General features: G+C 30.9%; 180 protein-coding genes, 2 tRNA genes, 2 other RNA genes and 1 riboswitch (1 of these 185 cut by a window edge). Of the genes, 107 read left to right on the top strand and 77 right to left on the bottom strand.

Features of this window, described 5'->3' with window-relative positions:
• The 7 genes from SLH33_RS02845 to SLH33_RS02815 form a co-directional block, all read left to right on the top strand.
• Nucleotides 1-2,491: T9SS type B sorting domain-containing protein (locus tag SLH33_RS02845; RefSeq protein WP_320417549.1), on the top strand; the 2,491-nt coding region annotated here is incomplete at its 5' end.
• Nucleotides 2,492-2,494: 3 nt separating this feature from the next.
• Complete coding sequence (locus SLH33_RS02840) at nucleotides 2,495-3,436, top strand: type IX secretion system membrane protein PorP/SprF (RefSeq protein WP_320417548.1); 942 nt, start codon at nucleotides 2,495-2,497, stop codon at nucleotides 3,434-3,436.
• Between the two features lie 67 nt (nucleotides 3,437-3,503).
• Complete coding sequence (gene rluF / locus SLH33_RS02835) at nucleotides 3,504-4,337, top strand: 23S rRNA pseudouridine(2604) synthase RluF (protein WP_320417547.1); 834 nt, start codon at nucleotides 3,504-3,506, stop codon at nucleotides 4,335-4,337.
• 53 nt (nucleotides 4,338-4,390) lie between these two features.
• A complete protein-coding gene (tgt, locus tag SLH33_RS02830) occupies nucleotides 4,391-5,521 on the top strand; it encodes a tRNA guanosine(34) transglycosylase Tgt (protein WP_320417546.1) in 1,131 nt (376 codons plus the stop codon).
• Between the two features lies 1 nt (nucleotide 5,522).
• Nucleotides 5,523-6,608, top strand: coding sequence for an LptF/LptG family permease (locus SLH33_RS02825; protein WP_320417545.1), 1,086 nt, complete (start codon nucleotides 5,523-5,525; stop codon nucleotides 6,606-6,608).
• The gene (locus tag SLH33_RS02820) at nucleotides 6,595-7,491 is read left to right on the top strand and encodes a DMT family transporter (protein WP_320417544.1); all 897 of its coding nucleotides are present in this window, start codon (nucleotides 6,595-6,597) and stop codon (nucleotides 7,489-7,491) included. Before SLH33_RS02825 ends, SLH33_RS02820 begins: the two co-directional genes overlap by 14 nt.
• Before the next feature lie 58 nt (nucleotides 7,492-7,549).
• Nucleotides 7,550-8,503 carry an acetyl-CoA carboxylase carboxyltransferase subunit alpha gene (locus SLH33_RS02815; RefSeq protein ID WP_320417543.1) on the top strand — a complete coding sequence of 318 codons (954 nt, stop codon included), beginning with the start codon at nucleotides 7,550-7,552 and terminating at the stop codon, nucleotides 8,501-8,503.
• A 56-nt stretch (nucleotides 8,504-8,559) separates the two neighbouring features.
• On the opposite strand, the gene SLH33_RS02810 is transcribed toward SLH33_RS02815, so the two are convergent.
• Nucleotides 8,560-9,192 carry a 7-carboxy-7-deazaguanine synthase QueE gene (locus SLH33_RS02810; protein WP_320417542.1) on the bottom strand — a complete coding sequence of 211 codons (633 nt, stop codon included), beginning with the start codon at nucleotides 9,190-9,192 and terminating at the stop codon, nucleotides 8,560-8,562.
• Nucleotides 9,193-9,245: 53 nt separating this feature from the next.
• Between SLH33_RS02810 and SLH33_RS02805 the strand changes: the two genes are divergently transcribed.
• The 4 genes from SLH33_RS02805 (at nucleotide 9,246) to SLH33_RS02790 (ending at nucleotide 14,990) form a co-directional block, all read left to right on the top strand.
• The gene (locus tag SLH33_RS02805; protein ID WP_320417541.1) at nucleotides 9,246-11,738 is read left to right on the top strand and encodes a Plug domain-containing protein; all 2,493 of its coding nucleotides are present in this window, start codon (nucleotides 9,246-9,248) and stop codon (nucleotides 11,736-11,738) included.
• A 60-nt stretch (nucleotides 11,739-11,798) separates the two neighbouring features.
• Nucleotides 11,799-13,316 (top strand): helicase HerA-like domain-containing protein, encoded by a 1,518-nt coding sequence (locus tag SLH33_RS02800; RefSeq protein ID WP_320417540.1) that lies wholly within the window; start codon nucleotides 11,799-11,801, stop codon nucleotides 13,314-13,316.
• A 43-nt stretch (nucleotides 13,317-13,359) separates the two neighbouring features.
• Nucleotides 13,360-13,920, top strand: a complete 561-nt coding sequence (locus SLH33_RS02795; RefSeq protein WP_320417539.1) for a hypothetical protein — start codon at nucleotides 13,360-13,362, stop codon at nucleotides 13,918-13,920.
• An 89-nt stretch (nucleotides 13,921-14,009) separates the two neighbouring features.
• A complete protein-coding gene (locus SLH33_RS02790; protein ID WP_320417538.1) occupies nucleotides 14,010-14,990 on the top strand; it encodes a PLP-dependent cysteine synthase family protein in 981 nt (326 codons plus the stop codon).
• A gap of 236 nt (nucleotides 14,991-15,226) precedes the next feature.
• Here the strand turns inward: SLH33_RS02790 and lipA are convergent, their stop codons facing one another.
• From lipA to SLH33_RS02760, 6 genes are all read right to left on the bottom strand, one after another.
• Nucleotides 15,227-16,102: a lipoyl synthase gene (lipA, locus tag SLH33_RS02785; protein ID WP_320417537.1), complete on the bottom strand. Its 876-nt coding sequence runs from the start codon at nucleotides 16,100-16,102 to the stop codon at nucleotides 15,227-15,229.
• Nucleotides 16,103-16,144: 42 nt separating this feature from the next.
• On the bottom strand, nucleotides 16,145-16,609 hold the full coding sequence (locus SLH33_RS02780) for a hypothetical protein (protein ID WP_320417536.1): 465 nt from the start codon (nucleotides 16,607-16,609) through the stop codon (nucleotides 16,145-16,147).
• A gap of 69 nt (nucleotides 16,610-16,678) precedes the next feature.
• Nucleotides 16,679-17,242 carry a sigma-70 family RNA polymerase sigma factor gene (locus SLH33_RS02775; protein WP_320417535.1) on the bottom strand — a complete coding sequence of 188 codons (564 nt, stop codon included), beginning with the start codon at nucleotides 17,240-17,242 and terminating at the stop codon, nucleotides 16,679-16,681.
• 81 nt (nucleotides 17,243-17,323) lie between these two features.
• The gene (locus tag SLH33_RS02770) at nucleotides 17,324-17,527 is read right to left on the bottom strand and encodes a membrane or secreted protein (RefSeq protein ID WP_320417534.1); all 204 of its coding nucleotides are present in this window, start codon (nucleotides 17,525-17,527) and stop codon (nucleotides 17,324-17,326) included.
• A gap of 204 nt (nucleotides 17,528-17,731) precedes the next feature.
• Nucleotides 17,732-18,739, bottom strand: coding sequence for a UDP-N-acetylmuramate dehydrogenase (murB, locus tag SLH33_RS02765; protein WP_320417533.1), 1,008 nt, complete (start codon nucleotides 18,737-18,739; stop codon nucleotides 17,732-17,734).
• Nucleotides 18,740-19,930 carry a pyridoxal phosphate-dependent aminotransferase gene (locus SLH33_RS02760; RefSeq protein ID WP_320417532.1) on the bottom strand — a complete coding sequence of 397 codons (1,191 nt, stop codon included), beginning with the start codon at nucleotides 19,928-19,930 and terminating at the stop codon, nucleotides 18,740-18,742.
• Nucleotides 19,931-20,094: 164 nt separating this feature from the next.
• On the opposite strand from SLH33_RS02760, the gene SLH33_RS02755 reads away from it, so the two are divergent.
• Nucleotides 20,095-21,447, top strand: coding sequence for an aspartyl protease family protein (locus tag SLH33_RS02755; protein ID WP_320417531.1), 1,353 nt, complete (start codon nucleotides 20,095-20,097; stop codon nucleotides 21,445-21,447).
• 49 nt (nucleotides 21,448-21,496) lie between these two features.
• On the opposite strand, the gene SLH33_RS02750 is transcribed toward SLH33_RS02755, so the two are convergent.
• A complete protein-coding gene (locus tag SLH33_RS02750) occupies nucleotides 21,497-21,874 on the bottom strand; it encodes a DUF1573 domain-containing protein (RefSeq protein ID WP_320417530.1) in 378 nt (125 codons plus the stop codon).
• Nucleotides 21,875-22,012: 138 nt separating this feature from the next.
• Here SLH33_RS02750 and SLH33_RS02745 point away from each other — a divergent pair, with 138 nt between their 5' ends.
• Nucleotides 22,013-24,652 (top strand): valine--tRNA ligase, encoded by a 2,640-nt coding sequence (locus SLH33_RS02745; protein ID WP_320417529.1) that lies wholly within the window; start codon nucleotides 22,013-22,015, stop codon nucleotides 24,650-24,652.
• Nucleotides 24,653-24,723: 71 nt separating this feature from the next.
• Here SLH33_RS02745 and SLH33_RS02740 read toward each other — a convergent pair whose 3' ends face one another.
• Genes SLH33_RS02740 through SLH33_RS02725 form a run of 4 tightly spaced genes read right to left on the bottom strand, consistent with a single transcriptional unit; the run spans nucleotide 24,724 to nucleotide 27,620 of the window.
• Nucleotides 24,724-25,452 (bottom strand): head GIN domain-containing protein, encoded by a 729-nt coding sequence (locus SLH33_RS02740; RefSeq protein ID WP_320417528.1) that lies wholly within the window; start codon nucleotides 25,450-25,452, stop codon nucleotides 24,724-24,726.
• A gap of 18 nt (nucleotides 25,453-25,470) precedes the next feature.
• A complete protein-coding gene (locus tag SLH33_RS02735; RefSeq protein ID WP_320417527.1) occupies nucleotides 25,471-26,547 on the bottom strand; it encodes a hypothetical protein in 1,077 nt (358 codons plus the stop codon).
• A complete protein-coding gene (locus SLH33_RS02730; RefSeq protein WP_320417526.1) occupies nucleotides 26,534-27,064 on the bottom strand; it encodes a hypothetical protein in 531 nt (176 codons plus the stop codon). Before SLH33_RS02730 ends, SLH33_RS02735 begins: the two co-directional genes overlap by 14 nt.
• Nucleotides 27,054-27,620 (bottom strand): RNA polymerase sigma factor, encoded by a 567-nt coding sequence (locus SLH33_RS02725; protein ID WP_320417525.1) that lies wholly within the window; start codon nucleotides 27,618-27,620, stop codon nucleotides 27,054-27,056. The genes SLH33_RS02730 and SLH33_RS02725 overlap by 11 nt, the downstream gene beginning before the upstream one ends.
• Before the next feature lie 217 nt (nucleotides 27,621-27,837).
• Here SLH33_RS02725 and SLH33_RS02720 point away from each other — a divergent pair, with 217 nt between their 5' ends.
• The 13 genes from SLH33_RS02720 to SLH33_RS02660 all read left to right on the top strand — a co-directional run bounded on the left by SLH33_RS02720 (nucleotide 27,838) and on the right by SLH33_RS02660 (nucleotide 45,581).
• A complete protein-coding gene (locus SLH33_RS02720; protein WP_320417564.1) occupies nucleotides 27,838-28,692 on the top strand; it encodes a hydroxymethylglutaryl-CoA lyase in 855 nt (284 codons plus the stop codon).
• A 4-nt stretch (nucleotides 28,693-28,696) separates the two neighbouring features.
• Nucleotides 28,697-29,518, top strand: coding sequence for a hypothetical protein (locus tag SLH33_RS02715; RefSeq protein WP_320417524.1), 822 nt, complete (start codon nucleotides 28,697-28,699; stop codon nucleotides 29,516-29,518).
• A 31-nt stretch (nucleotides 29,519-29,549) separates the two neighbouring features.
• On the top strand, nucleotides 29,550-31,130 hold the full coding sequence (locus tag SLH33_RS02710; protein ID WP_320417523.1) for a bifunctional metallophosphatase/5'-nucleotidase: 1,581 nt from the start codon (nucleotides 29,550-29,552) through the stop codon (nucleotides 31,128-31,130).
• Between the two features lie 109 nt (nucleotides 31,131-31,239).
• Nucleotides 31,240-32,433 carry a DUF4856 domain-containing protein gene (locus tag SLH33_RS02705; RefSeq protein ID WP_320417522.1) on the top strand — a complete coding sequence of 398 codons (1,194 nt, stop codon included), beginning with the start codon at nucleotides 31,240-31,242 and terminating at the stop codon, nucleotides 32,431-32,433.
• A 97-nt stretch (nucleotides 32,434-32,530) separates the two neighbouring features.
• Entirely contained in the window at nucleotides 32,531-33,634 is a 1,104-nt protein-coding gene (locus tag SLH33_RS02700; RefSeq protein ID WP_320417521.1) for an imelysin family protein, read from the top strand.
• Between the two features lie 57 nt (nucleotides 33,635-33,691).
• Complete coding sequence (locus SLH33_RS02695) at nucleotides 33,692-35,047, top strand: HTTM domain-containing protein (protein WP_320417520.1); 1,356 nt, start codon at nucleotides 33,692-33,694, stop codon at nucleotides 35,045-35,047.
• The gene (locus SLH33_RS02690) at nucleotides 35,022-37,460 is read left to right on the top strand and encodes a TonB-dependent receptor family protein (protein ID WP_320417519.1); all 2,439 of its coding nucleotides are present in this window, start codon (nucleotides 35,022-35,024) and stop codon (nucleotides 37,458-37,460) included. The genes SLH33_RS02695 and SLH33_RS02690 overlap by 26 nt, the downstream gene beginning before the upstream one ends.
• A gap of 60 nt (nucleotides 37,461-37,520) precedes the next feature.
• Nucleotides 37,521-38,252 carry a hypothetical protein gene (locus SLH33_RS02685; RefSeq protein ID WP_320417518.1) on the top strand — a complete coding sequence of 244 codons (732 nt, stop codon included), beginning with the start codon at nucleotides 37,521-37,523 and terminating at the stop codon, nucleotides 38,250-38,252.
• Between the two features lie 80 nt (nucleotides 38,253-38,332).
• Nucleotides 38,333-39,805: an IMP dehydrogenase gene (gene guaB / locus SLH33_RS02680; RefSeq protein ID WP_320417517.1), complete on the top strand. Its 1,473-nt coding sequence runs from the start codon at nucleotides 38,333-38,335 to the stop codon at nucleotides 39,803-39,805.
• A gap of 109 nt (nucleotides 39,806-39,914) precedes the next feature.
• Nucleotides 39,915-41,774, top strand: coding sequence for a DNA topoisomerase IV subunit B (locus SLH33_RS02675; protein WP_320417516.1), 1,860 nt, complete (start codon nucleotides 39,915-39,917; stop codon nucleotides 41,772-41,774).
• Nucleotides 41,774-41,965: a hypothetical protein gene (locus SLH33_RS02670; RefSeq protein ID WP_320417515.1), complete on the top strand. Its 192-nt coding sequence runs from the start codon at nucleotides 41,774-41,776 to the stop codon at nucleotides 41,963-41,965. The genes SLH33_RS02675 and SLH33_RS02670 overlap by 1 nt, the downstream gene beginning before the upstream one ends.
• A gap of 32 nt (nucleotides 41,966-41,997) precedes the next feature.
• Entirely contained in the window at nucleotides 41,998-44,718 is a 2,721-nt protein-coding gene (locus SLH33_RS02665; protein WP_320417514.1) for a DNA gyrase/topoisomerase IV subunit A, read from the top strand.
• Complete coding sequence (locus tag SLH33_RS02660; protein WP_320417513.1) at nucleotides 44,718-45,581, top strand: mechanosensitive ion channel family protein; 864 nt, start codon at nucleotides 44,718-44,720, stop codon at nucleotides 45,579-45,581. Before SLH33_RS02665 ends, SLH33_RS02660 begins: the two co-directional genes overlap by 1 nt.
• On the opposite strand, the gene SLH33_RS02655 is transcribed toward SLH33_RS02660, so the two are convergent.
• Nucleotides 45,578-46,360: a TerC family protein gene (locus SLH33_RS02655; RefSeq protein ID WP_320417512.1), complete on the bottom strand. Its 783-nt coding sequence runs from the start codon at nucleotides 46,358-46,360 to the stop codon at nucleotides 45,578-45,580. The genes SLH33_RS02660 and SLH33_RS02655 overlap by 4 nt on opposite strands.
• Before the next feature lie 130 nt (nucleotides 46,361-46,490).
• Entirely contained in the window at nucleotides 46,491-49,067 is a 2,577-nt protein-coding gene (locus tag SLH33_RS02650) for an endonuclease (RefSeq protein ID WP_320417511.1), read from the bottom strand.
• A gap of 175 nt (nucleotides 49,068-49,242) precedes the next feature.
• Between SLH33_RS02650 and pheT the strand changes: the two genes are divergently transcribed.
• The 4 genes from pheT (at nucleotide 49,243) to SLH33_RS02630 (ending at nucleotide 54,350) form a co-directional block, all read left to right on the top strand.
• A complete protein-coding gene (gene pheT, locus SLH33_RS02645; protein WP_320417510.1) occupies nucleotides 49,243-51,669 on the top strand; it encodes a phenylalanine--tRNA ligase subunit beta in 2,427 nt (808 codons plus the stop codon).
• A gap of 120 nt (nucleotides 51,670-51,789) precedes the next feature.
• Nucleotides 51,790-52,857, top strand: coding sequence for a quinone-dependent dihydroorotate dehydrogenase (locus tag SLH33_RS02640; protein WP_320417509.1), 1,068 nt, complete (start codon nucleotides 51,790-51,792; stop codon nucleotides 52,855-52,857).
• A gap of 18 nt (nucleotides 52,858-52,875) precedes the next feature.
• Nucleotides 52,876-53,724 (top strand): restriction endonuclease, encoded by an 849-nt coding sequence (locus SLH33_RS02635; protein WP_320417508.1) that lies wholly within the window; start codon nucleotides 52,876-52,878, stop codon nucleotides 53,722-53,724.
• 11 nt (nucleotides 53,725-53,735) lie between these two features.
• Entirely contained in the window at nucleotides 53,736-54,350 is a 615-nt protein-coding gene (locus SLH33_RS02630; RefSeq protein ID WP_320417507.1) for a LysE family translocator, read from the top strand.
• A 6-nt stretch (nucleotides 54,351-54,356) separates the two neighbouring features.
• Here SLH33_RS02630 and SLH33_RS02625 read toward each other — a convergent pair whose 3' ends face one another.
• Both SLH33_RS02625 and SLH33_RS02620 read right to left on the bottom strand, forming a co-directional pair.
• Nucleotides 54,357-54,881: a YfiT family bacillithiol transferase gene (locus SLH33_RS02625; protein WP_320417506.1), complete on the bottom strand. Its 525-nt coding sequence runs from the start codon at nucleotides 54,879-54,881 to the stop codon at nucleotides 54,357-54,359.
• Entirely contained in the window at nucleotides 54,882-55,559 is a 678-nt protein-coding gene (locus tag SLH33_RS02620) for a hypothetical protein (protein ID WP_320417505.1), read from the bottom strand. It lies immediately after the preceding gene.
• Nucleotides 55,560-55,791: 232 nt separating this feature from the next.
• Between SLH33_RS02620 and lon the strand changes: the two genes are divergently transcribed.
• Nucleotides 55,792-58,248 carry an endopeptidase La gene (lon, locus tag SLH33_RS02615; protein ID WP_320417504.1) on the top strand — a complete coding sequence of 819 codons (2,457 nt, stop codon included), beginning with the start codon at nucleotides 55,792-55,794 and terminating at the stop codon, nucleotides 58,246-58,248.
• A 38-nt stretch (nucleotides 58,249-58,286) separates the two neighbouring features.
• Here the strand turns inward: lon and SLH33_RS02610 are convergent, their stop codons facing one another.
• From SLH33_RS02610 to SLH33_RS02600, 3 genes are read right to left on the bottom strand one after another with little or no spacing between them, the layout of a single operon-like run.
• Entirely contained in the window at nucleotides 58,287-59,564 is a 1,278-nt protein-coding gene (locus SLH33_RS02610) for an APC family permease (RefSeq protein WP_320417503.1), read from the bottom strand.
• A gap of 12 nt (nucleotides 59,565-59,576) precedes the next feature.
• Nucleotides 59,577-59,945: a DUF2200 domain-containing protein gene (locus SLH33_RS02605; RefSeq protein WP_320417502.1), complete on the bottom strand. Its 369-nt coding sequence runs from the start codon at nucleotides 59,943-59,945 to the stop codon at nucleotides 59,577-59,579.
• 29 nt (nucleotides 59,946-59,974) lie between these two features.
• On the bottom strand, nucleotides 59,975-61,546 hold the full coding sequence (locus SLH33_RS02600; protein ID WP_320417501.1) for a phospholipase D-like domain-containing protein: 1,572 nt from the start codon (nucleotides 61,544-61,546) through the stop codon (nucleotides 59,975-59,977).
• A gap of 401 nt (nucleotides 61,547-61,947) precedes the next feature.
• Between SLH33_RS02600 and SLH33_RS02595 the strand changes: the two genes are divergently transcribed.
• The gene (locus SLH33_RS02595) at nucleotides 61,948-62,391 is read left to right on the top strand and encodes a hypothetical protein (protein ID WP_320417500.1); all 444 of its coding nucleotides are present in this window, start codon (nucleotides 61,948-61,950) and stop codon (nucleotides 62,389-62,391) included.
• Nucleotides 62,392-62,426: 35 nt separating this feature from the next.
• On the opposite strand, the gene SLH33_RS02590 is transcribed toward SLH33_RS02595, so the two are convergent.
• The 4 genes from SLH33_RS02590 to SLH33_RS02575 form a co-directional block, all read right to left on the bottom strand.
• Nucleotides 62,427-63,224 (bottom strand): RNA methyltransferase, encoded by a 798-nt coding sequence (locus SLH33_RS02590; RefSeq protein WP_320417499.1) that lies wholly within the window; start codon nucleotides 63,222-63,224, stop codon nucleotides 62,427-62,429.
• Nucleotides 63,225-63,281: 57 nt separating this feature from the next.
• Complete coding sequence (locus SLH33_RS02585) at nucleotides 63,282-64,580, bottom strand: amidohydrolase family protein (RefSeq protein ID WP_320417563.1); 1,299 nt, start codon at nucleotides 64,578-64,580, stop codon at nucleotides 63,282-63,284.
• A 19-nt stretch (nucleotides 64,581-64,599) separates the two neighbouring features.
• Nucleotides 64,600-67,545 (bottom strand): amidohydrolase family protein, encoded by a 2,946-nt coding sequence (locus SLH33_RS02580; RefSeq protein ID WP_320417498.1) that lies wholly within the window; start codon nucleotides 67,543-67,545, stop codon nucleotides 64,600-64,602.
• 76 nt (nucleotides 67,546-67,621) lie between these two features.
• Nucleotides 67,622-68,731 carry an oxidoreductase gene (locus tag SLH33_RS02575; protein ID WP_320417497.1) on the bottom strand — a complete coding sequence of 370 codons (1,110 nt, stop codon included), beginning with the start codon at nucleotides 68,729-68,731 and terminating at the stop codon, nucleotides 67,622-67,624.
• A gap of 41 nt (nucleotides 68,732-68,772) precedes the next feature.
• Between SLH33_RS02575 and SLH33_RS02570 the strand changes: the two genes are divergently transcribed.
• Together SLH33_RS02570 and SLH33_RS02565 are read left to right on the top strand one after the other, a co-directional pair.
• Complete coding sequence (locus tag SLH33_RS02570) at nucleotides 68,773-69,741, top strand: patatin-like phospholipase family protein (RefSeq protein WP_320417496.1); 969 nt, start codon at nucleotides 68,773-68,775, stop codon at nucleotides 69,739-69,741.
• A gap of 1 nt (nucleotide 69,742) precedes the next feature.
• Complete coding sequence (locus SLH33_RS02565) at nucleotides 69,743-70,633, top strand: DUF72 domain-containing protein (protein ID WP_320417495.1); 891 nt, start codon at nucleotides 69,743-69,745, stop codon at nucleotides 70,631-70,633.
• A 30-nt stretch (nucleotides 70,634-70,663) separates the two neighbouring features.
• Here the strand turns inward: SLH33_RS02565 and SLH33_RS02560 are convergent, their stop codons facing one another.
• Nucleotides 70,664-72,121, bottom strand: coding sequence for a S41 family peptidase (locus SLH33_RS02560; RefSeq protein WP_320417494.1), 1,458 nt, complete (start codon nucleotides 72,119-72,121; stop codon nucleotides 70,664-70,666).
• 160 nt (nucleotides 72,122-72,281) lie between these two features.
• Here SLH33_RS02560 and SLH33_RS02555 point away from each other — a divergent pair, with 160 nt between their 5' ends.
• From SLH33_RS02555 to dcm, 8 genes are all read left to right on the top strand, one after another.
• Nucleotides 72,282-72,791 carry a sigma-70 family RNA polymerase sigma factor gene (locus tag SLH33_RS02555; protein ID WP_320417493.1) on the top strand — a complete coding sequence of 170 codons (510 nt, stop codon included), beginning with the start codon at nucleotides 72,282-72,284 and terminating at the stop codon, nucleotides 72,789-72,791.
• Nucleotides 72,778-73,263 (top strand): hypothetical protein, encoded by a 486-nt coding sequence (locus SLH33_RS02550; RefSeq protein ID WP_320417492.1) that lies wholly within the window; start codon nucleotides 72,778-72,780, stop codon nucleotides 73,261-73,263. The genes SLH33_RS02555 and SLH33_RS02550 overlap by 14 nt, the downstream gene beginning before the upstream one ends.
• A 34-nt stretch (nucleotides 73,264-73,297) precedes the next feature.
• Complete coding sequence (locus SLH33_RS02545; protein WP_320417491.1) at nucleotides 73,298-73,813, top strand: DUF4252 domain-containing protein; 516 nt, start codon at nucleotides 73,298-73,300, stop codon at nucleotides 73,811-73,813.
• 51 nt (nucleotides 73,814-73,864) lie between these two features.
• On the top strand, nucleotides 73,865-74,419 hold the full coding sequence (locus SLH33_RS02540) for a DUF4252 domain-containing protein (RefSeq protein ID WP_320417490.1): 555 nt from the start codon (nucleotides 73,865-73,867) through the stop codon (nucleotides 74,417-74,419).
• Nucleotides 74,420-74,546: 127 nt separating this feature from the next.
• On the top strand, nucleotides 74,547-76,994 hold the full coding sequence (locus SLH33_RS02535) for a M1 family metallopeptidase (RefSeq protein ID WP_320417489.1): 2,448 nt from the start codon (nucleotides 74,547-74,549) through the stop codon (nucleotides 76,992-76,994).
• A gap of 41 nt (nucleotides 76,995-77,035) precedes the next feature.
• Nucleotides 77,036-78,229 (top strand): hypothetical protein, encoded by a 1,194-nt coding sequence (locus SLH33_RS02530; protein ID WP_320417488.1) that lies wholly within the window; start codon nucleotides 77,036-77,038, stop codon nucleotides 78,227-78,229.
• 48 nt (nucleotides 78,230-78,277) lie between these two features.
• Entirely contained in the window at nucleotides 78,278-78,889 is a 612-nt protein-coding gene (locus tag SLH33_RS02525) for an alpha-ketoglutarate-dependent dioxygenase AlkB family protein (protein ID WP_320417487.1), read from the top strand.
• Nucleotides 78,890-78,956: 67 nt separating this feature from the next.
• Nucleotides 78,957-80,228: a DNA (cytosine-5-)-methyltransferase gene (gene dcm, locus SLH33_RS02520; protein WP_320417486.1), complete on the top strand. Its 1,272-nt coding sequence runs from the start codon at nucleotides 78,957-78,959 to the stop codon at nucleotides 80,226-80,228.
• On the opposite strand, the gene SLH33_RS02515 is transcribed toward dcm, so the two are convergent.
• Genes SLH33_RS02515 through SLH33_RS02505 form a run of 3 tightly spaced genes read right to left on the bottom strand, consistent with a single transcriptional unit; the run spans nucleotide 80,174 to nucleotide 83,046 of the window.
• Complete coding sequence (locus tag SLH33_RS02515) at nucleotides 80,174-80,884, bottom strand: PmeII family type II restriction endonuclease (RefSeq protein WP_320417485.1); 711 nt, start codon at nucleotides 80,882-80,884, stop codon at nucleotides 80,174-80,176. The two genes, dcm and SLH33_RS02515, sit on opposite strands and share 55 nt — an antisense overlap.
• A gap of 14 nt (nucleotides 80,885-80,898) precedes the next feature.
• Nucleotides 80,899-82,008 (bottom strand): ABC transporter substrate-binding protein, encoded by a 1,110-nt coding sequence (locus SLH33_RS02510; protein ID WP_320417484.1) that lies wholly within the window; start codon nucleotides 82,006-82,008, stop codon nucleotides 80,899-80,901.
• Complete coding sequence (locus SLH33_RS02505; protein WP_320417483.1) at nucleotides 82,009-83,046, bottom strand: GMP reductase; 1,038 nt, start codon at nucleotides 83,044-83,046, stop codon at nucleotides 82,009-82,011.
• A gap of 74 nt (nucleotides 83,047-83,120) precedes the next feature.
• A riboswitch (cobalamin riboswitch) is annotated at nucleotides 83,121-83,313 on the top strand.
• Between the two features lie 75 nt (nucleotides 83,314-83,388).
• Here SLH33_RS02505 and SLH33_RS02500 point away from each other — a divergent pair.
• The gene (locus SLH33_RS02500; protein ID WP_320417482.1) at nucleotides 83,389-85,329 is read left to right on the top strand and encodes a TonB-dependent receptor plug domain-containing protein; all 1,941 of its coding nucleotides are present in this window, start codon (nucleotides 83,389-83,391) and stop codon (nucleotides 85,327-85,329) included.
• Between the two features lie 57 nt (nucleotides 85,330-85,386).
• Here the strand turns inward: SLH33_RS02500 and SLH33_RS02495 are convergent, their stop codons facing one another.
• The 3 genes from SLH33_RS02495 to SLH33_RS02485 are packed head-to-tail and all read right to left on the bottom strand — an operon-like array spanning nucleotide 85,387 to nucleotide 87,219.
• A complete protein-coding gene (locus tag SLH33_RS02495; RefSeq protein WP_320417481.1) occupies nucleotides 85,387-85,899 on the bottom strand; it encodes a hypothetical protein in 513 nt (170 codons plus the stop codon).
• Complete coding sequence (locus SLH33_RS02490; protein WP_320417480.1) at nucleotides 85,889-86,602, bottom strand: DUF3307 domain-containing protein; 714 nt, start codon at nucleotides 86,600-86,602, stop codon at nucleotides 85,889-85,891. The genes SLH33_RS02495 and SLH33_RS02490 overlap by 11 nt, the downstream gene beginning before the upstream one ends.
• Nucleotides 86,599-87,219 carry a transcriptional regulator gene (locus SLH33_RS02485; RefSeq protein WP_320417479.1) on the bottom strand — a complete coding sequence of 207 codons (621 nt, stop codon included), beginning with the start codon at nucleotides 87,217-87,219 and terminating at the stop codon, nucleotides 86,599-86,601. The genes SLH33_RS02490 and SLH33_RS02485 overlap by 4 nt, the downstream gene beginning before the upstream one ends.
• Nucleotides 87,220-87,448: 229 nt before the next feature.
• Between SLH33_RS02485 and SLH33_RS02480 the strand changes: the two genes are divergently transcribed.
• From SLH33_RS02480 to murA, 3 genes are all read left to right on the top strand, one after another.
• Nucleotides 87,449-89,776, top strand: coding sequence for an ATP-dependent helicase (locus SLH33_RS02480; RefSeq protein ID WP_320417478.1), 2,328 nt, complete (start codon nucleotides 87,449-87,451; stop codon nucleotides 89,774-89,776).
• 81 nt (nucleotides 89,777-89,857) lie between these two features.
• Nucleotides 89,858-90,487 carry a DUF4290 domain-containing protein gene (locus SLH33_RS02475; protein ID WP_320417477.1) on the top strand — a complete coding sequence of 210 codons (630 nt, stop codon included), beginning with the start codon at nucleotides 89,858-89,860 and terminating at the stop codon, nucleotides 90,485-90,487.
• Entirely contained in the window at nucleotides 90,488-91,801 is a 1,314-nt protein-coding gene (gene murA, locus SLH33_RS02470) for a UDP-N-acetylglucosamine 1-carboxyvinyltransferase (protein ID WP_320417476.1), read from the top strand.
• A gap of 49 nt (nucleotides 91,802-91,850) precedes the next feature.
• On the opposite strand, the gene SLH33_RS02465 is transcribed toward murA, so the two are convergent.
• A complete protein-coding gene (locus tag SLH33_RS02465) occupies nucleotides 91,851-92,039 on the bottom strand; it encodes a hypothetical protein (protein WP_320417475.1) in 189 nt (62 codons plus the stop codon).
• Between the two features lie 124 nt (nucleotides 92,040-92,163).
• Here SLH33_RS02465 and SLH33_RS02460 point away from each other — a divergent pair, with 124 nt between their 5' ends.
• From SLH33_RS02460 to SLH33_RS02420, 9 genes are all read left to right on the top strand, one after another.
• Complete coding sequence (locus tag SLH33_RS02460) at nucleotides 92,164-92,763, top strand: nucleotide exchange factor GrpE (RefSeq protein ID WP_413818251.1); 600 nt, start codon at nucleotides 92,164-92,166, stop codon at nucleotides 92,761-92,763.
• A gap of 84 nt (nucleotides 92,764-92,847) precedes the next feature.
• Nucleotides 92,848-93,972, top strand: coding sequence for a molecular chaperone DnaJ (gene dnaJ / locus SLH33_RS02455; RefSeq protein ID WP_320417474.1), 1,125 nt, complete (start codon nucleotides 92,848-92,850; stop codon nucleotides 93,970-93,972).
• Between the two features lie 169 nt (nucleotides 93,973-94,141).
• Nucleotides 94,142-94,440, top strand: an RNA gene (rnpB, locus tag SLH33_RS02450) — RNase P RNA component class A.
• Between the two features lie 378 nt (nucleotides 94,441-94,818).
• Entirely contained in the window at nucleotides 94,819-97,593 is a 2,775-nt protein-coding gene (locus SLH33_RS02445; RefSeq protein ID WP_320417473.1) for a bifunctional aconitate hydratase 2/2-methylisocitrate dehydratase, read from the top strand.
• 193 nt (nucleotides 97,594-97,786) lie between these two features.
• On the top strand, nucleotides 97,787-100,054 hold the full coding sequence (locus SLH33_RS02440) for an aconitate hydratase (RefSeq protein ID WP_320417472.1): 2,268 nt from the start codon (nucleotides 97,787-97,789) through the stop codon (nucleotides 100,052-100,054).
• Between the two features lie 68 nt (nucleotides 100,055-100,122).
• Nucleotides 100,123-100,812, top strand: coding sequence for a peptidoglycan DD-metalloendopeptidase family protein (locus tag SLH33_RS02435; RefSeq protein ID WP_320417471.1), 690 nt, complete (start codon nucleotides 100,123-100,125; stop codon nucleotides 100,810-100,812).
• Nucleotides 100,812-101,960 carry an acetylornithine deacetylase gene (gene argE, locus SLH33_RS02430; RefSeq protein WP_320417470.1) on the top strand — a complete coding sequence of 383 codons (1,149 nt, stop codon included), beginning with the start codon at nucleotides 100,812-100,814 and terminating at the stop codon, nucleotides 101,958-101,960. The genes SLH33_RS02435 and argE overlap by 1 nt, the downstream gene beginning before the upstream one ends.
• 15 nt (nucleotides 101,961-101,975) lie before the next feature.
• Nucleotides 101,976-102,443 carry a DUF6495 family protein gene (locus tag SLH33_RS02425; protein ID WP_320417469.1) on the top strand — a complete coding sequence of 156 codons (468 nt, stop codon included), beginning with the start codon at nucleotides 101,976-101,978 and terminating at the stop codon, nucleotides 102,441-102,443.
• Between the two features lie 65 nt (nucleotides 102,444-102,508).
• Entirely contained in the window at nucleotides 102,509-102,886 is a 378-nt protein-coding gene (locus tag SLH33_RS02420) for a lipocalin family protein (RefSeq protein WP_320417468.1), read from the top strand.
• 5 nt (nucleotides 102,887-102,891) lie between these two features.
• Here the strand turns inward: SLH33_RS02420 and SLH33_RS02415 are convergent, their stop codons facing one another.
• Complete coding sequence (locus SLH33_RS02415; protein WP_320417561.1) at nucleotides 102,892-103,572, bottom strand: NAD-dependent deacylase; 681 nt, start codon at nucleotides 103,570-103,572, stop codon at nucleotides 102,892-102,894.
• A 36-nt stretch (nucleotides 103,573-103,608) separates the two neighbouring features.
• Here SLH33_RS02415 and SLH33_RS02410 point away from each other — a divergent pair, with 36 nt between their 5' ends.
• Nucleotides 103,609-104,283 carry an RNA methyltransferase gene (locus SLH33_RS02410; protein ID WP_320417467.1) on the top strand — a complete coding sequence of 225 codons (675 nt, stop codon included), beginning with the start codon at nucleotides 103,609-103,611 and terminating at the stop codon, nucleotides 104,281-104,283.
• Here the strand turns inward: SLH33_RS02410 and SLH33_RS02405 are convergent.
• Nucleotides 104,280-105,092 carry an RDD family protein gene (locus tag SLH33_RS02405; RefSeq protein ID WP_320417466.1) on the bottom strand — a complete coding sequence of 271 codons (813 nt, stop codon included), beginning with the start codon at nucleotides 105,090-105,092 and terminating at the stop codon, nucleotides 104,280-104,282. The two genes, SLH33_RS02410 and SLH33_RS02405, sit on opposite strands and share 4 nt — an antisense overlap.
• Before the next feature lie 22 nt (nucleotides 105,093-105,114).
• Between SLH33_RS02405 and SLH33_RS02400 the strand changes: the two genes are divergently transcribed.
• From SLH33_RS02400 to SLH33_RS02375, 6 genes are read left to right on the top strand one after another with little or no spacing between them, the layout of a single operon-like run.
• Nucleotides 105,115-106,080 (top strand): stage II sporulation protein M, encoded by a 966-nt coding sequence (locus SLH33_RS02400; protein WP_320417465.1) that lies wholly within the window; start codon nucleotides 105,115-105,117, stop codon nucleotides 106,078-106,080.
• Complete coding sequence (locus SLH33_RS02395) at nucleotides 106,080-106,802, top strand: hypothetical protein (RefSeq protein WP_320417464.1); 723 nt, start codon at nucleotides 106,080-106,082, stop codon at nucleotides 106,800-106,802. Before SLH33_RS02400 ends, SLH33_RS02395 begins: the two co-directional genes overlap by 1 nt.
• Nucleotides 106,799-108,010 carry a DUF4350 domain-containing protein gene (locus SLH33_RS02390; RefSeq protein ID WP_320417463.1) on the top strand — a complete coding sequence of 404 codons (1,212 nt, stop codon included), beginning with the start codon at nucleotides 106,799-106,801 and terminating at the stop codon, nucleotides 108,008-108,010. The genes SLH33_RS02395 and SLH33_RS02390 overlap by 4 nt, the downstream gene beginning before the upstream one ends.
• Before the next feature lie 2 nt (nucleotides 108,011-108,012).
• Nucleotides 108,013-109,017 carry a MoxR family ATPase gene (locus SLH33_RS02385; RefSeq protein ID WP_320417462.1) on the top strand — a complete coding sequence of 335 codons (1,005 nt, stop codon included), beginning with the start codon at nucleotides 108,013-108,015 and terminating at the stop codon, nucleotides 109,015-109,017.
• An 8-nt stretch (nucleotides 109,018-109,025) separates the two neighbouring features.
• Entirely contained in the window at nucleotides 109,026-110,357 is a 1,332-nt protein-coding gene (locus SLH33_RS02380) for a DUF58 domain-containing protein (RefSeq protein WP_320417461.1), read from the top strand.
• 58 nt (nucleotides 110,358-110,415) lie between these two features.
• Entirely contained in the window at nucleotides 110,416-110,820 is a 405-nt protein-coding gene (locus tag SLH33_RS02375) for a DUF805 domain-containing protein (RefSeq protein WP_320417460.1), read from the top strand.
• Nucleotides 110,821-110,871: 51 nt separating this feature from the next.
• On the opposite strand, the gene SLH33_RS02370 is transcribed toward SLH33_RS02375, so the two are convergent.
• The 6 genes from SLH33_RS02370 to ruvX all read right to left on the bottom strand — a co-directional run bounded on the left by SLH33_RS02370 (nucleotide 110,872) and on the right by ruvX (nucleotide 116,261).
• Nucleotides 110,872-113,172, bottom strand: coding sequence for a DNA topoisomerase 3 (locus SLH33_RS02370; RefSeq protein WP_320417459.1), 2,301 nt, complete (start codon nucleotides 113,170-113,172; stop codon nucleotides 110,872-110,874).
• Between the two features lie 75 nt (nucleotides 113,173-113,247).
• On the bottom strand, nucleotides 113,248-113,976 hold the full coding sequence (locus SLH33_RS02365; protein WP_320417458.1) for a (S)-benzoin forming benzil reductase: 729 nt from the start codon (nucleotides 113,974-113,976) through the stop codon (nucleotides 113,248-113,250).
• A 30-nt stretch (nucleotides 113,977-114,006) separates the two neighbouring features.
• Nucleotides 114,007-114,786: a nucleoside triphosphate pyrophosphohydrolase gene (gene mazG / locus SLH33_RS02360; protein WP_320417457.1), complete on the bottom strand. Its 780-nt coding sequence runs from the start codon at nucleotides 114,784-114,786 to the stop codon at nucleotides 114,007-114,009.
• Between the two features lie 3 nt (nucleotides 114,787-114,789).
• On the bottom strand, nucleotides 114,790-115,206 hold the full coding sequence (locus SLH33_RS02355) for a DUF5606 domain-containing protein (protein ID WP_320417456.1): 417 nt from the start codon (nucleotides 115,204-115,206) through the stop codon (nucleotides 114,790-114,792).
• A gap of 5 nt (nucleotides 115,207-115,211) precedes the next feature.
• Nucleotides 115,212-115,796, bottom strand: a complete 585-nt coding sequence (gene def / locus SLH33_RS02350; RefSeq protein ID WP_320417455.1) for a peptide deformylase — start codon at nucleotides 115,794-115,796, stop codon at nucleotides 115,212-115,214.
• 54 nt (nucleotides 115,797-115,850) lie between these two features.
• The gene (gene ruvX / locus SLH33_RS02345; protein ID WP_320417454.1) at nucleotides 115,851-116,261 is read right to left on the bottom strand and encodes a Holliday junction resolvase RuvX; all 411 of its coding nucleotides are present in this window, start codon (nucleotides 116,259-116,261) and stop codon (nucleotides 115,851-115,853) included.
• Nucleotides 116,262-116,367: 106 nt separating this feature from the next.
• Here ruvX and SLH33_RS02340 point away from each other — a divergent pair, with 106 nt between their 5' ends.
• From SLH33_RS02340 to SLH33_RS02315, 6 genes are all read left to right on the top strand, one after another.
• On the top strand, nucleotides 116,368-117,183 hold the full coding sequence (locus tag SLH33_RS02340) for a 2,3,4,5-tetrahydropyridine-2,6-dicarboxylate N-succinyltransferase (protein ID WP_320417453.1): 816 nt from the start codon (nucleotides 116,368-116,370) through the stop codon (nucleotides 117,181-117,183).
• An 86-nt stretch (nucleotides 117,184-117,269) separates the two neighbouring features.
• Complete coding sequence (locus SLH33_RS02335; RefSeq protein ID WP_320417452.1) at nucleotides 117,270-118,013, top strand: glycosyltransferase family 2 protein; 744 nt, start codon at nucleotides 117,270-117,272, stop codon at nucleotides 118,011-118,013.
• Between the two features lie 69 nt (nucleotides 118,014-118,082).
• Complete coding sequence (locus SLH33_RS02330; RefSeq protein WP_320417451.1) at nucleotides 118,083-118,946, top strand: ATP-grasp fold amidoligase family protein; 864 nt, start codon at nucleotides 118,083-118,085, stop codon at nucleotides 118,944-118,946.
• Between the two features lie 5 nt (nucleotides 118,947-118,951).
• Nucleotides 118,952-119,905: a Stealth CR1 domain-containing protein gene (locus SLH33_RS02325; RefSeq protein ID WP_320417450.1), complete on the top strand. Its 954-nt coding sequence runs from the start codon at nucleotides 118,952-118,954 to the stop codon at nucleotides 119,903-119,905.
• Between the two features lie 7 nt (nucleotides 119,906-119,912).
• On the top strand, nucleotides 119,913-120,461 hold the full coding sequence (locus SLH33_RS02320) for an L-threonylcarbamoyladenylate synthase (RefSeq protein WP_320417449.1): 549 nt from the start codon (nucleotides 119,913-119,915) through the stop codon (nucleotides 120,459-120,461).
• A 4-nt stretch (nucleotides 120,462-120,465) separates the two neighbouring features.
• A complete protein-coding gene (locus SLH33_RS02315) occupies nucleotides 120,466-121,890 on the top strand; it encodes a CCA tRNA nucleotidyltransferase (RefSeq protein WP_320417448.1) in 1,425 nt (474 codons plus the stop codon).
• Between the two features lie 29 nt (nucleotides 121,891-121,919).
• On the opposite strand, the gene SLH33_RS02310 is transcribed toward SLH33_RS02315, so the two are convergent.
• The 4 genes from SLH33_RS02310 to SLH33_RS02295 all read right to left on the bottom strand — a co-directional run bounded on the left by SLH33_RS02310 (nucleotide 121,920) and on the right by SLH33_RS02295 (nucleotide 127,035).
• Nucleotides 121,920-123,746 (bottom strand): ABC transporter ATP-binding protein, encoded by a 1,827-nt coding sequence (locus SLH33_RS02310; protein WP_320417447.1) that lies wholly within the window; start codon nucleotides 123,744-123,746, stop codon nucleotides 121,920-121,922.
• Nucleotides 123,746-125,455, bottom strand: a complete 1,710-nt coding sequence (locus tag SLH33_RS02305; protein ID WP_320417446.1) for a phospho-sugar mutase — start codon at nucleotides 125,453-125,455, stop codon at nucleotides 123,746-123,748. Before SLH33_RS02305 ends, SLH33_RS02310 begins: the two co-directional genes overlap by 1 nt.
• Nucleotides 125,456-125,488: 33 nt before the next feature.
• On the bottom strand, nucleotides 125,489-126,445 hold the full coding sequence (locus SLH33_RS02300) for a glycosyltransferase family 2 protein (RefSeq protein ID WP_320417445.1): 957 nt from the start codon (nucleotides 126,443-126,445) through the stop codon (nucleotides 125,489-125,491).
• Between the two features lie 68 nt (nucleotides 126,446-126,513).
• Entirely contained in the window at nucleotides 126,514-127,035 is a 522-nt protein-coding gene (locus SLH33_RS02295; protein WP_320417444.1) for a DUF4199 domain-containing protein, read from the bottom strand.
• Nucleotides 127,036-127,204: 169 nt separating this feature from the next.
• Here SLH33_RS02295 and ffs point away from each other — a divergent pair.
• Nucleotides 127,205-127,303, top strand: an RNA gene (gene ffs / locus SLH33_RS02290) — signal recognition particle sRNA small type.
• A 14-nt stretch (nucleotides 127,304-127,317) separates the two neighbouring features.
• Here ffs and xerD read toward each other — a convergent pair.
• Complete coding sequence (xerD, locus tag SLH33_RS02285) at nucleotides 127,318-128,214, bottom strand: site-specific tyrosine recombinase XerD (RefSeq protein WP_320417443.1); 897 nt, start codon at nucleotides 128,212-128,214, stop codon at nucleotides 127,318-127,320.
• A 144-nt stretch (nucleotides 128,215-128,358) separates the two neighbouring features.
• On the opposite strand from xerD, the gene SLH33_RS02280 reads away from it, so the two are divergent.
• The 3 genes from SLH33_RS02280 to aroQ all read left to right on the top strand — a co-directional run bounded on the left by SLH33_RS02280 (nucleotide 128,359) and on the right by aroQ (nucleotide 129,979).
• A complete protein-coding gene (locus SLH33_RS02280; RefSeq protein WP_320417442.1) occupies nucleotides 128,359-128,892 on the top strand; it encodes a hypothetical protein in 534 nt (177 codons plus the stop codon).
• 102 nt (nucleotides 128,893-128,994) lie between these two features.
• The gene (locus tag SLH33_RS02275; protein WP_320417441.1) at nucleotides 128,995-129,495 is read left to right on the top strand and encodes a hypothetical protein; all 501 of its coding nucleotides are present in this window, start codon (nucleotides 128,995-128,997) and stop codon (nucleotides 129,493-129,495) included.
• A gap of 67 nt (nucleotides 129,496-129,562) precedes the next feature.
• Complete coding sequence (gene aroQ, locus SLH33_RS02270; protein ID WP_320417440.1) at nucleotides 129,563-129,979, top strand: type II 3-dehydroquinate dehydratase; 417 nt, start codon at nucleotides 129,563-129,565, stop codon at nucleotides 129,977-129,979.
• Here the strand turns inward: aroQ and SLH33_RS02265 are convergent.
• From SLH33_RS02265 to SLH33_RS02255, 3 genes are all read right to left on the bottom strand, one after another.
• Nucleotides 129,957-131,132 carry a DUF4105 domain-containing protein gene (locus SLH33_RS02265; RefSeq protein ID WP_320417439.1) on the bottom strand — a complete coding sequence of 392 codons (1,176 nt, stop codon included), beginning with the start codon at nucleotides 131,130-131,132 and terminating at the stop codon, nucleotides 129,957-129,959. The two genes, aroQ and SLH33_RS02265, sit on opposite strands and share 23 nt — an antisense overlap.
• Before the next feature lie 2 nt (nucleotides 131,133-131,134).
• Nucleotides 131,135-132,199 carry a PorV/PorQ family protein gene (locus tag SLH33_RS02260; protein WP_320417438.1) on the bottom strand — a complete coding sequence of 355 codons (1,065 nt, stop codon included), beginning with the start codon at nucleotides 132,197-132,199 and terminating at the stop codon, nucleotides 131,135-131,137.
• A gap of 61 nt (nucleotides 132,200-132,260) precedes the next feature.
• Nucleotides 132,261-133,244, bottom strand: a complete 984-nt coding sequence (locus SLH33_RS02255) for a YheT family hydrolase (protein WP_320417437.1) — start codon at nucleotides 133,242-133,244, stop codon at nucleotides 132,261-132,263.
• An 83-nt stretch (nucleotides 133,245-133,327) separates the two neighbouring features.
• Between SLH33_RS02255 and SLH33_RS02250 the strand changes: the two genes are divergently transcribed.
• Nucleotides 133,328-134,062 carry a CDP-alcohol phosphatidyltransferase family protein gene (locus tag SLH33_RS02250; RefSeq protein WP_413818255.1) on the top strand — a complete coding sequence of 245 codons (735 nt, stop codon included), beginning with the start codon at nucleotides 133,328-133,330 and terminating at the stop codon, nucleotides 134,060-134,062.
• A gap of 37 nt (nucleotides 134,063-134,099) precedes the next feature.
• Here the strand turns inward: SLH33_RS02250 and lptB are convergent, their stop codons facing one another.
• The 4 genes from lptB to SLH33_RS02230 form a co-directional block, all read right to left on the bottom strand.
• Entirely contained in the window at nucleotides 134,100-134,834 is a 735-nt protein-coding gene (lptB, locus tag SLH33_RS02245; RefSeq protein ID WP_320417434.1) for an LPS export ABC transporter ATP-binding protein, read from the bottom strand.
• Nucleotides 134,835-134,896: 62 nt separating this feature from the next.
• A complete protein-coding gene (locus SLH33_RS02240) occupies nucleotides 134,897-135,247 on the bottom strand; it encodes a carboxymuconolactone decarboxylase family protein (RefSeq protein ID WP_320417433.1) in 351 nt (116 codons plus the stop codon).
• The gene (gene tatC, locus SLH33_RS02235) at nucleotides 135,222-136,046 is read right to left on the bottom strand and encodes a twin-arginine translocase subunit TatC (protein WP_320417432.1); all 825 of its coding nucleotides are present in this window, start codon (nucleotides 136,044-136,046) and stop codon (nucleotides 135,222-135,224) included. The genes SLH33_RS02240 and tatC overlap by 26 nt, the downstream gene beginning before the upstream one ends.
• A gap of 1 nt (nucleotide 136,047) precedes the next feature.
• Nucleotides 136,048-137,019: a KpsF/GutQ family sugar-phosphate isomerase gene (locus SLH33_RS02230; protein WP_320417431.1), complete on the bottom strand. Its 972-nt coding sequence runs from the start codon at nucleotides 137,017-137,019 to the stop codon at nucleotides 136,048-136,050.
• Between the two features lie 160 nt (nucleotides 137,020-137,179).
• Here SLH33_RS02230 and recQ point away from each other — a divergent pair, with 160 nt between their 5' ends.
• The 3 genes from recQ to SLH33_RS02215 are packed head-to-tail and all read left to right on the top strand — an operon-like array spanning nucleotide 137,180 to nucleotide 140,402.
• Entirely contained in the window at nucleotides 137,180-139,363 is a 2,184-nt protein-coding gene (recQ, locus tag SLH33_RS02225) for a DNA helicase RecQ (RefSeq protein ID WP_320417560.1), read from the top strand.
• A gap of 20 nt (nucleotides 139,364-139,383) precedes the next feature.
• Entirely contained in the window at nucleotides 139,384-139,809 is a 426-nt protein-coding gene (locus SLH33_RS02220; RefSeq protein WP_320417430.1) for a VOC family protein, read from the top strand.
• Nucleotides 139,809-140,402 (top strand): YdeI/OmpD-associated family protein, encoded by a 594-nt coding sequence (locus SLH33_RS02215; protein WP_320417429.1) that lies wholly within the window; start codon nucleotides 139,809-139,811, stop codon nucleotides 140,400-140,402. Before SLH33_RS02220 ends, SLH33_RS02215 begins: the two co-directional genes overlap by 1 nt.
• A 4-nt stretch (nucleotides 140,403-140,406) precedes the next feature.
• Here SLH33_RS02215 and SLH33_RS02210 read toward each other — a convergent pair whose 3' ends face one another.
• The 4 genes from SLH33_RS02210 to SLH33_RS02195 all read right to left on the bottom strand — a co-directional run bounded on the left by SLH33_RS02210 (nucleotide 140,407) and on the right by SLH33_RS02195 (nucleotide 144,028).
• Nucleotides 140,407-140,766 carry a DUF4258 domain-containing protein gene (locus SLH33_RS02210; RefSeq protein ID WP_320417428.1) on the bottom strand — a complete coding sequence of 120 codons (360 nt, stop codon included), beginning with the start codon at nucleotides 140,764-140,766 and terminating at the stop codon, nucleotides 140,407-140,409.
• A 39-nt stretch (nucleotides 140,767-140,805) separates the two neighbouring features.
• Nucleotides 140,806-142,002, bottom strand: coding sequence for an alanine dehydrogenase (locus SLH33_RS02205; protein ID WP_320417427.1), 1,197 nt, complete (start codon nucleotides 142,000-142,002; stop codon nucleotides 140,806-140,808).
• Nucleotides 142,002-142,415, bottom strand: coding sequence for a tRNA (adenosine(37)-N6)-threonylcarbamoyltransferase complex ATPase subunit type 1 TsaE (gene tsaE, locus SLH33_RS02200; protein WP_320417426.1), 414 nt, complete (start codon nucleotides 142,413-142,415; stop codon nucleotides 142,002-142,004). Before tsaE ends, SLH33_RS02205 begins: the two co-directional genes overlap by 1 nt.
• A 65-nt stretch (nucleotides 142,416-142,480) precedes the next feature.
• Nucleotides 142,481-144,028 carry a bifunctional response regulator/alkaline phosphatase family protein gene (locus SLH33_RS02195; RefSeq protein ID WP_320417425.1) on the bottom strand — a complete coding sequence of 516 codons (1,548 nt, stop codon included), beginning with the start codon at nucleotides 144,026-144,028 and terminating at the stop codon, nucleotides 142,481-142,483.
• A gap of 150 nt (nucleotides 144,029-144,178) precedes the next feature.
• On the opposite strand from SLH33_RS02195, the gene SLH33_RS02190 reads away from it, so the two are divergent.
• The 8 genes from SLH33_RS02190 (at nucleotide 144,179) to fabG (ending at nucleotide 151,981) form a co-directional block, all read left to right on the top strand.
• The gene (locus tag SLH33_RS02190; protein ID WP_320417424.1) at nucleotides 144,179-145,417 is read left to right on the top strand and encodes an HD domain-containing protein; all 1,239 of its coding nucleotides are present in this window, start codon (nucleotides 144,179-144,181) and stop codon (nucleotides 145,415-145,417) included.
• A gap of 46 nt (nucleotides 145,418-145,463) precedes the next feature.
• On the top strand, nucleotides 145,464-146,504 hold the full coding sequence (lpxD, locus tag SLH33_RS02185) for a UDP-3-O-(3-hydroxymyristoyl)glucosamine N-acyltransferase (protein WP_320417423.1): 1,041 nt from the start codon (nucleotides 145,464-145,466) through the stop codon (nucleotides 146,502-146,504).
• Nucleotides 146,497-147,888, top strand: a complete 1,392-nt coding sequence (locus SLH33_RS02180) for a bifunctional UDP-3-O-[3-hydroxymyristoyl] N-acetylglucosamine deacetylase/3-hydroxyacyl-ACP dehydratase (protein ID WP_320417422.1) — start codon at nucleotides 146,497-146,499, stop codon at nucleotides 147,886-147,888. The genes lpxD and SLH33_RS02180 overlap by 8 nt, the downstream gene beginning before the upstream one ends.
• Nucleotides 147,889-147,890: 2 nt before the next feature.
• Nucleotides 147,891-148,676 (top strand): acyl-ACP--UDP-N-acetylglucosamine O-acyltransferase, encoded by a 786-nt coding sequence (gene lpxA / locus SLH33_RS02175; protein ID WP_320417421.1) that lies wholly within the window; start codon nucleotides 147,891-147,893, stop codon nucleotides 148,674-148,676.
• A 9-nt stretch (nucleotides 148,677-148,685) separates the two neighbouring features.
• Nucleotides 148,686-149,252, top strand: a complete 567-nt coding sequence (gene efp, locus SLH33_RS02170) for an elongation factor P (protein ID WP_320417420.1) — start codon at nucleotides 148,686-148,688, stop codon at nucleotides 149,250-149,252.
• 36 nt (nucleotides 149,253-149,288) lie between these two features.
• Nucleotides 149,289-150,218, top strand: a complete 930-nt coding sequence (locus SLH33_RS02165; RefSeq protein WP_320417419.1) for a UDP-3-O-(3-hydroxymyristoyl)glucosamine N-acyltransferase — start codon at nucleotides 149,289-149,291, stop codon at nucleotides 150,216-150,218.
• 60 nt (nucleotides 150,219-150,278) lie between these two features.
• Nucleotides 150,279-151,151, top strand: coding sequence for a succinate--CoA ligase subunit alpha (sucD, locus tag SLH33_RS02160; RefSeq protein WP_320417418.1), 873 nt, complete (start codon nucleotides 150,279-150,281; stop codon nucleotides 151,149-151,151).
• Between the two features lie 83 nt (nucleotides 151,152-151,234).
• On the top strand, nucleotides 151,235-151,981 hold the full coding sequence (fabG, locus tag SLH33_RS02155; protein ID WP_320417417.1) for a 3-oxoacyl-[acyl-carrier-protein] reductase: 747 nt from the start codon (nucleotides 151,235-151,237) through the stop codon (nucleotides 151,979-151,981).
• Between the two features lie 255 nt (nucleotides 151,982-152,236).
• On the opposite strand, the gene SLH33_RS02150 is transcribed toward fabG, so the two are convergent.
• The 5 genes from SLH33_RS02150 to SLH33_RS02130 form a co-directional block, all read right to left on the bottom strand.
• Nucleotides 152,237-152,671 (bottom strand): helix-turn-helix transcriptional regulator, encoded by a 435-nt coding sequence (locus tag SLH33_RS02150; protein ID WP_320417416.1) that lies wholly within the window; start codon nucleotides 152,669-152,671, stop codon nucleotides 152,237-152,239.
• Nucleotides 152,672-153,162: 491 nt separating this feature from the next.
• Nucleotides 153,163-156,834 (bottom strand): phosphoribosylformylglycinamidine synthase, encoded by a 3,672-nt coding sequence (purL, locus tag SLH33_RS02145; protein WP_320417415.1) that lies wholly within the window; start codon nucleotides 156,832-156,834, stop codon nucleotides 153,163-153,165.
• An 80-nt stretch (nucleotides 156,835-156,914) separates the two neighbouring features.
• Entirely contained in the window at nucleotides 156,915-157,709 is a 795-nt protein-coding gene (locus tag SLH33_RS02140; RefSeq protein ID WP_320417414.1) for a carboxypeptidase-like regulatory domain-containing protein, read from the bottom strand.
• A 99-nt stretch (nucleotides 157,710-157,808) separates the two neighbouring features.
• Nucleotides 157,809-157,892, bottom strand: a tRNA-Leu gene (locus SLH33_RS02135).
• Nucleotides 157,893-157,932: 40 nt separating this feature from the next.
• Nucleotides 157,933-158,005: transfer RNA gene (locus tag SLH33_RS02130), tRNA-Lys, on the bottom strand.
• Between the two features lie 103 nt (nucleotides 158,006-158,108).
• Between SLH33_RS02130 and SLH33_RS02125 the strand changes: the two genes are divergently transcribed.
• Nucleotides 158,109-158,627, top strand: coding sequence for a shikimate kinase (locus SLH33_RS02125; protein ID WP_320417413.1), 519 nt, complete (start codon nucleotides 158,109-158,111; stop codon nucleotides 158,625-158,627).
• Here the strand turns inward: SLH33_RS02125 and SLH33_RS02120 are convergent.
• A complete protein-coding gene (locus SLH33_RS02120) occupies nucleotides 158,619-159,122 on the bottom strand; it encodes a phosphoribosyltransferase domain-containing protein (protein WP_320417412.1) in 504 nt (167 codons plus the stop codon). The genes SLH33_RS02125 and SLH33_RS02120 overlap by 9 nt on opposite strands.
• 9 nt (nucleotides 159,123-159,131) lie before the next feature.
• Nucleotides 159,132-159,512: an RNA-binding S4 domain-containing protein gene (locus tag SLH33_RS02115; RefSeq protein WP_320417411.1), complete on the bottom strand. Its 381-nt coding sequence runs from the start codon at nucleotides 159,510-159,512 to the stop codon at nucleotides 159,132-159,134.
• 78 nt (nucleotides 159,513-159,590) lie between these two features.
• On the opposite strand from SLH33_RS02115, the gene SLH33_RS02110 reads away from it, so the two are divergent.
• Entirely contained in the window at nucleotides 159,591-160,484 is an 894-nt protein-coding gene (locus SLH33_RS02110; protein WP_320417410.1) for an FKBP-type peptidyl-prolyl cis-trans isomerase, read from the top strand.
• A gap of 71 nt (nucleotides 160,485-160,555) precedes the next feature.
• On the opposite strand, the gene SLH33_RS02105 is transcribed toward SLH33_RS02110, so the two are convergent.
• The 5 genes from SLH33_RS02105 to smpB are packed head-to-tail and all read right to left on the bottom strand — an operon-like array spanning nucleotide 160,556 to nucleotide 164,147.
• Complete coding sequence (locus SLH33_RS02105; protein WP_320417409.1) at nucleotides 160,556-161,164, bottom strand: outer membrane beta-barrel protein; 609 nt, start codon at nucleotides 161,162-161,164, stop codon at nucleotides 160,556-160,558.
• A 51-nt stretch (nucleotides 161,165-161,215) separates the two neighbouring features.
• Entirely contained in the window at nucleotides 161,216-162,166 is a 951-nt protein-coding gene (locus tag SLH33_RS02100) for a transketolase family protein (RefSeq protein WP_320417408.1), read from the bottom strand.
• Between the two features lie 52 nt (nucleotides 162,167-162,218).
• Nucleotides 162,219-162,800 (bottom strand): Maf-like protein, encoded by a 582-nt coding sequence (locus SLH33_RS02095; RefSeq protein ID WP_320417407.1) that lies wholly within the window; start codon nucleotides 162,798-162,800, stop codon nucleotides 162,219-162,221.
• Nucleotides 162,787-163,683, bottom strand: a complete 897-nt coding sequence (locus tag SLH33_RS02090) for a hypothetical protein (RefSeq protein ID WP_320417406.1) — start codon at nucleotides 163,681-163,683, stop codon at nucleotides 162,787-162,789. The genes SLH33_RS02095 and SLH33_RS02090 overlap by 14 nt, the downstream gene beginning before the upstream one ends.
• A 5-nt stretch (nucleotides 163,684-163,688) precedes the next feature.
• Nucleotides 163,689-164,147, bottom strand: a complete 459-nt coding sequence (gene smpB, locus SLH33_RS02085) for an SsrA-binding protein SmpB (RefSeq protein WP_320417405.1) — start codon at nucleotides 164,145-164,147, stop codon at nucleotides 163,689-163,691.
• Nucleotides 164,148-164,299: 152 nt separating this feature from the next.
• On the opposite strand from smpB, the gene SLH33_RS02080 reads away from it, so the two are divergent.
• Complete coding sequence (locus tag SLH33_RS02080; protein WP_320417404.1) at nucleotides 164,300-164,929, top strand: OmpW/AlkL family protein; 630 nt, start codon at nucleotides 164,300-164,302, stop codon at nucleotides 164,927-164,929.
• Between the two features lie 77 nt (nucleotides 164,930-165,006).
• Here SLH33_RS02080 and SLH33_RS02075 read toward each other — a convergent pair whose 3' ends face one another.
• Together SLH33_RS02075 and clpB are read right to left on the bottom strand one after the other, a co-directional pair.
• Nucleotides 165,007-165,510 carry a phosphoglycerate mutase family protein gene (locus SLH33_RS02075; RefSeq protein ID WP_320417403.1) on the bottom strand — a complete coding sequence of 168 codons (504 nt, stop codon included), beginning with the start codon at nucleotides 165,508-165,510 and terminating at the stop codon, nucleotides 165,007-165,009.
• Between the two features lie 75 nt (nucleotides 165,511-165,585).
• Entirely contained in the window at nucleotides 165,586-168,192 is a 2,607-nt protein-coding gene (gene clpB, locus SLH33_RS02070; protein WP_320417402.1) for an ATP-dependent chaperone ClpB, read from the bottom strand.
• Between the two features lie 164 nt (nucleotides 168,193-168,356).
• Here clpB and ytxJ point away from each other — a divergent pair, with 164 nt between their 5' ends.
• Both ytxJ and SLH33_RS02060 read left to right on the top strand, forming a co-directional pair.
• Nucleotides 168,357-168,755, top strand: coding sequence for a bacillithiol system redox-active protein YtxJ (gene ytxJ, locus SLH33_RS02065; RefSeq protein ID WP_320417401.1), 399 nt, complete (start codon nucleotides 168,357-168,359; stop codon nucleotides 168,753-168,755).
• 60 nt (nucleotides 168,756-168,815) lie between these two features.
• Nucleotides 168,816-170,378, top strand: a complete 1,563-nt coding sequence (locus SLH33_RS02060; protein ID WP_413818254.1) for a DEAD/DEAH box helicase — start codon at nucleotides 168,816-168,818, stop codon at nucleotides 170,376-170,378.
• 12 nt (nucleotides 170,379-170,390) lie between these two features.
• Here the strand turns inward: SLH33_RS02060 and corA are convergent, their stop codons facing one another.
• From corA to SLH33_RS02045, 3 genes are read right to left on the bottom strand one after another with little or no spacing between them, the layout of a single operon-like run.
• Complete coding sequence (gene corA, locus SLH33_RS02055; protein WP_320417399.1) at nucleotides 170,391-171,470, bottom strand: magnesium/cobalt transporter CorA; 1,080 nt, start codon at nucleotides 171,468-171,470, stop codon at nucleotides 170,391-170,393.
• Nucleotide 171,471: 1 nt separating this feature from the next.
• A complete protein-coding gene (locus SLH33_RS02050; protein ID WP_320417398.1) occupies nucleotides 171,472-171,867 on the bottom strand; it encodes a hypothetical protein in 396 nt (131 codons plus the stop codon).
• Nucleotides 171,868-171,878: 11 nt separating this feature from the next.
• Nucleotides 171,879-172,304 carry a TerB family tellurite resistance protein gene (locus SLH33_RS02045; RefSeq protein WP_320417397.1) on the bottom strand — a complete coding sequence of 142 codons (426 nt, stop codon included), beginning with the start codon at nucleotides 172,302-172,304 and terminating at the stop codon, nucleotides 171,879-171,881.
• Between the two features lie 158 nt (nucleotides 172,305-172,462).
• On the opposite strand from SLH33_RS02045, the gene SLH33_RS02040 reads away from it, so the two are divergent.
• The 7 genes from SLH33_RS02040 to SLH33_RS02010 all read left to right on the top strand — a co-directional run bounded on the left by SLH33_RS02040 (nucleotide 172,463) and on the right by SLH33_RS02010 (nucleotide 178,044).
• Entirely contained in the window at nucleotides 172,463-172,969 is a 507-nt protein-coding gene (locus tag SLH33_RS02040; protein WP_320417396.1) for a mechanosensitive ion channel domain-containing protein, read from the top strand.
• A gap of 393 nt (nucleotides 172,970-173,362) precedes the next feature.
• Entirely contained in the window at nucleotides 173,363-174,763 is a 1,401-nt protein-coding gene (locus tag SLH33_RS02035) for an arginine decarboxylase (protein ID WP_320417395.1), read from the top strand.
• Entirely contained in the window at nucleotides 174,750-175,691 is a 942-nt protein-coding gene (gene speB, locus SLH33_RS02030) for an agmatinase (RefSeq protein ID WP_320417394.1), read from the top strand. Before SLH33_RS02035 ends, speB begins: the two co-directional genes overlap by 14 nt.
• Before the next feature lies 1 nt (nucleotide 175,692).
• Entirely contained in the window at nucleotides 175,693-176,469 is a 777-nt protein-coding gene (locus tag SLH33_RS02025) for an RMD1 family protein (RefSeq protein WP_320417393.1), read from the top strand.
• 36 nt (nucleotides 176,470-176,505) lie between these two features.
• Entirely contained in the window at nucleotides 176,506-177,474 is a 969-nt protein-coding gene (locus SLH33_RS02020; protein WP_320417392.1) for a deoxyhypusine synthase family protein, read from the top strand.
• Nucleotides 177,475-177,478: 4 nt separating this feature from the next.
• The gene (locus SLH33_RS02015) at nucleotides 177,479-177,772 is read left to right on the top strand and encodes a hypothetical protein (RefSeq protein WP_320417391.1); all 294 of its coding nucleotides are present in this window, start codon (nucleotides 177,479-177,481) and stop codon (nucleotides 177,770-177,772) included.
• Nucleotides 177,773-177,783: 11 nt separating this feature from the next.
• The gene (locus tag SLH33_RS02010; RefSeq protein ID WP_320417390.1) at nucleotides 177,784-178,044 is read left to right on the top strand and encodes a hypothetical protein; all 261 of its coding nucleotides are present in this window, start codon (nucleotides 177,784-177,786) and stop codon (nucleotides 178,042-178,044) included.
• 46 nt (nucleotides 178,045-178,090) lie between these two features.
• On the opposite strand, the gene SLH33_RS02005 is transcribed toward SLH33_RS02010, so the two are convergent.
• Complete coding sequence (locus SLH33_RS02005; protein WP_320417389.1) at nucleotides 178,091-178,435, bottom strand: hypothetical protein; 345 nt, start codon at nucleotides 178,433-178,435, stop codon at nucleotides 178,091-178,093.
• 265 nt (nucleotides 178,436-178,700) lie between these two features.
• On the bottom strand, nucleotides 178,701-179,981 hold the full coding sequence (gene fahA / locus SLH33_RS02000) for a fumarylacetoacetase (protein ID WP_320417388.1): 1,281 nt from the start codon (nucleotides 179,979-179,981) through the stop codon (nucleotides 178,701-178,703).
• A gap of 242 nt (nucleotides 179,982-180,223) precedes the next feature.
• Between fahA and typA the strand changes: the two genes are divergently transcribed.
• Together typA and SLH33_RS01990 are read left to right on the top strand one after the other, a co-directional pair.
• Nucleotides 180,224-181,993 carry a translational GTPase TypA gene (gene typA / locus SLH33_RS01995; protein WP_320417387.1) on the top strand — a complete coding sequence of 590 codons (1,770 nt, stop codon included), beginning with the start codon at nucleotides 180,224-180,226 and terminating at the stop codon, nucleotides 181,991-181,993.
• 65 nt (nucleotides 181,994-182,058) lie between these two features.
• Nucleotides 182,059-183,210: an SAM-dependent methyltransferase gene (locus SLH33_RS01990; protein WP_320417386.1), complete on the top strand. Its 1,152-nt coding sequence runs from the start codon at nucleotides 182,059-182,061 to the stop codon at nucleotides 183,208-183,210.
• Nucleotides 183,211-183,285: 75 nt separating this feature from the next.
• Here SLH33_RS01990 and SLH33_RS01985 read toward each other — a convergent pair whose 3' ends face one another.
• The gene (locus SLH33_RS01985) at nucleotides 183,286-183,447 is read right to left on the bottom strand and encodes a hypothetical protein (RefSeq protein WP_320417385.1); all 162 of its coding nucleotides are present in this window, start codon (nucleotides 183,445-183,447) and stop codon (nucleotides 183,286-183,288) included.
• A gap of 328 nt (nucleotides 183,448-183,775) precedes the next feature.
• Here SLH33_RS01985 and hisG point away from each other — a divergent pair, with 328 nt between their 5' ends.
• From hisG to SLH33_RS01940, 9 genes are all read left to right on the top strand, one after another.
• Nucleotides 183,776-184,633: an ATP phosphoribosyltransferase gene (gene hisG, locus SLH33_RS01980; protein ID WP_320417384.1), complete on the top strand. Its 858-nt coding sequence runs from the start codon at nucleotides 183,776-183,778 to the stop codon at nucleotides 184,631-184,633.
• Nucleotides 184,633-185,922: a histidinol dehydrogenase gene (gene hisD / locus SLH33_RS01975; RefSeq protein WP_320417383.1), complete on the top strand. Its 1,290-nt coding sequence runs from the start codon at nucleotides 184,633-184,635 to the stop codon at nucleotides 185,920-185,922. Before hisG ends, hisD begins: the two co-directional genes overlap by 1 nt.
• On the top strand, nucleotides 185,915-186,943 hold the full coding sequence (gene hisC, locus SLH33_RS01970; protein WP_320417382.1) for a histidinol-phosphate transaminase: 1,029 nt from the start codon (nucleotides 185,915-185,917) through the stop codon (nucleotides 186,941-186,943). Before hisD ends, hisC begins: the two co-directional genes overlap by 8 nt.
• Nucleotides 186,940-188,079, top strand: coding sequence for a bifunctional histidinol-phosphatase/imidazoleglycerol-phosphate dehydratase HisB (gene hisB / locus SLH33_RS01965; RefSeq protein ID WP_320417381.1), 1,140 nt, complete (start codon nucleotides 186,940-186,942; stop codon nucleotides 188,077-188,079). The genes hisC and hisB overlap by 4 nt, the downstream gene beginning before the upstream one ends.
• Entirely contained in the window at nucleotides 188,080-188,661 is a 582-nt protein-coding gene (hisH, locus tag SLH33_RS01960) for an imidazole glycerol phosphate synthase subunit HisH (RefSeq protein WP_320417380.1), read from the top strand.
• Nucleotides 188,658-189,371, top strand: coding sequence for a 1-(5-phosphoribosyl)-5-[(5-phosphoribosylamino)methylideneamino]imidazole-4-carboxamide isomerase (gene hisA, locus SLH33_RS01955; RefSeq protein ID WP_320417379.1), 714 nt, complete (start codon nucleotides 188,658-188,660; stop codon nucleotides 189,369-189,371). The genes hisH and hisA overlap by 4 nt, the downstream gene beginning before the upstream one ends.
• Nucleotides 189,365-190,117, top strand: a complete 753-nt coding sequence (gene hisF / locus SLH33_RS01950) for an imidazole glycerol phosphate synthase subunit HisF (RefSeq protein WP_320417378.1) — start codon at nucleotides 189,365-189,367, stop codon at nucleotides 190,115-190,117. Before hisA ends, hisF begins: the two co-directional genes overlap by 7 nt.
• Nucleotides 190,114-190,701, top strand: a complete 588-nt coding sequence (hisIE, locus tag SLH33_RS01945; protein WP_320417377.1) for a bifunctional phosphoribosyl-AMP cyclohydrolase/phosphoribosyl-ATP diphosphatase HisIE — start codon at nucleotides 190,114-190,116, stop codon at nucleotides 190,699-190,701. Before hisF ends, hisIE begins: the two co-directional genes overlap by 4 nt.
• 93 nt (nucleotides 190,702-190,794) lie before the next feature.
• Nucleotides 190,795-191,718, top strand: coding sequence for an EamA family transporter (locus SLH33_RS01940; protein WP_320417376.1), 924 nt, complete (start codon nucleotides 190,795-190,797; stop codon nucleotides 191,716-191,718).
• A 1-nt stretch (nucleotide 191,719) separates the two neighbouring features.
• On the opposite strand, the gene SLH33_RS01935 is transcribed toward SLH33_RS01940, so the two are convergent.
• Together SLH33_RS01935 and SLH33_RS01930 are read right to left on the bottom strand one after the other, a co-directional pair.
• Nucleotides 191,720-192,109: a hypothetical protein gene (locus tag SLH33_RS01935; RefSeq protein WP_320417375.1), complete on the bottom strand. Its 390-nt coding sequence runs from the start codon at nucleotides 192,107-192,109 to the stop codon at nucleotides 191,720-191,722.
• A 12-nt stretch (nucleotides 192,110-192,121) separates the two neighbouring features.
• Nucleotides 192,122-192,355, bottom strand: partial view of a DUF1853 family protein gene (locus tag SLH33_RS01930; RefSeq protein ID WP_320417374.1) — the 3' end only. 591 nt of this gene lie beyond the right edge of the window; the window shows 234 of its 825 coding nt (coding positions 592-825); the start codon falls outside the window, past its right edge; it ends in the stop codon at nucleotides 192,122-192,124.

Here is a 192,355-nt window from a genome sequence, read left to right as displayed (position 1 = left end):
TGTAGCGTGTGTAGGCAGTAATGAAGGCGCATTTGATTTTGATTTCAGTGTAAGTTCACCATATGCAGGAAACTACGATTATCAGGTTTATAATACCAATGGTACAGCAGCTACAGGAGATGATACAGTAGTAGGTGTAGCAGTAACAGGAGCTACAGGCGGCAGTTCGGTAACATTATTACCAGCAGGCGAGTACTATGTAGTAGTATCAATGACCAATAGTCCATTCTGTCCAGTAACTTCACCAACAGTAACCATAGATGAGCCAACAGATCCATTAAATGTTACATATGATCTTGGGTTGATTAGTTGTATTACGAGTAATAGTGGACAGATTGTAATTAATGCATCAAATGGTTGGGGTGGATATACTTATCAGTTAATAAATACAACTACTGGTAATCCCGTTCAATCTTTCGATACTAATAATATAATCACAGACTTAGTGGCAGGTGATTATGAACTTACTGTTAGAGATGCAGGTGGATGCTTATTTGTAGATAACTTTACGTTAGCAAGTCCAACACCTATAAACGCATCAGTAAATACTATAGCATTTAACCAGTGCGAAGGAGATGAAATGGCAGTAATTGAAGTTATTAATGTAACGGGAGGTCAAGGAAACCCAGCTAGTTATAAATACACATTAACATATCCAAGTGGTCAAGAAACTGCTCAGCAGTCATCAAATGTGTTTACAAACTTAGGAGCAGGTAATTATATTGTTACGGTTTATGATGACTATAGTTGTAATGAACAATTTCCTGTTACAATTACTGACCCTTCAGATGTTGAAGCTACAGCTTCAGCAGCAGGAATAATTACATGTACTAATCCAACAGTAGATATTACAGTTACAGGTGTAGGCGGAACAGGAACATATGAATATAGTAATGACGGTACTACTTTTGTAGGAAGTAATGTCTTTGCAGTGATAGCAGGAGAACATAGATTCTATGTTAGAGATGCAAACGGATGTGTATCTGAACCATACATTGTTACAGTTGCAGAGCTTGAGCCATTAACAGTAACATTAGATACTTCAGGAGGATTTGTTACATGTTTTAATGAAGAAAATGCAGTCTTGTCAGCCACAGCTACAGGAGGCTTAGGAAATTATGTTTATGAGTTACTAGATGCTGCAGGAGTAGTAGTTAATGGACCACAAACTTCTAACATATTTACAAATATAGCTCCAGGTAGTTACAGCATTAGGGTGATAAGTGGAGATTGTTCAGCGCAAACATCTACTCATATAATTACTAATCCAGAAGAATTAGTAGCTACGGGTACACCAACCCCAGTAAGTTGTAATGGAGGAAGTAATGGAACAATTACAATTGATGCAGAAGGAGGTACAGGTGATATTGTATATGAAATAGATTCTGCACCAGGAAGATTTCAATCACAAAATGTGTTTACAAATTTAGCTGCAGGTATATATAATGTAACTGTTCAAGATCAAAGAGGATGCTTTACTATTGTAACAGTTGAAGTTGAAGAACCACAAGAATTAACTGTAAGTTTATTAGGAAACGTTGTACAACAAACATGTATCCAAGATCCTGCTCCATCATTTACAATAGAAATTAATGGAGGTACTGGTCCATACAGAGTAAGTTTAAATGGTAATGCTTTTATAAATATTCCAACAGGAACAAATACTTATACCTTTGAAAATCTAGATCCAGGTCAATCTTATACCGTAATAGTTAGAGATGCTAATGATTGTAGACCTGTTGATAATATTACAATTACTACAGATGAACCTATTGATATGCAATTACAACACACAGTTGTGTATGATTGTTCAGGAGACGTAGCAATAACAGGTACAATAGATGAGCAATATAGTAATGAAGTGGTATTTACATTAACAGGGCCAGAAAGTCATACAAATGATACAGGTGCATTCATTGTAAATACTCCAGGAATATACACTTTAGAAGTAGAACATGTAGATGGATGTATAGAAATGATAGATCAAATTGAGATTGAAGACGTAGAACCATTAAGTTTAATTATAGATACTTCTCAAATTAATTTATTAATAGCAAATCCATCCGGAGGTATTGGTCCTTATGAGTTTAGCATTGATAATAGTGATTTTTATTCTCAAAATGAATTTGTTATCAATCAAACAAGAAATTATACAATTGTAGTAAGAGACTCTAGAGGGTGTGAGGTAACCATGACAGTTTTAGGCGAGTTTATTACTATTGAAGTACCAAATTTCTTTACGCCAGATGGAGACGGAACAAATGATTACTGGTATCCAATAAATGTTGAAGATTATCATGAGGTAGTTATTTATATATTTGACAGATATGGTCGCCAGTTAAGAATCTTTGAAGGTAGTCATGAAGGTTGGGATGGAATTTATGATGGAAAACCTCTTCCAACGGGAGATTATTGGTACACTATAAACTTCAAAGAAAGATCTGGAGAAAAGAAGAAAATGATGGGTCACTTTACATTATATAGAAAATAAAGTATGAAAAAAATAATAATAGTTTTACTTCTATGTGTAGGCTTAAAAATTACAGCACAAGAAAGAGATTTACCGCCGTATATTAACCATATGGCGGACAATCCTTTCATGATTTCTCCTTCGTATGCTGGTATTGGATCAGGTTTGCAAATTAGGTTAAATGGTGTGAGCCAATGGATAGGAGTTAAAGATGCACCAAACACACAATCTATTACAGTAGAAGCTAGAATAGCCGATACTTTTGGAGGTGGTTTAACCATTTTTAACGATCAAAATGGATATACTACTCAGCAAGGAGTTAAATTATCATTTGCAAGCCATTTAACATTAAGTGATCTATATGATAGCTTCCTTTCTTTTGGTATGACCTATACTTTTGTACAATTTGGTGTAGATACTCGATATAATAATTCAGGGCAACCTCTATCAAATATATCAGAAGGAAAATCAAACTTTGATGTAAGCATGTTATATAGGTTTGATCGTTTTGCAATTAGTGCAAACGTAAATAATATACTGGATAAGGAGGTTGTTAACTCTCTTTCTGGAGAACCTGAAATCTTAAGAAAATATTCTATATATTCACTTTATACATTTAAAATTAATAGAGAAGTAGAGTTTGAACCCTCTATCTTCTTTGAATATTTTGAAGGAAGTGGGCGTTCAAGAAATGATGTAAACGTAAAACTTCGAAAACGTATTAATGAAGGTTATATATGGGGAGGGTTGAGTTATACATTTTTAAACGATCAATTTGGAGAACCAATATCAGTAGCTCCAATGGTTGGTTTAAAAAAGAATAAATTTTACCTTTCTTACGGAGTAAGCTTAAATGTTAATAACATTCAAGATTTTACATACGGTACACATATGATTACATTAGGATTTGATTATGATCGCCGCCCGAGTTTAGCTCGTTGTACACAGAAAATGATGATGTTCTAAAAAATAGAAATAGAATGTTTAAAAATCCTCAAGTTTACTTGAGGATTTTTAGTTTACTTTTGTTCTAATGGAAAATAACAATCAAAATTCTGTAAATCTTAATAAATATATTAGTAGTACAGGTATTTGCTCTCGTAGAGAAGCAGAAAAGCTTATTATTGAAGGCAGAGTAACTATTAATAATATGCCTACAGAATTAGGAAATAGAGTTTTTGAAGGAGATATTGTAAAAATTGACGGAAAACCGTTAAAAGAAAAACCAAAAACACTCTATATAGCTTTAAATAAACCAGTAGGAATTGTTTGTACTACTGATAGTAAAGAGCGAAAGAATATTGTAAAATTTGTTGGTCATCCACAACGATTGTTTCCCATAGGTAGGTTAGACAAACCCTCAGAAGGATTAATATTCTTAACAAATGATGGAGATATTGTAAATAAAATTTTACGTGCCGGTAATAATCATGAAAAAGAATATATTGTTTCTGTTAATAAACCCATTGATGAACGTTTTATCCAGCGAATGAGCAACGGAATACCAATTTTAGGAACCGTTACCAAAAAATGTAAAGTTGAAAAGATCAATGACAAAACATTTAAAATAATTTTAGTTCAAGGTTTAAATAGACAAATACGTAGAATGTGTGAGTATTTGGGGTATGAAGTAAAAAAACTAAAACGTACTCGAATAATGAATGTGTCTTTAGGCAGTTTGAAAGTAGGAGAATGGAGAGAATTATCATCTAAAGAAATGAATGAAATCAATCGGTTAGTATCAACTTCTGTAAAAACAGAAGAGGCATCTATTGAAAAATTACCTAAAAAACAGTCATTAAAAAATAAATCTACGAAGAAATCTTCTAATTTTAAATCTAAATTTGGTCGTCAACGCAAAAAATAGATTTAAGTGGCTTTTAAGTTTTCGCATTCATTCAAATGCGTATCTTTGCCCTCATGCAATTTGAATTAAAAACTACCGATTCCAAAAGTAAAGCAAGAGCAGGTGTAATTACTACCGATCATGGTACTATAGAAACACCAATTTTTATGCCTGTGGGTACAGTTGCTTCTGTAAAAGGAGTACACCAAAGTGAATTAAAAGAAGAAATTAATCCTGATATTATTTTAGGAAATACTTATCATTTATACCTGCGTCCAGGAACCAATATTCTTGAACAAGCTGGAGGTTTACATAAGTTTATGAATTGGGATAGAAATATCTTAACAGATAGCGGTGGCTATCAGGTATATTCGTTATCTGAAAGAAGAAAAATTAACGAAGAAGGAGTAAAATTTAAAAGTCATATTGATGGTTCATTACATTTCTTTACACCAGAAAATGTAATGGAAATTCAACGTTCCATTGGTGCTGATATTATTATGGCGTTTGATGAATGTACACCATATCCATGCGATTATAATTACGCAAAAAGTTCAATGCATATGACACATCGTTGGTTAAAACGTTGTGTAGAACATTTAGAAAAAGTTCCACCAAAATATGGTTATAATCAAACTTTGTTTCCTATAGTACAAGGAAGTACCTATAAAGATTTACGTAAGCAATCAGCAGAATTTATAGCTTCAGTAGGAGCCGATGGTAATGCTATTGGCGGACTTTCAGTAGGTGAGCCTGCTGAAGAAATGTATGCAATGACTGATGTGGTTTGTAGTATTTTACCAGAAGATAAACCTCGTTATTTAATGGGTGTTGGTACGCCTATTAACATCCTTGAAAACATTGCATTAGGAGTTGATATGTTTGACTGTGTAATGCCAACACGTAATGCACGTAACGGAATGTTATTTACAGCTCATGGTACTATCAATATTAAAAATAAAAAATGGGAAAATGATTTTTCAGCCATTGATGAAATGGGAATAACATTTGTAGATACACTTTATTCAAAAGCTTATTTACGTCATTTATTTGCTTCTAATGAATTGTTAGGTAAACAAATAGCGTCTATTCATAACTTAGGGTTCTACCTTTGGTTGGTTCGTGAAGCAAGAAAACATATTTTAGCTGGTGATTTTACTCAATGGAAAGATAAAATGGTAAAACAAATGAACAAACGTTTATAAGTTGAAAATTCTTGATTGGTACATATTAAAACGTTATTTAACAACTTTTTTCTTTACGTTGTTAATTTTAATACCAATTGCGGTAGCTATTGATATTTCTGAAAAAATTGATAAATTTTTACGGAATGATGATTTAACTCTTTTTGAAATAGCAAATGACTATTACAAGAATTTTATCATTTACTATGCTAATACTTTTTTGCCATTAGCTCTTTTTATTGCCGTAATTATTTTTACTTCAAGATTGGCAAATAATTCAGAAATTGTTGCCATAAACAGTTCTCAAATTTCTTTTACACGTTTTTTATATCCTTATTTTTTAGGAGCTACTTTAGTAACAATATTTGCTTTATTTATGAATCATTTTATAGTGCCTAATAGTAGCAAAACCAGAAAAGAGTTTGAAAATAATTATTTTAAAAAACAAAAGTATGAAGATAGAACAGTACGTAATTTTAGTTTGCAATTAAATGATAGTACTTATATTTTTATACAAAATTTTGATTTAAAACGAAACCAAGGATATAACTTTTCAACAGAAACCTATAGCGGACTTAAACTAAAATATAAATTAGAAGCAGATAATATTACGTGGAGAGAACAAGATACTGCTTTTAGATTGTTAAACTGGAAAGAACGCCGAATATTTAATAATATAGATAGCATATCAACAGGAAATAGTAAAGACACCACTTTTGCGTTTACTCCAAAAGATTTTAATTACAAATCTACTTATGCCCAAGAAATGCCGTCAGGAGAATTATCAGAATTTATAAAAATATCTAAAAAAAGAGGAGTAAAAAACTTAAATGCTTACTTAGTTGAATTTTATAAGCGTACCAGTTTGCCAGTAGCGTCTTATATTCTTACTCTTATTGCAGTAGCTTTAGCACATAAAAAGCGTAGGGGAGGTATGGGAGTAAATTTAGCTTTTGGTATAAGTATAATGTTTATTTACGTATTCTTTTTAAAAGTGGCAGAAGTATTGGGGGCAGTTGCAGGAGCAAATGCATTACTCAATGTTTGGATGCCCAACATTGTGTTTGGTTGTTTAGCTATTTATTTATACTTCAATGCAAGAAAGTAAACTTAAAAACTATCTATTACTACATGTAATAGTTTTCATTTGGGGTTTTACAGCAATTTTAGGAGCACTAATTTCTATAGAAGCTGTTCCGTTAGTATGGTACAGAATGTTATTAGCAACGGGTTTCATAGCTGTATATTTTTTAATTACTAAAAAATCATTCAATATTGATAAAAAAGCAGTTGTCAAATTTGCAGTATCTGGAGTTATTATTGCAGTACACTGGATAACGTTTTTCAAAGCCATTAAAGTATCTAATGTATCGGTAGCTTTAGTAACTATGAGTACAGGAGCCTTTTTTGCTTCTTTAATAGAACCTTTTTTCTTTAAAAGAAAGATTAAAATAATAGAAATCTTTTTAGGGTTGTTAGTAATAGTTGGTTTGTATATTATTTTTAATTTTGAAAGTCAATATACTATGGGTATTATATATGCCTTAATATCAGCATCCTTATCAGCAATGTTTGCTGTGTTAAACGGATTGTTTGTAAAAAAATACGACCCAACTAGCATTTCCTTTTATCAACTTTTATTTGGAGTTTTAGGAGTTACTTTATATTTAGCTTTTACAAATCAGTTTACACTTAAATTTTTCCAATTAAAAGCTTCTGATTGGATATATTTGGTTATTTTAAGTAGCATTTGTACTGCCTATGCTTTTATAGCATCTGTAAAAGTAATGCGTTTTCTAACTCCATATACAGTAATGTTAACCATTAATTTAGAGCCAATTTATGCTATAGTACTAGCACTCATTGTTTTTGGAGAAAAAGAACAAATGAATCCTGAGTTTTACTATGGTGCTCTTATTGTTTTATTTGTGGTGCTATTAAACGGAATGCTTAAAAATTCTTCAGCAATTAAAAAGAAATTACAACGATAATTTAGTATGTTTGTTTTTACAAATGACTAAAAAAGTAAAAAATCAAACTTTATAAGCAATGGAATATTTAGATTTTGAAATGCCAATAAAAGAGTTAGAAGATCAATTGGCAAAATGTTTTGAGATAGGAGAAGAAAGTGAGGTTGATGTTACAGAAACCTGTAATAAAATTGAAAAAAAATTAGAAAAAGCAAGAAAAGATATTTATAAAAACCTAACACCTTGGCAGCGTGTTCAATTATCTCGTCACCCAAACAGACCGTATACATTAGATTATATTAAGGCAATTTGTGGTGATACTTTTATGGAATTACACGGAGATAGAAGTGTAAAAGATGATAAAGCCATGATAGGAGGTTTAGGTAAAATTGGTGATCAATCTTTTATGTTTATTGGTCAGCAAAAAGGATACAATACTAAAACACGTCAGTATCGTAATTTTGGTATGGCAAATCCTGAAGGATATCGTAAAGCCTTACGTTTAATGAAAATGGCAGAAAAATTTGGAATCCCTGTAGTAACACTATTAGATACTCCAGGAGCCTATCCAGGTTTAGAAGCTGAAGAACGTGGACAAGGAGAAGCAATTGCTCGTAACATTTTTGAAATGACGCGTTTAAAAACGCCAATTATTACTATTGTAATAGGTGAAGGAGCTTCGGGTGGTGCATTAGGAATTGGAGTAGGAGATAGAGTGTATATGATGGAAAATACTTGGTATACGGTAATTTCTCCAGAATCCTGCTCATCAATTTTATGGCGTAGTTGGGAGTATAAAGAGCAAGCTGCTGAAGCGTTAAAATTAACTGCTGACGATATGAAAAAGCAAAAGTTAATTGATGCTATTATCAAAGAACCATTAGGTGGAGCGCATACAGATAGAGAAGGTGCTTTTAAAGCCGTTCAAAAACAAATTGTAAAAGCGTATGATGAGCTAAAAGATTTAAATGAAACAGATCTTATAAACCAACGTATGGATAAATATGAAAATATGGGTGTTTATAAAGAATAGGCTTTCAAAAAGATGAATAAAAAAACCTCGCTAATAAACTAGTGAGGTTTTTTTATTTAAGGTATATTCAAATACTTATGTGTTTGTAATGAAATTTTCCATTTTGGGTGTTCCATAACGTAGTCAATAATTAACGGAATCATTTTTTCTTTTTTACTCCACTCAGGTTGTAAGTACAATTTACAGTTCTTACCTACTTTGGCAGCCTGCTCTTCTGCAAAATGAAAATCATTTTTGTTATGAATAATCATTTTCAGTTCATCTGCTTCACGGTAACAACGTTCAATTGGTAATTTTGTTTTTTTGGGCGATAAACAAAACCAATCCCATGTACCAGAAAAATCATACGCTCCAGAGGTTTCAATATGTGTTTTTATACCACTTTCTTGTAATTGATTAGTTATATAATCTAAACTCCACATTAAAGGTTCTCCACCAGTAATTACAACAGTTTCGGCATATTTCTTAGCATTTTCAACAATCAGGTCAGTATGTGTAGGAGGGTGTAAGTTTGCATCCCAACTTTCTTTTACATCACACCAATGGCAACCTACATCACAACCTCCAATACGAATAAAATACGCAGCAGTACCTGTATGAGCACCTTCTCCTTGAATGGTATAAAATTCTTCCATTAGCGGAAGCATTTTTCCCTGATTTATTAAAGCTTGTACTTCTTTTTTCAACATAAGGGTGCAAAGATATTAACAATAATTGTATATTAGAAACAAATTTAATTACTATGAAAAAAATACTAGTCTTTTTATTATCATTATTATTGCTTGTTTCTGTAAATGCTCAAGAAAACAATATTGAAGAAAATCTTATTGAAACTTTTTTAGAAAATAATAAAAATTTTCATAATCACTTAAAAGAAAAGTTTTCGTTACATACTAATAAAACAGTGTATTTTTCAGGTGAAAAAATATGGTTCAAAGGTTATGTTGTAAAAGATATTGACAATAAACTATATAAAAAAACAACTAATTTGTACGTAAAGTTGTTATCCCTTAAAGGCGATGTTATTAAAAGTAATTTACTCTTTGTGGAAGAGGGAGTCACAAATGGAGAAATAAAGATACCAGATGATCTACCTGATGGACAATATTATATTCAATTAAATACTTCTTGGAATTTAAACTTTGATAAAAATGGGTATACAAGTGTAATTGAAATAATAAATTTAAATAATAAAGGACAATTAGAAAAAAAAGAAACTAAACAAAATAAAGAAAATCCAGATGCTCAAAAGCTAAAGATCCAATTTTTTCCTGAAGGAGGAACATTGTTAAAAAATACATTCAATAAAGTTTTTTTTAAAATAACTAAAGGGAATAAGCCCGTAATTACTGATGGATTTATTATAGATGATTTAATTGACGAGAAAATAGAAAAATTTAATAGTAATATTTTAGGAATAGGTAGTTTTAAAATTTATATAAGAGAAAACCAAAGTAAATCTATTGAATTAAATTATCAAGAAGAAAAATATCATTTTAATCTACCCAAAGCAAATGATAATGGAATCATATTGGAAAAAGCAGTAGATGCAGATAATCCAAAGGTTGTGAATCTTAAAATAAAAACAAATACAAAAACATTAAAAAAATATAAAGGGAAGAATATTTTTGCTGTTTTACAACGTAACGGTTTTGTTAAATCTGTAATTCCTATTCTTTTGGAAGAAAACTTTTACAGTTATCTAGTTAGATATGGAAGTGAAGTTTTATTTGATGGTGTCAATACAGTAACTATATTCAATAGTGAAAATGATATTTTATCCGAAGAAAGTTTTTATTTTAAAAAAGAAGAAACTATAAAAATTGAAACTTCTGTATTGAAAGAAACAAAAGATTCTTTGTTTTTAGATTTGAAATTAAAAAATAATTATACAAAAGTTAATTCTAGCATCTCAGTTTTACCTAGTGAAACTAAAGTTTATAATAATAAAAGGAATATTTTAACAGACTTCTTAATAAGTCCATATTTAAATAATATCCAGCTAAATGAAGCCCTTTTTTTTGATAAAAAAGACCCTTTGAAAGACATTAATATGATTTTAAAAACACTACCTATCTCAATTAAAGGATATAAATTACAAAGTGTTAATAAAATGGAGCCTTTTGAACAAGGAGTTACTATATCAGGAAAAGTAAATAATGTTTTAAAAGAAAATGAAACGTATAAAGTATTATTGTCATCTCAAGAAAATTCTTTATTACTAACTAAAAAGTTGGAAAAAGACGGGAGTTTTGAATTTTCAAATCTTTATTTATTACATCCGTCTAGCTATCAGTTGTCTTTATTGAATAATAAAGGAGAAGTTATCCCTAGTAATTTTTATATTTTTAAAAACCAGCAAGCTAAATTTTATTTAAACAAAAACATTGAAGAAATAAAATTTAATAACACAACGAAAAGTAGTCTGAAAGGCTTAGACAAGAATTTGGAAAGACAAATTTACGATGAGAAATCTTTAAATTTTAATAATAAAAATTATGAAAGTTTAAATGAAGTTATTGTTACTGGAAAGATAACTAAAGAAGATGATTATTTACCTCAAAAAAGAACTATTGCAGGTGAATTTGTTAAAGAACACAAAATTAACAAAATAATGCTGACGCCCTTTAACTCAATAGCTGATATAATACATACTTTACCAGGTATAGTGTTTGTTCAACCTACACCTTTACCAGGAGGCCTTAGCACTAAAAAAGCAGTAGTATTTAATGGTAGAGGACCCAATACTTTTTTTGGAGATATTCAAGCATTAGTTATATTAAATGGTTCTATTCTTACCGATCATTCTGTGTTAGAGGATATAAGTGCTTCAGAGCTTGATGGTAGAATTAATGTAAATAAAGCAGGTGCTGGATATGGGTTTAGAGGATCGAATGGGGTTTTAATAATTAATACTATAAACCCAAAAACTTTATCATCTAAAAAAGTAAACAAAAAAGAGGTTAATAAAGAAAAATATAATACAGATTTTGGGTTTAGCAAGGCTTCAATTAACTATGAAAAAGAATTGATGACCTATATTAATTATGTATCTGAAAAGAAATATTCAGCAATTGATTGGATACCTAATTTTAATTTATTGCCTAACAAATCAAATATTTTAAGAGTTAAAAAAACTAATAATGAAATTATTAAATTAGTTGTAAATGGTGTTAGTAATGAGGGAAGATTAATTTTTGATACCATTGATATAACTGTTCCTAAATTGAAATAAATATAATTAATGTTTTTTGCTATTTTTACGTGATTTTATCACCAAAATTCTAAGAAAAATATGAGCAAAACGGAAGAGTTTTTCAATCACATCAATCAAGGATATACTTGTAAAGGAGAATTTCTAACATTAGGAGCAGGTATGTTAGGAGAAGAAACTGTAACCAATGCATTAGTAAATATTCCTTTAAAAACCTTAAATCGTCATGGGTTGATTGCTGGAGCTACAGGTACCGGTAAGACAAAAACCTTACAAGTATTAGCAGAAAACATGTCGGAAAAAGGAATTCCGGTGTTGTTAATGGATGTAAAAGGAGATTTAAGTGGATTAGCGCAACCAAGTCCAGGGCATGCTAAAATTGATGAACGTCATGAAAAAATTGGTATTCCGTTCAATGCTCAAAAATTTCCCATAGAAATTTTGTCAATTTCTGAACAAGATGGTGTTCGTTTACGTGCAACAGTTTCAGAATTTGGTCCGGTTTTGCTATCACGAATTTTAGATCTAACCGAAACCCAAGCTGGTATTGTTGCTATTATCTTTAAATATTGTGATGACAATCAATTACCATTATTGGATTTAAAAGATTTTAAGAAGATTTTACAGTTTGTTACTGCAGAAGGAAAAGAAGAAATTCAGGAAGAATACGGACGCATTTCTACCGCAAGCACAGGAGCAATTTTACGTAAAATTGTTGAGTTAGAGCAGCAAGGAGGAGAGCTGTTTTTTGGTGAAAAATCTTTTGATGTGGATGATTTGACTCGAATTGATGAAAACGGTCGTGGAGTTATTTCTGTATTGCGTTTAACAGATATTCAAGACAAACCAAAGTTGTTTTCAACCTTTATGTTACAGTTATTAGCAGAGGTATATGAAACTTTTCCAGAGCAAGGAGATAGTGGTAGACCTGAATTAATCATCTTTATTGATGAAGCACATTTGGTGTTTGATCAAGCTTCAAAAGCATTGTTAAGTCAAATAGAAAGTATTGTAAAGCTAATCCGTTCCAAAGGAATAGGGCTGTATTTTGTAACTCAAAACCCTAAAGATGTACCAGAAGATGTTTTGGCACAATTAGGTATGAAAGTACAACATGCACTACGTGCTTTTACTGCTAAAGATAGAAAAGCCATTAAGCTAGCTGCAGAAAACTATCCGGATTCTGAATATTATGATACTTCTGAAGTTTTAACTCAGTTAGGTATTGGAGAAGCTTTAGTATCTGTATTAAATGAAAAAGGGATTCCAACGCCATTGGTAAGAACCATGCTACGTGCTCCTATGAGTAGAATGGATGTGCTTACAGATAAAGAAATTAAAGAGGTGTTAGACGGTTCAAAATTGATTCCTAAGTATAACAAAACTGTTGATAGAGAGAGTGCTTATGAGATGCTGAATGAGAAGATTGATAGAATTAATAAAGAAAAGTCTGAGGAAGATGAAAGAAAGGAGAGAGAAAAAACAAGAAGAAGATCTTCATCAAGAAGCAGAAGCACACGTCAAAATCCAATTGTAAAAGTACTAACTAGTGCTACTTTTATTAGAAGTGTTTTCGGTATCTTAAAAAAAGTTATGTAAACTAAAATTTAAAAATAAACGTTAACTATACAAAACCATATTAATGAAAAAAATAATAAAAACTCTACTAATAGCTGCTGTATCTGTATTATTTGTTCAATGTAGCAACGGAAAATTTGAAATAGCTAAAGGAAAAGTAGGTGAGTTGACACCTAAAACAACTGTACAAGACTTAGAAAGCATTTTTAAAAATGATTCTATAGTAAAAATATTGAGTGAAGGAGCAAAAGGTGATAACTATTTTCAAGATGAAGATGAATATTTGATCTATGAAAAAGGAGGAAAACATTTATTAACTTTGGTTCCAAATGAACAATTAGATTCTACCTCTACCTTTAAAAGTGTTCAGATTTTTGATGAACGTTATAAAACAGATTCTGGTTTAAATATTAACTCAACATTTTCAGAAATTAATAATAATAACACAATTAGTAAAGTAGAAACTTCAATATCATCAGCCACTATATTAATTGATGATTTAAATGCTACTATAACTATTGATAAAGAAGAGCTAGGGTTGAAAGAGTTCGATTTACAAAAAGTAAGTAAAGAACAAATCCCAGATCTAGCTAAAGTAAAAACCTTTATAATTTGGTTTAACTAAATTAAAAAATCCCGCTACGGCGGGATTTTTCTTTGTGGATATTTTCTATCAAATTAATCCCACTATATTTGCAACTCAAAATTCAGAAAATGGAGTACGCAAAAAATATATTAGAAACTATTGGAAATACACCTTTAGTAAAAATTAACAAACTAGCAGAAGAATTACCCTGTTTGGTTTTAGCAAAATATGAAACATTTAACCCAGGTAACTCGGTTAAAGATCGTATGGCATTAAAAATGATTGAAGATGCTGAAGCAGACGGACGTCTACAACCAGGAGGGACTATAATTGAAGGAACTTCAGGAAATACAGGTATGGGATTAGCCTTGGCTGCTATTGTTAAAGGTTACAAGTGTATTTTTGTAATGGCAGATAAGCAGAGTAAAGAAAAGATAGACATATTAAAAGCAGTTGGGGCAGAAGTTGTGGTTTGTCCAACGGCAGTTGAGCCTGAAGATCCAAGGAGTTATTACTCGGTTTCTAAGCGTTTATCAGAAGAAATTCCTAATTCTTGGTATGTAAATCAGTATGATAATCCTAGTAATGCCAGAGCGCATTATGAAAGTACTGGTCCAGAAATTTGGAAACAAACTGAAGGAAAAATCACTCATTTTGTAGTGGGAGTTGGTACTGGAGGAACTGTTTCTGGAGTTGGTAAATACTTAAAAGAACAAAATCCGAATATAAAAGTTTGGGGAATTGATACGTACGGTTCAGTGTTTAAAAAATATCATGAAACGGGTGTTTTTGATGAGAATGAAATTTATCCATATGTAACAGAAGGAATAGGAGAAGATATCTTACCCAAAAATGTAGATTTTGATGTTATAGATGGATTTACTAAGGTAACAGATAAAGATGCTGCTGTGTATACGCAGTTATTAGCTAAAAAAGAAGGTATGTTTTTAGGTAACTCTGCTGGAGCAGCAATGAAAGGATTATTGCAGTTAAAAGAACATTTTAAACCAGAAGATGTAGTTGTGGTATTATTTCACGATCACGGAAGTCGTTATGTTGGTAAAATGTTTAACGATGAATGGATGAAAAAAATGGGATATATAGATTAATCTATATTTTTACCAAAAAACAGATAAAAGTCAAAAGCCCGCTCATAGAGCGGGCTTTTGTTAATCAACTAATTCAAATAATTTACACAATGAAAACAATTATTATTGTTTATAATATTGTATTCAATTTACGTGCCAAAATTACGAATATTTGAATTACAAATGCATAAAAAATAAAAAATTTACATTTTATTAACTTTTAAAGGCTTTATTGTTAAGGAATTCGTAATAAAATATTAACTAGCGTGCTTATGAGCTTTGTATGATGATCTTACTAAAGCTCCACTTTCAACATACATAAAACCCATTTCCTTACCAATTTCTTCATACTTTTTAAATTGTTCAGGAGTTATGAATTCTTTAACAGGTAAATGTTTTTTTGTAGGTTGTAAATATTGACCAATGGTAATAACGTCTAAACCAACATTACGAAGATCTTTCATGGTTTCTATTACTTCTTCTTCTGTTTCTCCTAAACCAAGCATAATACCCGATTTAGTACGCATACCATTATTTTTTAAATATTTTAAAACACCTAAACTACGATCATATTTTGCCTGAATTCTTACTTCACGAGTTAATCTTCTTACAGTTTCCATATTATGTGAAACTACTTCAGGGTGTACTTCAATGATTCTATCAATTAATTTTTCGTTTCCTTGAAAATCAGGAATTAAAGTTTCTAACGTAGTATTTGGGTTACTTCTTCGTATTGCTTGTACAGTTTCTGCCCAAATAATAGAACCACCATCTTTTAAATCGTCGCGGTCAACCGAAGTAATTACCGCATGTTTAATACTCATAATTTTAATAGAACGTGCTACCTTTTCTGGTTCATCCCATTCTACTGTTTCAGGTCTTCCGGTTTTAACACCACAAAAACCACAGGAACGCGTACAAATATTTCCTAAAATCATGAAAGTAGCAGTACCTTCACCCCAACATTCACCCATGTTAGGACAACTACCACTTGTACAAATTGTGTTTAATTTATATTTATCTACTAAGCCACGAAGTTCTGTATATTTTTTACCAACAGGTAATTTTACACGTAGCCATTTAGGTTTTTTTACTCTTTCTTCTGATGGAGTTGTTATAGTTGTATTTGACATTCTATTCTAATGAATTTGAAATGCAAATTTACAAAGAAAGTTTTAGAGCATCATATCAAACTCTTTTGCTTTATCAATAGATTTTAATAAAAGCTGATCGTTAGATTTGATTAAAGAAATTACACGTTGAATACTTTCTAATTCTTCTTTGTTTGCACTCCAAAAAGTAACTCCGGTAACTTCAACATTCATAGTTAGTTGGTCTATTAAATCACTTTCAGCTAATTTAAATGCACCAAAAATAATTCCTAACCAACTTGGTCCACCACCGTGGTAACCCATACCTTGCAAATATTTTGCTTGCGAATCGCTTTCGTAAATATCATGAAATTCTAAACGGAATTTACCGCTTTCTTCCATTAATTTACCTCTACTTTTTATACTAGCATCTGTAAAAGCATTTTTTATAGTTTCAGATTCTGATTGGCCAAAACTTGTTTGAATAAATAAAAATGCAAAGAAAACTAAGATAGTTTTTATGTATGAAGTTGATAATTGTACTCGCATCTTTGATAATTTTTAGGGATTATAATTTTTGATTAAAAATCAAAAACCGTGCGAATGTACAAAATATTTCTAAGATTTTTTTATTATTTCTGCTAATAACTTTTTTGCTCTAAGAAGCTTAACTTTTACATTATTTATAGGCTCATTAATTTGTTCAGAAATCTCTTTATAACTCAATTCTTGAAAGTATCTTAAGGTGATGATTTCTTGGTATTTAGGCTTTAACTGTTTAATGTCTTTCAGTAACTTGGCTAAATTTTGCTCTGTTATAATCTTATCTTCAGCAGAAGGTGCATCATCAACAATTTTATATACTTCTTCTTGTTGTGCATTGGTAGTTTTTACAGAAACAGAAGAGCTATTTTTTCTCAATAAATCTATATGAATATTTTTTGAAATAGCTATTAACCATGTTTTAAATTGATATTGCTCATCAAAAGTATCTATTTTATCAAAAGCTTTAGAAAAAGTACGAATGGTAATATCTTCAGCTTCATTTTCATTCAATGTTCTTTTTAGCTGATAATTATACACAATAGGCCAAAAAGTATCTAACAAAAAATTAAAAGATATTTGATTGCCTTTTTTTGCTTGCTGAATATGTTTGAGAAGTGTTTCTTTGCTGATATTCAAAGTGAAATAATAGAAATTACTATTGTTATAAAGATAACAATAAGTACGTAAACTTAAAAAGTTTCTAAAATTATTTAAATTTTATTGATGTTGCGGTTCGCTACAATTGTCAAATTGATCTGGAGTTTTTCCGCAAAAACCACATGGTTCACCTCCTTCATTCAACATCGGATTTTGACTTGCACATGTACCTGCAAATTTTCCGTCCTTTTTTGCCCAAATTTTAATGGCAATTCCTGCAAATCCTAATGCTAACAATCCTATGGTAAGAAAAACTAATTTCATGTACTTTTATTTGAGGTTACAAAGATAAATAATCTTTAGCGTTTTGTTTAATTAAGTGACTTTTAATTTTTTTAGTGTCTTAATAGTAGCATTTAATCTTAAAAACTTACAAAATGACTTTTATAGCTTTAATTATTATTTTAGGAACTAAAATTATAAATAGTAGGACTTTACAACCTGTAGTTGTAAAAAAATAAGTAGAATTTAAATTACATTTACTTCAATTTCCAAGTCTATCCCAAATTTTTCCTTGATAGTTCTTTGGATTTTTTGTGCTAATTGATAAATTTCTTTTCCTGAAGCATTTCCGTAGTTTACCAATACTAATGCTTGTTTTTCATGAACACCGTAATCTCCAAAGCGTTTTCCTTTAAATCCACTTTTTTCTATTAACCAACCAGCAGGAACTTTAACTTCAGTTTCAGATACTTTGTACGATGGAATATCAGAATACTCTTCTTGAAGTTTGTTAAAATGTTTTTGAGAAATCACAGGATTTTTAAAGAAACTTCCACTATTACCAATTTCTTTAGGATCAGGTAATTTTGATTGTCTGATAGCAATAACAGCATCAGAAACATCTTTAATAGTTGGATTTGTAATATTTTTTGAAGCTAATTCAGTTTCAATAGCACCATAATACGTATTTAGTTGATGATTCTTTTTGGTTAATTGAAAGCTTACAGAGGTAATTATATATTTTCCTTTTGCTTCATTTTTAAAAATGGAGTTTCGATAGCCAAAATCACATTCTTTATTTGAGAAAGAAACTAATTTTCTTGACTCAATTTCAATAGCTTCTACTTTAGTAATAACATCCTTTACTTCAACTCCATATGCACCAATATTTTGAATAGGGCAGGTGCCAACATTACCAGGAATTAAGGATAAGTTTTCTATTCCGCCATAATCTTGGGAAATAGTCCACAAAACAAAATCATGCCAATTTTCTCCAGCATTTACAGTTAAATATACATGGTTTTCATCTTCTTTATCGATTGAAATTCCTTGGATATTTATATGTACAACAAGTTTTTCTATATCAGAAGTTAACAACATGTTACTGCCTCCAGATACTAAAAAAACATCTTTTTCTTTTTTTAGTAATTGTTGAAGTTCATATACTGATTCAATTGAAACAAAACGTTTGGCATTAACATCAATACCAAACGTGTTGTAATTTTTTAATGATATGTTTTCTTGAATATTCAATTAATCTTTATAAACTTTTAATGCTTCTTTAATAATATTCACAGCTTTTTGTAAACTCTCTTTATTTAAAACATAGGCAATTCTTATCTGATTAAGACCAACTCCTGGAGTAGAGTAAAATCCTGCCGCTGGAGCAACCATAACAGTTTCACCATTAAAATCAAATTTTTCTAAAAGCCATTGTGCAAAATCATCACTGTTTTTAACTGGTAATTCTGCTATACAATAAAAAGCACCTTTAGGCGTCGCAACTTTAACTCCGTCTATTTTACTTAAACCTTCTATTAAAGTATTACGTCTTTCAACATATTCATTAATAACATCATCAAAATAACTTTGTGGTGTATCTAAGGCTGCTTCACTAGCAATTTGTGCTAATGTAGGCGGACTTAATCTTGCTTGTGCAAATTTTAAGGCTGTAGTTATAACTTCTTTATTTTTGCTGACTAAACAACCAATACGTGCTCCACACATACTATAACGCTTAGATACAGAATCAATCATAATAGCGTGTTGCTCAATAGAAGGTTCTTCCATTATTGAGTAATGTTTTACTCCGTCATAAGCAAACTCTCTATAAACTTCATCAGCAATTAAAAAAAGATCATGCTTTTTTACTAAATCAGCTAGTTTTTTTATTTCTTCCTTTGAATATAAATAGCCTGTTGGATTTCCAGGATTACAAATTAAAATAGCTTTTGTTTTTGGAGTGATAAGCTTTTCAAACTCTTCAATAAGAGGAAGTGCAAAATTATCTTCAATTTTTGATATTACAGGAACGATATTTACACCAGATGATGTAGAAAAACCATTATAATTTGCATAAAAAGGTTCAGGAATAATAATTTCATCATCAACATCCATAATACTACCAAAAGCAAATAATAAAGCTTCACTACCACCAGTAGTTACAATAATATCATCATGATTAACGTCAATTTTATTTTTAGCATAATATTTAGCTATTTTTTTCCTGTATTCTTCAGAACCTTCAGACCTTGTGTATGCAATAATATCAAGTGAATGAATTTTTACAGCATCTAACGCAATTTGTGGTGTTTTAATATCAGGTTGACCAATATTTAGGTGATATACAGTTTTTCCTTGCTTATAAGCTTTTTCTGCATAAGGCACCAATTTTCTGATTGGTGATTGTGGCATTAATTTACCTTTTGTAGAAATAGAAGGCATTTGTTTTTTGTTTTAGTTGTTTGAAAGGCAAATTTGCAAAATATAATTGAAAACGGATAAATAATTCATATCAAAAATTAAGACATTTATATTTACAAAAGGATTAAATATTTAAAAAAATAAAAGAAAATAAAAATTGTATTGTATATTGATTTTTCAATTTTATGAAGTTTATGTTGAGAAAATTATTACTATCCCTGTTTTTTATTTTTATTTTTTCAAAAAACCTAGCTCAAAGAGGATTTAAATTTTATGGAAAGAACCCTGCTAAGCAAGAGGTAAAATTTAAATTAATCAATAATTTAATTGTTTTACCATTAGTAATAAATGGTAAAGAACTTTCATTTATTTTAGATACAGGAGTTAACAAAACAATTTTATTTAACCTTACAAAAAATGATAGCTTAGGGCTAAATGAAATTAGCAAAATAACCTTACAAGGCTTAGGTAGTGGAGAGCCAGTAGAAGCCTTGTTATCTCAAAATAATAGATTTAACATCAAAGACATGATAAGCTCTAATCAAGATTTGTATGTTATTTTAAGAGATAATTTTAATATTTCAGCAAAAATGGGAATAACCATTCATGGTATTATTGGTTATGATTTATTAAAAAACGTGATAGCTAAGATCAACTACAATCATAAAACAATTACTTTTTATAACCCAGAAAAATATTTCTTAAAAAAATGTCGAAAATGTGAAGAGTTTCCTTTAGAGTTTTATAGAAATAAGCCCTATATAAATGCAAAAATTCAAATAGACACAGTAGAAAATAAAACGACAGATGTAAAGCTATTGATAGATTCTGGAGGAAGTGATGCTTTATGGTTATTTGAAAATACCAAAGAAGAAATTAAAACACCCAAAAAATATTTTCAAGATGTTTTAGGGGAGGGTTTAAGTGGAACTATTTATGGTAATAGAAGTAAAATATCTAAGATATCTTTAGGTGATTTTGAAATCAAAAACCCCACAGTTTCATTTTTAGATTCGCTTTCTACACATCATGCAAGAAGATTTCAAGAACGGAACGGTAGTGTAGGTGGGGCAATTCTTAAAAGATTTAAAGTTTGGCTAGATTACCCTAACAACAAAATGATAATAAAGAAAAATAGTTCATTAAAAAAAGCCTTTTACTACAATATGAGTGGATTACACGTAGTATATAGTGGACAAGAATTAGTTAAAGAGCAAGGTATAACTAAAGTTAACAACCCCTACGGCTATAAAGGTGAAACGTCTAATAATAAAACAATATCATTTATTACAAGTTATCACTATAAGTTCAAGCCTTCTTATAAAATAGATCATGTTTTAGAAGGTTCTCCCGGAGACAATGCAGGTATAGAAAAAGGAGATGTTATAAAGAGAATTAATGGTAGACCAGCACATACGTATTCTCTAGATGAAATTACTCACCTTTTTCTTAGTAAACCTAACAAAAAAATAAAAATTGAAGTAGAAAGATTAGGAATGAGATTAAAATTTGAATTTATTTTAAAAAAGCGGATATAAAAAAATCCTCACCACAGTGAGGATTTTTTTATAATTTATATTGGAAAGATTATCCTTGTGGAGCATCTTTAGAAATATAACCTTTAATTTTTAACATTTTTCTTTCCTCTTTAGCGTTAGAGTAAATAGTAATTGCTTTAGAGAAACCTCCTAATCTTTTAGTATCATAAGAAACTTCAATTTGTCCTTTTTCACCTGGCATAATTGGTTTTTCAGGTTTTTTAGGAACAGTACAACCACAAGTAGACTTGATATCTTTAATAATTAACGGAGCTTCACCAACATTTGTGAATTCAAAAACTCTCTTTCCTTCAGAACCTTGAGCGATTTTTCCATAATCAATCGTTTCAGATTCAAACTTAAATTCTTGAGCAGATACTGTTAAAGTAATAAAACAAACTGCAATAAATGATAAAATTGTTCTCATAATTTTTAATAATTGTTTAGGGGTTGCCTTGTTACAAAAATACATTTTTTTTTAGTTATAAAAAATCAACCTCTAATTTTCTGTACGTCATAGATAGTTGTATTTTTGCATATCGTATTTCAAAAATAATGCCAAAAAATGAATATTCCATCAAAATATAATGCAAAAGATGTAGAAAGTAAATGGTATGACTACTGGATGAAGCATAATTATTTTCATTCTGAAGTTGATGATCGTGAACCATATACAATTGTAATTCCGCCACCAAACGTAACTGGGGTTTTACATATGGGACATATGTTGAATAACACCATTCAAGATGTGTTAATACGTCGTGCACGTTTGCAAGGTAAAAATGCATGTTGGGTTCCTGGTACAGATCATGCTTCTATCGCTACTGAAGCAAAAGTAGTTGCAAAACTAAAAGAACAAGGAATTGATAAGAGCGATATTTCTAGAGAGGAGTTTTTAAAGCATGCTTTTGAATGGAAAGAACAATATGGAGGCATTATTTTAGAGCAGCTTAAAAAATTAGGAGCTTCATGTGATTGGGATCGTACTAAGTTCACCATGGATGATGATATGAGTGAGTCGGTAATTAAAGTTTTTGTTGATTTGTATAATAAAGGCTTAATTTATCGTGGTTACCGTATGGTAAATTGGGATCCGGAAGCAAAAACAACACTTTCTGATGAAGAGGTGATTTACGAAGAGCGTCAAGGAAATTTATATTACTTACAATATGATATCGTTGATTCTGATGAAAAAGTAACCATTGCTACTACGCGTCCGGAAACTATTTTAGGAGATACAGCTATTTGTATCAATCCAACTGATGAGCGTTTTTCGCATTTAAAAGGAAAGAAAGCTATCGTGCCGTTATGTAATCGTGAAATTCCAATTATTGAAGATGAATATGTAGATGTTGAATTTGGTACAGGTTGTTTAAAAGTAACACCTGCGCACGATGAAAACGATAAAGTTTTAGGAGAAAAACACAATCTTGAAGTTACAGATATTTTCAATGAAGATGCTACGTTAAACTCTTTCGGGTTACATTATCAAGGGAAAGACCGATTTGTAGTTCGTAAAGAAATTTCTAAAGAACTTGAAGAAAAAGGATATTTAGTTAAAATTGAACAGTACATCAATAAAGTAGGTACTTCTGAAAGAACCAAAGCAGTTATTGAACCAAGATTATCAGATCAATGGTTCTTAAAAATGGAAGATTTAGCAAAACCTGCTTTAGAGGCTGTTTTAGGTGAAGATAGAGAGGTAAAGTTATATCCGAAGAAATTTGAAAATACGTACCGTCACTGGATGGAAAATATTCGTGATTGGAATATTTCTCGTCAGTTATGGTGGGGACAACAAATTCCAGCGTTCTATTATGGTGATGGTAAAGAAGACTTCGTTGTAGCTGAAAGCCTCCAAGAGGCATTAGTACTGGCGCAAGAAAAAACAGGAAATTCATCACTTTCTGCTTCTGATTTACGTCAAGATCCAGATGTTTTAGATACTTGGTTCTCATCTTGGTTATGGCCAATTTCAGTTTTTGACGGAATTCGTAATCCAGAGAATGAAGAAATCAACTATTATTACCCAACAAACGATTTAGTTACGGGTCCAGATATTTTATTCTTCTGGGTTGCTCGTATGATCATTGCTGGTTACGAATATAAAGATGCGCGTCCGTTTGAAAATGTATATTTAACTGGATTGGTACGCGACAAGCAACGTCGTAAAATGAGTAAATCGTTAGGAAACTCACCAGATGCGTTAAAATTAATTGAAGATTATAGTGCAGACGGAGTGAGAGTAGGGTTGTTGTTAAGTTCAGCAGCGGGTAACGATCTATTATTTGATGAAGCACTTTGTCAGCAAGGAAAAGGTTTAGGTAACAAAATTTGGAGTGCTTTTTATTTAACTACACTATGGGAAAAATCAGATAAAAGAGAACAACCACAAGCAAGTAAAATTGCTATTGAGTGGTATAAAGCGAAGTTTCAAAAAACGTTAGCAGACATTGAAGATCATTACAGTAAATATCGTTTAAGCGATGCTTTGATGGCGATGTATAAGTTGATTTATGATGATTTTTGTGGATGGTTATTAGAAATTGTAAAACCAGCTTACCAACAACCAATTGATGCTAAAACGTATAATGAAGTTATTGCTATTTTTGAAGATAACTTAAAGATTTTGCATCCGTTTATGCCGTTTATTACTGAGGAAATTTGGCAGCTTATTGCAGATAGAAGTCCAGAAGAGGCATTAATTGTAGCTAAATACCCAGAAGTACAAGAAAGTAATGAAAGTTTAATAACTGATTTTGATTTTGCTTCTGAAGTTGTTTCAGGTATTAGAACCATCAGAAAAGAAAAGAATATTGCTTTTAAAGAAACGATTGATTTATCAGTAATCAATAATGAGAAGGTTTCTAATCAGTTTGATTCGGTAATTCAGAAGTTAGGAAATGTTGAAAAATTAGACTATATCACTGAAACCTTAGAAGGAGCAATGAGTTTCCGTGTAAAGTCAAACGAATATTTTATTCCGATTTCTTTAGATAATATAAATGTAGAAGAAGAAATTCAGAAGTTAACAGAAGAATTAAATTATACTGAAGGTTTCTTAAAATCGGTTCAAAAGAAGTTGTCTAACGAACGTTTTGTGAGCGGAGCACCAGAGCAAGTAGTAGCGAATGAAAAGAAAAAAGAAGCGGATGCTTTAGCAAAGATTGAAACACTTAAAGCTAGTTTAGCAGCATTACAATAAAGATAATAATACCAATAAATAAGAAATCCGTTGTTAGCTAACAACGGATTTTTTTATGTGTTTTAGTAAAATTAATCTCTTTTAATTACATCTCCAGAACCAACAGAGTTAGTGTCAATATACTTAGGGTTTCCTTTATAATAAACACTTCCAGATCCAACAACATTAGCGTCAATTTTATGGGTTACAGATGTTTGTACACTACCAGAACCAGCTATACTTGCTTTTAAATTATCAGTTTTCAAGTCATAAGCTTTTACACTACCAGAACCAGCAATTGAGCATTTAAAATTTTCGGTATTTCCTTTTAATTTAATGCTTCCAGAGCCGCCAATAGAACTGTTTACTGAGTTTGCATCTACATCAGCTTCGATATCACCTGAACCTCCAATTGCAAAAGAAACTTTATCAGATTTTATGCGTTTTTTAGCGATTACATTTCCAGATCCACCTAAAGAAATTCCATCAATCTTTTCAAAAGGTACCGTAACAGTTAAACGACGGGTTGTACGAATATTAACATTATCTTTATGTTTAATTTTTAAAGTTCCCCCTTTAACTTCTGTAATTATATACGGCATAATATTTTCTTCTCCTTCAATGGTAACTTGTCCTTCTTTACCATCAACAAGAATGACATCAAATGAACCGCCAACGCTAACATCATCAAAATCATCTACAGGTCTTTTTTCGGTAATTACTTTACCGTTTCCTTTTACCTTTTTTGAACTCCACCACCCTTGTGCATTTGTAGAAATACCTATTAGTAAAGTGAAAGTAATTAATAAAACTTTTTTCATGTTATAATAAATTAGTAGTTAATCATTTGTTTTGATAGAAACTCCGCCATAACTAGATTTTATAGAGATATTAGAGTTTGAATTTCCGTTACCAAAAGTACCTTCATAATACTTTTTGGTTGATTTTTTAATGCTTTTAAACATTTGTACTTGATGCTCAGGGTATCCAAATTCGGCATAGCTTAAACTAACAGTAAAATTGAAGTTGTTGTTGGTTGGAGTTTCAATTTTAACGCTAGCATAACTGGTGTTAATGGTCACGTTTTCAAAGTTTTTAGCAAGATTTTTTACTTTAATGCCTCCGTAATCGGTATCAATTTTTAAGTTCTTTTTAATAGTACCAAACCGCATTCCAGCATAATCTGAATTACCTGTTACGTTTGTTGCTTCATCAACTGTAATGTTTCCATAATCACTATTAAAAGAAAAATTATTTACTTTTTCAATTGTAAGCGTAGTATAATCTAAGTTAGATTTTATTTCATCTGCTTCAATAATTTCAAGTTTTGAATAATCAGCATTAATACTACCCGATTTTAAGTATTGAATTTCAGAATTGCTACAGTAATCTAATTCAATAGTATTAGAGTTATTCAATAATTTTTCAATTTCAATTTTACCATAATCGCAATTAATATTAGCTTTTCCTTCTAAAATACCTAGTTCAATTCCACCATATTTATTATTGAAGTCGGCATTATTGGTTTTAGGCATATTAACAAAGTAATTTATCTTAAAATTTACATTGTTGTTATTTCCCCACCAAGACCAATTAGATCTATTATTTTCAATTCTTGTACGAGCTTCTACTAAGTTTTTAGTAGCTTCAAAATCAACATCAATAGCATCAAGTTTGTTTTCAACCCTGTTTAAATCATTACCCGATACTGTTATTTTTACGGTTATTTCTATTTTGTTTTCATTCCAAGTAGTAACATTAATATCTCCATATTTATTGTCAATAAAAAGAGTGGCGTTTTTATTTACACTATATTCTTTTTTTAGAGTTTTGCTCTTTTCATGCTTTTTTATTGGGTTTGAAAAAGCAAAAAAAGGAAATAAAAGAAGTAAGTATAAAATATTAGATGATTTCATTTTCTATTAAATTTAAAGAGGATGGTTTGTTTATAATTTCTAGTTGATCAAGTAATTTTTCTAAAACAATTAACCGTTGTTGATAATTACTAATCATATTTTGAATTACTAGACGCTTGTTAACGTTGTTATTAAGTTCGCTTTTAAAGTTGTTGTATTGATCTTCCAGTTCTTCAATTTCATTTAAAGCGTCTTCAATAATACTTTCTGTTTCTATATTTCTATACTTTTCAACTTGTATAAGCTCTTGGTTAATAGTGTTTACAAAAAAGTTTTGAGCTTCTGCCATTTTGGGTGAAACATCCGCTAAATCATATTGTCTTTTTTGATGATAGCTACCTAAATAAAAACCTAATAGTAATATTACTGAGGCAGCAATACTTAACCATTTCCAAGATGAACTTTTTGTTTTTTGGGGTTGCTGTAATTTTCGTAAAAAACGAGCTTCGTGGCTTGAATGAGGTTCATGAATATCAAAATTGGTATTCGAAAAAAACTCTTGTAATTTATTGTCCATAAATCTGTGTTTTTTGTTGGTTTACAAGTAAAACTTGTTTTAACTTCTTTTTTGCTCTAGATAAAGTTGTTCGTACATTTTCATTAGTATACTTTAAAATTTGAGCAATTTCTTCATAATCATATCCTTCAATTAAATTGAGTGTTAACACCAATCTGTAATTATCTTTTAAATTATTGATAGAGTTCAGTACATTTTGCGTCTGTAAATTTTCATAATGAATTTCTTCTTCCTCAAACTCATTTTCAGAAACAACTTGCATTTTTACTTCGTCATATCTGTTGTTTTTTTTAAGTTGAGTTAAACTTTTATTAACAACAATTTTCTTTAACCATGCGCCAAACGTAACTTCACCTTTAAAAGTGTTTAGTTTGGTAAAAGCTGTTAAAAAAGCTTCTTGCATAATATCTTCTGCTTCAAATTCATCTTTTAAAATTCTAAAAGAAGTATTATACATTGCTTTGTAATAACACTTATACACATCCATTTGTGCAGTAGTATCATTTTTTTTACAGCGTTCGATTAGTTGGGTTATATGTTGATTTTTTGCTTCCAATGAAACGTTTCTAATTCAAAGACTAAGTACTGTTTTAATTGTGACACTTTTTGTTTAAAAGTAATAAATTATTTAAGTAGATATTAGTCTTTAGCATACTTTTTTACATCGATTAATCGTGTATTTATTTGATTTTTAAGTCGTTAAATATGATTTGTAAATCTTTAACATTCATCACAAAAAATATTTTAAAATATCTTTTATATTTGGCATAATGATTGACAAAGTAAAAATCATAGAGTGTCCGAGAGATGCAATGCAAGGAATAAAAAGTCATTTTATTTCTACTGAATTAAAAGCTAAATACATCAATTCTTTACTAAAAGTAGGTTTTGATACGATAGATTTTGGCAGTTTTGTATCTCCAAAAGCAATACCTCAAATGCGTGATACAGCAGAGGTGTTAGCCAAGTTAGATTTGTCATCAACAAATAGTAAATTATTAGCAATAATTGCAAATATTAGAGGTGCTAATGATGCATGTCAATTTGAAGAAATTGATTATTTAGGGTATCCATTTTCAATTTCTGAAAATTTTCAAATGAGAAATACCCATAAAACCATTGCACAATCTGTTGAGATTTTACAAGAAATTTTAACCATTGCAAATAGAAATAATAAAGAGGTTGTAGCGTATTTATCAATGGGATTTGGTAATCCTTACGGTGATCCATGGAATGTAGATATAGTAGGAGAGTGGACGCAAAAACTTGCAAATATGGGAGTTAAAATAGTATCTTTGTCTGATACAATAGGAAGTTCAACACCAGAGGTAATAGACTATTTATTTGCCAATTTAATACCAGAGTATCCTCATGTAGAGTTTGGAGCTCATTTGCATACTACACCTACTACTTGGTTTGAAAAAGTAGATAGTGCCTATAAAGCCGGGTGTAAACGTTTTGATGGAGCAATTAAAGGATTTGGAGGATGCCCTATGGCAAAAGATGAATTAACGGGCAATATGCCAACAGAAAAATTGTTATCGTATTTTACAACAAAAAAAGTTGAAACAAATATAAAACCAATGAGCTTTGAAAGTGCTTATAACAAAGCGTTAGAAGTATTTTAGATGTATGAAAATTAAAGTTTTTATAGTATTTTTATTAACCACTTATTTCCATCAGCCTCCCGCCTATGAAAATAAAGAGGAGAATATTGGCTCATGGCAAATAAGAAATGGAGTACTTATAGAAAGCAAAAATTCTCCTGAAACAAACCTCGCACAATATAATTGGAATATTTTTTACACTATTTTTCCAAAAAAAATTACTCAAAAATATATTAAAAGACTTGTTTTGTTTACTGATGGGGTAGATGAAAAAACAGGCGCTTTAGGAGCTTTAAATGAAAAGAATACCGAGTGGCAGCTGGTACTAGATACTGCAGATGTTAATTTTAAAAGTGAAAGTAGAGAAAGGATTAATCAGTCAATTTATACTTTAGTTCATGAATTTGGACATTTAATAACATTAAATAACACCCAAATAAAGCCTTCTGAAAAAAAGAATCAATCATCTGATGAACCTTATGTTACTATTGAAGGAGAAGCACTAAAAGAAAGTTATATAAACTTATTCGTAGATCGTTTTTGGAGTGGAGGATTGCTTGATCAATGGGATGTAATTCAAAAAAAATACTGTTTTACTGAGCAAAAGAGTTGTTTTGAAAAACTATACGGTTTATATAATGAAAATTATACAGACTTTATTACAGACTACGCAGCAGAAAGTCCGGAAGAAGATTTAGCTGAAAGTTGGACTGCCTTTGTATTACATAGTAGAATAGAAGATCCGGAAACGGTTGCAGAACAAAAAATAAACTTTTTTTATCAGTTCCCAGAATTGGTTCAATACCGTAGAATCATTCGTAAAAATATTCGAAGATATGTAGAATAGTTTTGTGTAAATTTGAGTAAAAATTTTCCAAATGAAATTACTCAGATCTACATTGTATATGCTGTTGTTAATACTTGCTTCTGCATGCACAACCACCCTATCAACAACATCTTCTAAATCTGTCAAAGAAGTTTCATTAAAATCACAACAAAAATCCTTATTTCAACAACAATCAGGTAAAATTTACTTTACCATATTACAGTTAAATGATGTATATGAAATTGCACCTATCCAAGGAGGGAAATATGGAGGTATGGCTCGTGTAGAGTCACTTCACAAAGAATTATTGACAGAAAACCCAAATACACTCTTAGTACTAGCTGGAGATTTTTTGAATCCATCATTATTAGGAACCCTAAAAGTTGATGGAGAAAGGATTAGAGGAAAGCAAATGATTGAAGTAATGAATGCTATGAATTTTGATTTAGTAGTATTCGGGAATCATGAGTTTGATTTAAGCTATGAGCAACTTCAAGGTAGGATAAATGAAAGTAAATTTGATTGGATATCATCAAATGTTTTTCATAATTTAGGAGGAAAGAATCACTATTTTCATAAGGTGCAAGAAGGAAAAAAAGAAGCTTTGCATGATAGTTATATTCAAGAGTTTTATAAGAACGGAAAAGCTTTTAAAGTAGGATTTATTACTGCTTGTATTGATTCTAATCCCAGAAGTTATGTAAGTTATAGTAATGCTTTGGTAGAAATTGAACGCTCCTATAATGAAATCAAAGACAAAGTAGATCTAGTTATAGGTTTGACTCATTTACAAATAGAAAAAGATAGGGAAGTGGCTAAACTGTTGCCAAATGTTCCTTTAATTATGGGCGGACATGAACATACAAATAATTATGAAGATATTGATGGAGTAAAAATTGCAAAAGCAGATGCCAATGCTAAAACGGTTTACATCCATAGATTTGAATACGATCCAGTTACTAAAAAAGTCAATTTAAAATCAGAATTAAGAACTATTGATTCATCTATACCAGAAGATACAGAAGTAAAGCAAGTGGTAAATAAATGGCAAAACATATTAAATATGAAAGTTACTGAGGTTGTAGATAGTCCATATAAAATTATTTATAAAACAGTTGAACCATTGGATGCTAGAGATACACCAATAAGGTCTGTTCAAACAAATATGGGAAACATTATTGCAAAATCAATGAGTTATGCTTATAATGATGAAGTTGATTGCTCCTTTGTTAATGGAGGTTCAGTACGAATAGATGATGTTCTTAAAGGTGAAATCAATTCTGTTGATATTTTTAGAGTTTTACCTTATGGAGGCTCAGTACTTAAGGTTAAATTAAAAGGCAGTTTACTTAAAGAAGTCCTAGATTTTGGGTTGCGTGCTTCTGGAAAAGGAGCCTATTTACAACATTATAAAATATCTCAAAATTCCGATAAGCAATGGTTAATTAATAATCAGCTTATACATTCAGAAAAGATTTATACAATTGCAACTACAGATTATTTACTAAAAGGATTTGATATACCTGTTTTAAAAGAAACAAATCCTAATGTTATTAGTGTATATAAACCAAAAACTAATGAATTAGCAGAAGATATTCGAAGAGCTGTAATTAAGTTTCTTCAAAATCAGTAGTTTAGATTGATTTTTTATTTTTATTTAAAATAAATCCAAATAATTTTTTGGAGTAATTATTTTGTTCAATACTTTTGTCTAAAATTATTAAAACTTAATCTAAATAAAAATGAAGAAAATAATTCTTTCAGTAGTAGCTGTTTCAGCTACAATTTTTACTTCTTGTTCAGATGATAATAATACGCCTGCAGAAATAACAGCACCGGCAACATATAAATTTGAAAGAAGCGGAAGTTCTACAGTAAGTTTTTCAGGACAAACAACTCGTATATTAATGGCAGAACAGTTAGTAGCTGCTTTTAAAGACCCTAATAAAACTCAAGAAGAATTAAATGCAATGTTTGCGCATGCAGAAGGAGATGCTGATTTTTCTAACTCAGATTTAAACGCTTCTTCAAAAAATATTCGTAGTAAAACGGCAGCGTCATTAGATTATTTCTCTTCAAATACTACAGAGGCTAATGCTATTAAAACAAAGTTTGATGGTTGGATTGAGGCTCAAGTAACAGAAGTATTTCCTAACTGGGAGGTAGCTGCAGAAGCAGGTGTTGCAGGTCAAATACAACAAAACGGAGGAGGATCAATCCGTTATGTAAACGCAAAAGGATTAGAATTAAACCAAGCATTTGCTAAATCTTTAATAGGTGGTTTAATGGCAGACCAAATGTTAAACAACTATTTAAGTGTAAATGTATTAGATGAAGGAACTAATGTAGAAGACAATGATGCAGTAACTTTAGTTGCAGATAAAAACTATACCACTATGGAACATAAGTGGGATGAAGCTTACGGATATTTATACGGAGCTGAAACTGATGCTGCATCACCTGTTTTAGGAGCAGACAGCTTTTTAAACAAATATGTAAACAGTGTAGATAGTGATGATGATTTTGCAGGAATTGCTAATGATATTTATGAAGCCTTTAAATTAGGTAGAGCTGCAATTGTGGCAAAAGATTACCAATTAAGAGACAAACAAGCTGAAATTATTAGAGAAGCTGTTTCTAAAGTAATTGCGGTAAGAGCAGTACATTATTTACAAGGAGGTAAAGCAAATTTAGGAACTGATATGGCAGCAGCGTTCCACGATTTGTCAGAAGGTTATGGCTTTATTCAAGCTTTACGTTTTACTCGTAGTGCTAGTACTAATCAACCTCATTTACCAGTTGCTGAGATTGAAGCTTTCTTAGGTGTTTTAATGGATGGAAATGGATTTTGGTCGGTTTCAGCAGATGCATTAGATCAAATTTCAATTAGAATAGCTACAGTATATGGTTTTACAGTTGAAGAAGCAGCTAATTAAAATCTATTCTAAATAAAAATAAATCATTAAAAAGTAGCTGTTTTTACAGCTACTTTTTATATTTGCATCAACTTTATTTAGAATAAATAGAAATAAAATGTTGAAAAAAATAGCCATATTACTCATAGCATCTATTGTTATAATTTCTTGTTCTGGTTCTTCTGATGGTCCTTCTGGAACTACAGATAACTTTGATAGAGAAGCACTATTGTCAAACCTAGCTAATAATATTATTGTTCCGGCTTTTGCTGATTTCAAAACTAAAATAGACGGCTTAAAATCTTCAGCTGAAACATTTTCACAAACTCCAGATCAAACAAATTTAGATGCGTTAAGACAAGCGTGGTTCAACGCTTATAAAACATGGCAGCATGTAGCAATGTTTGATATTGGTAAAGCAGAAGAATTACAATTTGTATACTTTTTTAATATCTATCCGTTAACAGTTGCAGATGTTGAAGCTAATATAGAAAGCGGTACTTATGATTTGAACCATGCTAATAATCATGACGCACAAGGTTTTCCAGCATTAGATTATTTATTACATGGAGTAGGAGCTGATGATGCAGAAATTTTAGCTAAGTATACTACAGATGCTAATGCAACTAATTACAAAAAATACATTACAGATGTTGTTGCTAAAATGGATGAAATTACAACAGCAATTGTAAATGATTGGAACGGAGCTTATAACAATTCATTTATAACATCTTCAGGAAATACAGCTACAAGTTCTTTAAATAAATTTGTAAACGATTATATTTTCTATTATGAAAAGAGATTAAGAGCTAATAAATTCGGAATTCCAGCAGGAAATTTCTCAACAACTGCGCTACCAGAAAAAGTAGAGGCTTTTTATAAGCAAGATATTTCAAAAGAGTTGGCTTTAGAAGCATTGACTGCTGTTCAGAATGTTTTTAATGGAAAAGCATATGGTAGTTCAACAACTGGAGAGAGTTTTAAAACGTATTTAGAGAGTTTGAACAGAAGTGATTTAGCTACATCAATAACTAATCAGTTAAATACAGCAAAATCTCAAATTAATTCGTTAGATGATAATTTCTATCAACAAATAAATACAGATAATAATCAAATGACAATGGCTTATGATGAATTACAAAAAGCAGTTGTTTTATTAAAAGTAGATATGTTACAAGCTTTTAATGTAAGTGTTGATTATGTAGATGCAGATGGAGATTAATCTCAAAAATATATAACTACAAAGCTGTCTGACTCCAGACAGCTTTTTTATGATATAATGTCAATTAAAAATTATTTATCACAACAAGTAAACTCCGCTTCATTAGCGGTTTTTCGTGTTTTATTTGGTGGGATGATGTTTTTAAGCATTGTTCGTTTTTGGTACAATGGGTGGATTGACAAACTCTACATACAACCAAAATTTTTCTTTTCTTATTACGGATTTGAATGGGTTAAACCATTAGGTGATTATACTTACTTATTATTTATTTTCTGCGGATTATCAGCTTTACTAGTTGCTGTCGGTTTTAAATATAGAGTAGCCATTATAGCTTTCTTTTTAAGTTTTACCTATATAGAGTTGATGGATAAAACCACATATTTAAATCACTATTACTTTATTAGTATTCTGAGTTTTGTGTTGATTTTTCTACCCGCAAATGCTCGATTTTCTCTAGATGCTTTCATCAACAAAAAAGAATATGTTTCTATTCCTAAATGGACGATTGATAGTATAAAAGTGTTATTAGGAATTGTATATTTCTATGCAGGTTTAGCCAAATTAAATTCCGATTGGTTGTTCAGAGCAATGCCACTTAAAATATGGCTTCCGTCAAAATATGACTTACCATTAATAGGAAACAATTTGATGCAACAAGAGTGGTTTCATTATGCAATGAGTTGGAGTGGTGCTATGTACGATTTAACCATTCCGTTCTTGTTATTGTATAAAAGAACACGACTTTTAGCTTTTGCGTTGGTGGTATTTTTCCATGTTTTTACAAGAGTATTGTTCCCAATAGGAATGTTTCCATTTATAATGATTGTTTCTACTTTAATTTTCTTTGAAAGTAGTTTCCATGAAAAAATAATAACGTGGATTAAAAAGGTGTTTTCTATTTCAACAGAAAAATTACAGCAAGTACAGAATTATCACTATAAAAACAGACTTTCAGTTGGGGTAATTACTGTATTTTTGCTAATTCAAATTCTATTTCCGTGGAGATATTTATTGTATCCGGGAGAATTATTTTGGACAGAAGAAGGTTATCGTTTTTCATGGCGAGTTATGTTGATGGAAAAAGCAGGATATTCAAATTTTAAAATTGTTGATGGTGAAACTAAAGAAAGTTTTTACGTCAATAATACTGATTTTTTAACCTCTTTTCAGGAGAAGCAAATGAGCTTTCAACCCGATTTTATTTTGGAATATGCTCATTTTTTAGGAGATCATTATACGAATAAAGGGTATAACAACATTGAGGTTTACGTAGATAGTTACGTGGCGTTGAACGGACGTTTAAGTACTCGTTTTATAAACCCAAAAGTAGATTTATACCAACAGAAAGATAGTTTTAAACATAAAGATTGGATTTTACCTTTTACAGATGAAATTAAAATTAAAGGATTATAGTTTTTTTATTTTTTTATTGATGATATCATCATCAATTTTTGCGCAAACAAAAATATCAGGAACAGTAACGTCGCAAGACAAAAAGATGTTGCAAAAAGTCCAGATTTTTGATGCTTCTGGTAATACATTAGCAACAACAAATTCAAAGGGCTATTATGAGTTTGAAACTAAGAAAAAGAAGTTTTCAGTTGTTTTTTTCTTGGATGAATATGAGCTTAATGAAGTAATTATTTCAACAGATGCTAAAACACAATATAACATTGTTTTAAATCCTTTTTCTGAAGAATTAACGGAGGTAGAGATCAAAGCACAAAAACGTAAAGTTTTTGAGTTAAAACGCTTAAAAGATGTTGAGCAAACAGCTATTTACGCAGGTAAAAAAACAGAAGTAGTTTTAGTGAGTCAATCTACAGCGGCACTGGCATCAAACAATGCTCGTCAAATTTACAACCAAGTAGCAGGTTTAAATATTTTTGAAAATGATGATGCAGGTTTGCAACTAAACATTGGTGGTAGAGGTTTAGATCCTAATAGAACTTCAAACTTTAACACGCGTCAAAATGGATATGATATTAGTGCAGATGTTTTAGGGTACCCAGAAAGCTACTATACACCACAAGCAGAAGGTTTAGAAGAAATTCAAGTTGTTAGGGGAGCAGCTTCTTTACAATACGGAACTCAATTTGGAGGATTAATAAATTTTGTAATGAAAAAACCAAACCCTAATAAACCACTTGAAATCATTACTCGTTCTACTTTAGGGAGCAATAATTTATACACAAATTTCACAAGCCTTGGAGGAACGTCAAACAAAGTAAGTTATTACGGTTATTACAATTATAAGCAAGGAAATGGTTTTAGACCAAATTCTGAGTTTAATTCAAAAAATGTTTTTACACACGTAGGTTATGAAATTAATGACAAATCTAAGGTAGAAGCAGAGATAACGTATTTAAATTATTTAGCACAACAAGCCGGTGGATTGACAGATACAATGTTTAAAGAAAACCCATTTCAAAGTAATAGAACTCGTAATTGGTTTAAAGTTGATTGGCTTTTGTATAATTTAAAATTTTCTCATAATTTTTCAGAAGATACCAAGTTTACCTTTAATTTCTTTGGTTTAAATGCCTCAAGAAAAGCAGTTGGATTTAGAGATAGAAGAATTGATATTGTTGATGATCCAAATCAACCTAGAGAATTATTAGTGAGCGATTTTAAAAACTTTGGTTTTGAAGCGAGATTTTTAGATAAATACACGATTTTTAATAAAGACGCCACTTATTTATTCGGTGTAAAGTACTACAATGCTAATAACAAATCTGTTCAAGGACCAGGAAGTGCTACTAGTTTAGCAGATTTTGAGCTGGCTTCGGATGAATTTCCTAATTATATAAATCAGTCTGATTTTAGCAATCCAAATCAAAATATAGCTGTTTTTGGAGAAAATATTTTTTATGTTTCTGATAAGCTTTCAATAACACCAGGATTTAGATTTGAGTATATAAAAACAGGAAGTGATGGTTACAAACGAAGAACAAACTTAGATGGTGCGGGTAATCCAATAGGATTTGATGAAGAGTTTGATAATATTACCAAAGAGCGTTCTTTTGTGTTACTAGGCTTAGGTTTAAGTTATAAACCTTCAGATAATTTAGAAATGTACACAAACATATCTCAAAACTATCGTTCTATAACTTTTTCAGATGTAAATATTGTAAATCCATCTAATGCGGTAGATCCAAATTTAGAAGATGAAAAAGGATTTACTGCCGATTTAGGATTTAGAGGTGATGTAAACAATTATATTTCATACGACGTAAGTGCTTTTGCTTTATTTTACAACAATCGTATAGGTGATTTTAACACAACAATTCCTCCGGTAAATAATGTTGGTTTATTAAGAACCAACATTGGTAAAGCACGCATTTTAGGTATTGAATCTTTAGTAGATGTGAATCTTAAAAAGGTATTTGATTTTTCTAACGATTACAGTTTAAATGTATTTGTTAATTCTTCTTTTACAAACTCAGAATATACAGAATCTAAAAGAGCAGGAATTAAAGGAAACAAAGTTGAATTTGTACCAGATGTTAATGTAAAAACGGGAGTTAGAGCTGGTTATGAAAACTTTTTAGCAAGTGTACAGTATAGTTACTTATCTGAACAATTTAATGATGCTGATAATACCCCAATTGAAGATTTATCTAATGCGGTAAGAGGAAAAATTCCAGCGTATGATATTTTAGATGTGTCTTTATCTTACAAATACAAATATTTCAAGTTAGAAACAGGTATAAATAACCTATTGGATAACCATTATTTTACGCGTAGAGCAACGGGTTATCCAGGTCCAGGAATTATTCCATCAGCTCCAAGAAACTGGTATGCAACACTACAACTCAAAATTTAATTTGGTTAGTTTGTAATTAACCTATTTTAAATTTATTGTTTTTATTGTATTTTTATACAAATGAAAATCAATATGTTAGAGTCGGTTAATTTGCAGGAGAAATTATTGAGAGTTCGAAATAAAGAGCTTAAAAAAACAGATGTTTTAGATTGGGTACAGCAGATTTTTAAAGATGTTGATAAAAATAGGATAGATACTCAATCAAAATTAGAAACTTCAGAAGGAGGTAACTTTAATGTTTTTAATATTGATAAAGTAGAAGCTGATGCAATCTTTCATATCAATCAAATTAAGAAGATTTGTATCGACTATCGTTTACGTTTTTTAGACACCAAATTTTTTAAAGGAGAATATCCTGTGGAAGCTATTTCTAAAATTCATCAGTTAGAAAGAACCCACAACACTGAGCTTGACGGATTTAAAATTATGGCACCGTCAGTATTATTTCGATTAAAAAAAGCAGACGATCCAATTCTTTTTGCCCCCATGGGAAATGATTATTATTACTTAATTCATAAATGGGGTAATGATTTACATCCCTTGCGAAAACTAAAATACTGGGCTATTAAAAATGTAACTAATCTTACTATTACATTGGCTGTTTTTAGTTTGGTTTTGTCAGCAATTACCCATCAGTTTTTCTTTAGAGAGCATACATCATTTGGGTATTTTTTAATGTTGTTTATGTTTTATTTTAAAGGAGCTGTAGGATTAACTTTGTTCTACGGAATAGCTCTTGGTAAGAGCTTTAACGAATACATTTGGCAAAGTAAATACGATAAAGTTTGTTAACATAAAAATAAACTAAGTAATTGGTAGAAAAATAGTATATTTGCATGCAATTAATACACAACACACTAAATTAATTGCACATGCAAGCTCATCAAAATAAATTTGTAGGTGAAGGTTTAACATACGACGATGTACTACTCGTTCCTGCCTTCTCAGAAGTCCTTCCAAGAGAAGTTAACATTCAAACTAAATTTACTCGTAACATTACTATTAACGTTCCTATAGTTTCTGCTGCTATGGATACCGTTACAGAAAGTGCTATGGCCATTGCCATTGCTCGTGAAGGTGGAATAGGAGTATTACATAAAAACATGACTATTGAAGATCAAGCGTTAGAAGTACGTCGTGTAAAACGTGCTGAAAGTGGTATGATTATCGATCCTATTACATTACCATTAACCGCTATTGTTGCCGATGCAAAAAATGCTATGAAAGAGCATAGTATTGGCGGAATTCCAGTAGTTGATGATAATAAGAAGTTAATAGGAATTGTTACTAATCGTGATTTACGTTTTGAAAAGAATAATAACCGTCCAATTACTGAAGTAATGACTTCAGAAAACTTAATAACAGTTGAAACAGGAACTTCATTAAGTGATGCAGAAATTATTCTTCAAGAAAATAAAATTGAAAAACTACCAGTTGTAAATGATGATGATACTTTAGTTGGATTAATCACTTTTAGAGATATAACCAAACTAACTCAAAAACCAATTGCAAACAAAGATCGTTTTGGTCGATTACGTGTAGCTGCAGCATTAGGAGTAACTGGAGATGCAGTTGAAAGAGCAGAAGCTTTAGTGAACGCTGGAGTAGATGCAGTGGTTATAGATACAGCTCATGGACACACTAAAGGTGTGGTTTCTGTATTAAAAGAAGTAAAAGCTAAATTCTCAGAATTAGATGTAATTGTAGGAAATATAGCAACACCCGAAGCAGCAAAATATTTAGTTGAAGCAGGTGCAGACGCTGTTAAAGTGGGAATTGGACCAGGATCCATTTGTACAACACGTGTGGTTGCCGGTGTTGGTTTTCCTCAGTTTTCAGCAGTATTAGAAGTAGCAGCGGCTATTAAAGGGTCTGGTGTTCCTGTGATTGCCGATGGAGGTATTCGTTATACGGGAGACATTCCAAAAGCCATAGCAGCAGGAGCCGATTGTGTAATGTTAGGTTCGTTATTAGCAGGAACAAAAGAGAGTCCTGGAGAAACCATTATTTACGAAGGAAGAAAGTTTAAGTCGTATCGAGGAATGGGATCAGTAGAAGCAATGAAGCAAGGATCTAAAGATCGTTATTTCCAAGATGTAGAAGATGATATTAAAAAATTAGTGCCAGAAGGTATTGTCGGTCGTGTTCCTTACAAAGGAGAACTATTTGAAAGTATTCATCAATTTGTAGGAGGTTTACGTGCAGGTATGGGGTACTGCGGAGCAAAAGATATAGAAACCCTAAAAGAAACAGGTAAATTTGTAAGAATTACCGCTAGCGGTATTAATGAAAGTCACCCACATGATGTAGCAATTACCAAAGAAGCACCAAATTATAGTAGATAATTTACTAATAATTAAAGTTTTAAAAACTCTGTTAATAACTATATTAACAGAGTTTTTTCTTTTTACACGCTAAATAGTATTTTAGCACGTACCTCAATATTTTGAATTTATGACGCAAGAAACACAATATACCGAAGACAATATACGCTCGCTCGACTGGAAAGAACATATCCGTATGCGTCCGGGGATGTATATTGGTAAACTAGGTGATGGATCTTCTCCAGATGATGGAATTTATATTTTAGTAAAAGAAGTTATTGATAACTCTATTGATGAGTTTGTAATGGGCGGTGGTAAAACCATTGAGGTGTCCGTACAAGGTAATAAGGTTATCGTGCGTGATTATGGTCGTGGTATTCCGTTAGGGAAGGTGGTTGATGTAGTGTCTAAAATGAATACCGGTGGTAAATATGATTCTAAAGCTTTTAAAAAATCGGTGGGATTAAATGGAGTAGGTACCAAAGCAGTGAACGCATTATCAACCTATTTCAAAGTAGAATCTACACGTGATGGTAAGTCTGCATCCGCAGAATTTGAAAAAGGAAATCTAACCAATCAAGAATTGTTAGATGAAACCTCTCGTAGAAAAGGTACCAAGGTTACCTTTATTGCAGATGAGACCATCTTCAAGAATTATAAATATCGTCCGGAATATATCACACGTCTGTTAAAAAACTACGTGTATTTAAATCCGGGATTGACCATCATTTTTAATGGTGAAAAATATTATTCTGAACACGGATTAAAAGATTTATTAGAGGATAACAACAATACAGATGATATGTTGTATCCAATAATTCATTTACGAGGCGATGATATTGAAATTGCGATGACGCATAGTAAAACACAATATTCAGAGGAATACCATTCATTTGTAAACGGACAAAATACAACACAAGGCGGAACGCATTTAAATGCATTTAGAGAAGCGGTAGTAAAAACTGTTCGTGAGTTTTACGGTAAAAACTTTGATGCTTCAGATGTTAGAAAATCAATTATTGGAGCGATTTCTATTAAGGTAATGGAACCTGTTTTTGAAAGTCAGACAAAGACCAAATTAGGTTCTACTGATATGGGAGGTGATTTACCAACGGTGCGTACCTATATCAACGATTTTGTTAAAACTCAATTAGATAATTATCTGCATAAAAACACTGAAACAGCTGATAAGCTTCAGAAAAAGATTTTACAAGCAGAAAAAGAGCGTAAAGAGTTATCAGGAATACGAAAATTAGCTAGAGATAGAGCAAAAAAAGCGAGTTTACACAATAAAAAATTACGCGATTGTCGTATCCATTTTGGAGATACAAAAAAAGAAGGCTATTTAGATACTACGTTGTTTATTACTGAGGGAGATTCAGCTTCGGGTTCTATTACCAAATCTCGTAATGTAAATACGCAAGCGGTGTTTAGTTTAAAAGGAAAACCGTTAAATTCCTACGGATTATCTAAGAAGATTGTGTATGAGAATGAAGAATTCAACTTATTACAAGCAGCCTTAAATATTGAAGACGGTTTAGAAGACTTACGCTATAACAATATTGTAATTGCTACCGATGCCGATGTCGACGGAATGCACATTCGATTGTTATTGATCACCTTCTTTTTACAGTTTTTTCCTGAAGTTATTAAAGAAGGACATTTATACATATTAGATACCCCTTTGTTCAGGGTACGTAACAAAAAAGAAACCATTTACTGCTATTCTGAACAAGAAAAGCAAGAAGCTATTAATAAACTAAAAGGAAAACCTGAAATCACCCGATTTAAAGGATTGGGGGAGATTTCTCCTAACGAGTTTGTGCATTTTATTGGTGATGATATCCGTTTAGATCCTGTAATGTTAGATAAAGACATGTCGATAGAACAAATGCTTGAGTTCTATATGGGTAAAAACACACCGGACAGACAAAAATTTATCATCAATAATTTAAAAGTGGAACAAGATTTAATTCCAACAGAAGGATAATGGAAAAGAAAGATAAATTTTTTGATATCATATCGTTTGTATTTGTAATCATATTGGTTTTATGGTTTACTCAAATAGATTATAGTGATTTGTCTTTTAAAAATAACACATCTCCTTATTTAGGAATCCTTTCAGCAGCGTTATTCATTTTTGTAATGCAATTTGCAAAGAAGAATCAAAAAAATAAATAATTCCCAAACATTAAAGGTTTAAACATTCATACATGAGTGAAGAAAACAACAATTACGAACACGACGAAGATATAAACAACGAAAACCAACCAGAAGTTACCGAAAGTATTACCAAGGTAACAGGTATGTATAAAGATTGGTTTTTAGATTATGCTTCGTATGTAATTTTAGAACGTGCAGTACCATCTATTGAAGACGGATTTAAACCTGTACAGCGTCGTATTATGCATTCTATGAAAGATTTGGATGATGGACGCTACAATAAGGTGGCAAATATTGTAGGGCATACCATGCAGTATCATCCGCACGGAGATGCTTCTATTGGAGATGCAATGGTGCAAATGGGGCAAAAAGAATTGCTGATTGATATGCAGGGTAACTGGGGAAATATTCTTACGGGAGACCGTGCTGCAGCACCTCGTTATATTGAAGCACGTTTATCAAAATTTGCGCTAGATGTTGTTTTTAATGCCAAAACTACCGAATGGCAAGCCTCGTATGATGGTCGTAAAAAAGAACCTATAAACTTACCTGTTAAGTTCCCGCTATTGTTAGCACAAGGAGCGGAAGGAATTGCCGTGGGTTTATCTACTAAAATATTACCTCACAATTTTAACGAGTTGATAGATGCCTCTATCAAATATTTAAAAGGAAGAAGTTTTACCATTGTTCCTGATTTTATCACAGGCGGAATAGTAGATGTAACCGATTATAAAGATGGAAAACGAGGAGGAAAAATCCGTGTAAGAGCTAAAATTTCTGCGTTAGATAAAAAGACCTTAGTAATTACTGAAATTCCGTTTGGTACCACTACCAGTTCGTTAATTGATAGTATTTTAAAAGCCAACGAAAAAGGGAAGATAAAAATTAAACAAATTGAAGATAATACAGCTGCCAATGTTGAGATTTTGGTACATTTACCACCCAATATTTCGCCAGATAAAACCATTGATGCATTGTATGCTTTTACCAGTTGCGAAAACTCCATTTCACCACTATGTTGTATTATAGAAGATAACAAGCCAAAATTTATCGGAGTTTCAGAAGTGCTTAAAAAATCTACTGATTATACAGTTGATTTACTAAAAAAGGAATTAGAAATTCAGTTAAATGAATTAGAAGAACAATGGCATTTTTCATCACTTGAGCGTATTTTTATTGAAAACAGAATTTATCGAGAAATTGAAGAGGAAGAAACTTGGGAAGGTGTTATCAGTGCTATTGATAAAGGTTTACAGCCGCACATCAAACATTTAAAACGAGCAGTTACAGAAGAAGATATTGTACGTTTAACCGAAATCCGAATTAAAAGAATTTCAAAGTTTGATATTGATAAAGCCAAACAATTTATTGAAAGTTTAGAAGAAAAAATAGTTGAGGTTAAGCATCATTTAGATAATTTAATTGAATATGCTATCAACTATTTTAAAGACCTTAAAGCTAAGTATGGTAAAGATAAAGAGCGTCAAACAGAGATCAGAATTTTTGATGATATTGTAGCTACTAAAGTAGTAATGCGAAATTCTAAACTATACGTAAATAGAGAAGAAGGATTTATTGGTACTTCACTTAAAAAAGACGAATTTGTTTGCGATTGTGCCGATATTGATGATGTAATTGTATTTAGAGAAGATGGTACTATGGTGGTGACCAAAGTTGATGCTAAAACTTTTATAGGTAAGGGTATCATTCACGTAGCCATTTTTAAGAAGAAAGATAAGCGTACGGTTTATAACATGATTTATCGTGATGGGGCTAAAGGAGCTAGTTATATGAAACGCTTTAACGTTACTTCGGTAACTCGTGATAAAGAGTACAATTTAGCAAATGATAATCCAAAGTCAAAAGTATTATATTTTACAGCAAACCCAAATGGAGAGGCAGAAGTAGTAACAATTTTATTACGATCGGTAGGTAGCGTTAAAAAGTTAAAATGGGATATTGATTTTGCAGATTTAGCTATTAAAGGGCGTGCAGTAAGAGGAAATTTGGTAACCAAACATCAAATAAAGAAAGTAGAGTTTAAAGAAGCAGGAGCTTCCACGCTAAAACCTCGTAAAATATGGTTTGATGAAACGGTACAGCGTTTAAATGTGGATAAGAGAGGGGAGTTATTGGGTGAATTTAGAGCTGAGGATAAAATTCTTATCGCAACACAATCAGGTAAAATAAAAGCGGTCACTCCTAATTTAGAGATGCATTTTGATAATGATATGATTGTGCTAGAAAAATGGAAGCCAAACAAACCTATTTCGGCAATCTATTTTGATGGAAATAAAGAACGTTACTTTGTAAAACGTTTTTTAATTGAAGTACCTGAAAAAGAAGAAATATTTATATCTGAGCATGAAAAGAGTCAGTTAGAAGTAGTAGTTACAGATTATAGACCTATGGTAGAAGTGGTATTTTCTAAACGTAGTTTAGAGAATATAGAAGTGAATTTAGAAGAGTTTATTACAATTAAAGGTATCAAAGCTTTAGGAAATCAACTAACTACCGATAAGATTAAGCAAGTAAATATTTTAGAGGCACTACCATATGAAGAACCAGAAGAGGAGCAAGTTGAAGATATTGAGGTAAATGATGAAGAAGAAATTGTTGATGAAAGTGAATTAGAATTAGATGTAGATAAGGTTGAAAAGCCTAAAAAAGAATTTGATACAGCTAAAGAAGACAAAGCTCAAAAAGCTTTACAAAATGCTTTAAAAAGGAAAAAAGAAGCTAAAGATGAAGATCAAACATCATTATTTTAATGAAAGAAATCTTAGATAAAATATTATCTCCTAATGACTTATGGAGCATAATGTTATTCATTATGTTTATTACGTTAATAGCATGGATTATATCAAGAATACTTCGGTTTATCATTTTATTAATTCTAAGAGCCAGAAAAAAAGATAGATTTGGTAGAACCAGTATTCAGTTTTTACGTAATTCTGTAAAGTTTTTTATTGGTGGGTTTGCTTTTATTTACATAGTGTATAGCATACCCATGTTTAAAAGTAAGGCTAACTTAATATTTTCTGGAGCCGGAATTTTAGCCGCTATTATTGGTTTTGCTGCTCAAGCGGCTTTATCTAATTTAATTGCTGGTGCTTTTATTGTTATTTTTAAACCTTTTAGAGTTGGTGATTATATTAAGCTAGATGAGTTTAGAATGGGTATTGTTGAAGATATTACTTTACGCCATACAGTTATCAATAATTTTGAAAATAAACGTCTTATCATACCCAACTCGGTAATTAGTACCGATTCTATTTTAAATCATACTATTGAAGATTCTCATATTTTAAGCTTTAATAATTTTAAGGTAGGCTTAAAAGCTGATATTGATTTAGCAAGAAAAATCATTCAAGAAGAAGCTTTAAAAATGCCTCCGGTTATGGACAATAGAACACCAGAACAAATATTGTCTAATAAACCTCAAATTGAAGTTAGAGTTATTGATATACATGAAAACCATATACACATGAGAGCGTATGTATGGATTAATGAACCTTTTTTAGAATTTAAAACAAAATGTGACCTTAAAGAAATAGTACATAAACGTTTTGTTAAAGAAGGGGTTGATCTACCAATTCCAATTACTGAAATTATTAAAGCAGATAATATTTAAAGTTCTTCGTCTTCAATCGTTTTATGAAGCTCAACAGGCTTAGCTTTTGCTTTATTAGCTCTAATAACTAAAAACTCTACAAAAATTGAAAATGCCATTGATGAATAAATATATCCTTTTGAAATAGGTTGTTCTATACTTTCTGCAATTAAGGTAATTCCAATAAGTAATAAAAATGCCAAAGCCAGCATTTTAATACTAGGATGATTGCTAATAAAATCACTAATAGCATTAATGGTAAATATCATTATAATCATTGAAATTACAACAGCAATAACCATTATTTCAATATGATCTGCCATTCCTACTGCAGTAATTACAGAATCCAAACCAAAAACAATATCTAGTAAGCCAATTTGAACTACAGTTTGTAAAAAAGATAATTTTTTTCCAGACGGAGTGTCTTCATTACCCCCTTCTAAACTTTCATGTATTTCATGAATACTTTTATATAAAAGAAATAAACCACCAACAAATAAAATAATATCTCTACCAGAAATAGCTAATCTTTCATGCCACTCACCACCAATACTTAACAAACTATCTAAATTAAAAACAGGCTTGGTTAATGACATTATCCAGGTAATTGATAATAATAAAATAATTCTAGTTATTAAGGCAAAAGCTAAACCTAAAATACGTCCTTTTTTTTGTTGGGGGATAGGAAGTTTATCAGTTTGAATAGTAATGAATACAATATTATCAATACCTAAGACAATTTCCATAACCACTAACGTTATTAGTGCTAACCAAGATTCAGTTGAGCTTAAAAATTCCATTTGCTATTTTATGTATTTGAATACATAAAAATATTACTTTTTTTTATTAAAAATAAGATGAGGAATAAATTCTTTCAAAAAGAAAAGCCTCATCTTTTGATGAGGCTTTGATATATAAATTCAATAAGAATTATTTTTTAATAAACTTCTTCGTAAAAGAACGTTGTCCGTCGTTCACTTCTAAAATATACATTCCATTTTGTAAAGTACGAACATCTACCGTTCTATCTACTTGTCCTTTCTTAACTGTTTGACCAATTAAGTTCACTATTCTAAAAGAAGCATCTCTACCATCTTTTAAGGTAATGTTGATGAAATCAGAAGACGGATTAGGATAAACAGTAACATCAAAAATACGAGCTTCGTTTCCTAATTCACCATCTATTTGTACAGCAGAAGTCTTAAATGTTCCGCGAGCAGCACCACCAATATTTACTGTATAATCTTCAACTTCACCATAAGAGAAGCTTTCACAAGCAGTAGGAGCAGCATCCCACTTCATAGAAACACGCATTCTTGTAGTTCCTGAATTTGCAGATGTTGGTACAGAAAAAGAATAAGATAAGTTACCTGAACTTGATGAAGAACCAGAAACTACTTCTTCACTTGATTCAAAAGTTCCGTTTTGGTTAAAATCAATCCAAACTTTCCAGAATTCAGTGTAAGAAGAACTACTAAAACCTGCACTCACAATAATAGTGTTGTTACCATAAGCTAAGTTACCTGTTAAGTTTGTAAAATCTGCATAACCACCATTAGCACCAGTAGCGTTTGAAATTCCACCAACTACAACATTATCAATCCATTCATAGCTATCGTTGTTTCCTCGAGAACTACAGTAAGAAACAGTATTTGATAAAGTAGTTACATTAGCTGTGTTACTAGCAGAAGAAACATTTCCTGCAGCATCAAAAGCCCTTACAGAGAAAGAATAAGCAGTATTTGCTGTTAACCCACTTACTGAATAACTTGTACTTGTAACTGTTGCAATTTTAGTTGCACCTCTATATACATCATAACCTGTTACACCGACATTGTCTGTTGAAGCATTCCATGATAAATTAACAGAAGTTTGAGTAACGTTTGATGAACCTAAACTAGATGGAGTAGAAGGAGCAGTTGTATCTGCTGGAGTTCCGCTACCACCGTCAATTGAGTGACTTCCTAAACCACTAAAAGTGTCTTGATTATATGTGTCCCACTCAGAAGTTACATATGAAGAATTAGGAGAAGTTACAGATGATTTTCTTTGTAATGTAACATCTTTTGCAAAGTTTGAACTACTTGATGCATTACCTAATAAATCAATTAAAACACCGTCTTTATATAAAGCAACAGCATCATTTCCGTTAAAGGTCATAACGCTACCATTTGTAATATCAGCTACATTTAAAATTGTAGAAGAAGCACTACTATTAGCTACAACGTATACTTGACCATTTGCTAATTGTCCGCTTAAGTTTAAGGTACTTGAAAAGCTTCCTCCACCGTTAGTAGCTTTTCTAAGAGAATAACCAGATAAGTTTACAGTAGAACCAGTAAAGTTTGCAATTTCTATAGCTTTGTTGTTAGAAGAACCTTCAATATATTCAGAAATAAATAAATCGGAAGCAGTTCCACTACCGCCTCCTGCAGAAGAAGTAGTTACATTAGCTACATTACTATTTGCAGACACGTTATTGGCAGCATCATAAGCTCTTACCGAAAAAGAGTAAGAAGTTCCTGCTGTTAAGTTACTAACAGAGAAGTTTGTGTTTGCAGAAGTTCCTATTTGAGTACTTCCTTCATAAATTCTATATCCGGTTACAGCAGTATTATCTGTAGAGGCATTCCAAGATAAATCAACAGTAGTTTGAGTTATATTAGAAGCTGTTAAGTTAGAAGGAACTGTTGGAGCTTGAGTATCTCCACCACCAGAACCACCTCCAAATAAATCTTCAGCTTGTGGTCCGCCCCAAATTTCAGTAGCGAAAGCAGGATTATCGATAAATGGATTTCTATTTCCTTGAATATTTTCTAAAATAGGGTTACGTTGTTTTTCAAAATCAGAAACCGGATCTTCAACATTCCATTGGATAAATAAAGAAAGCATGTTAGAGTCTGATGCCATTGTAGAACCTGTACCTACACCTGTAGGTAAACATTGGTTTCCGTAACGTAAGTACACATACATCATCATACGAGCAACATCACCTTTCCATTCGTCTCCAGGATACCATCCTCCAGAAACATCACCAGCGTTACCGCTTCCGTTAGCAAATTTTTTGCTACTTCTTTGTCCGTTAAAAGTAATATCAGCAGCTCTTAAATGGTGTGCATCTGCACCAGGACCAGAAGTTCCTAAATTAGGATTTCCTAATGATTTTGCATACGTATGCTCACGGTTCCATTGTGTACCTGCAGAACCACCGTTAGCATCTTTACTTCTTGTTCTGTCAGTTACATAGTTTCCATCGTTGTCATTGTAACCATAAATTAATAAAACCTTAGTAGGATCGTTTGGATCTAGATCAGTTAATTTTAACGCATCCCAAACACCTGGAGTATAAGATAAGTTGGTATGATGAGTGTTAATAATTTTTGCTGCTAATTCGTCTTTTAAAGCAGTTCCTGATAAGTTTAAATTCACGTCATTGTAGTAAGAAGGAATTTGAGAAAACACCGAAATAGTAAACATCAGTGTTAAGAAGGGTAATAATTTTTTCATTTAATTGTGTTGATATTGATAAATAATCCTTTGTAGGGTGTCGCAAATTAACAATATTTTAACATATGTTAATGTTATCAAAACGTTAACAATCAGTAATGTAAGAACATAATATTAACAATTGATTTTTTCAATGGATTTTACGTAAATTTGCAGGCTAAATCAAAGATTTATAATGAAGATATCATATAACTGGTTACAACAATTTTTACAGATAGATTGGGCTCCTGAAAAAACAGGAGAATTACTTACCGATTTAGGATTAGAAGTAGAAGGAATAGAAACCATAGAAAGCATCAAAGGAAGTTTGAAAGGAGTGGTAGTAGGCGAGGTACTAACTTGTGTACAACACCCCAATGCTGATAAACTAAAGGTAACTACTGTTAATTTAGGAAATGGAGAGCCAGTTCAAATAGTTTGTGGAGCTCCTAATGTTGCTGCTGGTCAAAAAGTACCGGTTGCTACTATTGGTACCGTGTTATATGATGAAAAAGGTGAAGGCTTTAAAATTAAGAAAGGAAAAATTAGAGGTGAAGAAAGCCATGGAATGATCTGTGCCGAAGATGAGTTAGGTTTAGGAAGTAGCCATGATGGAATAATGATATTAGATGCTGCTTTAGAACCAGGAACCTTAGCTTCAGATGTTTTTAATATTGAAACCGATTATGTTTTTGAAATAGGTTTAACACCTAACCGAGCAGATGCTATGAGTCACTTTGGTGTTGCAAGAGATTTACGTGCCGGTTTATTACAACAGAATATTAATTTAGAATTAATTTCTCCTTCGGTTTCTGATTTTCATGTAGCTGAACGACGCTTAAAAACAGATATTGAAATTGAAGATAAAGATTTGGTACCTCGTTACAGCGGAATTACAATTACAGATGTTGAGGTAAAAGATTCTCCGGAGTGGATTCAAAATCGTTTGAAAGCCATCGGTATCATGCCAAAAAATAATGTGGTTGATATTACCAACTATGTATTGCATGAGTTAGGACAACCGTTACACGCTTTTGATGCAGCGAAAATAAAAGGCGGTAAAATAGTTGTTAAAACCTTAGAAGAAGGAACCAAGTTTACTACGCTTGATGAGGTAGAGCGCGAGTTGTCATCAGAAGATATAATGATTTGTGATGCGGAAGAAAATCCGTTATGTATAGGTGGAGTTTTTGGTGGGTTAAAATCTGGAGTTACTGAAAACACAACCACTGTATTCTTAGAAAGTGCGTATTTCAACCCGGTTTCTATTCGTAAAACAGCAAAACGTCACGGATTAAACACCGATGCTTCTTTCCGTTTTGAAAGAGGTATTGATATCAATTTAACAAAATATGCGTTAAAAAGAGCAGCGTTGTTAATTGAAGAATATGCTGGCGGAAAAATGTCTTCTGATATCATGGATTTTTATCCAGAAAAAGTTAATGATTTTGAAGTTTTCTTAGCGTTTGAAAAAGTATATAAATTAATCGGACAAGAAATTCCGAAGGAAACCATAAAAAATATTTTAGCCTCATTAGATATTAAAATAAACAGTGCCACAGAAGCTGGTTTAGGGTTGGTTATTCCGTCGTATCGTGTAGATGTGCAAAGAGAAGCAGATGTAATTGAAGAGATTTTACGTGTGTATGGTTATAATAATATAGACTTTTCACACAAGTTAAATACGTCAATTTCTTTTGATAATGATGTATTTGTAAAAATTGAAAACATTGTTGCAGATCAGTTGGTTTCTCAAGGTTTTAATGAAACCATGGCAAATTCGTTAACAAAGGCAGATTATGTAAATCTATCTGAAACGTTGAAAGAAGAGCATAATGTTGAAATGTTAAATCCGTTAAGTAACGATTTAAAAGTAATGCGTCAATCGCTTTTATTTAGCGGATTAGAAAGTGTTGCTTATAACATCAACAGAAAAAATAGCGCATTAAAGTTCTTCGAGTTTGGTAAAACGTATCATAAATATGAAAACGGATACCAAGAAGATAAACACTTAACGTTATTTGTTACAGGAAACCGAACTAAAGATAGTTGGAAGGTTGCTACGCAAACTTCAGATTTCTTTTATGTAAAGGGAATAGTTACAGGATTATTAACTCGTTTAGGAATTAATAATGTAAAAACGAGTCCGGTAAAATCGGATGTGTTTTCTGAAGGAATTAGTTTGAGCTTAGGAAAAACGAAGTTGGTTGATTTCGGTGTGGTAAAGCGCAAATTGTTAAAAGAGTTCTCAATCAAACAAGAAGTATTATTTGCTGATTTTAACTGGGATAATATTTTAAGTTTAGTTGGAAACAAGAAAATTAAAGTTGCTGATTTACCAAAATTCCCAGCTGTTAAGCGTGATTTAGCGTTGTTGATTGACAATAAAGTGGAGTTTAAAGAAATTTACAACTTAGCTTTCCAATCAGAAAGAAACTTGTTAAAAGAAGTGGATTTGTTTGATGTGTATGAAGGCGATAAATTACCGGAAGGTAAAAAATCATATGCGGTAAGTTTTGTAATTCAAGATGAGAACAAAACCTTGAACGACAAGCAAATTGATAAAATAATGCAAAAATTACAGCAAACATTCGAAAAGAATGTTGGCGCAGAATTAAGATAAGATAAAAGCTTCCGTTTGGAAGCTTTTTTTATATTTGATAATTAGATGTCATTCCTGCGAAGGCAGGAATCTCATAAAAAATAAGACACTGAAAAAGCACAGTGTAACGAAATAAATACTATGTACAAATTACTCATTCGCCCTATTTTTTTCCTTTTCGATCCGGAAAAGATTCACCATTTTACTTTTTCATTAGTAAAGTTTTTATCAAAAATTCCTGGAGTTCCGGCAATTTTTAGAGGCTTATATCAGGTAAATGATCAACGTTTAGAAAGAAACTTATTTGGTTTAACCTTTAAAAATCCGGTAGGTTTAGCGGCTGGATTTGATAAAAATGCAGTTCTATACAATGAGTTGGCTAATTTCGGATTTGGTTTTGTAGAGATTGGTACCGTAACACCTAAAGGTCAGGTTGGAAATCCGAAGCAACGTTTATTCCGTTTAAAACAAGACCAAGGAATTATTAACCGAATGGGTTTTAATAACGAAGGGTTGGAATCTGCCATCAAGCAGTTAAAAAAGAATAATCTTTCGACTACGCTCAAGACACCGAGGGTATTGATTGGCGGAAATATTGGTAAAAACACCACTACATTACCCGAAAATTATACAGCTGATTATGTAGAGTGCTTTAAAGGTTTGCATCCGTATGTAGATTATTTTGTGTTGAATGTAAGTTGTCCGAATGTAAGCAGTCACGCAAAATTAGAAGATGCTGATTATTTAAAAGAACTGATTACCGAAGTTCAAAAACTGAATAAAGAATTGTCACTTCGAGCGCAGTCGAGAAGTATTAAACCCGTTTTACTAAAAATTGCTCCCGATTTGAACGATCATCAGTTAGATGAAATCATTGAGTTGGTTTCAGAAACTAAAATTGATGGAGTGATAGCCTCTAACACATCGGTAAACAGAGAAGGTTTACAAACATCTAAAGAACAATTACAAGAAATTGGTAACGGTGGTTTAAGCGGACAACCAATTAAAGATAGAAGCACGCGTGTTATTAAATATTTGGCAGATAACTCTAACAAAGCATTTCCAATTATTGGAGTAGGAGGTATTCATTCTGCTGAAGATGCCTTAGAAAAGCTACATGCTGGTGCCGATTTAGTGCAAATCTATACCGGTTTCATTTACGAAGGACCAAGTTTGATTAAAAAAATTAATAAGGCTATATTGAAGTAAAACATATAATAGTGTTGAATGTGGGAAGTATACGAAAAAGAAGTTTATAAAATTCTAAAAGAAAACTATCCTGAGTCGGAGATAGAATTTAATGATTCTATTTTTGGTTTATTCAGTAAAACTGAAAGACAGATAGATTTTTCATTGAGAGGATACATAGCAGGTAAAAAAGTATTAGGTATTGTAGACTGTAAGTTTTATAATAAAAAAGTACATGTTAAGGATGTAGAGAGTTCATTAGGAATGATGCAAGATGTCAATGCTAATTTTGCATTTTTAATTACAAATAAAGGATATACATCTGCAGCGAAGAATAGGGTTAAGTACTCAAATTTAAAACTAGATATATTAAACTTTAATGAACTAGGAAAGATAGATATTTCAATTGATTATTTTTTTAACCAAAATATATATGGACTTCATTTGTCAAAGTATGAGTTTTTTAAGCGTAATATTCAAAACACTGGTTTTTTTGATAGAGAAAAATCAAATTATAAAAAGAGAGTACTGTTTTTTAAAGAAGGTTATGCAAATACTGAGTATTTTGCATATAAAAAACTTTTAGAAAGTGCAGTAAGAGCATTTAGAGATTTCTCGCAACTTGATAAAATAAACTTGTATATCCCCTCAAATATAAATAATGAAGAAACAAGCTATGAAGATGAGAAAAAAATATTTAAATGTTCAGTTTCTAGAAGAGAATTAGAACAATTTTTAGAACTAGAAATTGAATTTTTAAGAGAAGACATTATTATTTGGAGAGAACACTTTCTTTCAAAATTGAATAAGGATATGGTAATGAATTTTGCAGATCAATTTGTTAATCATAAGCCTTACAATAACTACGAGGATTTAATCCATGATTAGAATTTATTTATATGCTAGAAACGCTACTTTCATTTGCACTTGCTACTGCAACGTTGGCTATTTCCCCAGGACCGGATAATATTTTTGTGTTGACACAAAGTATTGTTAACGGTAAAAAGTTTGGTTTGGCAACGGTTGCAGGTTTAATGACAGGGTGTATTGTGCACACAACCTTGGTTGCCTTTGGAGTTTCAGAAGTTATTAAACGAAATGAGAATCTGTTTTTTGTAATTAAGTTGTTTGGTGCTGGGTATTTATTGTATTTAGCGTACAAAGTGTTTAAAAGTGATGCAACAATCACTTTTTCAACAGACAATGTTGAGCAAAAATCGACTACAGAGTTATTCAAAACCGGTTTTTGGATGAACGTACTAAATCCGAAGGTGACTATTTTCTTTTTGGCATTTTTTCCGCAGTTCTTGTTCTCAAAAGATATTTCTACGGTCTATCAATTTTATGTATTGGGTTTTGTTTTTATTCTGGTTTCCTTTATTATTTTCTCGTTAATAGCGGTTTTGGCAGGTTCTATATCTGATTATATTAAACAACACCAAAAAGTAGGAGTGTACCTAAAATGGATGCAAATTATCGTGTTTGTAGCTATCGCAGGATTGATTCTACTATAATTATTACTAACCTTTTCTAATCAGTAAATTTTCGATGTGTGCATAATGATGGTTACAATGCCACGCATAAATACCAATATTTTCTTTCAAAACTACTTCTTCATTACTTTCCGGATGAATAAATGATTTACTTAGTTCATCATCGGTTAAACCTTTTATAAAATATACTAGTTTAGCATGAACCACTTTTAAATGCAATAAAGAAAGTTGTATTGGAGCCGATTTAGAATCGAATAATTCCGCCCAACGATCTTCAAAATACGCTTTTATAACAGGTTTATCTTCGGTTAATGTCCATTTAAAACGCGTGTATGAGTTATGATGACTATCGGCACAATGATGTACCACTTGTCGAATCGTCCAACCACCTTCTCTGTAAGAACTATCTATTTGTTCATCTGAAAGATTAGTAACTAACTTTTCCAATTTTTCTGGAAATTCTTCCAGAGTTTGAGTCCATTTTTCTAGGTGTTCAGAAGTAATATTTTCAGGAATGTCAGGTTTACCAATTGGGTATTTTAAATGCTCCATTTAGTCTTTTTTGGTCAGTTTTTCTAAATTCTTTTTTGAGCTTCTGTTTTCTGGATTAATAGTCAACGCTTGTTTGTAACTATCAATAGCTTGTACAGTATCTTTTGCTTTTAAAAATGCATCACCCAAACTGTCGTATGTGTTAGAGCTTTTTGGATATAAAACAGTATTGATTTTAAAAATATGAATGGCTCTTTCTAACTGATTATCTCTTAAATATCTGTAACCTAAAGAGTTCATAGTGCGCTCTTTAATAATAGGGTTTAAACTGTCTTTTTGTTGGATTTTTACATAACCTTCTAAGGCTTTTTTATAATCGTTTTCAGCTAAGTATTCACTGGGTGTTTTTTGTCCTTCCTGTAATTTTTGAAAAATATATACATTGTCTTTATGCTCACGTTTTGGTGCTAATTCAATTTGGTTTTCAGTAGTATTGAAAATTAGCTTTTCATTTAATTCGCTAACGTAAAAAGTAGTATCATTTACTTTTAAAGGCTCAAGATCTTGCCCTCTCCATTTTAAAAATAACTGTTCTTCTTTAAAATATACTTCTATCACTTCATCAGCATTAAAAAAATAACGTCCGCTGGCATTAGCAATAAATTCGGGTGAACTTTTTTTAGAGGTACAGCTAAGACAAAAAGTAATTAAAAAAAGAAATAGTAGTTTGGTTTTCATAGTAAGTTGGTCATTGATTTTTCAACTAATAAGACGATTAGCCTTGGGATTTGTTACAATTTTTAATGATTTAAAGATAACCTTTTTAGTTGGCATAACTATTGACTTATTATACTGATGATATTTGCAAGGTGTTTGTATTTGTTTGAAAAACAATAAATTGTGTGTTTTTAAATGAAGTTGAATATTTAGCAAACAGCAGCAAAATGTCATAATGACAGATAACAAAATTATGAGTAGATCAAAAATTATACACTTAGACAATTTGTCGCTTCAAGATATGATGAATGAAGATTCAGAATTAATTCCGTTATTAACTCCGGAAGATGAAGAAATAATCAATAAAGAGGAAGTACCAGCTGAGTTACCAATTTTACCATTACGAAATACGGTGTTGTTCCCTGGAGTGGTTATTCCAATAACTGCAGGTAGAGATAAATCTATCCAATTGATAAAAGATGCCAATAAGGGCAATAAGGTAGTTGGAGTTGTAGCACAGAAGAATAGTGAAGTTGAAGACCCAACAGTAGATGATATTTACCACACAGGTGTAGTAGCACAAATTTTACGTGTGCTTAAAATGCCAGATGGCAACACTACTGTTATCATTCAAGGGAAAAAGCGTTTTGAAATAGAATCGATTATTCAAGAAGAGCCATATTTAAAAGCCAGCGTTAAAGAGGCAATTGAAGAACGTGAAATTCAAGATAAAAAGGAATTCGAGGCGATTATAGATTCTATTAAAGACTTAGCCTTAGAGGTAATTAAAGAAAATCCGATGTTACCTTCGGAAGCTTCTTTTGCCATTAAAAACATTCAGTCAAATTCATTTTTGGTGAATTTTATTTCGTCAAATATGGATTTGAGCGTATCGCAAAAGCAAGTGTTGTTAGAAAAAGACAACTTAAAAGAGCGTGCTTTATTAACGCTTAAAAATCTTGATAAAGAATTACAAAAGTTGCAGTTGCGTAATGATATTCAATCTAAAACCCGTTCAGATTTAGATAAGCAACAACGCGAATATTATTTACATCAGCAATTAAAGACCATTCAAGAAGAGTTAGGTGGTGTTTCTCACGACCAAGAGTTGGAAGAAATGCGTAACCAAGCAAAGAATAAGAAATGGAACAAAGAGGTTGCTGAAACGTTCGAAAAGGAAATCAGTCGTTTAAAAAGAATGAATCCTCAAATGGCAGAGTATGGGGTACAACGTAATTATTTAGAGTTGATGTTGGAATTGCCTTGGGGAGAATATTCCAAAGATAAATTTGATTTAAAACGTGCGCAAAAAATATTAGATCGCGATCACTTTGGATTAGAAAAAGTAAAAGAGCGTATTATTGAGCATTTAGCAGTATTAAAATTACGTGGAGACATGAAATCGCCAATTATCTGTTTATACGGACCTCCGGGAGTGGGTAAAACTTCGTTAGGAAAGTCGGTTGCAGAAGCTTTAGGACGTAAGTACGTTCGTATGTCGTTAGGAGGTTTACGTGATGAAGCGGAAATCCGAGGACATAGAAAAACGTATATCGGAGCGATGCCAGGGCGTTTGATTCAGAATATTAAAAAAGCAGGAACCTCAAATCCGGTATTTGTATTAGATGAAATTGATAAATTAGGTCAGAGTCATCAAGGAGATCCTTCTTCAGCCATGTTAGAAGTGTTAGATCCGGAGCAAAATACGGAGTTCTACGATAATTATTTAGAAGTTGGTTACGATCTTTCTAAAGTATTATTTATTGCTACAGCAAACAGCTTAAGTAGCATTCCGTGGGCGTTACGTGATCGTATGGAAATTATCAATGTAACAGGTTATACCATTGAAGAAAAGGTACAAATCGCTAAAAAATATTTGTTACCTAAGCAATTAAAAGAGCACGGATTAACGGATGAGCACCTAAAATTAGGTCAGAAAGAAATAGAAAAGATTGTTGAAGGTTATACACGTGAATCAGGAGTGAGAACACTTGAAAAGCAAATAGCTAAAGTAGTTCGTTATGCTGCTAAATCTATTGCTATGGAAGACGAGTATAACGTAACGTTATCCGTTGAAGATGTTGAAACTATTTTAGGACCTGCGCGTTTAGAAAGAGATCGATATGAAAATAATGATACTGCAGGGGTAGTTACCGGTTTAGCGTGGACCAGTGTGGGTGGAGATATTTTATTTATTGAATCTATTTTATCAAAAGGAAAAGGAAACTTATCTATTACCGGTAATTTAGGAAATGTAATGAAAGAATCTTCTACCATTGCCATGAAGTACATTAAAGCAAATGCTGAAAAATTTGGAATTAAACCAGAGGTTTTAGATAATTACGATGTGCATATTCACGTGCCCGAAGGAGCAACGCCTAAAGACGGACCAAGTGCAGGTATTACCATGTTAACGTCGTTAGTATCGTTATTCACACAGCGTAAGGTAAAGAATAAACTTGCCATGACAGGTGAAATTACCCTTCGTGGAAAAGTATTACCGGTAGGTGGAATTAAAGAAAAAATATTAGCCGCTAAACGTGCTGATATCAAAGAAATCATTCTGTGTGCCGATAATAAAAAAGATATTGAAGAAATAAAACCGAGTTACTTAAAAGGATTAAAATTTCATTATGTAACTGAAATGAGTGAGGTAATTGAGTTAGCTCTTACCAAACAAAAAGTAAAAAACGCTAAGAAATTAGCCTAAAGTAAAAAGCTCCCAATTTGGGAGCTTTTTTTATGCAATTAAGAGAGTGTTTTTTTATAGAGATATTCAATAACAAAGCAAGTAACTATAATACCTAAAGAAACTAAAACACCAGTGGTATTTTGCTGAAACTGTTGAATGATTAAGGTTGCAAAAGCTAAAGAACACAAAATGCCCGCAGTTAAATGAATCCATTTGTTTGAGTTAATTTGCTCGTGTTTTTTAAATCCAATATAGTTAACCGTAGCAAAAATCAATAAAAAACCGGCACTACCAGCGGTTGATATACTTTCTAGATCAAATAAATTCACCAACGCAACAGATAATAAAGCAGTGATGATGAATCCGACAGGTTTTCCCCAGAATTTATGACAAAAATATTCCGGTAATTCCTTGTCTTGCGCTATATCATAATTAACTCTACCGCTTCCTAGAATAGTAGCATTGATAGCTGAAAAAGTAGAAATCATAGCAGTTAGGGTGATAATGGTAAATCCTAAATGACCAATGGTCGGTTCAGCGGCTTTTGCTAATACATAATCTTTAGCACTTTTAATTTCACTAAAAGGTAAGGCACCTACAGTAACTATAGCAATAAGTATGTAAAGTAAAATAACAAAGCCAACCGCAGCAAAATAGGCTTTTTCTGTATTTTTTTCTTTGTTTTCTAAGTCCGAAATTGAATTGGCAATCAGTTCAAAACCTTCATAAGCCACAAAAATAACCATACCTCCAGATAGCAATAGGAGTGGGTTTTCCCAATTTTTAGGGGAGAGTTGATGAATGTTTTCGGAATGAATGCTAAGTCCATACATTCCTATAATAATAAATCCAACTAAAATAATTACTTTAATAACTACCGCAAAAGATTCTATTTCACTTACTATTTTTATACTTAAATAATTGATCATTAAGGCTAATAAGATAATAGCTGTTTGAAATATGCGAATATCTATATTCTTTTCTCCGGTTAGATGAATAATTTCTGCTCCATACGATCCAAAAGCAGATGCGTACAGCGCTAACATTACTATGTAACTTATCCAGAGTAAGTTATTTATACCACCTGCAAATAGGCCATTGCCAAAATGCTCATGCACAAAATGTACGGTGCCACCATTTTCAGGGAATTTTTTTGAGAGTTTTGCGTATGAATAGGCTGTTAAAAAAGCAATACAACCCGCAATAAGAAAAGCTATAGGAGTTCCGCCTTTAGCCAATGATACAGCAAGACCAAGAACTGCAAAAATCCCTCCACCAACCATTCCTCCAATACCAATAGAAATAGCATCTTTTAAACTTATTTTTTTGCTCATAAGTAGGAGGGTTTATTTTGGAGCTCTTAAAATTTTTTCCATTTTTTTACCCTTGGCCAGTTCATCCACTAATTTGTCTAGATAACGTACTTGTTGCGTAACAGGATTTTCAATTTCTTCTACTCGGTAACCGCAAATAACACCGGTAATTAAGTGTGCGTTTGGGTTTAGATTAGCTTTGGTAAAAAAGGTTTTAAAGTTTACTTTTTCATCAATTAACTTTGTTAGTTGTTGTTGGTCAAATCCCGTTAGCCATTCAATCACTTCGTGTAATTCGTCTAAGCTTCTACCTTTCTTTTCAACTTTGTTGATATAATGAGGATAAACGGAAGCAAACGTCATATTTGCTATTTTTTCATCGTGTTTAGCAGTGGTTTTCATGTTATTTAGGTGTTGTTTTTTATTGGTTTTTAAATAGAGAATCCTTCTCTTCTTAATTCACTTTTTTCTTGTTCGTTAAAATTATTTTTTATCAAGTCCATTCTAGACTTTACTTCTCTTTTTTGTCTTACCCAACTGTATAAATCTCCCATAGATGAATATACTGAAAACCAAACTCCTTCTGGGTTTATAGACTTGTTATATCTAAAAGCTTTCCACTCATCAGTTCGGTCTTTTTGTCTTGTTCTTATACGACCAAGAGGACGTTCTTCTTCAAAAACTAGAAACCAAACATCAACTATATCTTGCTGTATTTCTTCAGGAAGTTCGTCAATTCGATCTCTTAAAGCACTATTAAATCTATTTTGGAAATTCGCTTTATTAGGATTTTCTCTTTCTAAAAGATCATTGATAAATCTTGCTGCTGTGTCAAGAGGAGTTCTGCTTTTTGAAGATAAATCAAGTATTCCATTTATATTTTCCATCACGTCTAATTTCTTACCAGTTTTATTAGCTTTTTTGACACCTTGAATCCAAGTTCCAAGTCTTACTCCTTTATATTCATATCGTTGGCTTAATCCAATATTTTCTCCTTCATCAACTGCTTCTTGTAGTAACTTTAATTTAGTATTATCTTTCCATTCTTGCCATAGTTTATGAGCATCGCCAAAATAGAAATGTTCTTTTTTGAGTAGTTCTTCGTGTTCAGGTGGTAAAATTTTGTTTTTGTAATAAATCTTTTGTTTTAAGTACCAATTGTAAAGAGAAGGGTTTTTATAGTCACTTGGTACTGTAACACTATATTTATCTCCTTTTTCTTTATTCTCTTTTTTGAACTCTTTAAATAGCTCAAAAAAATCAGGCCAAGAGTTTAAGTAATCTTGTGTTATCTCAGGTATATAGTTAGAATCATTATTGCTTGAAGGTGGTTTTGATTCTATTTTGCCTAATGAGCTTTTATCAAACTTCGATTTATTTCTTTTAGCAAAAGCTTTTTTATTTGACTTTACAAATTCGTATTCAGCATTTGTTTGAGACTCCGGCCATATAAAACCTGATTCTTCTAAGTCCTTTAAAACTTCTCGTGTTAGTTTCTGTACGTTCTTATCTGTGCCTTTTAAAATTGACTCAAAATATTCTTCAAATTGTCTCACTAGTTTTTTTCCCTGCTGATTTGTCTTTGAAAACTCAAAAAGGGTAGAAGCTTCTATATTGTCAAAGAGCCCAAAACTTGTCAAATTTGATGAACCTGTTATAAAGCGATAATTATGTTTGCCTTTGAAAAAATAAATTTTTGGATGAAACATTATTTGGTCTCTTGTGCAGAAAACCCAAGTGTCAATATTGTTGTCGATTAGAAATTGAAGGACTTCTCTCGAAGTACCTTTTGGCACAATCCCAAGATAGAATTTTAATGACGTAAATTTTTTAGAAGCTTCAAGTAGTTCTTCCTTAATTCGATTAATTCCTGACATTTTTGTAAATGCCGAGAAACCAACAAAAGAGTAGTAGTCATCATTTTTAAAAGAATCAATCATATAATGTCCAACTGTGTTAGTATGATTTTTATGAAGTCCGTGTCCTAAAAATTCTACTCTCATATTTTTATATATAAAACAATCAAGGACAATAGTTATCTGAATAACTTACATCCACCGATACTAAAAACAAGTTCAGCATCGATAGCTAATTTCAACAAAAAAATCTTAACAACCAAGCCATTTTAGTTGGTATGTAATTAAGGATATATACAGTTGTTGTCAAATTAATAGTGTAACATAACTAAAACTATAATAAGTCTATTTTAAATAAAAATGATATTGGTTTTATTTTGAAGAAATTAAAAATGGTAAAAAAACTTGTAGTAGTATAAATATCAATTAATTATGCATATTTTTCACTTTCTACTTTTAAATACGCATAATATTTTTATTTTTAAGCGTTATTAACTTGTGTTATACGCACAAGAAAACTTTATTAATCCCTAAAAAACTGAAAAATTATGAAAAAAATTTTTGCTTTGATGCTGTTGTTAGTATCAATTGCAGGCTACTCGCAAATTGAGTTAGTTGCAACAGAGAGTACAGAAATCATCTCTAAAGTTAGCCATGTATACATTGAAAAGAAAGGAGAAAATGAATACAGCTTTTATTATAAGAATATAAATTCAGTAGAACATGAATATGCTCACTTTTCATTTAAAGATTTAGATAATGATTTTGAAAAATTATATCAAATATTAAATAACGGATTTATAGAAGTGCCAAGAGACCCTTTAAAATTAAAAGCAAAAGGAGAAGTAGTTTGGTTGAACTATAAAGTAAATGATAATGATGGTGAAGTAACTTTACAAGTAGAGCAATTTATAAGTAGAGATCCGGATGTAAAAACTACATCAAGACCTATGACACAGCAAGATATTCAACGCTTATTTAAAAAAGCATAATAAAAAAGTAAGTCGAGATGAAAGTCTCGACTTTTTTATATTTTAAACCCTCGTTGTCTTTTGGCTTCAAACACTACAATGGCACATGCAACTGAAACATTCATAGAATCAATTTCTCCTTGCATAGGAATATTGATATTTTGTGTTGCTTTTTCTCGCCAAATTTGTGTTAATCCTGTTGCTTCGGTTCCTACTACAATTGCTGAAGGTTTCGTGTAGTCTTCTTTATAATACTCGTTAGAATTTTGTAAGGTTGCACTATAAATATTGATGTTGTTAGCCTGTAAAAAAGAAATAATCTCTTCGGAAGTTCCTGTAGCAATCTGATTGGTAAATACACAACCTACACTAGAGCGAATGATATTTGGATTGAAAATATCCGATTTTGGATCGGCAATTAAAACGGCATCTACATTCGCAGCATCTGCTGTACGTAGCATAGCACCAATGTTACCTGGTTTTTCAATTCCCTCCATAACTAAAACTAACGGATTTTTAGTTGTAAACTGAATATTTTGCAAGCTAAAATCTTTCGCTTTTACTATAGCTATGATTCCTTCAGTGGAATCTCTGTAAGCTAATTTTTGGTATACGTCTTTAGTGATTTCAATTTTTTGTACTGAAGAAGGGATTTGACTTAGCAATTCATCATCAGAAAAAATATCTGACACTATTAAAACGGTATCAATACTGTAATTTCCTTTTAAAATTAAAGAAATTTCACGTTGACCTTCTACTAAAAAAAGCCCTTTCTTTTTACGCTCTCTTGACTTTTCTTGAAGTTTTAATAACTCTTTTATATATGAGTTTTGAATGCTAGTAATTGTTTTCATCAATGGCAAAAATAGAAATTAAGCATAAAAAAACTCGGGATTTGCCCGAGTTTTGATCTATTGATTTTTGTATTTATTAGAATATCGTTTCCAAAGCTTGGTTTGGTGAGTTTCTAAACTGAGTTTTCTGCCCTGAATAAACGCATCGCTTACTTTATTGGAGCTCATATCTAACGCATCTCCTTCAGAAATGAATAGCGTAGCGTCTTTACCAACTTCAAGTGTACCTACTTTATCATCAATACCTAAAATTTTTGCATTGTTTTGGGTAATAATTTGTAATGCTTTTTCTTTGTCTAAACCATAGGCAGCAAATGTTCCTGCATAAAAAGGAAGATTTCTAGTGCTCATACGTTCCATATCTCCTTCCATGCCTAAACCGACTAAAATACCTTTATCGGTTAAGATTTTAGCAGATCTGAAAGGTAAATCGTAATCTTCATCTTCATTACTTGGCAAACGATGAGCTCTTTCTAAAACAACAGGAATGTTATTTACTCTTAACACATCGGCTACTTTTTCTGCTCCGTCACCATGAACTACCACTAAATTTGTTATTCCTATTGCTTTAAAAGTATCAATAGCATCGGTAATAGCCTTTTCTCCTGAAACGTGAACAAAAACCTTTTGATTCCCTTTCACAACACCTTGTAATGCTTCAAAAGGTAAGTTTTTAGGTGATTTACTACCTGATAAATACTTTTTACCTTCTAAAAAGTAGTTTTTAAGTTTTTCTACTTGATCTGCATAGTCATTATTAGGTTTTAATCCGCGATCTTCACCTAACCACCATCTACCACGCGTAAAGCTAGAAGGCCAATTAATATGAATAGCATCGTCTAATTTTACAGCAGCATCTTCCCAGTTCCAAGCATCAAATTGTACTACAGATGAAGTTCCGGAAATGGTTCCACCTCTTGGAGCAACTTGTGCTAGTAACACTCCGTTTGGACGCATGGTTTCAATGACTTTACTTTCGGTATTGTACGCGATAATACTGCGTATATGAGGTAAATATCCACCAACTTCATCAAAATCACGAGTAGCACGTACAGCATCAATTTCTGCTAAACCTAATGAAGTATTCGCAGCTATAAATCCTGGATAAACATGTTTTCCGGTAGCTTGTATAACAGTTCCTCTGCGAGCAATTTTCATATTCGCATTTCCAACAAAAACAATCTTTCCGTCAGAAAACATAATTAAAGAATTTTCAATCACTTCTCCATTACCAAGGTGAGCGGTAGCTCCTTCAATGGTATAATCTTGTGTTTGTTTGGGAGCCGGAGTTTGTTGTGCAACAGTGTTTCCTATGAATAAGAAACAAGCTACTATATATTGAATTAATTTTTGCATCATTTTTAGTTTTTAGTTCTTATTCAGTATCACAGTGAAATAATTTGTGCTCTTTCATTTTAGGAGATTGTGTTTCTGCGCCCCCTAATTTTTCTTTCAACATCATGTCGATTAACTTAGCACGCTCTGCTTTGATAGCTTCACGCTTTTGTTTGTCTTTTTCTATGTCGAAATAAATAGCTCCGTCTACGATCGTTTTTTCTGCTTTTGAATATACAGAAAGCGGATTACCACTCCATACAACTACATCAGCATCTTTACCAACTTTTAAACTTCCTGTTCGGTTATCAATATGTAATAATTTAGCAGGATTGATGGTAACCATTTTCCATGCTTCTTGCTCAGAAACTCCACCATATTTCATAGTTTTAGCAGCCTCTTGATTTAAACGACGAGACATTTCTGCATCATCTGAATTGATAGCCACTGTAACTCCTTGATTATGCATGATAGCTGCGTTGTATGGAATTGCATCGTTAACCTCATATTTGTAAGCCCACCAATCAGAAAAAGTAGAACCACCAACACCATGTTCTTTCATTTTATCAGCTACCTTGTAACCTTCTAAAATATGTGTGAATGTATTGATGTTAAAATCGAATTTTTCAGCAACTTTCATTAACATATTTATTTCTGATTGAACGTAAGAGTGGCACGTAATAAAACGTTCTTTATTAATTATTTCGGCTAACGTTTCTAACTCAATATCTTTTCTGTAAGGTTGACCACTTTTCTTTTTAGCATCATATTCTTTAGCTCGTTGGAAATAATCAATGTATACTTGTTCAACTCCCATACGCGTTTGAGGGAAACGAATGGTTTGCATAGAACCCCAATTGGATTGTTTTACGTTTTCACCCAGTGCAAATTTGATAAACTTAGGAGAGTTGTTGTAAATTAAATTATCAGCGTTTTCACCCCATTTTAGTTTGATGATTGCAGAACGACCACCAATGGGATTTGCTGAACCGTGTAAAATTTGAATAGAAGTTACACCACCAGCTAAATTTCTATAAATATTAATATCGTCTGGATTTACCACATCTTCAATAGTAACTTCGGCACTTGAGTTGTGACCTGATTCATTTACTGCTGAAGTAGCAATGTGTGAATGTTCATCAATAATACCTGCAGTTACAAATTTACCAGTACCATCAATAGAAGTAGCTTTTCTATCCGATAAATTCTTGCCAATCTGTGCAATTTTACCATCTTTAATTAATACATCTGTATTGTTTAGCACAGCATTATCTTCACTAGTCCAAACCGTAGCATTTTTAATTAAAATAGTTTGTGCTTGTGGTTTGGTGTGATTTCCAAAACCAATATTAGGATAACTTACAGGAACAATTTCAAGTTTGTCATCCTCTTTTTTATCTTCTTTCTTTTTACTCTCTTTTTTTACCTTTTTAGAGGCTGTCCAAGTAACATCATTCCCTAAATAATCTTTACCGGTACCTTTCATAACATTACTATCATTCATGCTTTTTCCTGCTAAACGTAAAAATTGTCCGTTATCATTGATTGTTAACTGAATCCAATCATCTTTAAAAGAAAAATTAGATTTTAATTTCTTGTCATCCAATGCAACATTACCCTTTTGCTTATCTCCTGTACCGGTAATTTCTAAGTCATATGTTTTTCCGTTAACAGTAACCATATAATTACCGGTTAAATCTTTTATTTCCATTGAATTTACTACATTCTTGTCACCTAATGTCCAATTTTCATATAACGTAGTTTTTTCATCAAATATGTTTCCTGAAGTAATTAAGAAATTAGCATAGCTCCCCACGTTTAGGTTTCCTATTTTATTATTACCTAAAATTTTAGCTGGAACTGTAGTTAAAGCTTCTAAAGCTTTGGTTTTATCTAAACCGTACTTTATCGCCTTTTGAAGATTTTTATTGAAATCTTTAGTAGACTTTAAGTCGTGTGTTGTCAATGCAAAATGGACTCCGTTTTTAGCTAACACAGAAGGATTGGAAGGTTCTTGATTCCATTGACGCATATCGTGTAACGAAATGTTTTCTGCTAAAAATTGATTGCTAACATCGTATGCTTTTCTGAAGTTAATAGGAAGAATAAATGTTGCATTCGTCTTTTTAATTTCATCAATACGTTCAAATTCATTTCCACCGCCTAAAATAGTGTATTGAATTCCGAATTCATCACCAACTTTATCAGCACGCAAAGCATCTAAGTAATTACCAGCATTAAATATTTGAGGTAAGCTTTTCTTCTTATTTAAAGCTTCTAAAGCTAAATCTGAATTTTTCGCATTTCCATTAGCATACCAATCGGCATCTAAATAGGTTTGACGTAACAAAGCCATAGCTCCCATACGAGAAGTAGGGTAGGACTGATGTGATTTTCTACTTTTAGCAAACGATAAATGATTTGTTGAGTTTTTGTCCAAAACTCTAAACGCATCAGAAGAGTTAGAATTTAAAGAAACCAAAACTCCGTTTCCTTGCATAATTCCGTCTTCCAAATGAGTGTTTACCACACCAAATCCGGCTTCAACAAGTTCTTTGGCTTTTTTACTATCAAATTTAAATTCAGAAAAAGCATCTACATCAGGACGGATATGATCATTCCAGTAATATCCTTTTCTACTAGCGTCATATTGTGGCTTATTGTTACCACCACTTTCACGCTTAGGTTCTTCTATTCCAAATGTTGAATATACATCAACAAAGGATGGATAAATTGTCTTACCCTTAAGGTCAATAGTTTTTGTGTCGGAAGGTATATTTACACGCTTACCTACAGCTGTAACTTTACCATCTTTAATCAGTAAAATTGCATTTTTTACACTGTTGGTAGGAGTAATGTAAATGGTTGCGTTTGTAAATGCAATTGAAGTATTTTTTGAGGTTTTAACACCTGTATTTGTAGGAAAATATTCTTGTGAAAATCCTACGGAAACACTCAAAAGCAATAATAGTAATACTTTTTTCATTGTGAGATAATTGAATTAGCTTTTAAAAATATTCAATTAAACCCACAATGAATTTTCTTTAACAAAAAATTAAGAATTAAGGTAGTATTAACTTTCCTATTTTTTCATGACCTGCTAACCAAGCAGTATTTTTATCTATAAATTGTATAGTATAGTAAGAATCTTTTGAAACTTCTTTCCAGGTAATCCCTCCATCATTAGAGTATGAAACCCCTGTTTTTCCTACTGCAAAAACTTCCTTTCCGTTTGTGTTTGGTACATATTGTACACAACTTTTATAATTAGGATCTAAATTATCAGCAATCAATTGCCATGTTAGACCACCATCTTTAGTAATGGCTTTGTTTTTACAGTTATCTGTCGGTTTTGAAAAATCACCTCCTATAATAATTCCAATATTTTCATCAATAAAATCAATAGAGTAAATTCCTTGAGGACCGTTGCCTTGGATAATTGGAGTTTCTATAATTTTTTGCCAAGTTTTTCCTTTATCTGCTGATTTTAAAATTCTTGCTTTTTTTCCTCCTGATGCTATCCAAACTGTATTACCAATAATTTTAATATTGGTATTACTGGCAGCAAAAAAAGCTTCTCCTTCTTCAAATTTGGGTAAATCATTACATGAAAGTTTAGTCCAAGTATTTCCTCCATCAGAAGTTAAAATAATTGAAGGGCAATCATCTGTAGGATCACCTACTGCAATTCCGTCTTTTCCATTTTCAAAGAACTTCATAGAGTCATAAAACACTTTTTCATGTTCTTCTTCATATACTAGTGTATAAGTTAGATCTGCATAATTTTCTACAGTTTTCTCTTCTGTACGAACTATTGGAATTTTATATAACTGCGCAGGATTTGCAACTGAAAGAGCAAACAGATTGTTTTTTGTACGAGCAATGCTCCTAAAGTGTGGTTTTTTATTGTTTTTATCTTTAATTACAACACTTTTCCAGTTTTTTCCTCCATCTACAGTTATACCAATAACACCATTGGAGCCTGCGTAGTATAAAGTATCTTTACTAATTACTTCAATTGCTCTTATTGATACACTGTCTTGTTTGAACTCTTGAATAGTAACACTTTCAATATCTCTAAGTTTAATTGTATTTTTTTGCTGTTTTTGCTGTTCTGTTTTACATGAAATAGATACAAGAACAATTAAGAAAAGATTGAAAAAGGTTTTCATAGGTTTTCATATATTTAGTGTTCCAAAGTAATAAAATATTTATGAAAAAAGCATTGGTAATTTCAGGAGGTGGAAGCAAAGGAGCATTTGCGGGCGGTGTTGCTGAGTATTTAATGAAAAAAGAAGAGAAACAGTATGATATGTTTTTAGGAACTTCTACCGGTAGTTTAATGGTATCTCACCTAGCTTTAGGAATGCTTGATGATTTAAAAGAATTGTATACCAATGTTAATCAGCGTAGTATTTTTAGTAATAATCCATTTTTTGTGAAGAGAGTTCATGGTGTAAAAGTGGTTTCTATTAGACACATGAATACGTTATGGAACTTTTTGAATGGTAGAAAAACATTTGGTGAGAGTAAAAATCTAAGAAAACTAATTAGAGAAAAAATTACTGAAGAAATGTATGTGGCCATTAGAAATAGTAACAAAGATGTAGTGGTTACGGTTTCCAACCTTACACAAAATCAAATTGAATATAAATCTATTTTAGATTGTAGTTATAATGACTTTTGCGATTGGATTTGGGGGTCTTGTAATTATGTACCTTTTATGAGTTTGTTAGAAAAAAATCACTGTCAGTATGCAGATGGCGGTTTAGGATGTTTAATTCCTATTAGAGAAGCCATTCAAAGAGGCGCTAAAGAGGTGGATGCTATTATTTTGGAAACAGAAGTTACACAAATGAATAGAATTCCTGCTAAAAACCCATTTTCACTGATGTTAGACGTATTTGATTTTATGTTAGAGCATGTAGAAAAACATAATGTTACTATAGGAAAACTTTCGGCAAAGCATAATGATGTAAAACTAAATTTATATTATACCCCAACTGTATTAACTACAAACTCATTGATTTTTGATAAAAAACTAATGACGGATTGGTGGGAGCAGGGATACTATCATGCAATGAGTGAAAATGCTGAAATTATGAATGATTTTAGACCGGAACTTATTAATAATAAAGAAGTAGAAGAAGGGTTAGAAAATATGGATGCTATAGATATTTAATATGAAATTTGGAAAAGTTGAACACCCAGAACTTATAGATTTTACCTTACCGCCAACGCATTTAGATACTCCAAATGTATTGTCTAGATACAAACAAGAAGAAAATAAGTTAAATGTATATGTGGGTTGTGCAAAGTGGAATAAAACTGATTTAAAAGGTTTTTATCCTAAAGGAACAAAAGATGAACTAGAATATTATTCAAGTCAATTTAATTCTATTGAGTTAAACGCTACGTTTTATCGTCAATTTCCACCAGAACAATTTGATAAGTGGCGTGTAAAAACACCAGATAATTTTAAATTCTTTCCGAAGATAACTCAAGAAATAAGCCATTGGAAACGATTAGAAGGAGTTGCAGATGCGGTAAATTATTATTTAGATGCTGTTTCTCATTTAGAAAATAAATTAGGAACTATTTTTTTACAGCTACACAATAATTTTAGTCCGAAGAATTTTGATCGATTACAAAATTTTGTTTTGAGCTGGCCTAAAGGAATTCCACTTTCAGTAGAATGCAGGCATACAGATTGGTTCACTAATCCATCTGTTTCATCAGAATTTTATCAATTATTAGAAGAAAACAATATTTGTAACACTTTGGTTGATACAGCTGGCAGAAGAGATATGCTACATATGAGATTGACCAATAACGAAGCTTTTATTAGGTATGTAGGAGCTAATCATCCATCTGATTACCAACGATTAGATGAGTGGGTTATAAGATTAAAAGAATGGGTAAACATGGGTTTGAAAAACATTCATTTTTTTGTACACCAAAACTTAGAAGTAGAGTCTCCTTTGTTAGCGGCCTATTTTATTCAAAGTTTAAATAAAGAGTTAGAGGTAGATTTAAAAATACCTAATGATACTTCTCAACAGAGTTTGTTTTAATAAAAAATCCGGCAACAACCGGATTTTTTATTATTTTAATTCTACATACATATTGTTATAATCTGGGTAAAGCATGTTAGAGTTCCAAAGAGGTTTGTTTTTTCTCGAAGCTTTTCTTCCCAGAGTAGGTTTAGCGCCAGTTAAAATATATTGAATTGTCCTTTCTAATAAAGGTTCAGCATCAGGACCGCTAGCAACTCCTAAAATTCCTAAATTGTTAGGATCTTCTTCAATTTCAACATCTACAGAAAATCCCTCAGGATTATTTTCTCCATTTTTATTTTGAATTTCTAAAACAATAGGTTGTAATGCCCATGCATGAGAAGTATTAAAATTAGGTCCGTTTTTTAAGAAGTTATCAGAATCATATAAAGTGATTGAACCTACATGTTTTCCATAAGTTTGTGTTCCTACTAAAGTCACATCAATATAAGCGCTTAAAGCATTGATTACTAATTCTGAAGCAGAGGCTGAACTACCAGAAACGATAAAATAAACACGAGGTAAATTCAAGCTATTAATAGGTTCTTTAACAATATCATTGTCAATTTCATCTGTGAAATAACTTAAAAAAATATTATTGTCTACATTTTCCATTACTTTAGGGTTCCATACTTCTTGAGAGAATAGCTCACCGTTATATTGACCTGTAATCATACTTCCTAAATAGATAGCACTAGCAACTGCGCCACCACCATTGTATCTTAAATCAACAATAAGGCCAGTAACAGCTTCTGATTTAAAATAGGCAAAAGCCGCATTTAATTCATCATCAAAAGATGTTGAAAATTGATTGTATAATAGGTATCCAATTTTATTTCCTGCATCTTCATGAACTACATCAAAAATTTTAACAGGATTATCTTGAATTTGAGATCTGGTTAAACTAACAATAGTTCCATTAGCTATAGGAACTCCCGCATTGTAATCGGCAAGTGTAATGGTAAAATTATCAGCAGATAGTAAGTCAGCATAATTGTTTATGGTTAATTGAACTCCATCTACTTCCGTAAAAATCATGCCTCTTGTTAGTCCATTAGTTTCAGCACTAGAACCAGAAATAATGTCTGTAATCACCATATAAACATTATTTGATCCATCAGCATAAAATTCTCTTTCTATTCTTAAACCAGTAGTTTCTCTAATGGCTTGAAAAGAATTTTCTAAGGCAATATAATCATCTACAATCCAAGAAAAGGTTCTGTTTGGATCTTGAGGATATTCTTCTGGATAGTATAAAACATCATAAAAAAGAGCATCAGGAGATGTGTAACTAGCTAAATAATTATTTAGTTGTTCTCTATTAGAAAATTGCCTATCACTCAAATTTGGCACATTGGGTTGCCATAAATAATAGGCATTCATTCCTCTCCATACAAAATCATTAATTTTAATATCATTAGGAATGTTTTCTGTTTTACTACAGCTACTAGCTATAAGAATACACAAGAATAAGGTAAGTATTTTAAAAGAGATTGTATTTTTCATGAAATGTATTTTACCTTTAACAACAACGCAATTTAACCATTATTAGTATTTATTTTAATATTGGTGTAACAAAAAAGTAACTACCTCGTCGTAGAGGTGTAAAGATGATAAAAAATATAAAGAAATTATCATTGATTTACACAAATCAACCAAACTAAAAATGAATCAGTCAGACTTTTTAAAAGCTGTATTACCGTTTAAAGACAAAGTATTTCGTTTGGCAAAACGTTTGCTTGTCTCTACCGAAGAAGCAGAAGATGCAACACAAGAGTTGTATTTTAAATTATGGAAGAACAAACACAAGCTATCTGACTATAATAATATTGAAGCATTTGCTATGACGATGACTAAAAATTATTGTTATGACAGATTAAAGTCAAAACAGGCATCAAATTTAACGTTGGTTCATAGTAATTATAAAGAAAAAGAAACATCGCTCGATAAAAAAGTAGAGCATAACGATAGCGTAAACCAAGTACATCAGCTCATTGAAAGTTTACCCGAACAGCAAAAAATTATCATTCAGTTAAGAGATATTGAACAATATGATTTTGATGAAATATGTAAAATGGTAGATATGAAACCAACGGCAGTTAGAGTAGCTTTATCAAGAGCGCGTAAAACAATAAGAGAAGAATTAATTAAAAAACATAACTATGGAGTTAGCTAACATAGAAAAGTTATTACAAAAATATCTGGAAGCAGAAACCACATTGCAAGAAGAAGCTATATTAAGAGAGTATTTTACTTCTAACCAAGTAGCTCCTCATTTACAAGAGTATGGTATACTATTTGGATATTTTAAACAAAACCAAAGTGAAACCTTTACAAAAACCATTCAGTTAAAACCTGAGAAAACATCTAATAAGAACTGGAAATGGTTGTCTGTAGCAGCGTCAGTAGCTTTGTTGGTAAGTGTTTTTATAGGCAAACAAGAGTACGAAAAACATCAAGAGCGTAAACAGTTTGCCCAAATAAAAGAAGCATTACAAATGGTTTCATCTAACTTAAACAAAGGAAATGACGCATTGTATGCCGTTTCAGATAATTTAGGAAAAGGAAATGAAGCTGTTAATAAGCTTAGTACTTATCAAAATACAGTAAATAAAGCAAATACAATTTTAGACAAAGCAAATTATTAAACAAACCCAATAAACCAAGTTAAAATAAGATATTATGAAAAAAATAATTTTAATATTAGCCTTAGTTTTTACTTCAAATGCTATTTTCTCACAATCAATCTTTGATAAATTAGAAGATTTAGATGATGTATCATCTGTAGTAGTAACTAAAGATGCCTTTGAATTGTTAAAAAAGTTTCCGGATGCTGATTCTGAAGACATGAAAATTTTTAATACAGCCAAAGGATTACAAGAATTAAAAGTGTTTTCTACAGAAAACTTAAATATTGCATCGCAAATGGAAAGTATGGTAGATAATGCTATTAAAAAATCAAATTTAACACAATTAATGCGTGTTAAAGACAAAGGATCTCGTGTGAAAATTTACATCAAAGCAACTAAAAACAAAGATATTGTTAGTGAAGTTTTAATGTTTGTAAAAGACACAGAAGTTAATGATAAAGATGATAAACCAACTGCTACCATTATTTCATTAGTTGGTGATATTGACGTGAACAAGTTATCTGAGATTGCTAACGATTACGAGAAAAAACCGAATAAATCTAAATAATGTAAGGTTGGGCAATAAATGCCCAACTTTACTTTTTAAAAATAAACAAAAATGAAAAAACTACATTTAATTGCTATATTGTTTACAACTTTGGCTTTTACAGCTTGTAAAAAACAAAGTTTGCAATCGTATTTAGTAGAAAGTCAGAATAAAAAAGAGTTTATAACGGTTGATGTTCCTTCAAGTATTTTACAGTTAAGCATGGAAAATGCTTCGGATGCTGATAAGCAAGCGTATGAAAGTATTCGTAAAATCAATTTTGTAGCATTACCTTATGATAAAGCTAAAGAAGGTGAATATGAAACCGAAAAAAATAAGTTAAAAGAAATACTTAGCAATTCATCTTATAAAAAGTTGATGAACTTTAAAGATAAAGGTAAACATGCTACCATTTATTATTTAGGAGAAGCCGATGCTATTGATGAAATTATAGCCTTTGGTTATGGTGAAGGAGCAGGAGTGGGCGTAGCTCGCTTACTAGGAGATAACATGAACCCTAATGCTATTATGAAAATGATGAAGAATGTAAAAGTAGATGGAGACAATATTAATTTAAAAGAATTCAAAATGATTTTTGATAAAGCTGAAGAAACATCAGCAGAATAGAAACAACCAAACCACTACCTAAAAACCACAACCAAACATTCACGGTTGTGGTTTTTTGTTTTAACTGGTCATTAACAGCTAACACAGTTTAAATTCTTATTTTTGAAACCTTAAGAAAGAGATTTGTATGAGAAAAATATTCCTATCCCTATTATTAGCAATTACAACAACATTTGTTTTTGCACAAGCTACTGAATACAGAGCCGAAAGAGAAAAAATACACGATTTAGTACACACCAAGTTAAAAGTGGATTTTGATTTTAAAAATCAAACGATGAATGGAGAAGCTTGGGTAACGGCAAAACCACACTTTTATTCACAAGATAAAATTACCTTAGATGCCAAAGCTATGGTAATTCATAAGGTTACTACAAATAATCAAACGTTGAAATACGATTATGACGGATTTGAATTAACTGTGAATCTACCAAAAAAGTACAGCAGAAACGAAGAGTTTACATTATACATCAATTATACGGCACAACCCGAAAAAGTAAAACAAAAAGGAAGCAAAGCTATTACGTCTGCTAAAGGATTGTATTTTATTGATCCGTTAGAGGAAGATCCGAACAAGCCAACTCAGATATGGACACAAGGAGAAACTGAAGCAAGTAGCTGCTGGTTTCCTACCATAGATGCACCGAATCAAAAAACGTCACAAGAAATTTATATTACTGTTCCGCAAAAGTTTGTCACACTTTCTAACGGGAAGTTAGAAAAACAAACAACAAATACTAATGGAACAAGAACAGATTATTGGAACTTCACTCAAAAACATGCTCCGTATTTATTTTTTATGGGGATAGGAGAGTATGAGATTGTTAAAGATCAATACAAAAACATTCCAGTTGAATATTATGTAGAGAAAGAATACGCACCTTTTGCACGAGAAATTTTTGGTAACACTCCGGAAATGTTACAATTCTTCTCAAAAATTACCGGAGTTGAATATCCGTGGAATAAATATGCGCAAATTGTTGGTCGTGATTATGTAAGTGGTGCGATGGAAAATACTACAGCAGTTATTCATGGAGAAAACGCATACCAACGTTCGGGTCAGTTAATTGATGAGAATGTACAAGAAAATACCATTGCTCACGAAGCTTTTCATCATTGGTTTGGTGATTTAGTAACTGCTGAAAGCTGGAGTAACTTAACCGTAAACGAAAGTTTTGCTAATTATAGTGAGTATTTGTGGTTAGAATATAAATACGGAAAAGATGAAGCGGATGCACACTTGTTTGAAGACACACAAGGATATAAAAACGGACAAAATTATAGTAAACACTTAGTTCGTTTTCATTATGATGATAAAGAAGACATGTTTGATGCGGTAAGCTATAATAAAGGGGGAGCAATTTTACACATGTTGCGAAATTATTTAGGAGACGATGCCTTTTTTGCTGGCTTAAACACGTATTTAACAGAAAACAAATACGGAACTGGAGAAGCGCATCAATTGCGTTTGGCTTTTGAAAAAGTGAGTGGTCGTGATTTAAACTGGTTTTTCAATCAGTGGTATTATGGTAACGGGCATCCGAAGTTAGACATTTCGTATGATTACAACCAAATACGCAAAACAGTAACAGTAAATATTTATCAAACACAAGAAGAGGATTTCAAATTCCCATTAGCAATAGATGTTTTTGAAGGAAGCAAAGCTATACGTCATAATGTGTTTGTAGATGGTAAAGAAACCTCATTTACCTTTCCATATGCATCACAGCCTAACTTAATTCAGATCAATGCAGATGGTGTTTTGTTGTGTGATGTTAATGAGAATAAAGTATTGAGCGATTATATCCATCAGCTTAAATATGCTAAAAACTACATGCATAAAAGAGAAGCATTGTTAGAAGTGGTAAAACATCAGGATAACAAAGATGCTTTTGAAGCCGTAGCAAAAGCTATGAATAATCCTTTTTATAAGATTAGAAAGTTAGCAGTTGAAAATATCAATCTTGCCAATAAAAACTCTAAAAGAAGAGAAATTGAACAACTAAAACGAATTGCTAATAACGATGCTAAAACATTGGTACAAGCAGCAGCAATTGAAACTTTAGGTAAATTGATTGATCCGGAGTTAAAATCAATTTTTGAAAAAGCATTACAAAGTAAATCATACTCGGTAATGGGGAAAGCGTTGGTTTCTTTGTATTATTTAGACAAGCCAATGGCGATTGCCAAATCAAAAGAATTACCAATTGAAGTTAAAAAGATCATCGCTACGCCATTAACCCGTATTTATTTACAAGAAAATGATGATAGTGAGTTGGCTTTTATAGCAGGAAATGTATTATCAGGTATGTTTTTAAGTGGCGATAAAAATGTACAAGCTTTATATAAACAAGCCTATGAAAAAATAGGAAAAAGTAATAACACAGCAGCAATTCAAAATCTTTCAGAAGATATTGTTACCAAAGGAAAACAATACAGTCAGTACGGATTTGACCAAGTAGGAATTAACTTATTACGTCAAATGGTACAGATGCAAAAAAATGCTAACGGAAGTAATGAACAAAAGAATATTGCTATCATTCAAGATGCAATGTCAAAATTATTGAGTAAAAAATAGTATGGTATATTTGTTGCCTTTTTAAGGTAAAACTACTTTTTATGAAAAAAACTACTTTACTATTACTTGTCGTTTCATTTATGGTTGCGTGTAGCAGTGTAAAAAAAACACAACAAGCTATTAATACAGGAAACTATGATGAGGCTATCAATTTATCTATTGAAAAATTAAGAAAAGATAAATACAAAGAAAAAAATCAACCGTATGTGGTAATGCTTTCTGATGCTTTTAGCAAAGTAACTGAAAGGGACTTGGATAGAATTTCATTTCTTGAAAAAGAAAGAAATCCAGAAAATTTGGAATCTATTTACAGATTGTATCAACAATTAAATAATAGACAGGAGCGTATAAAACCATTATTACCGCTTACAGATGCTTCTACGGGTAAAAATGTTGCATTTAATTTAGCTAATTATGATGATGATCTTATAGATGTAAAAGAAGATTTATCTGAATACTTATATAACAACGCTCTTGATTTATTAGAACGTAAGAATACTAATAAATATGATTACCGAGAGGTTTTTAATAATTTACAATATTTAGACAAGATCAATCCTAATTACAAAGATGTAAGAACTTTATTAGATGAGGTACATTTTAAAGGAACCGATTTTGTCTACGTAACCGTAAAAAATCAAACCCGACAAATTATTCCGCGTCGCTTAGAACAAGATTTATTAGCGATGGATACCTACGGATTGAATGATTTTTGGACAGTTTTTCATGCGCAAAAAGATAGAAACATTAAATACGATTTTAACTTAGAATTAAATCTAAGACGTATTGATATTTCTCCAGAAAGAATTAATGAAAAAGAGATTATCAAAGAAAAACAAATCAAAGACGGATTTAAGTATTTGTTAGATAATAAAGGTAATGTTAAAAAAGATAGTTTAGGTAACGATATAAAGGTAGATAAGTTTAAAACTGTTCGTTGCCGTGTGTATCAATTTACACAACAAAAAAGTAGTGCTATTACAGGTGTGGTAAAGTATATTGATAATAATTCACGTCAGTTATTAGAGTCTTTCCCTATACAAAGTGAGTTTGTTTTTGAACATAGTTATGCCAATTATGATGGAGATAGAAGAGCGTTAAATTCAGCGTTGTCTGATTTAATTGAGCTTCGAGAAGTTCGTTTTCCGTCAAACGAGCAAATGGTGTTTGATACCGGAACCGATTTAAAAGAAAAACTTAAATATATTATTACCAGAAATAAGTTTAGAAATTAAACATATATAGCTCCTGACATTTCCAGGAGTTTTTTATTTTTATACACCATGGATTTATTCTCTCAGTTTGACAATTCGATTAAAAATTTGCTTCCTTATGATGGAACGGTAAACTATTACGGTTGTGTATTTCCGCGTTTGCAAGCAGATAATTATTACGATGTATTATTGAATACTATTGAGTGGAAAAATGACGAGGCAATTATTTTTGGTAAACGAATGGTAACCAAACGTAAAGTAGCTTGGTATGGTGAAAAACCGTTTGAATATCAATATTCAAACGTTACTAAAATTGCGTTGCCTTTTACTAATGAGCTTTTAGAAATTAAAAAGAAAATTGAAGAGCTCACCAATGAAACTTATAATTCTTGTTTATTGAATTTATACCACGATGGTTCAGAAGGGATGGCGTGGCATAGTGATGGTGAAAAAGATTTAAAGAAAAACGGAGCGATTGCCTCGGTAACGTTTGGTGCCGAACGTAAGTTCGGATTTAAACACAAAGAAACTAAAGAAGTAGTATCGTTGGTATTACAACACGGATCGTTATTAGTAATGAAAGACGAAACCCAAACCCACTGGCTACACCGATTACCACCTACCAAAAAAGTACATCGACCACGAGTAAACTTAACGTTTCGAACTATTGTTGAAAAGTAATAATACTTAGTTAAAAATTAATAAGAAAATCTTTTATATTTGTAACCAATGTATAAGGTTGTGTAATATGGTTACTAAAGATTATTATTCTTTAACTGAGGCTTCAGAAATTTTAGGTAAAAGTAAAGAAACTTTAAGAAGATGGGACAATGAAGGCAAACTTTCTGCTGCTCGAGAACCAATTAGTCAGTACCGAATATACAAAAAAGAAGAAATACATTCCTATTTAAATCAGCTTTCAATTGATATAGATGAAGAAGTTGATAATTACGTTCAAGCGAATAACGAGTACAGAGTTCTTGAGTTATTTGCAGGAGCAGGAGGTTTAGCAATTGGTCTAGAAAAATCTGGACTAAAATGTGTTGCATTAAATGAAATAGATAAGTGGGCTTGTCAAACTTTGAGAGAAAATAGACCTGAATGGAATGTTTTAGAAGGAGATATAAAAGATTTTGATTTTTCTGAATATAAGGATAAAGTTGAGGTTGTAACAGGAGGTTTTCCATGTCAGGCTTTTAGTTATGCAGGAAAAAAATTAGGTTTACAAGATGCTAGGGGAACTCTTTTTTACGAGTTTGCAAGAGCTGTAAAAGAAATAAACCCTGTGATTTGTATTGGAGAAAATGTAAAAGGTTTATTATCTCACGACAAAGGTAAAACCATAGAGGGTATGAAATCAATTTTAGATGAGATTGGTTACAATGTGGTTCCTGTTCAAGTTTTAAAAGCAATTAATTATAAAGTTCCTCAAAAAAGAGAGAGAGTAATTTTAGTAGGGATAAGAAAAGATATTGATATAGAATATTCTTACCCGAAACCTCATAATAAAATATACAATTTAGAAGATGCTCTTAAAAAAGGAGAATTGTATGATTGTGATGTACCTATATCTTCTGGGGCTTCTTATCCAGAGCATAAAAAAGAAGTTTTAAATTTAGTTCCGCCAAAAGGATATTGGAGAGATTTACCATTAGATATTCAAAAAGAATATATGGGTAAAAGTTTTTATCTAGGTGGTGGTAAAACAGGAATGGCACGTAGAATTGGTTGGGATGAACCTTGCCTAACATTAACCTGCAGTCCTGCACAAAAACAAACAGAGAGATGTCATCCTGATGAAACAAGACCCTTTACTGTAAGAGAATATGCTAGAATTCAAACCTTCCCCGATGATTGGAAATTTGCGGGTTCAGTTTCACAACAGTATAAACAAATAGGTAATGCTGTTCCTTGTAATTTAGGTAAAGAAATAGGTTTTTCTATTGTTAATTTTTTGAATAACTATTATTCGAAATTAAAAAGTTCAGAATCTTCAATCTCTTTAGCTAAAGCCATGTAGCCTTCCTTGAAAAAATCTTCAGTATCAAGTGATAAAATTGTTTGATCTAAGTTAGACACTAATTTTGAATAAAAGTCTTCAAAACCGGTTAGCCTATGCCAAAATTCTGTTCCGATAATAACAGGAAAGTGTTTGTCAATTTCTTTATAGTGTTGACTTAGCTGATGTTCTTCACCATAAATAACGCCTAAAACTAAATCAGAGTTATTTAATTTAATAGAATTTGTTCTTGCTAAATTTGAAACCGTATTAAATTTTCTAAGTAAAGGATTTACATCTTCTGAGTTTATGGTATTTGGTCCTGATTTTAATTGGCACCATTTTTTTCTTCCATCAATTTTATCTGTAAACTCAATATCCATCCCTTTTATCAAAGAACCAGATGCGAGTCCAAGTTCAACAAACATGTTTTGTATTCGTGTGCCAAAAGAAGTATTAATAGAGGTTCCTAAAATCCTGGGATAATACAAAGCTTTAGCAATTCCAACGGGAGTAAAGTCATTTTCAAGTATCTTAGATAAATACTTAACAATAATTGGATTTATTTTATAAGATTTTAGCTTTGAATGTGTTTTCAAAGAGTTTATTTTATGATTTTCAAAAATTTTGGTTTTAAAATATTCAGTAATAATTAATAATAATTCTTCTTTTTCCATAGTTCAAATATAATTTACTTCATCTTTTCAAAAAAACTCAACTCATAATTAGGTAGTAATTCAGGATGTGTAATTTTAATAATATCTTTTAACACTAAATCAGGTCGGGTAGGAGCTAATTCAAAATATATAACTCCACCAGTGGTACCTTTTTTAAGGTTAGGTGTGTAAATTTGGTTGTTGGTAAATGCCTCAAACTTGTTATACAACTCGTTACTTTGCAGTAATTGTTCTTTGGTGTTAAAATAACCTGGTGCAATCCAAAAATCAGCATGTTGAGCTTTGTCTAACACGCTTTCAAAACTCAACGACAAACTTCCTTTACCTTCGGTGTCTTTCCATAAATAATTGGTATTCGCATCTTTTAAAAATTGCGCTACAAAACTATCACCAGCAGGTAAGTTCCACACATCTTTTTGCATAATAGCACCCGATAAAATAGTGGGTTTTTGGGTGGTTTGTTGTGCAATATCTTTGGCTTGTAAATAATTCTTCTCAATAACGCTAAAAATACTGTCCGCTTCTTGTTGTTTGTTTAATAACACACCAAAAACCTTGATCCATTCGGCACGTCCTAACGGAGTTTCTTCTAACCAATCGCCATTTAACACTACCGGAACTCCGTTTTGTTCGATGAGGTTTAATGATTTGTTGGTTTTTTGCATGGAGAAACCTACCACTATATCAGGTTGTAGGTCTAACAATACTTCGGTATTTAAATCCGCTTCCTGACCAATTTCTTTGATGTTACCTGCATCAATAAGTTTTCTAGTTTTTTCAGAGGAAACATATCGTGTATGTGGAAATCCGACTAACGTATTTTCACCACCTAACAATTCCAACATCGGAATATGTGTTGTTGAGGTAGCTACTAACTTTTTAACCGGAATTTGAATTTTCCCTTTTTCTTTATCCGTAGAAAACCCATATTCAAAGCTTTCATTTGCGTTTAAATACGGGTTTTTAATCGTTAAATGTATAGTGTTTCCTTCTTGATGTATATCAAATCCTTTCGCATATTTTACTAAAGATGGTGTTGTTTGTTCTTTAACCTCTTTTTTATGTTGTTTACATGAAAAGAGTAAGAATATACATCCGAAGAAAAAAATAAAAGACTTTTTCATTTATGAGAAAATAATATTTTCTTGTTCCTGAACTCTAATAAACGTAGTTCTTTTGGTTAATTCTTTTAATCGGCTAGCTCCAACGTATGTGCATGTTGAACGAACACCACCTAAAATATCTAAGACCGTATCATTTACATCACCACGGTACGGAATTTCAACCGTTTTTCCTTCTGATGCTCTGTATTCAGCAACACCACCCACGTGTTTGTTCATAGCCGTTTCTGAACTCATTCCGTAGAAAATTTTAAAATGTTCTCCGTCTTTTTCAATCAATTCACCACCACTTTGCATATGACCAGCAAGCATACCACCTAACATCACAAAATCGGCACCACCACCAAAGGCTTTAGCAACATCACCAGGTATTTTACAACCACCATCAGAAATAATTTGTCCGCCTAAACCATGAGCAGCATCAGCACACTCAATAATTGCCGATAATTGCGGATAACCCACACCTGTTTTAACACGTGTAGTACATACTGATCCAGGTCCGATACCAACTTTAATAATATCAGCTCCCGCTAATAATAATTCTTCTACCATTTCACCAGTAACTACGTTACCTGCCATAATTATTTTATCAGGATGTTGAGTACGCATTTTCTTAACAAAATCTACAAAATGTTCTGAGTAGCCATTGGCAACATCAATACAGATAAAATTAATATCGTTAAATTCTGAAAGGATCTTTGCTGTTTTTTCTGCGTCTTCTTTTCCTGTTCCTGTACTAACGGCAATGTTTTTTAAAGTTTGTTCATCAGAGTTTAGTACAAAATCTTTCCACTGATCAAAATTATAATGTTTATGAATAGTGGTAAACATATTATGTTTTGCTAGTGCTTTTGCCATTTCAAAAGTACCTACAGTATCCATATTTGCGGCTATAATAGGCACACCGCTCCATGTTTTTGAGCTATGCATAAACTTGAATTCTCTTTCTAAGCTTACTTGCGAACGCGATTTAAGAGTAGATCTTTTTGGACGGATCATAACATCTTTAAAGCCCAATTTTAATTCATTTTCAATTCTCATTTTGAGTCTAGATTTTAAAACTCGAAGATATAAAATCGTTAGCGTAAATAATTGCTTTGTTAATAAGATTAGATATATTTGTGCCGATTTTTGGTTTTGCCTACAACTATCGTTAAGGCAAATTAAAAGGGAATTCGGTGCAAATCCGAGACTGTTCCCGCAACTGTAAGCTATAAAGCTTGTAACTAAATCTTTTACCACTGCGCAAGCGGGAAGGTGAGTTACAAGACGCAAGTCAGGAGACCTGCCATAAATCAAAAGTAAAAAACTTTCGGGATAAGAGTTTTGTACATAATTCGTACACAATTTTACCTGATTTATTGTAAATCAAAAATTTAATTAATGAAAAAACAATTTGTAATTGTTAGTGCATTGGCATGTTTATTTGCTACTGCAAAAATTTCAGCACAAGAAGCTGAAAAACAAGAGGAGTTAGATGAAATAGTGATTTCTGCAACAAAATTTAATTTAAAGAAGGAAAACACAGCCAAAGTAATTCACAAGATAACTCAAGAAGATTTAAAGAATAATGCTGGAAAATCTGTTATCGACGTAATTAACAATGTTGTTGGCGTAGAAATTAAAGGTGTGAATACAAATTCTACTGAGCCTCGAAGTACGTATATACGTGGAGGTAGAAGTAGGCAAGTACTAGTGTTAATTGACGGAATTCCTGTTTCAGACCCATCAGGAATTAATCAAGAGTATGATCTGCGTTTACTTTCCTTAAATCAAATTGAAAGCATTGAAGTTTTAAAAGGAGCTTCATCTACTTTATATGGAAGTGGAGCAGCGACGGGTGTTATAAATATTATTTTGAAAAAAGCTTCTGAAGATAAAATATCAGGAGGATATGAAGCTAGTTTTGGAACAAATAATGATAGTGAAACTTCAAGTAATGTATTTTCTGACTTAAATCAGAATGCAAATTTTAGTGGTACTTTGAATAGAGTTAAATTCTTAGCATCTTTCGGATTAATTAGTAAAGACGGAATGTCTTCTGCAAAAAGTAATACGAATACAAAATTTGAAAATGATAAGTATTACAGTGAAAATGGATTGTTGAAATTAGGGTATGATTTTTCGGATAATTTTTCTATAGAAACCTTTATGAATTATGATAGCTTTGATTATGATTTTGACGCTGATATTTATACTGATGAAAAATTAAATGATGGAAATCAAAATCAGTTGAGAATAGGTGTAAAGCCTCGTTTTACATATGAAAATGGAGAATTATATGTATTAGCTTCTTATAATGATATTAAAAGGAAGGTTAACCAATTTAATTCTTATGGAGGTTCAATTAATACTTCTGTTTATCAAGGACAAAGTTATAATATAGATGCTGTTAATAAGTTTAATCTTACAAACATTAATTTACAGTTAATCACTGGTGTGAATTATCAAAAGCATGATAATAATACAACAACACCATATGGTAATATTGATAATAAATTAGCTAATTTTAATACTATTGATCCTTATGTGTCAGCGGTATATATATCTGATTTTGGTTTAAATGTAAATCTTGGAGGACGTTTAAATAATCATAGTGAATATGGAAGTAATTTTGTTTATGACTTTAATTCTTCTTATAATTTCTTAAATATAGAAAATACAAATTTAAAAGTTTTAGCGTCTTATAGTTCAGCTTTCATTACTCCTAGTACTTATCAATTATTTTCTACTTATGGAAACCTAGATTTAGAACCAGAAACAAGCGAAACCATAGAAACTGGGTTTGAATTAGGTTACAAAAATATTATAGAGTTAGAAGCAGTTTACTTCAATAGAAAAGAAGAAGAAGCTATAATTTATCAAAATTTACCAGATTTTCCATACGGAATTTATCAAAATACAGATGAAACCATAAAAGTCAATGGAATTGAAGCGAATCTACGTGTTAAACCAATTGATCAAATAAGATTAAATGTAGGTTATACTTATACTGATAAAGAAGTTGATGTTGATTATATTCCAAAACATAAATTTATTGCTAGTTTAGAAAGTAATCCGTTTAAAAATGCATTTGTTTCTTTAGTTTATAAGAATGTTGGAGAGCGTTTTGCGCCTTATTATGATAGTACAGTTTTTGCTACGGTTGAAGCGACTTTACCAAAGTATAATTTATTAGATTTAAATGCCAATTATAAATTGTTGAATGAAAAGGTGACTTTATTTGGTTCTGTTACTAATCTTTTTAATGAAGATTATGAAGATGTTTTAGGTTATTCTACTAGAGGAAGAAACTATAAACTAGGAATTAGATTACAATTTTAATTAAAAGTTAAATTGTTATTAAATGCAAAAGCTCTTGAAATTTCAAGAGCTTTTTTATTAAATTAATTTTTTCACTTCACTTTTAATAATTGCAATAGCTGTTTCTGTTGGACTTTCTATTTGCGAGTAATCAATTAAAATATTATCTCTAAGCTCTTTTGCGTCCTTACTATTTTCTGTTATTTCTCTCAATTTTTTAAGTATGGCCAGTTTAGAAGCTACAACAGCTTTCCAAGTAGTATCAGTAACATAAATTTGTTGTACTAAATTGTGTTCAAACTCTTGTTCAATATTACTAATTAGCAAATGTAAATAACTATTAGCATCCTCACCTATAGGGTTTACGCGTAGTATGAGTTTAGAAGGGTTGATGCGTTCGCAAAAAAGCAACATTCTTTCATAAGCTTGAAGTTTTACAGGTAAACTTTCACGTTTTTTTTCAATTAAAGCATTAAATTTTTTTTCGTTATTATCGTAATCAATAAAACGACTCAAAATAAGATATGCAACACCTCCGGTAACTAAGGCGGGTAATGCATAGGCTAATCCTTCTATAATTTTATCTTCCATATTGCGAATATACAAGTCCTGTTAAAATTGCCAATCCAAAACTTAATAAAGTTCCAATTAAAATGTATTCGGTTAATTTTCGGTCTTTGGCTTCTGTTAAATCTCCAAATCTAAAAATAGATTTTGCAGCCAATAAAAAACCTACACCTTCCCATTTTCCTAAAGCTACAAACATAAAAACAAATAAACGCTCTAAAATACCAATGTACTTTCCTGCTTTTATTAATGATTTCTCATCATTTTTTAAATTAATTTGTGGAGCCCATTGGGTAATAATAACGCTTATTATAACAGAAGAAGCATGAGTTACAAATGCTAAACTAGCTACAAGTAGCAAGTTTTTTTCTGAAAAAACCTCTTGAAAATCAACTTCAAAAGGCTTATACAAATAAGTTACTACAATAATGATAACAATGTGTAAAAGCTGATCAATAAAAAATAGTAGTCTTTTATTTTTCTTTTTTTGAAGATATAACTTGCCTAAATCTATTAAAAAATGAGTTAAAATAATCAATAAAAAACCTGCCCAGTATGTTGTGTTAAAAGCTAATGTAATCATTAACAAAAGTGCATGTACACCTATGTGATAGTATAGCTTTTTAGATTTTATTTTATGTTTTTCTTTATGTTTTACCCAACTAAAGGGTTGAAATGCAAAATCACCCAGCAAATGGGCTATAAGTAATTGTAAAAATAGCATCATAGTTCTGCAATTTTCTTAGTAATAAGTTTTCTATACCTGTTTTCTAATTTCATGATTTCTTCATAACCGGCTCGTTTTCTTCGTTTGCTAATCCCTGCTTGAGATATGTTTAAAATATCTCCCATCTCTTTTTGTGTTTTTTTTGGGTTTTGTATAGATGCGTGTACAAATTCTGCAGAATTGGCAGTCCAATCATCCATAACTAATAAAGCTAAACTAACTGAAACATCTAGCTCTTCATTTACCTCTTTCCAAGGTGATTTTATAGCTAACGTTTGTTTTTTTAGTAAATTGTCAAAAGCATACCCTGAATTTATAAATGCTTCTCCATTTGATTCGGTAATAGTAGCTGCATCAAAGGTTTTAGACCCAATACCTACTGCCAAACGAACATCTAAATTAGCAATTTGTTTAATGCCAGATTTTATAAGTAAACATATTTTAAGCGCTTCTTTTGGTGTGACCTCTAATTGGAAACTATCTCCTCTATAAACTTCCCAATTTTTAGGAGTTGAGCCTAGAGTGTTAAAGATAGTTTTTAAAATAGGTAACCAAGCATCCGCAGAAATATTTCTAGAATTAATGATATCTCCTGTTATAATACTGGTAGTTTTCATAGTTTCCCTCTTTTTTGAGTAAATATACAATTTTTTTATAACTATTAAACGTTATTTTTTCGAATATAACCTTTAAGGATTATATTTTGAAATATTCCTTTTATAAGGAATTATTTATTGATGCTTAGATGTGAAACTTTTTTGTGAATAAAAAAAGAGCAATATTCTTCATAGAACCTAAAAGAATGGTTAATTTTCGGACTTTAAATACTTTCAATAAAATTTTCCATTGAGTACTTATTTAGAACAACTTAACGAACCCCAAAGGGCAGCGGTTTTACAAAAAGAGGGTCCTATGATTATCATTGCTGGCGCCGGATCTGGAAAAACCAGAGTGTTAACCTACCGAATTGCGCATTTAATGGAGCAAGGGGTAGACCCGTTTAATATTTTATCATTGACCTTTACCAATAAAGCAGCACGCGAAATGAAAGAGCGTATTGCTAAAGTAGTAGGGTATAGTGAAGCTAAAAATTTATGGATGGGTACCTTTCACTCAATCTTTGCAAGAATTTTACGTGCAGAGGCAGATAAATTAGGATATCCTTCAAATTTTACTATTTATGATACGCAAGATTCAGTTAGATTGATTACAGCCATAATTAAAGAAATGAATCTCGATAAAGATAAATACAAACCAAAACAAATATTAAGCAGAATATCTTCATTCAAAAACAGTTTAATAACGGTTAGAGCGTATTTTAATAATTCGGATTTGCAAGAGGCTGATTTAATGGCAAACCGCCCAAAAGTAGGAGATATTTACAAAGAATATGTAGATAGGTGTTATAAATCTGGAGCCATGGATTTTGATGATTTATTATTAAGAACCAATGAGTTATTAGCTCGTTTTCCAGATGTATTAGCAAAATACCAAGATCGTTTTCGTTATATTTTGGTGGATGAGTATCAAGATACCAACCACTCACAGTATTTAATTGTTCGTGCGTTGGCAGATCGTTTTCAAAACATTTGTGTGGTGGGAGATGATTCGCAGAGTATTTACGCTTTCCGTGGGGCAAATATTCAGAATATATTAAACTTCCAGAAAGATTATCCAGATGTAAAAACATTTAAGTTAGAGCAGAATTATCGTTCTACAAAAAACATAGTAAACGCAGCAAATTCGGTAATTTCAAAGAACAAAACGAAGTTAGATAAAGAAGTTTGGACAGCTAATGATGCTGGAAATTACATCAAAGTAATGCGTACAATCTCTGATGGAGAAGAAGGACGTTTTGTGGCACAATCTATCTTTGATAATAAAATGAATCATCAGCTTAAAAATGATGAATTTGCTATTTTATATCGTACCAATGCACAATCAAGAGCTATTGAAGATGCATTGCGTAAAAAAGATATTAAGTACAAGATTTACGGAGGAATTTCTTTCTATCAACGTAAAGAAATTAAAGATTTACTATCATATTTACGCTTGCTAATCAACCCAAATGATGAAGAAGCATTAAAAAGAGTAATCAATTATCCTGCAAGAGGAATTGGACAAACCACAATAGATAAATTAACTATAGCTGCAAATCACTATAAGAAATCCATTTTTGAAGTGATTTTGAACATTAATTCATTGGATTTAAATCTTAATTCTAGTACCAAAACCAAGTTGCAGAATTTTGCCAATATGATTCAGCGTTTTCAAATAGAGGCACAAACCAAAAATGCTTTTGAGGTTGCTGATTTGGTAGTGAAGCAAACACAATTAGTTAAAGATTTACAAAAAGATGGAACGCCAGAAGGAGTAAGTAAAGTTGAAAACGTTCAGGAATTATTGAACGGAATTAAAGATTTTATTACCGATAAAATTGAAACAGGAGATGATGCTTCATTACCAATTTTCTTAGAAGATGTTGCATTGGCTACCGATTTTGATTCTGATAAAAAAGACGATACTCCGCGTGTTTCTTTAATGACTATTCACTTGGCAAAAGGACTTGAGTTTCCGTATGTGTATATTGTTGGATTGGAAGAAAATTTATTTCCCTCAGCAATGAGTATGAATACTCGAAGTGAACTAGAGGAGGAGAGACGCCTGTTTTATGTAGCATTAACCCGAGCAGAAAAACAAGCATATTTAACTTATGCACAAACTCGTTATCGTTGGGGTAAATTAACAGATGGAGAACCTAGCCGTTTTTTAGAGGAAATTGACGATCAATTTTTAGAGTACATCACACCAAAATTACCAGAGCCATCCATGAATCGATTTATAGATGCTGATTTGTTTGATGATGCACCTAAAAAGATTCGTTTTCAAAAACCTATTCAAAAGAAAAGACAAGAGTTTTTACAGAAAAAAGAAAAACCAGCGGTTGTTCCACCAAAAGGAAAAATGAAAAAAGTTTCCGAGGCAAATTCAACAATAAATCTGTTTGATGGAGATATTGCTGTAGGAAACATTGTAGAACATAACCGTTTTGGTACAGGTGAAGTATTGGCTTTAGAAGGAAAAGGACCTAACAAAAAAGCTGAAATTCAGTTTGCTACCGTTGGTAAAAAGAAATTATTATTACAATTCGCAAAATTAAAAGTGGTAGGATAAAGGTTACAACGCTATTTTCTAAGGAAAAAAAACATTGATAACTAAAATTAATCACTATTTTGCAACAAATAAATATTGAAAATGACGTTTGATTTAGAGTATAATTCTGAAAGATCCAAATTAATAATTCCAGAATATGGAAGACATATTCAAAAGTTAGTAAATCATTGTGTAGAGCTAGCTACTAAAGAAGAGCGAAACACTATGGCACTTGCAATTATTGACGTAATGGGTAATTTACAACCTCATTTACGAGATGTGCCTGATTTTAAACATAAGCTATGGGATCAGTTACATATCATGTCTAATTTTAAGTTAGATGTTGATTCACCTTATGAAACACCATCAAAAGAAGAACTTCAAGAAAAGCCAGAACGTTTACCATACCCAAAAGCAGCATCAAAATACCGTTTTTATGGTACTAACATTCAAACAATGATTGATGTAGCATTAACTTGGGAAGAAGGAGAAATGAAAGATGCTTTGATATTTACCATTGCTAATCATATGAAAAAATGCTATCTGAATTGGAATAAGGATACTGTAGATGATAGTGTAATTTTAGATCATTTGTATGAATTATCTGATGGTAAAATAGATATCAGAAATTCAGAAGAAGATCTTACAGAAAGTAGAGATTTAATGCGTAAACGTACTACACAAGGAAAAAAGAAAAGTTCTAAACCCCATAATAAAAATAGAAAACGATAGATGGCATCATTTAAAATAGAAGGAGGTCACAAACTAAAAGGAACCATTACGCCACAAGGAGCTAAAAATGAAGCATTACAAATCATTTGTGCAGTTTTATTAACTCCAGAAAAAGTTATAATTAACAATATTCCAGATATTATAGATGTAAATAAACTTATTTTCATCTTAGGTAAATTAGGAGTTAAAATTGAAAAGTTATCTGCTAATTCCTATTCGTTTCAGGCAGATGATATCAATTTAGAATATTTAGAAAGTGAAGAATTTAAAAAAGACGGTAGTTCACTTCGAGGTTCCATAATGATTGTTGGACCGTTGTTAGCTCGTTTTGGTAAGGGATATATTCCACGTCCGGGAGGAGATAAAATAGGTCGTCGTCGTTTAGATACTCATTTTGAAGGCTTCATCAATTTAGGTGCAGAGTTCCGTTACAATCGTGAAGAACATTTTTATGGTGTAGATGCACCAAATGGTTTAAAAGGAACTTCAATGTTGTTGGATGAAGCTTCAGTAACAGGTACTGCTAATATTATTATGGCAGCTGTTTTAGCTAAAGGAACAACCACAATTTATAATGCAGCCTGCGAACCTTATATTCAGCAATTATCTAAAATGTTGAATAGTATGGGAGCAAAAATTACCGGAGTAGGTTCTAATTTATTGAAGATTGAAGGGGTTGAAAAATTAGGTGGTTGTGAGCACACTATTTTACCGGATATGATTGAAATTGGTAGTTGGATTGGTTTAGCTGCTATGACACAGTCGGAAATCACTATTAAAGATGTAAGTTGGGATGATTTGGGACAAATACCTGATGTGTTTAGAAAACTCGGTATTCAATTAGAAAGAAAAGGTGATGATATTTTTATCCCTGAGCAAGACAACTACGAAATCCAAAATTATATTGATGGATCTGTTTTAACAGTAGCAGATGCACCATGGCCAGGGTTTACACCAGATTTATTAAGTATCGTTTTAGTGGTGGCAACACAAGCTAAAGGAACGGTTTTAATACACCAGAAAATGTTTGAAAGCCGCTTGTTCTTTGTAGATAAGTTAATTGATATGGGTGCCAAAGTAATTTTATGTGATCCACATAGAGCAACCGTAATTGGTCATAACCGTGAGTCGCAATTAAAAGCTACAAAGATGACTTCACCAGATATTCGTGCAGGTATTTCTTTATTAATTGCTGCACTATCTGCTAAAGGAACCAGTATTATCAATAATATTGAGCAAATAGATAGAGGTTATGAAAGAATTGTACCTCGCTTACAAGCTATTGGTGCTAAGATTGAAAGAATTGAAGAGTAATTAATAAATAATAAAAAAAAAGGGTAGTGCTAAACTACCCTTAAATCTTTTAGCAATCATATACTTGAGGACAACCAAAATATAAACTACAATACTTAGGGCCAGTAACATTTCCTGCACAATCACAACCACATTTGGTTAAATCTATAGGTTCTATACCCGCACCGCCAAAAATGTTTTGTAAATCTTGTTTAGATAAGATATTTGTTCCTGTAATGTTTAAAAGGTTAATTTTCATAATAAAGGGTTTTAAAAAATTAATAATCAGTTATTTGAATATAAATTTAATAAAATTAAAAAGTAATTCAAAAATTTAATGTGTCAAGTTGACACTATTTTTTTATTGGCAATATTCTTGCTACATGAATACAGATAAATTAAAGAAACTATTTACAATGGGTAAAGGTCAATATACAAAAGAAGACGAGTTAAAAGATAATATCAAGCAAGGCAATCTTGATGAGATTATTGATGAAAATGAAGAAGTTTCAGCAGAAAAAGAGCAAAAAGAAGAACCTACTGTTGAAGAATTAGTAGCTGTAGAAAAGGATAAATATTTACGCTTGTTTGCAGAGTTTGAAAACTACAAAAAGCGTACTACCAAAGAAAGAATTGAGCTATTCAAAACAGCTAATCAGGAATTAATGACAGTTTTACTGCCAGTTTTAGATGATTTTGAGCGTGCACTGACACATATTGAGGATGATAAAGAAGCTGAAGAACTACGTAAAGGAGTGCTATTGATCTATCAAAAATTATTAAAAACCTTAGAGCAAAAAGGTTTATCTGCTATTGAGGTACAGCAAGGTGATGCTTTTGATGCAGAAACACATGAAGCAATTACTCAAATTCCAGCTCCTTCAGATGATTTAAAAGGAAAAATTATCGATTGTGTAGAAAAAGGATACAAATTAGGAGATAAAATCATTCGTCATCCAAAAGTAGTGGTGGCACAAGCATAAATTAAAGACTGTCATTCTCGCAAAGGCGGGAATCTCATCATTAATAAAAATATTCCTGTTTTAACAGGAATGACAATGTAGAAAATGGCAAAACAAGATTATTACGAAATATTAGGCATTTCAAAATCGGCTTCACAAGCTGAAATAAAAAAGGCATACCGAAAAATGGCAATTAAGTATCATCCAGATAAAAACCCGGATGATAAAGAAGCAGAAGAAAAGTTTAAATTATGTGCAGAAGCTTATGAGGTATTAAGTGATGAACAAAAACGTTCTCGTTATGATCAATTTGGTCATGCAGCTTTTGAAGGAGGCCAAGGTGGTTTTGGCGGTGGAGGAATGAATATGGATGATATTTTTAGCCAATTTGGAGATATTTTCGGAGGAGCCTTTGGTGGTGGCTTTGGCGGCTTTGGTGGAGGCGGACAACGTCAGACCAGAGTAAAAGGTAGTAACTTACGTATTCGTGTAAAACTTACTTTAGAAGAAATTGCCAAAGGAGTAGAAAAGAAAGTCAAAGTACGTCGTAAAGTAAAAGCAGACGGAGTTACTTATAAAACCTGTACTACTTGTAATGGTAGCGGACAGCAAATGCGTGTCACCAATACTATTTTAGGTAGAATGCAAACAGCAACAACGTGTTCAACTTGTCATGGTGCAGGTGAAATTTTAGATACCAAACCTAATGGAGCAGACGCTCAAGGTATGATTGTTAAAGAAGAAACAGTTTCAATTAACATTCCAGAAGGAGTAACTGAAGGTGTTCAGTTAAAAGTAGGAGGCAAGGGTAATGAAGCTCCTGGTAAAAACTCTATTCCAGGAGATCTATTAGTATTGATTGAAGAAGTACAGCATGAAACATTAAAAAGAGAAGGAAGTAATATTCACTATGATTTATATATTAACTTCTCTGAAGCTGTATTAGGAGTTTCAAAAGAAATTGAAACAGTAACAGGTAAAGTAAAAATTAAAATTGAACCAGGAACACAATCAGGTAAAATTTTACGATTAAAAGGAAAAGGATTACCAAGTATTGAGCGTTATGGTTTAGGAGATTTTTTAATACATATAAATGTATGGACTCCTCAAGAATTGAGTAAAGAACAACGCCAATTTTTTGAAAATATGAAAGAGGATGCTAATTTTAGTCCAAATCCTCAAAAATCAGATAAATCTTTCTTTGAAAAGGTAAAAGATATGTTCTCATAAAAAAAATATTTTTTTTTATTTTTTTGTGTTGAATAATTAAAATATGTTTTATATTTGCAGTGTTATTAGAGACGTCTAATAACACTTTTTCTTTTTCATAGCAATTTTCCCACTCAATCCTATTGAGTGGGTTTTTTTATGAATAGATATTAATAAAGAAATATAAGAACAAGCAGATCAGTCTTATCGCCATTTTTGGAGGAAAGTCCGGACACCACAGAGTAAGCATAGCGGATAACATCCGTCCGGTGTAAACCGAGGACAAGTGCAACAGAAAGAATGTACAGGTAATGCTGTAGTGAAATCAGGTAAACTCTATGCGGTGCAATGCCACGTATATTAGAGCTCGAGTGCTACTCGCACAATTCTAAGGGGTAGGCAGATTGATTCTATAAGTAATTATAGAGCGAGATAAATGATAAGAACTTTTTTAAGTTACAGAATCCGGCTTATTGATCTGCTTTTTTCTTTTTCATTGACTTTATTATAGTTATCTACTTATCTTCAAATATTTAAAAATTGTTAATATCTTAAAAATAGACTATTTTTCGTTTTAAAAATTAAAGAATAACTAAAAATAGAAGTTTTTAATTTTAAATATTTATTATTTCATTGGTTTTGCTATTTATCTTTTAAAATTCCTTAAAAAAAAGTAAATTCGCAACGCACAAAAATTAACAAACACTATATATAGATTAGTTGTTTTTAAATTTTAGCAAATAAGAATTGTATTTTAAATATAATTTCTAAAAGTATTATTGTTATAATTTTTTATGTAGAAGATGGTAGCCGAACTATAATCACCGGTTTCATGATTTACTATAAACAACGCAAAGATTTCTAAATATGACATACACAGATTACATTAAAGAGATTGAAGAAAGAAAACAACAGGGCTTACACCCAAAACCAATTGATGAAGCCGCTTTATTAAGTGAAATCATTTCACAAATTAAAGATGTAAATAATGAGCATCGTAAAGATTCGCTTCACTTTTTCATCTATAATACTTTACCGGGTACAACAAGTGCAGCAGGTGTAAAAGCAAAGTTTTTGAAAGAAATTATTCTTGGTGAATCTGTAGTTGAAGAAATTACTCCAGCTTTTGCTTTCGAGCAATTATCACATATGAAAGGTGGGCCTTCAATTAAAGTGTTACTTGACTTAGCCTTAGGTAATGATATTGCTATTGCAACGGAAGCAGCAAAAGTTTTAAAAACTCAAGTATTCTTATATGAGGCAGATACTGAACGTTTAGAGCAAGCAATGAAAGCAGGAAATGCAATAGCAAAAGAATTAATTGAAAGTTATGCTCAAGCAGAGTTTTTTACAAAGCTACCAGAAATTGATGAAGAAATTAAAGTAGTTACTTACGTTGCTGGTGTGGGTGATATTTCAACAGATTTATTATCACCAGGTGCAGATGCACACTCAAGATCAGATCGTGAGTTACATGGTCAGTCTATTTTTGAGCATAATAAGGAGATGCAAAAAGAAGTGTTAGCTTTAAAAGAGCAACATCCTGATAAGCGTATTATGCTTATTGCAGAAAAAGGAACAATGGGTGTAGGATCGTCTCGTATGTCTGGTGTAAATAACGTGGCATTATGGACAGGAATTCCATCGTCACCTTATGTACCATTTATCAATATTGCACCTGTAATTGCAGGTACTAATGGTATTGCACCAATTTTCTTAACAACAGTTGGCGTAACTGGAGGAATTGGAATTGACCTTAAAAACTGGGTAAAACAAAAAGACGAAAACGGGAATACTGTTGTAGATGCAGATGGCGAGCCAATTTTAAAAGAGGTGTATTCTGTAAAAACTGGTACGGTTTTAACAATCAATACCAAAGAGAAAAAATTATATAACGGAGACCAAGAACTTAAAGATATTTCAACAGCATTAACACCACAAAAAATGGAGTTTATCAAAGCAGGAGGTTCTTATGCGGTTGTTTTTGGTAAAAAATTACAAACTTTTGCTTGTAAAGTATTAGGAATTGAAGTTCCTCAAGTATATGCACCTTCTAAAGAAATTTCTGTAGAAGGACAAGGTTTAACAGCTGTTGAAAAAATATTTAACAAAAATGCTGTTGGAACCACTCCAGGTAAAACGCTACATGCAGGTTCTAATGTTCGTGTAGAAGTAAACATTGTAGGTTCTCAAGATACTACAGGATTAATGACTTCTCAAGAATTAGAAATGATGGCTGCTACAGTAATTTCTCCAATCGTTGATGCGGGTTACCAATCTGGTTGTCATACAGCTTCTGTTTGGGATGATAAATCAAAAGCTAATATTCCGCGTTTAATGAAGTTTATGAATGATTTCGGTTTAATTACTGGTCGTGATCCAAAAGGACAATACCATGCAATGACAGATGTAATTCATAAGGTATTAAACGATATTACTGTAGACGATTGGGATATCATTATTGGAGGAGATTCACATACACGTATGTCTAAAGGTGTTGCTTTTGGTGCCGATTCTGGTACTGTAGCATTAGCGTTAGCTACTGGTGAAGCAACCATGCCAATTCCAGAGTCTGTAAAAGTTACGTTTAAAGGAAACATGAGAAGTTTCATGGATTTCCGTGATGTTGTTCATGCTACGCAACAGCAAATGTTAAAGCAGTTTGATGGCGAAAACGTATTCCAAGGTCGTGTTATCGAAGTACATATTGGTACATTAACTTCAGATCAAGCCTTTACATTTACAGATTGGACTGCAGAGATGAAAGCGAAAGCGTCTATCTGTATTTCAGAAGAAGAAACGTTAGTAGAATCTTTAGAAATTGCTAGAGATCGTATCCAAATCATGATTGATAAAGGTATGGATAACGAAAAGCAAATGTTACAAGGTTTAGTTGATAAAGCAAACAATAGAATTCAAGAACTTAAAACTGGAATAAAACCAGCATTAAAGCCAGATGCAGATGCTAAATATTATGCAGAAGTAGTTATTGATTTAGATGAAATTGCTGAACCAATGATTGCCGATCCAGATGTAAACAACGAAGATCCTTCTAGACGTTATACACACGATACAATCAGACCTTTATCTTACTATGGCGGAACAAAGCAAGTAGATTTAGGTTTTGTAGGTTCTTGTATGGTACATAAAGGAGATATGAAAATTTTAGCTCAAATGCTAAAAAATATTGAAGCACAACACGGTAAAGTAGAATTTAAAGCGCCATTAGTAGTTGCACCACCAACGTACAATATTGTAGATGAGCTTAAAGCTGAAGGTGATTGGGAAGTGTTACAAAAGTACTCAGGATTTGAGTTTAACGACGATGCACCAAAAGCAGCTGCACGTACTAAATACGAAAACATGTTGTATTTAGAGCGTCCTGGTTGCAACCTTTGTATGGGTAACCAAGAAAAAGCTGAACCAGGAGATACAGTAATGGCAACATCAACACGTTTATTCCAAGGTCGTGTAGTAAAAGATACCGATGGTAAAAAAGGAGAATCATTATTATCATCAACACCAGTTGTAGTATTATCTACTATTTTAGGTAGAACTCCAACTATGCAAGAATACGAAGCAGCTGTTGATGGTATTGTTTTAACTAAGTTTAAGCCATCTCAAAAGCAATTAGTAATGTAATTACATTACTAATTATTATAAATATGAGCTCGAGTTTTTACTCGAGCTTTTTTTATTAGGGTAAATTTTATTTACAATCAACATTTTATAATAGAAAAAATTTATTTAGACTTTTTATAATTAAATAGTATGGTCATTTCTATGCTGTTTTTTTTTGGTAAATTAGTAAGCACAAAACAAAAACTTACAAAATATGGCTTTTGATATCGATATGATAAAGGAGGTTTATAGCAAAGTAGTTGAAAGAGTAGATGCTGCTCGTGAAATTACAGGTAAACCTTTAACTTTAGCAGAGAAAATTTTATATACCCATCTTTGGGACGGAAAACCAACTACAGCGTATAAGAGAGGAAAAGATTATGTAGATTTTGCTCCAGATCGTGTTGCGTGTCAAGATGCAACCGCGCAAATGGCGTTATTGCAATTTATGCAAGCAGGAAAAAGCAAAGTTGCTGTTCCAACCACGGTACATTGCGATCACTTAATCCAAGCTAAAGTTGGTGCAACTACCGATTTGCAACACGCATTAAACACAAGTAACGAAGTATTTAATTTTTTAGAATCAGTATCTAATAAATACGGAATTGGTTTCTGGAAACCAGGAGCAGGTATTATTCACCAGGTAGTATTAGAAAACTATGCATTCCCAGGAGGAATGATGATTGGTACCGATTCTCATACAGTAAATGCTGGTGGGTTAGGAATGGTTGCTATTGGTGTTGGAGGTGCTGATGCGGTAGATGTTATGGCAGGAATGCCTTGGGAGTTAAAATTCCCAAAATTAATTGGTGTAAAGCTAACAGGTAAATTATCAGGTTGGACAGCTCCTAAAGATGTAATTTTGAAAGTAGCTGAAATTCTTACTGTAAAAGGAGGAACAGGAGCTATTGTTGAATATTTTGGCTCTGGAGCTACTGCAATGTCTTGTACAGGTAAAGGAACTATTTGTAATATGGGAGCTGAAATTGGAGCAACAACTTCAACATTTGGTTATGATGAATCTATGGAACGCTACTTACGTGCAACTGAAAGAGCAGATGTAGCTGATGAAGCAAATAAAATTAAAGAATACTTAACTGCTGATGCTGAAGTATATGCGAATCCAGAGCAATATTTTGATCAAGTTATAGAAATCAATTTATCGGAATTGCAACCCTTATTAAATGGTCCTTTTACTCCGGATTTATCAACTCCCGCAGGTTCTAAAATGACAGAAAAGGCTAACGCTAATGATTGGCCATTAAAAGTTGAATGGGGATTAATTGGTTCTTGTACAAACTCATCTTATGAGGATCTGTCAAGAGCATCTTCTATAGCACAACAAGCATTAGATAAAGGATTAAAAACAAAAGCTGAATTTGGTATTAATCCAGGTTCAGAACAAGTACGTTATACCGCTGAAAGAGACGGGATTCTTCAAGTTTTTGAAAAATTAGATGCAAAGATCTTTACCAACGCTTGCGGGCCGTGTATTGGGCAATGGGCTCGTTATGAAGATCCTAAAAATGCACCTAAAAATAGTATTGTACACTCTTTTAACAGAAACTTCGCCAAACGTGCAGATGGTAACCCAAATACGCACGCATTTGTAGCATCTCCTGAATTAGTTGCAGCAATTGCTATTGCAGGTCGCTTAGATTTCAATCCAATAACTGATAAATTGATCAATGAAAATGGAGAAGAGGTAATGTTAGATGAGCCAACAGGATGGGAGTTACCTCCAAAAGGATTCGAAGTAAAAGAAAATGGATATTTAGCACCTGAGGAAGATGGAAGTGGGGTTGAAATAGTTGTAAATCCAAATTCTGAACGATTAGAATTGTTAACTCCGTTTACACCAATTGGTGATGAAATTAAAGGGGCCAAATTATTGATCAAAGCTTTTGGTAAATGTACTACAGATCATATTTCAATGGCAGGACCATGGTTGCGTTACCGCGGACATTTAGATAACATATCTAATAATATGTTGATTGGTGCAGTGAATGCGTATAACAAGCAAACTAACTTTGTAAAAAGTCAATTAACTGGTGAATACGATGCAGTACCAAAAACAGCAAGAGCATATAAAGCAGCAGGAATTCCTACGGTTGTAGTTGGAGATCATAATTATGGAGAAGGTTCTTCTCGTGAGCATGCCGCTATGGAACCACGTCACTTAGGTGTTGTAGCAGTTATCGTTAAGTCATTTGCTCGTATTCATGAAACCAACTTGAAAAAGCAGGGTATGTTAGGTTTAACATTTGATAATGAAGCAGATTATGATCTAATTCAAGAAGATGATACATTTAACTTCTTAGATTTAAATGAGTTTGCTCCAAATAAACCATTAACTATTGAAGTTGTTCATGCAGATGGTAGTAAAGACGTAATTAAAGTAAACCATACATATAATGCAGGACAAATAGAATGGTATAAAGAAGGTTCTGCGTTAAACTTAATTAAAAAGCAAAACGCTTAATTATAATTTAAATAGTTTAGGTATTAAAAGCTCTGGATATTTTCCAGAGCTTTTTTATTTTTGATACAATGGAAAATTTTTTAAAATCAATATCAAAGCAACCGATTAACGTAATTGATGAGTCAATTTTGATTGATAATTATGTTCCGATTTCAATTTCTTCAGAAAATACCGATTTACAAAGTTTTGATATATCTTCTTCAAAAGAATGGGAAGAATATATTACATCCTACTTAAAGAAGAACAATGGTAAAGTAGCTTATGGTGGCTATTTAGAAAAAAGAGATATTTATAATAGAAGTAAACATTTTTCTAAAGAATCAGAAGAAAATCAACGTAATATTCATTTAGGTATTGATTTGTGGTGTAATGCAGGAACATCTGTTTTAGCTCTGTTAGATGGAGAAATTCATAGCTTTAAAAATAACACCAATTTTGGAGATTATGGTCCAACTATAATTCTAAAGCATACAATTAATAATAAGGTATTTTATTCGTTGTATGGACATCTTTCTATAAATTCAATAAAAGATATTACAATAGGACAAAAAGTAAGGAAGGGAGAGGTTATAGGATTTTTAGGTGATAGCTCTGTAAACGGAGATTATGCTCCACATTTACATTTTCAATTAATAATAGATTTAGGAGGTAATTTTGGAGATTATCCTGGAGTTTGTGCTAAAAAAGATGTAGAGTTTTATAAAAATAATTGTCCAAATCCATTAACTTTATTAAAAATAAATACGATGGATTTATAATGACTGAAAAAGAAATTTTAGCAAAACTTGTTAGTTTTGAAATACTTAGTAAAGAGTCTAATTTACCAATAATTGATTGGATTAGCACTTATATAAAAAGCCACGGAGTTGATACAGTGTATGTATACAGCCAAGATAAAAACCAAGCTTCATTACATTGTAGAATAGGGCCATCTGTAGATGGAGGTGTCATTTTATCGGGCCATACAGATGTTGTTCCTGCTAAAGGCCAGCCATGGAAAACAAATCCGTTTGAGTTGGTAGAAAAAGATGGAAAATTATACGGTAGAGGAGCCTGCGATATGAAAGGTTTTTTAGCTTGTTTTTTATCAGTTCTGCCTAAAATGGTAAAAGCAAATCTTAAAAAACCTATTTATTTTGCGTTTTCTTATGATGAAGAAATAGGTTGTATATCTGCGCCAGAACTAGTTAGAAATATCTTAAACTTTTATCCAGAAAAACCAAAATATGCAATTATTGGAGAACCATCTATGATGCAACCTATTGTTGGGCAAAAAGGAATTTTAGATGTTTTAACAGAAGTAAATGGAAGTGAAGGACACAGTAGCGGTATTCATAAAGAAGTAAGTGCTATACATGAGAGTGCTAGACTTGTTTTATGGTTAGAAAATAAAATGAAATCTCTAGCCAATAGTATAATAAATAAGCACTTTTCTCCTCCATATTCAACAATTCATGTTGGAAAATTTAATGGTGGAATAGCCACAAATGTTGTAGCTAATAAAGTTACTTTAGAGTGGGAAATTCGCTCAATACCTCAATATACCACAACTGCTATTTTATCAGAATTTGAAGATTATTGTAGAGAATTAGAAAAAGAAAAGCAACAATTATTTCCTGATTTTAAAATTAAAAACACAAAATTGCACCCGCCAGTACCGTGTTTAGAAACAAATATAAACGAATCTATTGTTGAATTAATTTTTGAAGTTAGTGGGAATACAAGTGTTAGTTATGTTTCCTATGCAACAGAAGCAGGTCAATTTGCAGAAGTTGGTCTAGAAAGTGTTATTTGTGGACCGGGATCAATAGAACAAGCACATAGAGCAAATGAATATATATCTGTAGCACAAATGAAACTAGGTGTAGAAATGATTGAAAAAATAGTTTATAAATTGAGTGTTTAAAAGTATTTTTGCTTCATGAAATATAGACAATTAACAAAAGAACAATTTGAAAGCTTGCATGAGGAATTTGCTCAGTTTTTAGCATCTCAAAGTATTGATGTTAAAGAATGGAAACAAATAAAAGAAGAAAAACCACATGTTGCTGAAGAAGAAATGAATGTGTTTAGTGATGTGGTTTGGGATGATGTATTAACTAAAGTGAATTATTTAGAGCACTTTTCATCAAAAACTATTAATTTATTTAAGTGTGATAAAGAGAAAGTTCATAGAATTGTTATTAATATTTATACAAATACCGATTTACTAACAAAAGAAGGTTATGAATGGTTGTTAAAAAATCCTCAAGACAAAGCTGTAGAATATTTAAAAGGAGCTAAAAAATATGATTTAGAAAGAAATGTAGAGCTTTTTGATCTGATAGAAAAAGGAAGTAACATTTCTAAAGGACAATTATTCGAATATTTTCAAAAAATTTTAAGTTAGTTATTAACAATTTCGGGTTTTCCAAAACTTTTTCTCTATTTTTGGTCAAAATAATCCTCAAAAAAATGAAAAAATTATTACTTGTATTATTCATAGGTTTATCCTCATTAGCCGTTAATGCACAGCAAGATGTAGAAACTATTTTAACTTCAGGTAAATGGTTTATCGAATCTGTTCAAGAACAAGGACAGCAACCAGAAATGTCTGATAATAAAAATGATGAATGGATTGTTTATCATAAAGATGGCAATGCAGAAGAAAGTACATTTGAAGTGCTAAGCAAATCTAACTGGAGTTTTGATAAAGCAAATAAAACTATCAAGTTAACAGGAGCCGAAACTATTTTTTATAAAATTATTGAAATTTCAGAAGAAAAATTAATTGTTGAACAAAAAGAAACAGTAGATGCTTCAGAAGGTTTAATGATTACTTATGTAAAATAAAAATATTACAGTAGGTATTGTAACAATATGTCTGTACCTATAGTAGCAACGTCTTCAATAATGGTTAAGTTATTGAAGGCGTTTTTATTTATACTTGGTTTAGGATCAATAAAATAAATAGAAGTTTTAGGAGAAACAAAATTTACTAAACTAGCGGCAGGGTAAACTTGCATGGAAGTTCCTATTACAACTAAAATATCTGCTTGTTTAGTAACTTTAATAGCTTTTTCAAACATAGGTACATCTTCTCCAAACCAAACAATGTGTGGGCGTAATTGTGATTGATCTTCGGCTAAATCTCCTAAAACGATATCTTTTTCCCAATGATAAATTATACTGTTGTTTTTAATACTTCTGGCTTTTAATAATTCGCCATGTAAATGAATGATATTGGTAGAGCCTGCTCTTTCATGTAAATCATCTACATTTTGGGTGATGACACTTACTTGAAAATGTTTTTCTAAAAGTTTTAAATTATAATGAGCTTTATTAGGAACAACTTCAAATAATTGACGTCGACGTTGGTTGTAAAAATCTAAAACCAATTCAGGATTCTTATAAAAACCTTGAGGTGAAGCAACTTCCATAACATCATGTCCCTCCCACAATCCGTTTGCATCTCTAAAAGTACGAATACCACTTTCGGCACTCATACCGGCTCCTGTTAAAACAACTAGTTTTTTCATCATTTATAAAAATAATAATTTTTATATGTTTGCTAAATGATTGAAGAAGGATTATTACATTTTTTAGAAGATTACATAACTGATAATAGAAAAGAGCTTTTTAAAAACGTTTTAAATGAACGTACACGCCATTTTACGGTGGTTTTAGAAGATACTTATCAACCACACAATACTAGTGCAGTGGTACGTAGTTGTGATATTTTTGGTGTACAAGATGTGTATACTATTGAGAAAAAATATATAAGTAAAGTTTCTAAACACGTAGCAAGAGGAAGTCAAAAATGGTTAACCTTTCATCGATCAAAATCAGATGAAAATAATACGAAACAGTGTTTAGAAGAATTGAAAAATAAGGGGTATCAGATTATAGGCACTTCACCTCATTTAGATTCTTGTTTATTACCTGATTTTGATATTACAAAGAAAACCGCTTTTGTTTTTGGAGCTGAAAAAGAAGGAATTTCTGATTATGTAAAAGAAAACGCTGATGGATTCTTAAAGATTCCAATGGTTGGATTTACAGAAAGCTTGAATATTTCTGTAGCTGTTGCCATTATTTTACAAGATGTTACCAGTCGATTACGAAAATCAGAGGTTAATTGGCAGTTAACAGAAAAAGAAAAGCAAGAATTATATGCTGAATGGATTCAAAAATCCTTAAAAAATGTTGATAAGCTTACTGAGTATTATTTAAAGAATAAAAAGGCTTAATCATTTTGTGTGTAATAACTATAATCTTTTAAGATCTTTTGTATAAATTCTTTATCACTTTTTTCTTTTGATTTTATATTGGCAACTTCTTCAATTTTAGATCTTAATTTAATTAATGTATTAAAATCACTTCTTTTATTAATATTAGTAAATGTATCTTTTATTAAGCGCATATCATTGTCAGATAAATTAATAACATTAGGATATGTAGGTATGTATTTAGCGCTTATGTTTTCTATAATAGTTTCAGAAAATTCAGTTTCATCTTTTAAATTAATAACAATTGTATTGGAAATAATATCACCTAATCTTTGATTGTTTTTTGTAATAATTATTAAGAAAAAGCCTACTGATTTTCCAATAAAAAAAATGGTTACTATTAAATTGTACATGTAGCTTTCTTCTATATTTAATGAATAAATATATATGAATATTAAAGTAAAAAAATTGAAGTCAACCACTCTTAAAAACCATCGTATTAAATAGTCTGTTATTGAGGGTTTAAACCCTTCTATGTTAATTACCTTAATTTTTAAAATTTTCTTTCCAATGGTTTGACCATTCATTAATATTTCAGAGTATAAAGAATAAAAAGTAACAGGGAGCATTAAAATAACATAAAAAGCTTTCATACTCCAATTATCCATTTTAATACCTGTACTACTGATGTTTAAAAAATTAAAGAGAGTATACAAGTAAGTAAATTTTATAATATTATCTATAAAAAAAGCAGCTAACCTTTGTCCAACATCTGCTAATGTAAATTTGATATTAATATTTTGTGCGGTTTTTATTTGGAGTGTTTTCATGCAATTGTTAAATTCGTCTCGTATGAGAGAGGTCGCTTTTATAAAGCAAAATAAAGAAAAATGGCTAGAATTTGAACGAATAATTTCAAATAAAGAAAAAAAAAATTCTGATGATCTTGCTAATTTGCACATAAAAATCATGAATGATTTAGTATATGCGCAAACCTATTACCCTAAAAGTAAGGTTACTTTATATTTAAATAAATTAGCCAAAGGAAGCTTTGATAAAGTTTACCATGCAAAAAGAAGAGAAAACAATATTTTTTTGCATTTCTTTTTAGAAAAAGTTCCGTTACTTTCTTACAAATACAGAAAATATATATACCTGTCATTTATTGTTTTTTTCATCTGTTTTTTTATTGGGTTATTGTCTACACTGAATGATGCAACATTTGCAAGACAAATTTTAGGAAATAATTATGTAGACCAAACTATAGAAAATATAGAAAGTGGAGATGCAATGGCTATCTATAAAGGAGGAACCAATTGGGGTGCTTTTATAGGTATTTATGACAATAATCAAAGAGTTGGTTTAAACATGTTTTTATCGGGTCTTTTTTTAGGAATAGGTACAGGTTATTATGTGGTTATAAATGCTATAATGGTAGCAGTATTTCAAGCTTTTTTTTACCAACACAATACTTTTTTTGACAGCTTAAAAGGAATATGGATTCATGGTACTTATGAAATTTTTGCAATGATTATAGAAGCTGCAGCAGGTTATATTATTGGAGCTAGTATATTATTTCCAGGAACTTTACAACGATTTGAGTCTTTTAAAATAGGATTTAAAGATGCTTTTTATATCTTTATTAGTACAATTCCTTTTACCATTATTGCAGCATTTTTAGAAGGATATATTACAAGATATTCTAACATTATGCCAACTGTTTTTTGTTATGCAATCATTGTATTTAGTCTAATATCTATTAGCTATTATTATTTGGTTTTACCTTATAAATTAGCTAAAAAATATGCTTTAAGATAATGAAAAAAAAGATATTATTATTTTTTTTGGTGCTAACTACTTGTGTTTTTTCTCAAACAACCGAAAACTTTTCTCCGATACATTCAGACACTATCTTTTATAATAAAACTATTGATTATACTCAGAAAAGAGAGTTTAAATCTGATTTAAAAACCAAATATTTCGGTAAAGATTTTACTTATAAAGAAGAAAATGAAGATACAAAAGAAGAAATAAAAGAAATTCAACAAAAATCATCTAATTCAGGTTTTTTAAAATCGTTTATTTTCTTTATGAAATCTATCTTTCCTTTTGTATTGGGAGGAATTGTTGTATTTATAATTTTAAAACTATACGTGGGGTTTGATACAAGTTTTTTCAAATTTAAACCCACACAGATAAATACAACACAAACACTAGTTTATGAAGATGAAGATATTCATAATGCAGATTTAGAAAGTTTACTGAAAAAAGCAATTAATGAAAAAGATAATAGGTTATCTATTAGATATTATTATTTACTGGCACTAAAAAAACTATCTGAAAAAGAATTAATAAAATATGATAATGATAAAACTAACAGCGAATATCTTTTTGAAATAAAAGACACCCATACAAGGAGTTATTTTTCTTACCTTTCTTATATATATACTTATGTGTGGTATGGAAATTTTTCATTAAATGATACTGATTTCAGTAAAGTAGAAGAAAAGTATAAATTATTTTTTAAACAAATTAATTGAAAAATTTAAAAAACATACGAAGCATATTTGGTATAGTTGTTTTATTCTTATTAGTTGGATGTAATAAAACCAATTGGAATGAAAATTATAAAGAAAAATCTAAAGATCCATTTGGCATTTATATAACATACAATGAGTTAGAAGATTTGTCTGGTGAAAAGGTTCATTTTTTAAATGAAAATATTTACGATTATTTATTTCATAATTACACAGAACCCACTAAAGATTTTGCAACATATATTTGTATAAAAAATTCAACTCATAAACTTTCAAAAGATGCTATTAATAATTTATTAACTTTTGTAAATGATGGCAATCAAGTTTTTTTATCCCTAAATAAATTCAATTCTATTTTAAAAGAAAAGTTAGAGCTTACAACTGTTAATCTAGATACAAATGCATTCGGCATTTCATCACTTAAAAAACTTAAAGGAGAATTATATTTAGAAAACAAAAATTTTAAAAATCAACCTTATTTTTACGATAGAAATCTTCGAAAGATATTTTTTGAAAAGTACAATTCTACAACAACTGCTGTTTTAGGAAATATTAAAGTAAATGGTAAAAATCAACCCAACTTTATTAAAGTACATTATGGTAAAGGCATTATTTATTTACATACAAATCCAATAGTATTTACAAATTACTTTTTATTAAAAGATAAAGATAATTATGTAGAAAACGTATTTTCTTATTTACCACAAACTAAAATACTGTGGGATCCTCAAGTAAAATCAAGTAAGTTTGTTGTTAAAAAAGAAGAAAATAAAGAGTCTATTTTTAAATTCTTTTTACAATATGATACTTTAACATGGTTTTTATTTATTTCTTTTACAGGCCTTGTTTTATTTATTTTATTCAATGCAAGAAGAAAACAAAGAGCAATTCCTATAATAAAACCTTTAGAAAATACTACAGTAGCCTTTACACAAACAATAGCTAGTTTATATTTAAAAGAAAAAAATCATAAGAATTTAGCAGATAAAAAAATAAAATTCTTTTTAGAAAAAGTAAGAACTAAATACCTATTGAATACCAGTCATTTAAATGCAAAATTTATTGAAAAATTAGCGGCTAAATCGGGTAATAGTATACAAAACACTAAGTATTTAATTCATACAATTATAGAGATAGATAAAAAAACTGAATGTTCTGAAGAGCAATTAACGGTTCTTCATAAAATGATTGATAACTTCTTCAATAAATAAAAATGGATATAGAAAATAACGAACAAGAATTTAAAAATATAGAATTTGAAAACAGAATCAACTTATCTGAGTTACAAGAAAGTGCTTATAAAATAAAGCAAGAATTACAGAAAGTTATAGTTGGACAAAAAGAAATGCTAGATTTATTATTAGTATCTCTTTTATCAAATGGACACGTATTAATTGAAGGAGTACCAGGAGTAGCAAAAACAATTACAGCTAAATTATTATCCAAAGCAATAGCCATTGATTTTAGTAGAATTCAGTTTACTCCAGATTTGATGCCGTCTGATATTTTAGGAACTTCAGTATATAATATTCAAACATCCAATTTTGAATTCAAAAAAGGACCTATTTTTTCTAATATGATTTTAATTGATGAAATTAATAGATCTCCAGCCAAAACTCAAGCAGCTTTGTTTGAAGTAATGGAAGAAAAACAAGTTACTATAGATGGTCAAGTATATACAATGGAAGAACCATTTATAGTATTAGCAACACAAAATCCTGTAGAACAAGAAGGTACATATAGGTTGCCAGAAGCACAATTAGACCGTTTTTTATTTAAAATAAATGTTGAGTATCCAAATGCATCAGAAGAATTAGAAATAATTAAAAGAGAACAAGCTTTAGAAAATACTGTTAAAACAAATAAAGTAAACACGTTAATTTCAGCAGAAAAAATTATAGAGTTTAGGAATTTAGTAAAACAAATAACAATAGAAGAAAACTTATTAAAATACATAGCTAATATTGTTGTAAATACCCGTTCAAATACATTTTTGTATTTAGGAGCATCACCAAGAGCTAGCATTGCCATTTTAAATGCATCTAAAGCATTTGCGGCAATTGAAGGTAGAGACTTTGTAACGCCCGAAGATATAAAGAAAGCAACAATACCTGTATTACAACACAGAGTAATTGTAACACCAGAAAGAGAAATGGAAGGATTAACAAGTAAACAAATTATTGAGCAAATTATTGAAGCTGTAGAAATACCAAGATAATTACTTAGATGAAAAACCTTTATCATACATTATTTTTAAACAATAAGTTTTTTTATTACTTAGCAATAATTGCTGCGCTTTTTGTTGTTGGTTTTTTTGTTCCTATATTTTTTGATATTTCTAAAGTTTTAGTATTCATCCTAATATCATTAGTTTTTATTGATATACTTTTATTATATAAATTAAAAAAAGGAATTCAAGTTAAACGGTTTGTACCTGAAAGATTATCTAATGGAGATGATAATAAAATATCACTAGAGCTGAAAAACAGATATAATTTTACAGTTTATTTAACCATTATTGAAGAGTTACCCTTTCAATTTCAAAAAAGGAATTTTTCTTTTTCCGTTAAACTATTAAGTAAAAAAGAAAAAACAATTCACTATAACTTAAAACCAACTGAAAGAGGTATATATGATTTTGGAAATGCAAATGTATATACTTCAACTCCATTACAATTAGTAGCCAAAAAATATATTTTAGAAAAAAAAGAAGAGTTAAAATGCTATCCTTCTTTTTTAAAATTACGAGAATTTGATATTCATAACTATTCTAATTCTTCAACGTACGGAACAAAAAAAGTAAGGAGAATAGGCCACTCCTTAGAGTTTGAACAAATTAAAGAATATATTTCTGGAGATGATATTAGAACTTTAAACTGGAAAGCAACAGCTAAAAGAAATCAATTAATGGTTAACCAGTATGTTGAAGAAAAATCACAATCTGTTTATTCGGTAATTGATAAAGGTAGAGTAATGCAAATGAGCTTTAACAAATTAAGTTTGCTAGACTATGCTATAAACGCAACTCTTGCAGTTAGTAATGCCGTATTAAAAAAGCAAGATAAAGTAGGAATGCTTTCTTTTTCTAATAAATTAGAAGATTGGGTAGTTGCAGAACGTAGAAATTCTCAAATGAATTTAATTTCAGAGAGTTTATATAATTTAAAAACTAATTTTTACGAATCAGACTTCAGTAAGTTATATGCTGTTGTAAAAAGAAAAATTACTCATAGGAGTTTACTTATTATATATACCAATTTTGAAACATTGGATGGACTAAATAGACAATTACCTTACCTACGCGCATTGGCTAAAAATCATTTATTATTAATTGTTTTTTTTAAAAATATAGAGTTAGATACTTTAATACACAAAAAAGTAGAAAACATACAAGATATTTATGATACTATTATTGCTGAAAAATTTATGTTTGAAAAAAAGCAAATAGTAAATGAGTTAAAAAAGTATGGTATTCAAGCTATACTTACGACACCAGACAACCTTACAGGAGATACAATAAATAAATATTTAGAACTTAAATCAAGAGGATTATTTTAAAAAAAAAAGTGGTAATATTGCCCCAACTATTAATAATTTAAACTAAAAACTACAAAAAATGAATTGGTATTTAAAAGTATTAAAACAGTATGCAGATTTTAATGGAAGAGCAAGAAGAAAAGAATATTGGATGTTTACATTATTCCATATAATAATCATATTTCTACTCGTTTTTATAATAGGAATTGGAGGCACAAATGAAAGTTTTAACTCTCCATTATTTTATTTGATTATCATCTATGTATTAGCTACTATCATTCCTACAATTGCTGTTACAGTTAGAAGATTGCATGATATAGGTAAAAGTGGTTATTGGTATTTTATCACATTTATACCTTATATAGGAAGTTTTTGGTTATTGTTTTTAACATGTAAAGACAGTATTACAGGTTCTAATGAATGGGGAGATAATCCAAAAGGAATTGGAAACGATCAAGCGATTAGTGAAATAGGTTTAGAATAGTAGTTATTCTAAAAAAGAAATAAATAAAAAGCGAGGTAATTCCTCGTTTTTTTATGTTGTTAAAATTTTATACACAAATTCTTTCGTCAATGGTTTTCCATTGGCGATTTTTTTAATGTGATCAAACGTAAAAACAAAATCACAACCATTTTTATATTCAGAACAACCGTAAGCTGATTTCCCCTTTAAAACAGTTCCTTTTTTACATTTTGGACAAGCTAAGGTATCTGGAATTTCTTTTTTTACTTTAGTTTTTTTCTCTTCAAGTTTAAGGTTAAAATTATCATCAAAACGGATCAAACCTTCTACTTTATCATTATGCTGTTTAAAACCTTTTAAATTGGTTGTACAACCTTTTTCAAGTAAACGAATTAGCTGATTTGTAGATATTTTTTTGTCAAGAAAACTGAAAGGAAGTGTAAAATCACAACCATTGTTATAATTCGAGCATCCGTAAGCAGAACTTCCTTTTAGTAATTTTCCAGTTTTACATTTTGGACATTCTTTACCTACAATTGTTTTTTTAGACCCTGATTTTTTCTTTTTTTCTACAGATGCTTGTTGCTGCTGTTCATTTTCTGAAAGACGAACCTTTTTTTGGCTTGAACGAACTTCATACACCAATTGATCAACCATTTTTTTCATCTGATTGATAAAAGTAGAAGCATGATACTCACCTCGCTCAATCTCTTTTAAACGTTTTTCCCATAAACCGGTCAATTCCGCAGATTTTAGAAGTTCATTATCAATCAAATCAATTAAGTCAATTCCTGTTTGTGTAGGAATAATTAACTTTTTTTGACGCTCAATATATTTTCTTTTGAACAGAGTTTCTATAATGCTAGCTCTTGTTGACGGTCTTCCAATACCATTTTCTTTCATCAGTTCGCGCATTTCATCATCGTCAACTTGTTTTCCAGCAGTTTCCATAGCGCGTAGGAGAGAGGCTTCGGTATAATTACGAGGTGGTTTGGTTTCTTTTTCTAAAAAACTAGGTTCGTGCGGACCTTTTTCTCCTTTTTCAAAATTAGGTAAAATGCTTTGGTCAGATACTTTTTTTGGCTCCTCTCCAAACTCAAAAACAACACGCCATCCTTTGGTTAGTATTTCTTTTCCGGTAGTTTTAAATGATACTTCATCAGCTTTTCCAATAACTGCTGTATTGGCAATATCACTATCCGGATAAAAAACAGCAATAAATCGTCTGGTAATAATATTGTACACTTGTTGCTGATTGTATTGAAGATTCGTTTGAATTCCTGTAGGAATAATTGCGTGGTGATCTGTTACCTTTTTATCATTGAAAACTTTGGTAGATTTTCTAATCTTTTTACCTAATAAAGGTTGCGTTAACTCTGCATAATTGGTCAACTTTTGTAAAATTCCCGGTACTTTTGGGTAAATATCATTTGGTAAAAAAGTGGTATCAACCCTTGGGTAGGTAACCACTTTCATTTCATATAATTTTTGTACTATTTTTAGTGTTTCATCCGCAGAAAAACCAAATTTATTATTGCAATAAACTTGTAATCCTGTTAAATCGAAAAGCTTAGGAGCATATTCTTTTCCTTTCTTTTTTGTTACAGAAACGATTTCAAACTCACTTTCTTTTACTTTATCTGCAAATGCTTGTCCTTCTTCTTTCTTTAAAAAACGACCTTCTTCACAGTTAAAAATAGTTTCTCTATAGGTGGTTTGAAGTTCCCAATAAGGTTGAGGCTTAAAATTTTGAATTTCTTTATATCTATCAACCAACATAGCCAAGGTAGGAGTTTGCACTCTACCGATAGACAAAACTTGTTTATAACCACCAAATTTTACGGTATATAAGCGAGTTGCATTCAAACCTAATAACCAATCGCCAATAGCTCTTGAGTAGCCTGCGTAGTACAAATTATTGTACTTTTCTTCATCTTTTAAATTGTCAAAACCTTCTTTAATAGCCTCTTCTGTAAGAGAAGATATCCATAAGCGTTGTACTTTACCTGTATATCCAGCCTGATTAATGACCCAACGCTGAATCAATTCTCCTTCTTGACCCGCATCCCCACAATTAATAACCACGTCAGCTTTTTCAAATAAACTTTTAACAATATTGAATTGCTTTTTTATTCCAGAATCGTTGGATACTTTAGTTCCAAACTTTTCAGGAAGCATAGGTAAGTTGTTTAAATCCCAACTTTTCCAGTAGGGTTTATAGTCTTTGGGTTCTAAAAGTGTACATAAATGCCCGAAAGTATACGTAACCGCATAACCATTACCTTCAAAGTATCCATCTCTTTTGGTATTGGCTCCTAAAATGCTGGCAATTTCCCTAGCAACACTTGGCTTTTCGGCTATACAAACTTTCATTAAATGCAAATTGGGAGGTCGAAAATACTAAAAATCTTACGTTTTTAAATTAGTTTTATAATGTTAAATGTATGTCTAAACAAAATCTCTAACATCAATAGTTTCTCCGTTAATAAGTTTATTTTGTTGTTCTAAAGTATAGATAGTTTTAGCAACAAATTCGGCAGAAAAAAGCTGCTTATTTTCTTTTAAATCAATAAAACGTTGCAAGTTTTTAAAATCTTGTGGATCTGTACTTCTAATTTGTGATTGCATATTAGTATCAACTACTCCAGGTCTAATTCCAAAACATTTTACACCGTTTTCTACGTCTTTTTGTTCTTCAGAAATACTTTTAGTCAGCATATCTAAGGCAGCTTTTGAAGTACAATACACACTCCAACCAGCATAAGCATTTACAGCAGCTCCAGATGAGATATTAATAATATGCTTTTTACAAGTAAGTTGTTGTGTTTGTTTAATGAATAAACTTGATAACACAAGTGGAGTAGTGGTGTTTAATTGAATAGATTGTGAAATATCTTCAGAAGAAATATTTTCTAAATTTGAAATAGTACCTAATCTACCAGCATTATTAATTAAGGTTATTGAATGAATTTCTTGCTTTTTAATTTCATCCATTAACATTTTAAAAGAATTATGGGTTTCTTTTAAATTGGACAAATCAACAGATATTTGTGTTACTTCTTGAATATCGGCAATACTTCTGGCCAATGAATATACTTTGTAATTGTTTGAAGCATAATGCAAAGCCAAAGCTTTTCCTATACCTTTGCTTCCTCCGGTAATAATTGCAATATTCATAAGTAGAAATTTATATTTAGAAAGATAAATTTATTTAAAAAAGCTTTTAGATTCTTCCCAGAAAACATCCATTTCAGCTAAGCTCATTTCTGAGATGGGTTTGCCAATTTCGGCAGCTTTTTGTTCAAGGTATTGAAAGCGATTGATAAATTTTTTGTTGGTTTTTTCTAAAGCATTTTCAGGATTTACCTTAATAAAACGAGCATAATTGATCATAGAAAACAATACATCTCCAAATTCTTTTTCAATATTTTGTTGATGTCCGTTTTTAATTTCTTCATTCAATTCAGAAAGTTCTTCTTGTAGTTTTTCCCAAACTTGGTGAGGTTCTTCCCAGTCAAAACCAACTCCGGCTACTTTATCTTGAATTCGATTTGCTTTTACCATAGCAGGTAAACTTTTTGGAACACCTTCTAAAACGGATTTTTTTCCTTCTTTTAGTTTAAGTTTTTCCCAGTTTTGTTTAACCTGTTCTTCATTTTCAACCACAACATCTCCATATATATGTGGATGTCTATCAATCAATTTATCAGAGATGGCATTGGCAATATCAGCAATATCAAAAGCCTTTTTTTCACTTCCGATTTTTGCATAAAAAACGATGTGCAAAAGCACATCGCCTAATTCTTTTTTTAACTCGTCTAAATCATTATCTAGGATAGCATCACCCAATTCATATACTTCTTCAATAGTAAGATGGCGCAAGCTTTCTAGCGTTTGTTTTTTATCCCACGGACACTTTTCTCTAAGGTCATCCATGATGTTTAATAAACGATCAAAAGCTTCTAGTTGTTGTTTACGAGTATTCAAAATTTATTCTTCTGAGGTGGTTTCTTCTTGTACTAAAGTACTAAAATCAAAATTAGCTTTTGCTAAAATGTTATACCACTGAATTACTTTTTTAATGTTTGAAGTATAAACACGCTCATCATCAAAATCTGGTAAAACTTCAGCAAAATAAGAAGTTAATTTATCAGCACTTTCTTTATGAGATATAGCTTCTTTACCATCTTCTTTATCTGCAATATTTTTAAAGACCTGAGCTAATGGTACTTCTTCACTAAAAGTATAAATTGCTATATTTTCTAATAAACTAACATTATGTGTTGCATTAATAGGCATACGTTTTTGGTCTATTAATGATTGTACAATTACTCCTGATTTAGTTTGTGATAAAATTTCAAATAAACCTGGTTTTCCGGTAACGGCAATAATTTTACTAAAATTCATGATTGTTATTTTTTTAATTTAGGAAAACGCATTCTGTATTCTGCTCTTATTTTTCCTTTTGATATATTTTCTAATTTCTTTTTAATTAAACGTTTCTTTAAAGAAGAAAGTTTATCTGTAAATAAAATCCCTTCAATATGATCGTATTCATGTTGAAAAACTCTTGCAGCTAAACCATTTAATGTTTCGGTATGCTTTTTAAAGTTTTCATCTTGATATTCAATGGTAATTTGTTCTTTTCTGTAAACATCTTCTCTAACATCAGGAATACTTAAGCATCCTTCATTAAAGACCCACTCTTCGCCTTCTTCTTCTACTATTTTAGCGTTGATAAAGACTTTATTAAAATCTTTTAATACCTCTTTTTCTTCTTCCTCTAAATCTTCATCCTTTGCAAACGGCGATGCATCAATTACAAAAAGACGAATATCTTTGCCAATTTGAGGAGCAGCCAAACCAACACCAGAGGCATTGTACATGGTTTCCTTCATATCTGCAATTAATTTATCTAATTCCGGATAGTCGGCATTAATTTCTTTTCCAACTTTTCTTAAAACAGGGTCGCCATAAGCAACTATAGGTAAAATCATAAAGATTAATTTTTAATGCTTGCAAAAGTACAAAGTTTGCTTTTTTATCAAAAGTTATTTGTTGTATAAATACGATTGTAAAATGATTGTAGCACTTATTTCATCTATAAGCGCTTTATTTTGACGCTGTTTTCTTTTTAAACCACCATCTATCATAGTTTGAAAAGCCATTTTTGAGGTAAAACGCTCATCGACTCTTTCTATAGGTATATTAGGAATTTCTTTTGCTAATTTTTCGAGGAAAGGAGTGATTAAAATTTCACTTTCACTATCAGAATTATCCATTTGTTTTGGTTTCCCCACCACAAATAATTCTACATTTTCTTTTGAAATATAATCTTTTAAAAAAGAAATAAGTTCATCAGTATTTACTGTAGTTAATCCTGAAGCAATGATTTGTAGTTCATCCGTTACAGCAATTCCTGTTCTCTTTTTTCCAAAATCAATTGCTAAAATTCGCGCCATGTGTTTTTGTTTAATATTTTACAAAAGTACTTTTTATGTTTTTAGTAGACTAAATTTGTGCCAAAACTATTATTGTCATTATTTTTGTTTAAAAAATTAAGAAATAATGACAGAATTACGTTCAATTATAGAAAATGCTTGGGAAAACAGAGAGTTATTAAAACAAGAAGAAACTGTTGCAGCAATTAGAAAAGTTGTCGATTTACTTGATGTAGGAGAATTACGTGTTGCTGAACCCACTAAGGATGGTTGGCAAGTGAATGAATGGGTAAAAAAAGCAGTGGTTTTATATTTTCCAATTCAAAAAATGGAGACTTTAGAAGCTGGTATTTTTGAATACCATGATAAAATTCCATTAAAAAGAAATTATCAAGAAAAAGGAATTCGTGTAGTACCTAATGCAGTGGCACGTCATGGAGCTTACATTTCTGCTGGAACTATTTTAATGCCTAGTTATGTAAATATTGGAGCATATGTTGATGAAGGTACAATGGTAGATACTTGGGCTACTGTGGGATCTTGCGCACAAATTGGTAAAAATGTACATTTATCTGGAGGAGTAGGCATTGGCGGAGTGTTAGAACCATTACAAGCGGCACCAGTAATTATTGAAGATAATGCTTTTATAGGTTCTCGATGCATTGTAGTAGAAGGTGTTAGAGTAGAGAAGGAGGCTGTATTAGGAGCCAATGTTGTTTTAACGGCATCTACAAAAATTATTGATGTAACTGGTAAAGAACCAGTAGAAATGAAAGGAGTTGTTCCAGCTCGCTCTGTTGTAATTCCTGGAAGTTATACTAAAAAATTTGCAGTAGGAGAATATAATGTTCCTTGTGCATTGATTATTGGTAAGCGTAAAGAAAGCACAAATAAGAAGACATCTTTGAATGATGCTCTTCGTGAATACGATGTTGCAGTTTAAATTGGTAATAAAAATATAAAAAAACACGCAAATTTGTTTGCGTGTTTTTTAGTTATGAAACTTATATTTGCTGGAAAATATTTCAGTTGACTAAAATAACAGCTATAATTCCAACTTTTAATGAAGAAGATAATATTCAAAGAGCATTGAATTCAGTTTCTTTTGCTGATGAAATTATAGTTATAGACTCTTTTAGTACAGATAAAACATCTAAAATAGTTAGAGATAATAAAGTAGTTAAATTATTACAACGTAAATTTGATGATTTCTCTTCTCAAAAAAATTTTGCTATTCAACAAGCTACATATAACTGGATTTTTTTATTGGATGCTGATGAAGAAGTTGAAGAAGAATTAAGAAAAGAGATTTTGTCAATAGTCAATAATGCAGAAGATAAATCAGCATATAATATTAATCGAAATTTTTATTTTAAAAGCAAAAAAATAAATTTTGGAGGGTTTCAAAGAAGTAAAGTAACACGCTTGTTTAAAAAAGAGTTTTGCTTTTATAAAGGAAAAGTTCATGAACAACTTGAGGTTAAAGGAAATGTAGGTTTATTAAAAAATAAGCTAAATCATTATTCGTATAAAAGCTATGCTCATTATAAAAACAAGTTGACGAATTATGCTAAATTACAAGCAGAAGAATTGCTTGCAAAAAAACAAATTGTTACTCCCTATCATTTATATATTAAACCTTTGGTAAGGTTTTTTATACATTACTTTATTCGCTTTGGGTTTTTAGATGGTAAAAAAGGGTTAGTATTAGCTTATGTGCATGGTTATGGAGTTAAGAGGAGATATATAGAGTTAAAATTGTTTAAAAATTAGTTATAATTTGTATTATAAAAAGACAAATATTACATGTTTAGAAGATTATTATTGAGAGTATTAAAAAAAATGACTTTTTTACCACAAAAATTATATATCCCTTTTTTATATGAGTATTATACAGGTAAGAAGTTAGATTTGAAAAAACCTGTTGAGTTTAATCAAAAAATACAATGGTTAAAAACGTTTTATCATCCTAATATACTTACAAAGTTAGTAGATAAATATGAAGTGAGAGAATATGTAAAAGAAAAAATTGGTGAAGAATATTTAAATAAACTCTATGGAGTATATGACTCATTTTCTGATATTAATTTTGCAGAACTTCCAAATGAGTTTGTAATCAAAGCTGTTCATGCCAGTAGTTATAACCTTATATGTAAAGATAAATCTAAGTTAAATTTTTCGAAACTTAAAAAACAGTTTAAAAAATGGTTATCCACAAATCAGTATTATCGTACGGGGCAAGAATGGGCATATAAAAATGTAAAGCCAAGGCTTATTGCTGAAAAATTAATTCAAGATGAAGAACGAGATTCGTTAACAGACTATAAATTTTATTGTTTTAATGGAAAAGTAGCACTACTTGAAGTTCATATTGATAGAGCAGAAAAGCATAAAAGAGGTTTTTATGATCTAGAGTTTAAAAAATTACCATTTTCTTATGTGGCAAAGGAAAAGTCTATTCAAGAGAATTTAAAGAAACCTGAAAATTTAGATAAAATGATTAAGCTTTCAGAAATTCTCTCTGCTAACTTTCCTTTTGTAAGAGTAGACTTTTATTCAGTTAAAGATAAAATAATTTTTGGTGAGATGACTTTTTATCCGTCAGATGGAAGAAAAGATTTTTATCCTGATAAATACAATAAAGAATTAGGTGATATGATTAAATTACCAGAACTTAACGATAGAAAGGAAATAACTAATATATAGATACAATGCCTTTTGAATTTACAATAGATGCTGTTATTACATGGGTAGATGGTAAAGATTTACTTCATCAACAAAAAATGTTACCTTATCTTGAGGATAAGAAAATAGTTAGTGATAAATCATTTCGAACCCGTTTTGATCAAGTAGAGGAAATTAAGTTTACTGTTGATTCAATATTAAAATTTGCTCCATTTATAAGAAATATTTTTATTGTAACAGATAATCAGTTCCCCAAATTTATTAAGAATAAGAAAGAGGATTCTTACAAAAATGTTTATATAGTTGATCATGAAGAAATTTTTCAAAAAAATGAAGAATTTTTGCCTGTTTTTAATTGTAGACCAATTGAAACTAAACTTTATTGCATTCCTAATTTATCTGAACATTTTGTGTATTTTAATGATGATATGTTTTTATTAAAAGAGGTTAAACCTTCTGATTTTTTTATTGAAGGAAAACCTGTAATTAGAGGTAAATGGAAAAAATTTAATGAAGATATACTTGTTAAAAAAATTTTTAATTCTGAAAAGAAAAGGAATAAGGCAGGTCATAAAAAAGCTCAGGAAATGAGTGCTAAATTAGTTGGGTTTAAAAAATATTATAAATTTCATCATGCTCCTTACTCTATGAGAAAATCAACACTTGAAAAGTTTTATACTAAAAATCCAGATATAGAAATTCAAAATATTCAACATAAATTTCGAAGCCCAAACCAATATACACCTCAAGGTTTAGCAAATCACATAGAAATAAAGAATAAAACAGGAATTCTAAAAAATGATTATCAATTAGTTTATATACAAAACTATAAAAAGCCTTTTTATTGGTTAAAGTTTAAACTTAATATTATTGCTAATAGAAAGAATAAACTTTTCTTAAATATGCAAAGTTTAGATCAATGTCCAAAGCATAAATTATCATTCATATTAAACTGGTTAGAAAATAGATTTTCTATTTAAAAAGATTATGATTGAATCAATTTTAAACAATTTATTAAAAGGAAAAACAATCCTTTATCCAACAGATACCGTTTGGGGATTAGGATGTGACGCAACTAATGAAGGAACTGTAAAGAAAATCTATCAGATAAAAAACAGAGAAGAAAGTAAAAGCTTAATTATTTTAGTAAGTTCAATAAATATGCTTAAAAAGTACGTTTCTGTACCTAAAAAAGCTCTAGAAATACTTCAAAAAGCAGAAAGACCAACTACTATTATTTATCAAAACCCTAAAGGATTAGCGTCTAATGTAATATCAAAAGAAGACAATTCCGTTGCTATTAGAATTGTTCAAGATGATTTTTGTCGTAAATTAATTAAAAGCTTTAAAAAGCCCATTGTTTCTACTTCAGCTAACATTAGTGGACAACCAACACCAATGTCTTTTTCAGAAATTGATAAAGCAATTTTGCATAGCGTAGATTATGTGGTAAATTTGCATCAAGAAAAAGTAGCAACTAAGTCTTCAACCATATTAAAGATAGTAGGTAAAGATATTGTTGTTTTACGAGAGTAAACCTATGCAAGAGCAATTTTATAAAGAGGCTTTATCAGCCGATATTTTCAAATATATTTCAGAAGCAACCGAAGAATTACAACTAGAAAGTTATGTAATCGGTGGCTATGTACGTGATTTTATTTTACAACGTGGTAACGCTAAAGATATTGATATTGTTACTGTAGGTAGTGGCATTAAATTAGCACAAAAAGTAGCAGATTTATTGCCTAATAAGCCCAAAGTTCAGGTTTTTAAAACCTATGGTACTGCTATGCTACGTTATCAAGATATTGAAGTAGAATTTGTTGGTGCTAGAAAAGAGTCGTATTCTGAAAATAGTAGAAATCCAGAAGTTTCTGAAGGAACTTTACAAGACGATCAAAACAGAAGAGATTTTACCATTAATGCGTTAGCATTAAGTATCAATAAAAACAGTTACGGAAAATTACTTGATCCTTTTAACGGAATTCAAGATTTAGAGAATAAGATTATTAGAACACCGTTAGATCCTGATATTACGTATTCTGATGATCCGTTACGTATGATGCGAGCTATCAGATTTTCTTCTCAATTAAATTTTAAAATTGAAGATAGGTCTTTACAGGCTATTTCTAAAAATTCAGAAAGAATTGATATCATTACAAAAGAAAGAATTGTTGATGAATTAAACAAGATTCTAGCATCTGATAAACCATCAATTGGATTTTTACATTTAGAAAAAACTGGTTTATTAGAAAGAATTTTACCTGAACTTATAGCATTAAAAGGAGTTGAAGAAGTAGAAGGACAAAAGCATAAAGACAATTTTTATCATACATTAGAGGTTGTTGATAATATTTCAGAGAATACAGAAGATGTATGGCTTCGTTGGGCAGCTTTATTGCATGATATAGGGAAAGCGCCTACAAAAAAGTTCCATAAAAAAAATGGCTGGACCTTCCATTCTCATGAGTTTGTGGGCTCAAAGATGGTTTTCAAATTGTTTAAGCGCTTAAAAATGCCACTCAATAACAAGATGAAGTTTGTTCAAAAAATGGTATTGTTAAGCTCTAGACCAATAGTTTTAGCTTCTGAAGTGACAGATTCCGCTGTGAGAAGACTTATTTTTGATGCTGGTGATGATATTGATAGTTTAATGACTTTATGTGAAGCGGATATTACGACTAAAAATCCGAAAAAATTTAAACGATATCATAAAAATTTTGAACTCGTTCGCCAAAAAATAAAAGAAGTTGAAGAGCGTGATCATGTTCGTAACTTTCAACCGCCTATAACTGGTGAAGAAATAATGGAAACCTTTAATTTAAAACCTTGTAGAGAAATAGGTCAAATTAAAGAAGCGATTAAAGAAGCAATTTTAGAAGGTATAATTCCAAATGAATATGAAGCTTCTTATGAATTTATGGTAAAAAAAGGAGAGGAGTTAGGTCTCATAATAGAACAATAAAAAAGAGAAGCAAAAGCTTCTCTTTTTTATTATGCTAATGATTGCATATCAACCAGTTTTTTATATGTTCCTTGTAGAGCAATTAAACTTTCATGTGTACCTTGTTCTACAATATTACCTTTTTGCATGACTACTATTAAATCAGCTTTTTGAATAGTAGATAAACGATGAGCAATAACTACTGATGTTCTGTTTTGCATCATTTTTTCTAATGCTTCTTGCACCAATTTCTCTGATTCTGTATCTAAAGCTGATGTAGCTTCATCTAAAATCATAATAGGTGGATTTTTCAAAACAGCACGTGCAATACTTAAACGTTGTTTTTGTCCGCCCGATAATTTATTTCCTCCGTCACCAATATTAGTGTCGTAGCCATTAGGTAAATCAACAATAAACTCATGAGCATTAGCTACTTTAGCCGCTTCAATGACCTCGTTTTCTGTTTTATTTTTTAAACCTAGAGTAATATTGTTTTTAATAGTATCATTAAATAAAATAGAGTCTTGAGTAACCAAACCTTCTAAATTTCGTAATGATTTCTTTTTGATAGTTTTAATATCTATTCCATCGATTTTGATACTTCCTTTATTAACATCATAAAAACGAGTTAATAAATTAGCTATAGTAGATTTTCCACTCCCTGATTGACCAACCAAAGCAACCATTTTTCCTTTAGGAATGGTTAATGAAAAATCCTTTAAAACATAATCATTTTCATATTTAAAAGAAATATTGTCAAAAACAATTTCAGATTTAAAAGTGTTTTTCTCAATAGCATTTGGGATGTCTTCCAAAGGGTTTTTGGTTTCTAAAATATCCAATACACGTTCTGCAGCTGCGTTTCCTTTTTTAACATTATAAGAAGCTTTAGAAATGGCTTTTGCAGGCGTAAGAATATTGTAGGCTAATCCCATATAAGCTATAAAGTCTTCACCATCTAAAGAGCCATCTACTAAAACTAAACGACCTCCGTACCATAATAAAACAGCAATGACTCCAATACCTAGAAATTCACTTGTTGGACTCGCTAAATTAGTTCTGTTTAATAAAGAATTTGAGTAGGTATAAAATCTATTAGTAGAGCCTTCAAACTTTTCTTCAAAATCTCTTTCGGCATTAAATCCTTTAATTACTTTTAATCCACCTAAAGTTTCTTCTAATAAAGAGAGAAAAAAGCCTTGTTCTTTTTGAACTTTATCAGATTTTCTTTTTAAACTTTTTCCAATTAGAGAGATTGCAAACCCAGAAATAGGAATAAAAATAAAAACAAACAAAGTAAGCTTTATGCTAATTAAAAGCATTGCAGCAATAGTAAAGATAATGGTAAGAGGCTCTCTAACCAACATTTCTAAAATAGATAGAAACGAATGCTGAATTTCTAGCACATCTGTACCAATTCTTGCCATAATATCTCCTTTTCTTTTTTCTGAAAAGAATGAAATAGGAAGATTTATAGTTTTTTTGTATAGATCATTTCTAATATCTTTTAATACTCCATTTCTTAAAAAAGTAATGAAGTACATTGCAAAATAATTGAAGATGTTTTTAAAGAAGAAAGTAAAAATAACTAAAGCCACTACAACCATTAAAGCTTTTGCTTTATCCTCACCAGCTACTTCTGATACGTAATATGAAACAAATTGCTTAAAATATTCAATAATTTTAGATATTCCTTGGTAGGTTGGTTTTACGGTTTGTTTTATAGAATTTGGTTTAAAAATCACTTCTAGCATTGGCATTAATACCAAGAAAGAAAGTGTTGAAAAAATAGCATATAAAATATTGAACAATATATTAAGTGCTCCGTAAGTTTTATAAGGTTTAGCGTAAGCTAAAATCTTTTTAAAATAATTCATTAAATACCTAACTGTTTAACAATTTGTTGAATTTTTGAGTCTAAAACAGGTTCTTTTATGGTTACTTCTTCAACAGAATTTACTTTTGTTTTTACACTGATGTAAAACTTAATTTTTGGTTCTGTACCACTAGGTCTACACGCTACTTTTGTTCCGTTTTCTGTTTCGTAGATTAAAACATTCGATTTTGGAATATCAAGAGTTATTTCTTCTCCAGTAGCTAAATTCTTTCTTACAGAAGATTGATAGTCGTTTAAAAAAGTTACTTTTTCACCATCAATTTCAGAAAGTGGATTGTTACGAAAATCAACCATCATTTGTTTTATTTGCTGAGCGCCTTCCATTCCTTTTTTTACCAAAGCAACCAAATGTTCTTTGTAAAAATGATGATTAACGTATAACTGAAGTAATTCTTCATAAAAAGAACTTCCATTTGCTTTTGCACCAGATGCAATTTCACAAGCTAAAAGGGTAGAGGTAACAGCATCTTTATCGCGCACAAAATCACCTACCATATAACCAAAACTTTCTTCTCCACCACCAATAAAATCAAGCTCAGGAAAATCTTTGATCATTTTGGCAATCCATTTAAAACCAGTTAACCCTACTTTAGTTTCTACACCATAACTATCTGCAATTTCATTAACTAAAGGAGTAGAAACAATGGTTGAACCTACAAATTGTTTTCCGTTTAATCTATCGTTATTTTTCCATTTTTTAATTAAGAAATCTGTCATTAAACTCATGGTTTGATTTCCGTTTAATAACTTTATGTTTCCTTCTAAATCTCTAACAGCAATACCAACACGATCTGAATCTGGATCAGTTCCAATAACAATATCTGCATCAACTTTATTCGCAAGATCTACTGCCATTTGAAGAGCCTCTGGTTCTTCTGGGTTCGGAGAATCAACCGTAGGGAAGTCACCGTTAGGTTCAGCTTGTTCCTCAACAATATGTACTTGAGTATATCCTGCACGTTTTAAAACTTCCGGAATCAATTTAATTGAGGTTCCGTGTAACGAAGTAAAAACTATTTTTAAATTTTCACGACCTTTTACATTAAATGTTCCATTTTTGATAGAAGCATCCCAAAAAGCTTCATCAATTTCACTACCTATATAAGTGATTAACTCATCATTTTTATTGAAATTGATATCTGAAAAATCTAATAAATTTACTTCAGAAATAATCTCTTTATCTTGTGGAGGAACTATTTGTCCGCCATCTGTCCAATACACTTTATAACCATTGTATTCAGGCGGATTATGAGATGCAGTAAGTACAATACCTGCTTGACAATTTAAGTGATTTACAGCAAAAGAAAGCTCTGGAGTAGGACGTAAGTCTTCAAATAAAAAAACTTGAATTTTATTAGCTGTTAATACATCTGCTACAAGTTTTGAAAACTTTTTACTGTTATGTCTACAATCATAAGCTATGGCAACTTTTATTGATTGATTAGGATAAGATTTGTGTAAATAATTGCTTAAACCTTGTGTTGCCTTCCCTAACGTATATTTATTAATTCTATTGGTACCAGCACCCATAATTCCACGCATGCCTCCTGTACCAAATTCTGTGTCTTTATAAAATCTATCAGTTAAATCATCTGACTTAGTTTCTAGTAATTGTTGAATTTCATGTTGAGTTTCAATATCAAATGTGTCAGATAACCAAGCTTGTGCTTTTTCAATAATTTCTTTCATAGAGTAATAAAAATAAGTATGCAAAGATACTGCTTAAAAATTGACTTTCTTTTTGATTTTATAATGTTTTTCGTGCGAATTGGTTTTAATTATCAATTCACCTAAAAAACCAGCTAAAAATAGTAGCGTACCTAAAATCATTGAAGTAAGTGCTATGTAAAACCACGGATTACTGGTAACTAATACAGTTTTTAAGCCTTCAGATAATCTGTATAATTTCATAACTCCAATATATAGAGCAGAGAAAAAACCGAAAATGAACATTAAAGTACCCCACAACCCAAAAAAGTGCATAGGTCTTTTACCAAATTTTGATAAAAAAGAAATAGTAATCAAATCTAAAAAACCATTTATAAAACGGTCTATTCCAAATTTTGTAACTCCGTATTTTCGAGCTTGATGTTGTACTATTTTTTCACCAATCTTATGATAACCTTCGTTTTTTGCTAAAACCGGAATATAACGATGCATTTCACCACTAACTTTTACGGTTTTGATCACTTCATTTTTGTAAGCTTTTAATCCGCAGTTAAAATCGTGTAATTTTAAACCAGATGTTTTTCTAGCAGCCCAATTAAATAGTTTTGAAGGGATATTTTTAGTAACTACATTATCATAACGCTTCTTTTTCCAACCAGATATAAGATCGTAGTCTTCATTTATGATCAATTCATAAAGTTCTGGAATTTCGTCTGGGTTATCTTGTAAATCAGCATCCATGGTAATAACAACATCACCCTGTGCTAAACCAAAACCAGCATCTAAAGCTTGAGATTTTCCGTAGTTTTTTTGAAATTTTATTCCTTTTACAGAAGTATTTTTTTGTGATAATTCTTCAATGATTTTCCAAGAATTATCGGTGCTTCCATCATCAATAAAAATGATTTCGTATATAAACTGATTGGATTGCATAACTTTTGCAATCCAATCATGTAATTCATATAAAGATTCTTCTTCGTTTAAAAGTGGTATTACTACCGATATATTCATAGTTATATCTTAAAATAATAAAAGGCAAATTTACAATTTACCTTTTATTATTACTTTTTAAATCTTTGTTAATATTGTTCTTCTTCAGATTTTTTCATTACAGCACCTGCAATGGCAGATACAATAAATCCACCAATAGCTGAACTAATAATACCCATAGCTGCTGTCATTAAAGGGCCTGAAAATTTACTCATCATCTCTTGAGAAGCTTCAATTTGTTCATCAGACATACCCTGATCTAACCATTTTTGTTGTTGGACTTCTATTAACTGAGTCATGTAATCAGGTTCAATAAAGTTCATAAAAATGTATTGATATATACTACCAACAAGGGCTGATACAATTGCAATTCCTACCCCAATTTTTACGGCTTGCCCAAATGATAAGAAGCCACCGTTAGATTCTTTAAACTTTTTTACACCTAAAACTATTATTGCAATAAAAGCTAAACCTGATACAAGGCTTACTGACCAATGAGGTTCTAAATGATTTCCAGTAGCATAAATTATTAAGCTTAAAAGAATGCTAATACCAGCTAATAAAAGACCATTATTAATAATAATTTTTTTACTGTCTACTTGATTTTCCATGGTTGTAAATGTTGATTAGTTGTTAAACAAATATATAATTTTTAATTAGTGTTAGCTGATTTTAAATTTAATCAATTAACAAATAGTTAGTATTCAAAGAATTAAAAATGTTACAGAAAAAACAAAGAAAATTGTTGCTTTTAACAGAAAAATGGTTGTAAATTTGCAGCGGCAAGTCCTACACAACCAGCTCCCTTTGAATCCCCCAGGGCGGGAACGCAGCAAGGGTATTAGGTCGTAGCGGTGTGATGTAGGTAGCTTGCCTTTTTTTATGCCTAAAAATTACTTCCTTGGGTGATATTTTTCAACAACTTCTTGTAAATAGCTTTTATCTAAGTGTACGTAAATTTCTGTTGTTGTAATACTTTCATGACCTAACAATTGTTGAATAACACGTAAATCTGCTCCGTTTTTTAATAAGTGTGTTGCAAAACTATGACGAAGCGTGTGGGGGCCTATTTTCTTTTTTAAGTTAATTTTTTTACCTAAATCATTTAATATAATGAATACCATTTGGCGTGTCAATTTTTTTCCTCGTCGATTTAAAAAAATAATATCAGCATTTTCAATGTCAGGTGCTATTTGATTTCGGATACTATGAATATACAGATTTAAGTATTTTATGGTTGTTATATGAATAGGAACAAACCTAAATTTATTCCCTTTCCCTAAAACCCTAATAAAACCTTCTTCCAGGAACAAATCAGAAAGTTTAAGATTTATGAGTTCACTTACTCGAAGTCCGCAACCATAAATCATTTCAATGATAGTACGATTACGTTCTCCTTGTGGATGACTTAAATCTATAGCCTGAATAAGTTGGTCTATTTCTTGTTGAGATAACGTGTCAGGAAGTTTTCTACCTATTTTAGGAGCTTCAATTAAGTCTACAGGATTGTCATTTCTGTAATCTTCAAAAACTAAATAATCAAAGAAACTACGCAATCCAGATATAATTCTGGCTTGACTTCTTGGGTTGACTTTTTTTGCTAACCTATAAACAAACTCTTGTATAGTATCTTTTTGAATATAAATAGGACTCTCTTTTAAGTTTATTTCAACTATAAATTGTTGGAGTTTTTTTACATCTCTTTCATAACTCTTTATTGAATTTGCAGAAAGCCCTCTTTCAATTTTAAGGTATAAAGTATAATCGTTTATAAGTTGAGTCCAATTCATAATATTGGTAAAAGTATTTAAAATTTAAATAAGAAAATATCCGCTTTTTTAAACTGTTAATTTTTTAATATTAATAATAACGAATAAAATTTTGTGGATTTGTAAAAACATATATCTTTGGCGACTTAATTTAAAAATCATATTATGAAAAAATTATTACTTACAATTGCTATGGTGGCATTAGGTTTGACTGCTAATGCACAAGAGGCTTCAGGTCAAACTTCAGAAGGAAAATGGTTAATAGAAACTAACACTGGTTTTGGAGGTGGTGGTGGATTGTTTGGTCATTCTTCTAATACAGGTTTTGGTCTAACTTCATTTGATGGTGCTACTATTTGGTCTGTAGGTGGAGAAGCAGGTTATTTTGTAATGGATAATTTAGCTGTTAAAGCTGGATTAGGTTATACAGATTTTGATGGAGATTCAGTGTTTACATATAAATTAGGAGGAAAATATTATGTTAATGGTAACATTCCTTTTCAAGTAGATGTTACTGGGTCAAGTGTTGATGGAGCTGCTGAGAACCCATTATGGTTAGGTTTACAAGGTGGTTATGCTATCTTTTTAGGAGATATGGTAAGTATTGAACCAGGTTTAAGATATAACTTATCTTTAAATGAAGACTTTACTGACGAAGGGATTTTTGAATTTAATGTAGGTTTTGCATTACACTTCTAAATCTTGAGTGTTAGAAATTATTTAAAAGGAAGCCATTGGCTTCCTTTTTGGTTTATATCCAATCAATATTTTTATATATTAGCCGTATAATAATTCAAGTTTATGAGACAAGTTTTTCTAATAATATTTACCTTATTATCATTGACAATTCATGCACAAGATAATTTTAATATAGGAATTAATGGAGGAAAAGTTTTTGGTAACGCTGAAGAATTTTCTAAGCTAGCTTTTGGATTTGATGCTAATTACTTATTTGATATTAGTGAAGATTTTAATGTAGGGCCATTTATAGGATTTGTACATTTTTTACCAGAAGGAGCACAAGAAGCACGCTCTTATGTACCTATAGGAGGCGCTATTCGTTTTCATTCATTAGATGATAATTTTTATGTTGGAGGTGATGTAGGTTTTGCAATAGGTATGTCTCCTGCAGGAGATAATGGAGGTGTATATTTAAAACCTTTATTAGGATATAAAATAACGGAGAGTTTTAAAATAAACCTATTTTATTCAGCAGTTAAAAAGAGGTTGCCAACTTACAGTTATGTTGGTTTAGGTTTAGTATTTGACTTTTTTGGTAGTAATGAATACTATGCTTATTAATACTGAAGTTATTTAAAATAAAAAGTATATTTGAAGGAAGCTTTTGGCTTCCTTTTTTAATTTAGATATGAAACTAATTATAATAAACGGACCTAATTTAAATTTATTAGGAAAAAGAGAACCAGAAATATATGGTTCAGCTACTTTTGAAGATTACTTTGCTGAATTACAACTACAATATTCTGAAATTCAATTATATTATTACCAATCAAACATTGAAGGAGAAATAATTAACAAACTTCATGAAGTTGGTTTTGATTTTGATGGAATTATTTTAAACGCAGCCGCTTATACACATACATCTGTGGGGATTGGAGATGCTGTTAAAGCTATTACAACTTCTGTAATTGAAGTTCATATATCTAATGTACATGCGCGTGAAGATTTTAGACATACAAGTTTTATTGCACCTAATGCTAAAGGAGTAATAGCTGGTTTTGGTTTACAAAGCTATGAGTTAGCTATTCAAAGCTTTTTAATTTAAATAAATACCAATACCTTAATAACAATAAATTCCAAAACGGAATTAATTGCCAAGTAAATAGTTGAATTCCACTTACCCAAACAAAGGGAATTACAGTTAACAGAAGCATTAAAAACAAGACGTATTTAAATACCCATGATTTTAAATTCCTTTTTGTTAAAAAGAAAGAGACAATAAGGTTAGGAGCAAACGCCCATAAAAAGTTGAAGTTATTTGGAGCCGTAGAATGATTGGTGAAAAACCATAAAAATAAAATCAAAGAACCAATTAATCCTGTAATAAAAAATAGGCTCACATCTAACCATCTTGTTCTTTTGTTATTTGTATAATCTTTATAAGTAATAAAGCCTCCAATTATCATTAATATCAAAAAGGTTAAAAATGGACTTAATAAATCGCTCTTAGATTGTTTTTCTTCAAAATCTAGTAATATTTTTGTATTTTTAACTAAATTAACTTCATTTCCTTCTCTTAATATTTTGGCAGAAGCTAATACTTCAAAAACATAATCTGGTAAATACATACGTTCTTCTGGCGAAGTAATTTTATCTAATTTACTTCCTAAAGCTATGTTAATACCAAAGCTTCCCCAGGTACTCATATTAATTTCCTGATTCATTAATTGTCTAAATGATTTTTTTTCTTTGAAAAGGTTATCTTTAATAATTAATTTATCACCTAATATTTTCTGAATAATATCTCTTGGTTTTGTGGCACAATTATTAAAAAATGGATCATAAAAATAACTCGCATTTTCAGGTTGAGCATTGCTTTGTAAAAAATAAAAAATGGCTGTTTTTTCTTCTTGAGTAAGATTTAAAACTTGTTGTTTAACCCAACGTTTATCTTCATTAGCACTTTTTAAAGAATAGTGAAATGGATAACTTGCTAACTTATATTTCATAAACCCTTTTGTAAAATTCAAATAGAAGTTAGGAGCATCAAAATCAAAAATACCGTAATTGTATAAAAGATCTAGGTTTAAAACAGGGTCTTTAACTCTAATAGCAGTATGACCAAACTTTTCATACAAATTATCACCAGGACCAGAAGTTATAATACTTACTTCTGAAAAAACAGATAATTGAACATTTTGTGATTTTACATTGAAAACTAGAAAAAGTAGAGTGAGAGATAGTATTTTTTTTAACATAATTATCTATAAAAACTATAATCAAATTTAATTGAAAAAATATTTGAATATAATGCGTTGCCAACACTACCAATGTTTGTTAAAGCATAATCAATTTGAATTCCTTTGTATTTAAAACCAAGTCCTAAATTTGGTTGAACAGATAGAGTATTACTACCATCAAATTCTGTGTTGTTTTGAAAATTACCAACTCCCAGACGTAAAAAAACAAGATTATCATAATCTAGTTGAAAACCAATAGCAGGATCAACACTTATAAAATTTGTTGAAATAACATCATTTGTTTGAGCAAAACGCATATTTAAATCAATTTCAGAAAGTAAATGGAAATCACGTCCAAAATAAAAAACTCTAGCAATACCTAATTGCACTTTTGGTTTTGTTAATTCGGTAGTTTCAGGTAATTCTTGATTCTCTCCGGGAATAGCATCTCTTATTTTTTCAAATTCAGCTTCATTAATAGCCCAAGTATTGAAAGTAGTAGTAATATCTCTTACCATCAAACCAAATTTCCAATTATTCCTTTCAAATTGAATTCCTGCATCAAAACCAAATCCCCAAGAGGTGGCAAAATCCCCAATAATTCTTCTAATTATTTTAGCATTAACGCCAAATTGAAAGCCATCTAATAACGCTTTACGAGTGTAAGAGACTGTAAATGCATAGTCGGCAGCTGAAAATAAACTAATTCGGTTGTAATCTATATTTCCTTCACTATCAATTAACTCGGTTGTATTTAAAATATCATCAACTCCAAATCGAATCAATGAAAGTCCAACGGCACTTCTATCATCCACAGGCATTGCAAAACCTGCAAAATTGTAGTTAGCTATTCCTGCAAAATATGAAGCATGCATTAAAGAACCTTCATAATCTTTTACATTAATTAAACCGGCAGGATTCCAATAAACCGAGTTAACATTATTTGTTGAGGCAACCACAGCTTTACTCATACCTAGTGCTGCGGCATCTACACCAATATTTAAAAACTCATTTGAGTAGTTTCTAAACTGTGCAACGCTTATGGTACTTATTAGTAAAAGTATATAAGGAATTAGTTTTTTCAAGTTATGAATTTAAAAAGCTACAAATTTTATGATTACTTTTAAAAACACGCAATTTAATGCTTTATTGTTTATTAGAATGAATGTTTAAATATTCTTTAATAAAGTGTACAATTTTATTTTCTAACCATCTGTTTTCTCCAGTAAATGATGAAATAAAGCCCACGTGACCGCCATATTTTGGCATCATCAAGTAGAAATTATCCATATTTTCTGCAAACTTAGTAGGAAAGCATTTTTCCGATAAAAAACTATCATCCAAAGCATTTATCAATAATGCTTTGTGCTGAATTTTAGGAATAAAAGGTTTACAACTAGCTCGTTTCCAGTAATCTTCGGAACTCTTAAATCCAAAAACAGGCACGGTAAATTGTTTCTCTATATGTTTAAATTTTGAAGCTTTAAATAACAATTCTTTATTTAATTCAAAATCGGGAAATTTTTCTGACTTTTCCAATATTTTTAGCTTCATAGTTCTTAAAAACTCTTTCATATAAATTTTGTTTTTAAGTTTTCCCAATTCTGCTTGTGAGCTGGTTAGGTCTATAGGAACAGACACAGCAATTCCGCCTTTTACTTCTGTAGGAATGGAACTATATTCACCTAAATATTTTAATGTAAGGTTTCCACCAAGACTAAAACCACAAATTATAATATTATCATAAGTATAGTTAGAGGTTAAATAGTTTATAACAAAATCTATATCATCTGTTTTCCCACTATGATAAGTGCCTAAAAGCAAGTTGTCTTCACCACTACAACCTCTTAAATTCATGCATACGGCATCATAACAGTGCTTATTTAATTCGTTGGCAGTTGTAATCATGTAATTTGAGTTCGAACTCCCTTCTAAACCATGAATTAGTAATATTAAGGTTTTTGAACCTATACAAGAAAAATCAAGATCGATAAAATCGTTGTCCCATGTAGTAATTCTTTTTCTTGAATAATTACATTCATCTTTCATAAATAAAGGACGGTATAACGTATTAAAATGTGCACTTTTAAAAGGTAAACTAGGGGTGAAGTGAGTAGTTAGTATTGGCATTTTTTTAGAAACTAATTGGTTGAAAATAGTAAAAAAATCAATCAATTTTATATTTTCGTGTAAAATCTATATATAGTATGAAAATTAAAAGCTTAATTCCAAATTTACTTACCTTAGGAAATCTTTTATGTGGTACAATTGCTACTATTTTTGCTGTTAAAGGAGATTATTATGCAACTGCATTATTAGTAGGAGTAGGAATAGGTTTTGATTTTTTTGATGGGTTTGTAGCCCGTTTATTAAAAGTTCAAGGAGAATTAGGTAAACAATTAGATAGTTTGGCAGATATGGTTACCAGTGGTGTAGTACCAGGTATTGTTATGATGCAAATGCTAGTAAATGCTTTGGATGTTGATGCAGTAGGTTATTTTGGTTTTGATAAAGAAGGCGTATCGGGTAGTAATTTTCCGTATTTCGGATTGCTATTAACATTATTCGCTTGTTACAGGTTAGCAAAATTTAATATTGATGAGAGACAATCAGACAGTTTTATAGGATTGCCAACACCTGCAATGAGTTTATTTGTAATTTCATTGCCAATAATTGTTGAATATGCTCCTGAATCGTTTTTTTTAGAGATAGTTCAGAATCAAGTATTTTTGATTATAGTAACCATTTTACTAAGTGTTTTAATGGTTTCTGAATTACCTTTATTTTCGTTAAAGTTCAAAAACTATTCATTTCAAAACAATTGGGTAAAATACATGTTTTTATTGATAGCTGTTGTATTGATTGTATGGTTGAAAGTAGTTGCAATACCACTACTTATTTTAATGTATATTTTATTATCTATTTTAAATAATGTAGCTAAAATATAAGCATAAAAAATCCCACAATTTGCGGGATTTTTATTGTTTAAAATTTCTTCTTTTTTAATTCGAAATCTTTACCTAGATAGACTCTTCTAACCGTTTCATCGGCGGCTAATTCTTCAGGAGTTCCTTCTTTTAAAATACCACCATTATACATTAAATACGTTCTATCGGTAATAGCTAACGTAGCTTGTACATCATGATCGGTAATTAAAATACCAATGTTTTTGTTTTTAAGCTGAGCTACAATCCCTTGAATATCTTCTACAGCAATTGGATCAACACCAGCAAAAGGTTCATCTAATAAAATAAATTTAGGATCAGAAGCTAAACAACGAGCAATTTCTGTACGACGACGCTCACCACCAGAAAGTAAATCACCACGATTTTTACGTACATGACCCAAGCTAAATTCTTCAATTAATTCCTCTAAACGTTGTTTACGTTCCGCTTTGGTTCTATCTGTAAATTCTAAAACCGACATAATATTATCTTCTACCGATAATTTTCTAAAAACAGAAGCTTCTTGAGCTAAATACCCGATACCTTTTTGAGCACGTTTGTACATAGCATCTTCGGTAATTTCTTCATTTTCTAAAAAGATTTTACCATCGTTAGGTTTAATCATCCCCACAATCATGTAAAAAGAAGTGGTTTTTCCAGCTCCATTCGGACCCAATAAACCAATAATTTCTCCTTGCTCTACTTGTAAAGAAATTCCTTTTACAACTTTACGTTTGCCATATATTTTTTGAATATTTTCTGCTCTTAATATCATTTTTGTGGAAATATTGATGCTTTTGCGGTGTAAAGGTATGGATTTGTTGTATTAAAACTTTGTTAATTTGATTGACTTTCTAAGGCTTCCCAAAACTCAACTGCTCTTCGTAAATGTGGAATTACAATAGTACCACCAACTAAAGTTGCAATAGACATAGTTTCCATCATTTCTTCTTTTGTAACACCGTTTTTATAGGCCGTTTCTAAATGATAAGCAATACAATCATCACAGCGTAAAACAGCAGAAGCTACTAAACCTAATAATTCTTTTGTTTTTACGGGTAAATGACCTTCTGCATACGCATTGGTGTCTAAGTTGAAAATTCTTTTAATTACTTTATTATCTGCCGATAAAATTTTCTCATTCATTTTAGAACGATACTCATTAAACTCTTGGACTTTTTTTGACATATTGTTGTTGTTCTTTTTTATTTACATATTTTGAAACATAAATACCTATTTCATATAAAAACATAATAGGTACTGCTACAATTACTTGACTTGCTATATCTGGCGGAGTAATAATTGCTGATAAAATTAAAACCAATACCAATGCATGCTTTCTGTATTTTCTTAAAAATTCTGGAGTTAAAAGACCAATTTTTGATAAAAAATAAATTAAAACAGGTAGTTCAAAAAATATAGCTACACCAATTAGTGTATTTGTAATTAAGCTAATGTAGGCTTCTAATTTAAAGTTATTTTGTACTGCATCTGATATTTGAAAGTTATAAAAGAAATATACCGACATAGGTATAATAACAAAGTAACTAAACAAAATACCTAAAAAGAAAAGGAAAGATGAAATAAATATAAATCCTCTAGATTTTTTTCTTTCAGTTTCGTGTAAACCTGGAGCTACAAATTGCCAAATTTCCCATAAAACATAAGGGAATGCTACAATAAATCCTAAAATTAATGATGACCAAATAGCGGTCATTAATTGCTGTGTAGGATTTAAAGCTTGCAGAGTTTGTTTGAATTGAACTGTACAAAAATCACTATCTATACCAATGCTTCCAAAAATTTTACAAAAAAACTTATAGGTGGCAAAATCGGGCTTTAAATGAGCTAATAAAACATGGTCAAAAATTGTATTTATAAATACAAAAACCACTATAGCTACTAAAAAAATAGCTACAAAACTTCTTACTAAGTGCCATCTTAATTCCTCAAGATGGTCTAAAAAAGACATTTCTTTGGTAGCCATTTTAAAAAATTCCTTCTTTAATTAAATCGTGTAAATGAACTACACCAACGTAATTTTTATTGCTATCAGTTACTAAAATTTGAGTAATACTATTGTTTTCTAAAGTGTCTAACGCATCTACAGCCATGGCGTCTACATCAATAGTTTTAGGATTAGAACTCATAATATCTGCCGCAGTAAGTTCATCAATTTTAGTAGTTTTACTTAACATTCTACGAATATCACCATCTGTAATAATTCCTATAATTTTATTATTATCATCCGTTACAGCAGTTACTCCTAATCGTTTTTCTGAAATTTCAACAATAACTTTTGTCACTTTATCATTAGCAGTAACTTTTGGAAGTTCATTTTTATTAATAAGATCAGATACTCTTAGGTATAAGCGTTTACCTAAAGCACCACCAGGGTGGTATTTAGCAAAATCTTTACTTGTAAAGCCTCTTAATTCTAATAAACAAACAGCTAAAGCATCCCCAATGACTAATTGAGCTGTTGTACTGGTGGTAGGAGCTAAATTATTTGGACACGCTTCTTTTTCAACAAAAGAGTTTAAAACAAAATCAGCATTCGTGCCTAAAAAAGATTCTGGGTTACCAGTAATGGCAATAATTTTATTTTTTGAATTCTTTATTAACGGAACTAAAACCTTAATTTCTGGAGTGTTTCCACTTTTAGAAATACAAATTACCACATCATTTTGTTGTACATTTCCTAAATCGCCATGAATGGCGTCTGCAGCATGCATAAATACAGCTGGAGTACCGGTAGAATTGAACGTAGCTACCATTTTATTGGCAATATTTGCACTTTTACCAATTCCCGTTACAATTACACGTCCATTTGAATTTAATATGAACTTAACAGCTTCTACAAATGAATTATCTAATAAATTTGCTAAATTAGCAATAGAGTTACTCTCTAAAAGTATGGTTTCTTTGGCTGTAGCCAGTATAGAACTCGTATCTTTCAAGTCAATTAATTTTTACGTTTTTTTAGAATTGTAAAAATAGGAATATTTTTGTGTAAGCTAGCTTTATATAAAAAGAAACTTTATTTGAATATGTGTATATATTTTTTTGTAAATTAGTTCGCTTTTTTAAAAACTTTGAGAATAGAAGATGAGTAAAGAAATGGACTTATATAGTGCGTTAAAAAAGTTTTTCGGGTTTGACCAATTTAAAGGTCTTCAAGAAAATGTTGTAAGTAGCATTTTAAACGATGAAAATACTTTTGTAATAATGCCAACAGGAGGAGGAAAGTCGTTATGTTACCAGTTGCCTGCTCTTATGAAAGAAGGAACAGCAATAGTGGTATCCCCATTAATCGCTTTAATGAAAAACCAAGTAGATGCCATAAGAGGAATATCTGAAACCCATGGTATAGCGCATGTTTTGAATTCTTCATTAAACAAATCAGAAGTAAATCAAGTTAAAGAAGATATTACATCTGGTGTTACCAAACTATTATATGTAGCACCTGAATCTTTAATAAAAGAAGAATATGTAGAGTTTTTACGAGAACAAAACATTTCTTTTGTAGCTATTGATGAAGCGCATTGTATTTCTGAATGGGGTCATGATTTTAGGCCAGAATACCGTAACCTTCGTAATATTATCAAGCAAATTGATAATGTTCCTGTAATTGGTTTAACAGCTACGGCAACCGAAAAAGTTCAAGAAGATATTTTGAAAACGTTAGGTATGTCAGATGCAAAAGTATATAAAGCATCATTTAACCGATCAAATTTATTCTATGAAGTAAGGCCTAAAACCAAAGAAGTTGAAAAGGATATCATTCGCTTTATAAAACAACATCAAGGTAAATCAGGTATTGTTTACTGTTTAAGTAGAAAAAAAGTAGAAGAAATAGCTCAAGTGCTTCAAGTTAACGGTATTAATGCAGTACCTTATCATGCAGGGTTAGATGCAAAGACACGTGCAAAACATCAAGATATGTTTTTGATGGAAGATTGTGATGTAGTGGTAGCAACTATAGCTTTTGGTATGGGAATCGATAAACCGGATGTACGTTATGTAATTCATCATGACATACCTAAAAGTTTAGAAAGTTATTATCAAGAAACCGGTAGAGCTGGAAGAGACGGGGGCGAAGGTCATTGTTTGACTTTTTACTCGTATAAAGATATTGAGAAATTAGAGAAGTTTATGGCTAACAAGCCAGTAGCTGAACAAGAAATTGGTCATGCATTATTGCAAGAAGTTGTAGGTTATGCAGAAACTTCAATGAACCGACGTAAATATTTATTACATTACTTTGGAGAAGAGTTTGATGAAGTTAATGGGGATGGAGCGGATATGGATGATAACACTCGAAATCCTAAAAAAAAGCACGAAGCCCAAGAAGATGTAATCACCTTATTAGAAGTAATTGATAAAACCAATGAAATGTACAAGGCAAAAGAAATTGTAAATACCATTACTGGTAAAGAAAACGCCTTGTTAAAATCTCATAAAACCAATGAGCAAAAATATTTTGGCGTAGGTAAAAAGAAAGGAGGTCATTATTGGATGGCTTTAATTCGTCAAACATTAGTAGCCAAATTATTAAAAAAAGAAATTGAACAATACGGTGTTTTAAAGTTAACAAAAGAAGGTAAAGAGTTTATAAAAAAACCAACTTCTTTTATGATGACTGAAGATCATATATATAACACAGATGATGACGGAACCATTATTACTAATGCTAAATCGGCAGGAGGAGATGTTGATAGCAAATTAGTATCAATGTTAAAAGAGTTACGTAAAAAAGTTGGTAAACAACAAAGTGTACCACCTTTTGCTGTTTTCCAGGATCCATCTATTGATGATATGGCATTAAAATACCCAATTACACTTGAAGAATTAGCAAAAGTGCATGGTGTAGGTGAAGGGAAGGCAAAAAAATACGGAAAAGAATTTGTAAAACTCATTACTCAGTATGTAGAAGATAATGATATTATGCGTCCAGATGACTTAATTGTAAAAAGTACAGGAGTTAATTCAGGATTAAAGCTATATATTATTCAAAATACCGATAGAAAACTACCACTAGAAGATATTGCTAGCTCAAAAGGATTAGAAATGGGTGAGTTGATCAAAGAAATGGAAGCAATTGTATATTCAGGTACAAAATTGAATATTGATTATGCTATTGATGATATTCTAGATGAAGATCAGCAAGAAGAAATTCATGATTACTTTATGGATGCAGAAAATGATAGCATACAGGAAGCATTAAACGAATTTGACGGAGATTATGATGATGAGGAATTACGCTTAATGCGGATTAAATTTACTAGTGAAATAGCAAATTAACAAACCAAAAACTTAACATTATGCAAGCTCAAACCTATTTACATTTTAACGGAAATTGCGAAGAAGCTATGACTTTTTATGCCGATGTTTTAGGCGGAGAAATAACACAGCAAATGACTTTTAGTGATGCTCCTGAAAGCTCCTTAACGTTTCCTGAAGAAGTGATGGACTTAATTATGCATTCAACTTTGGTAGCAGGAGATTTGGTTATTATGGCCTCAGATTACTTGAATCAAAAAGAAGAGTTTAATTCTGGAAACAACTTTGCGGTGAGTATCAATTCTTTTGATGAAGATGAAGCAGTTACTGTTTTTAACGGATTGTCTGAAGGAGGAATAATTTTTATGCCTTTTGAAGAAGCCTTTTGGGGCGGTAAATTTGGAATGCTACGTGATAAATACGGAGTTCAATGGATGGTTTCTTTATTAGATGAATCTCATGCCTAATGAATATTAAAGTAACAGAATATATAGATAAACAAGATAAATGGACGCAAGAACTTACACTCTTGCGTTCTGTTTTATTACAACTTTCTTTAGATGAAACTATAAAATGGGGAGCCCCCGTATATGTATACAAAAAGAAAAATGTTTTAGGGTTATCTGCTTTTAAAAATTATTGCGGAATTTGGTTTTTTCAAGGAGGATTGCTTAAAGATAATCAAAAAGTATTAATAAATGCTCAAGAGGGTAAAACACAGGCGATGAGGCAATGGAGATTTTCTTCCATAAAAGAGATTGATATTAATCTAGTCAAAACCTATGTTTTAGAATCGATGGAAAATATTAATCAAGGAAAAGAGATAAAACCTGAAAGAAAAAACAAACCATTGATTATTCCTAAAGAACTACAAGAAGCTTTAACTTCAAATGAAGAACTTCAATTAAAATTCAACGAATTTACTTTAGGTAAAAAACGAGAGTTTACAGATTATATTTCTGAAGCTAAAAGAGATGCAACTAAACTGAGCAGATTAGAAAAAATCATTCCAATGATCTTAAACGGGATAGGTTTGCATGATAAATATAGAAACTGCTAATTCCTTATTTTACAAAGACTTTATCAATGGTTGAAGTACTGTCACATCTAACAACATATAAATCAATATTTTTTCCAGAAATGTAGTATTCTGCACAAGGTTTTTGTCTAGGTTTGCTTTTACCAAAATTTACATCACCATTTTGCAAAATTTTTGAGATTTGAGCAGTATCAATACTATGTAAAGTCATAGTTTCTTTTGCGTTTTCAGAGTAAATGCGTTCACGAATACGAATAGTTTTTAAAGTTCTGGCATCCATTCCGTAGTCAAAAGAAACATCTTTCTTCTTCCAAAAAAATAACACTACAGGAACGCCAATAGCCACACCTAGTAAATAATATCCGAATCGTTTTAATAATTGCATACTTGTAATTTTGGAATGCGAAAATACACAAAAAACAGTTTATAATATTAATAAATTAATATCTCTGTATGGTAAATCAAACCAATCAGCAACCGTTTTATTAGTTAAAATTCCATGGTAAAAATACATTCCGTTTCTTAAACTTCTATCATAGCGTGCAGCATTTTCAAAACCTCCTTCTTCAGCAATATTTAATAAATAAGGAGTAAAAATATTACTGATAGATACGGATGCTGTTCGAGCATATCTTGAAGGAATATTAGGTACGCAATAATGGATTACACCATGCTCTTTAAACGTGGGTTTACTGTGTGTGGTAACTCTTGAAGATTCAAAACACCCACCTCTGTCAATACTTACATCTACAATAACAGCACCATCTTTCATTTGTTCTACCATATTTTCAGTAACTATAATTGGAGTACGATCTTTACCTCTTATAGCACCTATAACCACATCACAACGCATTAATGCTTTTTGAAGTGATTTAGGTTGTACTGTAGAGGTGTAAATTGGGGAGTGCACAAATTGTTGGAGGCGACGTAATTTGGTTATAGAGTTGTCAAAAACTTTAACTCTGGCACCTAAACCAACTGCTGCTTTAGCAGCAAATTCACCAACGGTACCTGCACCTAAAATGACTACACTGCTTGGTGGAACTCCACCTATGTTACCAAGTAACAAACCATTCCCTCCGTTGGCAGTTGTCATTAATTCGGCAGCAATATGCATAGAGGCTATACCTGCAATTTCACTTAGTGATTTTACAATAGGATATACTCCGTGTTCATCTTTAATATAATCAAAAGCAATAGCGGTAATTCTTTTTTTAGCTAAAGCTTCAAAATATTTTTTTTCTTGTGTTTTTAATTGTAAAGCAGAAATTAAAAAAGCCTGAGGATTCATCATTTCTATTTCATCTAAAGAAGGAGGCTCCACTTTTAAAACGATGTTACAACCAAAAACTTCTTCTATATCGTAAGAAATTTTAGCACCAGCTTCAGAATATTCATTGTCTGAATAGTTGGCGCCATCACCGGCTCCGGTTTCTAATACAACTCTGTGTCCGTGAGCCACAAGTGCAGAAACGGCATCGGGTGTTAAACTGATTCTTTTCTCTTCAAAATGAGTTTCTTTGGGTAGTCCTATATATAATTCGCCCTTTTGCTTTTTTATTTCAAGCATTTCAGGTTGTGGTAATAATTGTTCTTTTGTAAAGGGAGAAAGTGAACTCATTAGCTGTTTTTAATTTGAATATTTCTTTGACCGTTGTCTAACATAGTAATATGAACTTCAACAGAATTTAAAGGTAGTAAATTTTTAACATTTTCAGGCCATTCAATCAAGCACCAATTATCACTATAAAAATAGTCTTCTATTCCCATATCATAGGCTTCTTCTTCCTCTTCAATTCTATAAAAATCAAAATGGAAAACTGTTTCTCCTTTGTAAGTTAAATATTCATTTACCAGAGAAAAAGTAGGTGAGTTGGCAACATCTTCAACGCCTAAAACCTTACACAACTCTTTAATAAGCGTTGTTTTACCTACACCCATATCTCCATAAAATAATAAAATTTTATGTTTTGCATTGGCTACTACTTCCTCTGCAATACTAGTGAGTTCGTTTAAAGAATAGTTTTTGTTCATAAATGCAAATATAAAAAAGACCTGATTGATTTTAACAGGTCTTTTTTAGCGTTGTTTTTATATTGTTATTTCGGACTATATACACCACATGGAATAATCATTTCTTCTAATGAAATTCCTCCATGTTGATAGGTGTTTTTATAATATTTCACAAAATGATTATAATTATTTGGATAGGCAAAAAATAAATCTTCTTTAGCAAAAATGAATGGACTATTTATTGATATGGAGGGTAAAAAGACTTCCTTCGGGTTTTTAACTACATATACATCTTTTTCTTCATACGTTAAGCTTTTACCTGTTTTATAACGTAAGTTAGAACTGATGTTTTTATCGCCAATAACTTTTGATGGAGTTTTACAGTTAATAGTTCCGTGATCGGTAGTAATTATTAATTTTTGACCTAATTGATGTGCTTTTTGAATAATTTCAAATAAGGGTGAATTTTTAAACCAACTTACGGTTAAAGATCTATACGCTTTGTCATCACCCGCCAATTCTTTAATTACTTCCATTTCTGTTTTGGCATGTGATATCATATCTACAAAATTATAAACCACAACGGTTAAATCATTTTGTTTAGTGCTGTTGTAATTATCTGCTAAATCTTTACCACTTTTTAATGATACTATTTTATGATATTCATGCTGAATATTTAGGTTTAATCTTTTGATTTGTGTGGTTAAAAATTCGGCTTCAAATAAGTTTTTACCTCCTTCATCTAAATCATTTTTCCAATAATTAGGATATAATTTTTCCATTTCAGAAGGCATTAAGCCAGAAAAAATTGCATTTCTAGCATATTGTGTGGCAGTTGGTAAAATACTGAAATAGGAATGCTCTTTTTCTTTTTTATAAAACTCGTTAATAAAAGGCTCTAAAACTCTGTATTGATCATACCTTAAATTATCAATAACGACCCATAAAACACCTTGATTTTTATTTAAATTGGGGATAACATACTCTTTAAAAAGAGTATGAGATAAGGTAGGTTTTTCGTTGCTATGTAACCAATCTTGATAATTTTTTTTGATAAATTTAAAAAATTGAGAATTTGCTTCTGCTTTTTGACTTTCTAGAATTTCTAACATTCCTGAGTCTTTGATATCCTCAAGTTCTAATTCCCAATGAATTAATTTTTTATATAATTCAACCCATTCTTCATAAGTATTTACCATAGCCAAATCCATAGCTATTTTTCTAAATTCTTGCTGATAATTAGAAGTGGTTTTTTCAGAAACTAAGCGAGAATGGTCTAAATTTTTCTTTAAACTCAGTAATATTTGATTCGGATTTACGGGTTTTATCAAATAATCGGCAATTTTAGATCCAATTGCTTCTTCCATAATATATTCTTCCTCGCTTTTGGTAATCATTACTACCGGAAGATTAGGTTTGAGTTGTTTTATTTGAGTTAAGGTTTCTAAGCCTGTAATTCCAGGCATATTTTCATCTAAAAAAACAATATCAAAATTATCACTTTCAACCATATCAATGGCATCAGCTCCATTTGTACAAGTATCTACTTTATAATTTTTTTTCTCTAAAAAAAGGATGTGCGGCTTCAATAAATCAATCTCATCATCAACCCATAGAATATCTATTTTCTTCATAAAAATTAGTGTGTTTACACAAAATAACGACTAAATAGGTGTTTCGTTGTATTTTGAAAAGCTAAAAATACGTTAATTAAAAAACGTTTTGTTTGGTTTTGTAACTAAATTGCGGTTATTTTTGTTAACAATTTAGAAGATTTATGTATTTTGAGTAAACAAAAAACTAACAAATTAAAGATATTAAACGATCCTATCTACGGATTTATTTCCATACCCAATTCACTCATTTTTGATATTATAGAACATCCCTATTTTCAACGTTTACGACGTGTAACACAGATGGGAATGTCAAATTTAGTGTATCCAGGAGCAAACCATACACGCTTTCATCATGCCATTGGATGCATGCATTTAATGCAAAAAGCAGTACAAGTATTACGTACTAAAAATGTAGAAATTTCAGAAGAAGAAGCCAATGCACTTTATATTGCTATTTTACTACACGATATTGGTCACGGAGCTTTTTCGCATGCTTTAGAGCATAGTATTGTAGAAGGCATTGCTCATGAAGAGATTTCACTAAAGTTCATGCAAAAATTAAATGAAGTTTTTGACGGAAAATTATCATTAGCTATTGAAATTTTTGAAGGAAAATATAAAAGAAAATTTTTCAATCAACTTATATCTAGTCAGTTAGATATTGATAGGTTAGACTATTTAAAACGTGATAGCTTTTTTACAGGAGTTGCAGAAGGAAACATTTCATCAGACAGGATCATTACCATGATGCATGTTAAAGATGATGAATTGGTTATTGAACAAAAAGGGATTTACTCTGTAGAAAAATTTGTCATAGCAAGACGTTTAATGTATTGGCAAGTGTATTTACATAAAACATGTTTATCCGCAGAAGCGTTATTGGTTAAAATCTTACAAAGAGCTAAAGAATTAGCAAAAAATAAAGTTGAATTACCTGCGAGTTCAACACTGCATTACTTTTTATACAATCCTATTACTCATAATAATTTTACAGATGAAACTCTTGATATTTTTTCAAGATTAGATGATTATGATGTTTTAGCAGCAATTAAAGAATGGGTAAACCATAAAGATGTTGTGCTTTCAAAATTAGCTTCAATGATTACGTTTCGTAATTTGCTTAAAATTGAAATTCAAGATAAGCCATTTACTAAAAGAGAAGAACATGAAATTGAAAAAAAACTTAAGAATGACCTAAAAATAAAAGATGAAAACTTACATTATTTTATGTTTTTAGGAAAAGTTTCTAACCAAGCTTATAATATGAATAAACCCATTAAAATTTTAACTAAAAAGGGTAAGCTCAAAGATATAGCTAAGGCCTCAGATCAATTAAACCTTCAAACATTGTCTACTCCTGTAGTGAAATATTATATTTGTTATCCCAAGAAATTTTTGTTGAATTAAAAGGAAACATTATCAATAAGTAAAAATTAGTTACTTTTGCATTCTAATGAAATTTACAGCAAAACAAATAGCCGATATCTTAGAAGGGGAAATTGTAGGAAATCCTGATGTTGAAGTTTCTCAATTGGCAAAGATAGAAGAAGGCAATACAGGTTCTTTAACCTTTTTAGCCAACCCAAAATACAACTCTTTTATTTACATAACAAAGGCATCTGTTGTTATTGTAAACAAGACTTTTACACCTGAAAAAGAAGTAACTTCTACCTTAATAAAGGTTGAAGATGCCTATAAATCATTTTCCACTCTTTTAGAATATTACAATCAAGTCAAAAACAATAAAACTGGAAGAGAAAATCCTCATTTTATTGCCAATTCAGCAAAAATTGGTGTTAATGAATACATTGGTGCTTTTACTTATGTTGGAGAAAATGTAGTATTGGGAGATAATGTAAAGATTTATCCGAATTCATATATTGGAGACAATGTTGTAATAGGTGATAACACTACCATTTTTGCAGGTGTTAAGATATATTCTGAAACCACAATAGGAAAAAACTGTAAGATACACTCAGGAAGTGTGGTTGGTTCTGACGGATTTGGTTTTGCCCCTGATGAAAATGGGGAGTACAAAGCAGTACCACAAACAGGAAATGTTATAATTGAAGATAATGTTGATGTTGGCTCAAATTCAACAATTGACAGAGCTACATTAGGTTCAACAATTATAAGAAAAGGAGTGAAGCTCGATAACCAAATACAAATAGCTCATAACGTTGAAATAGGTAAAAACACAGTTATAGCTTCACAAAGTGGTGTGGCTGGTTCAACAAAAATAGGAGAGAATTGTATGATAGGAGGTCAGGTTGGAATTGTGGGGCATATTTCAATAGGAAATAACGTAAAAATTCAAGCACAATCAGGTATTGGTAGAAACCTAAAAGACAATGATGTAGTTCAAGGTTCACCTGCTTTTGGATATGCTGATTATAATAAATCGTATGTGCATTTTAGAAATTTACCTAAAATTGCATCCTCAATACATAAAATAGAAAAGGAGTTGAATACTCAAAAAACAAGTAATGAGTAAGAAACAAAAAACAATACAAACCGAAGTTTTATTATCTGGTGTAGGACTACACACAGGTAATCAAGTAACCATGAAATTTAAGCCAGCACCAGCTAATCATGGTTTTGCATTTAAACGAATAGATTTAGAAGGTCAGCCAATTATTGAAGCGAAAGCAGATTATGTTGTTACAACCCAACGTAGTACTAATCTTGAAAAGAATGGAGTGCAAATTAACACTTCAGAACACGTTTTAGCAGCAGCAGTTGGCTTAGATATTGATAATTTACTAATAGAAATTGATGCTTCTGAACCACCAATTATGGATGGCTCTTCAAAGTATTTTGTAGAAGCTTTAGAAAAAGCTGGTATACAAGAGTTGGATGAAGAAATAGAAGAATATGTAGTTAAAGATATTATTTCTTACAAAGATGAAAATACAGGTAGTGAAATTATTTTAATGCCTGCAGATGAATATCAAGTTACTACTATGGTTGATTTTGGTACCAAAATTCTAGGTACTCAAAATGCAACTCTTAGCAAAATATCTGATTTTAAAGAAGAAATTTCCTCAGCAAGAACCTTTAGCTTCTTACATGAAATTGAAATGCTTTTAGAGAACGATTTAATAAAAGGAGGTGATTTAAATAATGCAATTGTGTATGTAGATAAAGAGCTTTCAGACAATACTCTTGAAAAGCTTAAAAAAGCCTTTAAAAAAGACGATATAAAAATAAAACCCAACGGAATCTTAGACAATCTCGAATTGCATTGGGCAAATGAAGCAGCACGTCATAAATTACTAGATGTAATAGGAGATTTAGCCTTGGCGGGAACAAGAATTAGAGGTAAAGTTATCGCTAATAAACCAGGTCATTTGGTTAACACCATGTTTGCCAAAAAATTAGCTAAGATTATTAAAGCAGAGAAAAGAAATAATGTCCCTACTTATGATTTGAATGAAACACCTTTAATGGATATTCATAAAATCATGGACATTCTTCCTCACAGACCTCCATTTTTATTAGTAGACAGAATTTTAGAATTGTCTGATACTCATGTAGTAGGTATGAAAAATGTAACTATGAATGAAGATTTTTTCGTAGGACATTTTCCAGGAGCACCAGTTATGCCAGGGGTTTTACAAATTGAAGCTATGGCCCAAGCTGGAGGAGTTCTAGTATTGAGTTCTGTTCCAGATCCAGAAAATTACTTAACATACTTTATGAAAATTGATAATGTTAAGTTCAAACAAAAAGTATTACCAGGAGATACACTAATATTTAAAAGTGAATTAATTACACCAATTCGTCGTGGTATAGCACACATGCAAGCATATGCTTATGCTAATGGTAAGTTAGTTGCTGAGGCAGAACTTATGGCACAAATAAGTAAAGTTAAATAATTATGAATCAACCCTTAGCATACGTACATCCACAAGCAAAAATTGCAAGAAATGTTGTAATTGAACCTTTTACAACTATACATGCAAATGTTGAAATCGGTTCGGGAACATGGATAGGTTCTAACGTAACTATTATGGAAGGTGCAAGAATAGGTAAAAATTGTAGAATTTTTCCGGGAGCAGTAATTTCAGCAATTCCTCAAGATTTAAAGTTTAACGACGAAGAAACTACGGTAGAAATAGGCGATAATGTTACTATAAGAGAATGTGTTACTATTAACCGAGGAACTTCAGATAGAATGAAAACAAAAATAGGTGATAATTGTTTAATTATGGCCTATTGTCATATTGCACACGATAGTATTGTGGGTAACAATTGTATTTTTTCTAATAATTCAACCTTAGCGGGCCATGTTACAGTTGGAGATAATGTTGTTTTAGCAGGTATGGTAGCAGTACATCAATTTGCTTCTATCGGTAACCATGCTTTTGTAACAGGCGGTTCATTAGTTCGTAAAGATGTTCCACCATATGTAAAAGCTGCTCGTGAACCATTATCATATGTAGGTATTAACTCTGTTGGTCTAAGACGCAGAGGCTTTACCACAGAAAAAATTAGAGAAATACAAGATATTTACAGAATCTTATTTCAAAAGAACTATAACTATTCTCAAGCAATAGATATAATTGAAGCTGAAATGGAAGCAACTTCAGAACGTGATGAGATTATACAATTTATAAAAGATTCTCATCGCGGAATTATGAAAGGATATTACAACGCAAATTAACATTTTAAAATGGCAACTACATCAGATATTAAAAAAGGGTTATGCATTCGCTATAACCATGATATTTTCAAAATTATTGAGTTTTTACATGTAAAACCAGGTAAAGGTCCAGCATTTGTTAGAACAAAATTAAAAAGTGTAACATCAGGAAAAGTAATTGATAATACATTTTCTGCAGGTCATAAAATTGAAGATGTTCGTGTTGAAACACGTTCATATCAGTATTTATATCCAGAAGGAGATACTTTTCATTTTATGAATACTGAAGATTATAATCAAATCACATTACAAAAAGATGCGTTAGACAGTCCTGATTTATTAAAAGAAGGAGAGATTGTAACAATAATCTTTAATGCTGAAGATAACTCACCGTTATCAGTAGAAATGCCTTCTCATGTAATTTTAGAAGTAACTCACACAGAGCCAGGAGTTAAAGGAAATACAGCAACCAATGCTACAAAACCTGCAACTGTTGAAACTGGGGCAAGAATCAATGTTCCTTTATTTATAAATGAAGGTGACAAGATTAAAATAGATACAGAAAAAGGAGCTTATACAGAGCGTATTAAAGAATAATTTAATTCCCGCATGTTTTGCGGGATTTTCTTTTCTATGAAATTCAAACAACCACAAACTCTACAACAAATTGCAACATTGTTAAATGTTGATTATGTTGGAAATCCAGATTTTAAAATTACAGGAATCAATGAAATTCATGTAGTTGAAAAAGGAGATATTGTTTTTGTTGATCATCCAAAATATTACGATAAAGCTTTAAATTCTGAGGCAACTACGGTTTTAATCAATAAAAAAGTTGAATGTCCAGAAGGTAAGACTTTATTAATTTCTGATGATCCATTTAGTGATTTTAATAAAATTACCAAACATTTCAATCCTTTTATTGCTTCTAAGCAAAGTATTTCAGAATCTGTAATTATTGGAGAAAATACTACTATCCAACCAAATGTTTTCATTGGAGAGAACGTTATTATTGGTAAAAATTGTGTTATTCATGCAAACGTGACCATTAATAATAGTTGTGTGATTGGCAATAATGTTATTATACAATCAAATACAGTTTTAGGTAGTGATGCTTTTTACTATAAAAATCGTTCAGAAGGCTTTGATAGATTAATTTCTGGAGGAAAAGTGGTTTTAGAGGATAATGTAGAATTGGGAGCTTCTTGTACAATTGACAGAGGAGTAACTGGCGATACTACTATTGGCGCAGGAACCAAAATTGATAACCAAGTTCATGTAGGTCATGATACTATTATTGGCAAAAAATGTTTAATAGCTTCTCAAACAGGAATTGCAGGTTGTGTAGTTATTGAAGATGAAGTTACACTTTGGGGACAAGTAGGTATGACCAGCGGTATTACTATCGGTAAAAAAGCTGTAATTCTAGCTCAATCTGGTATAAGTAAATCTTTAGAAGGAGGAAAAACTTATTTTGGGTATCCTGCAGAAGAGTCAAGAAACAAGCTAAAAGAGTTAGCAGGCATAAAACAAATTTTAAAAGAAAGAAATAACAAAAAATAATTTTATAGTAACATACAAAAAGTTATTTTTGTTTGTCTTAAAAAAATAAAATAAACAACAATGAGTGTTTTAGTAAATAAAGATTCAAAAATTATTGTACAAGGTTTTACAGGTAGCGAAGGAACTTTCCACGCAGGTCAAATGATTGAATATGGTACCAACGTTGTTGGTGGTGTTACTCCAGGTAAAGGAGGTCAAGAACACTTAGGTAAACCAGTATTCAATACAGTTGATGAAGCTGTTCAAAAAGCAGGAGCAGATACCTCTATTATTTTTGTGCCACCAGCATTTGCTGCTGATGCAATTATGGAAGCTGCAGAAGCAGGAATTAAAGTAATTATTTGTATTACAGAAGGAATTCCAACTGCAGATATGGTGAAGGTTAAAGCATATATAGATAATAAAGACTGTACTTTAGTTGGTCCTAACTGTCCGGGAGTAATTACTGCTGAAGAAGCAAAAGTAGGAATTATGCCAGGGTTTATCTTCAAAAAAGGTAAAGTTGGTATTGTATCAAAATCAGGTACATTAACTTATGAAGCAGCAGATCAAGTTGTAAAACAAGGATTTGGAATTACTACTGCAATTGGTATTGGAGGTGATCCAATTATTGGAACAACTACTAAAGAAGCAGTAGAATTATTGATGAATGACCCAGAAACTGAAGCAATTGTAATGATTGGTGAAATCGGAGGAAATCTTGAAGCTGAAGCTGCTCGTTGGATTAAAGCCGATGGAAATCGTAAACCAGTTGTTGGTTTTATTGCAGGACAAACTGCACCAGCAGGTAGAACAATGGGACATGCAGGAGCTATTGTTGGAGGTGCTGACGATACAGCGCAAGCAAAAATGAAAATTTTAGCTGAAAATGGAGTACATGTTGTAGAATCTCCTGCTAAAATTGGAGAAATGGTAGCTAAAGTTTTAGCATAAAATATAACTATTTTCAATAGATATGAATTCCCGTTTCGACGGGAATTTCTTTTTATATTTGAATTTCAAAAAACAACTAATTAATGAAACTACTAGAAAATAAAACAGCAATTATTACCGGTGCAACCAGAGGGATTGGTCGTGGTATTGCTTTAGAGTTTGCAAAACAAGGAGCTAATGTGGCATTTACGTATAATTCATCTGTAGAGGCAGCTAATGAATTGGAAAAAGAATTAACGGCTTTAGGTGTTAAAGCAAAAGGATATCAATCAAACGCTGCTGAATACGAAACTGCACAAGAATTGGTAAAAAATGTTTTAGAAGAATTTGGAGCAGTAGATGTTTTGATTAACAATGCAGGAATTACAAAAGATAATTTATTAATGAGAATCTCTGAAGAGGATTTTGATAAGGTTATTGAAGTAAACTTAAAATCAGTATTTAATTTAACAAAAGCAGTTATTCGCCCAATGATGAAACAACGAGGTGGCTCAATTATTAATATGAGTTCGGTTGTAGGACTAAAAGGAAATGCTGGTCAAGCAAACTATGCAGCATCAAAAGCAGGAATTATTGGTTTCTCAAAATCAGTAGCTTTAGAATTAGGTTCTCGTAATATTCGTAGTAACGTGATTGCTCCTGGATTTATTGAAACTGAAATGACAGCTAAATTAGATGAAAAAGTTGTTGAGGGATGGAGAAATGAAATTCCGTTAAAAAGAGGAGGAACTCCAAAAGATATTGCAGACGCTTGTGTGTTTTTAGGATCTGATATGAGTTCGTATATTACAGGACAAACATTATCGGTTGATGGAGGAATGTTAACTTAGATTTTTTAATTGATAAAATCATATTATTAAAAGCCAACCTTATTTTTAGGTTGGTTTTTTTACTTTTTAATGTTTGCTGAGAATAGCGTATTTTAAAATAGTTCTGATAAAGGTATTATATATTAAATTCTCAAAGAGTCAAGTTTTCAAGATAATTTTAACTTATTATACACAATATATTTAAACTAACAACTTAGTTGTAAAATATTAAATAAGAAATTCTATTTCAAAATACATACTTTTTATTTTAGAGAATTACTTATTATATTCTTCAAAACTTCCATCATCGTATAATAATACAATTTTTAGTAGCTTTTTATCGTTCGATGAGAATCGTGTATTTGAAACTTTTTCGACCTCTGGTTCGTTTATCATATTTTCAGAAAATAGAGTTGGAGTCTCAATTTTATCTTCTTTCTGAATTTCTTCAGATATAGTTTCTATAATTTTCTTTTTTTCTTCTTTTTTCTTCGGAAAAGAACCATCACCATATAATAACCAATACAAATCTACATCCGGAAATTTATTTACAACTTTCATCACAAAGTCCAAACTAGGTTTATTTCTACCTGATAGAAGATGTGATATACTTGAGCGTTGTACATCTATTGTATCTGCAAATGTTGACGATGTTAAACTATAATGTTCTAAAACTTCCTTTAACCTAAAAATTATACCTTCTGAATTCACAATTGTAACTATTAATAATGTATTACAAATGTAAACATTTGATACGAGATTAACAAATACTAAAAAATGAGGAATAATTAACTTTGTCTATTAAATAAAAACTCTAATTAATCACATATAAACACCTGAAAACAATATAATTATCTTTTAATTATAATCAAAATCTATTTAATATTAATATCTGACATTATTGATCCAAGATTTCTAATATCACAAATGTAAATAGTTGCTATGATTAAATAATAAATTTATAAATATCAGTTGATGTTACATTTGTAAATATTACTTTATGCCTATAAATAACAGATTTAATGATGTCTTAATTGACTTTTAGAGCAGGTATGCCTACTTAAAGTATTGATTCTTATTATCTAAAGAACTTAATTAAGAATATTTCTAAGATTTTTCTTTAGTTTACAATTGTAAATTTAAAATTCACGTATAAAAAAAGCACCCGAAAACGAGTGCTTAATAACATAAAGGTGAATTTCTTATTTATTTTTTTGATCTATCCAATTACGAGCGTTTACAAATGCTTCTAACCAAGGAGAAACTTCATCTTTTCGTCCGTCAATATAATTTGCCCAATTCCATTGGAATGTTGATCGCTCAATATGTGGCATAGTAACTAAATGACGACCAGATTTATCACACATCATTGCAGTATTAAAATCTGACCCGTTTGGATTTGAAGGATATTCTGAATATCCATACTTAGCAACAATATCATAATTATCTTCAGAAAGTGGTAAATTGAATTTACCTTCACCGTGAGAAATCCATACTCCTAAAGTACTTCCGGCTAAACTTGATAACATTACTGAGTTATTTTCTTGGATTTTTACAGAAGTAAATGAACTTTCGTGTTTATGAGAATCGTTGTGAATTAATTTACCGTGCACATCATGATCTGGATTGATTAAATCTAATTCCATCCATAACTGTGCACCATTACAAATTCCAACAGATAGAGTGTCTTCACGTTTAAAAAACTTCTTTAACGCTGAATTTGCTTTTTCATTATATAAAAATGCTCCAGCCCAACCTTTAGCAGAACCTAAAACATCAGAATTAGAAAAACCGCCAACAGCTCCAATAAATTGAATATCTTCTAAAGTTTCACGACCAGAAATCAAATCGGTCATATGAACATCTTTTACATCAAAACCAGCTAAATACATAGCATTGGCCATTTCACGTTCTGAGTTAGAACCCTTTTCACGAATAATAGCTGCCTTTGGTCTGTTGGTAACTTTACCAACAGTATCAGACAATTTTCCAGTAAAATGAGTAGGGAAGGTATATTGTAAAGGTTGATTTTTATAGTTATTATAACGATCTTTTGCTAAATTATTAGCAGTTTGCTTTTGATCTAATAAATACGATGTTTTGTACCAAGTGTCTCTTAACTCAGAAATTGATAAAGCGAAAACATCATCACAGTTTTTAATATTTAATCTGTCAGATTCTGTTACAGAACCAATATTGAAGAATTGAATATTATTTTCTGAAAGTATTTTTTCTACAGAATCATCAATAGATTGGAATACAATACCAGCGTTTTCAGCAAATAATAATTTAATACTGTCAGACTCATTTATAGCTGATAGATCAAGGTTTGCTCCAATATTCACATCAGCAAAACACAATTCTAACAATGTAGTTATTAATCCGCCAGAAGCTACATCATGTCCTGCAACAATTTTATCTTCTTTAATTAACTGTTGTATTATGTTAAAAATAGTTTTGAATTGTTTTGCATCAACTACAGAAGGAGCATTGTTACCAATTTTATTTAAAATTTGTGAGAAAGAACTTCCTCCTAAATTAAAATCATCTTGAGAAGCGTTGATGTAATATATATTCCCTTTGTTAGCTTTAAAAACCGGCTCAACAACTTTGGTAATATCGTTACAATTTGCAGCAGCAGAAATAACTACGGTTCCTGGAGAAATAACCTCTTCATTAGGATATTTTTGCTTCATAGATAAGGAATCTTTACCCGTAGGCACATTGATTCCTAAATCAATTACAAATTCTGAAACCGCTTTAACAGCTTCATATAAACGAGCATCTTCACCTTCATTTTTACAAGGCCACATCCAATTGGCAGATAATGAAACCGATTGTAAACCATCTTTTAGTGGTGCCCAAACAATATTGGTTAAGGCTTCTGCAATAGAATTTCTACTTCCTGCAACAGGGTCAATCAATCCTGAAATAGGAGAGTGGCCAATAGAAGTAGCAATTCCTTCTTTTCCTTTATAATCTAAAGCCATAACTCCAACATTATTCAACGGAATTTGTAATGGTCCAACACATTGTTGTTTTGCTACTTTACCACCAACACAACGGTCTACTTTATTGGTTAACCAATCTTTACAAGCAACAGCTTCTAATTGTAGCACTTGTTCTAAATACGTTGTAAAGTTTTCTTTTGAATAGCTTAATTCATTATAATCTCTATTAACAGTTTTATCTGTCATAATAGTTTTAGGAGAGCTACCAAACATATCTTCTAAAGCTAAATCCATAGGTTTATTCCCTTTAGTTTTAGATTCAAAAGTAAAACGATGATCTCCGGTAACATTACCTACGGTGTACATTGGCGAACGCTCACGCTCAGCTATTTTATTAAGCGTATCTATATGTTTTTCGGCAATTACTAATCCCATACGTTCTTGAGATTCATTACCGATGATTTCTTTATCAGATAAAGTAGGATCACCCACCGGAAGTTTGTCTAAATCAATTTTTCCGCCAGTATCTTCAACTAGCTCAGATAAACAATTTAAGTGTCCGCCCGCACCGTGATCGTGAATGGAAACAATGTAGTTCTCATCGCTTTCTACCATTCCGCGAACAGCATTCGCAGCACGTTTTTGCATTTCCGGATTTGAACGTTGTACTGCGTTTAACTCAATTCCTGTTGAAAACTCACCGGTATCAGCAGAAGAAACTGCAGCTCCTCCCATACCAATACGGTAGTTTTCACCACCAAGAATTACAATTTTATCTCCTTCTTTTGGAGTATCTTTTATAGCCTGATCAGCTTTTCCATATCCAATTCCGCCAGCTTGCATAATCACTTTATCAAAACCTAATTTGCGAGCGTCTTCTTCATGTTCGAAGGTTAATACAGAACCACAAATTAAAGGTTGACCGAATTTATTTCCGAAGTCAGAAGCACCGTTAGAAGCTTTAATTAGAATATCCATTGGAGTTTGATACAACCATTTACGCTCATCCATAGCTTGTTCCCAAGGACGATTTTCTTCTAAACGAGAATACGAAGTCATATATACAGCGGTCCCCGCTAAAGGTAAAGAACCTTTTCCGCCTGCTAAACGATCACGAATTTCTCCTCCAGATCCTGTGGCAGCACCGTTAAAAGGTTCAACAGTAGTAGGGAAGTTGTGAGTTTCTGCCTTTAAAGAAATTACAGCCTCAAACTCTTTAGTTTCATAAAAGTCGGGTTTGTCAGCCGATTTTGGAGCAAATTGCTCCACTTTAGGACCTTTGATAAATGCAACATTGTCTTTATAAGCAGAAACAATATCGTTTGGATGTTGTTTCGATGTTTCCTTGATCATTTTGAATAGGGAAGTAGGTTGCTCTTCACCATCAATAACAAAAGTCCCGTTAAAAATTTTATGACGACAGTGTTCTGAATTTACTTGCGAAAACCCGAAAACTTCTGAATCGGTTAATTTTCTTCCTATTTTTTTAGAGACCCCTTCTAAATATTCAATTTCTTCACTGCTTAACGCTAAACCCTCTTGTTCATTGTAAGTTGCAATATCTTCAATTTCTAAAATTGGTTCTGGGGTAATATTTATGGTGAATAATTTTTGATCAAGACCATTGAATTTTTCTGAAATCATTGGATCATAATCAGAGAAATTTTCTGCAATAGCTTTAAATTCTTCAATTCTGATAATATCTTCAATCCCCATGTTTTGCGTGATTTCCACAGCATTAGTACTCCAAGGAGTAATCATTGCTTTTCGTGGACCAACAAAAAAAGCGTCGATAGACGCCGTGTTTATTTTTGGTTCGTTACCAAATAACCATGTTAGTTTTGAAGTCGTTTCAGTTGATAATTCTTTTGTTGCTTGAACAGCAAATACCTTACTGTTTTGGTTTCCGAAGAAATGAATCATTATGTTTAGTTGTGTTTGTGTTGTTGTTTTTAAAGAAACAAATTTACTTTTTTACTTGGATTTAGAGCATAAAAAACAAATTAATCTTCATTTAACTTTTCAGGAATTCTATCTCTTTCAATTTTTCCTTTCTTTAAAGCTTTATAATTTTCGTAACAATTTAAAACAGCTTCAATCATTTGTAAATCACTAGCTTTTTTAATAAAATAATCAGAATAATTACAGTCAGACAATAATTTAGTTAATTGCTGTTTATCCATTTCTAGATATTCCATCATTACTTCACGATCAAATTTACCAGCTAGCATTTTTCGTAAATCATCCTCTTTTTTTAATTTTTGAAGCTTTTTAAGTTGTTTTGGTTTTTTTCCGAAAAGATTATACACCAAATCTACTGGATTCATAAGTTTCGCAATGGGAGATGATATTTTTTGAGGACGACCTACTTCATAGGTTTGAGGTAAACCATTAATATGAATACGAGTAAATTTATCTTTTGGAACTTGTTTAACATCTACTTCTAAAACACCTATTAATTGGGTAGATTTAATGACAACTTCTTTAACTTCTTCTGGTTTTTCATTTAAAGCAATAACTAATTCATTTCCCTTTAATAAATCATTTGTTACTTTTAATTTTATAGATTCAAAACCCAAATAAGAAACTAAAACAGTATCATTTGCTTGTGCGGTAAGTTCAAACATACCGTTTTCATTAGTAATGGTACCTATAACAGAATTTAAGTTAAGAATATGAGCGGCACTAAGAGCTTCCTTAGTTTCTTCATTTACAATTTGTCCTTTTAATTTTTCTTCTTGAGAAAAAATAGCAGTGCTTATTAGTAAGGATATTAAAAAGTATATTTTTTTTTGCATAGTGCAATTATACATATAATTAAGTGGATAACAGTTAATAATTTGTGAAAGAAGATACAAAATATTATACAAAAAAACACTTCTAAAAAGAAGTGTTTGTGCGCGTAACTGGAGTCGAACCAGCACGTCCAAACGGACACAAAGCCCTCAACCTTGCGCGTCTACCAATTCCGCCATACGCGCGTAAACTAAAAAAGTTAAGCATTTGTGCTTAACTTTTCTGTGACCGGGCTGGGGCTCGAACCCAGGACCCTCTCCTTAAAAGGGAGATGCTCTACCAACTGAGCTACCCGGTCATTGCTTCCTTGTAAAAGCGAGTGCAAATATACTATGGTTAATTAAAATATTAAAATTTTTTTTAATTTTTTTACTGATATTTGTCTTGACTAAATTAAAAGTATGAAAATTGTTTTGTTAGGATATATGGCCAGCGGTAAATCGACAATAGGTAAGTATTTGTCTGCTAGATTGTTTTTGCCTTTTATTGATTTGGATGATTATATAGAACAAAGAGAAGAGAAAAGCATTTCAGAGATTTTTAAAGATGAAGGTGAAATTTATTTTAGGAATAAAGAACATCAATATTTAAAAGAATTATTAGAAAAAAAGGAAGATTTTATTCTTTCATTAGGAGGAGGAACTCCGTGTTATGGAGGGAATATGGATTTAATTATACAAACTAAAGATGTAAAATCAGTTTACTTACAAGCAAGTATAAAAACTCTACAAGATAGGATAGAAGCTCAAAAAAATAAACGTCCGTTAGTAGCTAATCTGTCTGATAATGATTTGACAGAGTTCATAGCAAAACATTTATTTGAGCGTCGCTATTTTTATGATAAAGCTGATTTTAAAATAGTTATTGACGATAAAGAAATGACAGAAATAGTAGCTGAAATAAGAATATTACTACATTAAATAAGCAATAGTTTCATCTTTTTTAAATTCTACAACCACGTGTTCCTTTATAGAGGTAGATAATGAAATTCCTTTAAAATCTGCTTTAACAGGATATTTTTTATGATTTCTATTAACTAATACAGCTGTTTTAAAACGTTTTAAAGGGACTTCTAAAAAGTGTTTAATTCCGTAAATTAAAGTTGTTCCTGAGTTTAACACATCATCTACCAATACCAATGATTTATTTTTGTATTCATTAGAAGGAATAGAAGTTGTGATTTCTTTTAGAGGATTCTTCTTATCAATGAATACTTTACATAATACTATTTTAATATCAGAAATTTCATTGACTTTTTCTGCTAATTTTTCTGCAAAAATGTATCCATTATCAGCAATACCCGCAATTACTACTTCCTTTTCTTTAGGATTGGTTTCATAAATTTGATACGCAATTCTTCTTATTTTATGATTTACTTGAGTAGTATCAAGTATAATATTGTTAATTGTTGTCATATAGCAAATTTAAACATCTTCTTCGGTTGAGTCATGATAATCTTCAATATCTCTTCTGTCTTTTTTAGTGGGTCTCCCTGTTCCTTTCTTTCTATAATAGTCTTTTGCAAACTTTAGTAATTCAGTTTTTTCAAACTCTTCTTTTGGAGTAAGGTCTTTTCTATACAAATCAACCAACTTAGCACCAACCCGGTTAGTAGGAATATCTAATACTTTAATTTTATAATTAATTTGATTCTTTCGTATAATGATAGCTTCACTACCAAAAATTTCTTTTGATGGTTTAACATTTAAATCATTAATTTTTACATGTCCTTTTTTACATGCTTCTGTAGCTAAATTCCTGGTTTTAAACAATCTTATACACCACAAATATTTATCTATTCTCATACAAATAGTTAAAATTTATTCTTTCACTTTTAGCAAAGGTATAAAAATGGTAAATTGCGGCGTAAAATTTAATGATTAATGATAAAATTTAGGTATCTTTTTTTAATAGCAATAGCTTCTTTAGTTGTTGCGTGTGGTGGAGATGATAATGGATCTTCAGTTGATAATTTTGATCATACGGCTCAAGCTTTAAAGGATAATGATTCTTTAGTAAGTTTTCTTAAAAAACATTTTTATGATGTAAATGATTCTATTGTAAAGCCACTAACGACAGGTCAAACTGCATTATTTGATGATGTCAATTTAAAAGTTGATGAAATTACAGAAACGATAAATGACGTAGATATTAATTACAAATTATATTACTACGTGGTAAGGGAAGGAGAAAATAATGATAAAGGAAATCCTTCAGTAATAGATTCTGTTTTTGTAAATTATGCTGGACAAAGAATTGTTGCTACTGATAGTTTAAGTACTACTTTTGATTCTAACAATAAAACTTGGTTTGCTCTAAGTAATGTTATCAGAGGATGGTCTTATGGTTTTACTCATTTTAAAGGAGGAGAAAATGTAACAGGGAATGGTCCTATTACTTATGTGAATGGTGGTAAAGGAGTTTTGTTTATACCATCAGGTTTATCATATAGAAATTATGGAGCAGGCTCTATTTTACCAAATGAACCTTTAATGTTTTATATTGATTTGTTAGATTTAGTTCCAGAAACAGATACAGACCAAGATGGTATACCTTCTATATATGAAGATATAGACGGAGATGGCAAACCATGGAATGATGATACAGATGGAGATTCAACTCCTGATTTTGCAGATACTGATGATGATGGTGATTTGATTTTAACAAAATATGAAGATGCTAATAAAGATGGTGATCCTAGAAATGATTTTAGTGATCCAGATAATCCTACCATACCTGATTATTTAAACAGAAATGTTAGAAAAAGTAATCAATAAATAAAATAACAACCAATAAAAAATCCCACTGAAAAGTGGGATTTTTTTATTATTTGCAAATTACATGTAACTTAGAATCTATAAGATAAACCAACAATAATTTGGTTAACACGTGTGTCAAAAGTAGTTGTTGTTCCAGTATTGTTGTTAATGAATTTAGATTCTGTATCTGAAAAAGCTCTTTCCCAACGTAAATCTAAACCTAGTTTTCCTAATTCTATTCCACCACCCATTTGTAGTCCAACTGTAAAACCATCTGCTTTAATATCTCTAACTTCATCCCAGTCTAAATCGCCATCAACAATATATTGGAATGATGGGCCAATATGAACATAGGCAATTTTTAAAAACTTTTTTCCAAGTAAAACAGGAATGTCAATTTTTTGGAAATCATACGATGTTTTTGCTCCTGTAGAATTTAAGGTAACATCACTTTTAAGAGAAGTATAAACCAGTTCTGGTCTAAGATATAAACCAATAGCAGGAATTTTAGCTCTTAACCAAATACCAGCATGGTAACCAGTTTTGCTTTCTGCACCGCCATCAATAACATCTTCTTGAACTTCCCTAAAAGAATCAGAGTTGTAGTTAATACCAGCTTTAATACCAAATTGAAGCTGTGCCTGTGATAACTGAGTTGCTCCAAACACTAAGAATAACATTAAAATTAGTTTCTTCATAATTTATTAATTTAAATTGCTTTCAAATAAGAAAACGGCTTTTTAAGCCGTTTATTTTCTTTTAATAACTTTCTTAACAGCTTCAATAACTGCTTCGTCATTAATTTTATATTTTTTCATCAGTTCTGCTGGGGTTGCTGATTCTCCAAATGTATCGTTAACAGCTACAAATTCCTGAGGAGTAGGGGTGTTAAGAGCTAAACAACGTGCTACACTTTCTCCTAAACCTCCAAACTTATTATGTTCTTCAGCAGTAACTATACAACCTGTTTTAGCTACTGAAGCTAAAATAGCTTCTTCATCTAAAGGTTTAATAGTATGTATATTGATAACTTCTGCAGAAATGCCTTCTTCTTCTAGTTTTTCAGCAGCTTGTAATGATTCCCATACTAAATGACCAGTAGCAACAATAGTAACGTCTGATCCTTCAGTTAATTTCATTGCTTTTCCAATTTTAAATTCCCCTGTTGGCATAAATACAGGTACAGATGGACGACCAAAACGTAAATAAACTGGTCCTTGATGGTCTGCGATAGCAATTGTAGCTTCTTTAGTTTGATTGTAATCACAGGTATTAATAACGGTCATACCTGGTAACATTTTCATTAAACCAATATCTTCTAAAATTTGATGTGTTGCTCCATCTTCACCCAAAGTTAATCCTGCATGAGAAGCACAAATTTTTACGTTTTTATTAGAATAGGCAATAGATTGACGGATTTGATCGTAAACACGACCTGTTGAAAAGTTTGCAAAAGTACCTGTAAAAGGAATTTTACCTCCAATGGTTAAACCTGCAGCAATTCCCATCATGTTTGCTTCTGCAATACCTACTTGAAAAAATCTTTCTGGATGATTTTTTTCAAAGGCATTCATTTTTAAAGAACCGGTTAAATCAGCACAAAGTGCTACTACATTAGGATTTTTTTTACCTAATTCTGTTAAACCGTCTCCAAAACCTGACCTCGTGTCTTTTTTTTCTGTGTATGTGTATTTTTTCATTGTTGTGTTGTAAAAAATCAGTCAAAAATAAACTTTTTAAAATGACTGTAAATTATAATTTCATCAATTCTTCATATAATTTATGAACAGGTAACCCCACTACGTTAAAATAGCTTCCTTTTATAGTTTTAATTCCTATTTTTCCTATCCATTCTTGTATGCCATAAGCACCAGCTTTGTCATAGGGTCTATAATTAGTAATATAATAATCTATTTCTTCTTTACTTAGTTTTTTAAATTCTACAATTGTAGTATCGTTTACTATTTTTTGAAAGTTCTTATTTTTAATACAGACAGATGTAATAACTTCATGAGTTTTGCCTGATAATTGCCATAGCATTTCAAAAGCTTCATCATAGTCTTTTGGTTTTCCTAATGCTTTGTTTTGATGCCAAACAATAGTATCAGAGGTTATAAGGATATCTTTTTCGGTAAGTTCATTTTCAAAAGGTTTAGACTTTAATGTGGCTAAATAATCAGTAATTTCTATACCTTTTAAATGATTTGGATAGATTTCATCAACTTCTTTTACTCGAATTTCAAAATCAATATGTAAGTCTTTTAAAAAATGCTGCCTTCTTGGAGAACCAGAGGCTAGAATAATATTATAATTAGCTAATTTAGAGGATAACATCTTTTATAAAATATGAAATTAAAGGAATAGCTAAAACACCTAATAAGAGTATAATACTTAATCCTTTTATTAGTTTAGAATAATCTTTTTCGGTTTTTGATTTGATTAGTTTTCTTATGCATAAAGTTTGAGGAACTATCATAAAAATAAAAATAACTAATGCAGAAAATATACTTTTTCTTAAATATAAGATTAAGGCTAGAGTTAAAAAAGTAACACTATAAGCCATAACTATAATAATTTTTTTTGCGGCTTTCTCTCCAAAAACTACAGGTAAGGTTTCTTCATTCTTTTTCCTATTAAACTTAAAATTTTTCAAGTCGATAATGACACTACGAATAAAATTCCCTATAAATGAAATAGCTATAAAATAAATGATTAAAACCTCTATTTTTAAAAATATTTCCCATTGTACCATATTTAATGAAATAGGAGAATCCATCCACCAGATTAATATAAAACTACTAGATTTTATAAAAGATGGAAAAATATTATTTAAAATGGTTTTTGGGTATGAATTTTTAGCAAACCAAACAGTGCTAACAGTTGCAAAAAAGAAAACTAATATAAAAAAAGGTTTATCAATATTTAAAGATATATAGCTTCCAAGTAAAACTCCTGCAGATGCTAAGATAAAGTATGCATATAGAAGTTGTTTTTTGCTGAAAAAAGTAAGGTCTTTTACTTTTTTATAATAGTAGTTAATGAAAGAACCTGCAGATACAATAAAAGTACAAGCTATTATTAATATGAATAAACCATAATAAGTTAGAGAGGTTTCAAAAGCAAAGCTTTCTAGAAAACTTATCTTTATAAAAAAAAGGATTAAAATTATAGATATTAAGTCTTGCCAAGCTATAATTTTACGAAGGTCTTTAAGCATTTGCTTTATTTGAATTGCTTTTTTATTCTATCTAAATTACGCTTACTATCTCTATCTTTAATTGTTTGGCGTTTATCATGAGTTTTTTTCCCTTTACCTAAGGCTATTTCTAATTTTGCCCAACCGTTTTCATTGATAAATAAACGTAAAGGTACAATGGTATTTCCTTTTGATTCTACTTCCTTTTCTAACTTTTTAAGTTCTCTTTTATTTAATAGTAATCTACGTTCACTTTTTGGTTTGTGATTGTAATGATGGCCAAAAGCATATTCTTCAATATACATGTTAACCACAAAAAGTTCTCCACGATCATTAAACTCGCAAAAACTTTCTGTAATTCTGGCCTTACTTTGACGTATAGATTTTATTTCGGTTCCGGTTAACTGAATGCCTGCTACGTATTTATCTAAAATCTCGTATTCAAAACGAGCTTTTTTATTTTGTATGTTAATGTTCTTTTGCATAAATATTGACAAAAATACACTTTAAGAAATTATTATGAAACTCTTAGTTCTACAAATAACAAAAGTTAGAAACTATGACTTTTATCACCATTTTCAGAGAAATGAACTCATAATTTTGCTAAGTAATTATAAACAAACGTAAATAAAAAAACATGAAAAAAATTATACTAGGTTTAGCATTAGGGTTCGCTTTTTTTAATAGTGGTTTTGCTCAAGAAAAAGAATCTACAGATTTCAATAAATGGCAGGCGCGCTTTAGATTTGTTACCGTTCTACCACAAGAATCAGCAACTATTGAAGCTATTGGTGGAGACATTGAAATTAGTGATCGTTTAATTCCAGAATTAGATTTCACCTATTTTTTTACTGAAAACATTGCTGCAGAATTAATTTTAGGTACTACCAAACATGACGTAAAAGCAGTGCAAACAGCTTTAGGTGATATAGATTTAGGTTCTGTTTGGTTATTACCTCCAACATTAACGTTGCAATACCATTTTAATATAAATGATTTTAGACCGTATGTAGGAGCAGGGGTTAATTATACAATATTTTATGATGTGGATCCGGGAGCGGTAGTTGATGTTGAATACGACAATGCCTTTGGATATGCTTTTCAATTAGGCTTTGATTATGATTTAGATGATACCTGGTTTTTAAACCTTGACGCTAAGTATGTAATGCTAACTACAGATGTTACCGTAGATGCTGGAGCAGTAGTGCCTGCAGATGTAGACATTAATCCTCTTTTAATTGGTTTTGGTGTAGGTATGAAATTCTAGCAACACTTTTTTTTCATTCATTGTACTAAAGTAAAAAGACCGCTCTAGAGCGGTCTTTTTTAATTATAAAAACTTTATTAATTTATTTTTAATAATAAACTAGTGGTACGTTCTTTTGTAACAGTAATAATATATAAATTACCATAATTATTCTCATCAATATTAGGAAATTCTTCTTTTCCTAAAATCATGTTAGCTAATTGTGGAGTAGTGTTACTGTGTCCTACTACTAAAACAGCAGAACCGGTAGTGTTATACTTAAAAGCCGGATCATACATTTTAGTTTCATCAAATTTAAAAACGGGTAACTTTTTACTATCTGCAGTTGGTTTTGCTGTTTGTTTTGTTCTGTTATAATCAGTAGAGTATACTGCATCTAACTTAACATGAGCAAAAACATCAGCCCATTTTTTTGCACGATTAATTCCTTCTGAACTCAATACTGGATTGGTATCATTAGGATTAAAAGTAGATTTTTCTGCGTGACGAATTAAGTAATAAGTGGTTACTTGATCATTGTCTTGTGCAAAAGTTGTTATTGAACAAAACAACACGCATAGGATAAAGCAAAAATTCTTCATATTAATATTAATTTTCGACAAAAATAAAAAACGATGCGAAACGGCATCGTTTTTTATTTAGAAATTTATAATAAATTATTCGTTTTCTACTAAATTAGATGGATTTCTAAAAACTAACTCTCCATCAAAGGCATCTAATAGTATAATACTATCATTTGTTACTTTTCCAGCTAAGATCTCTTTAGAAAGCTGATTAAGCACTTCTTTTTGAATTACCCTTTTTACAGGTCTAGCACCAAATTCGGGTTGATAACCTCTTTCGGCTAAGTGTTCAATTGCTTGATCTGTAGCTTCTAAAGTGATGTTCTGTTTAGCGATCATCTTTTTAACACTATTTAATTGTAATTCTACAATTTGTTTGATGTTATCTTCAGACAACGGAGTAAACATGATTATATCATCAATTCTATTTAAAAACTCAGGTCTTACACTTTGTTTTAATAAGCCTAAAACTTCAGTTTTAGCCATTTCCATGGTGGTATGGATATCTGCTTTTAAATTTTCAAACTTCTCTTGAATAATATGGCTTCCCATATTTGAAGTCATGATAATAATAGTATTCTTAAAATCAGCTAATCTACCTTTATTGTCGGTTAAATGGCCTTCATCTAATACTTGTAATAAGATATTGAATGTATCTGGATGTGCTTTTTCAATTTCATCTAACAATACTACTGAATACGGTTTTCTTCTAACAGACTCAGTTAATTGTCCGCCTTCGTCATAACCAACATATCCTGGAGGAGCACCTACTAGTCTGCTTACTGCATGACGTTCTTGGTATTCACTCATATCAATTCGAGTCATGGCATTTTCATCGTCAAATAAATATTCTGCCAACGCTTTTGCTAACTCTGTTTTACCAACACCGGTTGTACCTAAGAATAAGAACGAACCAATTGGTTTTTTTGCATTTTGTAATCCAGCTCTTGAACGACGAACAGCATCTGCAACAGCTTCAATAGCTTCTTCTTGACCCACAACACGTTTGTGTAGTTCATCTTCTAAGCGGAGTAATTTTTCACGTTCAGATTGTAACATTTTAGTTACAGGAATCCCTGTCCATTTAGCAACAACTTCTGCAATATCATCATAGGTAACTTCTTCTTTTATTAAAGAATGCTCTTGTTGATTTGCTAACAATTCTTGTTGCTTTTCTAATTCTTCTTGAGCATCTTTTATTTTACCGTAGCGTAACTCAGCAACCTTTCCGTAATCACCATTCCTTTCCGCTTTATCAGCTTCTAACTTGTAATTCTCGATATCAGTTTTTAGTTGCTGAATGGTATCTACCACGTTTTTCTCTGATTGCCATTTAGCATTGATTTCATTACGTTCTTCTTTTAAGTTAGCTAAATCTGCATTTAAAGATTTTACTTTAACTTCATCATTTTCACGTTTAATAGCTTCAATTTCAATTTCTAACTGCATTATTTTACGATCTAAAACATCTAAATCTTCAGGTTTAGAGTTGATTTCCATACGTAATTTAGAGGCAGCTTCATCCATTAAATCGATGGCCTTATCTGGTAAAAAACGACTGGTTATGTAACGTTGCGACAATTCCACCGCGCCAATAATAGCTTCGTCTTTAATACGTACTTTGTGGTGAGCTTCGTATTTTTCCTTTATACCACGTAAAATTGAAATTGCACTTTCGGTATCGGGTTCATCAACCATTACTTTTTGAAAACGACGCTCTAATGCTTTGTCTTTTTCAAAGTATTTTTGATACTCATCTAGAGTAGTGGCACCAATAGCTCTTAACTCACCACGAGCTAAAGCAGGTTTTAAAATATTGGCCGCATCCATAGCGCCTTGACCACCTCCAGCACCTACTAAAGTGTGAATTTCATCAATAAAAAGTACAATGTCGCCTTCAGAAGTAGTAACTTCTTTAACTACCGATTTTAAACGCTCTTCAAATTCACCTTTATATTTTGCACCCGCAATTAAAGCTCCCATATCTAATGAGTAAATTTGTTTTTGCTTCAAATTTTCGGGTACATCACCTCTAATAATACGATGCGCTAATCCTTCAGCAATAGCTGTTTTACCAGTACCGGGTTCACCTACTAAAATAGGGTTGTTTTTGGTTCTTCTAGATAAAATTTGAAGCAAACGTCTAATTTCTTCATCTCTACCAATAACCGGATCTAATTTTCCGTCTAATGCTAATTGGTTTAGGTTTTTAGCATATTTATTTAACGCATTATAGGTTTCTTCTGCACTTTGAGAAGTAACTCTGTCACCTTTTCTAAGCTCTGAAATAGCGCTCTCAACACCTTTTTCTGTAGCTCCTTGGTCTTTTAAAGCTTGTGAAATAGCACTTTTTGATTTTATAATTGCTAAAATGATATGTTCCGTAGAAACATATTCATCTTTCATTTTTTTAGCAATAATTGAAGCTTCTGTTAATGTTTTGTTAGCCTCTCTCGACAACATTATTTCAGCTCCAGAAACTTTAGAATAACTTTCTAATTGCTTGTCTAGAATTTGCTGAATAATTTCTATATTTATGTTTAACTTTTTCAATATAAAAGGAAGAACATTCTCATCAACCTGCAGCAAAGCTTTGAAAATGTGTTCATTTTCTATTTGATTGTGACTATAACCTTGCGCTAATTGCTGCGCCATTTGTATAGTTTCTTGCGATTTTATGGTAAAATTGTTAAAATTCATATTAATTTTATTTTTTATTTGATAAGAGTCAAATTCAATACCATGTAGTATAAGGTTTGTAAAACAGTCAAATTGTCTTTAATTTAAGGTTGTTTGCTGACTTTTTGACTTGTTTGAAAGTAAATTGTAATCATAACGACAGATAACGAAATATAATTAAAAGTATGTTTAAAAATATATTTAAAAAAGGAGAGAAGCAACAGGAAATACCTGAAAATACAGTTAAAGTTAACTGGGTTAAGTTAACAGATGTGGCTCAATTAGAAAAAGTGGATCAAGATTCACAAAATAATTTGGTGGGAATATTTAAACATTCAACCAGGTGTATTATTAGTAAAACTGTACTGTCTAACTTTGAAAAAATGGTTTCTAATAATCAATTAAGTAATACATTTTACTATTTAGATTTGCTTAATTACAGAGATATTTCTAATAAAATTGAAGAGAAATATCAGGTAATGCATCAATCACCTCAATTATTACTTATTAAAAATGGAGAAGTGGTTGAACATGCTTCTCATTATGATATTTCACAACTTAATGTGGATAAGTTTGGAAAATAATCTTAGATTTTCTCAGGCTTTTCCTTAAATAGGTCGTATTTTTGTATTCTTCAAAAAAGAATTGATTTGAGCACCAATACAGTAGCAAAAAACAAACCAGGAAAAAGTTTATACGATTATCAAAAGGAAGCATTGAACAAAATTTTTAAGAGTTTTGAAGATGCCCCTGAAGACTACCATCTATTATTTCAACTTCCAACGGGAGGAGGTAAAACCGTTATTTTCTCTGAAATTGCACGTCAGTATTTAAAACACTATAATAAGAAGGTGTTAATAATGACGCACAGGATTGAGTTGTGTAAGCAAACAGCGAAAATGCTTAGAGAATTCAATGTTGAAAACAAAATTATTGATAGTAAAGCAAGTTTAGATGATCAAGATCAATTTGATTGTTTTGTAGCCATGGTAGAAACACTAAACAACCGTTTAAATGATGATAAATTAGATATTTCTGATGTTGGTTTAGTAATTATTGATGAGGCACATTACAATTCTTTTACCAAGCTTTTTAAATTTTTTGATAAATCTTTCATTTTAGGAGTAACGGCAACACCGTTGAGCTCTAATATTAAATTACCAATGAAAGATAATTATAATCAATTAATTGTTGGAGAGACTATTAATGCTTTAATAGAAAATGAGTATTTGGCAAAAGCTAATATTTATTCTTATAATGTAGGTTTAACTTCTTTAGAAGTAGGGGCAAATGGAGATTATACAGTTAAATCTTCAGAAGATTTGTATACAAATACAGATATGCTTTCTAAACTTTTACAAGCTTATGAAGAAAGAGCAAAAGGAACTAAAACCCTTATTTTTAATAATGGTATCAATACCTCATTACACGTATTTGACACATTTAAACGTGCAGGCTACCCAATAGCGCATTTAGATAATACAAATACAAAAAAAGAGCGTGATTTAATTTTAAAATGGTTCAAAAAAACACCAAATGCCATCATAACTTCGGTAAGTATTTTAACTACTGGGTTTGATGAACCTTCGGTAAAATCAATCATTTTAAATAGAGCAACAAAATCTTTAACGCTATATTACCAGATGATTGGTAGGGGATCAAGAATTCTACCAGGAAAATCTGAGTTTAATGTAATTGATTTAGGAAATAATTTTCACAGATTTGGACCGTGGGGAGCTGATTTAGATTGGCAACGTATGTTTAGAGCACCAAATTTCTATTTAGATAATTTATTGTCAGATGATGAAATTGAATCTAATTTTAGATATGAGCTTCCTGCTGATGTAAAAGAAGAGTTTGCCAACACTAAAGAAGAAGATTTATACTTTGATGTTAAAAAAGTATACATTGATGCCATTCAATCAGGTGAAAGTTCAAAAAAAGTATTAGAAAGATCTATAGAGCATCATGCTAAAATGTGTATAGAAAATAGTGAAGATGTATTTGATGCTTTAATTTTAGCAAAAAAACTAGGAGGTGATATAGATGATAGAATTCATAGATATTCCAAGTGCATTTGTAAATCAACACATAATTTTATAGACTGGTTACAGGATGATTACCGAAAAAAATTACATTCTTATTTAAGAAATAATTTTGACGAGGTTTATGAAGAAATATTTGGACATCCTCCTATAGAAGAATAATAAAAAGTGGTTTTAAAACCACTTTTTATATTTAAAGTATCCAAGCATTGTTAAAGCAATAGCAATAATAAAACCCCACATAATAAAATAACCATTTTTAGCTTTTAGTTCAGGAATATATTCAAAATTGGTACCATAAATACCTGCAATAAAAGTAATAGGAATGAATACTGCTGAAAATATGGTTAATATCTTCATAATGTCATTTAACCTGTTATTGACGTTTGTAGAATATACAATTAACTGTTCGCTTAGCATGTTTTTATAACTTTCCACCGAATCATGTGCACGCTGACTAGAGTCGTTCAAATCATTAAAAAATAATTGCTCTTCCTTGTTAATTAAATCTGTTTTGAAATGCTTAAAAGATAAAATAGCTTCTTTTGCAGGTCTAATAGCTTTTCTAAAAAAGTTAAGTTCTATTTTATTTCTATTAATTTCTTTTAGAATTCTTTTATTTGGTTGTAATAAAATCTTATCTTCTAATTCTTCAACATTTGCCCCAAATATCTCCATTAAAAAATTATAATTATCTACAATGTTATCTAATAAAGAGTATTTAAGATAAGTTAAGCCAAATTTTCTTACTCTGCCCTTATTGTTTCTGATTCTATCCCTAACGGGTTCAAAAACATCTCCATCTTTTTCTTGAAATGTAAGAAGGAAGTCTTTGGTTAAAAACATAGAAATTTGCTCAGCATTTAGCTCATGAGTATGTTTGCTTAAACTTAGCATTTTAATAACCGTAAAAATATAGTTCTCTTCAATATCAACTCGCGGTATTTGACCTGTATGAACAATATCTTCCAATAATAATGTGTGAATGCTAAAAAGAGCTCCTATATTATTAATTAGCTTAGTATCGTGTAAACCATCAATATTTATCCAAACATTTTTAAACTTTTCTTTATACTGAAAAGCTTCTTCAATTGAAGTTAATGAAGTTTCTACATAATCCTTTTCATTATAGGCTATTAATTCTATAAATACTTTTTCTTGTTTTTGTTCTCCAACAAAAATAAGCTTACCAGGTACTTGACCTGCAGTGTTAGATTGTTTTATAAAAAAACGAGGTTTTTTTAGTGTTTGCATATTATGCGCCGTTGGTAAGTAACAATTTATGAATTTTAGCCAGCAATATTAATTCTGATTTATTTTTATTAGCAAAAGACTCACATATACTATGAGAGGCTTTGATAATTCTTTTTGATAAATCGTTTGTAAAAAGTTCTTTATTTGCTGTTACGTATAATTTAAATTTGTTAAAAGCTTCTTCAGATGAAACATGCTCTTGTATTAACTCTCTAATAGTTTGGTAAATTGCTTCTTTATTTTGTTGATTGTTGGTGTTATCAATCCAGTTTTTTTCTACTATAGACACAATTTTTTTCTTTTCATCAGTATCCATTCTTTTATCTGCCATAGCTACAGCATAAAACAAATGAGCTAAATTTTCATTGAATAATTTCTTATTTGCTAATGGAATCATGAAATGAATATTTAAATGATTTTTAATATTGCTTTATACTCTTCAAAATCTATTTTACCGCTAAATAATTTAACAGATTTCTGAATTAATTCATTTGCGCGTTCCTCTGGGTAACCTAATTGAATAGCATATTTCTGAATTAATTTCAATTCAGTATCATCCATAGTATGATCTGAATAAACGGTTTTAAAAAGATCTAACAATCTTTCTAATCTATTATCAGAAGTGTTTTGCGGTATAACCGGATATTTTTTAGGGTTTTTAATAATTTCATCATATTCGGTAGGTGTTATATCAAGTTTTTTTACAAACTTATCTATTACTTTTTGTTCTTCTTCATTAATTTGACCATCAATAGTAGCTAAACATACAATTGCTGAAAAATGAGCAACATTATTACGATGTTTGCTAGATTCATATAAGTCTACAATACTCATAATTAAAAGTTTTAAATTTTATGATTTTATATTGAAAATTGAAGTAAATACTTAGGCTAAAGGTACTCAATTTTTTAATACAATAAGACAAGATATTTATTTTTAAATTTGCTATTGATGTTGGTTTTAGTACTACATTTGCTTAAAAAGATTAAATAATGTTAGAAGTTATAGCACATAAATATGCATTTGTTTTTTACTTGTTTGTTTGTTTAATTGTAGCCATAAACTTAACTAAAAGAATAACAAAATCTTACATTGTTAAGAATGCTATTGAACCACATAGAAGAAGGCTTATATTAAACATTTGCTATTTGTTTTACTACACTATTTTTTTACTAACCATACCAGTAATTTTAGGTGTTAGTGTAAAAGAATTAACAGTTTTTGCTTCTTCAATATTAGCTGTATTAGGTGTGGGTTTTTTTGCACAATGGTCTATTCTATCTAATTTAACAGCAAGCATTATTTTATTTTTTTATCACCCTGTAAGAATAGGTGATACTATTAGAATCTTAGATAAAGAATTTGATTTAACAGGAGAAGTAAAAAATATTACAGGGTTTTATGTTTTGCTAAGAGTAACAGAAGGAAATAGAGAGATTACCATACCTAATACTATTATTTTATACAAAGGAGTAGAGCTAATAAAAACCAAAAAGTAATTTAAGTAACTTATATTCAGTTAATTATTTTTTTTATTTTTTTTTTCAAAAAAAATAATTGTTTTAAAAAATAGTTTACATTTACGCCATCTTATTATATAAGTTGAATGTTAGGTTTTACTTATTTCGTAAACAGCTTTCAAGGGAAGATAGAGAGTTGTTTAGTGTTTTGGAAACACAACGAAAAAATTAAGGTTTCTTCCTTTACTTACACTTTTAGCTCACTACTGCTTAATTTTTACAAGCAGTGCGGAGATTGCTTAGCTCTTAGAGTCTAAATTATTCATTTTATTTATAAAACCATACTATAAAAATTATAGTAAATTTAATATTTAAAAAGGTAGAATAGTATTTCTATCACTTTTTAGAATAAATTCTTGTATATAATAAAAAATGAATACTAAATATAAAGATTTAATAGAGCAAACTTTTGATTTTCCTCAAGAAGAGTTTGAAACCAACAACGGTAATTTATTTTTCCATGATATTGATTTAATGGAATTGGTAGAACAATACGGAACTCCACTTAAGTTTACATACTTACCAAAGATATCAGAAAATATAAACAGAGCTAAAAACTGGTTTAACACAGCCATTGAAAAGCTTGATTATAAAGGAAAATATCATTATTCTTACTGTACAAAAAGTTCTCATTTTAAATATGTTTTAGAAGAGGCTTTAAAAAATGATATTCATATAGAAACATCATCAGCATTTGATATTGATATTGTAAAATCCTTAAAAAAATCAGGTAAACTTAAAGATGATGCCTATGTTTTATGTAACGGATTTAAACGTGATCAATACATAGCAAACATTGCAAGTTTAATTGATGGAGGGCATACAAACTGTATTCCAATTATAGATAACTATGAAGAACTAAATTTGCTTTTAGATGAGACAAAAAGTAAATTTAAAGTTGGAATTAGAATTGCCTCTGAAGAGGAGCCAAAATTTGAATTCTATACCAGCAGACTAGGAATTGGATATAAAAACATTGTCTCTTTTTACGAAAGAGAAATAGCAGAAAATCCACAAGTAGAGCTTAAAATGCTTCACTTTTTCATCAATACTGGTATTAAAGATAATGCATATTATTGGAGTGAATTATTAAAATGTTTAAAGGTATATATCAGCCTTAAAAAAATATGTCCAACATTAGATAGTTTAAATATAGGTGGAGGATTTCCAATCAAAAACTCACTAGCATTTAACTATGATTATGAGTATATGGTTGAAGAAATTATCAATCAAATTAATACTGCTTGTCAAACTGCCGAAGTAGATGTGCCAAATATTTTTACAGAGTTTGGAAGCTTTACAGTAGGAGAGTCGGGTGGGGCTGTTTACGAAGTTTTGTATCAGAAAAAACAAAACGACCGTGAAAAATGGAATATGATTAACTCATCGTTCATTACCACTTTACCAGATTCTTGGGCAATTAACAAACGTTTTATTATGCTTCCAGTTAATAAATGGAATAGACAATATGAACGTGTTTTGTTAGGTGGTTTAACTTGCGATAGTGATGATTATTACAATTCAGAACAACACATTAATGCAATTTATTTGCCTGTTTACGAGAAAGATAAACCATTGTATATTGGTTTTTTTAATACAGGTGCATACCAAGAAACAATAGGAGGTTTTGGAGGTTTACAACACTGTTTAATACCAAATCCAAAACACATTTTAATAGATAAAAACGAAAACGGAGAAATTACAACCAAATTATTTAAAGAACAACAAAAAAGTGAAGAATTACTTTCAATTTTAGGTTATGAAAACGAGTAAAACTTACGCAGGAATTCCTGAAAAATACGCAAAATTAGAAACTGCAAAAGTAGTTTTAATTCCAGTTCCTTATGACGGAACAAGCACTTGGCAAAAAGGAGCAGATAAAGGACCAGAAGCTTTTTTAAACGCTTCTGAAAACATGGAACTTTACGATATAGAAACAAAATCAGAAGTATACAAAGAAGGAGTTTATTTAGCTGATGCAGTTACAGAGAATTCATCACCAGAAGCAATGGTAGAAGCTGTACATCAAACAACTAAAAAGTATATTAACAAAAATAAATTTGTAACACTTTTTGGAGGTGAACATTCTATTTCTATTGGAAGTATTAGAGCGTTTAATGAGTGTTTTCAAAACCTAACCGTTTTACATATTGATGCACATGCAGATTTACGTAAAGAGTATGAAGGCACAAAATGCAATCATGCTTGTGCGGTATATGAAGCAAGTCAAAACACAAATTTAGTTCAAGTAGGCATTCGCAGTATGGATGCATCTGAAAGAACTGTAATGAATGAAGATAAAGTGTTTTTTGCACATGATATGGCTGTAAATGAAGATTGGATAGATGATGTCTTAGATCAAGTTACAGGCAATGTATTTATTACGTTTGATTTAGATGCGTTAGACCCTTCAATTATGCCAAGTACAGGTACTCCAGAACCAGGAGGATTATTTTGGTATGAAACTTTAGAGTTTTTACGTAAAGTTTTTACTGAAAGAAACGTAGTTGGATTTGATATAGTTGAACTTTGTCCTAATGAACAAGAAAAATCATCAGATTTTTTAGCAGCAAAATTATACTATAAAATGCTTAGCTATAAGTTTTTATCTGAAAATGATGAAGATTTTGACGAAGATGAAGACGATTCACCTTTTAGTCAACTATCTAAATTTAAAAATGATTTAGACGAAGATTATTAATATGATTTTATCGGCTAAAGCATATCATTTAGAAACAAGATTACAGTTAAATTTAATCCGAAAGAAATTTGATAAACATACGTTAATAAAACGTGAACATTCGTTTTTACTATATTTAATTAATGAACAATCATATTTATATATTAAAGATTACGGAAGTTTAGTATTTATTAACTGTGAAGATAATTTTATTTCTGAAACCATTCATTTTTTATTAGAAACACCAAAGTCTTTAAATGATTTACCATCAGAAAGTTATAAGATTATAATTGATACAAAAATAGAAGTTGATTTTGGAGTTATTCATGTAACAACCTTAGATGATAATATAGCACACATAATCATGTTAAATTTAGCACAGTCTGTTGCTTTGATGAACTATGTTAACAAAACATCAGACTTGCATGACAAAACATTGGTATATTCAAAACAATTAGAAAAAACAGGTAGCTTTAAACTTTCTAAACTACAAATGAGAAAGTTTATTGGTAGAACTATGAATTTAAAAAATAACATAGCAGAAGATCTATTTGTATTTGATTCGCCAGATTTAGCTTGGAGCAATAAAGATTTGTCTGCCTTAGATTATAAATTAAAAGATGAGTTAGATGTAGTAAAAAGACATCAAGGTATAGAAAACAGTTTAAACATTATCAAAGAAAACCTAGATCTTTTTAATGACATTATGCAGCACAAATACAGCAGTATGCTAGAATGGATTATCATTATTTTAATCCTTTTTGAAGTGGTTCAAGTAATTATTGAAAAATTAATTTAAAAAATACCCATCAAGGGAAAACATACTAGAAAGAAAATGGAAAAGCCAATTTCAAATTTTATAGAAAAATACTTTTTGCACTTTAATGCAGCAGCATTAGTAGATGCTGCAAAAGGTTATGAAGCACAGCTAGAACAAGGTTCTAAAATGTTAGTTTCATTAGCAGGAGCTATGAGTACTGCAGAGTTAGGTAAAATCTTTGCAGAAATGATTCGTCAAGATAAAGTACATATCATATCATGTACAGGTGCTAATTTAGAAGAAGATATCATGAATTTAGTAGCGCACAGTCATTATAAAAGAGTACCTAATTATAGAGATTTAACACCTCAAGATGAATGGGATCTTTTATTAAAAGGATTAAACCGTGTAACAGATACTTGTATTCCTGAAGAAGAAGCTTTTAGAAGATTACAAAAGCATATTCTTAAAATTTGGAAAGATGCAGAAGAAAGTGGGGAACGTTATTTTCCGCATGAATTCATGTATAAATTATTATTATCAGGTGTTTTAGAAGAGCATTACGAAATAGATATTAAAAACTCTTGGATGTATGCAGCAGCAGAAAAAAACTTACCAATAGTAGTTCCAGGTTGGGAAGACAGTACAATGGGTAACATTTTTGCATCGTATGTATTAAAAGGAGAATTAAAGGCATCTACTATGAAGTCGGGTATTGAATACATGACTTTTTTAGCAGATTGGTATACAGATAATTCGGAAAAAGGAATCGGATTCTTCCAAATAGGAGGTGGGATTGCAGGAGATTTTCCAATTTGTGTAGTACCAATGTTATATCAAGATATGGAAAGAGAAGATACTCCTTTTTGGAGTTATTTCTGTCAAATTTCAGATTCTACAACCAGTTACGGATCATATTCTGGAGCTGTACCAAATGAAAAAATTACTTGGGGTAAATTAGATATTGATACTCCTAAATTTATTATTGAAAGTGATGCAACTATAGTAGCGCCATTAATTTTTGCCTATTTATTAAACATGTAATTTCATGAAAAGAGTTATTGTTGATTATTCGAAGCTAACTACAGATATTTTAGATCTATTAGTAGAAAAATATCCAGACGGGTATGATTATGACGATATCATTGCATTTCAAAATGCTAAAGGAGAAACTATTAAAGCTATAGAAGTTAAAACAGATGAGACCATTTATTTAGTTAAAATTAGCACTAAATTAGAAAAAACAATGGAAGATTATTCAGATGATGAAAGTAGTTTTGATAATAATGATGATGATTTCAGTTATTCTGATGATATAAATGATGAGGATGATGACTTTTAAATAGTTGTATTATGAGTTTTTATAATGAAAATCAATCAGTTACAACAATTGGTGTTTTTAAAGAATACACTAATGGTTATTTTACATTTGAGTTAGAAAGTGGAGATTTAATTGATTTTGAACAGATTAATAAAAATGTATTAGCAGAATTTGACTTGAAAACAACTCAATTTAAAAATCAAAGATTTGAAATTATATACAAAGAAATCATGGACGATTTAGATGATGAAGACTTTGTGGTATTTAAAATTGATAAATTATCAAAAATTTAAAAAAAATCCCATTTCAACTGAAATGGGATTTTTAATTCTAAATAACTTAGTTTATTTTCTTAATAGCCTTTAAAATTGCCTTTTCTACTGTGGTTTCTTCATCCTCGTCTTCAACAGTAATATATTCATAAGTAATTTCAAATTGCTCTCCTTTAAGTGTTTCATCTTTTAAGTTGTAAGTCTTTAAAATTTCTGCAGAAATAGTTTCAAAACTTACAATTTCCTCTTCATCTTCATCATTGGTAAATAAAAAGTTATATCCAAACTCATCATAACCGTCAAAAGTAGCTATTACAGTAATTGGATTTGCTGTTGTTTGAATTGCAGAATTAATTGTAAATCCTGTAGTAATAAATAATATAAAAATTGATTTTAAAATTAACGTTCTCATTTTCTTTAAATTTAATTGTGATTTAATTTTTTTTGGAAGTTTTCCACAACAAGTCCAAAGAGCTTTTAGCAAAAAACCATCCCTAGTTTTTGCTCGTGGATTTAAAGAAAAAGATGTTACATAGGCAACCAAAAATTAATAATATACTAAAGTTAAATAAAAGTAATTTATTTTTGAATTGGTTGTATAAAAATCTTGAAAAATAATGCATAAAAAATCCCTTTCAATTTGAAAGGGATTGTATATTGTTTTTATAAAAAATGATTTATTGTTTTGTAGGTAATATTTTACCAACACATTCACCAAAACCAATACGTACATTATCATTTTCACAGTAACCACGCATAATTACAGTATCATTATCATTGATAAATTTACGTTCGCTACCATCTTTCATTTTTAACGGATTTTGACCTCTCCATGTCAATTCTAACATAGAGCCAAAACTGTCTTTAGTAGGTCCAGAAATAGTACCGCTCCCCATCATATCTCCAGCTTCAACAGGGCAACCATTTACTGTATGATGAGCAAGTTGTTGCGCCATAGTCCAATACATATACTTGAAGTTTGAATTACAAACTACAGTTTCTTCACTTCCTTCTGGTTGAATAGCCATTTGCAAATTAATATCAAAACTATGTTTTCCTTTTTGTTGAAGGTATGGTAAAGGCTTAGGGTTTTGTTTTGGGTTATCAACTCTAAAAGGTTCTAAAGCATCTAAAGTAACAATCCAAGGAGAAATAGTTGATGCAAAGTTTTTACCTAAAAATGGTCCTAAAGGTTGGTATTCCCAAGCTTGAATATCTCGTGCAGACCAATCGTTGAATAAAACCAATCCAAAAATATGCTCTTCAGCTTCTTCAATAGGGATTCTATCTCCTAAATCATTTGCATCAGTGGTGATAAAAGCCATTTCTAATTCAAAATCTAATAATTTTGAAGGTCCAAAACCAGGAGTATCACTTCCTTCTTCTGGTCTTGTTTGTCCTAAAGGTCTTCTAATTGGTGTTCCTGATGGTACTATTGAAGAGCTTCTTCCATGGTAACCAATGGGAATATGCAACCAGTTTGGTAATAATGCATTTTTAGGGTCTCTAAATAAAGAACCCACATTTGTAGCATGTTCTTTACTTGCATAAAAATCGGTATAATCTCCAACGCTTACTGGTAACAACATTTCAATTTCATCCATTCTAAAGATGATTTTATCCTTATGTTCGGCGTTATCACGTAATTTACCATTTGTTACATCAAAAATATCTGCAATTCTATTTCTTACTAAACGCCAAGTTTTGCGTCCATCAGCAATAAAATCATTTAAAGTATCTTGTAAAAAAATATCGTCGGTTAACGGAATACCTTCAAAATAACCAAGTTGATGTAAAGCTCCTAAATCTATAGCAAAATCTCCAATCCTTGTTCCAATAGTAATAATATCATCACGTGTTAAAAACACTCCAAACGGAATGTTTTGTATAGGGAAATCTGAGTTTTGTTTAATTTTTAACCAAGATTTTCTATTAGGATTATTAGCGGTAATTTTCATTTAAAATTTGTTTATTTTTTTCAAACCTACATATTTTTTCAATGCATCACAAACTTGTTCAATAAAAAAAGGAAAAATTAATTATAAGTTCTAATCCATCACAATCAAATGATGATATTATTTATTTAAACACCTGATTATCAATATTATTTATTGTTTTTATAAAGGTATAAATAATTGTAACTTAATTAGTTCATATCAATTCGAAACACTAATTTTGCGCCAAATTTAACGAAGCACTTATGCAATCTATTAGAAACATAGCAATTATAGCACACGTTGACCACGGAAAGACTACGTTAGTAGACAAAATTATAGATCAAGCAAAAATTTTGGACGAGCGTAAAGAACGTACAGATTTATTGTTAGATAACAATGATCTAGAACGTGAGCGTGGTATTACCATTTTATCTAAAAACGTATCTGTAAACTACAAGGGTGTAAAAATTAATGTAATTGATACTCCTGGACACGCCGATTTTGGTGGAGAAGTAGAACGTGTATTAAAAATGGCAGATGGTGTTTTATTATTGGTAGATGCTTTTGAAGGACCAATGCCACAAACTCGTTTTGTATTAGGGAAGGCATTAGAATTAGGATTAACCCCAATAGTAGTTGTAAATAAAGTAGATAAAGAAAACTGTACACCAGATTTAGTACATGAAAAAGTTTTCGATTTAATGTTTGCTTTAGATGCTACTGAAGAGCAGTTAGAGTTCAAGACAGTGTATGGATCTGCTAAAAACGGTTGGATGAGTGAAGATTGGCAACAACCAACAGATAATATAGTTCCGTTGTTAGATGCTGTTTTAGAAACAATTCCTGAAGCACCCTACAGAGAAGGAACACCTCAAATGCAAATTACTTCGTTAGATTACTCTTCTTTTAAAGGAAGAATTGCCATCGGACGTGTGTACAGAGGTGATTTAGAAAAGAACAAAGATTATATGCTTTGTAAAGCAGATGGTTCTACTAAAAAAGTTCGTATTAAAGAGTTACACGTTTTTGAAGGAATGGGTAAAGCTGAAACGGATAAAGTACGTAGTGGAGATATTTGTGCAGTTACTGGTATTGATGATTTTGAAATTGGTGATACTATTGCCGATTTAGAAAATCCAGAAGCATTACCTCGTATTGAAGTTGATAAGCCTACAATGAGTATGTTATTTACTATTAATAACTCACCATTTTACGGTAAAGAAGGTAAATTTGTAACATCTCGTCACTTACGTGATCGTCTATATAAAGAAACAGAGAAAAACTTAGCGTTACGTGTAGAGGATACTGATACAGAGGACAAATTCAATGTTTTCGGTCGTGGAATTCTACATTTATCAGTATTGATTGAAACTATGCGTCGTGAAGGATATGAATTACAAGTTGGTCGTCCACAAGTAATTTTAAAAGAAATTGATGGTGTTAAGTGTGAACCTTATGAAACCTTAGTTATTGATGTTCCAGAAGAGTTAGCTTCAAAAGCCATTAACTTAGTAACCATGCGTAAAGGAGATTTATTGGTAATGGAACCAAAAGGAGATTTACAGCATTTAGAGTTTGATATTCCTTCTCGCGGATTAATTGGTTTACGTAACAAATTATTAACAGCTACTCAAGGAGAAGCTATTATCAACCACCGTTTACGTGGATATGATAAATACAAAGGAGAATTCTCTGACTTAGTGAACGGAGCTATTGTTTCTTCAGAATCTGGTAAAGCAACTGCATATGCAATTGATAGATTACAAGATAGAGGTAAGTTCTTCATCGATCCTAACCAAGAAATTTATAAAGGTCAGGTAGTAGGTGAAAATGCTAAACAAGATGATTTAGCTGTAAACTTAATTAAAGGTAAAAAATTAACGAATGTACGTGCATCTGGTTCTGATGACGGAGTAAAAATTGCTCCAAAAATTGATATGTCATTAGAAGAATATATGGAATATATCAAAGATGATGAGTACTTAGAAGTAACTCCTGAAAGCTTACGTATGCGTAAGATTGATTTTAGATAAAATTATATCAAAATAAAATTATAAAGCCCACCAATACGGTGGGTTTTCTTTTATATTTTTGCAACATGAATGAGTTACAGCAATTATTTGACGAGTTAAAAAAGAGTATCAAAGAAGATAATTTTGTAAAACTAACCCTAAGCAAACCAGTTAGTAAAAGCTTTGAATTACCGAATGTATATGTGCGTCAAATCCAATTGAAAGGAGAAACTTCTTATCAGTTTTTATACAGATATACTACGAATGATCAAGTTAAAAACTATTCCTTAGAGGAAACTATACACGAATTAGAAAATCTGTTATCTGAAAAGTTCAGAGCAGCAACTTTGTTCACGTTAGGTAAAGACTTTTTAGTTTTTGTTTCAAAAAAGAAAAAAGTAAGTTATAAAACTTCAGCTCCTAGTTTTAAAAACAAATTACCTGAAGCACACGACAAGCCCAAAGAAAAAAGAGCTGAAAATAGTCCGTATTTACATTTTTTAGGAATTACAGATAAACAAGGAAATGTAATACCTAAAATGGCAGATAAATACCGTCAAATCAATAAATATCTGGAAATTATTGAAGCTCAATTGTCTACAGTTAAACTTCCTAATCAAATCCAAATTGTAGATATGGGATCTGGTAAAGGATATTTAACCTTTGCTTTGTATGATTATTTAGTTAATCAAAAAAGATTTAATGCCACAGTAACAGGTATTGAATTAAGAGAAAACCTGGTGAATTATTGCAATGATATTGCTGATAGATGCTCATTTACAAACTTACATTTTGTAGCGCAACCTATTCAAGAATATGACAATGATAAAATTGATATTCTTATTGCGTTACATGCTTGTGACACTGCTACAGATGATGCTATTTACAAAGGGTTGGTTTCTAAAGCTGAATTGATAATTTGTGCTCCGTGTTGTCATAAACAAATTCGTCAACAAGTAAAAGGAGTAGAGCAGGAGAGTCCGCTGTTGAAATATGGAATTTTTAAAGAGCGCCAGTTTGAAATGGTTACCGATACCATTAGAGCGTTAATCCTTGAAAAACATAGTTATAATACTAAAGTCTTTGAGTTTATCAGTAATGAACACACACGTAAAAACGTAATGTTAATCGGTTCAAAATCAAATAAGAAAAAAGACACAGAGCAAATTGATAAAAAGATCAATGATCTAAAGGAAATCTATCATATTGATGAACATTATTTAGAAACTTTGATTTAGGTTTTTTAATCAAATAAAAGTTTAGTTAATTAAAAAAACCACTAGAGAAAAAACTCTAGTGGTTTTTTACACTATTTAATAGAATACACACCAATTATCTATACATCTATCAGTTCTATCACCTGTTGCTAGGAAGCAATCTCTATCTGTATTACACCTTGGGCGTGCTCCTCCACTGATTTTCTGTTGTGCTTTTTTGTTTAAAATAATTCCTGAATTTTTGATGTTTGATAACATAATTGCGATTTTAAATAGTTAATAGTCAGTAATGTAGCAATAAAATAAATATTCTAAAAGTTATTTTGTATAAATTTTTTGTGAAACAATTTGGATATTAAAAAAATAATCGCATAAATTTGCATCAAACAATTACAAGAAATGATATTCATTCAATTACATCATCATCATTCTCATATTTGCACTCAAGCGAATTAAGAATGTTATGTATGTAATTAAAACCATAAAATTTAAAATCCGTTTGAGTAGATCAAACGGATTTTTTTATTCTTCTGTATAAGGATTTTCTTTCCCAAGGTTTACTCAAACATTAACAAAACAACCAAAAATGAGTAAACTAAAACTAGCAGTTCAAAAATCAGGGAGACTCAATGAAGACTCCTTACAAATTCTAAAAGCCATTGGAATTTCTATTGATAATGGTAAAGATCAATTAAAAGCCTCAGCAAGAAATTTTCCGTTAGAAGTTTTCTTTTTACGTAACGGAGATATTCCTCAGTATTTACGAGATGGAGTAGTAGATGTGGCCATAATTGGCGAGAATGTTCTGGTTGAAAAAGGAAATAACATTGAGGTTGTAGAAAAACTAGGTTTCTCAAAATGTAGAGTTTCCATAGCTGTTCCTAAAGGTTCAAAAGCTAAAGGTTTAAAAGATTTAGAAGGAAAAAAAATTGCGACTTCATACCCTAATACCGTTCAAAAGTTTTTAACCAAAGCGAATATTGAAGCCAATTTACACATCATTAATGGTTCAGTAGAAATAGCACCAAATATTGGTTTAGCAGATGCGATTTGCGATATCGTTTCAAGTGGGAGTACACTATTCAAGAATAATTTAAAGGAAATAGAAGTCTTACTAACCTCAGAAGCAGCTTTGGTAAAATCACCAAAAATATCTGCCGAAAATCAAAAGATTTTAGATAAGGTTCAATTTAGATTACAATCAGTTTTAGCAGGGAGAGAAAACAAATATGTACTGTTGAATGCTCCAAATAATAAAATTGATGATATCATAAAAATTCTTCCCGGTATTAAAAGTCCTACCATTTTACCTTTAGCTGAAGAGGGGTGGAGCTCGTTACATTCAGTTATCAATAAAAATGATTTTTGGAATATCATTGATGAGTTAAAACTTGCCGGTGCTGAAGGAATATTAGTTTGTCCAATTGAAAACATGATACAATAATGAAAACATTTATCAACCCAAATACAACAGAATGGACATCACTTTGTGAGCGTTCACAAATTGAAAAATCACAATTAAATGAAGCGGTTACTACTATTTTAACTGATGTACAACGCAATAAAGATAAAGCCTTATTAAAATATGCTCAGTTATTAGATAATGTAAGTTTAGATAGTTTGGAAGTTTCTCAAGAAGAAATAGAAAAAGCTAAAAATCAAGTTGATGAAAGTTTACAATCAGCTATTAAACTTGCCAAAAAAAATATTGAAGTTTTTCATAAATCTCAACAAGAAGAAACAAAGATTGTTGAAACCACCAAAGGTGTTGAATGTTGGCGAAAAAGTGTTGGTATTGAAAAAGTTGGTTTATATATACCTGGAGGAAGCGCTCCTTTGTTTTCAACCATTTTAATGCTAGGTGTGCCTGCACAAATTGCAGGTTGTAAGGAAGTTGTTTTGTGTACACCACCTAATAAAGAAGGAAAGATCAATCCTGCAATTTTATATACAGCAAACTTGGTAGGAATCACCAAAATTTACAAAGTTGGTGGCGCACAAGCGATTGGAGCGATGGCTTACGGAACAGAAACCATCCCACAGGTATATAAAATTTTCGGACCCGGAAATCAGTACGTAACCAAAGCCAAAGAAATGGTTCAATTACAAGGAATTGCTATTGACATGCCTGCAGGCCCAAGCGAATTGTTAGTTATTGCCGATAAAACTTCAAATCCGAGTTTTGTAGCTGCCGATTTACTGTCACAAGCGGAACATGGTCCCGATAGTCAGGTGATTTTAGCAACCGATGATCAGTTGGTTTTAAATAAAGTGTTACAAGAATTACAAAATCAATTACAAGAATTACCACGAAAAGAAATCGCTCAAAAAGCTTTAGAAAATAGTCGAGCTATTCTCTTGAATTCTATAGAAGAATGTATCAATTTTAGTAACAAATATGCACCAGAACATCTAATTATAGCTTCTGAAAAAGCAAATGATTATATAGATGAAATAACCAATGCTGGTTCAGTTTTCTTGGGAAATTATAGTTGTGAAAGCGCTGGAGATTATGCTTCAGGTACCAATCATACGTTGCCAACTTATGGGTATGCAAAAAACTACAGCGGAGTTTCATTAGACAGTTTTGTGAAAAAAATCACGTTTCAGAAATTATCAAAACAAGGAATTCAAAATATAGGAAATGCTATTGAATTGATGGCGGAAGCAGAAGGTTTACAAGCGCATAAAAATGCAGTTACAATCAGATTAAAATCACTTCAAAATGACTGATTTAAAAAACATAGTTAGAAAGAACATTTGGAATTTAGCTCCATATTCTTCGGCACGAGATGAGTTCAAAGGAACTGCGGATGTGTTTTTAGATGCAAATGAAAATCCGTATGGAGAATTAAATCGATATCCAGATCCACAGCAAAAAGCTATTAAACAAAGGCTTTCTAAGCTAAAAAATGTTAAAACAGATCAAATTTTTGTAGGAAACGGTAGCGATGAAGTAATCGATTTGGCTTTCAGAATTTTTTGTGAACCAGGAAAAGATATAGCGTTGACTTTTACTCCAACCTATGGTATGTATGAAGTGTCGGCTAATATCAATGATGTTGACCTAATTAAATTACCGTTAGTTGATGATTTTCAAATAAATACTAGTCAGTTACAAACGTATTTTAGTGATGAAAACTTAAAACTCATTTTTATTTGCTCTCCTAATAACCCGACAGGAAACAATATCAATATTCAAAATATAGAGTTTATTCTCAACAATTTTAACGGAATTGTAATTGTTGACGAAGCATATATCGATTTCAGTTCTCAAGCTTCATTCATCAATAAAATCAATACATACAACAACTTAATTGTATGTCAAACCTTTAGTAAAGCTTGGGGCTTAGCAGCGGTTAGAGTGGGAATTGCCTATGCAAATTCACAAATAATTCAACTTTTTAACAAAGTAAAACATCCTTACAACGTAGGTACTATTAATCAAAATGCAGTATTAAATGCTTTGGATAATCAAGTTGAAGTGAAGCAAAGGATTAATCAACTTATTGCGGAAAGAAAACGCTTACGAGAACGATTAACATCTATTAAAAAAGTAAACAAAGTGTATCCATCTGAGGCTAATTTTTTATTGGTAGATATTGATAATGCCACGGAAGTTTATGAGTATTTAATTCAGCAAAAAATTATTATTAGAAACCGAACTACACAGGTAAAAAACTGTATCCGAATTACTGTTGGCACACCAGAAGAAAATGAAAAACTAATCAACACTTTACAAAACCTAACATGAAGCAAAAAGTATTATTTATAGACAGAGACGGAACATTGGTAATTGAGCCACTATCTGATTATCAATTAGATAGTTTTGAGAAATTAGAGTTTTATCCACAAGTATTTCAATACTTGAGTAAAATCTCAAAAGAGCTTGATTATCAATTAGTAATGGTTACCAATCAAGATGGATTAGGAACGGATAGTTTTCCTGAAAATACTTTTTGGCCGGTGCAAAATTTTATTATGCAGTCCTTTAAAAATGAAGGTATTGAGTTTGAGGAAGTAGTAATAGATAAAACTTTTGCTGCGGATAATGCACCAACCAGAAAACCTAATACTGGCTTGTTGACTCACTATTTTTCTAAGGATTATGATTTAGAAAATTCATTGGTGATTGGAGATCGATTAACAGATATAGAATTGGCGAAAAACTTGGGAGCAAAAGGAATTTTGATTACTGCGGAAAATAGAATTGGTGATGAAGAAATTTCAGTAAAAAATGAAGAATTACAACCTTTTATTTCTTTAGAAACTACTGATTGGAAAGAAATCTATGAATTTTTAAAATTACAAGACAGAACAGCTTCTATTGAAAGAAATACCAATGAAACTCAAATAAAAATCGATTTGAATTTAGATGGTACAGGTAAAAGTTCTATAGATACAGGAATTGCTTTTTTTGATCATATGTTAGATCAAATTGCACGACACGGTCAGTTAGATCTTATTGTTCAAGTAAAAGGCGATTTAGAAGTAGATGAGCACCACACTATTGAAGATACCGCAATAGCTTTAGGAGAGGTTTTTTATAAAGCTTTGGGTAATAAATTAGGTATAGAGCGCTATGGTTTTTGTTTACCAATGGATGATTGTTTAGCGCAAGTAGCTATTGATTTTGGAGGAAGAAACTGGTTGGTTTGGGAAGCTGATTTTAAACGAGAAATGATTGGTAAAATGCCAACAGAAATGTTTTTTCACTTCTTTAAATCTTTTACCGACGGAGCAAAATGTAACTTAAATATAAAGGCAGAAGGAACTAATGAACACCATAAAATAGAAGCAGTTTTTAAAGCATTTGCTAAGGCAATAAAAGCCGCTGTTAAAAGAGATGCAGAAAAAATGATTTTACCATCAACCAAAGGAATGTTATAAATGAAGGTAGTTATTATTAAATACAATGCTGGTAATATAAAATCAGTTCAAAATGCAGTTGAAAGATTGGGTTTTGAATGCGAAATAACGGATGATATTGAGCAAATTAAAAAGGCTGATAAAGTTATTTTTCCAGGAGTTGGAGAGGCAAGTTCTGCAATGAAATACCTCAAAGAAAAAGAATTAGATGTTGTTATAAAACAACTAAAACAACCTGTTTTAGGTATTTGTTTGGGATTGCAATTGCTATGTAAATCATCTGAAGAAAATAACACCCAATGCCTTGGTATTTTTGATTCGGAAGTGAAGTTGTTCCCTCCAAAAGATAAAGTCCCACATATTGGTTGGAATGATTTTGATTACATATCTGGTAGTTTATTTAAAGGGGTAAATGCTTATAATGATGTGTATTATGTACACAGTTATTACGCACAAATTTGTAAACAAACAGTAGCCGTTTGTAATTACATTTTACCGTTTAGTGCAGCAATTCAGCAAAACAATTTTTATGCAACACAGTTTCACCCAGAAAAATCAGCAAGTGTGGGTGAGCAAATCTTAAAAAACTTTTTAGAATTATGAGAATTATACCTGCTATAGATATCATTGACGGTAAGTGTGTTCGACTTACCAAAGGAGATTTTAATACTAAAAAAGTATATAATGAAAATCCGTTAGAAGTAGCTAAACAGTTTGAAGACAACGGAATTCAATTTTTGCATTTAGTAGATTTAGATGGAGCAAAATCTAAACACATTGTAAACTACAATGTTTTAGCAGAAATAGCTTCAAAAACCAACTTAAAAATAGATTTTGGAGGTGGATTAAAATCAGATGAAGATTTAAAAATAGCTTTTGAAAGTGGAGCCAATCAAATTACCGGTGGAAGTATAGCAGTTAAAAACCCTGAAATGTTTATGAGTTGGTTGAAAAAGTATGGAACTAATAAGATCATTTTAGGAGCCGATTGTAAAGACCGAAAAATAGCAACTCAAGGTTGGCAAGAAACATCTTTTATAGATGTAATTGATTTTATTACTGATTATGAAGAAATAGGTATAAAAAACGTGATTTGTACAGATGTTGCAAAAGATGGTATGCTTCAAGGAACATCCAATACTTTATATAAAGAAATCCTCCAAAAAACAGATGTAAATCTCATTGCTAGCGGTGGCGTATCATCTTTAGAAGATTTACAAAAATTAAAAGAAATTGGTTGCGAAGGTGTTATTATTGGTAAAGCTATTTATGAAGGGAAAATAACGTTAAAACAATTGCAGAAATTATGTTAAAGAAGAGAATAATTCCTTGTTTAGATATCAAAAATGGAAGAACGGTAAAAGGCGTAAATTTTGTAGATATTATTGATGCAGGAGATCCTATAGGATTGGCAAAATCTTATGTGAAACAAGGGGCTGATGAGTTGGTGTTTTTAGATATTACAGCCACTATTGAAAACAGAAAAACTCTAATTAATTTAGTAGAAAGGATTTCCAAAGAAATTAATATTCCGTTTACGGTTGGAGGTGGAATTAATTCCGTTGATGATGTTTCTAAACTCATAAAAGCGGGAGCAGATAAAATCAGTATTAATTCATCAGCAGTAAAAAGACCTGAGTTAATTTCAGGATTAGCTAATGAGTTTGGAAGCCAGTGTATTGTTGTTGCTATTGATACCAAGTTTGTAAATGGAGAATGGAAAGTATTTGTGAAAGGAGGAAGAGAAGAAACCGCATTAAAAACAATAGATTGGGCAATAAAAGTAGAAGAACTAGGTGCAGGAGAGGTTCTGTTGACTTCTATGAATAACGACGGAACAAAAGCAGGATTTGCTTTAGATATTACAAATGAAGTTAGTAAAGAAATTAATATTCCTATTATAGCTTCTGGAGGAGCTGGAAAAGAAGAGCATTTTACAGATGTTTTCAACAAAACTGAAGCAAGTGCAGCTTTAGCAGCTAGTATTTTTCACTTTGGAGAAATTCCTATCCCAGACTTAAAAAATTATTTAAAAACACAAAATATAGCCATACGATGAATATAGATTTTTCAAAAAATAAAGACGGATTAGTTCCTGTCATCATTCAAAACTACTTCACATTACAAGTGTTGATGTTGGGGTATATGAATAAAGAAGCCTTTGAAAAAACGCAATCTGAACAAAGAGTAACTTTTTTTAGCAGAAGTAAAAACAGGCTGTGGACAAAAGGCGAGGAAAGTGGTAATTTTTTAGTTGTTAAAGATATTTTGATTGATTGTGATCAGGATACTATTCTCATTAAAGCAGATCCTAAAGGCCCAACATGTCACAAAGGAACGACTTCTTGTTTTCCAGAAGAAACTTCAAAAGGATTTGTATATGAATTAGAAAAAACCATATCAAATCGTATTGATTCTAATGCAGAAAACTCATATACAAATCAGCTTTTTAAAAAAGGGATCAATAAAGTAGCACAAAAAGTAGGAGAGGAAGCTGTAGAATTAGTTATTGAAGCAAAAGATGATGATATCGACTTATTTAAAAACGAAGCTGCGGATTTATTATACCATTATTTAATTTTACTAAAAGCGAAAGGATTTTCTTTCTCACAAATTGAAGAAGTTTTAAAAGGAAGAAGGTAACTTTACCTATATTTGTTTTGAAAATCGATAGTAGACAATGTTTGTTTGCTATCGGTTATTTTTTTAATCAACCAAACTTAAAAAACAAATTACATGAGAGAATCCAAACTCTTAATTGTTATAGCATTTTTCTCAATTTATGTAATTTGGGGATCTACTTACTTGTTGAATAAAATTGTAGTTTCTGAGGTATCACCGTTGTCATTAGCTTCAATTAGGTTTTTTATATCAGGGTCTTTAATTTTATTAATAGCCAGATTATTACAGTTTTCAATCAAAATAACCAAACAACAACTTATAAACTCTGCTGTGGCAGGATTTTTATTCTTAGTGTATGGGAATGGTGTTTTTGTTTGGGCTCTCAAGTATGTTGATAGTGGTTTTGCTGCTTTATTAGCCTCTACACAGCCTCTTTTTATTTTATTATTAATGCGATTGATTGATCGAAAAAAAATGCAAAAAAAGTCTATAATTGGAGTGGTTTTAGGCTTTGTAGGAATGTATTTATTGGTTAGTCAAAATGATATTGTTGCTTCCGAAGGAACACTATTAGGAACCTTTATGATTTTTACATGCTTGCTTAGTTGGAGTTATGGAAGTGTATTTGTAGCAAAAGCAAATTTGCATAAAAACTTTTTTGTAAGTACCGGATATCAAATGGTTATAGGTGGTGTTTTACTGTCAATTAGCTCATTATTATTTAATGAAAGTTGGTCATCTCCGTTAGAATGGTCGTCAAAAGCACAATTATCTATGGTATTATTAATACTTTTTGGAAGTATTGTAGCATTTACAGCGTTTAATTATTTGTTAAAAGTAGTTTCGCCTGAAAAAGTATCAACCAATGCGTATGTAAATCCGGTTGTAGCTTTGCTTTTAGGATGGTATTTTTTAGATGAGCAATTAACACTTCAATCTATAATTGCTTCAATTGTTTTATTATCAGGAGTTTATTTTATCACTTCTCGAAAGAGAAAAACAAACCTAACGGTACCTGAATCCGATAATTTAGGCTAGTTTAAATGCCTTTAAAACCTACTTGTAAATGAATAGTTCCATCATCGGATAAAATAGTAACCGATGCTGTTTTGTTTCCTTTGGTTTGAGGTGTAGACACTAAATTAAAGTTTAATGTTCCCGTAATTTTAGTTCCTTTACTAATTCCTTCTAAACGAAACTCATTATTAGTATCGTTATCAATTTCAGCTTCAAATATTTCGATAGGAAATTTACAGCTATTACTAATCGTACAAGCTATTTTTTTAGTTGTGTACACTTCAGCCTCAATAGGACCAATAGTACTTTGTTTTTCCACATTTAAATCTAGGCAAGAAGGAATAGGCTCATCTTTTAAGCAAGAAGAAAAGCTTAATAGAATAAGTAAATATAAAACATGAAACTTTTTCATAATAATATCATTTTATTTAGACCACCAAACTACAAAAAACTTCATCATTTCTCCGTTTGGCTTTTTTACCCAACAAAGTGGACTGTTTTCTTCAGCTAAAAATATTGAAAGTTTTGATTTGAAATCGTTATAGTTCAGCCAATGTATTTGAGTAAAAGGTTTTATTAACCAATTGTGCTTTGTGGGTATATAAAACTTACAATTTGAAAACTGTTCTAATTCTTCTTCATAAATATAAAAACCTTC

The organism is Tenacibaculum sp. IB213877, assembly GCF_034043975.1.
In the GTDB taxonomy this organism is placed as follows: Bacteria; Bacteroidota; Bacteroidia; order Flavobacteriales; family Flavobacteriaceae; genus Polaribacter.
Note: the sequence above shows the minus strand (reverse complement) of the source record. Positions and strands in the feature narration are given on the sequence as shown.

What these genes read in the sequence shown, in the direction of transcription:
- SLH33_RS02840 (WP_320417548.1), top strand. Translation starts at nt 2,495, where the DNA reads ATGAAAAAAATAATAATAGTTTTACTTCTATGTGTAGGCTTAAAAATT.
- rluF (WP_320417547.1), top strand. Translation starts at nt 3,504, where the DNA reads ATGGAAAATAACAATCAAAATTCTGTAAATCTTAATAAATATATTAGT.
- tgt (WP_320417546.1), top strand. Translation starts at nt 4,391, where the DNA reads ATGCAATTTGAATTAAAAACTACCGATTCCAAAAGTAAAGCAAGAGCA.
- SLH33_RS02820 (WP_320417544.1), top strand. Translation starts at nt 6,595, where the DNA reads ATGCAAGAAAGTAAACTTAAAAACTATCTATTACTACATGTAATAGTT.
- SLH33_RS02815 (WP_320417543.1), top strand. Translation starts at nt 7,550, where the DNA reads ATGGAATATTTAGATTTTGAAATGCCAATAAAAGAGTTAGAAGATCAA.
- SLH33_RS02810 (WP_320417542.1), bottom strand. Translation starts at nt 9,192, where the DNA reads ATGTTGAAAAAAGAAGTACAAGCTTTAATAAATCAGGGAAAAATGCTT.
- SLH33_RS02805 (WP_320417541.1), top strand. Translation starts at nt 9,246, where the DNA reads ATGAAAAAAATACTAGTCTTTTTATTATCATTATTATTGCTTGTTTCT.
- SLH33_RS02800 (WP_320417540.1), top strand. Translation starts at nt 11,799, where the DNA reads ATGAGCAAAACGGAAGAGTTTTTCAATCACATCAATCAAGGATATACT.
- SLH33_RS02795 (WP_320417539.1), top strand. Translation starts at nt 13,360, where the DNA reads ATGAAAAAAATAATAAAAACTCTACTAATAGCTGCTGTATCTGTATTA.
- SLH33_RS02790 (WP_320417538.1), top strand. Translation starts at nt 14,010, where the DNA reads ATGGAGTACGCAAAAAATATATTAGAAACTATTGGAAATACACCTTTA.
- lipA (WP_320417537.1), bottom strand. Translation starts at nt 16,102, where the DNA reads ATGTCAAATACAACTATAACAACTCCATCAGAAGAAAGAGTAAAAAAA.
- SLH33_RS02780 (WP_320417536.1), bottom strand. Translation starts at nt 16,609, where the DNA reads ATGCGAGTACAATTATCAACTTCATACATAAAAACTATCTTAGTTTTC.
- SLH33_RS02770 (WP_320417534.1), bottom strand. Translation starts at nt 17,527, where the DNA reads ATGAAATTAGTTTTTCTTACCATAGGATTGTTAGCATTAGGATTTGCA.
- SLH33_RS02760 (WP_320417532.1), bottom strand. Translation starts at nt 19,930, where the DNA reads ATGCCTTCTATTTCTACAAAAGGTAAATTAATGCCACAATCACCAATC.
- SLH33_RS02755 (WP_320417531.1), top strand. Translation starts at nt 20,095, where the DNA reads ATGAAGTTTATGTTGAGAAAATTATTACTATCCCTGTTTTTTATTTTT.
- SLH33_RS02750 (WP_320417530.1), bottom strand. Translation starts at nt 21,874, where the DNA reads ATGAGAACAATTTTATCATTTATTGCAGTTTGTTTTATTACTTTAACA.
- SLH33_RS02745 (WP_320417529.1), top strand. Translation starts at nt 22,013, where the DNA reads ATGAATATTCCATCAAAATATAATGCAAAAGATGTAGAAAGTAAATGG.
- SLH33_RS02740 (WP_320417528.1), bottom strand. Translation starts at nt 25,452, where the DNA reads ATGAAAAAAGTTTTATTAATTACTTTCACTTTACTAATAGGTATTTCT.
- SLH33_RS02735 (WP_320417527.1), bottom strand. Translation starts at nt 26,547, where the DNA reads ATGAAATCATCTAATATTTTATACTTACTTCTTTTATTTCCTTTTTTT.
- SLH33_RS02730 (WP_320417526.1), bottom strand. Translation starts at nt 27,064, where the DNA reads ATGGACAATAAATTACAAGAGTTTTTTTCGAATACCAATTTTGATATT.
- SLH33_RS02715 (WP_320417524.1), top strand. Translation starts at nt 28,697, where the DNA reads ATGAAAATTAAAGTTTTTATAGTATTTTTATTAACCACTTATTTCCAT.
- SLH33_RS02710 (WP_320417523.1), top strand. Translation starts at nt 29,550, where the DNA reads ATGAAATTACTCAGATCTACATTGTATATGCTGTTGTTAATACTTGCT.
- SLH33_RS02705 (WP_320417522.1), top strand. Translation starts at nt 31,240, where the DNA reads ATGAAGAAAATAATTCTTTCAGTAGTAGCTGTTTCAGCTACAATTTTT.
- SLH33_RS02700 (WP_320417521.1), top strand. Translation starts at nt 32,531, where the DNA reads ATGTTGAAAAAAATAGCCATATTACTCATAGCATCTATTGTTATAATT.
- SLH33_RS02695 (WP_320417520.1), top strand. Translation starts at nt 33,692, where the DNA reads ATGTCAATTAAAAATTATTTATCACAACAAGTAAACTCCGCTTCATTA.
- SLH33_RS02690 (WP_320417519.1), top strand. Translation starts at nt 35,022, where the DNA reads ATGAAATTAAAATTAAAGGATTATAGTTTTTTTATTTTTTTATTGATG.
- SLH33_RS02685 (WP_320417518.1), top strand. Translation starts at nt 37,521, where the DNA reads ATGAAAATCAATATGTTAGAGTCGGTTAATTTGCAGGAGAAATTATTG.
- guaB (WP_320417517.1), top strand. Translation starts at nt 38,333, where the DNA reads ATGCAAGCTCATCAAAATAAATTTGTAGGTGAAGGTTTAACATACGAC.
- SLH33_RS02675 (WP_320417516.1), top strand. Translation starts at nt 39,915, where the DNA reads ATGACGCAAGAAACACAATATACCGAAGACAATATACGCTCGCTCGAC.
- SLH33_RS02670 (WP_320417515.1), top strand. Translation starts at nt 41,774, where the DNA reads ATGGAAAAGAAAGATAAATTTTTTGATATCATATCGTTTGTATTTGTA.
- SLH33_RS02665 (WP_320417514.1), top strand. Translation starts at nt 41,998, where the DNA reads ATGAGTGAAGAAAACAACAATTACGAACACGACGAAGATATAAACAAC.
- SLH33_RS02660 (WP_320417513.1), top strand. Translation starts at nt 44,718, where the DNA reads ATGAAAGAAATCTTAGATAAAATATTATCTCCTAATGACTTATGGAGC.
- SLH33_RS02655 (WP_320417512.1), bottom strand. Translation starts at nt 46,360, where the DNA reads ATGGAATTTTTAAGCTCAACTGAATCTTGGTTAGCACTAATAACGTTA.
- SLH33_RS02650 (WP_320417511.1), bottom strand. Translation starts at nt 49,067, where the DNA reads ATGAAAAAATTATTACCCTTCTTAACACTGATGTTTACTATTTCGGTG.
- pheT (WP_320417510.1), top strand. Translation starts at nt 49,243, where the DNA reads ATGAAGATATCATATAACTGGTTACAACAATTTTTACAGATAGATTGG.
- SLH33_RS02640 (WP_320417509.1), top strand. Translation starts at nt 51,790, where the DNA reads ATGTACAAATTACTCATTCGCCCTATTTTTTTCCTTTTCGATCCGGAA.
- SLH33_RS02635 (WP_320417508.1), top strand. Translation starts at nt 52,876, where the DNA reads ATGTGGGAAGTATACGAAAAAGAAGTTTATAAAATTCTAAAAGAAAAC.
- SLH33_RS02630 (WP_320417507.1), top strand. Translation starts at nt 53,736, where the DNA reads ATGCTAGAAACGCTACTTTCATTTGCACTTGCTACTGCAACGTTGGCT.
- SLH33_RS02625 (WP_320417506.1), bottom strand. Translation starts at nt 54,881, where the DNA reads ATGGAGCATTTAAAATACCCAATTGGTAAACCTGACATTCCTGAAAAT.
- SLH33_RS02620 (WP_320417505.1), bottom strand. Translation starts at nt 55,559, where the DNA reads ATGAAAACCAAACTACTATTTCTTTTTTTAATTACTTTTTGTCTTAGC.
- lon (WP_320417504.1), top strand. Translation starts at nt 55,792, where the DNA reads ATGAGTAGATCAAAAATTATACACTTAGACAATTTGTCGCTTCAAGAT.
- SLH33_RS02610 (WP_320417503.1), bottom strand. Translation starts at nt 59,564, where the DNA reads ATGAGCAAAAAAATAAGTTTAAAAGATGCTATTTCTATTGGTATTGGA.
- SLH33_RS02605 (WP_320417502.1), bottom strand. Translation starts at nt 59,945, where the DNA reads ATGAAAACCACTGCTAAACACGATGAAAAAATAGCAAATATGACGTTT.
- SLH33_RS02600 (WP_320417501.1), bottom strand. Translation starts at nt 61,546, where the DNA reads ATGAGAGTAGAATTTTTAGGACACGGACTTCATAAAAATCATACTAAC.
- SLH33_RS02595 (WP_320417500.1), top strand. Translation starts at nt 61,948, where the DNA reads ATGAAAAAAATTTTTGCTTTGATGCTGTTGTTAGTATCAATTGCAGGC.
- SLH33_RS02590 (WP_320417499.1), bottom strand. Translation starts at nt 63,224, where the DNA reads ATGAAAACAATTACTAGCATTCAAAACTCATATATAAAAGAGTTATTA.
- SLH33_RS02585 (WP_320417563.1), bottom strand. Translation starts at nt 64,580, where the DNA reads ATGCAAAAATTAATTCAATATATAGTAGCTTGTTTCTTATTCATAGGA.
- SLH33_RS02580 (WP_320417498.1), bottom strand. Translation starts at nt 67,545, where the DNA reads ATGAAAAAAGTATTACTATTATTGCTTTTGAGTGTTTCCGTAGGATTT.
- SLH33_RS02575 (WP_320417497.1), bottom strand. Translation starts at nt 68,731, where the DNA reads ATGAAAACCTTTTTCAATCTTTTCTTAATTGTTCTTGTATCTATTTCA.
- SLH33_RS02570 (WP_320417496.1), top strand. Translation starts at nt 68,773, where the DNA reads ATGAAAAAAGCATTGGTAATTTCAGGAGGTGGAAGCAAAGGAGCATTT.
- SLH33_RS02565 (WP_320417495.1), top strand. Translation starts at nt 69,743, where the DNA reads ATGAAATTTGGAAAAGTTGAACACCCAGAACTTATAGATTTTACCTTA.
- SLH33_RS02560 (WP_320417494.1), bottom strand. Translation starts at nt 72,121, where the DNA reads ATGAAAAATACAATCTCTTTTAAAATACTTACCTTATTCTTGTGTATT.
- SLH33_RS02555 (WP_320417493.1), top strand. Translation starts at nt 72,282, where the DNA reads ATGAATCAGTCAGACTTTTTAAAAGCTGTATTACCGTTTAAAGACAAA.
- SLH33_RS02550 (WP_320417492.1), top strand. Translation starts at nt 72,778, where the DNA reads ATGGAGTTAGCTAACATAGAAAAGTTATTACAAAAATATCTGGAAGCA.
- SLH33_RS02545 (WP_320417491.1), top strand. Translation starts at nt 73,298, where the DNA reads ATGAAAAAAATAATTTTAATATTAGCCTTAGTTTTTACTTCAAATGCT.
- SLH33_RS02540 (WP_320417490.1), top strand. Translation starts at nt 73,865, where the DNA reads ATGAAAAAACTACATTTAATTGCTATATTGTTTACAACTTTGGCTTTT.
- SLH33_RS02535 (WP_320417489.1), top strand. Translation starts at nt 74,547, where the DNA reads ATGAGAAAAATATTCCTATCCCTATTATTAGCAATTACAACAACATTT.
- SLH33_RS02530 (WP_320417488.1), top strand. Translation starts at nt 77,036, where the DNA reads ATGAAAAAAACTACTTTACTATTACTTGTCGTTTCATTTATGGTTGCG.
- SLH33_RS02525 (WP_320417487.1), top strand. Translation starts at nt 78,278, where the DNA reads ATGGATTTATTCTCTCAGTTTGACAATTCGATTAAAAATTTGCTTCCT.
- dcm (WP_320417486.1), top strand. Translation starts at nt 78,957, where the DNA reads ATGGTTACTAAAGATTATTATTCTTTAACTGAGGCTTCAGAAATTTTA.
- SLH33_RS02515 (WP_320417485.1), bottom strand. Translation starts at nt 80,884, where the DNA reads ATGGAAAAAGAAGAATTATTATTAATTATTACTGAATATTTTAAAACC.
- SLH33_RS02510 (WP_320417484.1), bottom strand. Translation starts at nt 82,008, where the DNA reads ATGAAAAAGTCTTTTATTTTTTTCTTCGGATGTATATTCTTACTCTTT.
- SLH33_RS02505 (WP_320417483.1), bottom strand. Translation starts at nt 83,046, where the DNA reads ATGAGAATTGAAAATGAATTAAAATTGGGCTTTAAAGATGTTATGATC.
- SLH33_RS02500 (WP_320417482.1), top strand. Translation starts at nt 83,389, where the DNA reads ATGAAAAAACAATTTGTAATTGTTAGTGCATTGGCATGTTTATTTGCT.
- SLH33_RS02495 (WP_320417481.1), bottom strand. Translation starts at nt 85,899, where the DNA reads ATGGAAGATAAAATTATAGAAGGATTAGCCTATGCATTACCCGCCTTA.
- SLH33_RS02490 (WP_320417480.1), bottom strand. Translation starts at nt 86,602, where the DNA reads ATGATGCTATTTTTACAATTACTTATAGCCCATTTGCTGGGTGATTTT.
- SLH33_RS02485 (WP_320417479.1), bottom strand. Translation starts at nt 87,219, where the DNA reads ATGAAAACTACCAGTATTATAACAGGAGATATCATTAATTCTAGAAAT.
- SLH33_RS02475 (WP_320417477.1), top strand. Translation starts at nt 89,858, where the DNA reads ATGACGTTTGATTTAGAGTATAATTCTGAAAGATCCAAATTAATAATT.
- murA (WP_320417476.1), top strand. Translation starts at nt 90,488, where the DNA reads ATGGCATCATTTAAAATAGAAGGAGGTCACAAACTAAAAGGAACCATT.
- SLH33_RS02465 (WP_320417475.1), bottom strand. Translation starts at nt 92,039, where the DNA reads ATGAAAATTAACCTTTTAAACATTACAGGAACAAATATCTTATCTAAA.
- SLH33_RS02460 (WP_413818251.1), top strand. Translation starts at nt 92,164, where the DNA reads ATGAATACAGATAAATTAAAGAAACTATTTACAATGGGTAAAGGTCAA.
- dnaJ (WP_320417474.1), top strand. Translation starts at nt 92,848, where the DNA reads ATGGCAAAACAAGATTATTACGAAATATTAGGCATTTCAAAATCGGCT.
- SLH33_RS02445 (WP_320417473.1), top strand. Translation starts at nt 94,819, where the DNA reads ATGACATACACAGATTACATTAAAGAGATTGAAGAAAGAAAACAACAG.
- SLH33_RS02440 (WP_320417472.1), top strand. Translation starts at nt 97,787, where the DNA reads ATGGCTTTTGATATCGATATGATAAAGGAGGTTTATAGCAAAGTAGTT.
- SLH33_RS02435 (WP_320417471.1), top strand. Translation starts at nt 100,123, where the DNA reads ATGGAAAATTTTTTAAAATCAATATCAAAGCAACCGATTAACGTAATT.
- argE (WP_320417470.1), top strand. Translation starts at nt 100,812, where the DNA reads ATGACTGAAAAAGAAATTTTAGCAAAACTTGTTAGTTTTGAAATACTT.
- SLH33_RS02425 (WP_320417469.1), top strand. Translation starts at nt 101,976, where the DNA reads ATGAAATATAGACAATTAACAAAAGAACAATTTGAAAGCTTGCATGAG.
- SLH33_RS02420 (WP_320417468.1), top strand. Translation starts at nt 102,509, where the DNA reads ATGAAAAAATTATTACTTGTATTATTCATAGGTTTATCCTCATTAGCC.
- SLH33_RS02415 (WP_320417561.1), bottom strand. Translation starts at nt 103,572, where the DNA reads ATGAAAAAACTAGTTGTTTTAACAGGAGCCGGTATGAGTGCCGAAAGT.
- SLH33_RS02410 (WP_320417467.1), top strand. Translation starts at nt 103,609, where the DNA reads ATGATTGAAGAAGGATTATTACATTTTTTAGAAGATTACATAACTGAT.
- SLH33_RS02405 (WP_320417466.1), bottom strand. Translation starts at nt 105,092, where the DNA reads ATGAAAACACTCCAAATAAAAACCGCACAAAATATTAATATCAAATTT.
- SLH33_RS02400 (WP_320417465.1), top strand. Translation starts at nt 105,115, where the DNA reads ATGAGAGAGGTCGCTTTTATAAAGCAAAATAAAGAAAAATGGCTAGAA.
- SLH33_RS02395 (WP_320417464.1), top strand. Translation starts at nt 106,080, where the DNA reads ATGAAAAAAAAGATATTATTATTTTTTTTGGTGCTAACTACTTGTGTT.
- SLH33_RS02385 (WP_320417462.1), top strand. Translation starts at nt 108,013, where the DNA reads ATGGATATAGAAAATAACGAACAAGAATTTAAAAATATAGAATTTGAA.
- SLH33_RS02380 (WP_320417461.1), top strand. Translation starts at nt 109,026, where the DNA reads ATGAAAAACCTTTATCATACATTATTTTTAAACAATAAGTTTTTTTAT.
- SLH33_RS02375 (WP_320417460.1), top strand. Translation starts at nt 110,416, where the DNA reads ATGAATTGGTATTTAAAAGTATTAAAACAGTATGCAGATTTTAATGGA.
- SLH33_RS02370 (WP_320417459.1), bottom strand. Translation starts at nt 113,172, where the DNA reads ATGAAAGTTTGTATAGCCGAAAAGCCAAGTGTTGCTAGGGAAATTGCC.
- SLH33_RS02365 (WP_320417458.1), bottom strand. Translation starts at nt 113,976, where the DNA reads ATGAATATTGCAATTATTACCGGAGGAAGCAAAGGTATAGGAAAAGCT.
- SLH33_RS02355 (WP_320417456.1), bottom strand. Translation starts at nt 115,206, where the DNA reads ATGAATTTTAGTAAAATTATTGCCGTTACCGGAAAACCAGGTTTATTT.
- def (WP_320417455.1), bottom strand. Translation starts at nt 115,796, where the DNA reads ATGATTTTACCTATAGTTGCTTATGGCGACCCTGTTTTAAGAAAAGTT.
- ruvX (WP_320417454.1), bottom strand. Translation starts at nt 116,261, where the DNA reads ATGGCGCGAATTTTAGCAATTGATTTTGGAAAAAAGAGAACAGGAATT.
- SLH33_RS02340 (WP_320417453.1), top strand. Translation starts at nt 116,368, where the DNA reads ATGACAGAATTACGTTCAATTATAGAAAATGCTTGGGAAAACAGAGAG.
- SLH33_RS02330 (WP_320417451.1), top strand. Translation starts at nt 118,083, where the DNA reads ATGACTTTTTTACCACAAAAATTATATATCCCTTTTTTATATGAGTAT.
- SLH33_RS02325 (WP_320417450.1), top strand. Translation starts at nt 118,952, where the DNA reads ATGCCTTTTGAATTTACAATAGATGCTGTTATTACATGGGTAGATGGT.
- SLH33_RS02320 (WP_320417449.1), top strand. Translation starts at nt 119,913, where the DNA reads ATGATTGAATCAATTTTAAACAATTTATTAAAAGGAAAAACAATCCTT.
- SLH33_RS02315 (WP_320417448.1), top strand. Translation starts at nt 120,466, where the DNA reads ATGCAAGAGCAATTTTATAAAGAGGCTTTATCAGCCGATATTTTCAAA.
- SLH33_RS02310 (WP_320417447.1), bottom strand. Translation starts at nt 123,746, where the DNA reads ATGAATTATTTTAAAAAGATTTTAGCTTACGCTAAACCTTATAAAACT.
- SLH33_RS02305 (WP_320417446.1), bottom strand. Translation starts at nt 125,455, where the DNA reads ATGAAAGAAATTATTGAAAAAGCACAAGCTTGGTTATCTGACACATTT.
- SLH33_RS02300 (WP_320417445.1), bottom strand. Translation starts at nt 126,445, where the DNA reads ATGAATATATCGGTAGTAATACCACTTTTAAACGAAGAAGAATCTTTA.
- SLH33_RS02295 (WP_320417444.1), bottom strand. Translation starts at nt 127,035, where the DNA reads ATGGAAAATCAAGTAGACAGTAAAAAAATTATTATTAATAATGGTCTT.
- xerD (WP_320417443.1), bottom strand. Translation starts at nt 128,214, where the DNA reads ATGAATTGGACTCAACTTATAAACGATTATACTTTATACCTTAAAATT.
- SLH33_RS02280 (WP_320417442.1), top strand. Translation starts at nt 128,359, where the DNA reads ATGAAAAAATTATTACTTACAATTGCTATGGTGGCATTAGGTTTGACT.
- SLH33_RS02275 (WP_320417441.1), top strand. Translation starts at nt 128,995, where the DNA reads ATGAGACAAGTTTTTCTAATAATATTTACCTTATTATCATTGACAATT.
- aroQ (WP_320417440.1), top strand. Translation starts at nt 129,563, where the DNA reads ATGAAACTAATTATAATAAACGGACCTAATTTAAATTTATTAGGAAAA.
- SLH33_RS02265 (WP_320417439.1), bottom strand. Translation starts at nt 131,132, where the DNA reads ATGTTAAAAAAAATACTATCTCTCACTCTACTTTTTCTAGTTTTCAAT.
- SLH33_RS02255 (WP_320417437.1), bottom strand. Translation starts at nt 133,244, where the DNA reads ATGCCAATACTAACTACTCACTTCACCCCTAGTTTACCTTTTAAAAGT.
- lptB (WP_320417434.1), bottom strand. Translation starts at nt 134,834, where the DNA reads ATGATATTAAGAGCAGAAAATATTCAAAAAATATATGGCAAACGTAAA.
- SLH33_RS02240 (WP_320417433.1), bottom strand. Translation starts at nt 135,247, where the DNA reads ATGTCAAAAAAAGTCCAAGAGTTTAATGAGTATCGTTCTAAAATGAAT.
- tatC (WP_320417432.1), bottom strand. Translation starts at nt 136,046, where the DNA reads ATGGCTACCAAAGAAATGTCTTTTTTAGACCATCTTGAGGAATTAAGA.
- recQ (WP_320417560.1), top strand. Translation starts at nt 137,180, where the DNA reads ATGGACTTATATAGTGCGTTAAAAAAGTTTTTCGGGTTTGACCAATTT.
- SLH33_RS02220 (WP_320417430.1), top strand. Translation starts at nt 139,384, where the DNA reads ATGCAAGCTCAAACCTATTTACATTTTAACGGAAATTGCGAAGAAGCT.
- SLH33_RS02215 (WP_320417429.1), top strand. Translation starts at nt 139,809, where the DNA reads ATGAATATTAAAGTAACAGAATATATAGATAAACAAGATAAATGGACG.
- SLH33_RS02210 (WP_320417428.1), bottom strand. Translation starts at nt 140,766, where the DNA reads ATGCAATTATTAAAACGATTCGGATATTATTTACTAGGTGTGGCTATT.
- SLH33_RS02205 (WP_320417427.1), bottom strand. Translation starts at nt 142,002, where the DNA reads ATGAGTTCACTTTCTCCCTTTACAAAAGAACAATTATTACCACAACCT.
- tsaE (WP_320417426.1), bottom strand. Translation starts at nt 142,415, where the DNA reads ATGAACAAAAACTATTCTTTAAACGAACTCACTAGTATTGCAGAGGAA.
- SLH33_RS02195 (WP_320417425.1), bottom strand. Translation starts at nt 144,028, where the DNA reads ATGAAGAAAATAGATATTCTATGGGTTGATGATGAGATTGATTTATTG.
- lpxD (WP_320417423.1), top strand. Translation starts at nt 145,464, where the DNA reads ATGAAATTTACAGCAAAACAAATAGCCGATATCTTAGAAGGGGAAATT.
- SLH33_RS02180 (WP_320417422.1), top strand. Translation starts at nt 146,497, where the DNA reads ATGAGTAAGAAACAAAAAACAATACAAACCGAAGTTTTATTATCTGGT.
- lpxA (WP_320417421.1), top strand. Translation starts at nt 147,891, where the DNA reads ATGAATCAACCCTTAGCATACGTACATCCACAAGCAAAAATTGCAAGA.
- efp (WP_320417420.1), top strand. Translation starts at nt 148,686, where the DNA reads ATGGCAACTACATCAGATATTAAAAAAGGGTTATGCATTCGCTATAAC.
- SLH33_RS02165 (WP_320417419.1), top strand. Translation starts at nt 149,289, where the DNA reads ATGAAATTCAAACAACCACAAACTCTACAACAAATTGCAACATTGTTA.
- sucD (WP_320417418.1), top strand. Translation starts at nt 150,279, where the DNA reads ATGAGTGTTTTAGTAAATAAAGATTCAAAAATTATTGTACAAGGTTTT.
- fabG (WP_320417417.1), top strand. Translation starts at nt 151,235, where the DNA reads ATGAAACTACTAGAAAATAAAACAGCAATTATTACCGGTGCAACCAGA.
- purL (WP_320417415.1), bottom strand. Translation starts at nt 156,834, where the DNA reads ATGATTCATTTCTTCGGAAACCAAAACAGTAAGGTATTTGCTGTTCAA.
- SLH33_RS02140 (WP_320417414.1), bottom strand. Translation starts at nt 157,709, where the DNA reads ATGCAAAAAAAAATATACTTTTTAATATCCTTACTAATAAGCACTGCT.
- SLH33_RS02125 (WP_320417413.1), top strand. Translation starts at nt 158,109, where the DNA reads ATGAAAATTGTTTTGTTAGGATATATGGCCAGCGGTAAATCGACAATA.
- SLH33_RS02120 (WP_320417412.1), bottom strand. Translation starts at nt 159,122, where the DNA reads ATGACAACAATTAACAATATTATACTTGATACTACTCAAGTAAATCAT.
- SLH33_RS02115 (WP_320417411.1), bottom strand. Translation starts at nt 159,512, where the DNA reads ATGAGAATAGATAAATATTTGTGGTGTATAAGATTGTTTAAAACCAGG.
- SLH33_RS02110 (WP_320417410.1), top strand. Translation starts at nt 159,591, where the DNA reads ATGATAAAATTTAGGTATCTTTTTTTAATAGCAATAGCTTCTTTAGTT.
- SLH33_RS02105 (WP_320417409.1), bottom strand. Translation starts at nt 161,164, where the DNA reads ATGAAGAAACTAATTTTAATGTTATTCTTAGTGTTTGGAGCAACTCAG.
- SLH33_RS02100 (WP_320417408.1), bottom strand. Translation starts at nt 162,166, where the DNA reads ATGAAAAAATACACATACACAGAAAAAAAAGACACGAGGTCAGGTTTT.
- SLH33_RS02095 (WP_320417407.1), bottom strand. Translation starts at nt 162,800, where the DNA reads ATGTTATCCTCTAAATTAGCTAATTATAATATTATTCTAGCCTCTGGT.
- SLH33_RS02090 (WP_320417406.1), bottom strand. Translation starts at nt 163,683, where the DNA reads ATGCTTAAAGACCTTCGTAAAATTATAGCTTGGCAAGACTTAATATCT.
- smpB (WP_320417405.1), bottom strand. Translation starts at nt 164,147, where the DNA reads ATGCAAAAGAACATTAACATACAAAATAAAAAAGCTCGTTTTGAATAC.
- SLH33_RS02080 (WP_320417404.1), top strand. Translation starts at nt 164,300, where the DNA reads ATGAAAAAAATTATACTAGGTTTAGCATTAGGGTTCGCTTTTTTTAAT.
- SLH33_RS02075 (WP_320417403.1), bottom strand. Translation starts at nt 165,510, where the DNA reads ATGAAGAATTTTTGCTTTATCCTATGCGTGTTGTTTTGTTCAATAACA.
- clpB (WP_320417402.1), bottom strand. Translation starts at nt 168,192, where the DNA reads ATGAATTTTAACAATTTTACCATAAAATCGCAAGAAACTATACAAATG.
- ytxJ (WP_320417401.1), top strand. Translation starts at nt 168,357, where the DNA reads ATGTTTAAAAATATATTTAAAAAAGGAGAGAAGCAACAGGAAATACCT.
- corA (WP_320417399.1), bottom strand. Translation starts at nt 171,470, where the DNA reads ATGCAAACACTAAAAAAACCTCGTTTTTTTATAAAACAATCTAACACT.
- SLH33_RS02050 (WP_320417398.1), bottom strand. Translation starts at nt 171,867, where the DNA reads ATGATTCCATTAGCAAATAAGAAATTATTCAATGAAAATTTAGCTCAT.
- SLH33_RS02045 (WP_320417397.1), bottom strand. Translation starts at nt 172,304, where the DNA reads ATGAGTATTGTAGACTTATATGAATCTAGCAAACATCGTAATAATGTT.
- SLH33_RS02040 (WP_320417396.1), top strand. Translation starts at nt 172,463, where the DNA reads ATGTTAGAAGTTATAGCACATAAATATGCATTTGTTTTTTACTTGTTT.
- SLH33_RS02035 (WP_320417395.1), top strand. Translation starts at nt 173,363, where the DNA reads ATGAATACTAAATATAAAGATTTAATAGAGCAAACTTTTGATTTTCCT.
- speB (WP_320417394.1), top strand. Translation starts at nt 174,750, where the DNA reads ATGAAAACGAGTAAAACTTACGCAGGAATTCCTGAAAAATACGCAAAA.
- SLH33_RS02025 (WP_320417393.1), top strand. Translation starts at nt 175,693, where the DNA reads ATGATTTTATCGGCTAAAGCATATCATTTAGAAACAAGATTACAGTTA.
- SLH33_RS02020 (WP_320417392.1), top strand. Translation starts at nt 176,506, where the DNA reads ATGGAAAAGCCAATTTCAAATTTTATAGAAAAATACTTTTTGCACTTT.
- SLH33_RS02015 (WP_320417391.1), top strand. Translation starts at nt 177,479, where the DNA reads ATGAAAAGAGTTATTGTTGATTATTCGAAGCTAACTACAGATATTTTA.
- SLH33_RS02010 (WP_320417390.1), top strand. Translation starts at nt 177,784, where the DNA reads ATGAGTTTTTATAATGAAAATCAATCAGTTACAACAATTGGTGTTTTT.
- SLH33_RS02005 (WP_320417389.1), bottom strand. Translation starts at nt 178,435, where the DNA reads ATGAGAACGTTAATTTTAAAATCAATTTTTATATTATTTATTACTACA.
- fahA (WP_320417388.1), bottom strand. Translation starts at nt 179,981, where the DNA reads ATGAAAATTACCGCTAATAATCCTAATAGAAAATCTTGGTTAAAAATT.
- typA (WP_320417387.1), top strand. Translation starts at nt 180,224, where the DNA reads ATGCAATCTATTAGAAACATAGCAATTATAGCACACGTTGACCACGGA.
- SLH33_RS01990 (WP_320417386.1), top strand. Translation starts at nt 182,059, where the DNA reads ATGAATGAGTTACAGCAATTATTTGACGAGTTAAAAAAGAGTATCAAA.
- SLH33_RS01985 (WP_320417385.1), bottom strand. Translation starts at nt 183,447, where the DNA reads ATGTTATCAAACATCAAAAATTCAGGAATTATTTTAAACAAAAAAGCA.
- hisG (WP_320417384.1), top strand. Translation starts at nt 183,776, where the DNA reads ATGAGTAAACTAAAACTAGCAGTTCAAAAATCAGGGAGACTCAATGAA.
- hisD (WP_320417383.1), top strand. Translation starts at nt 184,633, where the DNA reads ATGAAAACATTTATCAACCCAAATACAACAGAATGGACATCACTTTGT.
- hisC (WP_320417382.1), top strand. Translation starts at nt 185,915, where the DNA reads ATGACTGATTTAAAAAACATAGTTAGAAAGAACATTTGGAATTTAGCT.
- hisB (WP_320417381.1), top strand. Translation starts at nt 186,940, where the DNA reads ATGAAGCAAAAAGTATTATTTATAGACAGAGACGGAACATTGGTAATT.
- hisH (WP_320417380.1), top strand. Translation starts at nt 188,080, where the DNA reads ATGAAGGTAGTTATTATTAAATACAATGCTGGTAATATAAAATCAGTT.
- hisA (WP_320417379.1), top strand. Translation starts at nt 188,658, where the DNA reads ATGAGAATTATACCTGCTATAGATATCATTGACGGTAAGTGTGTTCGA.
- hisF (WP_320417378.1), top strand. Translation starts at nt 189,365, where the DNA reads ATGTTAAAGAAGAGAATAATTCCTTGTTTAGATATCAAAAATGGAAGA.
- hisIE (WP_320417377.1), top strand. Translation starts at nt 190,114, where the DNA reads ATGAATATAGATTTTTCAAAAAATAAAGACGGATTAGTTCCTGTCATC.
- SLH33_RS01940 (WP_320417376.1), top strand. Translation starts at nt 190,795, where the DNA reads ATGAGAGAATCCAAACTCTTAATTGTTATAGCATTTTTCTCAATTTAT.
- SLH33_RS01935 (WP_320417375.1), bottom strand. Translation starts at nt 192,109, where the DNA reads ATGAAAAAGTTTCATGTTTTATATTTACTTATTCTATTAAGCTTTTCT.